Source organism: Ructibacterium sp. SJQ-7 (genome assembly GCF_054696575.1).
In genome coordinates this window covers 1,787,814-2,018,499 of the sequence record NZ_CP195193.1, presented here as the reverse complement: position 1 = coordinate 2,018,499, position 230,686 = coordinate 1,787,814, and the positions used below count along the sequence as shown (strand labels likewise).

The window sequence follows — 230,686 nt, the reverse complement described above, 5'->3', positions numbered from 1 at the left end:
CGTAATCAACATCAACTTCAAACACAGAATTTTGCACTCTTTGTCCGTAATTAACACATTCCTTTGCAACCTTGCGAAGTCTTTTCCTACCTGCCGCATCGACAGTTGACACATCATAACTTACCAAAGTCATCATCAATATCACCTACTTCGCCAAATAACACGGATACTCGTCAATTTCACCACGCACAAATTTTGCAAGCAACATACTTTGCACATACGGCAAAAGTCCCATAGGAATTTTTTCCTTCAAATACGGATGTATCATATCGGTACGTTTTTTCTCCTGCCATTTTGAGAGCACCTTTTTCCTACCGCCATCATTCAAGAAAACTGCACCGCTTAACTGTACGTCAAAATCTTCGGGTTTAATAATTTTAAGATTTATTAATGTCAACACAAATCTTTCAACAATACATCTCCCCTCCTCGACCAAATCGCACGCAAGCGATTCACGTCCGGGGCGAAGCGAATGATAAAATCCCATATAACTGTCCAACCCCACACTTTCAAGTGCCGCCGCATATTCACGGGTAAAAATCGTATATAAAAACGACAACATTGCATTCACCCTATCGAGCGGAGGTCTTTTACTTCTCATTGCAAAACAGAAATCGTCTTTTTGATGAAGAATAAGGCTGTCAAACACATCAAAATATGCCTTTGCACCGTTCCCCTCCGTACCGAGTATGCCGTCATAATCATCTGTGATATACACGCTTTTAATACAACCGTCCAAGCGTTCTATACAATGAGTCAGCTTGCCGTCCTCATCAATTTGCGGATAATCTTTAAGCGTTCTTTTCACAACACTTTTTGTATTCGCCAATTTTGCGGCAACGGTATTTTGTCTTAAAAGTGCAGGCGGTTTTGAAAAAAGTTCGTATTGACGTTTTCTCAGCAACACATTTCCGTGTGACGCACCCTGCACGCGAGCCAAAAATCTGCCTGACGGAGATATGAAGTTAATAGGTATGCCGTAATCGGCACACTTCCCCATGAGTGCAGGCGAACAGCCAAGATAGCTGAAACAAAATATTGCCTCAACATTTGAAAACGGAAGTCGTAATTTAACTTCATTATTTTCCTTACATACAACATTTTCGCCGTCGAGAGTCATGTATATATTTTCATTCGTGACATACAAAGTATTCAAAAGTTTTCTCATACGCAATCCTCCTCAATAAGCTGTTTAATGCTGTACTTTTTCGTTTTAGGCATACACAAATCTTTAATCGAGCAACCACTGCACTTTTGACCTTTTATTTTTGGAGGAATAACACCGCTTTCCATTACGTTTTGCATTTTACCGACCAAATCATCAAGCAATGCTTTATACCTGTCGTACTCCTCATCAAACGGCATTTTCACACGTTTTCTTGTATCGGCATAATATATGCACCCCTCACTGTTGCATTTCCAAATATAGTCCGCACACAATTTTTGAGCAAACACCTGTATCGCGTCAGTTTCTCTTATAGAGCCGTCTTTAGGCTGTGTAGGCTTGTATTCCACAAGTCTGACAGTGTACTTTCCGTCAATACCGTCTATCGGTACGCCGTCTTTATTTTTGCAAAACTCTATACAATCCGCAACGCCATACAAATCAAGTTCATCATTATACAAAGTAACCGAGCTTAAAACAACCTTGTTATTGCTTTTGAATTGGTGTTTGCCCGAATGTACGTTTTCGTGCATAATGTTCGCCAACACAACCGAAACATTTTCAGCCCAGGCATTCTCAATTTCAAGCAATCCGAATCTTCTCGGGCAATACATATAATGCTGTATTGTCCTTATATTAATCATGCTTTCTCCTGAAGTTCTACTCCTTCAGGCATATTTTTATCGACAGTGATTTCATAATCATTGAAACTTCTCGGAACTTCCACTCCGTCTTTTTTGCCGATAACAATTTTGTCAAACAACACATTCGCCGGAGCATTTCCGAGTAAGGAATCATGCTTGAATACATAAAGTTTTCTTACGCACATTTTACCTCTTGCGGCACTTCTGTCGTGTTCAAACATATTGATAATGGCCTTCCACAAAAGTTCAAGATCTTCTTCCGAAAACTTAGTAATTTTCTGTGCAAGCATAGCCGACACATATCCGTCCGCCCTGTACAAGCCATACGGTACTATGCTCTTTCTGCCCATAGTAGCACTATCACTTTCATTTGTTCTTGCCTGTCTTGTAATTGTTATATCCTGTGTAAATATCGGATCAACACTCTTTGCAAAACTAATCTGAACAGGACCTCTGACAATACCGCATGGGTCGTTACCTGTACTCATAACCGCACCGAATGTTCTTACATCAAAATAATTTTGACATATGTAATCCCTTGCCGCTCTTACCGCCTCAGGATTTTTACCCTTTTGACCTGTCTTTTCGCCTATTGCCTCATATGCCTCCGTAAATTTTGTGTTAAGTGCCTTATCAGGCTTTACAAGAATATTATAATACGGCTCATCTTCTTTAAAAATTTCCACAAAGTTGCGGATTTTTCTCTTTAAGCACACATCTGTAACAAGTCCTGCCGACGTTTCGGGATCAATTCTCGGCATATTGCCTGCATCGGGATCACCGTTAGGGTTGCCGTTTTCTACATCAAAAATAACTGTAAATTCGTATCTGTTTTTAATTGGTTCCATAATTTTCTACTTCCTTTCATATTTCCTTATCTTCTTTTTTCTTATAAAAATCTTGTGTTTGCTGATAATAGCCTATAATAAACTTACCTTGCTCGCTAAGCGGTAATGTCTTTGGAAATTTGCCGTTTAGCTTGTCCATAATTTCACCCGTAACTATCTTATATTTAACTTTATATTCAAGTTTTTCAATGTGGTATTGCGAAAGCTTTATAAGTTTCGGAAATACCGTTGACGGATTTGCACAAGCTGACGCAAAATATGAATCCTTAATCGTTCTGTTCAATCCAGGCAATGCGTCCGATTGAACTTTTTCAAGTACGGCAAAAAGTCTGCCGCACAGATACGCTTGATTATTATTTTCAATATCAAGTGCCATTTTTATCTCCTCCTTATTTTTTGAATATCTATCTTTTCTGTTTATGCAAGCCTTGATAATGCCTGCACGAACATAATTCACCGATTTATCCGTTTTCACTCGTCTTACAGCATTTTCAAGCAAAGACTCGGGATAACGTGTACCGTTTATTATAGCACCGAACACCGAAGCCATAAGCGGCGGCGGTGTAGTATAATTTGTGCTTTGAGGCGGTTTTAATTCTCGGAATATTCGCCACATCGGTATATTTCCTTTTGAATTAACAATCATTATATCTGCTTGATGTCTTGCTATATGTGAAAATATGTTGCCGAATTTATCACGGTATATAAATTTCTGTGCAAGACGCGAAACATTCGGAGCAATTCCCACAATATAAAACTCAACATTTTTATCAATATCGAGTTCTGTAAAATCGGGACTTTTGCCCTGATTTACGTCATTAAGCGATTTAAGCAAAATACCGTTCATTTCATCTGCATCAATCTTATCGTCAAACCCAAGCATTGAAGCAAACAAATCCGTTTCTTTTGAATCGTCATCTGACATCGCCCAAAATACAACTGTCATATCATCAAGATATATTCTGTGATTTTTGTCTGCGATTAAAGTGTTTAATGCCTCTGTGTAGTGTTTCATAGTAGTTTGCGTTATGGAACTGTTGTACGCCTGTTCTTTGCCGTATGAACACTCTGCCGTATTATTTACGCAAACCATTAACGCACCTGTTGCATTTGCATTTCTTACACCCTTGATTTTATCGTGCGTTACCGATATTTCGCCTTTTTCTCCCGTAACGGCACATATGTCATTACCCTGCACCGGTCCGGCTGATTTTTTCAGTTCCGTTATCTTTTGAGCAATTTCGCCGTCAGTATCGTGCAATTTTATTTCAGGGTGTCCGTCAAGACCAAAAATAAAATTCGCCGTCGAGTATGCCTTGCCGAGATTTACAAGCAACTCATTTTCGGTTTCGACCTGCGGATTCCACTTTTGCAGAAAGTTTCTGTATGCCGTAACTATATCCGATGTCATACCCTCTGTAAATTCAAGGTTTTTGTCCACAAACGCTTTATGCGATTTCTTCGCCTTATCCGTACTGTCCTCAGTTGAATATGTACCGCTCTTATTGTCATAATTAAGTCCGAAAATGTATAACGGTCTGTGTTCGACAATATTTCCGTCTATACCGGGTTTCTGTGTTCTCTCCGGCAAAACTACCGATATAGGCTGAAGTTTGGTTTTACCCTTACTGTCGGGTTCACTTTCCTGCTCCACGTTTATAATATCGCTTACTGTACCGTCTTTTCTCAGCATAATCATATGCGTGATATTCTGTCTTGAAAAACCGTCTTTGCAAACCTTGTCATTTCTCGCAAGAATATCGTAATATTCATTCAAAGCCTTTATCAGCATTTCATCATCTCCCTATATTTTGCTACATCTATAACACCGTCAATCATATGCGGTCTGTAAAAAAGTGCGTCTGCCTTGTCCGAAAAATTACGTTTATCCCAATCATTATCTTTCGGATGTCCGCCGTCCTCAAACTTCATATGATACAGCATAAATCCTAAATCCGTATCACCTTTTAACGTATCCGAAACATTTTCAAGCGGAAATTCCTCCACAAGCTCAATACTCTTTACGGGAAATTCACGACACCCAAGCACAGGTTGTCTGAATTGTTGACCGTTTCTTAAACGTCTTAGAAGAATATTATAATGCTTTTCCTCCGACTCGTCATCATGGTCACTCTGTATACCCGTAAGTTCAAAGTGAAATTCCACGCCGTAACATACATCTTTCAAAATCATACTTCCGCGTTGATTTATCATATCCTTAGTATAAATCGTTGCATCACCTGTACCGTTTTTCATACTTTTTTGTACCGACTGCAATTTTATTTTTTCCTTAACCTCATTACGGCGAACATTGATAAATGTTATCGGATTAAAAACGATAATCTTATCAATTACATACCGAATTGCCGGTTTCCAATACACCGACTTTATCAGTCCCTCAAGCGCTCCCGGTGTCGGAACATCATAACTCACACGTTCAACTTTCATCTCAGGACGTGTAAATGCGGCATAATCACCTTTAATCATAATTTTAAATCCATAACTCATTTTAACCTCCTCATATAAAACAATCTACATCATTTTCCAACGTCAAACCCACGTCCGACTTATAATAATCTGTATTTGCAAGTATGCAAACACCACAATCAAGCTGTTCTATAATCCCCTCTTTAATCATTTCTTCAAGCTCCCAAATATGTACGGACGCGCTGTACTGCTGTAATTTTCGTTTTACGGACAGTTTTCCGTATCTGAGCTGTTCAATCAAATCTTTATTTTCATCACGCGGAATTACTATTCCTATAACTTGATTTTTGATAAACTTAAAATTCTCGGCATACGTTCTGAACGGTATTTCATCAAATTTCAAATTTTCACCCATAAGCGAAGTTATAGTACTTTTGTCTATATTGCCGTCATTAAACGCAAATAAGCGACTGTAATATTCTTCAATACATTTATCGGTTGAAATATTGTCAAATTCCTCAAACAAATTTCGTGTTATATTTGATTTAAGCTGAATTTCGCCTTTTCCGCCGTCTGTTTCAAAAACAAACACATCGCCCATATCCATCTTACCCTCACGGTTACATCTACCGCCGGACTGCAATATGTTATCAATTCCCGCAATTTCTCTGAATACCGCCTTAAAATCAAGGTCAACACCCGCCTCAATCAGTGATGTTGAAATCACGGTCGTATTAATTCCGTTCTTTATATCTTCCTTTATTTTTGCAATAATCTCCGAACGGTGCAAAGGCGTCATATATGTTGACAAATGATACTTGTTACCGCTGCAAATATCATATAATTCCCTTGCCGTTTTCCTTTTGTTCACAATTATAAGTGCATTGTCATATTCCTGTGCCTTTTCTGCCAGTGAAGCAAGTTCACACTTTCCGATATACTCATATCTGCACTTATCAAATACGTTAAACAACGACGTATCCTTAACCGCATTTTCTATTTTGACACCTGACATATACCTCTCCATAAATTTATCATAATTCGGCATTGTCGCCGACATCAAAATTGCCGTACTGTTAAGATACTTCGTCACATACCCTATAGCCCTTAAACAAGGCTGAATATAGTCAATCGGCAGCATATGTATTTCGTCAAATATGATAACACTGTCCGCCAGATTATGAAGTTTCCTAAGTCGTCTGCCTTTATAATGATACAGTGATTCAAAAAATTGAATATTCGTTGTTACTATAAGTTTTGCGTCCCAATTTTCACAGGAACGTTTTAATTTTTCCGAAGTTATTTCGTTCTCATCTTCATTTTTATCATCATCAAAATCATAATTTGAATGGTGCTGCAACACAGGAATTACGTCACCGAAAATATCCTCGAACACCTTTGCTGTCTGTTCAATTATACTGACATACGGAATTACATATATAATACGTTTTTTCTCATTCTCTATCGCAGTTTTCAAAGCCGCTCTTATACTGCAAAGAGTTTTTCCGCTGCCTGTCGGCATATTCAATGTATACACATTCGCATTCGATTCAACGCTTTTATAAACCTGTTCTTGTATAATACTTCTTGATTCCTGAAGTTTGGTTTCTATTTTAAAAGAATTAAGTTTTTCACATACTTTTTCGTATGCTTTTTGAAAATCTCCGTCTATACCTCTGTCTGTGTTGGGAGTTACAAACCGCTCCGTATCTATAAAATCCGCGTCCGTAAGGCATGAAAACAAATATCTTGTAAAAAAAGAATACCTTTCAATAATTTCTCTCTGATTACTGACATCAAAAAGTTCTCGCAAATTATCTTTGGGATATTCAAGTTTAACTTCATTTTCATACGCAGAATAATCGCCGGTTTTTCGTTTCATTCTGCCGTGCAATGTCGAATCTTCTTCACTGTCAACTTTCGTTCCGCCGTCAGGCAAACCCGAATGATGTCCCGCAACGCAATACTCAATCATAGGCACATATGATTTCGGCGGTGCTTTCGCAACTTCTTTTGCACCGCATATTGCGTGTTCCACTCGAATATTTTCCGCACCGTTTATACGTTTTTGAAACCCCGATGTATACTTGCCTATATCGTGTATTTGCCCCACAAATTCGGCTATATCCGCCCAAAATTCATTCGCATTTTCACGACATAACTTCGACGTTCCGTTCAAGTGGTCCAAAAGCAGCTGTTTCCGTCCGTCCTCTGATGTATGTCCAATATATTCCATAGCAATCATTCCTTTTGTACAAATTATACTTTTATCATATCACTTTATTCGTGCAATTTCAACATATATTTTACTTTTTAGTAATTATCTATTAAATATACCTATAATTTTTATATATTTGCACCAAAAAAGGAACCCATAAACAAAGCATACGCATTGTTTATATGTTCCCCAATGATTAGCTTAATTGAGTCTGCAGACAAATCTGCAACGATTTTAACTGCATTCTGTTTAATTATTATTGATATTAAAGCAATATCTCGCCTTTTCAGGCACTGAGCCTATCATACAAGGATTATGAATACTGAAATAATCCATAACATAACCCTTGTCGGTATAGATGTTTACACTCTTTTTGTCTTTCATCATTCCCGTATTATTTTCAATAACAATCTTCTTTATTTTTTTACAGTTGATTTCAATGTCCGAACGAGTGTAATTGCAAGCGATACTTGCATCTGTATTTTTCAAATTCATAGAATTGTTCAAAATGTATATTCCCTTGTACTCATCATCTCTGTTCGAGTAAGAAGAAAAGCATCTCAAACCTCTTGTTTCGATAGTATTTCCTATATATTTCTGTTCAAATTCAGTCGTCGGCTTAATATATATCGCCTCTGTTGAGCCGGTATAACGTGCAACGGAATTTTCGCCTGTATTTTTTACTGTATTGTGATAAACCAATTCATACGGACCTTCGATACCCGTTTCAACGCAATTTTGTACAACGTTATTTTTCACAATCGTATTAGGGAGTGATGTTCCCATACCCGCGAATATCGCCGCACAACCGACACCGCTTGTAAGTGCATTAGTATCATTTACGGACGGTTTGCCGAAACCGATATTTTTGCACACATTATTTTCAATAACGTCTGCATATTTGCCCGAAACAGTCGGAGTCCAATAATCAATCGCCCCCCAGACACTGTTGTTAATCGTGTTATTTCTTATAACATAATCGTCAACACCGCCGACAAAACTTATCGTCTTACCGCAGCTGTTCTCGAAAGTACAATTTTCAATAAGCACATTTTCAGCCGGGCTTTGTGTATCACCGACTATTCTTATACTGTAACCGCTGTTTGAACTGTCTGAAATCTGATTGCCGCAATTTGTGAACTTACTGTTCAAAATCGCGATATTACTGCAATCTCTGAACACAATTCCGTTGTTTTCAAAATCAATAAAAGAACAGTTGTTGAAAATAATATTATCGCAATTTTCAAACTTTATCATAGGAAAATTTTCAAAATCTATATTTTCGACATATAAATTCTCAACATTCTTCACAATCTGATATGACGGCACATCGTCCGAATAATCCGCAACAAATGTTGCCCGTTTTCCGCCGGAAGTTTTTATCACCGTGTCCGAATTGAATATTGACGGATATTTTCCGTATTTAATCGTACTGTGAACTTTGTATTCATTCGGAGCAAGCGTGTTTATTGTTCCGTCTTTGCCTTTTATGTCGTTTGAAACACTGCCGGCAGAAAATTCATACAAGTCAGTTCCCAACAGTACTGATGACGTATCATAATTCTTAAAATCCGCTTCGGCGATTTCTTCGGGTGTAAGTTTAAACAGTTCACCGTTTTTCGATTGAATGTTCGACTTGTGACTGTCTATCTCCTTACGTATTTGCAAAACAGCATTGCGTGCCGAATTACTGTCCGCCGCGTATACAAAATTCGCACCGAATGTCATGCACATCATCAATGCCGTTAAAAGAGCCGTAATTTTTTTCATTTTCAACTCCATAGCCTTTCTCAAATAAAAAACCAACTTTAATAATAGCGTCTGTAAAATTGCAAATTCAATTCATACAAATTTCAACCGCCATTACATACATTTTATCATTAATTATTCATTTAATCAAGACTTTTCGATTAATATTTTCAAATAAAAAAGCATATCATTTTCAAAAATGATATGCTTAAATTTTTAATAATTTTCTGCGTGAATTTCAAAATATGCTTGCGGGTGATTGCACACAGGACAGACCTGCGGAGCTTTTACGCCTACAACGATATGACCGCAGTTACGGCACTCCCAAACCTTGACTTCACTCTTTTCAAAAACCTCTTTTGTTTCAACATTGTGAAGCAATGCACGGTAACGTTCTTCATGAGTTTTTTCTATTGCGGCTACCATACGGAACTTTTCAGCCAATTCGGTAAAGCCTTCTTCTTCGGCAGTTTTTGCGAAATCAGCATACATATCTGTCCATTCAAAATTTTCGCCCTCTGCCGCCGAAACAAGATTTTCTGCCGTTGTTCCGATTCCGTTTAATTCTTTAAACCACATTTTTGCGTGTTCCTTTTCATTGTCGGCTGTTTTCAAAAACAAATCCGCTATTTGTTCAAAGCCGTCTTTCTTTGCCTTCGACGCAAAATATGTGTATTTGTTACGCGCTTGCGACTCACCCGAAAAGGCAGTTCTTAAATTTTCCTCTGTTTTTGTTCCCGAATATTTGTTTGCCATTTATATTACCTCCGTAAATTTACTCATATATAATATATACCACTATACACGAATTTTAAACAACATTTTTCTATGTCTTGCATTTTTCCGTTTTTTGTATTAATATATGTTTTGGGGTGATGATATGAATGTTGAAAAAAATATGTTTACAATCGGTGAAATGGCAAAATCAATCGGAATTACAAGAAAAATCATATTGAATTACGAAGCAAAAGGATTGATTACTCCGGACGTTAAGGACGGCAAAAACGGAAATCGTTATTATACCGTAGATACGTTCACTAAAATTCGTACAGTACGTATTTTTCAAAAGCTCGGTCTGTCGCTTGATGAAATTCACGACTATTTAGACGGTAAAACCGATTTATTACCGCTTATCCGCCGCCTTGAAGCTATGCGTGACGAAATAAATTTGAATATTGAAAAGTTGTATGAAAGAGCAAACACCAATCTCACACAAATCAAGGAAATCCACATTGACAAGCAAACGATTTATCGACGCACTTTTACTACGGAAAGTATTCTCGATAAAACAAATATTCTGCGTGATACCGCAATACTTGCCATGCGTGAATACGGTACCGATATGACAAAGAGAATGTACTTTTTAGAATACCCATTGTCCGCACCCAACGAAATTTCTTACTGTGTTGCCGTACCGTCTGAAAGCAGCGGCGAACATATCGTCGTACTGACCCCAATGCGTGCAATTTGCATTTATCATCACGGTGCATATGAGGAACTCCCGAAAGTTCGCGAAAAACTTTTGTCGTATGCCAAAGAGCATAATCTCACACCTTTGGGAATGTGTCGTCATACATACCTTGAAGGTCCCCCGCAACATAAGGATAAAAAACTTTTCATAACACAAGTGGCTCTGCCGATAGAAGAATAAAAAAGCTCCCGAACATATAAGTTCGGGAGCTTTTGTTTTTTACATAAAGAACGGGAAAAAATCGTTCTGAACCATATATCTGTTATTCATTTCTTCGATTTGCAAATCGGTGTAACCTCTGTTTACCGCTTTTCTTGTGTTTAAATTAACAGCTTGTACCAAACCGATTACTTTTTTTGCATTATTATCATTTAATTCAACATTATACTTGTCAAACAAGCTAAGAATATCAGGAGCGTTTTCATTGCTCATTTTACATTCCATTTCAATTTCAAAGCATAAGTTTTCGCCCTTTACTTCATCCATACCCATTCTCTTAATCAAGTAATGTCTAAGTGCAAGATATTCGTTGGTTTCTTCAATATATCCCGGGTTAGCCATTTTCATAATCTTTTTTCTTGACGGAATATAAAACGGTTTGTTACCTTGCGTTTTCAACAAATCATCATAAAAACCTTCTTCCAAAACATAAGTGTTTACAATCGAATTGTTGTATATTTCCCACAAATCCATTTTACCGTTGATAGTATTAATCAATTCCATAAAATCGTCTTTTGAAATATCATGATTTTGCTTGTCGTATATTTCAAAAACCTTGTCCAACGGAACAATTTCGTAAAGTTCCGCAAAAACATTGCAGTAATTTATTATTTTATCTCTGACTTCCAAATCACCTTTTGATTCGTTTGTATAACATTTAGCAACTAAGTCTTTTACTTCGTCACACAAACTGTATTGTTCGTTTTCAAATGATATATAACCCAATTCCAATAAAAGTCCGATTTTGAAAACATCCAACTTTTCAATTTCGTTGTTCTCGCACCAATTTACAAGACATTCCGTTTGTTCTTTGTCAAGCGCCGCAAGAACTGTCTTAAAATACTCGTCTGATAATAATATTTCCGATATGCTTTCTGCCACTTCGCCCTTGTTCATTTTTGAACGACCTTTTATATTAAGCTCTTTTGCCAAGTCAAGCATTTCGGGCTTTTTCCAAGACATTATATTATCAAATATTTTCATTTTTCTACCCCTTAATATTTTTTTAATATTATATCATTAAATTTTCACATATACAAGCCATAAAAATAAACAATACTTTCCGCAAATTCTATCCGTCAAGTCAGCCAAACCTCTAAAAATTCCGCATAAAACAACACCTGCGGCAAGTGTTAGAGTTCAAGGCAACGCCCTTAGCTCCCTCACAAATACCGCAGGTGATATTTTATCAACCTACTGCTTCATTTGGGTCATCATATGCAGGCACACTCGGTACTACCCAAATCAACTGATTGTTGTCGTCCCACTCAACACGACAATCCAATGCATCTGTTATATCACGAAGTTTAAAGTAATTGTTTCCGTCAATATTATAGCACGTTGCCTTTATAGGTACTCCGTCCAGTGTTAAAAACGCCGATGATGAAAAGGCTGTCCTTGTAACATCGTCGCCCGGTGTTAATTCGCCGCCAACCGATGTATAATCATAAAAGCTTAGCATATCAATCGAATTTGTTGCTCCGTCATACTTAACATCAAATGTTTTAATTGTTCCGTTTAAGATTTGTGCAATATCTCTGAGCTTAAAGTAGTTGTTGTCATCAATGTTATATGCAACGGTGTTATATTTGCGGCTATCCAGACAAATAGTCTGCGTTTTGGCAACAGAGTTTTTGCTGAATCCGTTTCCGGGATAATAAGTAAATGTTTCCCGACTTTCATCCTCTTGAACCAAATAGCGAATCTCTCCGTTATAGTAAATAGTATAGATTTTTCCTGTTATAATCCAAGGCTCTATTTCTGAAGGATCTATTCCGGGAATGTTCCTCATATCCTCATCACGGTCGAACGAAAATTCTTCAATGCCGTATACATTTACCCAGTCTTTGTCTTCTATTTTATTGATTTCACCGTTGTTTGAACTAACCCATTCACTGTATTCTAAGGCCTTATCCATATCAGCGTTGATATATCCGAAACGATACTCTTTCAGTTTTGCAAGTCCTTCGGCAGAATAGGTCAACGCACCCCATTCACCCCAAGCCGTATCTACGGACAGAACGCCTATAGGTGCACCAAGCTTTGCTACGTCATCAGCTGACTGTGTTTTGGTTAAATCGACAAGATTACTTGTCGGAATATAACATACCTTTGAGTTGAACCAGATTTTTGAATTTGTTCCGTCATAATCTTTCTCGATAACATCTATTACTGTACCTTTTTTAACCGAAGAACCGTCTGAAATATCACAATCCGCATTTGCCTCAGCTTTGTAGGAAATTAGCGGTTTTTCGGTGTTTGCAAGTTGTATATTGACATATTTGGATTCAACATAATATAAACCGTGCTTGTAATAAATTTTATAATGTCCGTTTTGTGGTATTGCATCAACTATTTGAACAGATTGATTTATTTTATAAACACCCGATTTTACATAATCCGTTTCGTCAGGAGTGGTTTTTACCATCAAATTAGCGGTTGCCTTGCCGACAGCTTCAATTTTTGGAGCAGTTGCCACTTGATTGTTAATATCTAAGATATAACAATTTTTTCTTGGCAGAAAATATACTCCCGGTTTCCAGCTTGTGAAAGCTCCACCGTCTTTTCTTCCGCTACAATCTATAATTGAACCACGGGATTCGTCAACTCCGCCCTCGCTCCATACGGCAACCCAATTTTCGTTATAAGCAACAACATCAAATTCACTTGATGCACCTACATAAAATGCTGTGTTGGCATTTGCCTCTGTTCTTGACTTTTCTGCAAACGGAGGATCATAGCCGATTTCTTTAAGTTCGTCCAATCTCTTAGAGTGATAATTAATCGGCGGATTGCCCGGATAGAAAGATGCTTTTACCGAGCCGAATTTTCCCTCATCGCCTATATGCACAACAGCCATTCCAACCATCGGTAACGATTCAGGTCGGTCATGCCTTACCCATTCAGTCGGGACTTTTGCATAAAAATTTCTTTCATTGCCCTCGGTTGTTTTTGAGCCGCCATAGATATAGTCGGAAAGAAAATACATATTTATTGTATGTTGATACTTATCCGGATCAGATGACGCTGTCGATTTCTCTATTTCTTTTTCTGCAACCTCTGCTGTTTCAAGTGTATCCTTTCTGCCGGCAAGAGCAGGAACATAGCCGATTGTACCGTCTTGGAGCTGAATCTTATGAAATGTGCCGCCATCTCCGACTACATTAGGCTCCAAAATTGTTACTTTGTTGTACTGGATGACCACTGCAACAGAACGACCGTATGATGGATTTTGATAAACAGACATACTTTCTATTCCCGCCTTGACATAAGCCGTATCACCCGCCTGAAAATCAGCAGCCGACACGTTTGTGCAAAATAACATTAATGTACAAATTAATGAAGTAATAAAAATTTTCAACATGATAAATCCCTCTTTTCTTAATTTTTTTATTTCGTCTTGGCAGACTATGTTCTATAATTATTATACATCGTACATCGGTATACGATGCAATAGATTTTCAAAAAAATTAATTTTTTTATTCTGAAACAAAAACTTTTAATGTCATATCAAAAGGAGTTTTATTTTTCATCGCTAAAGCTACACTGAGCCTCGGAACTGTCTGTTTTTCATAATACAGCAAAAACCTCCTGTATAATCACAGGAGGTTTTTGTACTGATTTATCTTCGACATCCACAATCATTGTCACCTTCCGGCTCGGATATGTCATCTTGATCACATTCCAAGAATTCGCCCCTCTCAGGCGGGAAGAATTCGTCAACCGGGAAGTCTATTCTCTCAAATAAGTCACAAGGATTGTCATCCGTTGCCCCTACCCCAAATAGACCATGCGGTGTGGATTGGGAAAAAGTGGGGTTTTATGCTATATTTAAGCATATTTCCTCCGACCGTTCGGATACTCCAAATACGGTTGTTTCTTTTCATGATCGTATTTTTGAATCGGAACACCTTTTATTTTCTTTATTTCATTATCTATCCTAATAGCCTCGACAAAACGTTTTGTCAATTCATCATTCGATACACTGCAAGTTGAATCAATCGCATTTTCTCCATTCATAACCTTTAATCTTCTATTTATATTATAGAATTTCAACACTTCTTATCAGTCTTTCGTCTTCTGTAATTGCTATGTGGATTTTCTCTTTCGGTAGGAATATTATTACAAACACAATCAAGATGATTGGTTATCATTTTAGACAATTCAACGGCAAATTCTCTATAATCATACCATTTCTTTAGTTCTTCAATGAAATCTTGATTCATAACATCACTTTCATCTACATTTCCAAACGAAATACTCATAGCGTCTAAGACTGCTAAAATTGTGTAGAAGTAAACCATCACATACTCCGGATGTTTGCCGCGAGCTTCTTTTGCTATATCTAACGTTTGTCCGAATATATGCAACGTACGATTTAATGCGCTTAAGTTATCGAAAGAGTTTTTTACATCTTTTTCAACTGCATAGTTACTAATATCATCAAGCAATGTTTTCAGTTCCAATCTTTTCAATGCACATTTTTCATCTAAAGATAATTCCTCATCATTATTTGGTAACAGTCGTTTTGCTCTGTAACGCACATTGTCCGGTTTTATCGGCTTAAATGTAAATCGTTCACTCTGCCCGCCGGAATAAATCCTGTATATAGGCAGCTCTTCAAGTTTTTGGTGTTGTTCAACAGTAAGTTCACCAAAATAATCCGAGTTATCAATACCGAATATATTGCATAAATCTTCTTTTCTCTCTTTTGACGGAAGCTTTTTAGAATTTTCCCACATATTTATTGCCTGCCTGCTTACGCCCATCGCTTCAGCCAATGCCCTTTGACTATAATTGCATTTTGTTCTTATATATTTTAATCCGTTCATAAAACTGACCTCCCATAATAATTAAAACACGTGCACTTGCTTTAATTATTATTTTATACAGGTTGACACAAGGTGTCAATTTGCAACCATAAAATTTTTTAAGACAAATCTGAATCACTTTCAGTTATTGATATATACTTTTGCAAATATGTATCGACCTCAAAAATCGGCAATCCTTTATATTTTTCTAATATCTTATCACTAATTAGAAGTATACGACGATTATCTTCCGTTTTTTCTGTTTCAAAATAATTAATCTTACCTATTCTTCCGCATATTACGCAATACTGTCCTTTACAAAAACTATTACCTGAATTAAACAAACAATCCTTGTATTGGTGTTTATGCTTTGATTTCATCTTAGATTTAGATACTGCCGATTCCTTCTTTTTAAGATATTTAGGAATATCCTTTTCTACTTTATGTTTTGAATTATCTTCTTTATATTTCATAGTTCTATCGCTCCTTTAATAATTATGGTCATCAAAATAATCTTCTGCATCTTCATAACATTCAAAATCATCATAATTATCATAATAAAAATCTTCCGGATCATCATAGTCATATACATCATACGGATCGGATTTTTTCTTTTTTTCGGTTGATTTGCTTGAATATTTACGCTTATATTTTGCAAATTGGTCTATCGGTACTCCGCTTGTATTCGGCATACCGTCTTCCGTCCAATAATAGTTCATTTTTATGACATCTGTAACTTTTCCGTCCTGACACTTAACTTTCAAACCTATTGATTTTGAATTTGGATCATACCATTTTGCATACCAGATATATGTTGTTATATGATACTCCCCATGAGAAAAACTTTCTTCTTCTCTCTCGTTATATCTACCTACCATTGTATAATTGATATACTCCTCTGACATACCCTCATACGGTACTTTTGAGCCGTATTCTTCTTGCAGTTTCTTTTCACGTTCTTCTCTGCGTTTTTCTTCTTCTTTTAAATATATTTCATAATTGGTATTGTTTTCTTCTCTCATTTTCGATATTTCTTTTCCAAAAATACCGTTATAATTCTTCGGTATCTGTGACAAATACGAATTTATTATTGAGGCATCCTCTACACTGTCATACTGACACATACGAGCGTAACAACTCACAAATCCATTCTTATCATATAAATTGCTTACATGAGAATTCAACAAAATATCTTCCGCCTCAGCATACGATTTTTCTTCTATAAGCCTTATTGCTTTATTATATTGCATACCCCAATAAGAAGAATATGATATAAGTATTATCATGACCATACTAACCAATGCAATTAACACTTTCTTTGTCGTACTCATAATTCATCCCCCATTATGTTGAATTTTCTTCTTTTTCATACTTAAATTCTATCACAAGCAAAGTCCAATATAGTGTACACCGCAAAAAAAGCGGACATAAAAGTCCGCTTTCACATTAATAATATATACCATATTTTTTAAATTTCTTATGTCCGAAATATTTTTGTATTAAATACTTATATAATTTTTCGTTTGGCCATATATGTTTTTCATCATGATATATAACCATATATATTTTTAACATCGGTAAATACGAAGCAGAGATACCTCTAAAGACTATTCCCCAACAATCTCTGTATCCATACATCCCCTTGTATTCCATAGATTCATCAATGTTTCTGTAAGGTTCAAAGTCCAACGCATTACAATACTGTAGCAATTCAGGTAAATCATCATCTTTTATTTTAACTCCGTAAGAAAACAAAATCTTTTCATTTTTTCGATGTCTTTTAACCAGTTGATATGACAATTCCTTTTCTACAAGATTTAAGAGCATAGTTCCTTCACAATCTTGTAGAAAATTATTTTTAAATTCTATTTTTGAAAAATAAATCGGTTTATCCATAATAATCACCTCAAATTAACATATCTAATCCATAAAACAACCGATAATTGCGGCTATAAAAAGTATAATAACTACACCGATAATTGTCGTCAAGCACCCTTCTCCGCCGTTTCCGCCGGAAGAAAATTGGCTTCCGCCGGACGGTTTACTCATCATAAAATCAAAATATTCCTGTTGTTTTTTATCCATTTCTTTTACCCCTCAAACTATCTCTTTGCATATAAAATGATTTTCTCTCGCATAACGCTGTGCCTCTGAACCGGCAACACAATATATAGTTTTACTTTTACCCAGCATATAATTCACAAAGTTATTCCTTCCTATTTCTTTAACATTAGGCGGTATAGTAACTTCAGTAATTTCAGTTCTCCAAAAAGCATCATTTTCAATTTTCAATACACTTTTTGAAAAATTGACTTTCGTCAATTTAGAATCCTCAAATGCCGATTTACAAATTGTTGTAACATTCTTAGGTATATCTATTTCTGTTATCCCACTTGCACCTAACATACTGCTACTTATTTCAGTAAGCCCGTCGGATAATATTATTCTTTTTAAATCACTGCAATAACAAAAAGCACCCCAGCCTATTTCTTTTACATTATTCGGAATTACTACATCCACTAAACCTGTACTTGAAAATGCTCTTTTTCCGATTACAAGCAAACTTTTAGGGAAATGAATTTTTTTCAATTTTTCACAATACTTAAATGCCTCCCCATCTATAAACTGACACCCTTCTTCAAATATAACTTCCGTCAGGCTCTTACATCCGTAAAATGCTTTACTTCCAATTTCGTTTACTCTCATACCATTTATCGTTGACGGTATTACCACCATCGAATCATCAAAACCTATATATTGAGTTATAATCAACTCCCCATCAAATACTTCTGTTTTGAAAACAGACTCTTTCGCCTTTGCCGTCACTTTAAAAGTATTTTCTACTTTTTTACCGCATTTCGGGCAATAGATAAAATCTTCTTGCAATGTTGTATAACAACGATCACATTCTATATGTGTATTTATATATTTTCTTTTGTAACGTTTTATTTCTTTATTCATTTCCGTATTACTGTCTTTCAAGTCCGATACATCATCTTTAAGACTTTTATTTTCACTTTTCAATTCTTGTATTTTCTCTTGTTGACTTTTTATTTCCTTTAATAACTTTGCTTTTTGAGTAAATATGTTCATAAAAAAATTCCTCCTCTGCATAAATCAATCGTTATGGTCATAAAAATATGTTTCCGCATCATCTATTCCGTCAAAATCATCTTCGTTATCATAATAAAAATCCTCAGGATCATCATAATCATGCACATTATACGAATCGGAGCTATGATTTGAATCTCCGTGCGAATATCCGTATAAAGGTTTTGAATGTGATGAATGTGAAGAACCGGATGATGAACGAGTTGAATTTTTCTCTTTCAATCTTCCGTCTTTTGAGAATACATCTGAATTTATCACTTTAGAATCAAATTCTTTTATCCAATATCCGCTATAATTTTCTTCCATAGTTTCAGTTGATTCTTTGCTGACAGAACGCACATTTCCGTTTAGACAACAAACCACATACCCTTTATCGTACCAATAAAATGTATCATAAATATCATATCGTTCATTGTCTGACACATCATCCTTCTTTGTTCTTTGATATTTATCAGGCTTGCCTAATTGCGTGTATTCGATAAATAATTCACTCATACCGTCATACGGCAGTTTATCCGCATATGACGCTCTTTCTTCTTCAAGTTTTTGTTTTTTTTCCTCTGCCTCTTTTGCCATTCTTTCCGGCAACGTACGGATATATTCTTCTTTAGCTTTTTCTAACTCTTGCTTGTATTCTTCATATCTTTGGTTTATTTCTTGTTTTGACGTTTTTATTTCTTCACATAAAGCTCCACTGTAATTTTCGGGTACAAGGTTTATTCTGTTACTCGCAAATTCAAATTTGTTATCATTGTAATATTCCATTGCTGTTATGTAAATATATAAAATAGCTGAATCGGCAAAATAATGTTCCAAATTTTCTGTATCTTTACATTCGTATAAAAGCACTGAACGTAGTCTAAAATACGATCTTTCATCATTATCATCTTTGTGTTTTACATTCATATCAGTAAGCATTTCTTCCGCTCTTGTATAATCGCCTTGCTTTATTACCTCTATCACTTTATTATACTGACTATTCATCATGATAAAATGCACAATTCCATACAGCATAAACAGTATAGCAATACCACAGATTACTGCCATAACCTTTTTACCATTTGTCCATTCCATATTTATTCCCCCTATCACCGTATTACTACTATATCACCATATACAAAATAAGTAAATGAAATATTCAGACTTATTTCGTCTTTCTATACTTAAATTCTACAACAAGCAGAGTCCAATTTAGTGGACTTTATATATTTCCGTTCAAATTATCCTCTGCTTTGCCAATATACACTCTGTAACTCTGTCCGCAACAATCGCCCTATCTCTATTCGGATAAAATCAAGAATAGTCATAAGTGTTCCATTATAGTTTCACGTTTAAATATAGGAATAGAGAGCTGTTTTCCATATATATCATATTCGTACCGAATTGTCAAATATATTAACCCCCACTAAAAAAGCGGACAGAATTAACTTCTATCCGCTTAATATAAATTCTATACTATTGTGAATCACTTCTAATATAAAATGTCGAACGTCCCGAACCGCATTTTATAATTTCTCCGCTATCAACAAGCTTTTTGATAGCGTTCTCTACTGACGCTTTTCCTATTGTTGGGCATAGCTCCAAAATATCGCTCTTTTTGAATTTACCAATCTTACTTTCTACTGCCTTTCTCACTATATCCAAAGCCGACATTTTATTTGACACAACATTTATTCTATCTTCAAAATCCCTATATGCCGCAAGAATAATTTTCAATAAATATTTTATAAAAGATGACGGATCTTCCTTGTTATCATGCCAACCATGCTGACATTTTTCAAGAGCCTTATAATACAAATTCTTGTTTTTCGCTATTTTACTCTCCAAAGAGATATACTTTCCTACTACATATCCGCTCCTATATAGCAGCAACGTCGTAAGCAATCTACTCATTCTGCCATTCCCATCATTAAACGGATGAATACATAAAAAATCATGTATGAATATTGGTATAAGTATTAATGCATCAATATCTTGCGCTGAAACAGCCGCATTATATCCTTCGCATAATTTATTTATCGCCGTAGGTACTTCATACGGTGCAAGTGGTGTAAATAATACAAATTCATTTCCGTCACCGTCTATTGCACTTATATAATTCTGTGTATTTTTAAAATTACCCCCAATATTCTTTTCAGAATATTTATATAAATCTCTGTGAAGTTGCAAAATATAATTTGAACGAATCGGAATGTACTCATAATTTTCGTGTATAGTATTTAATACATCTCTATACCCCATAATTTCTTCTTCATCACGGTTTCTGGGCGTTGTCTTATCTGTGCATAATTGTTTTAGACGAGTATTTGTTGTTCTTATCCCTTCTATTTCATTCGATGATTCTGTACTCTGCACTTTCGCTATCTCAATTAATCTGTCAAGTTCAACAGGTTTTTGTTTTAAATATAATTCCTGTCGACCTTTAAATTCATGTATTTGTGCAACTAAGCCTAATATTTCACTATCCCATTTCCGTTCTTTTAGTTTCGTATAATCAAAGGTTCGCATTTTCTCACACTCCATTATTTTTCTCCTAAATTATACCCCTTTTTAGGAGAAAAGTAAAGCATATTAGGATAAAGTTTTTTTATTTCCCCCTCAACTATATATCATTCGGAACTTTATCATCACATTACCTCATCATGCATATTATTAAAGTTTTTATTTAATTTAAGTAAAAACTCTTGTATTTTTTTATTTTTTAGTCTATACTAATATAAAAGGAGGTTGTTTTTATGATTATAAGAGAAGAATACTTAAAAAAATTATTCACATATATGGATGCACCGATTATAAAAATTCTTGCCGGAATACGCCGTTGCGGAAAATCCACAATTTTAGAAATGCTCCACAAAGAATTAATAAGCAAAGGTATTGATAAAAACAATATTATTTGCAAACGATATACCTCTTTTGAGATAGATGACTGCTATACTGCAAAAGATATGTATAACGACATAAAAAAAGAAATGATTAATGATAATAAATACTATCTTTTACTTGACGAAGTACAAGAAATAGACGGTTGGGAAAAAGCTATTAACAGTTTACTCGAAGATACCAATGCCGATATTTATGTGACCGGTTCAAACTCAAAGCTTATGTCAAGTGAAATATCCACATATCTAACCGGCAGATATGTTTTAATCCCCGTTTATCCTCTGTCATTCAAAGAATATCTCGACTTTAAATCAAGCAGTACGAAGTCGGAAAAAGAACTTCTTAATGAATATATAAAATTCGGTGGTTTTCCTATTGTTGCACTTGGCAATTACGATGAACAATCGGCATATCAAATCGTCGAAGGAATATATAATTCAGTCATAACAAGTGATATTACAAAAAGACATAATATCGTAAATTTCGATTTATTCAATCGTGTTGTGAAATTCATTATTGAAAATGTAGGCAAAACTTTTTCAGCCAATTCAATAGTAAAATTTCTAAAAAGTGAAGGCAGAGCTTTGTCGGTAGAAAGTATATATAACTATCTTGAATGGCTTGAAAAGGCTTTTGTAATCTATCGTTGCAGACGATATGATTTACAAGGAAAATCAGTATTAAAAACTCAAGAAAAATTCTATCTTGCAGACCAATCGCTAAAATATTGCATTATGGGATTCAATCCAAAGTCCATAGCTTCTATGCTTGAAAATATCGTGTATTTTGAATTGAAAAGACGCGGATATGAAGTGTATATAGGAAAGCTCGGCACAAAAGAAATAGATTTTGTTGCCATTAAACGTGATGAACGTATTTATGTGCAAGTATGCAGAACACTTCCTGAAAATTCAAATCGTGAAATCGGCAATCTCCTTGCAATTAAAGACCAATACCCAAAATACGTTGTCACCCTAGACGAACTCTCAACCGGCAACGTCAACGGTGTAAAAATCATTCACTTATTTGATTTTTTGTTAAAAAAAGAATTATAACACAAAAGCCCTCGTTTTTTATATGCAAGGGCTTTATTTAAGCAACAATTCAACACGTTCTTGTATTACACGTTCAACTGTTTTTAATCTTTTCTTGCTCCAATTATATCTTGGATGTTTTTTGAATTTGAAGTTTTGCAGCTTATGCAGTTTTTGTTTTTGCGAATTTGTTATATAGTGTTTTGCAAACTCTACAAAATCCGAATATGTTGCAGGCGTACGGGTATTGACATAAACAGAAATATCATCAAGTTCATTTTCCATTGCAAATCCCCATAATGACAATCCGTTATCAAATATCGGTGCATTGTCAATTATCTTATTTGTATAATTATCAACAAGAACTCCGAAATTACCGAAATGTCTGTCTGTATTACACACTACTGCGTCAAACACAAACATATCAATCAATTTATCAAAATACTCATCACCCAACTTTTTATAATAGTCCGTAACTGCATTTATTCCGCCTTTTGACACCAATCTTGAAATCGGAACAAACGAAACCTCTTTATTTGTAAAAAGTTCGCATACCGAACACAATCGTCCGTCATATTTTCTTAAATTATACTCAACAGCATTTAACCCCATTGCCTCTGCAACTTGATAAGCATAGTATTCAGCGTACGGTTCATTTCCCGAATTAGCGAAGCCCTCTGTACCTGATTTATATAAAAGTATCTTTCCGTTTTCCCTTTTCCAGCACTTTGCAAGCATACCGTTGGTTGTGAACTCCGGCGAGGAACGAAATGTCGAACGAATTGAACTTCCATATCCGGTAAAAGCGATATATGCTAAAGTACGGCTAAAATGATTATCGTACAAATTAACACTGTCAAAAGTACCTTTAAAATTCTCATCTACAACCCAATAGCAATCATTCAAAGACAAACCTTTGCATATATCAATTATTCCCTTTGTATCTTTTTCATTAAGACCTAATTTCGCAAGAAAATTTTGAACATAGGCTCTGTTTGAAGGAATAGTTCTTGCTTTAAGCCACTTCCTTATTGATTCTTCATTAGATTCCATTCCTAACGGCAACAATTTTTCTTTTTCCTTGTTTGCCCATAATAACTTAACGGCAATACCGTCGAATGTTTTTTCAATATTAAATTTTAGTAAATCACTGTCATAATGTTTCAAAATATAGCTCAACAGTATCACCTCCGCCATTTATTATATCACGATAAATCCAAAATATCAATCACTTCACTCGCCTGTAAAATGTACTTTTGCTCATCCCCAATTCTTTCATCGCCTGTGCGGCGGTGATTTTTTTATCACGCCATTTTTGAACGACTGTATCAAAATCGGTGTACACCTTTTTCTTCCTGCCTTTATACTTACCCTGCTCCTTTGCAATTTCTATACCCTCACGTTGTCTTTGCAAAATATACTCACGTTCAAGCTCCGCTACCGCACCGAATATTGTAAGCATAAATTTACCTGTCGGTGTAGTTGTGTCGATTGCTTCTTTTTTACTCACGAACTCTACTTCTTTAATATGAAGTTTTTCGACCAAATCCAAAAGGTCTTTTGTGTTTCTTGCAAATCTTGAAATCTCGCTTACAATAACAGTATCACCTTTTCGTACATAATCAAGCATTGCTTTAAGTTGCGGACGGTTTGTGTTTTTGCCGCTCATTTTATCAATATATATTTCATCAACGCCGAGTTCTTTCATCATCACTTCTTGCCTTAATGTATTCTGTTCACTTGTTGAAACTCTCACATATCCGATTTTCATAAAAATCAACTCCAATCTCCGTGTCATTAGGGCATACCCTATTGACACATAAAAAATAGTGCCATTAGAGTTGGTTTTCGGCTTTTGGAACGTCCCAAAAGTTTTACCCACCCTAACGGCACTGTTTTAGTATCAAGTGTAAATCATTTCTTCCAATTCCTCAAGCGTATATCCGGCGTTGTACAATTCCTGTATCACTTCCGGATCTTCACCGTACATTGCGGCAACGGTCTTTATATCTTCGAGATACTCTTCCGCATAATAATCATCATATCCTGTATCAACATAGCAATCGCAATCGTAATCGTACCAATGTCTGCCGTATGATTCGGTATAATTAAAATGACCTCTTTCACGTTTGCCGTTACTTTTGATTTTCAGAATATCGCCCTCATTAAGAATGATATGCTCATACTTGCCATTCTCCAAATCTTGAAACAGTTCCGAATCAACCAACGCTTTCCATAGTATCTGTTTTGTCGAGGCGATCACATAAACGCCTTTATCCTTAAAATGAATTAATGAAATCGGGCTGTCGCCTTTTACAAGGTACAAATTGTTTTGATTATCAAGTATATTAAAGCTAAAACTTCCCTCTATACTTTCAGCCATAAATTTTATCGTTTTGAAATTAAGTGCATTTTTGTATTTTAACAGTTGCACCGCAACGAATGAATCTGTTTCAATTTTGCTCTTAAAGTTATACTTCTTCTGAAGTTCTTTATCATTGAACAGTACACCATTATGAGCAAGTGCAAACTGACAGTTCTTCACCTTTTCACTCCATGGGTGATTGTTGTAGTTCTTGCTCTTATCACCTTGTGTACTGTGTCTTGTGTGACCGATTACTGCATTAACAAACTTGGGAATATTCGGATTAAACTTATACGCACTTACCGCACTTTTGTTTATCTTCATATTACCCAAAATCGAATATGCAACACCTGTTGCGTCTGTACCACGTTCCGCACTTTCCATTCCAAGCAAATCCACAAGTTCATTCATATCTTTTAACTTATCCTTGTAACTTAATACTCCATATATTCCGCACATTATATTTCCACCTCATTTCTTATCGGTTCATTGACGTAAAGTCTTTTTTCTTTCAAATAATTAATCAACTCTTGTTTGTCGTCTGCTATTCCTTTTACGAAATCAAGCCAAGTAAGACTCTGCATAAATTCGTCGGACAAAGAAATAGCAACCTTACAGATTTCATCTACCATCTGTAAGGTTGCTATAAATGTGCTGTACTTTAAAGTACCTCTGAATATTCGCATTTCTATTGTTGCATCATTTTCAAGATTAACCGCCGCATATCGTCCCATATGTGAATTTTTTGCGTGCTTCAATGTTTCTTTAGGATTGATTATTCCGCCGCCGTAACGTCTTGCCCAATGTTCTGCTTGAGATTCCGTTCTTCGACTGAATGTTAAGATTTCATTCCAGAACTTCTCGTAGAAGTAGAGAATCTTCGCTATTGTTGCCTCTTGTTCTTCATAATTCGCTCCGAGTGCATTTCGGCTTATATGTACATGAAGTCCGCAGGTTCCGGCTTGGTGACTTAGATATCCTTTGGCTACCGCTTTGTTAAGAATCGATCTCCAAGGCATTTGATTAATGTGATAGTCAAGTGTCATTGGATGTGTTACACACTCAAAACCATCATCAAGTGAACCGTCATGTTTGATGTACATATGCTCCTTTTGAGCATTTGCAATGTCAAGTAATTTACTTGCACAAAATTCATTTTCACCACCATCATCAAGTTCAAGTTCCACGCCCAAATATCTCGGGCCGTCACCATAGAATATCGGTTCTGGTTTATAGTAATAGTCGTGAATTATCTCGTCCATGTCAAAACACTCTCTGCAATACGGGTGGTCATGATATTCTTCATCTTCATGATAACAAGCATCATCATAGTGTATAACCGCATCACATCTTTCACATCTGACATAATCTTCATCATAACAAGTTTGGCACAAGTCACCATCTGCCGAATCATCATTCCAGTGTCTGTCACCGCAATCACGGCAAATAAATGTTTCACGTCTTAAACACGCCTCACATAAATACGATTCATCAAAATATGTTAATTCTGATACGTCATGTTCTTCGTGACATATGTCACAAGTGTATTTTTCCTCTTTCATCTTTCGTCCTCCTCAATATTCCTCTGCTTTCAGCATTGTCGAATGTGTTTTATCGTCAATCACATAAACTTTACCCACAAAAATAGGAGCACCTTGTAATTTAATAAGATACTCCATTTTATACTCCGGCATTTCTTGTGAATGCACGATTTTCTGCATACCGTCATACTCTGACAGTTCAAATACTTGCAAGTAATCCTTTGATTCAACTTTCATTGTATCAACCATATTCCACATCATACATTGTAATACAATAGGTACTTCCTCATTTACTCCGCAAGTACAAAATCGTTCGTTCTGGAACATATAAATTTCACCTCCGTGTTTTTTATTACACAGAGATATTATATATTTTTAATGTATGACTTTACGTTTTTCACTTCAACATATCAGCATAGGTTACGAGTGACACATTTCCGAGTTCATTCGCCTTATCAATACATCCTTTTGTGAACCCGGACTTTGAGAACAAAAACAAATGCACATTAATATATGAAAACAGCTTACTGCGTTTTATCAATGTTTCAAGCACACCAAGATCGACTTTTTCATTAGTCCATTTACATTCACCGAATAAAGCCGTCTTTTTGTCCTGTTCGCCCATTATATCAATTTCTGTCTGTTTCTTTTCAATAGGATCGTTTCCCCACCAACGACCAAGTTCCGAAAACTCAACCGGCGAATTACCATCAAGAAGCAGTTTCCAAAGATACTGTTTACAAATTTCCTCAAACACAGCACCCATATATTCCGAAAGTTGCGGTTCGATACGCCTATACACAATATCAGCCGCACCACGCATTATAACAGAATTATTATTAGGAACAAATCTATACCAAAATCTGAACATATTATCTTCTATTGAATATATAGATTTTCGAGATGTTTTCTCACCATACGGAGTTTCCTTTTTTACAATCCCCAAATTTATCAAACTCTTAAGATAATTCGCACAAATATTACTGTCCTCACCGACTTTATTTGAAATGTCCGACATTCTCGACGCACCGACCGCAATAGCGGTTATAATCGCAGTATATATAGACGGCTCTCTCACTTCTTGCTTTAATAAATTTGTCGGCTCTTCATATAGGAAAGAAATCGGATTCAAGTAAGTATTTTTTATATTATCTTCAATGCTTAATCTATCATCCATTTGTAACAAATACTGAGGTGTTCCGCCCACAATACCATACGCAAGTGCTTTGTCTTCATCCGAAAAATTCTTAAAACATCTGCACGTTTCCTCAAAACTAAAAGGTTGTATTTTCATTTGTGCAGTTCTTCTGCCATAAAGCGGTGATTTATATGCCAACACTTCATCTTCCATATACGACATTGACGAACCGCATAAAATAAGCATTAGTTGTGATGTGTCTTTATATTTATCTATAAGCAGTTGCAAAGTTGATGCAAGACTTTTAGATGAACGTGCTACATATGGATATTCATCTATTACAAGTATTAATCTTTTTCTTTCAGAAAGCTTAAATACATATTCAAGTGCAGCTTGAAACGACAAAAAAGAAGTTTCCGCCTCAATGCCACTGCTATATTCAATTATGCTTTTACTAAAGTTTTCGAGATTTTGTTTTTCATTACTCTCAACACCCATAAAGTAAATCGATTCTTTATCATCTATAAAATGATTTATAAGTGCTGTCTTTCCGACACGTCTGCGCCCATATATAACGGCAAATTCAAATTTGTTTGATTCGTATAATCTGTCCAATGCCGCTACTTCACGTTCTCTGCCAATAAACATCTTTCTCACTTCCGTTCTTTTTGTTTAAATCAGTATATCACAATTTATATTTTTAGTCAATTACGTTTTACTCATTTACGTTTGAGTAAATTTTATCTTAGTAAAATTCAATTATTCACTTATACATTATTTACATGAATAATCGAAAGGGGGTTTTCTGTATGATACGAACGATACTAAAAGGAATTAAAAAAGTATTGCTTATGCTTTGGTGAGGAGGTGTTTTTAATGGGTAAATGGATACTGATTTCTCTGTTGCCGATTACTGCTCTAATGTATCTTTTCGGCAGAAAAGAATAACGTTATAGGGCTTGATTCTGTCAAGCCCTATCTGTATTCATAAATTTATTTTTTTATTAAGTTTCATTATGTTTAAGTATATTTTCAAAATTCTCAATATCCTATTCTTTAAATGAGTTGTTCGCCTTATTTATGTTAAATAAAAGTGGACGGAATTAAATTCCGTCCACTTAATCAAAAATTTCTACATTATTCAATATTTGCACAAACCTTATGCTTGTACACACTTAATCATATATCTTCTATAAATTCATCAAAATCATCAATAGGTCTAAATACTACATCATTGCCCAACGCTTCAAAGTGTTTAGTGCCACACATAATTTTCCCATGTTCAGCCCGTCTTAAAAAATCAATTTGGATATTGCCTTTTGTTTCAAGAACAAAATACAACTTTTGTTCTCCATCCTTGTCAATCAAAACAGCCCAGTCAGGATTATAACTTCCTAATGGAGTCGGTATTTTAAACCAATCAGGAAGTTTTGTATAACATTTAACATCCTCACAATTTTCAAATCTGTTAGCAAAAACCTCTTCATTTTGACTGTCAAACACAACATATTCAAATGCACTGCGATCACTTTTAATCATATTATGAGAAAGATAACCCCATAACTCTTCTGATTCAAACAATTCTTGAGCATAAAATTCATCATCGCCGATTTTGGTATATTTTATTCCATCCACAATAAATTCACGCATTTTTTGAGATATAATTTTAAAAGTTTCTTCCATATATTTCTGAGGATTCTTCTTAAATAAACTAAGTGTCTTACTACCGACTAAAATTTCAACAATAGTTTTTCTTGTAAGACTGGTTTCATTTTGTAGATAAGTAATAATATCAGGTAATGTATCTAAATTATCATTTGCAACTATACCTTGACGTACAGTTTCTGTTGTATTTATACCTCCGATATTAACAGTTGCTTTTGCTTTGGTATAAATCAACTTTGGCGAAGAAATATGAAGTTCCTTTCTGAGTGCAATCTGACATTCTTCCATCAATTTATTACTGTCAAATTTAACAGCATATGTAGTTTTGTATTTAATTCTGTCCCATAACGCTTTAAAATCATCACTTAAATATACTGCCTTATTAAGATTAACCTTTTTACGTTCCTCGCTCGGTCTGATTTTAAGTTTTCCTACTGCCTTTTTACATATAGCTATTATATCTACAGCACTTTTTGAAAATTCCTCCGGAATATCAACAGTCCCAGCTAAAATATCTTTCTTTAAAGATTCTTGAATTTTACCTTTATTATCAATATACCCCACACTTTCAAAATGATTATAAATTGTTTCAGATGCAGAATGTCCCAAGTATTCAAATTCACCGTTATCTTTCTTAACAGGGATATTAGCAAAACTATGAGACTCAATAACACCAAATTTAATTTTTTGATCTGTCTCATATTCTTTTTGTAGTTTATCGGCAAATTCTTCATAACTTTCATTTGCCATTACCGTTAATGTATTTATAGCAAAACCATGAACTCTTTCACCTTTTTGATTAACACAAAGTCTTAAACCACGACCTATTTCCTGACGTTTTTTAACATTTGAACGTGTTTCGTTTAATGTACATATTTGAAACACATTTGGATTATCCCATCCCTCACGCAATGCGGAGTGCGAAAAAATGAAACGCAATTTACTGTCAAATGACAATAACCGTTCTTTATCTTTCATTATCAAATTATATGCTTCATTATCAGCTATTGTATTTCCGTTAGTATCTTTATATCCTTTTTTATCCTTCGAAAAATAACCGTCATGCACACCTTCCGCTGGAGTATCGGTATCAATTTCTTTAAATAACGTATTATATTTAGGTTTTCTTATTAGATCATTATAGTGTTTCTCGAAGAGTTTGGCATAAATACCTTTTTGACATTTTCCGTCTTCATCATAATACCTGTAATTTGCCACCCTATCTATAAAAAATAAACTCAAAACCTTTATACCTTTTGGATTCAAGACAAGTTCCTTGTTAAGATGTTCTTCAATAGTTTTTCTTATTTGCTGCTCTTTAATAGCCAAATCGTCAATATCGCCAATAGGTTTTCCTATACGCAAAATGTCCTCTTTACTTGTAAAATCGACATACTCACTGCCTTCTTCGCAATATATTTCATTTACAATATAGCCTTCATAAATATCACGATTACCCAGTTTTCTTGAAGATAAGTCGTCGCCCTGATGTACAGTTACTTTCTTCCTTTTTACCTCACCTTTAACATCAGCATCAATTTCTATTTTAGCTGAAATCGGTGTTTTTTTATTGTCAACAGAGATCAGCTTCAAATAAGCATTATTGTGATAATCCTTACTTACAAAACTCGAAACTTCAATCTGCTTTACAAGTGCCAAATCAAAAGCATCAACTGCATCCAATTTGTATATAAGATTATGCTTATCCACATGTGTAGCAGAATAGCGAAGAGTGCATAATGGATTTAGGGATTTGATTGCCTCTTTCGATTTCGGCGTGGTATCAACAGACTGCGGTTCATCAATTATAACAATAGGATTTGTTTCTGCAATGAGTTCGATAGGTCTCATTCCATTCAGCTTGTCGCTTTGTCTGTGAATAATGTTTGCCTTGCTCTCTTTAGTCTTGTCTTCAAACGATTTTCTGAATGCATCTATGTTAATAACCATAATTTCAATGTTATCACTTACCGCAAACGAACGAACCCCCTCAGGGTCCGAACTGTCATATATAAATGAATTGAAAACAGTATTATTATATAAATTTTTAAATTCATCAGACATTATCTCAATAGATTTTTTCACGCCCTCTTTAATTGCAATAGACGGGACAACAATAATAAACTTAGAAAACCCATATTGTTTATTAAGTTCAAAAATTGTACGCAAATAAACATAGGTTTTACCTGTTCCTGTTTCCATTTCTATGTCAAAATCATATTCGTTCTTTTTTAAACTCAACGTTTTGGGAAGTCCGTTTCTTAATTGAACTTCCTGCAAATTTTCTAAAATTTCATCATCTATCAGTTCTAAGTAGTTTCCGATACCGTTATTTGTATCAAACAATCCTATTTGATTAGAATTTGAAGAAACCGTAAAGTTGGATTGCTTAGGCGTTTGCCCTTTAAATAAATCCACAACTGCAGAAATAGCCTCTTGCTGATATTGTAAATTATTATCAAATTTAAGTTTCACTGTTTATTCACCTGCTTTTTAAAATGCTTCTCAATAATATTAGCTGCCCAAGGTTGCACAATGTATTTTACCGGCATAGTACCATCATAATACAAAAATGTATTTTGGGGCGGCGCAGATATTATTCCATTTGTTTGTAGATAAAGTGCCGACTTTGTATTATTAGGAACTATAATTGCCATATTCTTTCGGTACATATTATATAATAAATCATATTCATCTGAACTGGTATTATTTAAAATACTTATTAAATATTTTTTTCGATTTCTGCACTTTCGTTTAATCAAAAAAATATCTTTTATCAAACCTAACAAGAACAACAATAATACCGACAAAGAAAGAAGAAACGTTATTCCTATAATAGTTCTATGTTGCTCCGTTAAATTATTCAAACCAAGAAGTGCAAGGATTTTTTGTGGTAAAAAGAGAATAAGCCCAGATACAATAAGTAAAGCTCCAAACACTATCTTTGTTGGAACTTTTAATTTTGATAAAAAATTAAACAGTCCATCCATTCTATTACCTCATATCGTTATAAACTCTTCAATTCCGGCACTTTTCAATGTTTCTTTTATACTCATTTGTGTACTGTCATCTTTGAAACAACCGTCTTTAAATACCGTACGCATTTCCTCAATGTTGTTTTGCTTTTTATATTCCACAATAAAATCTGCAACATCTTTTGAAACCCCTTCCGCAACGCAGATAACAAGCATACCAAAAGCTATTGAGTAGATTTTTTTATCGCCATACGAAAGTTCTTCCACAGGATATGTCAAATCAAGACCATATTTAAGCATAATTTCATATACCAAATCAAGCTCACTTCTGCCGTCTACAAGATTATTTATACTGTCTACAAACGAATCTTCAAGGTCATCAAAATCGGGATTCCATTTTTTGATATTTGAAGTGTCAAGTTTGAACACCTTAAATCCTACATCAACAAGTTTCTTTTCTTGTTCGTCAAGAGCAATTTGTTTGTTGCTTTCAATTATTTCCGCATTAATCTTTTCTCCTGCACGTCTAATTCGTTCTTTGCCTGCTTCGCAAATATTTTTATATCCCGCTTTGTATGCTTCACTCTTTTCATCGGTAGGTTCCGGCAACTGAACGCAGATAAACTTTCTATTCCCTCCATCTTCCGCATTTAACTGCATAACTGCATGAGCAGTTGTAGCAGAGCCTGAGAAAAAGTCGAGAATTATTGAATCAGTTTTTGATGCAATTTTTAACAAATGTAGTATCAGACCAACTGATTTTGGATATGAAAAAACATTAGTCTCCATAATTCCATTAAAATCTGCTGTACCTTGTCCGTTTAAAAATTCTATCAGTGCTCTGTAAGGAATAGTTCTTGTATATAAATCGCCATTATTGTCCACGTATTGATATTGTTTGATATAAACTTTCCATTTATCCGAAATTTTTTTAAATACAATATAATTATTTTTTAAACCCCATTCAAATTTCTCTTTACTCCATCGCCATGTATTCGGTTTTCCAAACATATCACCTGAATAAACAGCTGAACCATCTGGCATCGTAATTGGATAGTCCATTTTTTCAGAATATGAGCCTTTATAATCTAAATCACGCAAATAATATTTTCCACGTTCATTAACGTTTTCATCAGCGAAACGATATTTATCATCATTTTCTGTATCAACAATTTCTTGATTTATATTAGAATTAATGATTTTTTTTGCATAGCATAATATATAATCAAATTCAATTGCAATTTTTCTGCTATCATGTGCACTTCCGGTTTTATTTTTCCTCACAAAATTGCATACAAAGTTGCTTTCTCCAAACACCTCATCACAAAGTTTCTTTAAATTAGCTTGCTCATTATCATCAATGCTAATAAAAATAACACCATCATCTGCAAGCAAATTTCTTGCAAGTCTTAAACGCGGATACATCATATTAAGCCAATCGGTATGGTATCTTCCGTTAGTATCCGGATTTGTGGTGATTTTCTTTCCTTCGCTGTCCACTTGACCGGTTAATTCAAGATAATTTTGCATATTATCCGTATAGTCATCCGGATAAACAAAATCATGTCCTGTATTATACGGAGGATCTATGTATATCATTTTTATTTTACCGTGATATGATTTTTGCAAAAGTTTTAAAACCTCTAAATTATCACCCTCAACATAAAGATTTTCGGTTGTGTCCCAATCTTTGCTTTCTTCTTTACAAGGGCGAAGTGTTCCCATTGACGGACTTTGAGCAAGACGCAGTGAACGTCCTTTTCCGTTCCAAGAAAAATTATAACGCTCATCTTCATCTTCTATATAATTACCTAACACTTGTTGTAATTTTTCAAAATCAACTTTTCCCTCACAAAATACATCAGGGAAAATTTCTTTCAACTTTGCAATATTTTCTTCAGCTATATCCGGCGTTTTACCGTCTAATTTTGTTTCAATCATTTAAAATGCCTCCTTTGAATTTCTAAATACTATATTAAACTTTTTTTGTTTAAATGAAATAAATTCATCCTTATATTCTAAATCGAAATCCATAATTATCTTTTCTGTATATTCATATTCAAAAGGATTTTGAATTAAAAACTCAATTGTAATACGCAAGTCTTCATTTTCATCTTTAATTTTCAAATGAGAATCAAATTTATACTCCGTATCACAATCTACAAACTCTTCCATAGCCTTTTGTAAAATAATTTCTCCATTTTTTTGCAATGTTACAAGTCTTATAATTCCAAATGAGTTTCCTTTGTTTATAAAATCAAAACACATATTTTCGTCACACTTCAAAGTTGTTGTTTTAGGAACTAAGTATGCGATTTGTTTTTTGCTATTCATTGCCATTATTGATTTATTTACTTCATTTGCTCTATTGTTCTGATATATAGCAATAACACCTAATAACGCTGTGCTAAAAAAAGAAAGTATTGTTCCATAAAATTGTAATGCAGAACCTCCATTCCAATCAGTATGAAACCATATAACCTTTGTATAGAAATAATTTATTGCTAATGGAACACCAAATACAATAATTATAATACTGACACTAATTATCAACCATACCCATATTTTTTTATACCATTTTTTACTTGTTTTTTTATTCATATAACTCTATTCCCCAAACTCAAAACTGTACCCTTTTCCTGTTCCAGTTTCTTAATTTCGATATTTATTTCAATACGTTTATTAAACTGAGTTTCTTTCTTCATTTTTGATTTTAGCGCTACAATTTGATTCTCTATTTCTTCCAATTTATTTGTCAATTCTCGTGCCTGTTCACCGGTTAATTCATCAGTTTGAACAATACATTTTGCATTATGTACCGATATGCAATCAACCATATCCGAATACAGTGCATAAAAATTTGTCATATTCATTTCAGAAACATCAAACCAACTTGTATCTGTTTCCCAATCTGTAAATACAAATTCGTCAAGCACATTTTTGCTTTCATCATTTTGGTTTATTCTCTGATGTGCTGTCCACAGCTGAACCTTATCTTCAAATTCAAAAACAATCAGCATTGGATACGGAATAGACTTCATAATTATTTCTGCAATTCGTTTTATTTTTTCGTCCTTATAAACTTCCACTTTAAACACATTTATCATCGGATACTCACGAACATCATCTTTATAAGGTGATATATTTATTTTATTTGGAGTTATCTGATACATAAGTGTTATCTTTGAAATGTTATTCGTAAAAATAGCCTTATCACCGCTTGTCAAATCACCGTATGTATAAAAGTTCTTTTTAGCTATGAATTGCTCGATTTTGCAATTTTCATTTATCCCTAACAATGTTCGTCACCTACTTTATCACCAAGAAACTTACCAATTCAAAATCTTCAATTCCGTCAAAGGTTTCATCAGAAACAATTCCGCCGCCTTTTGAGAAAAGACTTGCAATTCCGGCTTCCTGTTTTTTGCCGATAAGATTATCAATAGCATTTTCAAGCAAGTCTGAATATATCCCCATATTTTTGCCGTCCTCAGTGGCGTTGTTAAATTCATCGGCAAGTTCTTTTATAACCTCTGTATGACCCTTGCACAATTTTTTATAGCAGTCCAAAATCTTTTTACTCTGAACGAAATTCATAGTCGTTTCGCCGTTTTCCTTTACATATGCAAGGTAATACGGATAGAAAGCATTCTGTTCCTTTGTTTGCGCTCGTCCCTCAATCTGTCTTAACGTGAATATTACTCCCGGCTCAATAGTATCTTTGAGATTATCCGGAATACTTGCTATTGCATACATTCCCATAGGTGCATTATCCAGTTTTTTTCGGTTTGTTTTCATATATTCCATAAGGTCTATTTTAAAATCATTGAATGTAAGGTCTGTAATAGAAATATTTCCTGCAATATCTTCCAAATCGACAACTTCATTTTTCAGTTTCATCAACTGTTTCTTACGATATTCAAGATCCTTCTTTTCCTTGCTTTCATCAATAACATTATCATCGCCCGTTGCAGATACATCTAAAAGCACCATTCTGCCTTTTACTCTTTGTCCAAGATTTATGTACTCATCAAGTTCCATATTAGGCCAAAAATTCACAAGTTGAATATAGTCATTGGTACTGCCAAGTCGGTCTATACGTCCAAAACGCTGAATTATGCGAACAGGATTCCAATGGATATCATAATTTATAAGATAATCACAATCCTGCAAGTTTTGACCTTCCGAAATGCAATCTGTTGCAATTAAAATATCAATAGTATCCGTCATTTCAGGAAATACCTTATTCATTTCTTTTGACTTCGGTGAAAACAATGTCAGTACACTGTTTAAGTCGCTTATTCTTATTTGATTCTTAAGTTGTTTGGGTATCGGCACTGTTGATTTATTATCTCCGGAACCGGTAACAACAGCGGTATATTGTCCATGTTCAAGCATTGCCGGAGCAATGTTTCGATACAAGTAATCTGCAGTATCCGCAAACGCAGTAAATATAATTATCTTTTTATTATCTTTATTTATAGGATTCAACTGTTTTTCACGTATAACCCTTTTTAATTCCAACAACTTTTTATCCCTATTCGGATTGACCTCTTTTGCCGCCGCAAGAATACGTTCAAGTTTTTCTTTATCAGAAAGTAAATCTTGTTTCCAACGAATCAAGTCCATATCCTGAAGCAACACTTTAACTGTATTGCCGAGCATTAAATCTTCAAAATCATTATCATCAAGATCTATATCATTTATAGAAAGATTTTCTTTTATCTCAAATTTGTTTTGCTCAATTCGTTCAAGTGTAAAATTAATCTTTTCTATAATTCTCTCAACTGTAATTCCAAAAGAATGAATTGAACTTTCCATTCTTTTAAGTATACCTACTCGCATCAAATCTACAAGACTGTTTTCACGGTCTACTTGTCTAAATATCGATTTTCCGTCGCCAACCTTTACATCATATTTTTTTCCGTATTCCATTCTCTTTTCAGGCAACACATAACCAAGCGGAGAATATACGCAAAGAGTTAGTTTCTTAATAAGTTTATTGACATCCTCAATTTTCGGAAATTCATTTTCCGTATCTATATCTGGATATAAGTTTTTCGGAGACAGTCTTTCCGGGAACTTACCTATTTCCGCAAGATTATAATATTTCTCTATATGTCTGCGTGAACGTGCAATCGTAACAGTATCAAGCAATTTGAAATAGTCAAGATCCATCATTTCAACAAACCTATCTGACGTCCTCTTTTCTTCCGGCAAAGTCTGCCACTTATTAAATACCATCTGCGCCTTTTTCAAAACATTTTCAACATTTGGTACACCGGCATCTTGGAAAAGATTATTATTTCCCTCCGTTATAAAACCTATCTGATTCTTTATATCATTCATACGGTTATTGACAGGAGTTGCCGAAAGCATCAAAACTTTTGTTTTAACACCCTTTTTTATAATATCATTCATCAATTTTTCATAACGAGTAGTCTTACCCTTTACCGGATGATTATTTCTAAAATTATGGCTTTCATCGATTACAACCAAATCATAATTAGACCAATTTACAGTCGCAATATTAACATCTCCCGATGTTCCGCTTTGGCGTGATAAATCAGTATGATTTAATACAGTATATCCGAAACGATCCTCCGCAAATATATTTCGTGTATCATTCTGTGTAAAAATTGTCCAATTTTCACGCAATTTTTTCGGAGCAAGCACAAGTATTCTTGAATTTCTAAGTTCATAATATTTTATAACCGCAAGTGCTGTAAATGTTTTTCCTAAGCCTACACTATCAGCTAAAATACATCCGCCCCACTTTTCCATTTTATCAATAACGCCAAAAACTCCGTCTTGCTGAAACTTATAAAGTTTATTCCATATTAAAGTTTCTTTAAAACCGGTCTTAGTCTTTATTATGTTTTCTTCTGTAAGTTCGTTTAAATTATCATAAAATAAGTTATATAAAGTTATGAAATATATAAATTCAGGTGGATTTTCTTTATATAATATTTGCATTTGTTCCAATACTTTTTCTTTGACATCTTCGACCGTCATATCATCATTCCATATTTCATCGAATTGATGTAAAAAGCTTGCAGTCATTTCTTTTCCATAAATACACATATTACTGTCTATTCTGTTTGACGGAGTAATTCCCAATCCATCAGTTGTAAAGTCCACTGTTCCGTTTATCATTACCGCATCTTTTGGATTGTCAACATGTATCATTCTCGGTTGTGCAGGATTCGGCTTTTTTAAGGATTTTATATCCACCTTTTCTCTTATCCATTTTTCACACTCTTTAGCGATTGAACCTTGTTTTAATTCATTTCGTAATCTTATCTCAAACTCATTACCGGAAATATCTTTTTCTCCATTATGATCTATATAGTATTGACGAAGTAACTCATCGTCTTTTTTTACAAAAGTTGGTTCCTGAAATAAGAAACGCATATGACTAATACGTGATAATTCTTTTTTTAATTCAGCATAGGCATAAATAGTAAAATATGCTGAGATAACTGATAGACTTGATCCTTTTCTAAGTGCATTTTTAAGTTCATCTACCACTTTTTCTCTCTTATTATCTATTGGTTTTGGCATACGAAGTTCAGGAGTAATGTTGTCCCATAAATTCACTACCGGAATACCTTTTTTATTTGCATAATCAACTGTATATTCTGTACCTCCATATCTACCGTCATAATAACATATGAGTTTATCACAATTATCAACCATGTATTCATTTCTTTTATAGTATGTATCGTAACTGAATTGATTTGACAGAACAACTTTTTCATCTGCATTATTTGCAATATTCGAATACTTTTCCCCGTGTTCCCTGCCATCATCGAAAGGAATAACACAAATCAATTTAATACTATATGATTTTTTTAGGTCTAAAACAATTTCTGCAGACATCAGATCAAAGCCTTCTGCCATACCACACAAAAATGTATCATATCCATCCTCAATACACTTATTAACTTCTTTTTTTAATTGTATTCTTATTGGATCCACATTTTCGGGCAACTTCTCTGTTCTATATCCACTGAATGCTATTGTTTTTCCCATAACATATTTTCCTTTCGTAGCAAATTTAACGTTAAACTATATTTCTATTATATCACATATCTTACCATATTCCAACGGTATTTCGACAAAAAACAAAACAATTTCACTTTTTATTACAGTAATTTCTTTTCTGCTTTCTTCCTCCTCTTTTCATTTTCCACAGAGGCGAAATATTTTTCGAAATATTCGGTATGAACTTTTGTTATGGCAAGTTTATTATCTATAGCATACTTATAGACATCATTCCAAATACCATACAGATGTTCGGAAAGTTTATTTACATATTTATCGCCTTCTTCTCTACTTTCCTCAACAGTCTTTATGCTCCAATTAATAATATCTCCTATTGTACAAATGCTTGCCAAATACGCAGATATTTCTTCCATCATCCGTTCAAACTTTTGCCCCAAGCAAATACACTCGTTTATCCATTCAGTATTTACGTCTTCAAATTCTTCTAACCATGCATAACCATCATATCTAATAAATGAATCCTTTACTCTTACCGATAACCTCATATCTTTATCTATGTTTTTATATCTAAATGTTTCCGATAACATAACATCAGTGTAATTGTTCTCTATATTCAGCATGCCGGAGCTATTTTTTCGAAACCTATCGGTTATAAAAACGGCAAATTCATTTATATCCAAATTTTTTTCTAGTTTCTTTTTTTCACGTTTTTCTTTTCCCTGCTGTTCCTTTTCAAAATCCTCTATTTTCTCTTTTTTTAAATTTTCTTTTTTTGCTTCATATTTACAAAAATTATCACACCCGTTACAATTATGCTCACAATGATTGCTAATATAATTGGCAACATATTTTTCAATATTTATTTCAGTTTGAAGATACAACCGTTTTAAATATATCCCAAGGAATACAGGATATGAACTGTAATTTGTCACATTAACTATATACTTATATCTATCTGCGTTATCATAATGACGTATTTCATTAATTTTATTTCTAAAATTCTTATCTTCATACATCTTAATACTAATCACCGAATCCAACATAAAGTTAATGGGCTGAAATATTCTTTCAAATTCATATCCGCCAATACAGTTAATCATGCTTTTATATTCCTTATCTTTATTATCTTCCCTATAATTCGAACTGTCATCTGTCAACATATCATCGATAAATAATCGTAATCTATTTATTTTTTCCCCATTGATTTCAATTCTGTTTCTTGAGGCACGCAACGTTTTAGGTATACTGCTTTGTATGTTATCATTATTTTCCTTTTTCTTCAGTATGCTGAACAAAGACAATATATTGAGTTTATTTTTTTTATACACATCTTCATTGCCTATACGTTCTTCCTCATTTCTAAAATCATAATTTTCACCGTAATAAACATTTTTAACAACTTTTTGAAAGTGGTCTTTAATATCATCTACGATAATCGTTGCAGAATTTATGTGTTTTGTTTCGCAATGGTTTTTCTTATATATCCAAATAGCAAAATCCTTTATTATTTCATCAGTAAATTCTGAAAATTGATTATTTATTATCAGAAATTTCATATATGGAAATCCATCAAAAGAAAAATTACTTTCTTCTCTCTGAGAGAAAAAATTCTCAATAATATATTGACGTATTTGTTGTTCTATATCTTTTTTGGGATTTTCAATATGTACTTTCTGTTCGTGTTTCCATGTTCCTACCCAGTCTTTATGTATTACAGACATAATATCTACTATATTTTCAATTTGAATCGTATCTGTCTTTTCATCTTTCCTTATGCACAATTCTTTATTAAAATAACGATAAAATATTATATACACAAAATACATAAGCATTATCGAAAATAATGTATAGTCATCTTTTAATATATACTTTTTTATATACTTACCTTCTATATTTTCTTTTCTGCAATACTTTTGTATATAATTACAATCGGCATTTTTTATTTCTTTGCCAAAATAGGCTGTATCTTTCTTTTTCAATCTATTATCCATTGACTCAAATACAGCCATGAACATCATGATAGATTCTGACATCTTAAATATCTCATTTTCATCTAGGGTTTTAATTTTAGGTGTTTTATCCAATTTAAAATTTATCAAATTATTTTCTAACCAATTAAACATTTGGCTTCCTTTGATTTTCCAATTTTTTATTGGTTTTCTTTTTTGTATTAAATATAAATAGTATTTAATCTCTTTATATGGAATATTTGATGTTACACATAAATAACCAAACAAATGTTTACCTAAATCAGTTAAACTTACTTTAGTTTTCTCGTTAATCTCCTCTTTTACAAACAATCCGTCTTCATTTGTAAAATTACATTTTAGATACTGACGAAAACCCTCTTCGTATTCTATACGTTTTTCATTATCTTCATCGCTATCCAGTTCACAAAATTTCTCTTCATATTTTATTTCCTCATCATCATCCACTTCACACAATATTTCTTCATATTCTATTTCTTCTTCATTATCCGGTTCACAAAATTTCTGATTGTCTTCCATTCTTAGCACCTCTATTTTCCTAACATTTTCTTTGAATTGTAATATTCTTGTATTTTTTATACTTGTCCTATTACATACTATCACTAAATCTTCAATTATGCAATATTTAATTTTAAAAATATTATATAAAGCACTTTTTGCTTCTTGTAGGCATATTTTTATTGATGTACAATTGTAACTGTAAATATCGATATTACAACGCAAACATTCCAAGGTAAATAGAAAGGATAAAATTAAAATGAAAAAAAGAGATAAATTAACTAATTCCGATTTGAAAGCTATTGAAAAAATTATCGCTAAGTCAAAAAACACAAAGAACTTTTCGTGCATGACGGCAAAGATCGTAAACACAAATTTACCTAATGCGGAAAAATGCATCTATGATAACTCTGCTGTTGTCTTAAGATTTGGACAACTTTCGCCTTTAACAAGGTTTGCCATTTTTGCTCAATCGGGAGATTCATTCATTGCCATTCAGCAGCTACAGGAAGCTAACGAATCCAATCTTTATCCTCCGTGTCAGGCCAATATAGATTTTAAACGACTGGATTTGTTCTTTGACTGCTCAAAGCAGAGAGCGATTTTTATGGTCGATGAAGAAGTAGTAGAGTTTTCCTCTTTGTTGTTTGTTATCGATCCTGTAACAGACACGAGTTGTGATCTCAACAAGCATTATACCTTGTCGTCCGGCTACTACTCAAATGGGCAACAAGCGATGTTTTTGGATACTTCCCCTTCCGCTACAGCTGCTTTTGACCTAGCATTGACTCATTTTTCGGAATATCTGGCATCAGAAAATACAAAACCTATAGCAATTAGCGAAAACATCGACACTATATTTAAACCGGAGGATATACATCATGAAAAGCATACAACCATTTGATTGGAATCAACTTACAAAAAACACTTGGGATGATATGCGAGATGATGGCTTTAAGCCATCGTCCCATTCCCCGATTATCGATCACGAGATACAAAATGATATTGATGAGCTTATGAATTCAGCAACAGTCGCTGAAAGTGACAACTGGATTTCTGCCAATCATTTTTATAATTTTGATGATGAAGAGGACATTGATTTGGATATTGATATTGACGCTTTAATGTCGTCCACGCTACCTTTGGAGGAAAATGACGATTGGGCTCCACCGCTACATAAAAATTTTAATGATGATATTGATATCGACACTTTAATATCAAATACATCGCCTTCAAACGAAAATGATGATTGGGAGTTACCGCCTCATGAAAATATCTCTACCGAAGATGATAATACAGAAAATCTATCAACAGATATTCCAAAAGTGTTTGATGATCTTCTTCAGAAGAAATCGGAATCCGAGAATATAGGTAAATCAGCTGGCAAAGTTGATATTATTAATTCAAATGACTTATCAAACGATTACTATGCTGCACAATATTTTTTAGAAATATTTGACTTTATGTATTGCAACGAGGATTTGAGAATTTTTAAACATCCGGCTTACCGGTTATTAAGTCAAAACGAATTAATTGCAACACTAAAAGAGGTAGCTCCTGCAGAATTAAAAGACCGATCAATATCATTTTGGAAAAAAGTTGTCGAACAACTAAAAACAACAGCATCGATACAACAATCACTGGACGAACTGGATTATCCTAATGATCTTGTTGTATTTCAAAACGGTTGCTATGATATAACATTAAAGGAATTCCGCAAAGCTACACCTGAGGATAAATTCATAAATTACAATGACATCACATACAACCCCGATAATGCCGATAATAACCATGTCACCAAAGCATTTTTTAATCAAATTTCGGGTGGGGATAAGGATTTATTAAGGGTTCTTTGGTCCGTAATAGGGGCAATCCTTGCACCAAATGCTTGTTTTAAAAAATTCTTTTATTTGTATGGTAAACCGGATACCGGGAAAAGTGTATTCGGCAGCTTATGTGAACACTTAGTAGGGATTAATAACTGCTCTCACATTTCGCTTGAGCAGTTCAGCAACAGCAAGTATTCCTCAGCACGTTTATACAACAAGATGTTGAACACTTCGCTTGACAATTCCTCCTCAGTTTTAAAAAACTTGGGCGATTTAAAAAGATTCACGAGCGGCGGCAAAGATTATTTGGAGACAGAAGTAAAATATGGAGGGTTTCATAAGTTAAGACCCGACCATATAAAGTTACTGTTTGCTTCGAATTCATTACCACTGGTTTCCTCCAAGGAAGATCCAAAATCAATTCGAAACAGAATTCTGATTGTCCCATTTATGAATACCGTTCCTGCTGAAGAGCGAAATGAAAATCTTTTGCAAGAACTATTGTTGGAAAAGGATTATATAATCAAAAAAGGACTTTCAGCTTATAGAAAGTTGCTTGGCAATAATTTTGTATTTCCAACTTGTTCGGCATGTGAGGAATTACTCAACAAATCATTTGGGGTAGTAAATACTGCTGCTATAGACAGTTTTCTAAAATCGGATTACTGTTTGCTGGGTGATGAATATATATCTCGCGGTGACGAAATATACAGTGTATTTCTGGATTTCTGTCTGAATAATAACTATCCTGTAATACCAAGGAATTCATTCATATCAAGACTAAAGGAATATACCAATATAACACCCGTCAGACGACCGATGGATAATAAAACAGTTCGTATGCTACAGGGTATTGCAATAAACGATAACATGGTTTAAGTTTTAGTCCGGTATACCGGTATGACGGACTAAAAAACGTATAGTAACAAATTTCAATAATTTATTATTTCAGTGAATATATTATACAGGAGGTGGAAGTTATGTCAAAGACATGTACTTACAACATCAAAGTCAACTATGCAAATCGTAACGAAAAGGAGCGTAAATACACAGTCAACAAAAAATTGACAAACGTAATCCTAACAGAATCGGCTGTCGCATACATACAAAACAGATAAAACAAAGGGCAAGGTCTAACCTTGCCCCTAAGGAGGTGCAACGATGAATTCCATTCAAAAAGCAGCATTATATATGCGACTGAGTAAAGAGGACCTTGACAAAGGTAATGCCGAGAGTGAAAGTATTCAAAACCAAAGAATGATTCTTGATGAATACGCATCTTCACACGGTTGGGAAATTTACGGCCATTATATTGACGAAGATTTTTCGGGCAGTGACAGAAGTCGTCCCGACTTCAACCGAATGATTGAGGACGCAAAAAACGGCAAATTTAATATTGTACTTGTTAAAACGCAAAGCCGTTTTGCGAGAGATATTAAGGTTGTCGAGGACTACATTCACAACCTTTTCAAAGAGAAAAAAATCCGTTTTGTTTCTGCACTTGAAGGTATAGACACCATGCGTTCCGATTCAGAGTTGAGCAGTCATATCCATGCGGTTTTTGACGAAACACAGCTTACACTGTTATCGCAGAACATACGCAGAAGTTTTGATGAAAAAGCGAAAAGAGGTCAGTTTTTCGGTTCAATGCCGCCATTCGGCTATAAAAAGGATCCAAACAATAAAAATCATCTTATCATTGATGAGGACGCCGCACCGGTAGTGCGAATAATTTTTGAAATGGCGGCGGCGGGCAGTACATATATGCAAATCGCTCAACATTTAAACAGTTGCGGTTATCTTATTCCGTCCGAATACAAAAAACAACAGGGCTACAAGGTAAACGGTATGTACGACAGACATACGAAAATCGGTAAATGGACTCGTGATATGGTCCGTACTTTTATTGCAAATGAAGTATATATAGGTACGGTTGTGAATCATAAAAGCACTGTTTTAAATTTTCGTACAAAAAAGAAAGGCAATGTGCCAAAATCCGAGCATATAAAAATTCCGAATATGCACGAACCTATAATTGACATAAATCTTTGGAATACCGTGCAAAAAATGCGTCAAACCCGTCGCAAGGCCTCAAGCGGAAAAGACGGCAAAAAACACCCTCTTTCCGGCAAAGTCTATTGTGAAAAATGCGGTTCAAAAATGTATAAATGCAAATCGGGCGGTATTTCATATTTCAGATGTTATCGTGCGTCGTCAACCGGTGAATGTGACAATCATAAACGCATACGTCTTGATATGCTTGAAAAAACTATCATTGACAAAATTAATGAAACAATTTCACAGTACGTCAATCAAGATGAATTGAGCGAAAATATTGTTATCATAAATCGTCTTGATAAAAAACTTGAAAGTTTAAAAAATCAACGCTTTAATATTGAAAAAAGCTTGGAGGTAACACGCAAAAATTTGCTTAATTTGTTGAAATCATATAATGACGGTGTGGTTATTCGTGAAATATACGAACAGGCACAAAACGATTATATGGAACAACAAAATGCCACAAAAACAAAGCTAAAAAATATTGATGTTGAAATCAATGACGTGCAGACAAAAATCGAAAATCAGGAGGATAAAGAAGAAATTTTGAAAAAATATACTCATATTGATAAGTTGACTATTCCGATAGTACAAGAGTTTATCGACAGTATTTTTATCAGCGAAGTCACCAAAGACGGTCAGCGTAATATTACTATCAATATGGCTATATAATTAATTTTACCTATTTCTATTTTACATCTACTATATTTGTATTCACTAAGAGGTGCAGAATTTTCTGCACCTCTATTTTTTCTATTTTTAAGAGTTTACAACCGTTCACGAACCATCATCAAGGCATATCCAAGCAGATTTTGCCCTTTCCATTTGTCAATTTTCAACCTATCCGGATCGTTCATTGACAAACCTATACCCCATATTCTGTCCTTAACTGCACACTCTGCCAAAATTGAGTTATCGGTTGCTTTGAGTTTTGTTTTCAAATCTTCGTTCTGAGAAAATTTTGCAGTCAACCCTTCAAATACAACTATTTGACGAACCCCATTCCAGTAGCTCTCGTTATAATTTGCAACAAGTCTGCCAAAAGCTTTTATTTCAGCCACATCATCTGTTGCAAGTATCTTGTTTGCCATGTCCTTATCTCCAAAACACACAGCTTTTTTATACATCATATATTGTTCCATTGAGGAAAAGTCTACATCATTCACTGTAAACTCGCTCGGATACCAATTACTCAAATATCCGTTTTCCTCATTTGGATTGTGAAAACAAACAATTGTCATTATATTTCACCAACTTTTTTAACAGCTAAATCAAGTTCCAAATCGTGAAGTCCGCCGTACGCTTTGACCAAAAAATCTACCGGAACTTTTTTTACCACTTCACTGCTTGGAATATTATAATACCATTGATAATATGCGTAAAATTCGCCTATCCAATCTGGCATAAAGCCTTCAATAGCTTTACCGTTTTTCAATTTAAATCCATCAGTTTTGCAAAAATAGTCCCATAATTCCGAGGCGCTCATTGTATTCACATAGGCTTTAGCTTCATCAATGCTTCTTCTTGTTTTGCTTGTCATATAAGTGTTGATAAAATCAAAAGTATCCTTATCAGGATAATTCTGTGATACAAGGTCAAAAAGCTTTCCTTGATTTTCAACAACATCACTTAAATATTCTTTCGGATATGCCGGCATTTCAATCACCTCTCAAATCAATGTGCTGAACACATTTGTTACCTTGTTGATGTCCGAATCAACAAGCTCATGCATATTTTTTCTTGCATTTATATCTCTCTTATTGTACTTTTCGTTAAATTCATTATAATCAACGCAAATCAATCCATCCTCTATCTTAGTCAGTTTTGAATAAGCAAGTTCAGATTTTATGCAATATTGGATACCCAATCCGCCAAGCGATAACAATTCTTCAAGGATTTCAATATCAATGTTGTCACGCACAAATTCTTTTGCAATATAAAAATATGACGCATTGGCTCTCCACCCTTTTATAACATCATATTCGCTTGTATCAATCCCATATTTCGCAATAAACTTTTTAGACAACATCTTATAACGCCTTGTATCTGCGGCATCTCTATGTTTCATCAGCTCTGCAAGCCATGAAAGAACATTATATTGCTGAAAGTCCAATACTTTCAAATCTTTAGTATCCAATTCAAACTTATGAACCCAACCGTTTGTTTCGTCCGGCCTGCAAACAGCCCATTCTTTAGCAAGTTCAACATTTTCGGTAAGATAAAAACCTTTTCCGTAATCGTGTTTGGTTTCGCCCAAGCCATATTGCGGCACAACAACCTTGTTAAAACTACCGTGATATAAAACTATTTCTCCCATTTACTCTTCCTTCCTAAACAAACATCTTTTCAAGTCATGATTTTTAGTTTTTTCAGTAAAAGTGTAAGTATATATATTATAACACATAAATGTTATTTCTTCAACAATACAGTCGATATATCAAAGTAATATCTGTGTAGGTTTACAATAGATGTGTTACATTCCAAAATATTTTGTTACGAGATAAACTCATAACAAAATATTTCGGCAAAAAAAAGAATAGCAAGTGAAACTTCTTTGTGTTATAGTTAATTCACCACAAAAAAACAAACAAAGGAGTCACTTGCTATGAATACTATAACACAAACTATGAGATTTAGACAAGCATTAATTAAATATTCTTTAAAACACGGTGTAACTAAAGCTGCAATTCGTTACAAAGTAAATCGTCAATATGTTTATCGTTGGCGTAAAAGATATGATGGAACTCTGCAATCTTTAGCCGATAAATCACACAGACCTCATCATCATCCAAATCAACACACACCGGAAGAACTAAAGCTAATCGCTAATATGCGCAAACGAAACCCACATGCAGGCTTAGTTGTCTATTGGATTAAACTTCGTCAAAGGGGTTATTCTCGCTCTATAACCGGTCTTTATCGTATTCTACGCAAAATGGGACAAATGGCTATTAAACCACCTAATCCAAAATATATCCCAAAACCCTATGAGAAAATGCTTTATCCCGGACAAAGAGTTCAGATAGATGTTAAGGTTGTACCTACAGCCTGCATCGTCGGTGATGCGACAGGTAAGAAATTCTATCAATACACTGCTATTGATGAATACTCTCGTTTCCGGTATTTAGAGGCTTTTGAAGAACACAGTTCTTATTCATCAGCGGTGTTTGTGGAACATCTGATTAAAGCTTTTAAATTTCCAATAAAGTGCATACAAACAGACAATGGCATGGAGTTTACTAAAAAGCTTTCTGTTGGCAAGCAAACTCCAACAATGTTTGAAAGAGCATTACAAAGACATGGCATACATCATAAGCTTATACGTCCATTTACCCCAAGACACAACGGCAAGGTAGAACGTTCTCACAGAAAGGATAATGAATACTTCTATGCTACGCATAAATTTTATTCATTTGATGATTTTGCAAAACAACTAAAGGTGCATAACTATAAATACAATAAGTTTCCCATGCGTCCTCTTAACTGGCATTCTCCACAAGAGTATATCAATGCTTTTGTTAATGACGGTGAAATTTTTTAGAAAATGTGTAACACATCATTGACAAACCTACAGGAATGAAATACCTGATTTATCAATAAATATTGATTTTAAATTTGTTATGTGATACTATAAAGGAAATAAAGATTTTACGACAAAAAAAGATGGTCTATTTGGGGTGGGGGCTGTTGCCCCTACACATTCTTTTTGAGGGATACAGAAGTCATATGACGGAATAAGAAGTTGAACGTGGCGTTCGATTTTAATTATGGAGAAAATACCCAAAGATACGAACACACGTTTTGCCTCATTGCCTGTTACGAACTGATCGTCAAACACTCTGCAAACCGATGCAGGCACAGACGCCAAATCGAAATCATCGTCACAGCAACAAGATTTTCTGTCACGTACATCAACAAGCTTTGCACCCAATGTTATCGGGTCTACCACCTCTACCACGGACCACAAAATGCAAGATCAGTTTTTTACCTAATTTATTATAGTCTAAATATATCATATTATCCCTATAAAATCAAGTCTAACTATAATTGACAAATCAAGTATTTCATTCTATAATATATCTATCCGATTGACAAAAGGAGGGATTTTATGAAATACATTTTAATGCACAAGGATATACCCGTCTGTGAAATTGAAATATCCGACGCAAGTTTTTCTATTGAAAATGTAAGCAAAATATATAATCCCGAACACATACCTCTTGGTCTTTCAGAAAATGAAAAAATCAATCTCAGAAAGTTTAATAAATGGTACAAAGGGCGTTCTATTCCTGCAAGCAGACAAGGACTTGCAAATGCACTTGATATCATCGGTGTTACACACCAAGACGAATTGATTTTAAAATGTTACGGTTTGAGTTTATCCGACCAATATTGGTTTAAACCGAACGATGTAAATTCACAATGGAAAGACATCAACTTTTTCGATAATGATTTCAGCGAAGATGTCGGCAATGCATTATTCGGTACTCCAACCAAAAGTGACAGTTTTTCGCTTATATCCCCCGACAACACCACTGACGGATGGCTTAAAAAGAAATGGTCAGTTATAGACAGAAAACGCTGTCTTATAAAATCAGGCAGTGCACCATTTTTTCAAGAACCTCTTAATGAAAAAATAGCGTCAATTCTGCAAAGCAGATTAAACTATATGCCGTTTGTGGATTATGATTTAGTTTTTGATGATGAACAACCTTTATCGGTTTGCGAAAATTTTATTACATCTCAAACGGAGCTTATAAGTGCTTATAGTATATATGGAACTCTACCTAAAGAGAAAAATGTATCATCATATGAGCATTTCAAAAGATGTTGTGAAATACAGGGAATTGCAAATACAGAAAAATTTCTTAATTATATGCTTACCATTGATTACATTATCGCCAACAGCGACCGTCATTTTCGCAACTTCGGCGTAATACGAAATGCAAATACTCTTGAATGGATTGGCTTTGCACCTCTATTTGATTGTGGAACAAGCCTATGGTTTAATCAGATTGCAAAAAATATAAAACCGATAAAATATGACGAAAGCAAGCCATTTACCACTTCTCACGCTAAACAAATTGGATTTGTAACTGATTTAACTTGGCTTGATTTTCAAAAACTCAACGACATTGAAAACGACTGCAAGAAAATTTTAAGTTCATCAAAATACATTGATGAAACACGTTGTGAAAATATATGCTATGCACTTTCAAAAAGAATAGATATGCTAAAAGACTTGTTGTGATTCTTCTCACAACAAGTCTTTATTATAAGGGGGTGCAGACATATTCTTTTAAATATTTATTTTATCTCAAAATCGTGAAACTACTTCTTTGCATTTTCCTCTAATTCCAATAAATATTTATCATAATCCGACATAAAGAATCTATCCTGAATGATTCTATACTTTTCAAATTCAGTTTCTGCATGAAGCTTTGCAATCTCAGCAGACACTTTACCTGCGTCCTTTAAAATTCCATATTCAAACATCTCAATGAAACTATTAAGACGTTTCTCCCAATCTTGCATTGTCAGCGGAATATGTCTTAATGTCATACTTTCTGCAAAATCTAAGTATGCCGTAACCATACGATTTAATTGTCTCATCTCATCTTGACTCAAATAATTCTTGGCAATTATAACATCGCTTTTCTTAATCTTCCCATTCGGCGAATCTGCCCATGTCGTTAATCCCATATGCTCTTTTGTATGGTCTGCCCTTTCTACAATCAATTCAGCTGCTGTATGTCCATGAACGGCATAATGCATTTTATTCTGAACTGTTGCATAAAACCTCTTGGTTGTTGCCGAATTTCTATCATAATCTATTGCCGTTGCATACAGGTCTGTGATTTTCTGATAAAACTTTCTTTCACTTGCTCGTATTTCACGAATACGTTCTAACTGTTCATCAAAATACTTCTCGGTTAGGTATGTTCCACGCTTTAACCTTTCATCATCCATAACCCATCCTTTGATAGTGTAATCTTTTGCTATTTGATTAACCCATTTTCTAAACTGTACGGCACGTTCAGAATTGACCTTAAATCCTACTGCTATAATCATCTCTAACGAGTAGTGATTTGTATTATAAGCTTTTCCGTCTGCAGCAGTTATCCGAAATTTTTGGATAACTGAATCCTCTTGCAATTCACTATCACTAAAAATCTTTTTTATGTGATAGTTTATTGTGCGAACATCTACATCATATAATGTTGCCATCATTTTTTGTGTCAACCATATATTCTCATTCTCGTAACGCATCTCAATGCTATCAGCTTGGTCTCCTACAGATGCAACATAAGTCAGATACTCCGCCGCACTTGAATGAACGGTTATTTCGTCTTTTTCCTTTGCCAAATAGAATTCCTCCTTAATCATAAAATCATCCTATTATGATTCCACAATCGCATAGCACATTTTACCTTTAAATGCCACCCCGTATTTGATAATATTCTTGTAACCGTCTTCCCTTGCTTTTGACGCATAGTCACGGTCATTTATTTGTTTTAAAACACGTTTTGCGGCATCATCTGCCGTTTCATTTTTACCGCACACTTTAAATTCTAAAATCACTGCATTTTGTGCCACATCTTGCTGATACAAAACCAAATCACTGCGTCCGTCACCGGTTTCACGATTCGATTCTACCTTATAATACACATTACCCGAAAGTAATCCTGATATTAAGCCATGATAAAATGATTCTGTACTGTCATAATAACTTATAGTTTTTCTCAACAAATCAGTTATTTGCTCTGCAAAGTCTTGTGCATTACGTCCGAGCAAAGCTTTATACAAATTATCTTTATTAATTGCCTTTTTATATATTTCAAAATATTGAATTATTATATCTGTATAACAGCTTTTTATTTCACGATTAGGAATGACAAGTGAATAGATTGTAGGCTCGCCTATCACTTCACCTGTTTTGACTATTTCTTTTATTTTCAGATAACCGGTAAAGAACAGAAAGCTCCATATATTTTCATTATTTTCAGTTAAATCACCGTACGTCACTGTTTCTTTTAATACAGTTTCTACGCTTCCGCCATGAATTAAATTTTCAATAATATCCTTTGTTTCATTATCTGCCTGACTGACTAACGTTCTGATAATATTATTTGAACTTGTATTGGTCCACCATGGTATTGCAGATATATCTTTATCTTCTGACCATTCTTTTACTTGATTAAGTACACTCCATGGATTATATACTTTGGATTTTCCAAACAAATATCCGTCATACCACTTCTTCATAAGTTGCGATTTTTCTTCTATATTATAATATCTCATCAATTCGTCCACTTCAGATTGCACAAATCCGAAACTTTCAGAATATTTATTTGAAAGTATTGAATTTACCGCAAGATTATTAAGTCCTGTAAAAATACTTTCTTTTGATATTCTAAGACAACCTGTAATTACAGAAAACTCTAATGCTAAATTTGTTTTTAAAGCAGATTCAAACAATGAGCGGATAAATCTAACCATTTCATCATAATACCCTGAAAAATATGCATCTTCAAGCGGTACATCATATTCATCAATTAGTATTATTGTTTTTGTTCCGTAATATTGTTTTAGACATATGCTCAAAAGTTGTATAGAGTTACTCCATACTGCATCTTCATCCATTGACAAAATTTTTTTATATTCATCTTTATATTCATCTGCCAATTTACCACTGTCTAAAATAAATTTATTATTTATAAATTGTCGCTGTATTTCATATTTTAATCCTCTCAACGCTTCTCTATAATTACCTTGCTTTGCACACTTCAAAGACAACGTAATGACAGGGTGAGTATTTCTGTACATATCCAATTCTTCATAATGCTCCGATATTTTCAATCCGTCAAAAAGATACGCATTATTCTTTTCATTTATATCAAAGAAATATTTAAGCATACTGAAATTCAGCGTTTTTCCAAAACGTCTTGGGCGAGTTATTAAGTTATTCTGTCCGCCGCTATGCAGAAGCTCATAGATAAGCATTGATTTATCAACATAATAAAAGCCACTGTCTATAAGTTGTTTGAAATCTTCATAGCCTATGGGTATTCTCTTTTTACCGTTTGTCAATAACATATTCTCGCCTCCTGTATTTGTATAATGTAAGTATAACATAAATTTTTACCTTTATCAACGTTATATTTTACTTCATAAATATCTCTACCGACTTATCCGGATACACAACTATCTTTTCAATTATCCGCCGCATATCGTCGTTTGTATATTCGTTTTGCATGAGAATTTGCTCAATATCTTTATGAATATCATCAATATGAGTGGCTTTTTTCTGAATTTCATCATACACTTTTAATTCATCATCAATACTTCGCATACCCTCATCAATGGCAGACATTTCTTTTTTGAGTTCGTCCATTGTGATAATATCCGCCGCAAACATTTCTTTAAATTTACTCCGACGTTTTTCAAGCGACTGTCTTGTATCAGTCAATTTTGACACATCAACATTTGTTGTTTGTGCTTGATATTGTTTCATCAGCTTATCCGCAAACGCTTTTTTATCTTCTATTGCCGTAAGCAGATATGCTTTGACTTCATTTAGCAGTTCCTGCTCATCAACAGTGACACTGTTTGTACAATGAGCATTACCGTTATTGTTATGCACACAACAACGGTATCTCACATAACGATTTTTCCATTGATACACCTTTGCGGTAAAGCTTTTGCCACACTCACCGCATTCAATCAAATTTGAAAACAAGTGTCGATTTGAAAATCTGTTGCCGGGATTGTCATTTTTATATTGCTCTTGTCTTTCTTTAATTTTCTGCTGAACAAGTTCAAAATCATCATCGCTGATTATTCTAAGTTCGGGGCGTTCATGTATGTACCATTCTTCCGGCGGAATTGCTTCTCTTGTTCCCGAAAGGAAATCCTTTGTGACGCTTTTATTATTTATAATCTTACCTATATATATCGGATTTTGCAAAATCCTGCGTATGGTTTTAGGAACCCATTTAGCTTGCTTTTTTGTCGGAATAGCCATTTCATTTAATTTAATGGCTATCCGCCTCGTGCCTTCCCCCTCTATATACCACTTAAACATCAACTGCACAATATAGCTTTCCTGTTCATTAATTTCAAGCGTGTATGTATCTATTTTATTGTAGCCGTAAACCACATTCGGGACACGACCTTTTTTTGCATTTTGACGTTTACCGAAAATTACACGTTTGGACAAGTTAGAACTTTCCTCTTGTGCAAGTGCGGCAAACACCGTCAATACAAATTCACTTTCACCTATAACCGTCTGATTATTCGACAGAAATCTGACATCAACACCATTGGAACGCAAGGTGCGGATACCGTATAAGAAATCAGACGTGTTACGGGCAAATCGGCTTATATCTTTTACCGCAACATAGTCAAATGCTCCAGTTTTGGAATCTTCCAAAAGTTGAGTAAACGCTTCACGCTTGTTCATGCTTTTGCCGCTGATACCCTCGTCAGCGTATATTTTCACCAACGTATCGCCCTCTTTATCGGCGTACTGCTCGAAAAATTCACGTTGATTTTCAAGAGAAGATAGCTGTTCCTCTTTCTCTGTGCTGACACGACAATATGCCGCCATTCTCATTATACCGCACCTCCTTTCCACTTGGTTTATGTATAATTATCTGCGCTTAATTGGTTTCCTCGAAAGTATCTTCAACAATTCCGACTCAAATATTTGCTTACTCTTAGGCGGTTTGATTTTAATGTGCATAGTATCACCTCCTATAAAATGGTATGAATTAAATTCCATGTTATATGTGCCGGTGTGCCGAAAAAACTTGAAAAATTTTTTAAAATATGATATAATATAGATATATTATAAAAAACTTTTGTGAAAAATTTCGGCACAGCGGCACAAGTTTTACTTTGTAAAAGCTAAACCTTCATAAGCAGCAATCGGATTTTTAGAACCGTTAATTCGTTTACGTTCTAACTTGACCTGTGAATAGTTCAACGTGATATAGTTCAGTATGTCATGCGACTTAACATTTATGTTCCTTTTGTATGCGAATTCCTCATAACGCTTTTGCACTTCTACTCTTGATATAAGCGAATCTTCCTTAAATTCAAGATATTTTTCAAAAAAGACTTGCTCCGGGCAATAGCGCGATTTATACAATAGCAAAACATCTTTCGACTCTTTAGTCAGACTAAATACAAAGTTGTTTTCAACCAAACGTTTTAAACCTTTGATTGCCCACGTTAAAATATAATCACGCTCTTCGAAAAGGTCTTCAGCAAGGCTTAAATTTCTTTCCCCTTCCGGAATTGATTTTGTGAATGGAACAATAATAAGTCGTTCAAAAAATGCTGCAGCATTGTTGGCATCAAGTCGATTAAGAGGTACAAATTGATTTGTTCCAAATGCAAGCTTGCAATAACATGGCTGACTGGTTGGATTTTTGTATAATTCCTTAGTCTCTATCACATCCAAGCTTGATACGACACTCTTAAAAACTCCGATATCCTTAATAGGTGCTTGCGGTAAATCTGATGCGATATTCACTGTTGCGTCCTTTAATTGTGCAACATGGCATGAATCTGATAATTGTTGTAAAGCGACATTGCTCACATTTTCCTTTCCAATAATTTTACCGATTACATTTAGAAGTACAGATTTTCCTGAATTCGGTACACCATAGAAGATAAATGCCTTTTTCGCCCAAACATATGTTGAAAGTAGGTAGCCGATCACTTCCTGCAAGAATTGAATGCTATCTTTATTGCCTGCTGTAATATCTTTTAAAAATCGCTTGAATACTTTGCCTTTGGCGTTTTTATCATATTTTGCTTGAATGTATGATGTAAATCCAAACTGCGGAGAGTGTTTTTCAAGCTCACCCGTTTCTAAGTTGTAGACACCGTTCTCACAATTAATCAGCGGCAAATTTATCTTCCGCGTCAAATCCCTTTGAATATCTGGGTTCAACAGTAGATGTTTGTATGCTTTGTTGACGTTATCAGCCGAAACTACAAGCCTTTCATCATCAGAAAATTGATTCATAATATCACGCTTAACATATGATGCTACACGTTTTACAAAGCACCCATGTGCCTTGTCGTAATAATATATTTCATCTTGACAGCTTGCAATAAAATTACTTGCGCTAAATAGTTCACTTATAATTGATGAAACGTTCGGACTGGCACTCTTTAAAGCCTCCTCTTTCAGTCTCTCAACCTTGCGTGCAATTTGCTTAATTTTCCTACGTTTTAATGAATGGTCCTTAAAGCGTTTGGAGCTTTTGTGTTTAGTTTTTGACTTCTCGGAATGTGATTTTTCTGATTTCTCAAAATCGCCCAACAGTTCGAACAACTGCTTAGTGGATTCTGAAATTGCATCTTTTTGATTCGACTTAACATCCTCTCTGATTGCCCCGGATGACTTTATTATGATTCTGCCGTCAGCGTCACGTTGTAATCCGTCAGACTTGCTTTTTGTGTCTTTTTCTTGATTCAGCTTTGATGATTTGATAAGAAATCGACCACTAGCATCACACTGGACAGTTTCAATGTCTTTTTTGTTATTTGCACTGATTGCACAATCAGCCAAGTTGCTAATGGTTTTCTGCGACTTACTGTTGTGAATTTCTTCAGTTTCAAGATTTTCTTTTGATGATGCCTTGATGAGATAACGACCACTAGAATCTCGTTCTATCTCCGCCTTATGATTATGATTTTCTTTTTGTGACATAATTTCTTCTCCTTTTTCCACAGTAATCTTTAATAATTACCAGTTTGTATTTCCAACTTCCGCCGGATTGACTTCATTCTAAAACAAAATCCCTTAATTGTAAAATTGAATCACCGTTTTTATAGAACATGTTCACATAGTCAAAAATCGCAAATATTTTATCCTTACATTAAAAAAAGCAAGGATTTACCTTGCTTTTAAAGCTGGAGTATTTTTTTCACTAAAATCATACCAATACTCAGAAAATTAAATTATATCAGGTTCATCTTCGTCATCATCGTCATCATCGTCTTCATCTTTGTTATTTTCTTTTTCATCATCTCGCAAAAACTCATTATATTGTTTTTCAGTAATCAACGACAACAACTTAGAAAAATCAAAATCATATATTGGGTCTTCAATGTCATTACTTATATCATACATCAATACATGTTCATCTTCCTCATCCCCGCCATCATCTTTTCCATGATTTTCATCATGTTCATTTTCATCATCACCATTACATCCATCAGGTTCTATTGAGGCGAAAAATTCAGCTATTTTTCCTTTATATACATTATTAAGATATTCTTTATCCGCATCGTCTCCATTATCGTCTTCATCATCTTCAAATAAATTTTCTTCCGGTTCTTTATTTTCAGATAATTCATATGCAAATGTATATACGCGTTTATACAAATCATAACTAAATAAAATGTCTTTATACAATTCAAAATTCTCGTTCGAAACTTTTTCCGCTTCAAAACTATTATAATCATAATCATAAAACTTTTGAAATTCGTCCAATAAATTTTCTTGTTTTTTGACTTCTTTCATTAAAGTTCGAATCAAATTTCTTTTTTCTTTATTTGTTTTCAACTTCCAAATATCTGTTACTATTTTACCTATAACATTTTTTATAGTGTTTGATATGCCCGAAAACAATATGTTGGCACACTCTTTTATACTGTCGTTTTCTACTAAAGTCTTATTATTTGCCAAAATATACTGCATACAACCACTATATCCAAATACAGTGAATGGTTGAACGTATTGAATCACATCATATACATTTTCATCATTATAGAAGTTATAATATATGTATAGAAAAGTCTTAAATTTAAATAATCTTTCTAATAGTTGAAATTGAAAAAGATTATTTTTTCCTTTTCTGATTGCCCCATAGAAATCTTTAATTGCAGGAAGCCACGACTTATCTATATCCCATATGGTATAGTTTTTTAGACGATATTTAATATTTCCTTTAGTCACTTTATCTTCATAGAAGAAATCAATAATATCGGAATATTGCTTACACAAATAATTTTTCCCATTTTCTTCATTATAAACAGAGTAATAATCAGGATAAACACTACTCGTTTTAGGTATATCATAATACATATATTCACAATTATCATATTCAATTAATTGTTGAGCATTTGCAATTCTTTCTTTAAAACGTCTTTTTTGTTTATCTTTATAGTTTTTAGACCTCATATAATCTTTTAATGATATTACATCAGATTCTTTTTCACTTTTTAGTCCATATTCTTTATTGTATTTTTCTTTTTTTATATCTTTATCGATATTATACCTTATATCTAAATAATATATATTTTCATAAATATGATACCAAGCATCTTTTAATATCATATCTTTCAAATCTTCCTGCTTTATATTTGTTATTTTGCATAATTTGCAAATAAGTTCTTGATTACCTTTTAAGTATTTCTCAATAATATTATTTGTATAATTATATACATCTTTTAATTCGCCTTTATCATCGCTCTTAAAATCTTTAAACATCTCATAATAGTTTTTTATTTCTTTATCTATACTTTTTCCCCTTGGCATAATAAAGCTCCTTTCACTCAACCTCTAACATTAATCAAAAATCCCCTTCAAGATATGCTCTTGTAATTACATATGAAGGTTCATAAAACGCACTACAATTATAGTTATCAATTTTCTCACATATACTGTGATTATACACTCTGATTAATCCTTGAACATAATCCTCACTACTGTCAAGAGTTTGCAGTATCAACCTCGTATATACTTTTCCCATTTGCGTTGGTGTAGGAATTATTTCCGCCAAATCTTTGTCAACATCAGTTATATCAAAATCACCCTTTTCAAGATTATATTCCTTTATCCATTCATCAACAATTTTCAAAGGATTCTCACAATGCAAAACATTTGCAACGCTTATTTTATTAACCAATTCATCATATCCGATTTTGTTGACAACATATTTATTTCTTTGATGCAATTCTCTTGCAATACGTTCTATCATATAGCATACAAAATACAAATCATTTTCTGTTATTTCTTCATCCGGAAAGAATTTATTTTTCATATTTCATAGCTCCTCTCAAAGTGAATTGTTTTCAACGCCCTATCCGTCGCAAATACAATCTGATGTGTAGGATATTTGAATTTTACCAATACCCAAAATGCTTCTCTTGTAATTTTGCCGTCAATGAAATCTTCTATATAGTCCCATATAGTATCATCAGCCATCGGGCCTTCAACTATATCATACTCATGTTCTATACCTTTTCTGCAGTCAATTACAAAATCAAGCCATTCTTCTGTCATATTGTCAAACTTCAAAATCTTCAAATTCTCATCTTCCACATATGAATATACATTGACTATGTGTTGTTTTCCTCTTGTTGCTGCCCACCTTTTTGCTTGTTTTTCAATATTGGTACAATAAAATCCGTACCCAAAGTCCTTGTAAAATCCACTTGTTAATATTTTAGGATTTTCTATTTTAAATGCACTTCCGTTATATAATTTCATGTATTCATCTCTTTCAATATCTAATAATGTTTGTTATATCATCAATAAAGCAGTATCATATAATTACATAACCCCAACAGTTTTTAATTCTGATTCGTTTCAGTTTACCGTCCTTCATAAAACCTACTAATATTCTTGTTGCGGTAGCTGATGAGACGCCCAGCAATTTTTGAACATCACTGTTCAAAATATACTCATGTGTTTCGAGGTAATTATTAATTTTATTCCACCTCAAATCACTTTTTGATGATATATTTTTCGGCTTATCATTTATGCTTTCCTGCAATGCTTGTTTGATAACCGACAACATAAATTCGATAAATACCGTTGATTTACCGTTATTGTTTGAAATGTTGATAGCATTGTAATATTCACTCTGATTATCATGAATTATAGATTCTATCGGCAACCATGCAAATATAGGATTCCATTTTGAAAGCAACAACGTATGCCACAAGCTTCCCATACGACCGTTGCCGTCTGCGAACGGATGTATAAGTTCAAATTCATAATGAAATACACAGCTTTTAATCAGCAAATGAATTTCACTTTTTTCCGTCCATTCAAGTAATTCTTGAATAAGCTTAGGTACATATTGTGGTAAAGTTCCGAAATGAAGTATATTACCCTCACTGTCAGCCACTCCGACAGGACGTGAACGAAATTCTCCCGCCTCGTTAAGAAGTCCTCGTTCCATGACACTATGGGCTTTTAAAAGGTCATCTATCGAGTACGGATTCAACTTATCCATATTATCATAAATTTCATAAGCATTCTGCACTTCCGCAATATCCTTTGGCGATGCAATAACACGTTTGCCCGATAAAACAGCAGTGACTTGTTCTATGTCAAGCGTATTTTGTTCTATCGCCAGTGATGAATATATTGTTTGTATTCTGTTTGTTCGTCGCAGTGTAGGATTCATTGATATTTTATCCGTAACACTCACTCTGCCTACAAGCTCCGCAATCTCTATTACATCTGCCATGATACGCTCGTTTATTTCAAACGGCGGTTGTTTGTTTGTCAACGCTCTCACCTCTTGATTTGATTATAACATTCCATCAATCAAAAATCAAGCCATCAATCATTTTACTGATTAATGACTTGATTAATCATCATATATAAAACCATCGTTTTTGAAACATTTTGAAATTGTATCATAAACCCATTTCAAAACCTTTAATTCTGTATCAAAACTCATCTCAAAATCAACGTCCCAAAAACCTACCTTTATGCAAATATCATACCCATTTTTACTTTTTTAAATGTCGGTATAAAGTAGCACGTTTCACTCCGGTAAGTTCTTCGATTTCGGACATGGTATATTCCTTTGTATCGTACAGTCGTTTTGCCTTGTCAATCAATTCACCGCTTATCGGTGGTCTGCCGCCTTTTCGTCCTCTCGCACGAGCGGAGGAAAGTCCTTCTCGTGTTCTGTCTGCAATACAGTCACGCTCAAATTGACTTATAGCACTTATTAATGTAAACAATAGCTTACCGGTTGCCGTAGTTGTGTCTATGTTTTCTTTAAGTGAAACAAGATTGACTTTTTTCTTATTAAATAGCTCCATAAGTTCAATCAAATCTTTCGTCGAACGACCTAACCTTGAAAGTGATTCTATAACAACCGTATCCCCCTCCGATAATCTGTCAAGCATCTTTTCAAGCTCCGGACGATTACGCTTCGTTCCGGTCATCTTCTCACTGTATATCTGATTCACACCATACTCCGATAACATATCAATCTGTCTGTCAAGTACCTGCTCCTCCGTAGATACTCTCGCATATCCAAATTTGTAATTCTTCATAACTTCGCCTCCAATAAAAAAACACCGAAAGTATTAACTTTCAGTGTTCATAGTTATTTTATATTATTTTCTTAGTATAGTCTTGCTTACACAAGTTCAATATACATTTCCTATGTTTTTTATCTTACTTTCTATTAAAATTTATTTTTTGTATAGGTGTGCATTATTTCAAGTAAAAGAATTTACTTTCGTTTTATAGTTATATATTGGGGATAAAAAGCCACAGGAATATTTTCCCATGGCTTTTATCATTCATTCAAATTTAATATCACTATCGCATATAGCAATTTTATCGAATTTTTATTGCTGATCCTATAGATATTTTCTTATTAGTAAATCCGTTTCTGCCTTCTACATCCAATCTGGCTAGTTGTTTAGCCTCAGTTGTACTGCTGGCTGTAACCATAGTACTATAACCACTTTTGCCATCTACACGAACATCAACTTTATATTGTTCCATCTTTGCTCTCATTGTAACTTCTCCTTTCTTTAAATTAATATTTGTCGGAAAATCTATACTTTTTGCGACACTAAAAAATTAATTATAAAACAGATAATTTTACAAACCTATTGACAAAAAATGTTGAATATGCTACTATATTTGTAGGAACATTATACAAATTGCATCTACTAAGCAAAAAGTATACTTTTTGCAACATATTTTACTTTTTTACCATTCTGTAAAATGTATCTATTGTTAAATCACAGTTTTCAGCAGCATTTCTTGCTGTTATTTTTTTGTCTTTCCACAATTCATACATTTCATCAAAATTATCAGGTTTCGGAATTGGTGGTCTACCGAATTTTACACCTCTCTTTTTTGCGGCGGCAATGCCCTCGGCTTGTCTTTGACGTATATTCATTCTTTCATTTTCCGCTACAAATGACAGCAGCTACAACACCAAGTCGGCTATGAATGTACCCAGCAAGTCTTTACTTCGAGTTGTATCAAGCAGTGGCATATCAAGCACAACTATATCCGCATTCCTTTTATGTGTTATGATTCGCCACTCCTCTTGTATTTCTCTGTAATTTCTGCCAAGTCGGTCAATGCTTTTCACCACAAGCACATCTCCCTTTTTCAGCCGTTTCAGCATTTTCATATACGACGGTCTGTGAAAATCTTTACCGCTCTGCTTATCTATGTAAATACGCTTTTCCGCCACTCCATACTTAATCAGCTCCTGTATTTGCCTATCCTCATTCTGATTTATTGTCGATACTCTCGCATATCCTATTAAAATCATAATCATCTCCTTCTTTTCGTCAAATACACTACACTCTGATTATATCAAAAAAAATTGAAAGGTAGATTACTCTACCTTTCATTTCTTTTGTCGTTGTAGTAATTGAGCAGCGTTGTTATACATATTTCGACCAAGCCGAAAAGCAGCTGTTCAATATACTTGTTGTTTGGTGTTACACTTCCAAGAAATCATCTGCGTACAACATTTCCTCCACCTCCTCCGGCGTAAAGCCGCTATTTAGCAAACAGTCGATTTCATCGCTGTCATACCCGTAATACTGTGCGACGCTCTTTATGTCATCTACATACTCGTTGGCATTTGAATATTCAAATCCCTTTCGCCAATCGTAACCGTAGCTTCCGTATTCGTCAAAATCAAACTTAGTTTTCTGTATCTTACCTTTATTCGATATTTTAAGTATTTCGCCGTCTTGTATTTCAATATCTTCATAATCTCCACGTTTCAAGTCGTGAAACAACTCCGTATCAACAAGTGCTTTCCAAAGTATCGATATTGTTGACGCATACACATATACTTGTCTTTTCTTGAAATGCAATATTGATATTGGACTGTCGCCCTTGACTATGTAAATATTATCATTTGAATCAAGCACCGAAAATGAAAAACTACCCTCAACCTTTTCAGCCATATATTTAAGGCTCTTAAAATCAAGTTTCTTTTGTGATTCAATTAATTGCACCGCAATATAGCTGTCGGTATCAATAATTGTTGACGGCAGTCTAAGTTCACGTCTTAACTTTTTGTCATTACAAATTATGCCGTTATGTGCAAGTGCAAATTCTTCGTTGCTACACATTCCTTTAAACGGATGGTTATTGCCGTTGAAGTTTAGTGTCCCTTGTGTAGCATGACGAGTATGTCCCATTACTACAACTGTATTTTTAGGGACACTAAAACTCATTTCATATGCACTTTTACTTTTCTTGAATACAGTCATTTTACCGTTCTTGTTATATGCAATTCCGGTTGCATCTGTACCTCTTACCGCACTTTCAACGGCAAGTGCCTCCGTTATTTCTGCCATGTCTTTTATCTTATTTCCGTATGACAGCACACCATACAATCCACACATATCCTATTCCTCCAATCCTCTTATCTTCAAGTATTCCTTTAGTTCCGCTTTATTTGCTGATACTGTTTTCGCAAACTCTTTCCATGTCATTGTCTGAAATTCTTCGTCCGTCAGATTTATCGCCATTTCACAAAGCAAATCCACAAACTGCAACGTAGCCATAAAGGTTTTGTACCTTAAAGTACCTCTGAATATTCTCAGTTCCACGGTAAATGTATTTGTAAGATTAACTGCCGTATATCGTCCAAGTCCAGATGTTTTCGCACCTTTAAGGCTTTCCTTAGGATTATCCATACTGCAACCGTATCTTGACGCCCACCTGTCCGCTTGAGTTTCGGTACGGCGAGAAAATCTCAATATCTTATCCCAAAACTTCTCAAAGAAGTACACAATTCTTGCAATAGTGTTTTCTTGCTCCTCTACACTTTCGCCGAGTGCCGCTCTGTTTATATGCACATGAAGTCCACACGTTCCGCTGTTGTGACTGTAATATCCCATTTCAAGTGCTTTGTCTAAAATCTTTTTCCAAGGTATTGTATTTGTATGATATTCCAAAGTCGCAGGGTGACTTACAATTTCAAAACCATCATCAAGTGAGCCGTCATGTTTACAATAAATATGCTCGTTAATTCGATTGCCTATATTCAAAATTCTCTCGGCATTATCGTCATATTCACCGCCTTCATCTATTTCAATCTCTATGCCGTAATGCGGTTGTCCTTTGCCGTAAAATATCGGATCCGGTTTGTAATAGTAGTCATGTATTATAGAATCATTTATTTCATCATAACAGTTTTGGCAGTACGGTTCATCGTTGTGATAACACACATCATCTCGGCAAACATCATCACCACATTCGGTACAAGTTTCGTATAGATTGTCGTAGCAATCTTGGCAATACTCGCCGTTCCTCGAATCGTCACGCCATATACTTCTGCCGCAATGGCTGCACTCCGTCACTCGTTGATTAAAACAGTCGATACATAATATCGTTCCGTCAAATCTTATTGCATTTTGAGAACTTACTTCTTCCCCGCATAAATCACATCGTACATTTTTATTTTCTTCACTCATTTTCTTTTCCTCCGTTAATATTCATAGTTAAATAGCATTGTTGAATGTGTCACATCGTCTATGACAAAAATCTTTGCACACAAAAAAGGAGTACCTGTTTCAAACAGATACTCCTTTTCATATTCCGGTTATTCTTGTGAATGAACAATCTTCTGTTTTCCGTTTTCCTCCGATAGGTCGAATACTTGTAAATAGTCCCTTGGTTCGTCCATGGTGTCAATCATATTCCACATTATCATTTGTAATTCCAACGGTACTTTCTCTGCAGTCCCACTTGTAACAAATCTTTTTCCATTAAACATCTCAGCCCTCCTTTTCAATTTATTTAGTCTGTGACTATTCACATATATACTATATATTTATAACTTTGGAAAAATCGAAATAAATATGCAAAATGCAAAATTAGTATGGTATTTTAAAAAAATGTATGGTAAAATAATATAAAATAAAAGTATATAGCATCTCATCTTTCAGTACGTGTGATAAACAGAAAATATGATAAATAGTAAGTATAAATCATTCTTGAGATTGCAAATTATAAATTTATAATTAGATATACATATTAGTAGCTTAATAAATTCACACATACACAAATAATTAAAATACAAGGAGATTATATAATGAAAGTCGGAAAAATTGAAGAATTTAAAGATGACTTATTTTATTGCTTTAAAAATAAATCATTAGTTCCAGTTGTAGGCTCTGGTCTATCCTGTGGTGCAAATAGTTATAATGGCAATGTTCCATCAGGAAATGATTATAAAAAAATGATGATAGACACTATAATCAATTCATTAACATCTGATGACAATGATACAAAATTAATTAACTCTATGTCCTTTTCAAAAATATGCGAGATATACGAAGATGATGAAATCATTGATAATTCCATACGTATAAAATATTTTAGGAACAATTTTTTTAGAGTAAATCTTGATGAACATAGAAAAAAATTCTTTAAAATCGAGTGGCCATACATTTATACACTAAATATAGATGATGCTATCGAAAATAACAGCAATTATAATTTTGTAATAATATCTAATCGTGAAGTATATGACGAAATATATAACGAGAATAAATGCGTAATAAAATTACACGGAGACATAAAAGATATTATTACATATGAAGATAGTGATTGTAAAATTTTCACTAGTAAAGAATATGCAGATAGCTTAACAAAAAATGTGTCATTATTAAATAAATTAAAAAACGATTTTATAAACCAAAACATTCTTTTCTTTGGATGTAGTTTAGAAGATGAAATAGACTTAAAAACACTTTCTTCTTTACCAATATCACAACAAAATGCTCCATCTACCAGAAAGTTCATTTTTGTCAAAGGGAAACCATCGCGTTTACAGGAATCTTCATATAAATCTTTTGGAATTACTGATATAATATATTTTGACTCTTTTGATAATATGTATGATTCACTATTAGATATTTGGATAGAATCAACAAAAATTTCAGAGGATGAGTTGGAGAATTATCAAAATATACCTATTAGAACACTTTCAAAAAATCCTGATGATAATGCCTCTTATTTTTATTATTGCAAAAATTTAAATGATTTAAAAAAACAGACTATTTCCATTCCATATTTTTTCATCAAACGAACAGTCTGCAAAGAAATATTGGAGAATATAAAATTACATAAAATTCATATTATCCATGGGCCAGCTGTATCTGGCAAATCATATTTATTAATTAATATATATCAAGGAATTCAAGATAGACAAAAGCTATTTTTCGATAGTAGGGTAAGAATAAATGCTATTGCTTTTAGAAATTTAACTGAAATGAAAAATGCTGTTATGATATTTGACGTAGGAGCATTAAGTAGAGAACAAATAGATTTATTATTATTAAATTCTGATACTATAAGCAATAATAACAGTGATGTTGTTTTAGCGCTAAATACACGTGATAATGATATTTCTGGTTTAATAAAACTAAGAATAAAGGAATCCAGCTTGAATTATAATAATTTAATAGAATATGAATTGGATAATAAATTAGATACAGACGAAATTGACTTAATTAATAATTTACTTCCATATGTGGATTTGCCCATATTCCAAAAAAAATATTCTATAATTGATAATTTAATAAGAGCTAATCAAATTATGAACAAAAAAGGAAAATTCGAATATGTCCCTTTACCAACTATGAACTATAAAGAATTGGCATTATTAATAGTTTTAGCAACAAAAGAAAAAATTTATTCTTTAGACATCATAAAACTAGGGTTAGAAAGTGAAATAGAAGATGCAATAAAACTTTATTCACCATACATAGACAAAACTTTATCAACCAAGATTGAAAAAGACTCAACTGATTTATCAACAATAAAGTATATTGTTAATGCACAGTATTGGCTATGTAACGCTTTAGGTAACTTTGCTACAAATAAAAATAATTATTCAGTAATATCGGATGCATATAAATATATCATTACTAAATTGATAGATAATGCAGGTTCTTCTAAATATAGACAGCATAGTGTTTGTAGAGAATACATTTTATTTGATACAATTAATCGTATATTTCTTAATAAATCCAGAGGCCAGTTACCATTAACTGTATATCTATATAAAGAACTACATAAAATATTAGCAAATGATGCTCAATTTTTACACCAAAATGCTAAATGTTATTTCCGTTTTTCAGATTATCATAATAATACTGACCCTGAAAAATATTTAACCAGTGCTCTGAAAATGTCTAAAATTTCACATGACATGATGAGAAATAACTATGAAGAAATAGGAAATGAAAAAATACTAATATCTCAAGCACATGTGCAATATACAATTGCAAGTATATTGAGTAAATTATGTATTTATCACAATTATACAGATAGTACAGAGATTGCAGAAACAATAGATGCGATATATTTAGCATTATATTCACCATATAATATAGATGATTATAATACCCATAACAATCTTTCATCTAAATCTATTTCTAGAATGATACAAGATATGTTTAATCCTAATATTATAAAGCCGGAAATTAACAAAGATTCACAATATAAGTTATCTGAGATTATAGAACGTATTAAATCGTAGATTATAAATCCTATATGTTGCACATATTTTGTCATTTATTTTTGCTATGAAGCGTTAAAATAAGCCTAATTAAAATACAACTATCTAAATTGAGCGAAAGTGAGAGGGATATATTGGTAGACTGTTTTATGCTATTAATCCAAGACTATGCCCCTTCTCTTGGCGGATTCGATTTAACAAACTTTGCACATCTAAAGCATTATGTCGTGAAGTATCATTGTTATATTTTAAAAGAAATAGAAATTATTAATCCGTATATTATAGTATGTGGTGGCACAGGAGGAACATTAAATAATTTAAGCATAAAACATGAAAAAATAATAAATGATTATCATCCGGCAAGTTCAAGACACAATTCCGATATTAATGATCAACTTCGAATGTTGGAATTACAATAACAAAGGCAAGCCTATTTAAATAAGACTTGCCTTTATATTCATATTATCTTGCACATTTTGAGCAAGGGCCTTTGCCGCTGGCTTGTGCTGCTGAAAGGGTGGTTGCTCGAGAGTGTGAGAAAAAGTCTGTAAAAAAGAATCCTTCTATGATAGAATATAAATAAATCATAGGAGGAATTTTTTATGGCAAGACGTAGACGAGAAAGAATGAGTGAAGGAAAGAAGAATATCATTGCCGGATTGATTCAGGAATATGACATCAAAACAGCAGAAGATATTCAAGAAGCATTAAAGGATCTATTAGGCGGTACTATTCAGGAAATGATGGAAGCTGAACTGGATGAGCATTTAGGTTATGATGAATATGAACGCAGTGACAATCCTGATTATCGAAATGGAGTAAAACATAAAAAACTTCGTAGTTCTTATGGGGAAATCCCTATTGATGTTCCACAAGACCGTGACGGTGATTTTGAACCGCAGATAGTCCCTAAGCGAAAGAAGGACATATCAGAAATAGAACAAAAAATCATTGCTATGTCGGCAAAAGGTATGACAACAAGACAAATTTCTGATATTGTGGAAGATATATACGGTTTTGAGGTAAGTGAAAGTATGGTAACTGCCGTTACAAATAAAATATTACCACAAATAGAGGAATAGCAACAACGCCCTTTATCAGCTGTGTATCCGATAGTTTTTATTGATGCAATCCACTTTTCTGTCCGTGAAGAGCATATAGTAAAGAAGATAGCTGCATACATAATTCTCGGTGTAAATGATGAGGGTAAGAAGGAAGTTTTAAGCATAACTATAGGTGAAAATGAGAGTGCGAAATATTGGCTTGGAGTTTTAAATGAACTCAAAAATCGTGGTGTACGGGATATATTGATATTATGTGCAGATGGCTTATCAGGGATAAAGGAATCAATAGCAGCAGCCTATCCAAATACGGAGTATCAACGTTGTATTGTCCATCAAGTGCGCAATACGTTGAAATATGTAGCGGAAAAAGACAAAAAAGCATTTGCAAATGATTTAAAGAGCATATATCATGCACCGAATGAAGAAAGTGGATACGAGCGTATGCAGAGTGTCACAAAAAAATGGCAAGAAAAATATCCTAATGCGATGAGAAGATGGGAGGAAAATTGGGATGTTTTATCACCAATGTTCAAATTTTCCGCCGAAGTCAGAAAAGTCATGTATACAACAAATGCAATAGAAAGCCTTAATAGTGTACTACGTCGATTGAATAGCCAAAGGAGCGTATTCCCGAGCGATACAGCCCTTCTAAAGGCACTGTATTTGGCAACATTTGAAGCAACAAAGAAGTGGACAATGCCACTTAGAAATTGGGGCAGAGTTTACGGAGAATTGTCAATCATGTATGACGGACGACTTGTTTAGCATATATTTTTACAGATATACAGATATATAGTGTAAAAAATACGGTCTTTTACAAGACCGCTCTTGACGCGGGAGAAAATCCGTGCTATATTACAAAAAGGCAGATAAGCTGAATTTTGCTTATCTGCCCAAATAAAACTAAGTATTTTATCATAGAAAAATTAATTTTACAGAAATAATCTCACACTCTCGATAGTTCATGGAGGAATCTCCCGATTCGTTTACAAGCGTGAGAAAATCCTCAAATCTGTTGTTTTTGAGAGCTTCCGTTTCTGCCTTTGCACGATAATTGTCGCCAAAAAAGTGAATTGCACGCAAGGCAGCTCTGTCAGAAATCTTCTTTTTAATATCAGGGAGATTATCCCAAAATTGATTTTCATCAACTTCACGAAGAACCTTTTTGCCGAAATATTCTGCAACTTCGTCCATTTCTGTACGAACGTCTACATAATCATCTGTCAAATCAGAATGATCTCCTTTGGTGTCTGTGATGATCAATGAATAGCCGGTTTTTGAAAGGTCAAAATCAATTTGTTGGATACATGGATTTTGAATGTTTTGAAAATCAAGAAAAACAAATCCACCAATGGAGCAAACCATCTGATCCATCAATCCGCTTTTCTTGCCAAAATAAAAATTTTCTGCATATTGTCCGATTTTTGCGATTTCAACCGCTCCAATCTGATTGTTATTGTAATAGCTGTCAATTGCCGTTGTTGCCGTTGCAATCAATGTTTCAAATGCAGCAGAAGAAGAAATACCGCTTCCAACAAGTACATTTGAAGTTGTATACATAATCAAATCCGGAAATTTCTACACCTAAATCCTTAAAGCGAGCTGCAATCCCTCTGATTTAATTCTGATGATGTTTTCGTCATGAAATGCTGCAACACCGATAACATCTAAGTCAACTGCTCCTGCAATGACACAGCCATGTTGATGATCGGTATGATTACCGCCGATTTCTGTCCTACCCGGAGCAGAATAAACGTGTATATCATTTCTATTCGGATACAGTGCTGTGAATTTCTCCACAGCACTCATAATCGTGATTTCTGACTTTCTATATCCTGTGGCTTATAAATATTTGCGAAGATATTATCAAATCCACCACAAGTAACATTGTCTTGAAAATCCTATATTTTCATTGCTTTACTTTCTTCTTACGATCTTAAGGGCATAATTACAAATTCCAATTTCATCGGCTGATCTGCATGAATTCTGTACTCCTCATGCACCGGTGCACCCCAGGAATCATCGCCGCCGACACCCATTTGCTTTGCAGCGATTCTGACCCATGTGTAGCGAACACTTGGAAGTTCATCCAGATGCATTGCGTTTTCGAGTTCATAGGCACTGTATGGCAGTACACTCATTTCAAACGGAGCAGATGCCTTTTGGAACGTCAGACCATGCTGCATATCATCATGGATTGAGAGCGTTCTTACACCGGTACGGTTGCCGCATTCTTGCGGATTGAGATAACCGGAAAGATTTTCTTCTGCTGTAGATTTCCACAATCCCAGTCTTGCCCCTTTGCATCGGTCACTGTAATTTTCATCAGGACCGAGTCCGTAATACTGGAAATTGCAAAGCTGTTTTTTCATCTTGAAGTCCAATGCAAGAACCGGCATATCGGACATTCCTCTTACTCCTACATAATTTACACTTACGCCCAGCTTTCCGTCAAAGTGTGCGGTATAGGTTACAGTAAACTCAAAAGTCGGAACACAGGCAGCCTGATATGTGAATGTGATTTTCAAAGCATCTTCCTGTTCCAGCCATGAAACGGTTTTATACTTTGCAAATTTGCCTGCGGCATACCACTGTGCAAGATTGTATGGCTCGGAAGCACCGGTGTCATTGTCCGTCATTGCTCTCCAGAAGCTGACCTTTGGTGTGCGTGTGATATATTCAAAATCATTGTATTTCAGAGAACTGATGCCGCCCTCTTTTTTGTCGAACATCATGGAGAAGTTTTCTCCGTGAACACCAATGATAACATCACCGTATACAATTGTCGGCTTTTGCAATGTGGTTTCCGGAATCTGATTATCTTTCACTTCAAACACTTCCTGTGCAAAGGCAATTTCGTGCCCTGCATCTGCCCATAGTGTCTGATCTGCGGTAACGGCGGAAACATGATAAACATATTCTCCTGCACTGTCTATTTTGTGAAGTGTCAGTTTCAGTGTCTTGCTTTCTCCGGCAGGAACATTCAGAGAAAATGTATCGGATTTCAGAACAACGCCGTTCTTTTCCAATCGTACAACAAAGGACAAGTTATTTGTATCTGCAAAGAGATTTCGGTTTTCTACGGTAAGCATTCCGTTTTGAATGGACATTCTGATGTTGGAGTAAAGAGCCTTCATTTCCTGAACCTTTGGAGAATAGGTTCTGTCAGCATAGATCACACCATTGGTGCAGAATCCGTAATCGCTTGGTCTGTCCTCAAAATCTCCGCCATAAGCCAGAACCGTTTTCCCGTCGTCATTTTTGGTTTCGATTGCCTGATCGATGTAGTCCCAGATGAAACCACCCTGATAAGCCTCATATTTGTCCTCAAGGTCAGTGTAAAGGCTCAAACCGCCAAGAGAATTGCCCATAGCGTGCATATACTCACAGCTGATATACGGTCTGCCGTTATTCTGTTTCAGGTATTCTTCCACTTCCTGCGGTTTTGCGTACATACGGCTTTCCATATCCGTGATAGAATCATACTGATGATTCGGAACTCTTGTAACGCCCTCATAGTGCACCAGTCTTGTCGGGTCTACACTTCTGAAATATTCCGACATTGCAGCAATATCTTCTCCGCAGTAGGATTCGTTTCCGCAAGACCAGATGAGAACACTTGCGTGATTCTTGTCACGTTCATACATCGATTTTGCTCTGTCCAGTACAGCTTCTTTCCATTCCGGAAGTGAACCCGGTACATTCCAAGACGGATCTGTTGCACCAAGCTTCTGCCATGTACCGTGTGTTTCCAGATTGGTTTCATCAATCAGATAAATGCCATATGTATCACAAAGCTGATACCAAAGAGAATTGTTCGGATAATGACAGGTACGAACTGCATTGATATTGTTTTTCTTCATGAACTGAATGTCAAACAGCATATCTTCCTTTGTGATTGCTCTGCCTGTTTTCGCATCAAATTCGTGTCGATTGATGCCCTTGAAAATGATACGTTTTCCGTTTAAACACATGATTCCGTTTTTCAGTTCAAATCGGCGGAATCCGACTTTGGTTCTGCTGACCTCGATTTCATTTCCGTCTTCGTCTGTCAGAATCACTGTAAACGTATAGAGATTCGGTATTTCGGCACTCCAAGGCTTGCTATTTTCAATTGTCCAGTTTACGGATTCCTTTTCATTGGATTCTGCAATGACCGTTCCATTTTCATCTGTCAAGATCGATTTCACAGAACACTTGCCCACAATATCCAGCGTTGCAGAGAAGATACCGTTTGTACCGTCATAATCTGAAATCACTTTCATATCACGAACATGGGCAGACGGTGCCGCATAAAGGAATACGTCACGGAAAATGCCGGAGAATCTCCAGAAATCCTGATCTTCCAGCCAGCTGGCAGAACTTCTCTTGAACACTGCGACAGCAAGTTTGTTGCCCTTTTCACGAATATATGGTGTCAGTTCAAATTCAGACGGTGTAAAAGAATCTTCGCTGTAGCCGATAAATTCGCCGTTCAGCCAGACATACATAGCAGTTTCCACACCCTGAAAAGAAATAAATACACGCTTATTTTTCAGAGCATCGTTCAAGTCAAAATATCTGACGTAGCTGCCGACAGGGTTGTCCTTTTCAGAGATAAACAGAGGACGGAGATGCTCCTGTCCCTCCCAAGGATAAATTGTGTTGACGTACTGCGGTTTGCCGTATCCCTGCAATTCCATGTGTCCCGGAACCTGAATGTTGTCAAAATTGTCAGTGCTGTCGCTTTCTTCATAGAACTTTTGCTGCCATTCAGATGGATTCTTTGCCCACGCAAATTTCCAGGTGCCGTTCAGATTCTGAATCAGAGAGGAATTGTCTGCATCGGCTTCCAAATGGTTTGCATAGATTCTGTGGTCGGAATGTGCGGCAATTCTGTTGACTGCAAACACTTCCGGATTGGTCAGCCAGTCGAGTGTATATTTCATATTGTTTCCTCCATTTTAGTTCTGTGATTCCATCACAACTTCATTTTCGGATATTCCAAGTTTTTCTTTGATTTCCGCATTTGCCTTTTCAACATTCATCTTAGAAAGAATAAATGCGATGATCAGATCCAGTGCAAACGGAACGATTAGATACATAATGTGAAGCATATTGATAGCAGAATCAGGCTGTACTGTCAAAATGCCCTTGAATCCGCTAAAGTCGAGCAAAAGACCGACAATTGCTGTTCCAAGTCCACCACCAATTTTTACACCAAGTGATGTGCAGGAGTACATGATTCCATCAACGTGCTTGTGTTTGGTAAGCCAGCTATATTCAGAACATGATGCGATGACTGCATTCATATCACCTTGCCATGGACCTTGACCGAGTGCTGCAAGTGCTGTAAATGCAAGCATCAGCGGAATGTTTCCCATGTATCCGGCAACTGCTACCAGAAGTCTGCCAACTGTTGCTACCATGTAGCTGTATTTGTTCAGCTTATATATGCCGTTCCATTTTTGTACGATGGTAGGAGTGAAGATCAAGGCGATAATCAAAGGAATATTGATAAACCACGCAAATGTGCCGAACATATTCTCATCTGCGAGAACATATTTTGCATAGTATGTTCCAACACCGATCATCGCACCATAGAACTGCTGCAAAATATAGGTTACTGTGATCATCACATAATATTTGTTGTGTGCGAGAATTTTGAATGCTTCTCCAAAACTGTATTTGGTTTCTTCTGTTTTTGTTTCACTGTCTGCAAGTTCCTCATCAGAAAGTTCCTTTACAGAAAGAGCGGAAATTGTATTTACAATAAGACCGATAACCGCATAAATAATTGCGACTGTTCTCCAGCCATTTGCACCACCGCCCATTGCTTCAACAAATTGGAATGTAACAGCCTGAATCAGGAGGCTTGTTCCAAATGCGAAGATAAAGCGATAAGAACCCATCTGAACTCTTTCCTTGCTGTTCTTTGTAACAAGAGCGGTCAGAGCAGAATATGCGATGTTGTTTGCTGTATAAAATACACTGTTAAGAAGTGTGTAGCAGATAAAGAACCATGCGTACTGAGCAAAATTATCCATGTTCATCGGGATTGCAAATACACCAATCAAGGTAATTGCGCAGCCGATAAAACCATAAAGCATCCACGGTTTTGCCTTGCCCATTTTCGTATGTGTCTTATCAATCAACGTACCAAAAATGATGTCTGTTATTCCATCAAAAATCTTCGATACAGCAATGAGAACGCCAATAACACCTGCGTTTAATCCAATCGTGTCGGTAAGATAGATCATTACGAATGATGTCAGCAATGCATAGACAACGTTCCCTGCAACATCGCCAGAACCATAACCGACTTTGTTATACCACTTTAAGTATGTTTTTTCTTTGCTCATAATAGAGCTCCTTTCATTGTTTGTATGCCCACATGGACAGAATTTTCCCATAATGAATGATACGAACTGCTTTTCATCTTGCAAAAGCGAAATAATGCCATCGTCAGAATAGATGATTATTTTTTTTGAGTATAAAGAATTTTTATTGAATTCAACATAGAATTACAATGAAAGACGTCTTTTTTTAATTCTTTTCTCTCATTTCTTAACTCTATTATACCACACAAAACGGCCTAAAAAATACACAAAGTTATAAAATATATGCACAAAGTTTAGGTTTTTTCTTGCAATCAGTGCTCAGGTGTGATATACTATAGTCATAGAAGCAAGGAGATGCTTTTTATGTTTATAAATGTTGCCTATTTGAACAACTCTACATCTACTGTAGTGGATAATACGAAACCTTTGATTGTAACAAGCTGTGGAAATTATCGTGTGAAAAATCGTTCTGAAGTAGTAACACATCGTCCGAAGGGAAGAAAAGATTATCAGCTTTTATATATTGCCTCCGGAAAAGGACATTTTTTCATTCATGGAGAAGAAAAAACGGTTTCAGCCGGAAATATTATTGTATATTTGCCGGATCAACCACAGGAATATGTTTATTATCGTGCAGATCAAACCGATGTTTATTGGGTGCATTTTACCGGAAATGAAGTAGAAGAAATTTTAGAGTATTACAATATCAACCTGCAAAATAATATTCTCTATATCGGAACATCTCCCGATTATCAGTGGTTATTTGGTCAGATGATTCAGGAATTGCAGCTTTGCAGACCACGGTATGATGAATTGATTTCTTTGCAGCTGCGAAATATTTTTATTTTGATAAGCCGTGCAATCATGAGTGCAAAGAAATTCAGCAGCACCAGTGAAAAAGAAGTTGCTTTTGCGATGCACTATTTTCTTAAAAATTACAACACAGAAATCAGCATTGAGGAGTACTCCGAATCCAGAGGGCTTAGCAACTGTTGGTTTATTCAGTGCTTTAAAGAAATCACAGGTTCCAGTCCGCTGCAATATATCTTAAAGTTGCGAATCTCCAACGCACAAAGTTTATTAGAAAATACGAACTACACCATTACTGAAATTGCAAATATGGTTGGATACACCAATTCGCTTTATTTCAGCAGACTGTTTCATAAATACATTGGTATGTCACCAAAAGAATATCGAAAAGTAAAACTCAAAGAAAATCTCAGGGAGTAAAAAATAAAACTCGTTTGGCTAAAACTAAACCAAACGAGTTTTGTTGATTTTTGATCAGAAATAAGGAATGGCTACATTACCAAACACGTCTGAATTGCAATCTCCTCAGCCTGCAACTCAAAGAGATTCTCAAGCTGCCAAACCTTAGCCGTGTCGGCATTTTTCATCGCAAGTGCATATTCAGGATCAGTAGCACGCATTTTATTCCAGATTTTCCACTTTTCTTTTTCACACTCAGTGATACGCTCGTCAATATGAACATAGATTCTGCCCTTATCTGTTTCTGCCTGCAAACGTTCAGGACAATGTTCCTCTGCCCATTTGATATAGATACACGCAAGTTTGTTGTTGCTGTAATCGTGATATTCTGAATATCTGCCCAGTACTGCAAGCCCCTATTATCAAACTTATCACGGTCAAGAATCATCTTTCTGTGCGATGAAAACTGTCTGATTCTACGCCGAATATTCTCAGGAAGATAGTAATATCCCAGCGTTTTTGCTCTGGCAAAGCGGTTGTTATCCCTGCATACGAAATTTAAGAGAAATCGTGTTTTCTGGTTTGTAAACTGTTTCGATTTCGTTTAATCTGCACTTTTCAAGAAAATCCTCAAACGTATCAGACCGCAGAATAATACAGTCTGGTTCATAGCGAAGTTTTTCTTTCCATGATAAACCTTGCTGCTGTTTTCCATTTCTTTGCACGCCTCGTCAGAGATCTGACGGATTTTCTTCCACGCTGGATTATGTTTGGTATCCATGAGTGTACCAAACGTTCTGTAATTCTCCATATTGGTTTTGCAGAAAATAATGTGATTATTGTTGGTTATTTTTATACACCGTCAGGTGATTTTTCAGAGGGTCTTAGGGATTCTTCCCTAACAAGCGGATGATTGGCAGGCGGTCATTTTCTGACCGTTCGTGCCACATCATCGTTGCTTGCTACTCCAGATCAGCTGTGTCAGCCCATTCTCTTTTCTGCATCGCTTTTCCTCTCATATATCACGCAATTTTTAGAGGAAAACGTAACCGGTTTTCTGCTGTAAATCCGATTGTTTATTGAATATTTACACTTTTCGTCCTTTTTCACATTCAACTACAGGTTTTTCTGAATACAAATATGCTACAATATCCGCAGCATAAATTTATGGAAAGATTGGATATAACATTGAACGTTCAAATATGATTGTGAATACCGGTATTCATGATTCGGGAAGGAGTTCTGAACATGAATTTTTCAGACAAATTGGATATACTCTACGCCCGCCGTTCCAGTGAGGGCGGCAAAGATGGTGAGAGTATTGAAAATCAGGTTGCACTGCTCAAGCAGTATGCAGCTGACAAAGGGTACTATAACATTAAAGTTGTCACAGATGACGGATATACAGGGACAAACTTTAACCGACCTGATTTTCAGCGTATGATGGAAGATGTAGAAAACGGTATTATCGAAACCATTGTTGTAAAGGATATGAGCCGATTCGGAAGAAACTATATTCTGGTGGGGCAGTATGTGGAACTTGTTCTGCCGCAGCACCATGTCAGAGTGATCGGCGTAACCGATAATTATGATTCCTATAACACAGAAAATGATCTGTTTGTTTTTGAAAGTATCTTTGCCGAAATGTATGCAGCGGATATTTCCAAAAAGATCACTTATGCAAAACATACCCTTGGCATGAATGGAGTCAAACTGAAATCACATCCGCTTTATGGGTACAAACTGGTTGACGGTGATCATAACCGGTGGGAAATCGATGAGGAGTCCGCTAAGATTGTACGAATGGTTTTTGATATGTTCCTGCATCAGGATATGTCGATCAATTCTATTGCAAAATACCTGAGAACCAATAAAGTGCCGACACCGAGTGCGTACATGGGATACAAATATACCAAGGTCGGTACTTCTTATGGCTGGTTGTTCCAAACGGTCAGACGACTGCTTGGTATGCTTCTACTTCTGATTGTGCAATATCAATTGTTCTTCCGTCAGGTGCATACATTGTTACGGTCGGTTCATTATCACTGCTCGCCGCAGAATAATCCGAAGAAATTTTTATAGTTGATGTTTTATCATCCCACGCCACATTCGCATCCAAAGCTTGTGACACCGCTCTGACAGGAACAAATGTAGTATCATTTACGATAACAGGCATAACGTCTAATTGTTCCGTTTTTTCATTTTTCTTCAAAGTTTGAGAACCTATTTGCAAAGTAATCTCGGTATCTTCCTTTTTAGCCGTAATTGTTTTAGTATCATTGTCCCAATCCACTTTAGCATTCAGATGTTCAAATATGTTACGCATAGGCACCATAGTATTTCCGTTTTCAATGAATGCAGGACTGTCGCATTCAAGTTCTGTACCGTCAACATAAATTTTTATGTTCCTTTCAGCGCTAACCGAAACAAACGTGAACATCATTGTCAAAGCAACTAAAATACTTATACCTCTTTTTTTCATCAGTATCAACTCCTATATTATATTTTTTATAGAGAGGTGCAAAACACAAGAAATAAAAAGTAAATAAATCATAAATAAAGCTAAGCGAAGCAACAAAAGCGAATAATAGTTAAAAAAGTGCATAGCAAACAAACCTAACGGCAAGGAACAAAAATATTTGGTTTTAAACATTGTCAGCTAAGTCGTTTTAAAGTTTTTACGCTGCGATAAGAAACGTCTTTCTTAGTAATAACGGCGGCAATTGCAATCGATAAAAGTGATATATGAGCAATTGTATTAAGATTTTTTACAGAATTGCCATTACGAACAAAAACTCTTTCACAGCCTGCTTGCTTAAATCGTGAATTGTATCTTTCGGCTTCGGTTCTGAGAGCATAAACGGATTTAAAGGCTATTGAGCTTCTATCGATAGAAAGCCTGTAATCATCGGGAAGAGTTATGTATTTAGTACAACCGCGATTTTTCTTGCCATTATTCCAACATTTGTGATTACAAGGACAATTGCCATTTTTAGAGCGTTTCAACGGACAGCAGTATTTCTGACGTGTTCGACCGCTATCTGAAAACTTGCCGTCTTTATGCATTGCGAGTCCTGCTTCGCAAATGATATTCCCTGACGGTAACTTTTTAGGGCTTTTGGTATTTCGTTTGTTTAAGGCAATAAAGCAATCGCCATTGTATGTGTCATGCACAGTGTTGTAAATAGCCTTAACATCATAGGCTTTATCAGCTAAAAATGAGCATTCAGACATAGGAAGATAAGAATTTGCTCTTTTGAGTATTTCGAGTGTTACAGAACTGTCGGAAACATTGGCACCGGTTGTTAATTCACAAACGGGTAAGCCCGATATGCAGTCGACAAGAATATGATTTTTGTAACCCCAATAGAATTCATAATTCTTTTCGTTGTGCTGATTTGAAGCAGTTTGAACACCAAGCCTGCAATCTTTATCAGACTTTGGATGAGAGGCTTTGGAGAACTTATTCTTTTTAAAGGACTTGGGATTGTTGTTTGAAACATTAGCCTTAACAGGAGTAGCATCCAAAGCGATAAAAGATGAATCAATCAAAGATAAATCGGCAGCTTTCAAGACCTGTGATTGCATAACAGTTTGAAGTATATCGTTATCAAATTCACGGATAAATCGTGTGAATTTTGCATAAGAAGGTAATTCATGAGAAATGTCAAAGCCACAGTAATGGGCAATAATTAAGTTGTTTGACAGATAATCGTGTAAGTCCGAAATTTGAGAGAAACCTTCGCATTTCATAACGATAAAGGCACAAATCATAGAACGATTGCTATAACTTGCACGACCGAATTTTGAGTTTTGAGCCGGAATACAGCTTAAATCTAAATTAATGAATAGTTCATCGTAAAATTTAGCTTTTGGTTGTGAAGTGAAAAGACTGATGTCTTTTAAAATTTCTTGACGATAGATAAAAACCACTCTCCTTTGTGGGATTTTGATTTCAACTATATTATACCAAATCAGAGTGGTTTTTTCTATACATTAAATATTAAATTTATAGTGACAAAACGGATTTGCCACATCCGTAAAATTGCATAAACTCTATGTTTTTAGAGCTTTGCACGTGGCTAATATTTTTTATACTGTTATTGCCCTAATGAGAGCAAAATTCCCCAATGTTTAAACACTTCATAATTTATTCTTTAAATTTATTTCCCTCATCCTTTCGCTTTGTAGATTTTTAGATTTTATTCCAAATATACAAAATTATGTAGTGATAATTAAATTTATTATATCATTCTTGACAAATAGTGTCAATATATTCCATAGAATATATCTTACAACCAAAAACGGTTTAAACATTTCGTTTAAACCGTTTCACATTCTAAATCTTATTCCACTTCATATTCGACCGTGGCAAGTTCATTCATTTCGATGTCATACAGAGTTGCAGTAACAGTTCCGCTCGGTGTAAAATCCTTTGGATTCATCACTCTATATTCACCTGCACCGTTTGTGATTACCTTTCTGTCTCCGACATTATCTCCGCACTTAAATCTGACTATATAAGAAGCTTCTTCCGTAACGGTAATATAAACACTGCCGTCTTTATAAGTAATACCATACTCCCAATCTTTCTTCGGCAATGTAATCTTCACATTTCCATATTCAGAGGTATATAGCTCATATCCTTCTTCTGTCATTGTCGACGGTTTTGTATACTTTTTTGTCCACACCGATTCGTCCGATAAATTTGGGATTGTTTTTTCTTCCGTTACATTCGGATAACCCTCAAGCGAACGAATAATTTTTCCGCTTTCGGTCAATGTCGGGTCTTCAGATATGCTCCAAGCACCCCACCAATGAGCATAAAGCGTTACATCATCGCCCGAAATTTCTTCAAAATTTTCAACTTTTGTTCCACCGTCTTTTTCGGTGTACCAACCGCCAAACACCAAACCAGCTCTTGTCAGCTCGTCAAACGAGCCGTCGCCATCTGTCCAATAATTACTGATATATTTGCTACTTGTTGTATTTCCGCCGCTATAATTCGAGTCAAATGTAACATTGCGTTCCTTTATATCAGTCGGAAGCGGAATAGTCTTTACCACAATCACACCCACCGGCATGTCGTTTTCATAATAATCTCTTACAACCTCAATGTTATTTCCGTTTTGCCTTAGTCGACAGAAAACAACATCTTTAATATTCTTGATTGCATATGTATAATATTTATCGGTTTCAAAGCTATAAAGATACACTGTGGATTGACTCGTTACAAAGCTCGGTCTAAAGAAACAAATATATTTGCTGTCCTCAGTTATAATATAGCTTGTCGGTTTCGCTCCGTTTTCTTCTGATGAAGGTATAAGTGTTTCTGTAAAATCAGAAGTAGTTTTCACTTTGTCCATATCAATATAGTAGAATTTCTGAATATCATCATTCCATATAAATTGCATATAAAAACCGGTAAACATATCATATTTTTCATAAGTCGTATCCGTACAATGCGTAGCATAATCTACATATCCTGCTCTGTTCAATACAGTATCACTTACTAAAAAGTACCCACGACTCACTGTGCCCAGCAAATCGGGAACAGGGTCATCTGCCGTAACATCAACATGATATTTTTTTCCGCCGATTGTAACGCAGTTCCAAGCATGAAGTTGCGGATCCTCACCCAAATGCACCGGTTTTCTTCCCAACACATACGTTGCCGTCACTCCGACTCTGCCAAGTAGGTCGTTATATGCATTAGCATAACCGTCGCAAACGGCATAACCCTCTACAATCGCACCGTACGCAGTGTGTGCATTCGGTCTTGATGTCGTCACATCATACTGACAATTCATCACAAGCCAGTCGTGAAGTGCCAATGCTTTTTGAAGTTCCGTCATATTCTTGCCCTTATTTTTGCCGAGAGCCTCACGAAGTGCTTTATCGACCGCCGCCTCATATATGGTTTCTTTATCTTCGTCCGAAGTGACATCTGTTACAGTAACGGTATCCGAAAGCGGGTTCATTGTTTCTAATCCGTCCCAATACATAACCTTGTCGCCGTTTTTTACATTAAGCACCGTACTGCTGCTTTCCGTCACATACTCTTTCACAACCTTTGTAAGTTTTCCGTCCTCGTCATACGATGCCACAATCGCAACGCCCGATGTACCGTTTCCGACAACTGCTTTGCCATCCACTACAATAATTGCCAAGTCTGCCGCCGAAACACTCACCGACATGACAAACAAACCTATCAACACCGCAATTACCGATATTACTTTCCTATAATTTTTCATATTTATCCCTCCTTTAAACGCATTAATATCATATTCTTTTATAATAATTATATCAGAAATTCATAAGATTTTCTACTGCTTTAATAAAAAAATATACAGGTAAGCCTTATTTAAAATAGACTTACCTGTTTCACATTTTATCTTCTGTCGTTCTTTACACCTGTCTTATAATCATAAAAAGAATATGCCTCGTTAAGAGCAAAATTTCCTAAAGTTTTAAAGACATCATCTTTAAACTCATTTTGTTTCATTTCGCCCTTTTCATTTATATATCTGTACATTTCGCCTTGATAAAAATACAAATTGTTTTGATTTGCCGCCGAATAAACAAGTCCAAAATACAATACATCATTATTAAAATAATAAATTCGATTATACTTAAAACCGTTTACACCTGACGGAATATCTATTCTCAGAATTTGATCTTCGAGAGTATAATACTTTACACCGCCGTCAATCTCTGAAACCTGAAGTGAACCAAGACTTTTATCTGTATTTTCTCTCAATTTATTGATTATGCTTGATTTCGTTCCGACGCCTTTTATCTCAGCCGACGGCATATTATTTTCATATGTATTTGGTATTTCACCGTCATTCAGCTTTACCGCCGACCACTTTATCGCCTCCGACGTCAAAATCGGATTGGCAGGCTTTTGTCCTTGATTGTGTCCGCTTACCAAAAAGTATCCCGCAAAGCCTGACGCAACCGCCAAAAATATAACCGTTACAACCACAATTACAATAATAGCGATTTTATTGTTTGGTTGATACCCCTCAGAATTAAATTGTTGAGATTGTTCATTTGTTTTTACAATTTTTTCACCGGTCATTGGATCAAAGTTATAGTCATCTTTAATAATTTTTTCGCCGGTCATTGGATCAAAGTTATAGTCATCTTTAATAACTTTTTCACCGGTCATTGGATCAAAATTATAATCTTCTCTGTTCATATCATTATCCCCCTATCTGACGTATGCACTTGTCACATATCCGACCATACCGTTATAATTAACCTTATCATATCCGTTGTACGAGCCGAGATATTCAACTGCCGCTCCGACAGGAATTTCACAAATGTATTCCGCCGGCTCTGACGGTGTTTTTCTTAAATACACCGAATTTTGCACTCCTGAAATATGATAAATCGGATTTCCGCCTGTGTAGACATGAGGATCTGTTGATGTCAAATATTCCGCTTTGGCATAACCGATTTGTCCCTTGTATTTTATTTTGTAGAAACCGTTTGTAACATCCTCAATATATCCTACAGGTTCACCCCAAGGGATTGTACAAATGTTTTCCGAATTTTCTTCCGCATACTTTCTTAAATATATTGAGTTCTGTACATTAAAAACATACATTGTGAATTTAACCGATACATCGGACGAGCCTGTCGCATGTTGCACCGGTTCAGCAGGTTTGGCATTTTTATTGCCTGCCTGTTGAATTGCAATATTCGCGTCTTCCGTAAGATACTTTGTCATTACAAAGCCTTCTTGTCCGCCATACTTAATTTTTGAAAAATCATCATTTTCCTTTTTTACAAATTCAACCTGCGTACCAAGCGGAATTGTGGTAATCTGTTCACCGTTTTGGTCCGGAGTTTTCCTCAATGTTACGCTTTCATTCACATTTACAATGTACATAACCTTTGTCGGATTTTCTGTCGGTGCCGGTGTTGCAAGAGTTTTATCGACAACCTTGTCACACAACACATATCCGTCCACGCCGTTTACTCTTATCTTATAAAAACCGCCATGTGCAAGTGCCAAAAAACTTACCGTTTCATTTGCTTTTGTCTGCATAAGCACTGCCGAGCCTTTATCGGGATTTTCATAAACATTCGTACCGTCATCTAAAATTGTATATGACATACCTTCATTAATGCTGTTTAAACTTACATTTCCGTTGCTTGCATTATTGAATGTTGACGCATACTTTTGATATGCAAAAACAACTCCGCCGACAGACAGCAATGCAACTGCCGCACATATAACGCAAACAGCGATTAATTTGTTCCTTGAATTCATTCCCCTCATCCTTTCGCTTAACAGATTTAAGTTTTTATTACAGATATACAAAATTATATAATAATAATTAAAAATATTATATCATTTTCGACAACAGTTGTCAATATATTCCACAAAATAAAAAACGGTTTAACTTTTTCGTTTAAACCGTTCTTCAAATTTATACCACAGGTTCCATTGTACTTTTTTCAACAGTATATACGCATTGTTTCACCGTTATATCCTTTGTATTTTTACCTGCCATTTTGCAGTCCGCCACCTCTACTACTGCATGCGGCATATTTGTTTTTCTCCAAAGCTGTGGGTCAAAAGCGTCCTCTTTATATTTCGACTCAAACACTTTTGCATTACCTTCCGAACCGAAAAGTATAACTTTTTTATCAAAAGTCGCAAGACCCTCAACTTCTGTGGGACGGCCCACTCCTGTAAATACTGCTAAGGTAACTTTAAAGAAATACTTCAAATCAACCGAATAAAAACCTCTGTTAAACGGCACAGCCTCAATGTCCGTAAACACCCAAATCACTTCGGCTTTTGTGCATTTAACGTTTATTGCTCTGTCCACAATATCCTGACCGCACGAAGTCAAGTACACGCGTACATTTTCCAAGCAGTCTTTATCCCTACAACTGTCATATATCTTATCAGTATGTACACACACTGCTTCACGGAAATTTGTATCACAAGGATATTTTCTTTCTCTTCCGCAGTCATTACAGCAATTTCTGTTACAATCAGCCATTTATTATCATTCCTTTCTATGTTTTTGGGGTTTTCCCTTGGTATAGAATATGAAACTCACCGAAAAGTGTTACTTTAACCGATTATTTTAAATTAAAGTCTGAAAATTGCAAACATTTCTATTTGGATTATGATATAATATGAAAAGTTTAGAAGTATCACGAAAGGAATTAAAACATGAACAAAATCACAGTAACTACAAACAAAAAAGCGTCTATGTCCGATTTTTACGGTATATTTTTTGAAGACATAAACCATGCCGCCGACGGCGGACTTTACGGTGAAATGATACGCAACAGGGCGTTTGAATTTTCACCTATGGACAATCCGTCATATCAGGCGTTGACGGCTTGGAAACGTATTGAAGAGGGCGGTGCGTCGGTATCGTCATTTGTATCAAACAAATCACCGTTTTCAAAGCGAAATCCGAATTATCTTATTCTTGAAATTAACAAAGCAGGCACAAGAGCCGGCATAAAAAATCTCGGCTACAACAGCGGTATTGCGGTAAAGGAAGATGAAAGCTACAATTTTTCATGCTACGCAAAAAGTGACAAGCCTTGTGAAATAACAGTTTCAATAGACAACGCATACGGTGAAGTTATTACAGAAAAGTCGCTTAACATCACGTCAAACGAATGGACGGAATATTCATTTACATTAACATCACCTGTTGACGATTTTTCGGCAGTGCTTGCAGTCACATCAAAGCAAGAATGTAAATTCTGTCTTGATTTTGTATCGTTATTCCCCGTAAAAACCTACAAAAACCGTAAAAACGGTATGAGAAACGACATAGCCGAAATGCTTGCGGACTTAAAGCCTAAATTTATGCGTTTTCCGGGCGGTTGTCTTATCCACGACGGCACACTTAATTCCGACGACAGAAACTCAATGTACCGTTGGAAAAACACAATCGGTGCTGTAACCGACAGACCGTCACGACGTAACAACTGGCGATACAATCAATCGTTGGGACTCGGACATTTTGAATACTTCCAATTCTGTGAGGACATCGGCGCAAAGCCTCTGCCTGTACTTCCTGCCGGATACAATCCGCATATGGAGCAAGCCGTTCCGCTTGACGAAATGCAGGAATGGATTGATGACGCACTTGACCTTATCGAATTTGCCAACGGCACTGCCGACACGAAGTGGGGCAAAATAAGATGTGATATGGGACACGCCGAGCCGTTCAATCTTGAATATCTTGCAGTCGGCAACGAAGAAGTCGGTCAGGGCTTTTGGGACAGATATGACCTTTTCCACAAAGCCATAAAAGAGAAATATCCGCAAATAAAAATAATCAACTCTGCCGGACCTTTCCCACAAGGCGGTGAATTTGAACGCGGTTGGAACAACGCAAAAAAGAACGGCTCTGACCTTGTTGACGAGCATTACTACACATCACCCGAATGGATGCTTGCCAACTGCCACCGTTACGACAATATGCCGTCAGACGGTCCGAAAGTATTCTTAGGCGAATACGCGTCATGGGGCAACACATATTACAACGCACTTATCGAGGCGGCATATATGACAGGACTTGAAAACAACGCACATGCAATCGGTCTTGTATGCTATGCACCGCTTTTATGCAATGTTGACTACATAAACTGGCAGCCCGATATGATTTGGTTTGACAATCACAGAGTATACGGCAGTGCAAATTACTATGTACAAAAAATGTTTATGAACTGCACAGGCAACAATCTGCTTGACGTAAAGCACGACGGTTTTGACAAGCCTATCACTCTTGGCAGTGACAAAATCAGCGGTAATATTGAGATTGAAGCTGACAGATGCAGTGCGGAATTTTACGATATTAAAATCACCGACATCGCAACAGGCAATGTAAAAACATATGAAAATCTATCATTCAGCAACGGCGGTAAAGCCGTTATAGACAGCATAGACTCAAATCATTACAAAGTCGAATTTACCGCCAAACGCACAGCAGGCGACAAAGGTTTCCGCCTGTTCTTCGGCAAGTCGGACAATAAAAACTTAATTCAATGGTTTATCGGCGGTTGGCAAAATCAAGACACAGAAGTCAACGCACAAGTAAACGGACGCGGTTCGTGCCTTGACCACAACATTTTCTCCGTAATGACAGGACAGGAATACAAACTTTGCCTTGAAGTCAACGGCAGAAATATTACTACATATATAAATGGCAAAACCGCAAACACTGCAATCGACAAACAGCCTGTTATGGAGGAATTGTACTACACCGCAAGCAGTGACGATAACAACATTTATATTAAAGCGGTCAATGTGCGTGACACCGAAATAACATCTGAAATATGCGTTGAAGGCGTAAACGGCATTAACGCAAACGTAACGGAGCTTTCCGGCAATTCGCTTGATGATATAAACGATTTCGATAATCCGAAAAAGGTATCGCCGAAAACATCGGCTTTAACAGCCGTATCAAATACATTTGAATACACATTCCCGCCACAGAGCGTTACAATATTCACTGTACAGAAATAAAAAAATCATAAAGTTCCTCAAACGTCGAAACTTTAGATTTTATGCCATTTCTGTCGCACATGTCGCCAGAAATGATTTTTAATGAGGTTAGCACCTCAAACTCCCAATAACAAAGTAAACAAAACCTTAACGGTTTTGTTTACTATCTAAATCGGGCGATTACAATCGTCCGATTTTTTTGTAATCAAATATTACAAAGCGGAATAAATATAAACAAAAGGGGGTATCCGTATGGAAAGCTTTGAAACTACTGCACCGATAATAGTTCTTGTCTGTTCACTTACCGCACTGTTATTTTCATTCATCAAATTTTACTCCGTAAAGCGAAAAAGCGAAGGTACGGATATGATGAAAAGCATCAGCGTCAAAATACGCAAAGGTGCGATGGCATATCTTAAACGTCAATACAAAACGGTCGGAATATTTTTTGCGATTATGTTTTTCATTTTGACTGTACTTGCGTCGAAAAGATTTCTAAGTCCGTTTGTGCCGTTTGCATTTTTGACAGGCGGATTTTTTTCGGGATTGTCGGGATATGTCGGTATGAATATCGCCACATACGCCAACACACGCACCGCGAACGGTGTTCGTGACGGACTTAACAAGGGTTTAAAAATCGCGTTTGCGTCAGGCTCTGTCATGGGGCTTACCGTTGTCGGTTTAGGACTTTTCGATATAAGTGTGTGGTTTATTCTTTTGAAATTCGTGTTTAAACTAAGCATAAATGACGTTATGACCGCTATGCTCACATTCGGTATGGGTGCAAGTTCAATGGCACTGTTTGCACGCGTGGGTGGCGGAATATTCACAAAAGCGGCTGATGTCGGAGCGGATTTAGTCGGTAAAGTCGAAATCGGTATACCTGAGGACGATCCGCGTAATCCTGCTTGCATTGCCGATAATGTCGGCGACAATGTCGGTGACGTTGCAGGAATGGGTGCTGATTTGTATGAATCGTATGTCGGCTCGATTATTTCGTGCGGAGCGCTTGCGTCAGCGGCAGGACTTGGCTTTAACGGTGTACTTGTGCCGATGCTTATCGCCGCAATCGGCATAATTGCGTCTATTATCGGCACGTTTTTCGTTTCGACAAAGGAAGGTGCAACGCAAAAATCGCTTTTAGGCTCATTAAGACGCGGTACATACATTGCGTCAATCCTGTCGGCAGTCGGCTCGGCATTTCTTATTTTCACATTACTTCCCGACAATTCAAATGTATTTTGGGCGGTTATTTCGGGACTTATCGCAGGAGTGATGATAGGATATTTCACAGAGTATTACACGTCTGACTCTTACAAGCCTACAAAAAACCTTGCAAAATCTTCAAATACAGGCTCGGCGACAATCATAATAGACGGTATCGCACTGGGAATGTCGTCAACGGCGATACCTGTTATTATAATCGGAATTTCGGTAATTATAAGCTACTTTACCGCAGGAGGTATGGCAAGCTTTGAGGACGGACTTTACGGAGTCGGTCTGTCGGCAGTCGGTATGCTTTCAACACTCGGCATAACGCTTGCGACAGATGCATACGGACCTGTTGCCGACAACGCGGGAGGTATCGCGGAGATGTCGGGACTTCCCGATATAGTGCGTGAAAGAACGGACGCACTCGATTCACTCGGCAACACGACCGCCGCAACAGGCAAAGGTTTTGCAATAGGCTCGGCGGCACTAACCGCGCTTGCACTGATAGTTTCATACACCGATAAAATAACCGAAATGGGAATTGAACTTAATCTTTCCGTCACTAATCCGGCGGTGCTCATAGGCTTATTTTCAGGGGCAATGCTGCCGTTTTTGTTCAGTGCAATGACTATGAGAGCTGTCGGACGTGCGGCACAAAAAATTGTTGTTGAAGTAAGACGACAGTTTAAGGAGATAAAAGGATTGATTGACGGAAAAGCAGAGGCTGATTATGAAACGTGCGTTGACATATGCACAAAATCTTCGCTAAAAGAGATGATTTTCCCCGCCGCACTCGGAATACTTGCACCGATAATTGTCGGATTGGTGCTTGGGTGCAACGGTGTTGTCGGTATGCTTGCAGGTGCTTTAATATCCGGTTTTGCACTTGCTGTAATGATGGCTAATTCGGGCGGTGCTTGGGATAATGCGAAGAAATATATCGAAGCGGGTAATTTCGGCGGTAAGGGGAGTGAAAATCATAAAGCCGCTGTTGTCGGCGATACGGTCGGTGATCCGTTTAAAGATACTTCCGGTCCGTCCGTTAATATATTAATTAAACTTCTGTCTATGGTTTCAATCGTTTTCGCCGCACTTATCGCCACATACGGCGGTATGGGGCTGTTTTAGGCATACAAAAAGGCGGTGCCAAACCGCCTTTTGTATCTCTTAATTATTCAATGTTAAATTCTTGTGCTTGTATAACAGGTTGCAACATATCCGATAAAACAAACACTTTCGCCGATTCGACTTTATCCGTTTTGTTAACTGAAATAGTCGTACTGCCCGACGTTTCAAGCGGAACACGCTCAAAACCTGTCAACAAACCGTTTTCGTCATACATAGCCGCATAAACATAACAATCTTCATATGTTGTCGCAGGCTCTACATTAAACGTATATCCCTCACCGACTTTTTCCGTTGTTACCTTTGCGGTTGTCAATGGTATATCTCTTTTATAGTGAACAGTTGCATTTTTCAAGCAATCGTTGCCAAACCAAGTTATATCTATTGCATTCCATTCTTCTTTTGTACCGCCATAATATACACTTGTTAAACTACTGCATTGGTTAAATGCACCGGCACCAATACTTGTTACACTTTTCGGTATCCCTATACTTACTAAATTTTCGCAGTACGCAAATGAATTGCCGCCTATCTGCGTCACACCATTAGTAATTGACATACTTGTAAGACCCGTACAATTATGGAATGCCTGTTCCCCTATGCTTGTCACACTATTAGGGATTTCTATACTTGTAAGATTGGTACAATTATAGAACGCCTGTTCTCCTATATTTGTTACGCCGTCTGGTATTTCATACGAATTTTTCTTTCCTTCCGGACATCTTACAAGTGTCGTATTATCTTTTGAAAAAAGAATTCCGTCTATTGAACTGTAATTTTGATTATTCAAGTCCGCATTTATTTCTTTTAAACTGCTACAACCTGTGAATGCCCTACTGCCAATACTTTCGACCCCTTTTGGTATTATGATACTTGCTAAACTATTACAATACTCAAATGCCTGTTCTCCTATACTTGTTACACTATTAGGAATTGTTACATTTGTCAAAGCATAACATTGTACAAACATATCTTTAGGGATACTTGTTAAAGAATTTGACAATTTTATATCCGTTAATTTTTTACAATTACGAAATGCCGTTTCCCCTATATCGGTTACACTGTTTGAAATTATTATATTGGTTAAATTATCGCAATTTTCGAATGCAGAATTTCCTATAACAATTACACTATTTGGAATTGTTATATTGGTTAAATCATTACAATCATAGAATGCTAGGCTACCTATGCTTTTCACACTGTCGGGAATTGTTATACCTTTCAATCCCCAACAGTACGCAAATGCCGTATTGCCTATACTTGTTACACTGTCGGGAATTGTTACGCTTTTCAGTGATGTAGTATAATAAAACATCATATTGCCTATACTTGTTACTCCATTTTCTATAACTACAGTTTTTATGCTCTGATTACGCTCAAATGGAGAATAATTTCCATAACTATAATCCTCCATATCCCCCGTACCACTGATTGTAAGCGTTCCATCATCGCTGAGTGTCCATGTAACATTCTCACCGCAAGTACCGCTTGTGGCGGTTGTTTCGGCGGACGCCATAATCGGTACTAATGCACAAATCATAGAAAGTGCAAGAACAATACTTAAAAGTTTCTTTTTCATTTGTCGTTTTCCTCCTAGAATAAATTTTTATTAATATGAATGTAACTTTTATGTGCCGTTTGACACAAATCCACGCATTAAAAAATGCGTGGTATAAAACCTATACCACGCACAAAAACGCGGCTTAGATTTAATGTTACCACACATTTAACTATCACTAATGAAACACACAATTAAAGCCATTCAGAATAGCAGTATTCCAATATGAAAAGCCTGCGTTTTTTACAAACACAAACTACTATTCCACACGGCAAAAAAGAATATTCATAAAACCGAATATCCAAACGTGCTTTTTTAAATTGTCTATATCATAAAATATGATAGTTAAAAATGTGGTATTTATATTATACCACACATTTTTATAATTATCAATATAAAAAAGCAAGCCACATAAGTGACTTGCCTTAAATTTCTTATTAGCCTTGTGTATTGTAGCTGTAGTTTGGAGCCTCTTTAGTGATATAAATATCATGAGGGTGGCTTTCCTTTAGACCTGCGCCTGTAATTCTTACGAACTTACCGTTTTCCTTTAACAACTGAATTGTCTTAGTTCCGCAGTAACCCATACCCGAACGCAGACCGCCAAGTATTTGGAATATAGTATCAGAAACAGGACCTTTGTAAGGTACACGACCTTCAACGCCTTCAGGAACAAGTTTCTTTGAACCTGTTTGGAAGTATCTGTCCTTACTTCCGCATTCCATAGCCGCAATAGAACCCATACCTCTGTAAACCTTAAAACGTCTGCCTTGGAATATTTCAAATTCGCCCGGGCTTTCGTCACAGCCTGCAAGCAAGCTGCCAAGCATAATTACGTCAGCACCTGCCGCAACAGCCTTAACAACATCGCCCGAATACTTAACACCGCCGTCGGCGATAACAGGGATATTGTACTTCTTTGCAACTTGGCTTACGTCATATACAGCAGTAATCTGCGGTACACCGATACCTGCAACGACACGGGTTGTACAGATCGAACCCGGTCCGATACCGACCTTAACACAGTCTGCGCCTGCGTTAATAAGTGCCTCTGCCGCCTCACCTGTTGCAATATTTCCTGCGATTAAGTCCAAATCAGGGAATGCATCCTTGATTTCCTTAACCTTATTTATGATATTCTTACTGTGACCGTGTGCACTGTCAAGTACAACAACGTCAACACCTGCGTTATATACAGCCTTAACTCTTTCCAATGCATCGTTGGTAACACCGATTGCCGCACCGACCAAAAGTCTGCCGTTCTTATCTCTTGCAGAATTCGGATAACGGATAGCTTTTTCAATATCCTTTATTGTAATAAGTCCTTTTAAGTGATTTTTCTCATCAACTATCGGCAACTTCTCAATCTTGTGCTTTGAAAGAATTTTCTGTGCCTCTGAAAGAGTTGTTCCGACAGGAGCAGTTATAAGATTTTCGCTTGTCATAGCGTCTTTAATTTTCTTTGCAAAATCTGTTTCAAATCTCAAGTCACGGTTTGTAATTATACCGATAAGCACGTTATTGTCATCACAAATCGGAACACCTGAAATTTTATATTTACCCATAAGCTCATCTGCGTCTTTTAGCGTATGGTTTTCAGAAAGACTGAACGGATTGGCTATAACGCCGTTCTCACTTCTCTTTACTTTATCAACTTCCGCAGCCTGCTGTTCAATCGTCATATTCTTATGAATTATTCCGATTCCGCCCTCTCGTGCGATTGCAATAGCCATTGACGACTCTGTAACAGTATCCATTGCCGAACTCATCAGCGGTATGTTAAGCGTTATGTTTTTAGTTAGTTTTGTTGTTAAGTCAACTTCGTTAGGTGTAAAATCAGATGCTTGCGGTACAAGTAATACATCATCAAATGTAAGACCTTCCTTAGAAAATTTTTCTTCCATTCTTATAACTCCTCTCATTAGTATTAATTTTATTAATTATAACAAATTTTGCGGTTTTTTTCAAGACCTTTTTTACGTCATTTTAAAGTTTATTATAATTGATTAATATAGTCTGTAAGGCATATTCGCATTGTGGCAATATCACTAATTTTGAAAACTTCGCCCTTTAATCTCGACGAACCCGCAAGTCCCTTGATATACCATGCAATATGCTTTCTCGCCTCTTTTATTCCGCGGCTTTCGCCCTTTTCTTCAACAAGTATTTCAATATGTTCCAACGCTTGTGCAAGTCTGTCCTGAGGAGTCGGTTCAAAGTTCACTTTGCCGTTTTTCAGATATTCGTTTACCTGTCTGAATATAAACGGATTTCCCTCACAGCCTCTGCCTATCATAACCGCGTCACAACCCGTCATATCAATCATTCTTTTCGCATCCTCGGCACATTTTATATCGCCGTTGCCGATTACCGGAATTGAAACCGATTCTTTTACTTTCTTTATTATATCCCAATCCGCCGTTCCGCTGTAAAACTCTGCCCTCGTTCTGCCGTGTATCGCAATCGCCGCCGCTCCGCCTTGTTCTATAATCTTTGCAACTTCAACTGCATTTATACTGTCATCGTCCCAACCTTTACGAATTTTTACCGTCACAGGCACAGGCGACGCGGAAGAAACTTTATGCACTATCTCGCCTATTTTTTCGGGTGTCTTAAGCAATGCGCTGCCGTCACCGTTATTTACGATTTTCGGTGTGGGACAGCCCATATTTATATCTATTATATCAGGTTTTACCGCCATAACTTTCGGTATCACTTCCGCCATTATATCAGCGTCAGAGCCGAATATTTGTATCGCACAAGGACGTTCTTCGTCATCTATCCGCATTAAATCGGCGGTTTTTTTATCGTTGTAGTACAGTCCTTTCGCACTCACCATTTCCGAATACACAAGTCCTGCACCGTATCTTCGGCATATTTTTCTGAAAGGTAAATCAGTTACTCCCGCCATCGGTGCAAGAAATACGTTGTTTTCTGTTTCAAAATTTCCTATTTTCATTGTTTCGCCTTTTATTTTTCCCTTTGTTTTTGATTATATCCAAAACAGACAAGCCTGTGTTGTGTTTTTGGCTTGCCTGCTGTTGTGTTGCCACCACTCTGTCACTTCGTGACACCTCTCCTCAAGGAGAGGCTTTTCGTACGGCTCCCATTGAGGGGAGCCGGCGGCGTAGCCGTCTGTGGGGTGGCTTTACCTTGCCTTTCGATTTGCCACCACTCCGTCACTTCGTGACATCTCTCCTCAAGGAGAGGCTTTCGTATGGCTCCCATTGAGGGGAGCTGGCGGCGTAGCCGTCTGTGGGGTGGCTCTTTTCTCTCTTACCTATTATCTGCTACTCGGGCGACCGATGATCGCCACTACGAACGTTAAATTATCTTCTTTTTGAGTATTCCAATATTTTATGATTATTTGAGAAGAACTGCAAATTTGCGTCAAAATACAAATGTGAAACTTCGCCCTTATTCATTTCACCGTTTTCGATTTTATTTGCACAATCCCATGTTGTATCGACAATCATCCATCTGCCGTCAACGTATACTTCATTCCATGCATGATTTTGTTCGTCGGTTGCAATACTTGTATCTGTCCACGCGGTATCATTACCAACACCAAGTGCGTATCCCGACACGACATTACACGGTATATCAATACTTCTGCACAACGACGCCATAAGCGTTGCAAAACCAAGACACACTGCCTTACGGCTCTTTACTATATCCGTTGCGTAATACGGCGGTGCCTCGTCACTTGCCAGGCTGTCAACGTCATAATACATATAAGAACATATCCAATCGTGCAACGCAAGCACTTTTTCATAGTCGGTCGTTTTATCCGCCGTAAGCTGTTCGGCGATAGAGATTATACTGTCACTGTTTGATTGTATAGACGCGGTGTATTTAAGTGCCTCTTTAATTGACTTATCCTTTTCATACATCGCCTTATTATGTTCAAACACAGGTGACTGTTCGATAACCCAACCGCCGTTGCCGTCACGCACAAGTTTTACATAATTATACACCCAGCTTTCAAACTGTCCGTAAGGCTTATCACCGGTATACACGTCAACACCGACAGATGAGCCGTTCGTTTTCGGAATTGATATTGTTTTATTGAAACTATTTTCGGAATTTGCCGTAATCGAAACCTGTTCAAGCGTTTCACCGTTTTCATCGATAAATGCCGCAATCAAATTTGATTTACTTCTTGAGCCGACAATTCCGAATATCTGTATTCTGTCATAATCCGCAATCATAGAAATATTTTCGTTCGGATAAAACGAAAGCATAGGACTGTTCTGTATATACGCATTGACCGCCACATCTGACGGATCAATAGGTAAATCCTCCTGTTTTATCATTGCCATAAGCTCGGACGGTGTAGGAATATAATCCGTCACCCTCGAAAGCCGTTCGGACAATGCCGAAACTGACTCCGTAACCTCCGGACAATTTTCTTTAAGATACGGAACATAACTTCCGAAATTCAAGAAAAAGTCTGTCTGCGAATTAATCACGGCTATTCCTATTGCTAATATCAAAAGTATGGCAAAAAATTTCTTTATCTTTTTCATATCATACCACCATACCAAAATCAAATTTTATATAAAAAATGCTGCGACCTAAGTATATTCTTAAGCCGCAGCATCTTCCTTATTGGAGGCGCCACCCAGATTTGAACTGGGGAATAAAGGTTTTGCAGACCTCTGCCTTACCACTTGGCTATGGCGCCGGATACAAATAACAAAAGACGCATATTTTTGCGTCTTTTGTCTTGTAGTAAATGGAGCGGAAGACGAGATTCGAACTCGCGACGTTCACCTTGGCAAGGTGACGCTCTACCACTGAGCCACTCCCGCATTTTTCACAATTCATAGAATTGTGAAGTGGTGCCTTCGGGTGGAATCGAACCGCCGACACAGGGATTTTCAGTCCCTTGCTCTACCGACTGAGCTACAAAGGCATATGGCGACCCGGATGAGGCTCGAACTCACGACCTCCAGCGTGACAGGCTGGCGTTCTAACCAACTGAACTACCGGGCCATAACACTTTATTTTCATAAAGTGTATTTGGTGGGAGTTACAGGGCTCGAACCTGTGACATCCTGCTTGTAAGGCAGACGCTCTCCCAGCTGAGCTAAACTCCCATTTGCGCTGACCTGTTGTGTCGGCCAACAACATTGACTATTATAGCAGACCTTTTTTACTTTGTCAACACTTTTTTTAAAAAAATTTTTATTTTTTTAAAAAAGATTTTTTTGGGTTATTTTTGACTGATATTTATATTTATTTTTATGTTTTTATGGTGTATAATATTACTAATATAAAATGTATAACTTAGAGGAGGAAACACTTATGAAGAAATATATAAAAAAGTTAATTTCAATTCCCTCTATATTGGCGATAAGCATTTCATTGCTTACTGCGTGTTCTGTTCCGCAGAGCGAATCGACTCCTTCTCCTTCGGAGAAATCAGCAAATGAAACTGTCTATGCTTTTGTCGGAAAAGATATACAAAATCCGTATAGCCAAAAAGTTTTTGAGGGTTTTGAAAGCGCCTGCAACGAAATAGGTATTGAAGCGATATACAAAGCGCCTACTTCCGCAACTGCCGACAAACAAATTGAAATTATAAACGAACTTATGGACAATAACGTAGACGGAATTGCCATTTCCGCCAACGATACCGACGCACTTGAGCCTGCACTTACCGAGGCTCTGAATTCAGGCATTGAAGTAATATCGGTTGACTCACCCGTAAATTCAACTTCACGAAAAACACATATTCAACAAGCCGATCCGGAAGTACTCGGACGAAATTTTATGAAGAGTGCGTATGACGTTTCAAACGGTGAAGGGGGTTTTGCGATTTTAACTTCCACAGGCAGTGCACCAAATCAAAATCAATGGATACGCTATCTAAAGCTCGAAATGGACGAAAATCCCGAAAAATACAGCAATATGCCTCTTATCGAAATAGCTTACGGCGATGATGATGCAACCAAATCTTACACGGAAACACAATATCTTTTGCAAAATGACGCTATTAAAACTATTATCGTTCCTACGACAATAGGCTTGAGTTCCGCCGCCAAAGCACTTGAAAAATCCGGTAAGGATGTAAATCTTATAGGACTTGGTTTTCCGAGTGAATTATCCGAATACATAAAAGACGGAACGTGCGACAGATTGTACATATGGAATACGACCGATCTCGGCTACCTTACCGCCTACACGCTTAAAGCCCTTGACGAAAATGAAATAACAGGCAGCATAGGTGAAACATTTACCGCCGGTTCACTCGGCGAAAAGACAATCACCGCTGACAAGGACAATGCAAGCGAAATAATACTCGGCGACCCGATTATGTTTGACCGCACAAACATCGACTCATTATCGGATATATATTAGTGTAAAATCTCCAAAAAAACACATTTATATGTGTTTTTTTATTTGAAATTATTGCACTGTTCTGCCTATTATGATAATATAATTATATAATTATTCATATTTTCTTTTTTGGGGAGGCACAGAATATATGTATAAAAAAACAATATCAAAAAGATTGAGACTTCCAATTGCCCTGCTTGTCACTATGGCTATTGTTATAATCAGCTATGCCAGTTATATTACCTATGCGGCAAATCAACGAACGATTTCTACTCTTTCTGAAATTTCACACCAAAATCAGACTATTTTCAGTCTTGAACTCGGAAGAGATGCAAAAATCATAGAAAATGCGGCATCTTATATAGAAAAATTGGGTTATGCCTCTTTTGACGATATTCTTACATTTTTAAAGCATAGCCAAATCGATGATCAACAGCATCTTTTAGGAATTATAACACCTGACGGCAAGCTTACCGACATAAACGGAGTCGAAATCGACTTATCGCAATTTCCTAATACAAAAGAGGCTTTTAACAGCGAAGAAACTAAATTCTTTTGCGATTCATATAATGATTTTACATTTCTTGTATGCACTACACCCATAAGAATAGACGGCGAAAATAAATTCGTAATTTTCTCTACATATCTGACTTCCCGATATGCAGATTCAATTTCAACGCCTACATTTGAAAACAAAGGATATTCTTACGTCATTGACAGTGACGGAAAAAGAATTGTCGGTTCATCTCATAACGGTTCATTCGGATTGACATTCGACAATCTGTTTGATGAAATGAGTCAAGCGTCAAGCAAAAATGACAGTGCCATACAGCAAATGCAAGCCGATTTAAAAGAAGGTAAATCAGACGGAATAATAATGCTTAACGGCATTGAAAAATACATTTATTATACACCGCTTAATATAAACGACTGGTACATACTTACCGTTGTGCCAAAAAACGTTGTGACAAAGTACACAACTCAAATTCTTATATGCTGTTACCTGTTCATCGTATTTTGCTCAATCGTATTTTTCTACCTATTGCATATGGCAATCAAAGCAAAAACCACCGGTCAAAAGCAGCTTGAGGAAATGGCTTACGTTGACAGTCTTACAGGCGGTATGTCATATACAAAATTTGTTTTTGAGGCTGAGAAAACACTGAAAGACAATCCCGATGAAAATTATGCTTTAATTAACCTTGATATAAACAATTTCCAATATATCAATGACTTTTTCGGTGATGACGAAGGCGACAGAGCTTTAAAATTTTTGTGGTCTGCCATTTATAAGCGACTTGAGCCAAAAGAATTGTGTTCAAGAATTTTTGACGACCACTTTGTCGCATTAATCACATACGACAATACTAAGTCGTTAGATAACGCTTGCGCAGATTTCTTTAACTCGCTTAAATTATACAGTCCGGCAGGCGGTGTATATAATATGACGGTATCTGTCGGAATTTATCTTGTGGATGACAGAGATATGAAGATAAATTCAATGCTTAATCGTGCAAGAATAACACAAAAGCATTTGAAAGGACAGTCCTCACAATCGCAATATGCAATATATTCTTCAAAGCAACGTAATGATATTATGATGCAGAAAACGATTGAAAACGGCTTTGAGGATGCTATTAAAAACAAAGAATTTAAGGTTTATTTCCAACCTAAATTCAATATTAACGCAAACAAATTTGACGGTGCAGAAGCTCTTGTACGTTGGCAAAAACCTGACGGAACAATAATTTCACCGGGTATGTTTATACCGCTGTTTGAAAAGAACGGCGATATTATTAAGCTTGACAAATATGTACTTGAAGAAACTTGTGCCAAAATCAGAAAATGGCTTGATCTGGGCTATGACGTTTCGCCAATATCGGTAAACGTATCGCTCTTGCAGTTATTGGACGAAAACTTTGTTGAGGATCATATCAAGACGGTTGAAAAGTACGGAATACCGCTAAATCTGATTGAAATTGAATTTACCGAAAGTATTCTTGCAGAAAACGAAAGCTTACTTATTTCGCTTACAAAGCAATGTAAAAAGCATGGAATTAAAGTTTTGCTTGATGACTTCGGCAGCGGATATTCTTCACTTAATATGCTTAATCTTCTGCCTTGCGACATAGTTAAACTTGACAAACGTTTTGTCGATAAACTCGAAACAGACGACAAGTCAAAAGCTATTGTATCGAGTGCAATATCGCTTGCACATACACTTCAAATGTCGGTTACGGCAGAGGGTGTTGAAACAAAAAATCAATACGATTTGTTGAAAGAAATGCATTGCGATAAAATTCAAGGGTTCTATTGTGCAAAGCCAATGCCTGAGGACGATTACGAAAACCTAATCAAAGGCTGATAAATTACAGACATTATAAAAGGCTGTCGATTGCGACAGCCTTTATTTTATATTTGCCCTTTCATCTTAAGCACTCGCTCTACTGCACTGTTTAGTGTCTCTTCGCTGATTTCACCGCATTTAACCGCGTTTAAAATCTGATTATAACCTGTTTGATAATCGGTCGTTATAAGTAAGTCATTACCCGCATTTACCGCTTTAACGTACACATTCTCCATATCTGCGACTGCGCCCATAGCAATGTCGTCTGTCATTATAACACCGTCAAAACCGCACTCATCTCTAAGCATATTGTGAATTGTCGGTGAAAGTGACGCGGGGTTTTCACTGTCAAGTGCATTGACCGTATTATGTGCCACAAGCACACAGCTTGCACCCGCCTCAATTCCGGCTTTAAACGGAAGCAAATCGTTTTCGCGTATGCTCTCGGCAGTTTTGTCGTCATAAACAGTGCCTTGATGACTGTCACCGCCTACACCGCCATATCCCGGAAAATGCTTTAATACGCTCATAATTCCTGCGTTATTCATTGCCGTTACCGTCTTTGAAACGAAATCAGCCGTAACTTCCGCATTTTGTCCAAGACTTCTGTCATACATATAATCAGACGGATTTGTCGAAACGTCCGCAACAGGCGCAAGGTTCATATTAACTCCCAAGCTCAAAAGGAGTTCCGATTTTTCCGTTGCATTTTCAACTACTGCGTCCATTCCGCCCTCATTGTAAATCTCTTGCGGCGACTTGAATTTTTCGGGTGCAAGATTAGGGTTTGAACTTACTCTTACAACCGTTCCTCCCTCCTCGTCCGCACCGATTATAAGCGGTATGTCGCTTTTATCTTGATAACTCTGTATTTTTTCTTTTACTTCGTCTTTTGTAAGTCCCTCAAAGTCACGTCCGAACATCAATATTCCGCCCGGTTTTATACTCATTAAATCATCTGTTTGTTCGTCATCAACGCAACGCACAAACAGAATTTGTCCGACTTTTTCTTCAAGGCTCATTGTATCTATGAGCGTCGGCTGTTCTGTATCAGATACTTCGTTCTTCACACCGCCGCAGGACGCAAGCATTGCACACATTGCAATACTTATAATTATAGATATTGTTTTTTTCATCACTTTTCCCCTATTTCACATACAACATTCCGTTTTTATCCTCAAGTTCAAAATACGCAGGACGTTCAAGCGGATGCTTGTTCGGCGAATGTAACAATAACAGTAATTTGTCATCAAACGTTTTGAAAATCATACCGTGTCCGCCGTCTTTTTTAAACAGCAGTTCGTCACGTTGTACCCAATTACCGTCTATGTCGCCGTTATCCGACACTGCAATAGCCTCTGTATATCCTTCTTCGCCCATACTTGACCATAGCAAAAGTAATGTACCGTCAGCACATCTGTACGGAAACGGACCGTCCGTAACGTATATACCTTTGTTTTTCTGTGCCTCGGCAATCCAGCTCGCCTCACTCGCTTTAAACAACAAAATCGGTTCACCGACTGCTCTTTTTAAATCTGCACTCATTTCAATCGCACACATTTCACCGTCATTTACCTGTACCCATTCATGGCAAAAAATCATATACGGCTTACCGCTTTTGCTTATGTATAACGTGCCGTCAAGCGATTCCCAATCCGGCGGTGTAATTGTACCCTCACTGTGTACCGTAAATTTGCCGTCCGGCTTGTCTGCCTTTAATACCATAGTTCCGCGGCATCTGTCCGCCGATTTGAATGACGCAAACATATAGAATGCGCCGTTGTACGCATAAACTTCAGGCGCCCAATAATGTCTGTCCGCCCAAAAATCTGCAGTTCGCGTAAATATCTCTTTTGGTTCAGACCAATTTTCAAGGTCTTCACTGACGTATACGTCAAGACCTGTCGCATTGTCCTCCCACACTTCACTTCCGCGTGAGCCGTATAGGTAATATTTGCCCTCATACGGCAATATGAATGGATCACGTATGTTTATATCTTCTCTTTTCATTGTGTTTCTCCTTTTATTTTTTCTCCTTTAAAGAGTGGCTTTCGTAGTGGCGATCATCGGTCGCCCTTTTTGTGTTTTCTTCAACGGGCGGCCAATGACCGCCACTACGGTTATCTTACAAGGGACGTCGACGTGCCATCCCCTACTTATGTTATATCGCCTCTGCCACCTCTCCGTCACTTCGTGACACCTCTCCTCAAGGAGAGGCTTTTGGCTCCCATTGAGGGGAGCTGTCAACACAGTTGACTGAGGGGTGGCATTTTATTGTTATCCCACGTTATACCATATGAGACAGTCCGCTACTTTCCCTGTACTGCGGTCATAATTTGATTATATGCCCAATGATTTGGTGAAACATCACCGAACGGATTTTCTGCATTTTCCGCTATCGGATTAGCAAGCACTTTATTCATCATTGTAACCGTTTCCGCACGCGTTACTGAATTATCAGGCTTAAACGTGCCGTCCTCATATCCGCTTACAATATTTTCATCATACAATGCTTTTATATATCCTGTTGCAAAATAATCGTTTGTCACATCTGAAAATTCTGTACAAATTCCGTTTCCGTCAAACGAGCCGTATTTACTCAAAATAACCGCCAATTCTCCGCGTGTTATATTTCTGTCAGCCTTAAACGTACCGTCCTCATATCCCGAAATATATCCCTTTTCAGCGGCATATCCGACATAATTTGCATACCATTCATCACCCAACACATCAGTAAAATCACTTGCATACATCTTATTTTCGTCAAAATCAGCCGAACATCTTGCTATAATTGCCGCCGACTCAGCACGGGTTATTGTATTATCCGGTCTGAACGTGCCGTCCTCATATCCCGAAATATACGCTTTACTTCCACCGTTTCCTGTTTTAAGTCTTATAATACTGAATGAATCGGCAGGCGCATTATATGTAAAGTTATTACTTGCATTTGTTAATTCGATTTCTTTCGGTACGATTGCATTTTTATTATCAAGACTGTTTTCCAAATTTGTATCGCCAGACATAACAGTTGTCTTTGCGATATTTGACGTTATCGTTTCGCCCGATACATTCATTCCGATATTTACGTCACTGTCCATTGTATTGACAACCTTAACGATAACGTCACCTGTTTCCTCATCATACACGCTTGACGAATACACAGGGCCGTATTCCTTAGGCTTTTTATATGAGCATATAAATTCATCATTCAAATATGCTTTGATTTCATCATCAGTCACTTCAACCGTAACGTCATACCATTCATTATCATTTATATGCACGTTACCGACATATGACTGTTCCGCAACGTTACCGGAAGAAGAACTTACACCGTTTACAATGTGCTGTACCTTTGCGGTTGTATTGCCCCAACCGCCTATATTAACTCTGTAATAATTCAATGCATCATCTGCCGCAACTCCTATTTGGAAACCCTCGCCGCCGCTCAATTTGCGTGCTTTCAGAGTCAAAGTATAGTTACGCATATCAGGGCTTGCATAATAGCATACCGCACCCGTATTATCCGACATTTGAGAAATCACACCGTTATCGTCTATAGACCAGTCACCGTTTGTTGTTTCCCATTCAGACTTATCAGCAGTTACAGTTGAATTTTCCGTTTTTACCTCTATATCTTTAAATTCATTATGTGTTCCCCAACTTCCAACTGCAACACCGCCTTTAAGTGCGTCGTCTTTTTCGATACCGTTCAGTTTAACCTCTGTCGGCAAATAATAATCTCCTTGATTATTTGAAAACAGTGACTGAACGTAATAATTCGGTGTAAGAACGTAATCCGAATTATTAAACCAAATCATATCCGCCGCCGACCACTGTGTATTGCCGAACTTCGCAAACATAGGCGCGTAGCTCGCCATACGCACAACGTCCGCATTTCTTTCAAGACCTGTCATAAACGCCGCCTCTGACAGTGCGTTATACCAAGCATTACCCTTTGACGCATATTCACCCAAAAATACCTTTGTATTTGTATCACGTCTGTAATTATCATATCTGTAAGCGTGCTGTCTGAACCAATCGGCTGTTTCATAATAATGCTCGTCCATACGGTCGGCAAGTTCCTCATGTTCATTCGCCCAATTCCATGCAAGGTCATTTGAACTTCCGCTTGACGCAGTGCCTGACGTTGTTACAAGGTTAATATCGGGATATTTTTCGTGTATTTGCTTTGCAAATTCTTCATATCTTTCAAAGTAAATATCGCCGTACTGCTCATTTCCGATACCTATGTACTTCATATTAAACGGCTCTTTATGTCCCATTTGAATACGCTTTTGCACCCATTCATTACTTTCATCAGTACCGTTTGCAAATTCGATAAGGTCAAGCGCATCGTCAATATACGGCTGTAATTTGTCCATAGGAACAAGGTGTTCTTCGTCCGTTGCACTTCCGCTGCGGACTTGACATGCAATACCGCAATTCAAAATCGGAACAGGCTCCATTCCCAAGTCCTCGCACATTTGGAAATACTCATAAAAACCAAGTCCGTAAGTCATCATATACGGCTCCGTTGCAGACGGATTCCATATGTTTATCATTTCCTTACGCTCCGACACATCACCGATTGTATCTTTCCAGTTCCAAGCCGTATCCATTGTCTGTCCCTCAACGGCACAACCTCCCGGAAAACGCAAGAATTTAGGATGCATTGCCTCAAGCTGTTCCATCAAATCCTTACGCAAGCCGTGTCCTTTGTATGTATCCTCCGGCATAAGCGATACCATATCTACATCAAGGTCACTGTCGCCTGTATTTGTAACAATAAGTCCGCTGCCGTCACTTTCAAGTTCTTCGTCTGCAGTGAATGTAACAGAATACTTTTTCCAATCGTCTTTTGAATTACATTTTATAACGGCAGCAGCCTCATTAAAAGGTTCAACCTCAAAACTAGCCTTATGTTCATCTATTACAATTCCCAACGACACCGTCAGTTCACCCTCGCCGCGTGCATATACCGAAAAATCATATTTTTCGCCATTTTTAAATTTCATTCCGCTGAAAGATGTACCTTTATCGCAATCCCATTCGGTTCCGTCATAAAAACCGTCATTACAAATCATTTCACCTTTCGGAATTGTAATATATGTAGGATTATTTTCGTTCATCGGTTTATCTGTTTTAACCTGTATATTTTCGGCGGTATAATATTTGCCGTCCGCTCTGTTAGGCTCTTTATATATTGAATACAGTCCCCAATTATATAAATGTCCTTCTTTTTCATCACTCTTTTCAAAAGAACGGTTTTGAACCATTTCCGCATAAAGTCCGCCGTCTGCGGCAGAGTTAATATCCTCGAAGAACAATCCCCACATATCGTCCGAAACATCCTTACTTCTGTCCGAAGCGTCAATATTAATCGAATAAGGTTCTTCCTCACTGCCCGTCACATACAATGTATACTCTCTGTCTACACCCCCATATGACTGCACAAGTGTTACTGTTTCGGCGGTTTTATTATGCTTAACCGCACCTGTTTCGGTGTTTATAAGTCCGAGATTATCTGTTTCATTCCACACAATACCGTCCGCTTGCGGTAAAGCTATACTGTCGCCTGTCACAATCTGTTCATCGTTTATCGCATATGAATCAAGCATAACATCGGCATTTATTTCACCGTCAGCCATAACTTTTAATATTTCGTCCTGTGAAAGTGCGGTGTTATAAACTCTGAAATCGTCCACTACCGCCGATAAATATGCGTCACCGTCATAGTGCGACTTACCTATATAATTAGCAGTGTTTGTAAGTTCGGATATATCCTTTATACCCGACTTACTCTTTATAAGTCTGCCGTTTCTGTAATATGAAACGGTATCGCCTTTAATTGTTATCGCATAGTTTACCCAATCTTTTGCGGTTTCCTGCGTGCAATCCATTGTATCAACGGTTGCACCGTTTTTTATCTCCAATCTTGAAGCACCGCCGCTGTACGGTGCAAAGAAAAAGTTTTGGTTTGAGTCCGTACCGAAATCGAAAACTCTGCCCCATGTTGTGAATTTATTAATCTTCACCCACGTTGTAATCGTCATATCGCTTGACAGAATATTATCCGGTAATTCGGCATAGCCGTCCGTACCGTCAAGCAAAAGACCTTTACCCTTGTTACCATCATCAGTTACACTTGCACCGCCCGACAGTTTCAATTCATTCTTGCCGTTTTGGTCGGCAAGCTGTTTGTTTCCGTCAAACGTGTACTGTAAAACAGGTTTCGGCACATTTTCCGCCGCAATACTCACACACGGTAATGACGTAAACGTCATTGCCAACGCAGACACCACTGCAATAAGTTGTTTTTTCATAATTTCTCCCTCTTTTTATATAAATTTTATTTGTGACTTCTGTAAATACATTCCGCAACATATTGTTCCAATGCATTCCACTCCTCAACACGTCCTTCTTTTATCGCCAAGTCAATCTCCGCAACTCGCCTTAGCATCCAAACAAGCGAATCCTCCGAAAAGCCTTTTGCGCTGTTTATATATTTTCTTGCAACAAACAACGAAACGCCTATTTCCGATGCAATCTCAGCTTGCGGCGCACCGTTCATTAATTTTACACGGAGCATTTTTTCAAATGTCGAAAGCATTAAATATATAAGCGTAAACACATTTTCTTTGACTGTTTTTAAATCGGCAAGCGTTTCCATTGCCTTTTGTGTATTGCCGAGCATAATCGCGTCCGTAAGTTCAAAAACGATAACTTCCATTGACTTTGCAACAACTCTGTCAATATCGGTTTTATATATTTCTTCATCACAAAAATCAATCAGCTTTTTAATTTCATTATTAATGCTCGCCAAACCACTGTCACATATGGTTATAAGGTAATACGCATTTTCTTTTGAAATCTTCTTTTTTGCGTTCAGAAATTGCTTGACAACCCACGTCACAAGGTCAGCCTCACTCAAATAAGTAAATTCAACCACTGTTCCGACCTTTGCCGCCGCCTTATACAAAGCACTTCTTTTATCAACCGATGTTTCGTCGAAAATCACGACCGTATCGTCAGATATTCTTTTAAACTTTTCGGTCCAAAATTCCTTTTTTTCTTCTGTCGATGCCTCATCTTTTCCGCTTTTCAACTGAAAAATACCGCTGTCCTTAATGTGTATAAGCTTTTTCTCCGTCATCATCGGAAAGCTTTCCCACGCGTCGTCATATTCCGAAAACGCAACGTCACGGCCTTCAATTTTTATGTGGTTAAAGTCGGGGAATCCGCCGTCGGGAACGCAGTCTTTTACCCTATTAACGTACATTTCACGCAGGTAATCCTCCTCACCGTAAAACACATACAAAGGTGCTAAAATACCCTCTTTAAGCTGTTTTTTCAGTTTTAACAAATTTCCGTTTTTCTTTTCCGCCATTCTTATCTCCTATTATATATATCAGTTTCGGCACTGCCGTTTTTATGTATTATAAATTTTATATCGCCGTCATAATCAGTACGAAAAACCTGTGCATTTTCCAGTCTTTCAAGTACATCATCATTCGGCAAATTATACGGATTATTCTCACCGACGCTTATAACCGCATATTCGGGAGTTAATTTTTCAACCCATTCTTCACACGTTGCGGTATTCGAGCCGTGATGTGCAACCTTTAACAAGTTCGTTTTGCCTGCTTTTCCGTCATCAATCAAATTCTTTTCGGCAAATGATGACATATCACCCGTAAATGTTGCAGAAAAACCGTTATACTCAACATAATACACATATGAAGTATCATTTTCATCATCACTTAACCCTGTCTTATTTGACGGAGGAATAATTCTTATTGTCATTCCGTTATTATAAGTAAGAAGTGTTTCCTGTGAAATGTAATGCACTGTTGTGCCGTTTTCCCTTGCGGAATTTTCAAGTGCCACACGCCATTCACTGCCCTCCATATTATCGGGCAGAAATAAATTTCTTACTTTTATATTCTCCATTGCCGCTATAATTCCCTGCACATGGTCTTGATGATAATGACTAACAAACGCACTGTCTGCCTTTGTTATCCCCTCTGTTTCAAGATAATCAAGGTACACCTTTTCACCAGGGTTATAGTCAGAATACGCATTACCACCGCCGCCGTCTATAAGCACATTAAATCGGTACGGTGCTTGAATTACCGCACCGTCACCCTGACCGACATTGACGAATGTAATTTCCACATTATTTGTACTAATCACTTCGCCTATTACATACGAAGTCATCAATGCCGCCGCAACAAAAATCGCAATACGCATTTGACTGTTTTTCTTCTTAATATATTTCACTCCCGAGGCAACGGCAAGAGTGTATATAATAAGTAATAACAAATTCGGTTTTGCGACTGTATGCGATACAAGACCGAGTTTATATGAAATTGTCGGCACAAGTTTTAGTATAAACAGCACGCAGTCAACCGCCTGTTTAAACAGCGGTGCGGTGTCGAATACCGCAAGCATTACAAGCAGAATCGGTGCAAGCACCATAATCACCGTCACGCAAGGCAACATTATTATTGACAAAACAACCGAATATATCGAAACAGCACCGAAAAAGTACGCTGAAACAGGCAAAAGTCCGATTGTACAAATTATGCCTATCGCAAAAAGTCTGCGAATGTATTTTATATGTATAAATTTAAGTTTACCGTGCACACAGTCGTAAAAGTAATATATCATAATTGCCGACAGCACCGACATCACAAAACCTGCGTCAAACAGCATTATCGGATTTGCCACTCCGACCGCAAGCAACGTTATACCGACTATATCCGGATAATATTTACGTCCGAATTTACTTTCGGTAAATATAATTATCGCTATCATCACAGCCAATCTGATCGAAACGGTATTGTTTGCATTGGCAAAAGCATATATAATAAGAAGAAACACCGTCAAAATATCGCGTGTCCTCTTTTTAAATATGCCCAAAACAAGCGTTATTAAGGACATTAAAAGCATTATATGAAGATACGAAGAATAAAAATATCTTTTCGTACCCGTTTTGGTAAGTATCTTATCAAAATTGTCCGAAAATTCTTTTTTATCCCCTATCAACACAGCCTTCATTATCGCATTGTAATCGCCCTTGTAATGCTTGTCAATTAATTTTGAAATTGAGTTCTTAAACGAATTGTTAATCGCATATGGTGAATAATCTTTTATCACTTCGTCCGAAAGTTTAACTTCACTGCTGTATGATTTAAAGAAAATCCCCAATTTTTTATAATATTTTTTATAATCAAAGCCATTTCTATTCAATTTTTCAGGAAGTTCGTTGATAAATCCGCTGAAAGTTACAGTATCATCGTATTCCAGCTTATTATCGGAAGTAAGAAGGATTTTATCCCTTACCTTTTCATTATTTACTTTACGCACATCAATTACATATCGTACATTTTCATCTTTTTCGCTGTCCTGCGGTATCTCGCACACGCGCCCGACGGCAGTCACATACCGCCCTTCATACTTATACAAATCATGTGCATTTTCGCTTACTTGGGCATTGCAAAGAACTGTGCCCATAACAAGCGCCGTCATCATAACAAGTATTTTTGTATTGAATTTATGTTTAAAAACCGACACAACTGTCAATACCATTATAAGGGACAAAAGAAAAATTAATGCAAACGCAATGTCTATGCGTTCGTAAATATACACCCCAATCGAAAAGAATACGGCGATTTTAATATATTCAACCATATTTCTTACTCCTTGTATGCTTTAATTATATCAAATCGCAGTTTTCTTTACAACGGCAATGTAACTTTTGTAATCTTTGTAACGCGTTTGTAATATAAATGCACCGTTTTTTACAAAGAAACATACTTTGCGCGTAATCTGCCTGTAATATTAGGCTGAAATTCTGTAATTTTTGAATTATTTGAATTTTGTACACTTTTACATTATTTCACGTGTAAAACACGCTGTTTATGCGACACATTGAACATTTTACCCCTTGTTTTATGTTACAAAAGCTACTGTTTTATTACTGAATTGTTACAAAAAGAATACGATACGATTAAAAAAGTGTTGACAAATGGTTTAATGTGGTGTATAATCCTGTTTGTAATGTTTTAGAAATATATTAGAAATACAAATGCAATTTAAGTAATCGTTAAGAAAACTTAAATCATTAGGAGGTTTTATTTTATGAAGAACTTTAAGCATTCACTTATTGCTGTAATAGCAGTAGCAATGATAAGTTCACTTGCAGTAGCACAAGCATCCGGCTTAAACAATTCAAAAACAGAAAGAGAACAAAGAATAAATGCGGCAGCAGCAGAGCAGAACATAACAATCGCTCAAAAGGATATTACAGACGCAGTTAAAGGTACTGCCGAGATTTCAACAGAACCTACAGAAACTTCTGCGGAAAATACAGCAGAAGAAAGCGAAATTGCGGCAAAGAGTTTTTACCCTCTTGGCTATGTGCTTATCTCAAACGGTTCACTTGACGTAAGAGAAACTCCGTCAGACGAGGCTAACGTTATCGACAAAGTCGAAGTATGTACAGAAGTTGAAGTTATGGAAAACTCAGAGGGTTGGTACAAAATAGCTTATAACGGCGGTAAGACAGGTTATGTTCCGAGCGAATCGATAACTCAAGATAAAAACCTTGCAGACGAGGCTAAAAAGAGTTATACTAATTACAGAATTGCTCAAGTTACACTTTCAGGCGAATCTGTAAGAGTAAGAAGTGCAGCAAACACTGACGCAGATGTTATAGAAGAACTTTCAGACGGTACTTATGTATATGTACTAAGCGGTGAAAATGATTTTATAAAGATTTGCTACGGTGATGACTATAAAGAAGGTTACGTTATCAATACTTCCCTTCAATTCACAGGCGAATGGATAGAAAAAGACACTATCGCACAAAAGCAACAGGAAATTGCAGACGCAAAGGCAGCCGCTGAAAGAGCAGAAAGAATTGCCAAGCAAAACGCAGCCGCAGCCAACGTTGCAACATCTGCACCGTCAGCATCTTCACAATCAGAAGAAACACAGTCGGCTCCGTCATCTTCATCAAAGGGACAATCTATCGTAAACACAGCAATGCAATATCTTGGTGTTCCGTATGTTTGGGGCGGTACTTCCCCATCAGGTTTCGACTGCAGCGGTCTTGTGCAGTATGTATGTTCAAAGAACGGTATCAGCGTAAGCCGTGTAGCGGCAGACCAAAGAAATAACGGAACTTATGTAAGTCGTGACAACCTACAACCGGGTGACCTTGTATTCTTCGGTAAGGGCGGAAACATTCACCACGTTGGTATCTATGTAGGTAACGGAAATATGATTCACGCTCCTCAAACAGGTGACGTTGTTAAGATTTCTTCAATCAATACAGAATATCGTATTTCTCAATACGCAGGTGCAGTAAGAGTATATTAATTTGATTTAATCAATACTGTCCTCTCTCAAATGAGGGGACAGTATTTTTTTGTGTTGTTTTACAGTAAATCATTGACATAAATTTGTTCGATATGATATAATTCGATTATAAATATTGTAAATTACGGGAAAAGAGATGTTGTTATGAAGAAAAAAATTATAATCCTGCTTTCCGCACTTGCTCTTACCGCCCAAATCGTGCCATGCGCTTTGGCGGACGGTGACGCACAAAAGGTTACAATCGCAAAAGATGAAACTACATTAAATCTAACAATCGGTGACACACAGGCAATGCGTGACATCATATATAACGGTAGCACATATAGCTATAAAAACCCTCTTGAAATCGCACCACAAATAATCAATGACTCCACATATATTCCGCTTTCCGATGTTGCAAAAGCCTTTGCTTTAAATATCACTTGGGACGGCCACAACAGAGAAGTCCACATCGCTCAATACAAAAAGGGAGATTTAACTCCACTAATTGAATTCGGCATTATTTCAGATGACGATTTAAACAAAGGCGAATACATCACAACTCAAGAGGCACTTAATACAATTAAAAATTTTCAGCATTACGCGATAGATGATTTTAAAAATCTTTATGTTTACGACTATCTAAAATCATTTGATAATATCAGTGATGAATCAAAAATACTTCTTTCAGTGCTTGACTATTTAGGTAAGCATAACGGTTGCATACAAAAATCAATCGCCACAGGGTGTCAAATCGAGCCGGCAACGCTTACCGGCATACTGTCACGCATGGAAGAAAAAAAGCTTATTAAACGTCAAACAAAGGACGGAAACAAGCGTTCTTTATATGTGTATTTGACCGATGAGGGCAAACGGCTTCAAGAAATAGTGAATGATACTTTTGAAAAAGTCGAAAATGAGATTTTGGGCGGAATTTCAAAAAGTGAAAAAGAACAGTTTATCAACACATTTTTTAAAATATGCAATAATATGACAAATACGGAGGAATTACAGTGACAGACAAAACAGAATTAATTAAACGATACATATTTTTACTTGCGGGACTTTTCGTCAACGGACTCGGCGTAAGCTTTATCACAAAAGCAGGGCTCGGTACTTCACCGATTACAAGTATCCCATACACTCTAAGTCTTGGTTTTACGCCAACGGTCGGAATGTTTACATTGTTTTTTAACTTACTTCTTATTGTTCTTCAAATCATTCTTTTAAGACGTAATTTTCAACTTCAAAACTTGTTGCAGCTGCCGATTATCGCATTGTTTTCATTTTTTATCGACCTAACAATGTCATTGCTCGGTTTTATTCAACCCGAAACATATGCTATGAAAGTTGTATCACTTGTAATAGGCTGTTTAATTCTCGGCTTCGGCGTGTTTATGGAAATGGTCGCAAACGTCGCAATGTTACCGGGTGAGGCAACCGTCAGAGCTGTTTCCGATGTATTTAGTACCGATTTCGGTAAAACTAAAATCGCATTCGATTCGTCTATGACCGTAATTGCGGCAATTATGTCGTTTATAATGTTTAAACACCTTGACGGCGTCCGTGAAGGAACTATCGTTGCCGCTATTCTTGTAGGCTTTGTCGCAAGACTTTTCAAAAAATATATCGGCGGAATAGAAAAAATACTTATTTCTTGATTTTGGTCTTGACATTAGAAGATATTTGTGGTATTATAATTGGGTAATTTGCCGATGTGGTGGAATTGGCAGACGCGCGGGACTCAAAATCCCGTGATGGCAACATCGTGTGGGTTCGACCCCCACCATCGGCACCAAAAAATCCTATATACGGCTTCCGGTTGAGGAGGTAGCCGAGAGGGCATAGAAGTACCGCTGAAACGGTACAAAGCTATGTCTTACGGCATTCCGTATATCGGAGTATAGCACAGGTGATAAAAAAGCTTAGTGGGCATTTTAATATCACAAACACAGGGGACAGCCTAAAGAGCCGATAGCGCCAACTGTCGGCTTGTCTGTTCTCCCAACAATAGGCGTACACAGAGAACACAACCAACCCAGATAGATTTTAAAGAGTACATACTGTATTGCTCTTGACGGCTTTGCAACCTTGTCCCATAGGCAAAAGCAAGTTACCGAACAGACTTTATAGCGTCGGCTCTGTCAGACCCGCCATTTTTTCAAAAAAGGGCGCACGAAAAAAAACTATTAAGTTGTTGATTTTCTAATAGTTTTCGTGTATAATTATATCAGCGAAAACATAAAAAACACAAAAACTGAATACGGTAAATTCGGAATGTTACCGATATAAGAAGAATGTTACTCTTTTTAGAGTAATTTGTCAAGTGTTGTCACACACTTGTAATATAATTTTTCTTGTGGAGGTAATTTTTTTATGGGAAAAATCAGAAACCGAAAGAAATGGATTGCTAAGCCTACAAGGCTTTCAGAGGGTCTAAGACTTGCAAGAACAAGGCATAAAGGCTTTACGCAAAAATCAGTGGCGGAAGTTACAGGTATACCACGTCCGCGTATTTCAGAGTATGAAACAGGCGCGAGAATACCAAGCCAAAAGACATTAAACAAACTTTTAAGATATTATCTTGACCGTCAACTTATTTCGTTTGCCAAATATGTAGAAATTAAAACAGATTGGAACGGAGCTTGTCAAGAAAAGCACGTCGAGAATTTCCCGTATATGAAAGGTTAAAACAGTTGACTACTGCGGTAGTAAGTGGTATAATTTTATTATGGCAAAACGTCGTTTTAACACGTGTAAAGGGTCTGAAATTCAGCAAGTCCATTAACAAAACTACTGAATAAAAAAAGCACACCGAAGTGTGTTTTTTTTATGCAAAACATTCTTTGAGTTGCTCTGTTGCCTTTAAGAAGTCTGTTTCGTCTATGCTGTCGTAAATGTTAAGTGTTATTTGTACGTCTGCGTGTCCGAGCCAAGCCGATACTACTTTGATAGGAACACCCGAACGGAGTGCAGCGTGAGCGAACGTGTGGCGCAGAACGTGAAAGCCTAAAGGTTCATAAATGCCGATAGTTTCTAAGTACCAATGCCAGTTATCAAGTGCAGTACGATAGACAACAGGACGACCTAAAGAGTTGGTAAAAACTCTGTCAGAACCTTTTGCGTGCCGTCTGCGTTCTTTAAGGACAGTGAGCAACTCGCCATACAAAGGAATCTGACGGCAACCGTGAGCCGTCTTAACGTCTTGTAAGTTTCCCCGATAGTCTGTGTGTTCGATACGCAATACACCATTGAAGAAGTCAACGTCAGACCACCTCAAAGCGATAACTTCCCCTACCCTACAACCTGTATAAAGCAAAGTCTTATAAAAGTCGCCGTAAAACGTAAGATAAGAATTTTTAAGTATCTTGTTTATCTCATCAGGACGCAAGGGAGTTATTTTCTTCGGTTGTTTTTTTGGTAAGTCCAAATCTTCCAAACAGACAAGACTTTTTATAAAGCCTAAAGAACGAGCCTTTTTTAGACTTTGCCTTACAAGAGTGAGCATATGCTTAATTGTGGATAACTTCAACCCCTCAACAACCATATTGTTAATAAGCTTTTGAATGTCTGAACTGCTTAATTTTTTCAAAGACTTATCACAAGTAACGTGCGTGGCATATTGTAAATAGCTGTCGTAAGTAGACGGCTTGACCATAACTTTTTTGTAGGTTTCGAGCCACTCATAAACCCACTCATTTAATCTTTTTTTCATTACATCACCTCAAGCAGAATTATAACACAGTCCGACAAAAGGGACAGGAAACAAGGAAGAAAACAAACAAGAAAAATAGTTTAAGAGTTTCGCTCCGCTCGCGCAGGCGAGCCGCACGAGTGCGCGGCTCTGTCTGCACGTCGCTCCGCTTCCCGCTTGGCGCGGCGCAACCTCGCCCACTGCGCTCGTCTGCGTCGCACTGGCGCTTGTGTAGCGCTCTTGGGAAGTCTTGCTGTGTCGAAGGCTTGCCCTGTGCCGTGAGCGTATGCTCCGTGGAGAGTCTGTCTTGACCGTCCGCCGAAAAAGCAACCACGTAGCCTACTCCGTAGGAAATAAAGGGATATTTATTGTAATTGGTTTTCGGCGCAATATTGCTTGAAAACCAACTACGAGGCAAGCAATAAATATACCTTTATTTTGCTTGCTTTTTAGGCTGTTTCCGCCCGCCCGTTTGTGGTGTATCTGCCACCGCTTGAGGAGTGTCAGTCGCTTACCGCTTGCCTTGCACGTTGCGCACGGCTCGCTTGCGTAGTTCCTCCCCGACCACCACCCCTTTTTGACCGTCAAGGGGCGGAGAAAGTCTTTTAAAGGTAACTTAGTTCCTCCGCCCCTCGTCGGCCAAAATTACCGTAGCCGAGAATGTTTCGCAGAGTATTTGGTATTAATTCCGTTTACATAGTTCAAAACATCATATAAAGCCTTGAGTTGACCCTCTTTGTGTCCTTGCACAAAAGAATAATTGTGTAGTTCACTTTCTTGTGGAGTAGTCTTTTTTACTCTCTCAATTTCGTGGATAAGATAAGCGATTAGATCCTTTTTTAATAAAATATCTTTCATTTTTTCAAACCTCCAAACCACAGGGGACTCAAAATCCCGTGATGGCAACATCGTGTGGGTTCGACCCCCACCATCGGCACCACAGACCTTGTAAGCAGTAATGTTTACAAGGTTTTTCTTTTATTCCGACAATTTACTCGCAAAACTTTTGGTTATTTATGTCGCAATATTCCGAGTATTTTTTATGGAGGTTTAGACTTAGACACAAAGCAAAACATGGTTTTATACAGGATTTTATAACTAATTCAAAAAAAGAGTACAGATCAGAAATCTGTACTCTTTTCGATTAATCTTTTTGCACATATGTTGACGCATACATTAATTCATAATAAGCCCAATGCGATTTTGACAAATCGCTATATGGACATATCATACCGTCAATCACAGCCTTATCAGGTATTCTGCCTGTTGCAACATTCACAATTCTCGCTGCCTCTGCACGGGTTATAGGATTTTCAGGTTTAAACGTTCCATCTTGATAACCTAAAATTATACCCAACTTAACTGCAGTATATACAAATCCTGCACTCCAGCGGTTTATTTCAACGTCTGAGAACGCCTCTCCCTTTTCCGTTGATGTCTTTGTATATCGCAATATCATTGCAACAAATTGTTCTCTTGTAACAGGTTCTTCCGGTTTAAATGTTCCGTCTTCAAATCCGGAAATATACCCTTTTTCACTTGCTGCTGCAATATAGTTTTTATACCATGTTCCATCAGCTACATCCTTGAATATATTAATGCTTTCTTTCTCAAGTCCACCACTCAGATTAACCATAATTGTTGCCGCCTCTGCTCTTGTCATATATCCGTCAGGATTGATTTTTCCGTCATATCCCGACATATATGGTTCATTAGTATCACTTTGAGGTTTTTGCGTAGGTTTTAAGGTTTCTGAAGGTGATTCCGTTTCTATCGGTTCTTCCGTCGGCAAAATTGTAGGTGCAACTGTTGGCGTAGGTGTAGAGTTTGAAGAATTGTTATTTCCCTTTCCATGACTACTCTTCTTTTTAAGCGTTGTATAAATCGTTACATCCCCATCAAAGGTCAAAGGATATTTGATGCTTTCACTGCCCTTATCATTTTTATAGCAAGCGTAATATGTTACTCCTATATCTCCGATAAGATTTCTGAAATCAGCTTCTTTTTCAACAGTGACAACATTAGTATAAAAACTCTTTAGCACCGTCATATCGTCTATTGACACAAGAGTAATCTTATTGGCAAAAGCTTTTTTACTTATCGGAATACTAATTTCAGATTGATTGAAATTATCCGTTTCCGCAAATCTTATACAAACACTACATTCTTGTCCCAATTCAAGGTTTTCAAATGAATTTTCATCTTTCCACGTTTTACCGCCGTCTATTGAATACTGATACTTAGCTCCACCGTCTATCTCAAACTGAGTCATCTCCGGAGCAGTAACAGTCAATATATTACTTTCATCAGAAATAGATATATCATCTTCCTTAAGCAAAACAGTCAATGTCGCTTTTTCAATATTACCTTTTGACAACACATTATCCGAAGAAAGTTCATAGTTGTCGTCAAACGGTTTATCAAGTTTAACATTCAATATATTAACTGTTTTATCTTTTCCGGCATTAAAATCTTCAAACGAAAATTCACCCGTTGCTGTCACTTTATCATTATTTTGAACGTTTGAAAATGCTATCGTACCGGTTGTCTGTAATGTCTTTCCGTCATAAACTATAGGATTTACGATACACTCTCCATACTCTAACACTCTTTTTTCAACAGTTAAATTGTCAGTTTGTACTGTAGGAACTTTATGAGTGCTTTGAGCCAAAAGTTCAATACATTTTCCGTTATGATCAGGAACTGTCAACACATCCCCGTCTTTAGCAGCGGTTATCGTTCCGTCATCATTCGGATAACCGATAGTCACACCGTATTCTCCCAATTCAGTAAATGGTACATTATCTTCAACATACCCGCTATCATATGTAATTCTCGCTTTAGCATTGCTTAAATCAAGCTTTTCACCATATACATATTCTGTTTTGGGTTGACTTACAATTTCAACAGTTGTAAGTTCCCTATTATTAATTCTACCGCCGGAAACGTTTTTAACACTCTCTGTTTCATCAATTTCATAATTATAACTCTTGCCATAAGAATCATCCATCGAAACATATTCAATATCTACATCACATTTCGCTGTCGGTTGTTCTGTTTTATAAACTGCTTTATACAAAACACACACTTTATCATTATTAACAAGGTTTTCAAGACTCAAAATATCATTATCTGCCTTGCCGTCTAATTTATGAATTTGACCTTGATTATCGAAAATTATATCCGATGTAAGAACAGGGATACCGTCTGTTATATCTTTTACGACAAGTTTCCTCTTCTGAATAACCAATGTACCGTTATTATATACAAAACGATAATTGTCACTTTGAGCGCCTGTCATTGTAATCGTATATCTTCCGACATCTGATTTTGAGCTTACATCTGTTGAACCGTCACGTTCTTTACAAACAAACACAGGTTCTGTCAAATTATCTTTGAACTCGACACTGTCTTGTGTTTCACCATAAGCAAAATCGCTATCATTATACGCAAAACTAAAATCAGCTGTTGGATCATCACCATATATTGCCGTCACATCATTGATATTAACATTTATCGGCTTTTTGTTAATTTTCATTTCCTGACTCTTTACAGAAAGAACATTGCTTAATTCAGTTTGCGGAATAAGTGTTAAATATGCACCGTTATGTTTTGTTACGGTTAACTTATCCCCGTCTATAGCCTCTTTTTCCACACCTTCAGAGTCTGTCAGAGTAACGTCAACACCATAATCTCCAAGTTCATCATATGCAACATCATAAACAACTAAACCGTTATCATATGTTATTCTTACGCCCTTTTCCGACAAATCCAACGTTTCGCCATATGTATACTCAAGTTTCGGCTGTTTTATAATTTCAACCATCGAAATTTGTTTATCATAAATTCGTCCGCCTAAAGTTGTACTCGGTACATCTCTAAGTACATAATTACTTCCCTCTCCGTATGATTCGTCTATTGTTATATCATAAATATTAACAAGAACATTATCTGACGGAATTACACTTGTATACATAACAGTATAATCAAGTTTCACCGTATCACCATATGAAAGGTTATCAAATTCAACTTGTCCTGCGGTATTTATTGCAACACCGTCAATTTTATGTACAAGCTGAGGATCATCATATATCATTTTTGATGTCAATGCCGGAATGCCTCCTGTTATCTTCTTAACAACAATCGGACGTTTATTTATGGTAAGCATCGCCGGTACAAGTTTAAAAGTATAATTTGCCGAACTTGCCGAAGATAATTCAATATCGTATGTTCCTACAGGAGTTTTTTCATTAGTATCGCATGATATTTTCGGTTCTTCCAATTCATTTCTGAAATTTTCAGAATGCTCATCATCACCATTTACAAACCCACTGTATTCATATTCTAATGTAGGATTTTTATCTCCGTAAAATCTTTCTTTATCTTTCGCCGTTACAGTTATAACGGCTTTATTCACCAAAAGTTGTGCCGTTTGAGGTTCTTCAAGTGTTGCTTTTGTATCAACTTTCAGTTTTATTGACTTACCGTTATGATATGCAGTAGTCAAGACATCATTATCTGCCGCAGGAGTTTCATCAGTACCGTCAGTATATACAAGTTTAACTTTACCATCTGTTTTTTTGGTCAACTCATTAAACTTCAAGTTTTTCTGAATTCTTCCACTATCATATTCAACCGTAACCGCACCACGATTAAGGTTCAACTTATCTCCGTAAGTATATTCAATCTGTTTGCCGTTATCATCTCTCAAAACCGGATCACTTGTTATAACAACACTTGTAATCTGTTCTTCAAGAACTGTACCACCTGACGCCTCACTTGGATATGATTTAATTTCATAACATACATTTTTCTCATGGCTATCGTCAAACTTAACGTCTTCTATCTTAACGGTTATAGTTTCTGCCACGTCTTTTGATGTATATACTGTATCATATGTTATGCCTATTTCATCGTTGTTGATAATACCGCTTACAGTCATATCTTTCTGTTCATTCGTATATACTGCCGTTGATTCAATATAAATAGGAAGAATTGAATTATTCTTATATATTATTTCTGATGTAAGCGTCGGAACACCATTATCGATAGAATCTATCGTAATCTGTTTCTTGTTTACAGTTACAGTTCCGTTTACATATACGAAATCATAGTTATCATTTCCGCCGCCGCTCGGTATAATATCATATTCTCCACAAACTGATTGTCCGCTTACATAATCACACGATACAGTCGGTTCGCTAAGTCCTTCGTTAAATCTTTCGCTCGATAACGTATCACCGTTTACAAGGTCAGCCATCGTATAATGGAATGTGTATTCACTCGGCGCATTATCACCGTATGTCAATGTCACATCATCGGCAACAACCCTCATTTGATGTTTGTTTACTTTCAAACTATCAGAAGAATAAGCCGCTTGCAAATCATCGGTTGCTTTAGTCGGATCATTTATTGTAAGTTTTATAAACGCACCGTTATACTTTGAAACAGTAAGCAATGTATTGTTTTTCACTGTTCCTATTTCTGTTTCGGTACCGTCTTCTTTCTTTACAAAAGTCAAGTCTATACCAAAATCAGCAAGTCTTTCAAACGGTACATCACTTTCAACATATCCGCTGTTATACTTAATATCAACACTGCCGCCCTTTAGAGCAAACCATTCACCGTAAGTATACTCCATTTTATCCGGACTGCTATTAACAATAATTTCAGACATAAGTCTGGTCATAATCTTACCGCTTGATGTTGTCGGTACAGTTACTAAAGTATAATTTTTACTACTGTCACAATCATTTGCAAATTCGACATCTTCTATATCTACAGTTGCATTGTCTGTCTGTTCAAGACTGTTATATACCGCTTTATAGGTAATATCAATGCTATCATTATTTACAAGGTTGACTATATCCATATCCGAATTAGACGCAGTACCGTCCAATTTTATTGGCAACTGATAATTATGTTCATATGCTATTGATGAAGTTAAATCAGGAATACCATTATTAATTGAATTGATTTTCAATTCACGCTTATTAACAGTCAAACTGCCCTTATCTTCACATATAAATTCATAATTATCCGCACTTCCGCCAAATGCAGTAATTACATCTTCATAAGTACCCGCATTTGTCTTATTATCCGCATCTTTATCGTCAATCTTACATTGTACAGTCGGTGGAGTAAATAATGTTCCAAGTGCGGATATTATTGTTTCGCCGTCTGCCAAATCACTCTTTTCATAGTCGATTGTGTAAGTAGACGGCTCATCACCATATGTATATGATGCGTCATTTACAATAACGTGTAAAGGACGTTTCTTTACGGTTATCTCACCTGTAACCACTTTTTCTGCAGTTGCGTCAGTTGGCGGAACAAGAGTAATGGTCTTTCCATTGTGATTTTTAATTGTTGCAAAAGCTCCGTCCTCAACTTCTGTATCTGTACCTGTGTATACAGCTTTAACATCATACTCTGCAAGTTTATTAAACGGAACATTTTCAATAACATCACCGTTATCGTATGTTAATTTAAACTTTCCACCGCTGAAATCAAGCTTATCTCCATACTTATATTCACGGCTTGTTCCGTCATTATTTTGGGTTGGATCTGTTGTTATTTCAATAGCTGTCATAACAGACTTAACCGCAAACCCCTTTTGCGGAGTTTCTATCTTTTGAAGATAATAGTTTCTTGCGTCACCGTAGCTTGTATCCAAAACAGCATTGGTTATATCAACATCTGTTTCCCCTACTGCCGAATTATCCGTATATGTTGCATCAAAAGTTATATGCACACAATCATCCCACAAAGGACCTCTGTTTTCAGCAAATGTTAAAGTCGCTGAATCAACGTCTGTTTTGACGTCAATGTTCTTTACAAGGTCACTTTCAAATGCTTCTTTTGATGTAAGATTAGGAACATTATTAACCGTTTGTACAATAAGAGGTCTTTGTCTTATTACAATGTTGCCGTTTTCATACAAAATATTATAATTTTCAGCGTCAGCACCGCTTATAGACAATATATATGTACCGGCTAATGTCTTTTGATTTACATTTGTTGTTCCGTCATCCTCTTTGCAGACAATTTTAGGCTTTTTATATCCCGAAATGTTTTCTACATCGTCTGCATCATCATATTGGAAATCACTTTCTGTATATGTGTATCCATATCCGCTTGCATATTGACTTATATTTTCACCATAAGTCGTATATATATCATCAGCCTTTACGTGAAGGTCATGTTTTGTAACCGTTATCTTATCGGTTGTAACTGCCTCAACATCATAAATTGTATCCGGTATGACAGTTATAGTCTTTCCTGTGTCTTTAACAACTAAATGTTCATTATTTTTAAGTTCAACATTTCCGCCCGTATATGTGAGCTTAACATCATAAGATTTTAATTCTTCAAAATTAACATTGATAACTTGTTCATTATCAAACGTCAATTTTACTTTTCCGCTTTCAAGATTAAGCGGTGTGCCGTAAACATATTCTGTCGTAGGTTGTTCAACAATTTCAAGACCTGTTATACTCTTAATATAAACTCGTCCGCCGTCTGCGGTTGTTATTGAATCAGACGAAACCGTATAGTTGTAACTCTTACCGAACGTATCGTCCATTTTTAAATCATCAACCGTTACTTGAACATTTTCAGCCGCAGTGTGATTTGCATATTGTGCATTGTAAAGGACTTTAACTTCATCACTGTTATACAATCCACTTACGTTCATTGTATTTTTGTCTGTTGATTTTTCAGCCGATGCAGGCACTTTATATGGTGCCGTTTTTTCACTGCCGTCACTGTTTAAATAATATTTTGAAATAAGTGAAGGTACTTCACCTGTAATCTTTTCAACCTTTAACGGTCTTTTATTAATTGTAAGCGTACCGTTTTCGCACACAATATTATAGTTATCACTTGTACCGCCCAACAATTCTATTGTCGATTCGGTATAGCCTTTTTCTTTATCAATTTCAGTGGATGCAGTAGCTTGACAGCTAAATCCAGGTGCAACAAAGCCGGTAAATGTACTGCTTGTTTCACCGTAAACAAAATCGCTATCGGTAAAAGTATATGTAAATGTTACACTACTGTTTTCATCACCGTAATATCTTTGTTTATTATCAGCTTTTATATGAAGATCTTTTTTATTTATCTTGAAATTATTTGTCTTATACCAAGAGCTTATACCATCCATTGTAAGCATAAGCCACTTTCCGGTATCCGACACGCTCAAATGATCTCCGGTTTTAGCTGTTGTTTTATTACTGTATTTTATTGTCAGACCTTTTTCAACAGCCTCTTCAAATGTCACATTTTCAACAGTACCGCTACCGTATGTGATTTTGACGTTACCGGTTTTTAAATCAAGTGTTTCACCGTAAGTATATTCAAGTTTACATTCTTCTGTTACTTCAAATTCGGTTATATTATCCGCAACAATTTCACCGTCACTGCTCGTTAAATTAGCAGATTTAACAGTATAATTTTTCCCGTCCGGATAATCGTCATCAGTTTTGACTTTTATGTTGGTTGCCGTTACCTTTTTATTTTTACCAACAGCTTTTGTTGACTCGGTATCAGTGTATGTAACGTCATATTCAATCTTTATAATATCATTGTTAATAATTCCCGACGCAGTAAATTCATCACCGGAACAAGTTGCGGTAAATGTATAAGGGAATGTTGCATTTATACTGCAAGATGGTATCTTAACTTTACTTACCGTTATTTCTTTCGGTGTTATGCTAAGCTTGCCACTGACAAAATCAAAATAATAATTATCAGATTCACCGCTATTTTCAACAAAGTTTATCGGATAATCATCCTGACAATCCGTTGTTGTATCAGCCTCACAACTTATCTGCGGAGCAGTCTTAACAGCTGTAGCGATTGTGTCGTTATTTTTTAAACACGTTTCGTCATACTTAAATGTAAATGACGGATTTGCACTTCCGTATACTTTTGTATTATCATCTGCTGTAACGGTAAGTTTTGCTTTTTCTACTGTAATCTGATATTTTATACCGTTTATGTAAAATACAAAAACTCCTGCCTTTTTCGGTGTACCGGTTATTGTTCCGACTGATTGATTATATGTCATACCGGTAGGAATATCACCGTCAACCGTGCCTTTTTTCTCAAATCCTGTGTATGGTTTATCAGTACCGTAAACTGCATTTTCCAATTCCTTAGCAGGAGCTTCCGGAACAAATTCAGGCACATAATCGCCCATATATTGCAATTTGTCCATAAGATTTTCAGTGATAGAATTAGATGCACCACTTGTATCCCACATATATCCTTCATCACCGATTTGCATATTCAATGATGTAGCGCCAAGTTTAGTTGATATAACATTTCTGCCTTCCGGCGGTACTGTTTTTACTTTAAACGGCAATTTTATAAAATAACCGTCTGACAAATTAAATGTTTGACCGTCTTTCAAACACAACTCAATAACAAGTGTTTTTACAGACCCTGTATCATTCCATGTATATGACGATGTTGAAGAATCAACCGCATAGTTTTTCTTATAATTTGTATCTCCGGTTATATCAAATACTTCCAGCTCAGGATTATTTTTCTGAATTTGTGTTTTTAGTGCAGTAGTATTCAATGCAGTCGGATTTACATATCTCGAATCATAATCCACCGACAAAGTGATTTCTTTCAACTTATCCGTCTTTAGATTAGCTGTATTGTCAAATCTGTAACCTATCCAAAAAGCGTCATTTTTCTGAAGTTCCTGAGTTTTGTCCGCAGATGTATTCGGCTCTGTTTCTGTTCCCATAAAGTCCATATACAGTTGTGTTTTATTACTATCTGCCGATGTAGGAACGTTGTATTCTTTCTGTGTTACTGTTTCATCAACTGAAAGCGACGTATATAAATCCGCCATTTTTTTGTTTAAGAAATTGGTTCTGTCTGTTTCATCAACAACTCCGTTACCGCCGCTTGTACTTATATCAAGTGCACGATATTTATATAATGTATTGCTGATATTTGTATCCGGAATATTTTTATCATACATAAATACATCAAGCATATTTAGATAATTGTCCATATTCATATCGCCTTTTTTAGGCAAGACAATCATACTTCTCTCGTCTTTTAACGGACGAGTGCCGTCATTAGGGTCATACTCATATGTAATCGTATATATGCCCGGTTTAACATTTTGAGTTTGCAAAATGTCTATTATATTCTCACCGTCTGCACCGGTCAATGTTTTCACATCGGTTTTATCGGTTGTGTTATCCCAATCTTCATATTTTAATGACGATACTGTCTGATACTGAATTGTACGTTTTATTGTCTTATCTTGTGTCAGTTCTATTGCATCGCCGTTAGAATCATACAATGTCACTCCGGGATCTGTAAATCTATCGCCCGAAAATACTACTATTGCAGTTTCGTCTTTATCATAATTTATATATTGATTTTCTTGAAGTGAAGTACCTTTTTTCACTTCAACGCCGTCTGTACCGTAAATATTCCATGCCAACGGATTATATGCGATATTTCTGTACTTATACGTCGAATCAAAAGTTGACTTAAGCGCAGTTTTTGCATCATCGGTTTGCGAAGACGCCATAATCTTTCCGTATGGTGTATTACCATATGCAAGTCGCATTTCTGTACTTAAACGCTTAACATGAAAAGTATATGTTCTACTTTTATCATTAGGCATTGTAATCGTAACGGTGATTTCATTATACTCTTTATCTGTCGAGGTAAAATCAAGGTTCATATATTCTGTAGAAATATTTTTACCTGTTATAATGTCATGAGATTCAAGATCCTCACCGTTATACCAATAACCTTTACCCAAAATATCCTCTGAACTGATTGAAACTTTTTCACCGTTTACCGCAACACTTGTTGTCGCACTCGGCTCATACTGTTCAAAATCCATTTTTACAGACGCGGTATTTGCGTACACATACGTATAATAGTCAGTAACTTTGCTGTCAAACGTCAAATCATTTCCGTTTACGTCCGTCCAATTTATCTGTGACGGAATATCTTCATCATTTACGTTTCTTGATGAAAATGCAACTGAGCCTGTTGTTATATCAGGTGAATTATACAAACTCCACTTTCCGTACAATGTGATATTATTAAATCTGTCAAGCATTGATGATGATATATTTGTATCTTCATCAACCTTTGTTCCTCCGCCGTTATTTTCTGTATACCAACCGTCAAATGTGTATCCGATAATTCTGTACGGTTTACTGCTCCAATCCGGTATAGGTCCGTCCACCACGCCACCAGTACCTTGATAGTTATCATGCGGCTGTGGTCCGTATTCTGCATCTATATCTTCATCAGGAATGATGATAGGATGGTCCTCACTTATTTTTCCGTTACTTGCCTCGTTATATTGCAAATAATAACTGAAATCTCCATCTGCAAAAACCGGCACCACAAATCCACCTTGCAAACACATTGCAACGCTTAATAATACCGTTAATAATCTATAACATATATTTCGTTTTTTCATAAGCCCTCACCTCATTATGACAATAACGTTATTACATTTTCAAAGCAAACAAGATAAACTCTTGTATAATTTGAAAATGCAACAACAGAGGCAAGCGAAAATTCGCTGCCTCTATTATTACAAATTTCGTAAAAAGCTCTTATTAATCAAGCATTGGGAGTCGGAGAAGGCTCCGGAGTAGGTGATGCACCCGCTCCGGCATTCTCGTCTGATGTGTCTTCTACAACTTCTGTTTCTGTAATCTTATTCTTATCATATTCTTCTGACTTGATGAACTGACTTTCATCAGCTGCAACGTCTTTAAGAATTCTGTGGTTCATTGCGAATACTACATCATTATAAGCCCAATGTGCCTCTGTCATATCTGACGGAAGTACCTCGATATTTCCGACAGTCATATCTGCAAGAACTCTGTTAACTGTTGCAACAGTTTCTGCTCTTGTTATAGGTCTGTTCGGACCGAATGTACCGTCAGGATAACCTTCCATAATACCTCTGTCTGTCAAATACTTGATAGCCTTAACAGCCCATTCACTGTAACCCTCATCTACGTCAGGATAAGCTAATTCATCAGAAGACATATAGCCTGAGATGTCATAGCCCTCTGCCTTAGCCATCATAACAGCCATTTCTGCTCTTGTGATGTAATTTTGAGGTCTGAATGTACCGTCTTCATAACCTGTTACTACACTGAATTTCTCCAAGTAACCGATATAATCTTTACTCCAACCTTCGCCTACATCAGGGAATGATGTATCATATTCTTTATCCATGTAGATATTATTTGCAATCAATCTTGCGAATATTGCTGATACTTCTTCACGGCTGATTGGAAGTTCAGGACCGAATACATTATCATCATAACCTACGATATATGGATTTAACATAGTCTTTGTGATGATTGACGGTTCTTTTGTAGGTTCCGGAGTAGGATTTGCCGGCTTAGGAGTCGGTGTTGCTACTGCCTTTGTAACTGTAATTGTAACAGTATCCTTTAGAGTCTTATTAGTCTTAGACTGAGCTGTGATTATAGCTGTACCTTCGCCAATAAACTTAACAATACCGTTTTCGTCTACAGTTGCAACGCTTTCATTATCTGATGTCCAAATAACTGTTGGGTCTGCAGGTTTTGTAACGAATACTGCGATCAAGTCTACAGGGTCACTTTCTGCAGGAGCTTCAATCTTGCTTACGTCCTTACCTGCTGTACCGTCGGCGTTTTCGTACTTAATGCTTAGGGAGTTACCTCCTCCTCCGCCGCCTCCGCCGCCGCCACCATGATTGCTGCTGGTTATTTCAATCTTAGCGCCGGTAACAGTACCTACAACGTAGTTAAGAGTCATTTGGTCATTTGAACCGTCTACCTTTGCATCTGTAACAGTTGCATCGACAGTTCCTGTTGCTGATGTTACGAATGTAGCTTTATAGCCGATTGTAACATTATCCTTATCCTTTTCAAGAATATCAGTTGTTGTAAAGTTCTTGTTCTTTGTTACAGTCTTTTCACCTGCTGAACCCTTTGTTGATGAAGGAACAGTCAATGCAGTGATGTTGATTGTCTTAGGTGTTATTGCACCCATTATAGGTGTAATATCATTTTCGTTTTCATCTGCCTCGATTTCATAATTGTCTGTATTTGAAATTGAAACATTTGTAAAGTTAATTGCCTTTTGATATACATCACCGAACTTAGCAACATTTCCATCTACAAATGCAGGAGTTGCTGTAACTGTTACAGTATCACCCGTTGCAACACCGCTTACTGTATAAGTAATTTCAGGAGTTGTTTCGTTTAATGTTACTGTATTTGTACCGTCATATACCTTTGTATATGTACCGTTTGCTGTAATCTTAACCTTTTTCTTATCAGCAGTTGCCTTATTTGTAAAAGGTTCATTTGTTGCTGTCGGAACAGTAATCTTAATCTTATTATCCATATCTCTGCGGATTTCAGAATCAGAGCTTACAGGTGTGTTTGTGTTTGTCCATGTAAATACTGTACCGTTTTCCGGTTCTGTATAACCGTCTGTTGTCAACCAAGCACCGTTTTCGTGCTTATGCTTTGTTGTCGAGCCGTCACTGTAACTTACAGTGTATTCAAGTCCGTCAAGACCGTTTGCACCAAGCTTATCGCCATGTTGCGGTCTTGGTGTAGCAGTTACAAAGTTAGGTTGATTAATAATTTCAACTGTTGCAGTTTTCCGAGTAACACTACCCTTCGTGTCTTTACCATTCCATTCAATATAGTAATTATCAAGTTCAGTAGGATTTGTTGTATAATCTACCTCTGCAGTTTCGATTTGTTCTTTAGTATTATCTCGATATGTACCATATACAGTTACATTAACGGTTTCCTTTTCACCATTAACTGTTACTTCACCGCTTTGTGTATAGTTTGTACCTTTTTCCAAAGTCACTTTTTTATCTGCACCTATGATAATCGACGGAACGGAATTGATTGTAATTGTCAAAGGAGCTTTTACAATATTACCTTTTGCGTTGTTTACATAGCTAATCTCATAATTATCGGCGTCTGTGCCACTAAGCACATAACCTGTGGCATTAATAGTCAAATTATCTGCTACATTGCCATTAGCATTATTACCGATTGTTGCTGAAAGTGTACCCTTAGTTAGAGTTACATCATCACTGCCAACCGTGAAGTTAGTAGGTTCAGTAATCGTCAACTTACCAATTTCATCAACTGTAAGAGAATTATTACCACTGTATGTATGGTTGATTGCATCTGTACCGTTATCAACAGTTATTGTAACAGGTTTCCTATTTAATGTTATTGACGGATTGCCTGTCGATGGAACTGAGGCACTTCCACTCTTTGTATAGGTAGCTTTCAATTCCTTAGTTGGATTAAGCTTATCATATCTTACAACAGTTTTATCTGTATCAAATGTAGGATTTGCATTAATTGTTGTATCACCAAGCTTGATACCTATTTCACTCGGCAATTCAGCCGGTGTTCCTGTAACGTTCTTAATCCATTTACCTTTCGTACCATACTCATATATATCTGTCTTAGCACCGTCATTATATATAACAGTTATCTTTGTACCTTTCAAATCGAACAAGTCACCATGAGTATATTCTGTCTTGCCTGTTGTTTCAATTTCAATCTTAATACCTGTAACTGTACCGTTTGAAATAGTTGCATTACCGTCTACAATAGCAAATTTTACATCATAGTTATCTACATAATCTGCGTTACCGTCAGTTCCTTTAGCAGATACCTTTGCGGTTACATTATCATATGTAACTGTTTTTATACCCTCTGATGATGTATCCTCGTATTCATACGGTATATCAACCATAATTGTATGACCGTCTAAGATTGAATAGAATCCTGCATCTCCCGAAATGCCATAACCGCCCGTAGATGATTGTACCAATTTTTCCAAAGTACCTGTCTTAGGAGAATCAACTGTTGTGTTCATATTCTTTGTTACAGATGTAACTTTTACAGGACGCTTATTAATCTTACCTGTTGTATTATTTGTAATGCTTGCATCTGATGGTAGAATATAATATTGATTATTAGCATTATCATTTAATACCACTGTACCAATTACAAGTTTTGGTGATAAGGCTGTATCTGCTACTGTTGTTCCGCCATACTGGATATTATCCTTTGTACTATCACTTAATGTAACACTGTCACTTCCGGCTACACCATTTAATGTAAGAGTTACACTTTCCTTATTAAGCGATGTAAGAGCATTTGTGTTATCATATACCTTTTCAATATTACCGCTTACTTCCAAAGTAAGTTGTTTCTTTGTTAAAGTGATGTCACCGGTTGAAGCTGATTGATACTCACCGTTAGTATCCTTTACTTTTGATGTAACCTTAACAGATGTTGTCTTGTTATCGCCATCAGCTTGAAGATTCTTGTTTGTATCATCAAGACGAATTACACCGTCAGTTGCTGAACTATTTGTGTCACCCCATGTAATTGTTACATCGTCAGGAGTTCCCGATAACTCTGTATCACTACCACCTGTTACATCATGCCACTTACCGTCCATATGTTTATACTGCTTTTTATCAGTATCATCATTATTGTATGTAACTGTGATTGTCATACCGTCAAGAGTTAAATCATCGCCATGTGACCATGTTGTCTTTGTAGGAGATGTAACTTCAATCTTTGTTACAGGTTTCTTATTTACAGTACCTTTTGTGTCTGTACCTTTCAATACGATATTGTAGTTAGTAAGTTCAGTAGGAGTTGTTGTATAATCTACATTCGCAGTTCCACTTTGTTCTGTAGTATTATCTTGATATGTACCATGTACAGTTAAATCAACCGTTTCTTTATTACCATCAACTGTTACTTCGCCATTTTGTGTATAATCTGTATCTTTCACCAAATCTACTTTTTTATCTGCACCTATAATAATTGCCGGAACAGATGTAATTGTTACTGTCAAAGTAGCTTTTGTAATATTACCTGTTACATTACCGGTTATATTCAAACCTGTTTGTGGATCTGTAATGTAATAGTTACCATTATCATTACCTGTGCCTAATGTGTAGTTTACTATATTGATAACCTTGTCATTACCAGCTGTTGAATTTTCATATGTTGTAGTTGCTGTAATTGTAACATTATCTTTTGTTGAACCAAATGTTACAATATCAGTTGAATCATATGCAATGTTAGCCGGTTGGTTAACAGTATTCGTACCGTCATATGGTTTTGTAATATCACCGTTTTTGCTAACAGAAATATTTTTAATTTCTTTTTGACTTACACCAAGAGTCAATGCTTCAACCGGTTGAGCTGAATTCATCTTATCCAATACAGTAATTTTCTTTTTATTATCTCCGTATCTTAATTGTTGAGTTGCATCCGTTATAGGATTATCACCCAACTTTAATGATACCGGAAGATCGCTTGTTGTAACTGTTGTGCTACCATTAATCGCTTTCTGTGCAGTCCAGTTATTACCTGATACATATGTAAATACATTGTTATCTCTGTCATTTTGATATGTTACTGTGATAACCATATTCTGCAAGCTAAGCTCATCACCATGAACATACCCTTCAGCTTTACCACCTGTTACAGTAATAGTTTCAATAAGGTTATCCACAACACTACCTGTTCCCGATGTAGGAGTAACAGTTATAGTATAGTTATCATCATTTTGAACATTTTCCAAACTTAATGAAACAGTCGGTGTATTTGCTGTATCTGAAACATCTTGACCTGTATAGTCTGCAATAACATCAAATGTCACATTATCCACATCATATGGTTTAATATCATTTTCAAACGAATATGAAGTAACTTTCTTCTTCAAATCGTTTCCTGTAGAATTTTTTAATACAGGAGGAATATTGCTGTTTTCGACTTTTACAGTAATAACTTTCTTCTTAATTGTACCCTTTACACCGCTTGGCATAATTACATTATACTGATCGCTGTTATCTCCTGTAATTGTCAAACCGCTTATTGTAATATCCTTATCTGAACCCTGGTTCTTAGTATCGAATGTAGCTGATACATTTGATGAATCAACTGTAAAGCTATCAAAGCTATCGTCTGATACTAAGTCAGCGCTTGTGATACCAAACTTTAGAATCGATTTTGCGTCAGTTGTAGTATCATATGTCTTTTCGATTGCCGATAAACCGTCAGCTTTTTCTGCTGTCAAGTGTAAATCTTTCTTATCAACCTTTAATGTAGCAGTTGTATTTGCACTGTCAAGACCTGTCTTTGAAACAACGATATGCTTACCGTTATTACCTGTTACAAGTTTGCTAAAGTCACCGCCGTCTTCGATTGCAACAGTCAATCCTTCGTTATTCCATTCAGCTGAACCATATGTAAATTCGTGAGTAGAACCGTTTCCATATGTGATTGTAACAACCATACCGTCTAACGAAATACTGTCACCATAATATTTCTGATATGAAATATCTGTCGGATCAGTAGTTACTGCCATACTTGTTGCGGCATTAGTCTTAATTTCTACACTTGCGTTATTCCATGTAAATGTATAGTTATCCTTACCTGTACCGTTTTCGCTTGTATTTGTCGGTGCATAAGATTTTGTAGCTGCACTTGCTAAATCTGCCTTTGGAACAGTAACAGTATAAGCAAATGTGAAGTTACCCTCTTCGCCTGATACGATACCGCTTTGAGTTACCTTACCATCTGCAACTGTTGCACTTGTTTCAGTTATAACCTTATCATCTGTCGCGAATTTATTTTCATAAATATCCTCAGAGATAACCGGTGTTAGTGTAACTGATTTTGTAGTAATGTTACCTGTCAATGACGGATATGTAGGTGTATATTCAACTAAGTTAGAACCTACAAGAGTCGGTGTACCTGTCAATGCTATGTTATTCTGAGCATCTTTACTGCTGTAAATATATGTCGGAGCTGTTACACCTGTTATGTCATTATTATATACGCCGTCAAATCCTTCTTGTGAATCGGCAACCTTTAGAGCGATTGTCTGTTCTACAGCTTGTGTACCGTCATATGTCTTAGTGATAGCGTCACTGCCATCTCTTTCAATCTTAACTGTACGTTTTGCAACGTTTATTGTAATTGCATTAGAACTTACAGAATCCTTTGTAACAGTAATTGTTTTACCGTTATCTGTTGAATTCTTCAATACAGTTCCGTCTGTCGGAAGTAATGTATTAAGGGTCAAACCAAGAGTATTCCAATCTGTGTCATTATATCGAATACCGTCTTTTGTTTCACCGCCAACATATGTTACCTTTACTGACAAATCACTCAAATCAAGTGTATCACCATACTTATAACCCTTTTTGTCCTTTGTTATTTCAATCTTCTGTATACCTTGAACTTCAACACTACCCTGGATTGTAGAAGGTTTATCTCCTATTACAAAGTTATCAGTAGCAGTAACGAAAGCAATATTGCTTATCGGAACAGTAACAGAGCTTGCAACTGTGTTAACCAAATCACCATAATCATAATTAAACTTAATTGCCGGCTTTGTCAAACCGTTCATTTCAGCAATATAGTCAACTGTCGAATCAATAGTTCCACTCTTAGCTATCTTATAATAAGCAGTTGGAGCAACTTCACCTATTGCCGTTATATTAATTGTATACGGATTAATCTTACCCGATATTTCCTCAATGCTTGTCGGTGCGATGTAATTGTCTTTATCATCACCGTCAAGACCGATATTAGTGAATGTTATACCAACATTATTGATTGTTGTATCTGTTTTTGAAACATTAGCATCTTTATAACTTGCGTTAGCTGTTACGCTTACGTTATCAGCCGTACCGTTAAAGCTCTGTACTCCATTATCACCGATTTTGTATGTAACATGTTGATCACTTGTAAGACCGGTTGTACTATCATATGTCTTATCTGCCGCATCTATTGACGCAGTTGCCGTTAATTGCTTTTGTAGCATTGTAACTACACCTGTTTCAGCTTTTTTCTCACCGGCAGAAACCTTAATCTTCTGATCTTTCATATTCTTGTAATGAGCCTTGAAATTCAAAGCGTCATTGCTATTTAATGAGATACTTCCAAGTGATACATTTACACCTGCCGGAAGATCTGTATCCCATTTGTAATTACCCTCTGTACCTGTTACTGTATATGTTGTACCTGTTGGGTGACTGCTTGTCTTAATAGTAACTGACAAACCTGTTGGATTGAATGTATCACCATGTGTATATGACATATTAGTCGGTGCAGTAATTGTAGCATCTGTAAATGCGTCTGCTATTACTGTACCTGTCAATCCTGTAGGCCATGCAAATTCATAGTTACCGCTTTCCGTTCCTGTAATAGAAGTATCTGAAATCGTTACAGTCGGATTATCATCCGTTGAATTTGCATATGTAAGTTCATAAGCGAATGTCAAATTAGCTCTGTCGCCCGATAGAATATCAGCCGCTACAACAGTATTAGCTGTAGGATGACCGCTTGCAATAGCACTTGCATTTGAAATTGATTTTACAAGGTCTTCTGTGTCCTTATAAATTGACGGGATATATACATTTGAAATTTCAACAGTTTTTACTGTAATATCACCGACTACATCGCCTGTAACAGTAGCGTCAGTTCCAAGTGTATAGTTATCATTGCCGCTTACTGTCGGTGTTGTAAAGCTAATTGCTTTATTTTGACCAACATTCTTATTTTCATATGCAGGTGTTGCACCAAGAGTTACTGTATCTCCGCCGATTACCTGAGTTGATGTATAACCGATATTGCTCTTTGATGCGTCATTTAATTCTGTATCACCATTATATGTCTTTGTAATATCACCGTTCTTTGTTGCATTAATTGATGTAATTTCAATAGGTTTGATTGTTACGGCACTGCCTTCACCACTGTCATTACCATTCTTATGGTTTGCAACGATTTGGTTGCCGTTATGTCCTGTTACAGACAATGTTTGTCCTTGTGCAAAAGTTCCGCCTTTTGCAGTATCTTTCCATGATAGTGTAAATGGAATATTATCTGCGCTGATATTTACACTGCCCAATGCCCATGAAACCACGTCATTGACTACTGTTGCTGTGTATACTTCTGATGTTCTGTCTGTATAGTTAATTGTAACCTTTAAGCCGGCTATACTTAATTTATCGTTATATGTAACATCGCTGTTAAACTGTGTAGGGTTAGCTACTGTAATACTGTCTATAGTTCTTTCTACTACATTTGCACTACCTGTCAATGAATTAGGTGTCAATGAGTAGTTTGCGCTTGTTCCTACTCTATTATCAAGAGCAATGTTTGATATATCTACATCAGTAGTTGTACCGCTTTCAGGATTTGAAGTTTTGTACTTATAGTCGAATGTTACGCCTACTGTTTCACCGCTTACAATACCTGTGTCTGTATCTGCCGCCTCAAATGTAGCATTTGTAGCACTTGTTGCGGTTTGGTCTGTAACTTTTTGTGATACGTCAGCATACTTATTAACGTTCGGAATTGTTATTCCTGTGATAACCAATGGACGACGTGTGATTGTTGCGTCAAATTCTTGATTTGTATAACCGCTAATTTCAAAATTATTTGTATCGTTTAGTTGCGGAGCGGATACAGTAATCTTGGTTGCAAGTGCAACTGTTGAATCGTTATAAGTATATGTTGCACCGCTTACTGTCGGTAATGTAACAGACAATCCGTCAATAGAGTTTACAGATCCAACTGTCCACTCAATAACACCGTTTGTATAAGTTGTGTTACCGTTATATACCTTTGTAACGTCACCGTTCTTTGACGGATTTACAGTTACTTTACGTTTGTTAACTGTGCGAGAAACACTACCTTCAACGCCTTCTTTAACCTTTACAGAAACAGTTGCTGTACCTACAGCCAAGCTATCCTTATCTGTAGGAAGTGTGATTGTGAATGGCTTTTCTGATACTGCAGTATCGTTCTTCTTCCAATTCACACCATCATCTGATGTATATACTTCTGTATTAGTATTGCCATAATCAACAGTTACTGTTGTACCTGTCAAATCAAGCTTATCGCCATATTCATATGTCTTATCAGGAATTGTAACTGTAACACCTGTTGCCTCAACTTCATTTACCACACCTGTTGCAGTAGCATTATTAGTAAGACTATAGTTCTTATCGATTGCAGTATCTAATCTTACATTAGATAAGTTTACAACAGCAGTATTGCTTACTGTCTGATTATCTGCATACGCATAATCGTATATTACTGTAACCGTTTCACCGCTTACAATACCAGTGTCTGTACTTGCCGCCTCAAATGTAGCACCGCCGTTTGCAGCACTTGTTGCAGTTTGGTCTGTGCCTGTACCTGCCTCAAATCTGTTGATTGCAGGAATATTTGTGATAGCTGTTAAAGTAATCGGACGTTTTGTAATTGTACCGTTCGGTGTACCTGTTACATCAGGAGTACCAAGTTTATAGTTACCATCATTATTATTTGTCAAATGGAAACCTGTGATATTTAACGGCTCAGATGCATGTACATCAGCCTCTGCATATTCAACAGTATTAGGCGCAACCGTTACCGGGTCACTATTTATAATACCCTCTGTAATTGCATATGTAAATGCCGGATTTGGCGTCAAATCTGCATTACCATCATACACCTTTGTCTGATCAGTACCTGTAATTTTAATCTTAGTCAATGTGATTGGATTTACTGTAATCTGATCACTTGTACCTGTTACGCTTGTACCTGTGTATGATGCAGTGATACCCTTTGTACTTCTTTGAACATTAAGAGTTTCACCTTGAGTCGGTACATCTGTTGTGCCTGACCAAGCAAGAGTAAACGGAACAGTTATAACGTCTACATCGCTTTGACCCTCAACTTGTTTTGTCCAAGTTGTTGCGTCTTTCCATACATATGTTTCGCTACCATCGCTTGTTCCGCCTGATGTAAAGTTAACTTGTACCTTCAAACCGGCTAAAGCTAAAGCAGTACCATATGTTTGAGCCGTAGCAAATTGAGTCGGAGCAGTTACTGTTAATGAGTCAACCTCTCTTTCGTCAACGTGACCTGACTTTGTAAGAATGCTTTCATCTAATGTATAGTTATTGTTAACAGTGTTTGTGCTGTTTAGAACAAGATTATTTATTGTAATATTACTTGTATCGCCTGCTACAGATGTATCATTATATGTATACTTATAGTCAACTGTTACATTCTCACCGCTTACAACATTATCAAATGTTACAGCTGATGTTCCTACATTTTCAACCGGTACATCTGTATCATTTGAATATTGTTTTACTGTCGGAACAGTAATAGCAGTTACGGTTATGTGACGAGCTGTTATTGATGCAGTAACATTGTTTGTAAAATTCTCAATTTCATAATTTGAATTACTCAATGTCAAATCTGCTTTATTAATTGTTACACCGTTTGTTGAAACTGATGTACCATCATATACTGCAGGATTATTACTTACCGTCACTGTATCTGCATTGAATTGAGTATCATAACCTGCAGATTGATTTGTTACGTCATAAGTTATAGCATCATCAGCGTCCAAATCCGTTTTGCCGTCATATACCTTTGTAATATTACCGCTTGCTGTGACATTAACCTTTAATTTATTAACAGTAATGTTACCTGTTGTCGCCGAGCCAACACCTGTTGCTGATGCAGTAATTGTATATGTACCTGCTGAATCAAACTTATGAGTTGCTGAAAGTGCTTCATCTGTTCCTGTCCACTTTAATGTAATATCATCAGGAACATCATTCCAAGCATATACTACCGAATCAGTTTCGCCGTCATATGTTACAGTTACTTTGATACCTGTAGGATCAAATGTGTCACTGTAATTATATTCGTTCTTAGTTGGATCACTTATAGCGATAGATTTTATAGTTCTGTTGTTAACTGTACCGTTTTGATTTTCCAAATAAGTCGGTTCAACAGTGTAGTTTGTATTTGTTGTAGCAATGTTTCTCACTGTTACATCACTAACCCGACCTACACTGCTTATGTTTGCATATGAATAATCATATGTAATTGCAACTGTTTCACCATCCACAACTTCATATAGTGTATTAAGATCATACTCTGTATTAGTCGGAATAGTTGCTGTAGCGCTACCTGTCTTTGTATCAGCTTTATTCTTTGTCGCATCCGGTACATTGTTAATAATTGCAATCTTTACAGTACGCTTGTTAATTTTACCGCTACCGTTAGCGATAGTTTTAATTGTGTAGTTATCTTTATTCGCACCGGCAAGTGTTGCAGTAAATACTACATTTTTGTCGTTATCACTTGCATTTTTGTCTGTAAGACCAGCCGCAACACCATCTTGATATACTGCTGTTACACTTGCAGTTACAACATCATCACCTACAAGTTCTCCGTCAGGGATTGTTGCTGTAAGTGCCGGTGCCTTTACAGTACCATCGTAATCCTTGTTGATACCTGTTGTTTGTGACGGGGTAACAGTAATAGCCTTTTGACCAACTGAAATAGTACCACTTGCTCCTGTTACTCCATTACCTAAACTTACTGTAATTTGATCACCGTTGTTAACTGCAGTTGAGTCAGTTGTATCGTGACGTGTTATCTTTGCCTCTGCCGCAGCCTTGAACGCATCCCATTCACTGAAGTTTGTACCGTCCAAACTGAACTGTGTACCTGTTGGAAGTGTATTATCCCAACTTGTGCCGTTATATGAGTATGTTGTGCTTGTTTCGCCTTCTTTTACTGTAAATGCTAAACCATCCAATTTGAATGTATCACCATGTGCAAATGTACCTGTCGGTGCAGTTACGCTTGTAATACTTCTTGCGGCAAGAACTGTGATTTTTTTCGAAATCGTCATACCTTCGCCGAAGTCGAAAGTATATGTATGATCGCCGTTTGATGCAGTTTCCAAATCTGATTTTGAAACAGTGTATGTTGCCTTATCGACTGCCCAAGTACCACTCGGAGTAGTAGCACCTATCTCTACATCTGAGTAATCACCTAAAGTAATAGTAAATACTTTATCTGTATCATTTGTACCCTTACGATATGTCATATCAGCACTAACGGTCGGTGCAGTTTTTGTTGCAAATGTTACTTCAACAGTTGTATCGGCTGTCGGATTTGCAACGGCGTGTGTAACTGTTTTTTGTACACCGCTAATTGTTTCTCCTGTTACTGCCGTAACTTTGTTTTGGTCAGCAGCAGTTGCTGTTACAGTGTAGCTTTCATCATAATAAACTGTGTATGTACCGTCAGATTCTGCAGCAAGTGTACTTCCGCCATCTTTTGCTACAGTAACAGTACCGTTACCTGTTTTGTTGATTGTCAATTTATGTCCGGCATCAACTGTCAATGCAACAGTTGCTGTTATATTTTCACTACCTGACGGTGTGAAAGTATAAGTTTGACCGTTGTCTGTACCTGTTGTAATACCGCTTACTGTCCATGTGTAACCTGTTGTGTGAGCAACAGTTGGTGCTGACAAAGTATATGCAGTATTCTTTGTCAAAGCAACCTTTGTACCTGATGTGTGAGTAACACCTGTGATTGCACCTTGTGTTGGGTCAGTAATTGTGATGTAAGGTGTTGTATCAATAGCAGATAGAGTTGCTGTTGTTGCATCTTGTTGACCTGTTACAGTAATTTCAACGTTTTTGTTTGCCGCAGTTGATGTCAAACCTGTAAGCTTAGTTGCAAGGCTTGCACCTTTTACTTTAATTATATTTCCTGATATTGTGTAATCAGAACTGCTTAATGTTTGTCCATCGATTGTGATACCTGTGATGTCGCCGATAACATGTGTACCTAAAGTAAGTGTGATGTTAACGTCATTCTTATCATATAAATCGAATGAATCAGAGATTGACGCTGATATAGGTGTACTTGCTGTTGCGTCAAAAGAAACAGACTTTTCACCATTACCGTCAACGTCAATATCATCTGATGCTATTGTAGCAGTTTTATCTGCACCAGGATTTGTAACAGTTTTATCCTTTACAGTAAGAACAACACCGTTAGTATTATCAAGTGCATAACCTGTGTTAGGTTTTACTGTAATTATAGCATCATATGCTTTATCATATTCAAAATTACCTGTTACTCCTGTACCGTTATATTCCCATGTAACTTCTGCAGTATAATTAGCACCGTCAGGTACTGTTGCAACTGTATCAGGTGTTTCACCCGGTTTAGGGTATGTTACAGATACTTGTGCTGTTGTAATTTTTGCATTTGCAACAGTAATTGTATCTATAGCTTGATACTTTGGATTACCGTCATTTGTGTCTGTTCCGCTGTACTTAACGTAAACTGTTTGATTATTGTTATCTAAAGTTAATTTAGCAGGTAAATCAGTGGCAGAGGCAGAATCTGCTCCAATAACCAAAGATAGATTGTTCTCTGGAAATTTGTTATATGGTACGACCTCCGTCGTACCGTCACTATACCTTAAAGTAACTTCTAAACCATCAGGTGTATAACTGTCATTCGGTGCGAATGAAGATTTAAGTCCTGTTTTGTTTGATGAAATACCTGTAAGCTTAATAGCGTCAAATGTATATTCAGCCTTTAATGTTCCGTCGCCGTTAAGTGTTACAGTAGCAGTTTTACCATTGATTGTTGCAGTTGTTGAATCTGTAAACTTGTAACCACTGTCAGCACTTAGTGTAACACTTGCTTTGTATGCTTGATTTTTAGCAAATGTGCTGTCAGCCGGATCCCATGTAACAGCCGGATTAGCTACCACGCCGGTTGTAGTTGTTGTAGCAGTCGTAGCCGGTGTTGCACCAATCTTCGGTGCTGTTACAGTTAATGCTACTGAAGGTATTGCTGTATCTTCAGACGGTGTGTCGCCACCTTCTGGGAATTGTAGATTACCTTTGTCATCAAATGTTCCTACAGCAGACATAAAACCTTTCTCAGAGAAGTTTGTGAAACCGTTTTTACCACTCAAAATATATACCCATACTTTAGCACCTTGCAAATCGGCTATAGAATCAACGCTATTTTCAAAATCCTTAGAAAGTTGGCAACCGTATCCATCTTCTCCCGTTGTCCAATTATATGTCTTATTTAACGCACTGCCCCAGGTTAAACTAACTGTATCCCCGGGTTTAGATTTTCCATACCATTGTGCAGCCGGACCGGCAAGCCATTCCCAGTCGTCTGACGTATGTCCTGTAGTCACATCGGTATACATATTAACATAACCAGTACCACTAGAGTCATCGGTTATAGTGTCTGTGACATCATTACCGGCTCCTGCATCAAAATCCGTTGCAAGAAGTACAAAATAGTCATCAGGATTATTTAATCCGTCACCAAACGTCACATCAAATTGTGTAAGAACACCTTCCGTTATTTTTATTTTCAAATCGGTAACCATATTAGGTGTTCCTGTAATGTTACCGTCGCTATCAATCTCTTGTTGTGCAAAAGTCGTAGGCATTATTGAAAATAACATTGACAGTGCCAAAAAGGCACTTAATATTCGTTTTTTCATGCTTTAACTCCTTCCAAGTTAAATTTTCTGTTTTATTTCATTCAATTATTAGGCATTTATTTTATGTCTATTTTATGTCTATTTTATTAAATTCATAAGTGCATCATATTTTTCTATTTCTGCTTTTGCCACGTCTGCAGAAACATATGGCGTACTTGAATATATAATTGAATATTGTATCTGATACCATGTCAAATCATGATAGTCTTTACCGTCCGCTATTGCGCCTTTTATACAATTCACTACGGCTTGTGTTGCATTTTTTCTTTGAGCCGCCGTCGATATTGCTCCTGCCGCTGTTGTTCTTTTTACTTTCAAAGCATTAAATACATCAACTTTCCAAGCATTAGAATTTGTTACAGCACTCCCTGTCACTACAAAATCATTATATGCCTGTTCAAGATATGTTGAGGCAGTAAATTTAAAAATAACTCCTTCAGCTCCTTGTAGCTCTATCAATTTGCCATCTACCGCATTAGCTTCGCTTTCATACGCTCCTGTTATTACATCTGAATTGTAAATATCCTTTAATTGATAACCAACAGTGCTAACTGCATTTGTCGGTGTAAGAACAACTGGAACTATCTCTTGATTCTTGGCAGTCACCGCAAGTGCAGTGCTGGCACTCGCACCTACTTGTGTTATATCCATTTTTACTCCAAGATCTCTCGGTCTTGTAACTCCATAGCCTAATTTATTAACACGTCTATATTCAAAAGAAATAGAATATGTGCTTGATGTTGCATTTGACGTTACAAGAGCATATTGAAGAGGTCCTATCGCTGAATAGTATCGGTCACCATTAAAGTCTAAATTTGTTCCCGGTGTATATACGGCTTTTACTACCAGTGTACCGCCGTCTATATCATCTGTGGTAACATCGGAGAAATCGAATGATTCCATATCCGGTTTTGTTTGACTTGAATCAACCGGATTACCGTCTGCACCAAGTTCCGGCATTAAGTCGAATGTGGTTGCATTATTAAGTGCCGTCCATGTATCTGACATATTTGAGGCAGATACTTTTGTCCAGCCACCTGCATACGGTGCGTCTGCATGAATCGTTTTACCTGCAAAGCAATATTCAAGTTTATTCGTCAGTGGATAATCTGAGCCATTCGTAACCGTTCCCGTTCCGCCCGGAGTTGTCGGGTCAGTTGAATTTGGACCGGCATGAGGATACTCCCCTCTATAATTATCCGTTCTTTCCTTGCTTGAATAATTCGTATTCGTCTGCAAGTCAGGATGAATGAACTTTTCTTTTACATAATCATTTACCGATTCGGTCGCGTCCTCTCCGACACCACATGTCAGTGTGCCGATAAGTGAATCGTCCCAATCGTAAAACATTGTTACGTAAATATCGTTTAGACTAAGTCCGCCCGCTTTCGCACTCTTTCCTTGTCCGAGTACAATTTCAATATCCTTATTCGCCGCTTGCTCACTCATTTCAAGAACGCTATCTGTATAATCATACTGATAACCTTTCATTGAAAAGTCCGCTTTATAAATCGTAAAGCCGAACTGTGCCGGTGATACGGAAGATACATCATCAGACGCGATTGTCAGCACTTTATTCTGCGTCCAATCACTATCCCATGCGGAAGTCCATTGATCTTCTATCTTCTTTTTCGCATTTTCATCGGCATATGTGAATCTCGCTACAACAACCGGATTTTGATGTTGGTCGGGATCAGGCGTAGCCTTTGGGTCAGGCGTCGGTGTTACGGTCGGCGTCTTTGTCGGTGTTGGTGTCGCATCCGGATCCGCCGTTGCACTTGGGTCTGTCGCATTATTCGGTACTACACCCGGATATTCCGCCCCCAAATACAAATAACCCGTTTTCGTCGTCTGATTTGTTGCCGTATCTGTTTTGCTTTCAATATATGTCAGCGCGGTATGAGTTGTCCATGTGTCTTTACCCAGCGTCGGCAACGCTCGCCTTGTAGCCCATGTGGTTGACTCACTCATATCCACCGCTGTTGCCTCATCGTCCCATGTAGTCGGAACTATAAGGCTCGGATCATATTGCAAAACCGCTCCAACCGATGAATAATCTTCGTAATCGCCGTTTACTTCAAGGCTGATTTCCATATAATTATCTTCACCTGTTATACGTTTTGCAACAACAGTTATCTCCGGCTTTGTCGATGTCACTTCATCGGCTAACACCGTAGGAAGCAATCCCACTGCCAACGCAAGAGCTGACATAACTGCTACTATTCTCTTTATCAAGCGGAACCACCTCCATTATTTGCATTAGTTATATTAGACGGATATGTTTTCTCCATATTTTGTTTCAAAAGTGTCAGATCAAACATATTAACCGCTCCGTCACCATTTAAGTCTGCCGCCTCAAACCGTGCTTTATCCAATATCCACGGTTTCTGACGGTTAAAAAATCTCATCAACTCCGCCCTATCAGGCAATTTGATGATTTCATCGCCGTTTATATCACCAACAATCATTTCAATAGTATCGGCAAGCGTCAAATCTGCATTATCATCCACTTGCGTCTTATCTATTTCGATTTCGGGATATGTAAGGTGCGATTGTTTCTTTACAACCATTTTGTAGCTGAACTGATTCGATACAGGCAACTCAAAATTCCACTCACATTCGCCTTTTTTAGTCGTCTTAGTGAGTACGCCGTAAAGATTATTGCCGGCATCATCGGTATCTGCCGATGTAAATGTATACATCGGTGTCGTTTCACCGTCTTTGTATATTTCAACTGTAACCGGTTTTGTATCATTCCAACACTTAACTGTACCGATTATATTATATTTACCGTCAGTATTGAATATATCAACTATTTCAACACCGTCAAAATGGTTCTTTGCATTATTGACTTCTGTGGTTTTATCCACGTCACCTTCCCATGACGCTGAATTTGTTACACCGTTTTCGGTTGCGCCCATTACAAATGTTTGTTCCGTAAGGTTTAGTGTTATCGGCTTGCCGACATAACCATCCTCCGGCATTTTATTCAGTCTGAACGGCACTCTAAGCAGATAAACTCTGTCATATCCATCAGTCTGTATAAAATCACTCAGTCGCAAATTTGTACCGTCGACTGATTTTATTGTAACAAATTCCGTTTTATATTTGTCTGTTTGGTCAATATCCCAATCACTTTGCAAGGATTGTTTATACAATTCCGCATTCTTCCAATACGCCACATCACTCGTCGTTACATCTGACTTGATATTGTTACTTTCAATCGTTCCGGCAAGGTCAAAGCCCGTATCGGTACTGATTCTAATATTGCCGTCGCAAGGAGTGAATATTTCACTGTCATAATCTATCGCAAAATCCATACTGTACAATCCGTCAAGGAAATACTTCAAATTCTGCGTATTTTTTATACTTATTCCAAACCACACAATACCTGAACCGGCATTATCCACATCATAGACATTATCCGCTGTCAAGTTCGGTGTTTGAGGTTTGTCCAAAGGTTTTGACGCAGTTCCGAGATAGTCAAGCGTTAACGTTGCCTTTTCCGGCGGAACTGTCGCAACCGGTTGTCTGACCGCCGTATCAGGGTCGAATGTCGCCATACTGTCACTAACCGTTGTCGGAAGTGATTCGTAATACGGTGTAGGCATTATATTCAACAGTGCGTTAGCATCTATCGAGTTGACATTTCTGTCTTCGGTGACATCTGCAACTCTGTATGCGTAGATTTTCGCCCATTCATCAGCAGAATTTATTATATCGGTATAGAAACCGTTATTCATTCTTTGATAAAGCATATCCGCGTCATTTGAATCAACAGTTCTGTCAAGGTTAATATCACCTTTATTCGCAAGAACCACTACAGGTCTTGTAAACAATCGTGTTGTATTATCAGTATCGGTAAATGTATATTTTAACGTATACACTCCCGGTCTTATATTAAGACTTGCCAACTCACTTATAACACAACTTGCTCCTGTATTTGCCACAGTGACCGTTTGCGATGTTGTTGTCATTATATCTGTTACATTTGTCGGAACATTGACAGTTTGAACTTCTATTGTACGAGTTACATTTTCCGCCGAAACTGTATTTCCGTCCATATCTTTCAGATTTTTAAAACCCGGATCAACAAACGTTTGTCCGTTGTATACAAACAGCGTATAAGGATTTTCATCGTAATTCACGCCGTCCCATGCATCTGTATAATATTTTGTATCATATGTATTTACCGCTTTGTTCGGTGTATATGCCGCATCATATGTATGATTTTTCGAGAACAAATCTTTTGCCGTTGACTTATCCGTTATATTGTCGGACGATTCGATTAAACCGTAAGGTGAATTACCCGGTTTTATATCAACATCAACCGCTTTTTTTCTGAGTATTGTAATCGTGTATTCAGCCGAATAATTTTGTCCGTCATTCAGGTCTGTATATTCTGTCTTAATTTTGACTGTATTAAGTCCTTCTTGAAGATCAAACAAGTCGGATTTATATGTCGTAACACTCGTTGATGTAGAATCAACTTGAGGCGCTATTGTCAATGTATTTCCGTTCGCTGTTGCTGTCACCGTCATAGACGGAGTTAATTCCAACAGTTTATTCTTCAAATCGAATTCAACAAAATTCTTTTCTACAGAGCCGTCTACAATTACTCTGTATGCGTATGTTGTTTCGTTAAATGTTGTCACCGCATATGGTGGAAGTGACTCTCTTAAATCGTTTGGCATTGTCTCATTTTCATTATAATCCCTCAAGTCCGCCAAACGAACCCACACATCATTTGTTTCACGATAAGTCGGTCTTACCGTTACATTTTGCGCTATCATCGTAAATGTCGTTGACATTTGAGATGCGTTTGCGAACGTTATACCATCATCAGTTTCCCACTTATCGAATGTGTATCCGGAATCCAAAATCTGAACATATATCGGAACAGTTTCGCCTACTTCATATGTTCTTGAACATATCCTGTTGCTTGTTTCGTCCATCAAATATCCCAATCCGATAGATTGTTGTACGCTGTCGCCGTTGTCAACAGTTACGGTATACACTTCATTTTCCGTTACCTTAAAGGTTATATTGAAATATGCCAATTCAGCATTTTTATTTGAGCCTATGCTGACTCTCGCCGAATATGTTCCGACCGCCAAGCCATGCTTTGTACGAATTTCAAACTGCGTTTTGTCGCCAACATTCAAGAAAGTAACATACAATGGTATGCTGTTTACAAAGCTTGTAGGACTACTGTCTGTAGCCGTTGTTCCATCAGTCTGAACGAAATCGGAAATTCTCATTGTCAGACTGGTTATATTATCTATACCGACATTCTCAAGCGTGTACATTTGTCTTTGTACATCGGCAGTTGAATAACCCACTTTCTTTGTATCGTACTCAAACGTTTTACTGTTAAGCACAACTTCTACCGGACTGTCCGCACTTCCTACATCAGTAGTAATCTTTATTGCCTCTTTTTCCGGTTCCGGAGTCGGAGATGTACTCGGCGCCGGCGACTCACTCGGATTTGGCGACTCACTCGGATTTGGTGACTCGCTTGGGTTCGGTGATTCACTCGGATTTGGTGATTCACTCGGATTTGGCGACTCGCTCGGGTTCGGCGATTCAGTAGGTTTTACCGTAGGCTGAATTGCCAGTGTTGTCACCTTTATTTTTAAGTAAATATCGTCCGGATTTTGTACATATCCGAAATTTGTATATGAGTAATCTTCAAGTTTACCGATAAGTGTTACTGTTGTTCCCTCAGTCGGCAACACAGTAGCCGTCGGATCACCTTCGATGCTCCAACTTACAACCTTTGCACTGTCATATTCAGACGGCTGATAACCGGTCTGTCCATGATATGCAATAGGAATTGTACTTCTATCAGGGAATGATATATATGTTGCTATATCCGCAAGACTTTGTCCCTCGTATACAGAGAACATACCAGCTCTACCCTCTGAATAGTCTTTTTCGACATAGTTATTTTCGTTTTCACCAAGATAATAATTAACTCTCGGATCAAACACAAAACCTACTTGTGCAGTTTCTGCATCATCTGGAGGAATTGCTGACAATTTAAAATCATCATTACCCAAGTTTATGATACTTTGTATCAATTCACGGTCTGTATTCGTCATACTCGTTGCACTGTCAGACATCGCATTAATTTTAATAACTGCCTGTCTGTTAACAATACTAACCGTTACAAAATCATTGTTATCTGTACTTTTTAATACCATTCCGTTTGGCAGGTATATATTAAAGTTTGTTCCGTCTTCAAAAGCCGCTCCGTCTTTAGGAGTAACCGTTATATCTAAGATACCCGTTTCTCTTTCAACTTCCGCAGTTATTGTTGCATCCTTGAGATAATCATTTCCCTTTAATACATTTCTCAACGCGTCAATATTCCAATTAAATCCGTCAGGAATTGTAAGCCAAGCCGGCTCAGGTGCTCCAAACAATGTTTTGTCAAATTCTTCTGTATATGTTTCACTGACAGGCGCAGTACCTGTTTTCAAAGCTTCCGTAACATCATCAGGCGTCCAATCCGTTTGGATAGGATTTTGAGTCGGAGAAACATACATATCGTCAATGCCGTCCAAAACAGGAGTTACAGTATCAGGCATTTCTAAATCATCCCAAATTTCCGGTCTGTTACTGTCACTGTATGACAAAATACGATTATCATATTTAAAGCCGGTAATTGTAACAGGTTTTACCGTAACTTTTACCGTTACAACTTTATCTGTACCTGCATAGTTTTGACTTACCGTATAAGTCACATTACCCAAAGGATTATACTCTGTTCCATTGCTATATTGAACTGTAAAAGTTTCATCTTCGGAGTTCCATATCATATTGCCCAGCACTTGCTGTCCGTCGGAATATCTCTGAACAACGGTATTCATTGTTTGGTTCAAATATGCAACCAAATCTGCCAATGTACCCGCTTTTGTCGCATCTGAGCATCTATTATAAATAGAATACGCAGTAACTGTTCGTTCTTCAACTGCCGGAGTTACATCAAGAAGTGTTCTGACAACTTTCCATTCTGCCGGAAGTACATCTACAAAGTATTCAATATGGTCATCTCCGACATACATAATATACGCACTATCATCTTCTATACTTAAAATACTATTAAGTTGACTTTGCGTCATATTACATACTTGAACAGGATCTACGATTTGGAAACTCATCTTTCCAAGTGAAACTTTCCTGTCAGATGCTAAAATACATTTTACATCTTCCGTTTTTGGTGAACCTATCTGTTTCACTCCAATATATTCACCGTTAGGGGTTTGCGGGTCCGGTACAAGGTTCATTTGTATCGAACTGCTCGTCAGCTTGGAATATTCTTTTGTCAAATAAGCCTCACTTGTAAATACTTCTGTATTTGCTTTAAAGGTATTCGTTGCATCAGTCGTTATATCATTAGTATCAAAGTTGGACGGAACTATATACCTGCTATCATAATCCAAAGTAAAATCCACACCGGTAGCATCAATATTTTCAATACTGACATCTACTAATGCTTGAATTTTTCCATTTGTACCATACTGCAAAGTAAAGCCGTCAAAAACAAGTTTACTGTCTTCTGTAACAACATTTGCAAGACTTATATTTTCTTTTTCCGCTGACACCGTAAAAACAAACGACGGCAACATCATACATATTATTGTCCATACCGCCACAACTTTCTTTATTGCAGCACTTTGTCGCATATAACCCCTCCCCTCCGGGTATATTTAATACGCTTATTTTACATTTTATGGAATTAACTGTGCGTATTCTTTTAATTGTATCCATATATATTTAATATACTACATCCCCCCCTAATTGTCAAGTTAACCAAATATGACAACTATGCTACATTTCCGTGTCAAAGAAAAGCCTATTTGGTCGAATTTTGTTTCTTATATAAATATAAAAGACAACGTACCCATTTGGGGTACGTTGTCTTTATTATTCAGTATATGCACTGATAAGAATTCTGCTGCTGTCTGTTCTATTATTAAGATTTGGAGCTTTTATAGTTCTATGAGTTGTGATATATAGTCTGTCTTTAGCGTTGTACTTATCGTCACCATTAAAGTCACATATCTTCTTATCAACCATAGCTTGTGCAGGAGTTATGTTTGGAGTAGTTGCGCTGTCAGTGTTTAATTCACTGTCTGCATCTTCAATATCATCAACAATAATTTCGTCTTCAACGATTGTTATCTCGGCGTCTGTAGTTATTGCCGTATTGTCTTCCTTAACGTCCTCCTCTTCGGCAACCGGAGTTTCTGTTTCAGTTACTTCTTCTGTAACTTCATCATAAACACCCATTACCGCAGTTCTCAAGCCCTCACCTGAATAACTGTTGCTTGACGAGCCGCTATCTGACGAACCGCTATCCGATGTACCGCTTGATGTGCTACTATCTGACGAACCGCTGTCTGATGTACTGCTTGACGAGCCACTGTCTGGTGAACCGTTGTCTGATGTACCACTCGATGTATTACTGTCAGATACTTTATCATCTGACGAATCTGTCGGTACGTTAACAGTTGTGTCGTCCTTTGTTGTACTATCGTCTGTCTTATTATCCGTCGGTGTGTCAACTGTTGTGTCATCCTTTGTTGTGCTGTCGTCTGTCTTATCATCCGTCGGTGTGTCAACTGTTGTATCATCCTTTGTTGTGCTGTCGTCTGTCTTATCACCTGTTGGTGTATCAACTGTTGTGTCATCCTTTGTTGTGCTGTCGTCTGTCTTATCATCCGTCGGTGTGTCAACTGTTGTGTCATCCTTTGTTGTGCTGTCGTCTGTCTTATCACCTGTTGGTGTATCGACTGTTGTGTCATCCTTTGTTGTGCTGTCGTCTGTCTTATCACCTGTCGGCACTTCAGACTTTGTATCATTCTTATCATCAGTTGTTATAGCTCCCGCTGCCAAAGCATCCGGATACAAGTCTGCATAATCTCCGAAGATTTCGTCCATTGTATATTCTGTACCAGCCAACATTGACTTAAAGTATTCAAGGTCTTTTTCATCAATAATATCGTGGCTGTCACCCGTTGTAACTATATCACCAGGTATCAAATCAATTCGTCCGAAATCATACATTGCTTTAGCATACGATTCTTGAACATCAATTTCAGATAAGTAATATGTTAAGTAGCCTGCACGTCTTACCGTGATACTGTATACGCCTACGCCTGCCGCAGTAATTGTTTCTTGTGAGAATTCAAACTTACCGTCAGCTCCTGTTACAACTTTTTCTACAAGTGCACTGTCAGGATCTGTAATCACATCATATTGTTGTGCATCAGGGACTTTATACAAGCTTACTGTGGCAACATTGTCGCCGTCAGCAACTGTATTAACATTACCTCTGATAGTTGTTTGTAATTCCGAAACAAGTTTATCATGATCTCTTATAACCTTAACCTTATAACATCCTGTACCGCCGACATCATTTGTAATAATGAATTCAAAGTTATATACAGTCTTTGAAAGGTCAAGTCTTGCTATTGTAACAAGTTGATCTGTAACTTGTCTGTCAATTTCAACATTATCCAACTTAACTGCGATAGTTGTTTCTGCACTGTCTGTTGTATCTGCCGTTGCGGTAAATTCAATTTCTTGTGCAAGAACCGGAACTTTTACAGTATATGAAATTGTATTCTGTTCAAATTCAGGATCAAGTTCATAATATTCATCATCAGGATTATCGTCAGTTACCTCAAGGTTTGTCAAGAATGCTGTATTCTGTTGAATTACCTTAAGTACATATGTTGTCTTTTCCGTTTCATCAAGTGATGAGTAAACTGTTATGAAGAATATATCTTCATTTGACGTTGTACTCAAATCATAATCATTCGGAACATTATCAACATTTTCTGTTGATACACCGTTATGTGTTATGATAACCGTATCTGCCGGTTCTCTTGAAACTGCAAGAATATTTATGCTTTCCTGACCTGCCTGAACGATTGCCGAATACTTGAATATTTCTGAATCGAACGGATCAATTACTGTTGAAGATGTATCGTAGTCGTACAAGTCAGTGTCGCCATCGTCAAGAACAAGATTGTCAAGACGAATCTTACTCTGTGCTCTTTCACTTCTTCTTACTACCACTCTGTAATATCCAACATCGTCTGCCTCTGGGCTGATAACAGTAAAGTCGATATTTGCAGTAGCATCATCATCTTCCATAAACGATATAGGAAGAATAAATTCTTGAGCTATATCTGTGAACATTTCAACTTGATTTTCTGTTCCCAACTGTGCAAGAACAGTATCGTTTTCATATTCTTTCTTTATAACAAGTGAAACGCTGTTATCTGTATAATCAATTACTGTCTCATACAATCTGATAAGTTTGTTATAATTCTTATCAAGTTCATATTTACCGTTATTCGGTTCATCCTCTTCTACAACTGCCAAATCTGCAAGATATGCGTTACTCTTATCATAAGGAGCTCTTATAACTTTTAGAGTATATACCGCACTTCTCTCTTCGCTGTCGCCGCCCGGAAGAATCTTGTCATAAGTTATCTTAACCAATACTGTAAAGTTATCTTCATCAAGCGGTGTATCAATAGTCTTTCTGTAAGCACCGTCTACAGCCGGATCATTATAATCTACCGAACCGTCTGACAATACCTTACCTATTTGAATTCCAACGTTTTGGTAAGATTCTGCAATTACATCGAATTTTTCAACCGATTTACCGATATAAACGTGGTAATCACCGTAATTTGTACCGTTAAATGTTTCTGACATTACTGCATCAGGTGATGGTTCAACTCGTAGATCTGTCAAAATCGGAACATCTGTCTTATAAATATTAACAATGTATTCCGAAACATTTTCAAATCCACTTTCGGCGTATTCTGTTACTCTGAACTTGAATACTCCCTTATCTGTATCATCAAGTTGTGCCCTAATGTAGTCACTAAACTGTGTACTTACTGTATAGTTGTCAAGATATTCACTTCTGACAACATCATTACCACCATAAACATCAAATATTTCAATATAAGCATTATCATCATTCAACGGATATGCAAACAATTCTATATCTGATGTATCAACCATGACATTGTACTTATGTACATTGCCTGTCACTGACTTTTCAAATGTACCCATTGTACCGTTTCCGTCTTTGACAATAATGTCTTTCAAGAACGGTTCAAAGTAATCTGATTGCTTATCAGCATTGACGAACAATGTGTAAACATAACTGTTTCTGTCATCAGCTGTTACTCTTATCGTGTACTTTTCTCTGTCTGTAATGATAAGTTCTGTTATGTTGCCATCCACAACTCTTCTGCCGTTTACTCTTATAACCGCATCCGGATCGTTTGCTGTCAAATCAAATGGTAGATTATTAACCGCATCAGTATTTACAACAGTAGATGAGTATCCGTCTGTTATATCAACTGTATCACCGTTTACGCTTAAATCAGTAAGTGCTGTGGTTGACTTACGGATTATTGTCACTGAATATCTCTGTTTTGCCTTAGAATCATTTCCTGTTTCTACAATAACCGTTGTTACCGGTTTAGAGATTGCCACTGTGTTGCCACCGTGTACATTGACATTTGTTCCGTCATATTCCGGAGTTGCATTTATTACAACTTCATCTACATTGCTGTCAACATAAGCATAGTAGTTCACGTCACGAGTTGTAAAGTCTGTTGTAAGTTCTACATTCTTACCTCCGGCTGTTACTGTCAAGTCTTTCAAATCAACAGATTTAATCGTATCATGAGTACGTCTGTTAATTGTCAATGAGTATACACTTGTAGGATAATTTGTTTCCTTAGATGGATATACCATAAAGATTACTGTTGAATCTTGTCCTGCCGGTGATGTAACATCAAATGTTCCATCGTGGTTATTTACAACGTGAGATGTTGATGACACAGTTGCAACAACCGGAACATAATCCTTTGTTTCTTCAACAAAGTGTGTAAGCAATTCTTCTGTATCAACTGTAATAGTATCAACATCGAACGGCACCGTTACATAATAGTTATGTACCAACGGATCAAATACAGGAGCCATGCTACCCTTATCAACTGCAAGATAATCAAGTTCGGCGATTGTATCGTTAGGTCTTACAATATTTACAACATAGTGTACTGTTGTCTGAGATGCCTTAACACCTGTATCACCGTTACTCTTTATAAAATCAATTTCTGATGTAAGAACTATATCAAAGTAATTTGCACCATGTTTCAATTTTGTAATACCAAGGTGATTATCTCCCATATATGCTTTTTCAGCATCTGAAAGTTTTTCTCCGCTGCTTGTAATCGGCATATTGTTGATTGTCACATACATATTTGTTGTTTCATCGAAATACGGAATCATATTAATTTCTTCTGTATCTTTATCAACAACAACTGTGTAAGAGTATTGATCACTTCTGAATTCAGGAATTATAGGTAATTCTTCATTAGATTCTGTTAGCTTTAAGCCGTCAAGTTTCATATCAACGTCATACTGAGCTTTAGCTTTATCTTCGCCCTTGTTAATTACTACTGTGTATCTTTCCTTAGTTCCAAGTGTATTATCCACAGCGAATACAAGAACGTTATCACCCTCATATAGTTTAACGCCTGTGACGTTACCTGATATAAGAGTAGCATTATTAAGTTTAACGCTGTCATGCTGTCTTGCAGTATCTTCTTCAGAACCTACAGTTGCCTTTACCCATACCTCTGATGTATCGTTAGGTACATTCAGATAATATGCGTGTTCGGAATGATAGAAGTCACTTGATAATGTATATCTCGATTCTTCCGCTCCGGTTGATGAGTTGTAAATCTCTATCGGCAATTCAATATAAGGTCTATCCTTATTGTATGCTCTGTTTACAGTTACAACATAATGTTTTTCTGTTCCGTTAAAGGTTACAACCTTGAACAACAATTCAGTGTCACCGTAAGGGACATTGGTCATTGTATAAGTTTGTCCGCTCTCTATCTTCACAGAACCATTATTTGTTGCATTATTACTTACATAGATATATGACTTACCGTGTATTCCTACCGGATCTTCAACCTCTTCAGGTCTTAGACTCGGAGTGAACGATACAGTATCTACATCATAATCATATGAGATATAGTAGTTTGTCAACTTCGCATTAAATAGCGGAGTAACATTTGAACCCTCTGTATAATCCATATGAATTATATCGCCTGTATGTTCAGGTGTTGCACGATGTGCATCAATTATATAAGTTTCCTTTGTAATATTATCTTCGGCAGTTACTGTTATAACAACCTTGTTTGAACCGTAATGAAGCGGAATATCATTTAGTTCTGCTGTTGAGCCAAGGTTATAATACAACTCTTCGCCGCCTTCTTTTCTGATTCTTAGATCAGAATGTTCATCTGCTGCCTCAACTATCAATGAAAGCTTATCTTCATCATAAGGGATTGCAAGGAAGTATTCATGAACGTCCTTATCAAACATCGCTGTCAATAGTGCATAGTTTTCAGAATTGATATTTGAAAGTTCTGCATTATGGCTAAGTTCCATCATAGTAGAAGTTGTATCTTTTAATACTACAGTATCCGGTCCTGCCGCTCTGTTGATAGTTACTGAATAGTATCTTGCATTTTGTACCTTGCCGGCACCGTTAGATTCGCTTACTTCAAATACAACTGTGTTATCACCCTTTTGAAGAATCATCGGATATTCAAGCATATTACTTACGAGTGTCTTCTTTTCAACCTTATTGTTATTTGAATCAACATAAGTTTCAAGAAGATATACGTCGCAGTTCTGTGCGCCAAGGTTCTTCGACAATGATAGCTTAACTTCCATTGTATCTTCGTCTACAGAGTCATAGTAGTTATAATCGTATTGATTATTTACAAATACTCTTGTAAGCGGATTGCCTGTGTCGGCTCTCATTATATTGGTCAAGTAAGCCATTTCAGGATCAAGATTAATATATGAATCCTTAAACAATTCAATAGCATATTCTGATGTTGTCTTATTAGTGTTATAAACATTGAATATAACTCTTAGTCTGTCACCCTCTGTAAGCTTTGTTCCGTAAACAACCTGACGGCTGCTTACCTGATTTGAAGACTGATTGTCATTCAAACTTACACGGTTAACGATTTCATAATCGAATCCATCGTCAAACGGCACTGCCGTTATTATAATCGGCGTATCAGATTCATCAATTTCCTGAGGAATTGTAAAGTGATAAGTAAACTTATCAGATGTATTATCTTCAACCGGAACTGAAACTGTATCATAATATTTATCACCGATTTGAATTATAATATCGTTTAACTTAGCATAATCATCATTTGCAATTCTTGTTATGCTGAATGTGTAAGTCTTTGTAACAGTACCATCTTCTGAAGTTACATTTAGCTTAATGTCATTTATACCTTCCTTAAGCATAAACTTAACTTCTTCATTTTCTTCAAATATTCCGCTACTTGAATAGTTCATTGAGTTCTGGATATATGCACCTGTTGCATTTTCGCTCATTCTCAAATGCTTAAATGTAATATAAGTATCTGCGTTACTTACTGTGTAAGTATAATCAAGCTGCTCAGGTAGATATTCCGTGAAATCTCTATGAATATCAGCGTCTGTAGGCAATGTAAAGTCTGCGTTGATAAGGTCTGCTGCATTGCTCATAGTTTCTACAACAAGTGTGTAGTTTCTATATACAAGATTTTCAACATCGGCAACTTCTTTATATTCAGTTACTCCGATATTAATTTCTTGCGGAATTGATACCTTATCTTTTGATGTAAATTGCTTTCCTGTAGAGTCATAGTAGTCATAGTTCTGAGTTGCAAAGCTACCAATCTTTACAAGTTTTCCTACGCTTACTGTTATAACTCTGACAGTTGCCTCATTTACATACGACGGCATCTTAGCAACGTATGCACCCTTTGTACCGTCTGCCTTTACATAATCAGCATCCCACTTAGCTGTCACCGGCATTGCATAACCAAGTTCATTGCTTGTTTCAAACGTGCCTTCCGGTGTACCAAGCATAACTCTTAGAATATCAGGTGTTCCTGCCGGAATTATTGTCAATTTGTAATCCTGAGTATGAGTTAAATCACTGTTATCAGTCAATCTGATTGTCAATATGCTTGTGTTATCACTACTGTTATGGTCATTTGTACCACTTTTGGCTGTTGCCATATCTGTAGATGTACTTACTGAACCAAGCTGTAAACCGGCTGAGTTTATTATGCTTGTTGTTACGTATGACGGATCGTCTGACTGTGCCTTGACTACCGGCTCTGTATCGTAATCAACATATGCGAGATATTCATTTCCGTAACGTTGTGCTCTTATTCCGTCAACAATTAGTGTTTCAAGGTTAAGTTCACGTTGGTTACGATTAATCTTAATTCTGTAATCTCTTGTTTGAGTAGCGTCTTCACTCTCTACTCTTACGATAAACTTATTAATACCTGTTGTAAGTTTAACGGCTGTTACAATAGAATTCAATGCCGCTCCGGCAATATTCTCATGTCCTCCGACTTCTTTAAGTACAGTAATCAATGTGCTTGAATTCTTATGAACATGATTTGCATAAGCATAAATATCTACCTGTTCAACATTTGCTCCTACAGTTACTTCATAATCTTCAGTATCATAATTATACTTAGGATTCATTTCGTAACCTGTAACACCCAAACCTAATGTAGTATGGCTTAAGTCTGCATCGTTCGATCTGTGATGAACCATAATTGTATACTGCTTTGTGTAATCTCCAAGTACAAGAGTTACCGGAACTTCAGCATAGCCGTATTCATCAAGTTCAAGTTCTGACGGTGTGTATGCTCTTGTTACAGGGTTTTCTCCGCCCTCAGTAACAGGAGTACTCTTAGTCTGTAAATCATATATGTCATTGTAATCACTACCGATATAAATCTTAAGTGTTTCACTAATGCCTTTTTCTTTTACAGATTTCAGTGCTTCTTGTGCATCTGCAACAAAGATGTACTGGTCTTTTGAGTTATCAATGTTAATCTCATAATCGAATACATTCGGTTTAAAGTCTTTACCCTTGAATTCAATAGGATCTTCTGTAATAGCGTCAGGTCTTACTTCAAGTCTGTCAAGTGACATATCAACTGCCGTATAATTAATATTCAAGTAATATGCACCGTAAATACTTGTATTTGCAGGACGAATTATGAACATAAATTCGTTCTTGCCTTCCTTCAACTGTGTTACACCGGCATTTAATGCACCGGATGACATACTTCTCCACTGTTGATCCTGTGCAGATGTATTATTTAATCTTACCATTTCTATTGATGCCATCGGGTCAATAGCCTTGATATATACATTCGCCGTTGCCGTGTCATTGTATACATGAGATTCAAATACTCTGTCACTGCCAATAGTGTTATCTTCATCAGGAGCACGTCTTTCAACCGTTAGATAATCAAGAATGTTATCTATAGCTGACTTATTAATAAGTACAGTATATGTCTTATCAGGTTTATCAGCTGTTGCTGTTGCATAGATTGAGATTGGCACATATGTTGTTGCACCTTGAAGTGCGATATGTGAATTTGTAACAGTATTCGACAAGCTACTTATCTTCACTCTCGGATTCTGTTCACTCTCTGCTCCTACAACCGCATAGTATTCTGTATTATTAACATTTGTGAATATAGCTGTTACGCTTGACTCTGTCTGGTATGTCGGGAGTTCGCTTTCTGCTATATACATTTCTCTATCGTCATCCCAATTTGCATCTATTGTACTTTGAACCTTAACTAACATACCATAATCTGCCTCGTCAAGTTTCAAAATTCTCAATGTGTATGGGTTTTCGATATTATTTACTGACTTAACAATAAAGTTGATAATTGTTGTGTTATCAGGTAACGGAACATTCTTTAGAACTACCGCACCCGGTGTTGAACCGTCCGAATATCCGTCTACTATGATAGATGACTCTGCACTCTTTGGTACAATCTTAATATCCGTCATTGTCAAGTTCATCGGAACTGTGGCAATAAAGCCTGTATGTCCGTCTGTACTTGCAAGTTGACCGTTATCAACTCCGTTTTCATATGTGTACTGAACATAAATCTTGTCTACGCCCGTACCGACCGGAGTATTGATTATATCAAGTCTGTAATATGTACAACCGTCTTTATCATTGTATTGACTGTTCTTATCATTTTCAGGGTTATAAGAAACGCTCGCCGGTACAATTCTGAAGTATAGATGCTTTTCTCTGTCATTTACAACTGTCAATCTGTTAGTTGTCTTTAGATATTTAACATCGTCACTGTTTGCAACAAATTCACCCTTTGTTTCGTCATACATTTCAATAGTTGCATAAATGCTTCTTGCTTTTAGTTCAAACTTAGAAGTTGCCGATCCCTCAGGCATATTGATTACATATGTATTAAACATACCTGCTATGCCGTTAAGAGTATCTTTTTCTTGTCCGTTTGAAACTGCGGATACATCAGATAATGTCTTCTTATCTGTGTAATCCTTAATATCGACTGTCTTTCCGTATTCAAGAGCCGCATCGTTAGATTCACGTCTGATATTCAAGTTGTATTCCTTGATATTACCCTTACCGTCTTTCGCACGAACTCTTACTGTAATATACGGCTGATTATTCATCGGAACAGAGAATCTCATTCTTAGTGCATTTGGACCGCCAACATGATGATCTTCGTCTGTAACTAATATGTTGTTTCCGTCTTCATCAGTAGTATATTCAATCGGATAATATGCAGTCAATTCCGTAGTCTTATGGTTATTGGTTACATTGATATATGCAGTTGTTGCATTTTGGTTAATCAATACTTCATATGACGCAGGATCTGCAAGGCTCGCACCTATACTTGAAGGTGTTGCCAATCTACCCGATTCATTTTCAATATGGCTGACACGCATTACAACTGATAAGTCAGAAGTTATGTCGCCGCCGTCTTTACGGATTAGTCGTAAGATTACAGGAGTAATCTGGTCAGGAAGTCCGCTTACAAAGTTTGAAGAACCCACATAAATCATATATTCGTAAGGTTTTGTAACAAGAACTTTACCTTCTGTTGCAAAGCTTGGATTTTCTGAAATATGTTGAGTAAATGTGTAACTTTCGTTTTCTTCCTTAACGTCTGTAACAGCGTCAACGTATGCACTCTTATCTTTTGTTACAGCTTGGATTGAAACATCTTGTACATCGTATAAGATTTCTGATTCGTAAACCGGAATGTTATTTTCCAATCCGACATATGTAGCTTGGTTACCTTGAACAAATATATCCTCTAACGCAAGGTCATTGTTCTTTCTTGTCAAAGTCAATGTATAAGCTTTTGGATATGGGTCATTTGCTTGGTTTGCAACGCTTACTATATATGATTGACTGTCTGATGTGAAGTTTAGCTTAGCAACAACTGAATGTTTACCTGATACAGTCTTTTCATCGCTGTCTGCTACTTCTTCACCCGTCTGCATATCACCTATTACTGTAACGATTGCGTCTGAAATTGTAGCCTCAAATCTCATTGGTACGATAGTTGCACCATAGTTAATCTCAGCTGTAATTTCTTCACGTTCATGTGATATTGTTGCAGTCTGATAAGAATGTTCTTCATTGATATTATCTTCATCTATGATGTCCTTAGGCGCTACTTCTGCCAAATGCAATGTTCTGTCGTTTGAAACACGTTCAAGCAATAGACGATACTGTTTACCTGTTCCGACTGCGGAGCTGTTTACAGTATTCTGCATATTCTGTGATCTTACATAGATGTTGATTGTTACATTTTGACCCTTTCTTAGACCTGTAACTGTTGTAACCTGTTGCTTAATGTCGTACTTAGCAGCATTATGAATCTTAATGCTTGCATAATCATGTTCTGTACGTCCCTTAACTTCAACAGCTGTTACATCATTGCCGATATAAGCGATATATGTCGGTATTGAAGTATCTGTATAACCATGACTCTTCATCTCTTCAGCAGAAAGTTCTCTTGTATTAGGTCTTTCCATTGTTTCGATTGTTCCGACTTCACCTGCCCACAACGATACGAGTGTTTCTTCATCGCCGTCAGATGTCGGATACTGCTTAGTTTCAAGGTTCATATTATCCTTATCCATTGGATAAAGTCTAACTTCATAATACTTCTTAGTTACTCCGTCTTCGGCAATCGTTTCAAAGTTCATAAATGTATACTCATCTTTATCCATTTCCTGAATCTTGTTTGTATACTTATAATGTGCATTACCATTACCGTAAACATATTGATATTGCTGATTATCATTATAAACTTCGTTTTCTTTGCCGTCGCCTACACGAACAATAGTGTGTTTCTTATCCATTACAATCTGAGTTGTAATTTCTGATGCAGCGATTGAAAGCGTTACGGCACTGCTCTTCTTTCCTACATCATCTGATGACAAGTAACCCTTATATACAATTACCTCATGTCCGTTAGCATCAATATAATTCTTATCGAACTCTTCTTCTGCCATACTCTGAGTATTCATTGTAGCAATCATAATCAAGTCAATATCTGAATCTGCCGAAACAGTTGTTATATCAACCACATGACTTGAAGTTGCTGAATTATCTTCAGCTGTTATTGTAAAGCTTACTTGTGCCTTTTTATTAATTACATTAATCGGTACCAAGATGTAAGATGTATCGTCAGTCACTGTTTCGTGAACATAACTGTCGTCTACCTTAGTTACGTTAATAACAGCTTTGTTATTTGTCGATCTGATATAAACCGGAACAAGGACATTACCGTCTGCATCTTCTTCAAGATACTTAGTTGAAACGGTTACTGCATAGTGGGCCACACCATTTACATTTGTTGCCTTTGTCAAGTCTACATCACCAACATTTTCATCACTGCCGGGTACGATTAACTTTTCAATAGAAGCGTCGCTTGACTTTCTGTAAATCTTAATTCTGTAATGTACTTCCGTACCTGCCTCAGATGTTGAAACAATATCAACTATTGTAGGTACTGTTTCCGTACCTTCGGTATATGGATTAATCTTTACGTCTACGCTGTCACTTCTGTATCCGCCACTGATCTTAATATTGTAACTGAATTTACCTGATTGGTCAGGAGTTGATGTTGTTCCTGTTGCTGAGTAACTTGTATTCGGTTTCGTCAAATTGTTGTTTGTAAGTGCTTCGACAAACATTGTAACATTTTCTCTTGTTTCAGTCTTATCAATTCCGTATTCATATACATAAACTGTCTGACCGTTTTCGTCTGTTTCTGCCTTACTGTTTTCCTTGTTAACCTTTGTATCATTATCAAGGAATATTGTCAAATTGTCTTCATCCTTATACATCTGTGATACAAACAAGTTGTAAATCTTGCTTGTGCCTACATAGTTACCGTCACCAATATCTGTTCCGGTTACATCGTCTGCGGCTCTCATTCCCACTTGTACTTTGATAAGTGTTACTGCATTATCGCCTGTTACAAGGTCTGCCATTGGAAGAGTATTATCCTTTAATGTTGTACCGTCATACCATTGTGACCATGTGATATGTTCATCATTATCAGCATACAACTTAGCTTTATTAGCATAAGTTTCACTTCCGTCATTTGGTATATAACCGTATCTTACATAATAGCCGTCCTTGTCAATCTTGATTTGACCAAGAGTACCAGGAGCAACTCTTGCTGTAAACTTACCTGTTGCAGAATCATATGTTGCTTTATAGCCATTGTTATAATTATCTACTGTTGCAGGATACATTGTAACTTCAGGAATTAGGTTTGTCTTTATAACATCAAGGTTATAAGCCTTTTCCGTCTTGTTATCTGTTGCCTTAACAAATATATTTGTTGAAGTTGTATCCGCTGTAAGTTTAAAGCCTGTCCATGTATACTTGTTTACTGTATACTTATCGTTATCCTTAGTATCACTTATCTGAACATTTGCAAGTGTTTCAACAGTCTTAGCTGTTAAATCTACCTTTTCAAGATCTTCAGGAACATACGCTGTATATCCTGTGATATTACCGTCGTCATCCTTATTAGGAACTGCGATTACAGTTTGTGTTGTACCGTTAGTGTCAACGTATTCTGCAATGACGCTTTCAAGATCAACAACTGTATTCTTAATAAAGATTCTCAACGTTGATTCAGAAACCTGTTCATAATGCTGACCTGCATAATATACAACCTTTACAGGAATATCAAGCGACTTGCCTTCTTCAAGGTTAGGTACTTGTACAGTACCGTATCTCTGATTCAAAGTTGCGTCGTTATAAGTATAACTTACATTGACTCTGTTATCATCAGGGATAAGTCCGATATTAGTATTATCTGCACGGCTTACCAAAGCATTATGTGTTACGTTTCCGTTTTCATCAACAAGTTTAGTTGCCTTATCACCCGTTGAACCGTTCCACTCTGTATAAGCTGTCAAATCAAGATTGATTTGAGGAACAATTATAATTGTGTACTTTTCACGGTTTACTTCGTCTGTCGCAATGACATATGCGTATCTTGTAGATACTACTCCGTCTGTAAGAGCTACATTCTTTTCAGTATATGTCTTCTTTTCATACGGAACATTTGTCAATGCACTGTCAGTACTGATATATACTCCTGCAAGAGCATTATCCTTTGTTGTTGACGCAGTAAGTTCGGTTAACTTATTGATACCGTAAGGAACTCTTACTATGAATTCCTTATCTGATACAAGATATGTTGTATCAGCGTTTATTGTTTGTTCAATGCCGTCTGCATCTATGTACTTAGCGATTACGTCAATGTCTGTCTTATCGTTAATTCCGCTGATTCTCAAGTATGCCTTTCTATCGACACTTATCTTACTTGATGGTCTGATTGAAATTGTCAATAATACACTGTCATCATTAATCTCGTATCCGCTTATTGTCCATATATTGCTTGCGGTGTCTTCTGCTTTTGTTCCATTTGCTGAAACATTTACAAGAGCGCTGTCGCTGACTGCCTTAACATATAAGTCTGCCTTATCCGTTGTAACAGTTGCTTCATATACATCAGCCGTTGAACCGTTAATTACTTCTTTCTTAACATTACCGATTTCCTCAGTGCCGTCTACCTTAACTGATTCAAGACTTGTATTTGCTCTGTAGATTGTCAAAGTATATGTCTTATCATTTGTACCTGATGAAGGTTTTACATTGATATTGACATTCTGTTCATCGCTTGTTAACTGATATTCCTTATATTCATCATACGATGTCTTGTATGTTGTATTCGGTTCAATCTGTACCTTAGCCGAATTAGATTCTGCCTTTGCCTTAATGTCTGTCAATGAAACATTTTCATCTACTATTGCAGCATATGTATCATCGTCAACCTTTTCGGCTCTGACAACAATTTCATCGCCCTTAGCGTCTTCATATGTTAAGTCGATATAGTCAAGATTATTATTATCGTCCTTCTTATAAATTCTTACATATGATATGTTATTGAACGAACTTGGAATATTAGCATTTCCTACATTAACCTGAATTTCTGCATATCCGTCTTTCAATGCCAATGATGAATTATAATAGCTATTTGAAGAAGTTGCATTCGGTTCAGGTGCTGTGTCAGGAAGTATACCTGTTGTAAGTTCAGCATTAACGTCGCTTGCCTCAATTCGTATATCTGTATAATTGCCATCTATGAATATCTCATAAACATCAGCCGCTCTGCCGTCTATTGATTCAGAAACGGTTGTTGGATAATATGAATTACCCGATGCGTCTACTGTCTTTAGTTCAAGATTTGCGATATATACATTAACCTTATATTCAGCCTTAGCTTGTCCGTTTGATGATACAACAGTAATCTTCTTAGCAGTAACCGGTGCAGATACATCTTCAAGAACATCTGTATGTCTTGATGCAACTGTATTACCGTCTATCTGTACCATAGCTCCGGCATTGGCTGCCTGAGCAATCAAGTCAACAAGTACATCACTTGTCTTGTCAGAAGAAATCCATGCGTTATATTCGCCGTTTTCTCCCTTAACTGCCTGAACTGTTCCCTCAACGTTGTTACGAGTATATCTAACTTCTACTTTTTCAAGATCTGTATCTTCATTTGCCTTGTATACATTTAGATAAATTGTCTTATATGTATTTTCATCGGCATCTTCTGCACGAATTTTGAACTCGAATGTTGTCACTTCTCCGTTAAGAGCCCATTCTTCTTTTTCAAATACACTGTTATTTACAGCCGAATTTGGTAGAGCCGCACCTACTGATGCGTAATCACCGCTTACCATAGCGTTATTGCCGCTTGCTGTAACCTTAACGTGAACATTTGTCTTATCTTCACTGACAATCAATTCATAAACGTCATTTCCGTTTTTATCTGTTGTTGCAACAGCAAGTTCATTATCCATATCCTCTGCATAAACTTTAACTTCACCTATATTTAGGTTCTGTCTTTCAAGTTTTAGAGTATATCTGTATGAATACTTACTGTTCGGAACTGCTACATATACAGGGATATAGAATTCCTTAATGTCTTTTCTTAGATATACATCTCGGCTCCAATCTGTTTCTGTATTAAATTCGCTCATTCCTGAAGTCGGTACAGTCATGTAGTCCACATTTCCGCCAATCAATGTAGGCAATGTCATTGTAACTTCGGCATTTGATGCAAGTGCCTTTGTCCAAATGTCTATTGTTTCATCATCTTGGTCGATTTGAAGTGTGTAGATACCCTTGCTGTCAGCTGTAAGAGTTGTGTAATCGTCCTCATCTGCAAGCTTTGTCTTTAAGAATTCAAGACCGCCAACATAATCGGCTCTTTCCAAAACAAGCATATAGTCAACTGACTTTCTGCCACTCTGTGAAGTTACTCTTACAACATACTTAGTTGTTTCGCCGTTTTCAAGCGGCATATCTGAATCTGTCCATACACTGTCTGATGTTGTATCATCCGATGCAAGAACATTTTCAAGTCTGTCAATAACTTCAATTCTGCCGTTATTCTTAGCTTTCAAAACAACATTTGCTGTTTCGCTTGTTAAGTTGTGAGCATTATAAGAAGTTCCGCTTGCTACTACATTTGTATCGTTTACAACTACGCTCTCAAGTTCTGCAACATCACTCTGGCGTACCAAAGTAACTTTATGTGCTTGAGATACGGCTATGCCGTTTTCATCAGTTGCTGTTGAGATAATATCAAAGTCTACATCGTAGCTTGATCTTCCCGTACTTACAGGAACGCTGATTTCTATTGAACCTACTCTTGACTTCGTACCAACCTTTACAGTTGCTGTTGGGTCTTCAGCCTCAATATACAACTTAACTGTTTGTGCGCTGTCTGTAATTTCAACTTCATGTGAATCACAGTTACTTGATGTATCTGTATTATTTTCAGCAACGCTTTCTTCTGATGTGCCTCTTTGTGCAATAACTGTCTTAACTGCCGTATTGCTTGAAACCTTATTCAACCACAATGGATATAATGCTTCGTTACCTTGACCGTCGCTAACATAAATAGTTAATTCATTACAAGCATTGTTTAGATTTTCGACATTATACAAGTCGATTCTACGTTCAAAGCTACCTGTGTCCTCATCTGCAACACCTGTTGCAAGTTTTGTACCTTGTCTGTAAAGTTCAAGTACATAACCGTCTGATGGTGCATTTAGTGAAACAGTTACATATTCGCTTGTGTTTTCTTCAGGGATTACCGCTACATATTCGCCGTAATCATTAGCCGCAATACGTCTTGATACAGCCTCATCATTATCCTTAACAGATACTGAGATTTGCTTTAACTTAGAGTCACCCTTTGTAATTACAAGATTTCTTGTTGTGTATTCAGTATACGGATAAACTGAGATATTTAGCGGAACAGTGAATGTTGTTTCTCCTGCCTTGCTTATATCGTAATCCTGTTCATCCTCATACAATGCCCAATCGAAATCTCCGATTTGTACCTTAGCATCCTTATCGTTTGCCTTTACATAAACCTTAACTTTCTTTGCATTCGGAAGTGCCTGATATGTGTACTGTATCTTATTATAGATAAGTAGATTATCGTCGGCTCTTACCTCTTCAAGTTCAGGCATTCTTCTTGTAAGAGTCAAGATATAATGCTCTGTTACAAATTCATTATCAATATTATGTGAGGTTACTGTGAACGGTAGATTTACTACATTCTTTCTCATTGTATAGAATCTTGTCAAAATACCGCTTGTGCTGTTTGCTATAACAGTTGAACCGTCCTCATCATAAAGTGTAATACCTTGATATTCATTTACACCCTTGATTACAATATCACCGTAATATTCTTTTTCATTTACAAGGTTTACAATATACTTAGCTTTGTACTGCTTTTGAGTACCGTCGGCATCTGTGTAATAATCATCTGAGTTAGGACTAATCTTTCCTGCCTCAATGCCCTTGAATGAAACGCTTTCAAGATTTGTATCGTCATCACCTGCATAAAGGATTTGAAGTTTGTATGTCTTGCTTGCCTTTCCGTCTGCGGCGTCAACTCTGAATTCAAAGTTTGTAGTACCGCTTTCGTTCTGTGCGACATTTTCAAATACTCCGCCTCTGTATTTTGATACAGGTGTTTCGATTGTGTCACCCCAAAGTGTTACAGTTGACATTGCGCCCTTAGGCATAATTGTAATATTTACAGGGTCATGTCTGTTTACTGTTGCAACATATGTATCATCTTCTATTGCAAACAAGCTTATATCTACAAATGTATTTTGACCCTTTTGTACTTCTGTATCATTTACATATACTTTCTGTACATCAGGAATATCACGATCTCTTGTGATATTCAATGTATAAACTTGCTTGTATCTGCCTGACGATGATGTTGTTTCTATCTGATAAGTAGTAATTCCGGTTTCAAGTGTACGTTCTACAATAAGTTTACCGTCTGCCTTATCAGCTGTTCCTCTAAATTCGATTGTTGTATAACCGTTTAGAGCATTTACTTCAATCGTTGCAGGATTCCAGAAACTCAATGGGTTATCCTTATCGTATGTCGGAATTGACGCATCATAGATTGTCGGATTTTCCGGACGAGGTATAGCCTTAATTGTATTAACGATAATATCTCCCAAATCTGCATTATGAGATGCAGTATACAATGCAATGACATATGTCTTCTTTGCATTCGGAGTCTTTTCATCGCTTTCATAAAGTTTAGACTTAACTGTTACCTCGATTGTGTTAACCTCATTATTAAGGTCAACATCATACATATAACCTTCATTTTCCCAAACATTTGAAAGTGTGCTAAGCGTCTGATCGTTGATAGCTACAATGTTTGTATTTTCTGAATTTGTTTCAACATATGGTTTAACAGATTTTTCTGCAACCATAAAGTTATATTGGCTGCTTTCTTCGATGTATGTACCTTCTTGACCGTCTATTGTTACTATCTTCAAGCTTACATCATCATCTACACCTTGTAGACGAAGGATATAATCTTGTGTTGCGCCACCGTTATGCGGTGCAACTGTAATACGATAGTATTCATAGTAGTCAGGAGCAATCTTAACACCGTCTTTTAGTACAAATTCTATTGTACCTCTGTTTGTATTGTTTTCAACCGGCTGTTTAATCGGTTCAAATATGCTTGCGTCACTGTCTGCCGACTTAACACGAACAACATTTGTAATTGTAGCATGTTTATCTGTCGGAACAATCTTGATTGTTGCATCTCTCGGAGGAACCTTACCATCCCATACAGCCTCATGCTTAACGCTGTTATAATGACCCGGTTTATTCTCCTCAATTATAATCTGCTCAATTCCTGTGTTGCCGCTCTTTGTTGAAATACGAAGTGTGTATGCTTTGTATTCTTCATCGCTTTCGGCATTTTCAGCTTTAACACGAATTTGATATACGCCGTTATTTACATTCTTCATAATGTCGCTGCCCAAGTCAACGCTCATATTTGCATCAACGTCAGTGTAATTTGTCTGTGCAACCCACTGAGTTCCGTCATACTTGAACAAACCAACCTTAGCGCCGATTGATTCCGGAGTAAGAACTGCTGTTGCCTGTGCCTGTGAACTGCTTGTGTAAATGATGTATTCTTTAGTAGATTCATCATATTCAACTTCTGCATCCACATTGCTTGATGTAACTGTATCAAGTTCTGCAGTTTCATTCTTTCTTGTTAGAATTAATGTGTAGTAACCTCCGTCACCCTCACCGTACGGTGCAAGAGTTCCGTCTTGTGCAGTTACATAGATTCTTACGTTTTCAATTTCTTGATCCGGAGTTTCTATTGTCTTTGTTTCAGTCTTTACATTTGTAGGAGGTGTTGAATTAATTCCTACAAGTGCATAGTTACTTTCAGCCTCTGCCTTTAATTCATAATCCTTAGCTGTGTAAGAGATACTTGATTCAAATACACCATTGTTATGTTCAACCTTCTTGCCGTTGATGTACAATACAAGGTTTGTATTGTTATCCTTTAGGTTAGAAGTGAATGTGTATTCCTTAGTGTATTCCTTAACGCTACCGTCGGCGAATGTACCGAATGCGGCATGAACAAGAATCTTATATTCTTGCTTAGTATATGTTGTGCTAAGCATTTGATCAAATGTAACAGTATTATCGAATACATTTCCTATTGTATTTGATTCTGTACTATAATGATTTGATTCGGAATCAATCGTAAGCGTTGTTCCGTTTGTTGACATAATATACAACAAACCGCTATTTGTATTCTTTTCTTCAAATACATAATAGTTTCTCTTTTCACTGTCATAGCTTGTCGACGCATTGTTGTACTTCAAGTCTACAATACCAATGTCAAGTGTATGAAGTTCTACATTCAAGATGTACTTCTTCGTATTACCTGCCTCGGCTGTAACTGTTACAGGAACATGGAATATGTTTCTGTTATTTTCATCTCTCTCAACAAGGTTAAGCGAGAAACTTACGTTTCCGTCAGCGTCCGGCTCATATTCAGCCTTGCTTGAGTCAATAGTAAGTTTAGCCTTAGGGCTTGATAGTTTAACTGTAAATGCCTCTGTATAAGATTCTTTTTCAGGGTTATCAAGATCCTCATTTGCGAATACAGTAAATCCAGGTATTTGATTTTCATCTAATCTTTCTGTTGAATCACTGTTTTCGTAAACTGTATCAGGATTAATTGTAACACTGCTGATATTAGCATCTTCAGACTTCTTATTGATATTAAGAATTATCGGTGCATCTTCGTTGGTAATCATTGTACCGTTATCTGCATATAGATAAATCTTAACAACAGTTGTCTGACTGTCAGGGTCAATAGCTTGACCTATCTTAATTCTTTCACCTGAATCTTTATCTACATTAGTACCATTATAAACAAGTGGGTAAACTGATGTATCAAGATCAAGTTTCAATGTTTCAATCCATGAACGTTCGCTCGGTGTATCCGGTGTTTCAGATGTATCTGTGTCTTCGCCGTCTTCACCTTCATCGGCAGTATTTTCACCGACCAATAGTGAGATAATATCCGAACGATTAGCTATTGCTTTAATGTCTATGGATGTCATATTATTCGGAATACCAACTGAATATTCACCTGTGATTGAATCAGGACCGTCTACAAGTGTCCATTCTGATGTTCCGTCTGAATAACGAATGTTTACATACAAATTCTTTAGAGTCAAGTCAGACTTATCTCCACGAATCATTAGATAACTTATATCTGTCTTACCGTTTTCAGCTTTGATTACTATAGGAACAAATATTCCCTTTCGTAAATCAGCACTTACTCCGGCAGTCAAGTTGTATCTGTTGCCGTCTGTCAAATCGTATGCTTCAATCTTCTTTTCATGTGTTGAGTAATCTGAATCACTCAAACTACTGATGTAATTCTTCTTAACTTCTACGTTAGCAGAATTATCTGACATAATAGCATAGTCTTCGATAGCAAGGAATTTACCTATTGCAACCGATGCGTGGTCATCCTTTGTCACAACTCTGATTGCAGCATTCTTAGCTGTATCAGATACTGTGATGAAGTATCCGTCAAACTCTGTATCATATGTATCGCTATTGTTATTGTTACTTGTCGTCTTATTGTAATTTGTCTTTACAGTAGACTTTTCTATTGCCTCTGCCTCATCTGAAATAGCTGAAGGTAGTTCACCGGCTTTGACAATACCGCCGTCAAGTGATGTATCTGCCGATTGAAGTTTGATGTAAAGTTTGTAAACCTGACTGAATCCTGATTCACCTGTAACTTTAAATCTTAGATACTTAACCGCAGTAGTATCATCTGACGTGATGTAGTCTTGAACTCTGATTGTCTGATTTAGAACTTGTTCAAACTTACCACTCTTACCTGCTACATAACTTACTTCTTCATCCGATACATCCGGTGAAGATGCAATCGTTACATAAGCATTAGAGCTTGTAGCCTTGATTTCAAGATCTATACTCTTATCATTGTCATAATCCGATTGCTTAATTGCAAGATAATATTGATATTCTTTATCGCTATTCTCTTCTTTTACTATTGTATATCTTGATGATTCAGGAGTAGATACGTCCTTAACGTATTCAACAGTAACATCATCCTTAACATAAAGAATTGTAAGAATGTAATCCTTTGTTACAGATCCGGATTTAACCATAAGTTTATAGTTAGTTTCCTTATTAACTTCAGGATCAAGTGCCTGTTTACTGAATACGATATATGGTTTTTCACCATCGGCAATCTTAGATGTAACTGACTTATATTGTCCCATCTTATAGTCGCCGTTTTCAAATTTACCTACCGCAACCTGTTCATAAGGCTGATCAAGGATAACCTTAATATCTGTGCCTGTTTCACTGTAAATAACCTTTGTTTCAAGCAATCTTGAATCATCTGCATCGACTGTTGCTGCAAAGAATTCATTCATCTTATCAGTCTTTGCACTTGCGTTAATATTCAAAGAATTCTTAATAACCGCAAGTTTATATGATTCTTTTGAATACTTAGTATCAATCGGTTCTACGCCTACGCTGTAGTTTGTGATGACACCGTTTGTATTACTGTTAAGTGACGCTACGTCAAGATATGGAGCAGTGCTTAAATCGCCTCCGTATTCAACGACTGCCGCCTTAGCATTTACAGTATTTCCGTCTGCGTCTGTCTTGACTGCCAAACTTCTTGCCTCAACAAGAATTGGTCTGTCATCTTCGTAATTATCAATCAATGCTACATATTGTTGTTGAACAATATCATAGTAAGCATCAACAGTTTCAATTACTCCATTCGCATCGTCATAAACTGTTACCGTGATCTTATTCAATCTCGGATCGGCAGAATTCTTGTAAATACGTATTGTCTTTTCTTGAGGGCTGTCGTTCTTAGGGAAGATTGTAAACGGTACGTCTTCATATCCGTTTGCGTCCATCTTCTTCTCATCAAGAACATATGTAACCTCACTGATTGTCGATTCAATCTTACCGTTATTACCTATCTTGACTTGTCCGCCTTCAAGTATTGTAGATACTGTGATAACTGCATTTTCTGCATCGTCATCTACAGATGCTATATACCATGTTCCATCCTTAGACGGCATTATTCTTGTATGGTCAACTGCAACATACGGATCGTCCTCATCCTTAACTTTGATAATATCAAGGATATATTCGCCTGAACCGATGTTACCACCTATTACAGTTGTAGAAATATTTGTTGTAACAAGTGTGTTTGTACCGATGACAAAGTCTTCATATACTGCCGGACTTGTTAATCCTTCCTTATCAGGGTTAACACTGCTGTTATTTCTGTAGGCAATGTTTGTTCTGTCAAGTGTAGTATATGTTGTTATATCTGCAAGAGTAACATTTTCAGGAACAATTACCTGGTATCTGTTTTCTCCTGCCTTAACTGCCGTATAAGTCTTGCTGTCTGTTGAAACAGTAATCTTCGCAATAGATGTTGCGTATGATTCCTTATAGATGTATAGGATATAATCATTAGTTGTTCCGTCTTGTGCCGTTACTGTAAGCTTAGTTGCCGTAAAGTTACCGTTAGTTGCAACTTCTGATGTACTGTCTGTACCGATAGCGATATTCTGTGCGTCAAAATACTTACCATGATATTCATTTTCAGTATGATCTGAGTTTACAGGAATTGATGCTATTGATACTATTGACGCTTTCTGACCGTCAATGTAAACAGTCGCTCCGACAAGTGGATTATTATCACTGTCTGTATCAGGAGCGATATAGTAGTAATAATCAACCGTTCCGTCTTCTTTTAGTACGGCTGCCGGAATATGAGTAGCACCATCATAATATGTATGATCTGCTTTGCCGTTTATTGTATCCTTGTTATAAACAGGTGTTACAGAAATATGATGGATTGTTGCATCGCTTGACTGACCGATAATAGCAAGTTTTGTTGTTCTTACCTTATCGTCATTTGTAAAGTCAAGGTAATACAATGTAACATCTTCAGCCTTAACATTATCAACTTGATAATAATATTCACCGTTTTCATCCAATTTCTTTTCGACTGTGCAATCAACTGCGTTTCCGTCAGCGTCACGAAGTGTCAAAGAATCTGACATTACTCTTGAACGAATTCTTAGGCTGCCTTCACCCGTCTTAGATATAGGAGTAACTACACTGTATAGCTGAGTTATTCCGCCCTTTAGAACTACTGCATTATATTCTTTACCTGTTTCGTCTGTGGCTGTTTCTATAGTATAGTCTGTACCATACGTCAAGAATCCTTTGTCAAGGAACCAATCTGTATCCTGAACTTCACCGGCTGTACTGATAATTTCATCTGCTTTTTCAGGATTTTCAATATCGTAGTACAAATAGCCAACTCTGTCGTCTTGTTCTGCAATTACTGTGAATGTTGCATCAAGTTCTGTCGGTGTTTCATTATCAGTAACAATAAGCATTGCCGTACCGATACTAACACCTGTAACATTTTGAGTTGTCTTATCATATGTGATTATATCACCTGTTGTATCTCCGATATTTACAACTTTTGCTGTGTAATCGCCTCCGTTAGTATTTTCCGGAGTTGTTACATAGAATCTTGGTAACTTGATAGTTACCTTTCTAACGTCATTTACGCTCATTGTTGCGGCACTTGGCTTAATTTCTGCCACATCACCTGCAATAATTGCCGGTTCGTAAATGATTGAGTTAGTCAGGTCGCTCGGTCTACCAAGAGCCAACTGACCAATATCATTGATACCAAAGCCGTAAACCATACCGTTCTTAGGATCGCTTGTATCAACCATACTTCTTGAAACGATTGTGAATGCACCGCCTGTAGATACTGCCAATGCCTGTAGATTTTCTCTTGTACCTGCTGATGCGTTTTCAACCGTTACATATGTAGGTTTTTCTACATCTGCCGTACCGTTACCTGTCTTAGGATCGCCAAGACCAAGTCTACCGTCTGCACCGTCGCCCCATACTGCGATATTCTGATCGCCAAGGATAGCAACATTATGAGTTGCACCTACTTCAAGGCTAACAATGTAGTCACTGCCTGTAAGATTTGATTTATCTACAAGTCCAGGAGCTGCAATTGTTGTTCCTTCAATAGATTCTGCCTCTCGTCCAAGTTGCTTTTGGTTGTTTTCACCCCATGTAATAACATTACCGTTATTTAGTAATGCCGCTGAATGATTAAGACCTGTATAAATACGAACTACATCATTACTGTAATCAGTGTTACCGACTTTAAGTTTAACTTCTGTCGGTTCTCTGTAGATCTTTGTATTTATACTGTTGACATCAATCTGACCGCTGTCGTTGCTGCCCCATGCCCATACGCTACCGTCGTAACGAATTGCATAAACTGTCTGACCGCCTGAACCACGGCTGATGTCAACAACCTTATTAAGACTCTTAACGATTACAGGAGTTGATGAGTATGACTGTGATGAGTTAGAGTCATTACCAATCTGACCATAGTCATTCCATCCCCAAGCATATACTATACCACTTCTTGAAAGTGCTACTGTATGATATGTTCCGACCGATACCTTAACTATATCTGTTAACTCAACTGTTTTAGCGTTTGAATCTGTCAATGTTACACGTTCAGGTGACATAACCATATCACGAACTGAAGGATCATAACCAAGTCCAAGTTGTCCTCTGTTATTTAGACCCCATGTATATACATTACCCTTATCTGTCAAGGCTACTGAATGATACTCACCGGCGTAAACCTTAACAACATTTTCGCCTGTGCTTATAAGCGTACCGTCTGAGCTTTCTTCAACTTTTCTTAGATCATCAAAGAATGTTAATCTCTGAGGAACATTTTGAATTACGTTATCTGCCGTTCCAATACCAAGCTGTCCATATGTGTTGCTACCGAATGCCCATACGCTGCCATCCTGCTTAAGCACTATTGTATGCGCTCTGCCTGATGCGGTCATAGGTGCTACGATTGATGGATTTTCTTCTGTTCCTTGCTCGATATTTGTTACAAAGTATACAAGCTTTTCACTTCCGGCACTTGTGCCGTTTGAATTCTTAATTGTTCTTGTTACAACTATCTGTGTAAGACCTGTAACAGACTTACCTGAAACATAAACATCTCCGTTTTCATCAATTCTTGCATCGGCAATATCGCCATTAACGCTTACAGCTGTTATATCAACTGAATCGTTATAATCTAACAATAGATTGAACTTAGATACATCAGGAACATTAAGTTTAACTTCATCTCCGTCTGAAACAACTGTTACTTCGTTGTCTCCAGCAACAAGTCTTGATTCACCTATCATAACAGGAGTATCACTGCGTGTTTCGATTGTATCCAATCCAAATTCTGTACCATTGCCTTGTGTATAGTCACCGAAACCGTATACAACACCGTTTCTGTCGGCAAATGTACTGAACTTATTACCGGCCGATATGCTCATTGCATAAACATTGCTTAGGAACATTTCGTTTGCTGTAGGCTTGCTTATATATTGAATTGTACCGTCGTTCATACCACCAAGACCAAGTTGTCCTAATGAGTTATCACCAAATACATAAAGCGTACCTGTTTGATTTGTTACCATAGAATGATTATATCCGGCCGATATATCAAATATTCCGCTTGCCTCAACTGTTTGAATCGCCGTTGTTTCCAACAAGTTTCCGTTACCAAGTTGTCCATAACTGTTATCACCGAATGATGCAGCATTTGTAGTATAGTACAATGCCAAGCCATGGTTAGTTCCGGCTGATACAGCTACTACTGATGCACCAAGGAATGAAGGAACCTTTGTAGGAATTCTTAAATCTCCTGACAAGTTGTAAATACCAAGTTTATTATGTTCATAATTACCTGTAGCATAAACTGTTCCGTTCATCTGCAAGAATAGTGTATGATCTTCACCTACTGAAATTTGTCTTACATTAGCAATCGCAAGTTTCTTCGGTGTTGCAACTTCTGTTTCATCACCAAGACCAAGTTGTCCGTGTGTATTATCACCCCAAGCATATACGTTACCCTTATTTGTAAGAGCCATACTGAATCCGTTGCCTGCGGCTATTGAAACAAATTTTTCTCCTACTCCAAGGTCAACATTAACTCTTGTGAAGATATGTGATTCACCGTCAGCAGTTGTTATACCAAGCTGACCGCGGTCATTATTACCGGCTGCCCATACAACGCCATTTTTATCAAGAAGAAGTGTATGATCATATCCTGCGTCAGCATCAACGTAAATCTTTGATGTTGTAAATGCCGCTACCGGTTTATCACTTGTATCTGTGTTGCCTGTACCTAGTTGTCCGTGTGTGTTAACACCGAATCCCCATACACTGCCGTCGTAACGTACAGTTATTGTATGGTTTGTTCCTGCCTGTACTTTTGGTTGGAAGTCATAATCAGCATCTTGTGGAAGAACTACAATCTTAGCAAATGATGTCTTATTCAAGCTTTCGTTTTCTGTTACTTTGACATATGCAATTCCTTCTTTAAGTGCCTCAATACTCTTTCCGTTTTCAGGAACTGACAGAACAGCGTCATCGACTACCATTCCGTTATTTTTAACATCATATTTGAAGTTATAATCAGTATTTGCACCTGCCTTAGCGGTGTAAACGTTGAATGCCTCAAATGATGCCTGTAAGTCTGCCAGTTCACCCTTCTTGACATAGATTGTACCGTAGCCTGAAGAGATAATGTTACCGTCTTCGTCTACCTTATTAATTTCAATCTGACTGTCACCGCAGATAACAAACTTACTGCTGTTTTGTGTTTCACCGTTTGCAAGCTGACCAAGAGCATTTTCACCTTCGCCCCAAACTCTACCATCTGAATCAATCAAGTATACTTGATTATATCCGGCTGAAATTACATCAACGTTTGAAGGAGCTGAATCTATGATTGTTGCAACTGACATACGTTCATTTGTTGCCGGATCTTTGCCAAGCTGTCCTGAACTGTTGTCGCCCCAACCATATACTGTTGATTTGCTTGTCTTATCGGCTAATGTTTCTGTCTTAACTGCGTATGAAGAATATTGACCTGCCGCAATATCCGATACATCTACTAAGTATTCGTTTTCACTTATCTTAACTTGTACCGCATTGCTTTCCGCATTTTCACTGTTACCGATTTGACCGTATGTATTATCGCCATATGCCCAAACTCTGCTGTCTTCATCAAGAATAAGCAAATGATCTCTATCTGCCACTATCTTAACAGCCGATACATCACTGTTATTCTTCTTTATTGAAACCTTCTGCGGACTTCCTGATTCATCAATCCTCCATACCATACCGCCAGTTGTACGAGCGTACATTCCACTGATTTGTGCAACGCCTGTAAGGTTTGGAATTTGAGCAATCTTTCTTGAGTTGTATACGAACATCTCACCGAATCCATATACAAATCCGTCATTTGTAAGAACAAGAACACTGTTATCTGTTACTGATACACTCTTGACATTTGTCATAACTTTTCCGTTAGGACCTGTTACGGCAACAGGAGTTACTGACTTAGCCGCTGTTGTTCCGCCGCCAAGCTGACCGAATGTATTATCGCCCCATGCGTAAAGCTTGCTTTCTTCACTGCCGTCTGCATTCTTCTTATATGTTACCGCATAAGCTGAATTCTTACCGGCTGCAATGTACATTACGTCTTCGGCAATAGATACCATACCGATTGTATCTGCTGTACTTCTGCCAAGTTGATCTGATGAGTTGTCACCCCATGTCCATACACTGCCGTTCGCTTTTAGAACAACTGTGAATCCTTCACCGGCTGCAACCATCGGTGTATACTTATCATCTTCACTGCCACCTGAAACTGTTACAACAACGTAAGCCGAAACTCCGCCACTTGTAACCTTTAGGTTAGCCTTACCGGCTTTAACACCTGTCATTGTTTGAGGTGCTGATTCTGATACTGTAAGTATATCCTTATTCAATGATGTGTATGTTACATTTGTTGAGCCCGTACCTGTTAGACCTAACAAGTTAAATGCGTCTGTTGCACTGATTGTCAGCAATGGGTTGATTTCAACTGTATCACCCTTTCTGATAGTAAGTTCAGAAGGAGTTACATTAATTTCACCCTTACCTACAAGTACCGGTACTGATGTATTATCAACATCAAGGTTACCAAGTTGTCCATTATTGTTTAGACCGTATGTCCACATATATCCTGTTGACTGAAGTGTTGATGTAGCACCGTATCCGGCATCTATTGCAATTATTGAGAAATCGTCTGCATCATCTGTATAAACAGTCTTAACAGGTAGTGATACTTTACCGCCGACATCTGTTCTGCCGATCTGACCAAACTCATTGCTACCCCATGTATAAACAACGCCCTTATTATCGCTTGCATCGTTCTTTTCGATTGCAAGTGCAACGCTGTGTTTATCACCGGCTGATACGCTTATAACATTTTCAAGTAGTTGAGTCTTATCACTGTCAAGGTAAACAAATTCAGGATTATTCATATTACCGTTGTCAGATTGACCGTTACCAAGTTGTCCGTATGAACCGGCACCCCATGCAAGTACATAACCTTCTGCATTAAGTGCAAGTGTATGATCATCAGCTGACTTAGATGAAATATCAACAATGTTATTTACAGAATTGTTTTCACCCTTGAATATCTTAAATTCAGGACTTGTAGGGTCTGTAGGTAGTTCCCAAACAGTACCGCTTGTCTTTAATACATATCCGCCGCTTATCTTACTTACCTTTTTAACAATACTCATTTGTGTCGGTTTTGCACCATAGCCGTCACCGGTATATTCTCCGGTGTCAATATCTATTGCCGCATTACCGAATGCAAATGTATTTCTGTTAATTCCCAAAGGTACTGTAACTCTTGAACCATCATTCTTCTTAGCTATTGTAATATTTGATGTTCCTTCTGTTACGATAAAGCTACTGTATTCACCGGCAAATATATCTGCGATTTCGATATTCTTTAGATAATTTATGCCGTCAAATACACCTGCCTTAACAGGCTTTGTCGAATATGTTGTTGTCTTGTCTACACCAAGTTGTCCGTATGTATTGTCACCCCATGTCCAGATGTTTCCGTCTGAATCAAGTGCGACTACATGAGCTTTTCCTACTGCAATCTTTGTTATATACGCATTTGATGCAAGACCGCTGAATGTTACTTGTGTAGGAATGATATTTCTATCAGAAGTACGTCCGCCTTGTCCAAGCTGACCTTCTGTATTCTTACCCCATGTCCATACTGTACCGTCAGCTTTCAATGCAACTGTAAATTCATCGCCGCTACCCATATGAGGTGCAGTTCTGTAGTCATCAGCGTGACCAAGCACAGTAACATTAGCTACTGCCGACTTATTATTTTCCGGATTATCTTCGTCAATGTATCTAACTATAATCTTTGTTTCACCGTAATGAGCCGGTGTAATCTTTGTATAGCTGATGTCATAATCAGAAAGATCTCCGTCAACCTTTTGAGCAGATGCTATATTATCATTGAATGACTCGAATACAAGTTTCTTTGTCTTTTCAAAGTCAATCTGTCTGCCCAAACTGAATGAACGCATATATGCCGCAGGAACTGTAATTGTATTTACAAAGTCGCCGTTTGCATCTTGTTCATCATCAAGAACTATATCGTAATTTCCAAGAGCGATGTATTCTTCATCAACAATGCCAGGGTATTCACTTGCATCTCTTGTGAAATTACCAAGCTGACCGCTGTCGTTCTGACCCCATGTATAAACCAATCCGTCATCAAGGAATGCGGCTGAGTGCATACCGCCAGAACCGACACCGATTATTGCTCTGTTTGCAGGAGTTGTTCCGTCTTCTTCATAATACAAGTTTGGAACAAGATATGCTGCATTTAGATTAGTTATACCGCCGACTCCAAGTTCACCGTATTCATTGCTACCCCATGCAAAAGCATTATGCTTTCTGTCAATAGCCATGATATGAGTCTTACTCTGACCGTCTTCTGTTTCATAATAGCCGATTGATACATTAGCTATATTATGTAGGTAAATACTTGGTTCACCTGTGTCTTCATCAGCTACGTTAAACTGACTGTCATCAGGATTCATTGTAACTTCTACCGGTACATTTGAATAATATGTCGACGTTTGACCCAAGATAACACCAGGATTAATGCTTGGATCTGCATATGGCATAAAGCTTCCTGTACCAAGTTGTGAAGATGATGCGTCACCCCATGTATAAACTCTTCTGTTTCTGTCATATACATATTCCGGAGTTCCGTCAGGATTTGTGTTACCTGTGTAATGGTACTTCGTTGAAATTGCAACGAAGTTATAACCCTTACCTACGATTCTTGTAACATTGTTTAATTCTTCCTGATTTTCAGATGCTTCATCTTCTTTTCTGATTGTCGTTACTTTTTCAAGCTGAGTATTGTATTCAACACTCTTGCTTATACCTGTACCAAGTTCACCGTGGCTGTTTCCGCCGACTGTGTAAACTGTACCGTTTGCAATAAGGACAGCTGTTGCTTCTTTACTTGCCGCTGACATTACAACACCGCTTAGATTACTTTCACCGACGCCCTTCATCTTTTCAGGAACAAAATTTGTAGGATCGTTATCTTCAGTCACTGTCTTTCTGCCAAGCTGACCCTTATTATTTCTACCCCATGTATAAACTTCACCTGTTGCCGTTACGGCTACAGTATGATATGCACCGGCAGAAACGTCTATAATCTGTGATGCAAAGTTTTCATCAAGTTCTACAAGGATAGGTCTGTTTGTATTCTTTATAAGTATAGGGTTAACACCTAACTGACCGTATGTATTGTCACCCCAAGCATATACTTTACCGCTTTGACCGATAATTATAGCATGGTTTTCACCAACCGCAACGCTTAGAATATTTTCCATAGGTGTTGCAATTTCTTGTGCCGCATCGTTAACACTTGCGTAATATGAATCGATCTGTACCGGAATTGTAAGCATACTTTGCTTACTTCCTGTACCTGTCATGCCGTTTTCATTATTACCCCATGCCCACAATGTACCATCTTTCTTAAGGGCAACTGTGAAGTCTTTACCAAGCTGAATCTGTGCATACGTTATATCTTCAGTTACGATAATACGGCTGAATACAGTTTGTTGAGTAATTGTATTAGTTGCAACTACTCTTGTTTCACCTTCTGTAACGCCTGTTATGTTTGCAGTCTTAGGCTGCTGACTGTCAACAGTAACCTTTGCAATCGAGTCATCCAATACCTTCCATTCAAATGTACCTACACTTGAAGCAAGATCTGTATAAACTGAGAACATATCTGCGCCTGTAATCGTAATTGTTGTTTTACCGTCAACTGCCAACGTTGCTGTAGGAGGCATAATAGACATCTTTGCATTACCTGCAACCACCGGAACAACAGAAGTTTCCTGACTCTTATCGCCAAGTTGGAATCTATTGTTATAACCCCATGTATATACAACACCGTCACGAGAGATTGACGCAATGTGTTCACCGTTTATGATTGATGAAACTTGAACGATTGTATCAAGTCTATCACTTGATGTATCATCCTTATAAACAAGTCTTGCCTTATATTGATTAGCATTCTTAGTCTTATTTCCAAGTACACCTGTTTCAATTCCACCGTATACATTTGTACCCCACATATAAACGTTACTGCTATTTGTAACAGCACCACTGAAGTGGTCACCGGCGAATACGCTGTATACGCCACTCATAGGCTCAGCTACATCTCTTGTTAGCAAGTTGCCTGATTCGTCAACATATGTTTCAGACTTCCAAGCCTGAACTCTTGCAATGCTCTTATCAGTTGGGAATACAACTGTTTTCTTAACTTCGTTACCAAGAGCATCTTCTGTTACAGTCGTTCCGTTTTCATCAGAGAATGTACCGTTTGTATATGCTACACCGTTTCCAAGAACACCGTTCTTATTATTACCATAAGCATATACTTCGTTTGCAAAGTCTGATGTATCGTTGCCTTCTGCATCAGCAGATTTCTTGTATTGATACAAGTTCAATATTGCATGTTCAGGGCCTAATGCTCCATTCACAACGCCTGTAAGTGCTTTCATATCTGTATCAAGTACAGGAAGAGGTATTGTTCTGTTGTATCCGTTATTTGCACTGCCTGTACTCCAAACTTCGCCGTTTCCAAGAACACCTGTTTCGTTGCTACCTGTAATATAAACTGTACCGTCACGATTTATAATCGCAATATTCTTTTCACCGATTACTACATCAACAGCATCGTCAATACCATACATTCTATACGGTATATTCTTATTTGAGCTTGCTGAACTTTCTGTTATAGCATCATGTCCGATACCAAGTTGACCGTATCTGTTGCTACCCCATACATATACAGTGCCTTCTTCTGTGATTGCCGCCGCTGTTGAACCGGATGCAAAGACTTTAACTACCTTACCTGTATTTTCACCGCCAAGATATGTACTTCCCATTGATCCGTTTGAAGGAGTCGGTGCAACGTCATATACCTTTCTCGGTGAATATACGCTTGTTCCCGATGATAGCTTTCTACCAAGCTGTCCTACACCGGCGTCATTTCTACCCCATGACCATACGTTTCCGTCTTTGTCAACTGCAAGTGAGAAGTTATCACCTGCCGCAACAGAAACTATATTTTCCATAGGTTTACCGTTTACAAGAACTTCTGTAGGTTCGTTAATTGTCTTTTTAGTTGTATTAAATCCTGCTTGTCCTCTTGAGTTATCGCCCCATGTATATACATGACCGTTACTTGCAAGAGCAAGAGTAAATTGATTTCCTGTCACAACCATTGGTTGAACTGATGTTGTTACATCAGTAACATTAGGAAGTACATTTACATCGAACAATGAGTATTTTCCTGAATTTTCTTCGTATACAACCATTCTTGCAGAACCGACTGACTTATAAGTAATGTTACCGTCATTATCTATCTCCGCAACGTCAGGATTTGTTGATGTTGCTTTGAAGTTTGTATTTGTAACACGCTTGTCGAATACATTAAACTGATTCATTGTAAGATATACTCGACCAGGAGCCGCTCCGGCATTTGCAAGTACAGCATTATTGCTGTCCACGCCGTCTACATTGATAATTCCCGAATATACTTCAACAGGATATAATTCATTATCAAGAATTGCATCACCTAATTGTCCACGTTCATTATTACCTACTGTTCTGATTGAACCGTCCTGCATAATGAATGCTGACATACCGCCGTTACTGCTTACTGCAGCCGCCAATACACCGGTAAAGTCTGTGCCGTCTGTAATCTTAGCCGCAACAATTTCATTTACACTATTATTGTTTCCGACTGCAAGTTTACCGTTTGTATTGTCACCGATTACATTTACTGTACCTGTACCCTTCTGTACCATCATTGATGCGTTGCCGCTTGTTATATCAATAGTTTGGCTCATATCAGTATTCTTTACAGGAGTGCTTATAGGTAGAGTATTTGTAGTGATACCTGTCTGATAATTGTCATTATTACCCCATACATAATATTCGTATGAGTTATTTGTTGTATTTTCTGTAAGGGCAGCTGCGTTACCGTTACCGGCTGCAACTTCAAGCACACGGATATTTTCAAGTCCGCCACCGCTTACTATTGCCTGTCCTGTAACGCTGTCTATCACACCTTCGCCCATTTCTGAGTTTTCGTTACTACCCCATGCAAGAACTTTACCAAGTTCCTGAACACCATAGCTTGTTGTAAATTCATCTCCTTTACCTGCAGCTATTGATGTCATTCTTGATACAGGAACATAAACAGGTGTTGAAACGATTTCGTTATCAGAATTTTCTACTTGCTTAAACTTATTTGAACCCCATGCAAATACGTCACCGTTTGATGATAATGCCATTGCATAACTGTTGCCTACGCTTCCGCCGGCACTTATGTCTTGCATTACTACATTATAATCAGTGAAGTATGCAACCATTTGAGGTGATGGAACAAGTGTTTCCTTGTTTGATACCTCTGATGGATTCTTTTCGTCTATAAAGTCAGAAGTATCTGTACCGTTACCAATCTGACCGTTATTGTTTCTGCCCCATGTATACAAGTTACCGTCAACGTCTATAGCCATTGCGAAGTCAGGACCTGCGGCAATCTTTGTGAACTTAACAGGAACTTCTCTTGATGTAACAACGTCTTCGCCGTCTGCACCTGTTGTTATTTCAGTTACAGTCTTTGTTACATTAAGTTTCTGAGGTTTCATATCGATACTGCCGACACGACCTAATCCAAGACCAAGTTGACCATAAGTATTATCGCCCCATGCGTACAAATCACCGTTTGCACGAAGTGCAAGGATAAAGTTATCTCCGGCTGAAATCTGCGGATAAGCAATATATTCTTCATCTGCATTTTCTGCCTTAACTTCTGTATCGTCAGGAAGAGATATAATATGTACATACATTCTCTTTTCGGCATTATCATCGCCTCTTGCAGAGATTTCTACATATGTCTTTCCTGTGCTTTCTGCACTTACCTGACCATATCCATCTACTGATGCTATGTCACTGTCAAGGACTCTGTATGTTGTGCTGACATTTACAGGCTGTTCATCTTCATATAGATTAAAGCCTTGATGTGCTGTCATACCTATACCTTTTGATTCTTGATTCTTCTTAACAAGTATTTCGTTTGAATCAAGAGTTATAATCAAGTCAGAGCCAACCATTGATGCTGTTGTAAAGTCTGATGTTACATCTTGATTTGCAATCTGACCCTTGTCATTCTTACCGAATGCCCATACATAACCGTCACTGTCAGCATAAGCTGAATGTACGCCGCCAACAGATGATGTCATACTAAGTACATTTGATGCGATTTGTCCGTCTGTTCTTACAACATTGGATTTACCCGATAGAGTATAAACATCACTTGACAATCCGCCTACACCAAGCTGACCGCTTGAAGCGAGTCCGCCCATAATAGGTGTTCCGTTTGAATCCACGATATACAAGCTTTCGCCACCGCCGATAAGCACTGCATTTGAAATTTCTGCAAGCTTTGTCGGTTTAGTAACGTCAAGTTTCATTTCGCCGAATTCACCGTTCTTATTTGCACCCCATACCCAAACACTGCCTGTTACGTCTGTATCAACAGTTATGTCTTGTGCAAGAGCATATGTAATTGCCATTACATTTTCGCTACCGGCTGCAATCGCCATTACACGATTTTCCATTTCAGCAGTTCCGGCTCTGAAATCAACGTTATCTGTGTTTTCACCTGTACCGTACTCATATCTTGTACCTTTACCTTGTGAATATACAGAACCGTCAAATTTAAGCATATGAGATGTTGCACTGTTTCCGATAGCAACTTGTGCAACTGAATCAGTTACTCTTATCGGTGCTTGATAGTTATTGACGCCGCTTTCCATACTTATTTGATTATAAGCATTATTACCACTGCCATATACAACGCCGCCGTCCTCTACAAACAATGCAAACATTGCATCATTTGTAAGTCCGCCGATTGCTATATCGACAATGTTTGACATATAGCCGGCTTGGGACAATGCGTCATCACCATAAGACGGTTGTTCACCAATCTTAACACGTTCAGGTGTACTTACCTTAACTGACGTACTGTTTATACCAAGCTGACCACTATCATTTCTTCCCCATGCCCATACATGACCTGTTGTATCTATAGCAAGAGCACTGTCGCCTGCGGCTGCAATCTTAACTATTCTTACGTTATCGCCGTTTTCATCTTTTATGCTTACCTGTTGAGGATAAATTGCTGTACCGAAGATTTGTCCGCTACCAAGCTGACCATACTCGTTACCGCCCCATGCCCAAACAGTTCCGTTTGGTTTTAGTGCGTACGTTGTATTTGTACCGGATACAACCTGTGGATAAGCAACACTATCCATATAGCTGTCAGTATCCGATCCTCCGATTCTTGAATCTTTCGGACGAACTTCTACCTTAAATGTACCAACTGTCAATGAATCATCGGCAAGTGATACGATTACATATGTTGTTCCTTCCTTCTTACCTGTAAGCTTACCTGTTGAAGAATCTACTTCAACGATGTCACTGCTACCATCCCATGTCTGCCACTTCAATTCAACTTCTTCTGTTGAAGTACCTTCTGCACCGCTCAACAAGTTGAATGAAGATATTGTAGGACGTTTTGGTTCTTCTACGTCATCAACTCTTAGTGAATATGTATACTTATCAAACAAGAAGTATGCAGTTCCGACACGAGCCGGTTCATATCTGTCAACCGTTGTTCCGTCACCGATTATTCCGTTTTCATTAATACCATATGCCCATACGGCACCATTATCTGTTGTAATTACAGATATATCACTGTTTGTTCTGCCGTTTGATACAAGAATTACATTCTTAACGTATCCGCTAACGTCTGTCTTTCCTGCAAGAACTCTGCCTATCGGAAGAATTTCGTTATCATGTTCTGTGCCACGTCCAAGCATAGCTCCATACATACCTGCTGACCACAAGTTTTCACTGCTGTAAGAACCATCATCGTTCTGACCACCGTTTGCATAGATTACCTGAACATACTCAGATATATCACCGCTAAGTGGGAATGCACCTCTTTGAGCCCATTCAAAGTTGTATGCTCTTACCGGTGTCTTTTCTACTGTCAAATACTCAGGACTGTCGCTGCCATATCCAAGTTGACCTTGTCTTAGGTCACCCCACATAGCTACGCCACCGTCCATAAGTATAGCCATAATATTATTTGTACCGCCAAATGCAGCTATTGCTTTTTCAGGAAGTGATGCACGGCTTGGTGATGTCGAAATATTTTCGCCTATACCGTAGATGCCGTTTGAATTATCACCCCATGTAATAATCTGACCGTCAGCCTTTAAGATGTGCATTGTATCTCCGAGTTTATCAGGGATAAGCTTTCTTGCACTCTTTAGAATTGTATTTCTGGTTGTGATGTTTCTCGGAAGAGTCATCTTCGCATTATATGTATCCTGCGGTGAAACAACTCCCTTATAGTTATAACCCCAACCAAAGATATTACCGTCTGCATCGATTGCATATGAGTACTGTTTTGTACCTTCTTTTGAATCTACGCCAGTACCTGCGGCTGCAATATCAATAATTCTTGAGCCATAAATTGATTCAGCAACTGTACCTGTAGCACTGTCACCAAGATAATAATCTCTTGTAGTTCCGTAAACTCTTACTGCGTACTTCTGAACGTTAAATTCAGTTTGTGAACCGTTACCAAGAGCACCCTTAACACCAGTACCCCATGAGTATACATGTCCGTCACTTGTAAGAGCCATGCTGTGGTTTCCACCTGTCGCTATCTTGATTACGTTTGTCAATGCACTTGGGCTTGCAGTAGCATTTTCACGTTTCATTACCTGTACAGGAATTGTAGTATATGAAGACTTGCTACCGTTACCTGATTGACCGTATGAGTTATTACCCCATGACCAAACTGTTCCGTCTGAACGAAGTGCAATAGTATGATTTTCACCTACTGCAATCATCGGCATAACGTTGCTTCTGTCATTTCCTGCCGGAATAACATTAAGTTTAATTGTACCTGTATTACCTCTCGAATCCTTTGCAACAAGATATGTTACACCTGTCTTCTGCTTAACGTACAATTTACCTGTTGTGTTATTTCCGCCGTTTGGATTAGCCTCAAACTCTGCCACTTCAGTATTTAGTGACTCGAATGTCAATCCTGTCGGTTTATAAGCAGACTCACCGAATAGTGTAAAGCCTATAACGCCTACTACATTGTCAAGATCAATCTGGATTACATCGTTTTGTCTTACTGCTGTTTCAAGAGTACCATTATCACGCATAATAGTATCATAGAACATATGAATTGGTATGTCTGATATATCATTTCGTGTCAATGTTGCCTCTGCGAAGTCAATATAAGCTCCGCCACCGTCTATAAGTACAGCCGCCGGATATTCACGATTATCCTGTGTACCGTCACCAATCTGACCTCTTGTGTTATCACCCCAAGCATAGATTTTACCTATACTATCGAAGATAACGCCATTCGCACCGTTTGCTGCCGCCGCAATAGATTTTGCACCGTTGAACGGTTCATAATGATGATCCGGATCACTGTCACCTGCGTGCAATAATACAACTGCATTATCTTTTACGTCAGGATAATATGCGTTTCCGTCTGCATCATTTACTGTATCTATACCAAGTTGACCACCGTTCTTGTCGTCAATTTGGTTATTACCACGAACTCTTGAATGTCCGTTTGTATAAGTTACGAATGCACTTTCACCGGCTGTTACACCGTTCGGAGTCCAATCTTCACCTTCAACAGTTTCATTATATACATCTGAAAGAGTTGGATTTTCAACAACAGTTTCATATGTATTATCGTCTTTTAGATACATACCAAGTTGGTTATGGTTATTACTGCCCCATGCCCATACATGGCTTGTTTCTGACAATGCAAGTACACTGTTTGTTGACGCAGACAATGTAACGGCTTTTTCAGCTATATCTGCATATGCTATACCATTACCATAGTAATCGCCGTCACCAAACTTATACGATGTATTTTCGCCCCATGCAATTATGTCACCGTTTCTTGTAAGTGCATAACTTGTATTATTGTCAGCATATACTGCCGCAATTTCCAAAGAACTCTTAATATGTAGTTTTTGCGGTATCAAAGCTGTTTCTGTTAATTCAGGAATTACCTGATGGTTGCTTCCGTCACCGAACGCATATATATCGCCTGTGTTTGTAAGCAATAATGTATGATTCAAGCCAACTGCAATGTCTACTACGTTATCAATTCCTTCTACTCTTACAGGAGAAATTGAGTTATCCTTTGTACCGTTTCCAAGTTGACCGTTATCATTTCTACCCCAAGCATATACTTCACCGTTTATTGTAACGGCTACCATAAATCCGTCACCTACAACGACCTTCTTAACGTTACCGTTTATTGCAACTGTTGGTGTTGTTGAATATGGTGTTGCGTCGCTTGTAAGTCCTATACCAAGCTGACCGTATGTATTGTCACCCCATGTATATAGTACACCGCCGTCTGTAACGGCTGCCATTGTCTTACCACCTACAGCTACATATGGGTAAACTTTACTGTCATCTCTTATAACTGTTTCGCCTTGTTCAAACTGAACATCCATTGGCATAACATTAATCTTGATAATTCCTGTTGCGCCTGTTTCGTTACCCTTTACAACAATATATGTTGTTCCAAGAGCTATTGCACTTGTTTGATCTGCCGGTGTAACTACACCATCATTTGAAACAATTGCTACACTTTCGTCAAGTGACTTGAATGTATAACCGTTATCTCTAACCTTAAACGAACCTGTTATCAAGTTAAAGCTTGGATCTCTTTCAACGAATATTTCATTCATATCTATTGAAAGGATTTCACTTCTAAGAATATTTACCTCGTAAGGCATTGGATCATCGTCTGTGTACTGCTTTGTAATATCAGTATAATCACCGTTTGCGTCACGTCTGATTATTGCTCCGCTATTCATCATAACAGTATCAGCACTTCTGCCTATACCAACAAGGACAGGAATATCCTTATCAACAGCTGTACCGTCGCCAAGTTGACCGTTTGCATTATTACCGATAGAGTAAACGTCACCGTTACTTCTTAGTATTGCAGATGTGTTATCACCCGACGCAATCATAATTGTATCTGTAACAACACTGTTATTATCAAGGTCATCAAGCAACTCTACTGCCATCTTATTTGTTTGAATACCACTTGCTGAAGTGATTGTATTCAAATTTTTACCCCATGTAACAACGTTCTTTTCTGAACGTGTCAATGCGTTCATATGTTCTTTTCCGACAGAGATTTGTCTGATGTCTGTTAGAAGTACACCGACATGATTTTCCTTGTCGTACTCATACATAACCTGAGCCGGAACAGCTACTACATCAGCTGTACTGTTATTACCCACCTGACTGTAACTGTTATCGCCCCATGCCCATGGAGTACCGTCTGTCTTAATTGCCGCAGAATTATTATATCCTGCATAAATCTTTTCAACATCTTGAATATCAACTGCTACTGGAATAGTTCTTGTTGTTGCGCTTGTCTTAGTTCCGTCAGCCTCAAGAACATCTTCATATGTTCCTTCACCCAACTGACCTCTGCTGTTATCGCCCCATGCCCATACACTGCCATTCTTATCAAGAGCAAGCATATGGTGTGCACCTGCCGCGATAGATACGATATTTTCAAGATACATTGTTGTACTCTTGCTCTTACCTGCAAGAACTCTTTGAGGATATTTCTGAATATCATCTGTCTTACTTATTCCAAGCAAGCCCGATGCATTATTACCGAACATCCATACACGACCCTTGTTATCAAGAGCTGCTGTAAAGTCGTCGCCGGCTGTTATATCAACAATGTCTGTCAAATATTGTGCATCTTCTGTTTCAGAAGTTGATGCGCCTGTTACTACTGCAACCGGAATTAGGCTATCTGATGTATTGCCTGTACCAAGCTGACCGTCTGCACCGTGACCCCATGTGTAAACCTTACCGTCTGATGTAAGTGCTACACTGTGGTACTTACCCTGTGCAACCTTAACTATTCCGTCAAGGTATCCGTCACTTATAGGGTTACGAACTTGAACCGGCATTGAAGAAGGAGTTACTGAGTTATTACCAAGTTGTCCGTATGTATTATCTCCCCATGTCCAAACTGTTCCGTCTGACATCAATGCTATTGAATTAAAGCTGTTCGACGCAACCATCGGTGCGGCTAATATATCTTTACCGAATTCCTCATCGTCACGCTTTGTCGCTCTGAATTCCAATTCAAATGTTTGTGCGATATTTCTTGTTCTGTCTTGAACAATAAGTGTTGTAACGGCATACTTGCTGTCAATAGCTTTTTGTGTAGGTGTAACAATCCAGTTATCGTCTACACTGAACAAGCTTGTATCAGCAGGTATCATATAGATGTCTTCTACCTTAAACTCATCATTACCTGTTTCAGAATCAGTATTTAGATAGAATCTCATTTCATCATATACTGCATTCTTATCAAGAACAAATTGCTGAATGTTGCCTGACGCATCATTTGTCAATGTAATTGTTCTCGGTACATAGTTTTCAGTATCATAATCTACACTTTCAAAGCTTTGTAGGCTAATATCATCGCCGGCAGAATATACTTCGTTCATTTCAACAATATCGCTTTCTTCAAGCATGCTGAACATTGCAAATTCTGCTGATGTTACGATTGAACCTGCCTGTGTATTAGTAACAATACCTGCTTTTCTTATTGTTAACTTAGAGTTTGCACCGACTGCAACCGGAACAAGTTGTTCATCGAACGTACTGTTACCGATTTGTCCTGAGTCGTTTTTACCCCAAGCATACATATTTCCGCTTGTTGTTTGAACAACTGTATATCCGTCACCTGCTGAAACTGCCTTTGCATTGTTAATATCACTCTGCATTACAGGATATAGTCTTTCAAAGTGAGTTGCGTCACCTATCTGACCATTATCGTTATTACCCCAGCTATAAACGTGACCGTCTTTGCTTATTGCTACAGCTGTCTTCGGTGATGCGGCTATTGCATAAATACCTTCAAGAGTACCGTCACCTGTTACTCCGGCTACGGCTACAGCTGATTTCTGTATACCGCCCTTTGTACCGTTGCCCATTACTCCGTATGTATTATCACCCCATGCGTAAACTATTCCGTCTGCCGTTAATGCAAGTGAATAGTTATCGGCTGCGGCAACTGCAACTGCATTTGTAATGCTTTCACCGTTTGATTTCTTAACAGCTTGTAATACTGCGCTTGATGAACCACTTGTGTTCTGACCAAGCTGACCGTATGTATTATCACCCCAAGCATAAACTGTACCTTGAGTAGCAGTTTCTGCCTCAGATGCAGGAATAACTATACCAACTGAATGATTCTTACCAGATGCTACTTCAAGGAAGTTCAAGTCACCCTTATCTCTTGTTACAAGGTGAGCCTCCTTAGCATAATTTTCAGTTGACGGTGAAGTCATAGGCTTACCGTTATTTAGTATACTCTGCTGATAACCAAGCTGATTATGATCGTTCTTACCCCATGTATACGCTCTCTTTGTCAAAGCGTCAATGATAATTGTATGGCTTTCGCTCAATTCAACTGCCGAAACAAGAATTGTTTCATCAGCGTTTGGTGTAGCCGGATTATCCTTTAGGGCTTCGACAAGTGTCGGATATGCAACTATCTTTCCGTCAACACCAAGTTGTCCGTTATCATTATTACCCCATACATAAAGTAGACCGTCTTGATCTATTGCAGCTGAACTGTTTGCACCTGCTGCAACATATTTTATGTTTGTAAGCAACTTTGTATTGCTTTCATTTTGACCTATACGAACTTGACGAGGAACAAACTTATCTACATTTGATGTTCCGTATGTACCGTCACCAAGTTGTCCGTATGTATTGTCACCCCATGCCCAAACTGTTCCGTCTGCACGAAGTGCCAATGTATGTCCGTATCCCGATACAATCATCGGAACTGTAATCTCTGTATCTGCGCTTTGAGCAACTCTTACAGTGAATGAGTACGAACTTCCAAGAATCTTATCTGTTACTGTTATAACAGAACTATCAATTCTGCCCATACCTGTAACAACACCGTTTGAGTCAACTGTAACTGCTGACGGATTACTTGATGTAAATGTCAATCTGTCAGTAGTCATTTCATAGCCTACTCTGTCATATACAGATGAAGATTCAATATTTGCACTACCCCAAACTGAGTTGCCTGCAATTTGAAGAATTTGATTGCTTGTAAGTTCAAGTGATGTCGGTAATGGATTAGACATTGTATATGCTCTTGTAACTTCATCGTTTTCTTTAACCTGAGCATAAACAACATTCAAGTTCAATACCTTCATTTCATCATATGAAACAGGTTCGTCTGATGAAATTTCTTTACCGTGAACTGAGCCTTCGCCCCATGCGTATGTTGTACCGTTTGCGTCTGAAACTGTAAACACATTTCCTACTGACGCAAGTCTTACAATATTCTGTAGCTTATGATCTGTATCGCCGGCGCTTTCACCTTCTGCTTTAAGTTCAGCAGACAAGTTACCGTTGCCCCAAGCATATACATGACCGTCCTCAGTCAAAGCTGCACCGCCTTTGCCTGTTGCGGCAATCTGTACAACTTTTTCTGTTATAGGAAGTAATGTAGGTGTAAGTTCACGTTGTGTCTTTATACCTATACCAAGTTGTCCGTTATCGTTATTACCCCAAGCATATACATCGCCATCGCTTGAAAGTGCGATTACATGACTTTCACCGACTGCAATTTGTGTAATAACTTTTCCTCGAGGAATTGCTGTTGCTACCGGTGTTCTATTATATGACTTAGCATATCCGTAACCGTTTTGACCTGATGTATTAACACCCCATGAATATACTGCGCCGTCTGAAGTAAGAACTACAACAAACGAATTACCTACTGCTGCCTGAACAACCTTGTTTGTATCAAGGTTATTGCCCTTAACTTGTGCAGGTTCGGTTGTATCACCCGTTCTACCAAGCTGACCAAGTTTATTGTCACTTCCCCATGTATAAATGGTTCCGTCATTCTTGACCATAATTCTTGTACCGTCATCAGTATAAGGTGACGCAAATACGCCTGTTTCAGCTTGAGGTTTTCCGTTATCTCTTACTGCAACCTTAATATATGATACAAGATTTTCTGTTGTTTCAACAACTTTAATTACAGTTGTTCCGTAACGTCTTTCCTTTGTTGCATCGCTTAATGTAACAACACCTGTTGTTTCATTTACAGACATAATAGAAGGATCTAATGAATAGAATCTTATATTTGCACTGTCTGCGATACTGATTTGTGAATCATTTGATGCGAACAAGTTAAAGTCATTATCGGCTGCCGCCATTGTTATTGAATTATTGCTTATTGTAAGTGTATCGTCCGGTGTGATTGTTACGTTATAAGGAAGTGGGTTATTGCTATCATATGTAACATTTGTACTTCCTGTAACGTACGCATTTGTTATTGTCAAACCGTTCTTATCACTTAGCTTAACTGTATTAGCAAGATTTACGTCTGCTCTTGTGCCTATACCAAGTTGTCCGTTGTCATTTTGACCCCAACCGTATACGATACCGTTTGAGGCAACTGCAAATGATGTATTATAGCCTGCACCTACACCCCACATATTTATCATATATTGGTTAGTCTGTGAGCTTGCACCTGAGTAAACCTTATTAGGTGTCTTATATTCATTTGCATTTGTGCTTAAACCAAGCTGACCTAATGTATTGTTACCCCAAGCATATACATTGCCTTTTTCTGTGATAGCAACGATATGACTGTAACCCAATGCCATAGCTTGAATATTTTCTTCAATATTCAATGCAGTATCAGGTACTGACAATACATTTGTATCAGAGTTATTACCTAATTGATAATTTCCGTTTGCACCCCATAGATAAGCTTTACCGTCTGAAATTATAGCTGAGTAATCACCTCGAGCAATAATCTGATCGACTGTAGCTATTGAAGTCGGAATATTTATCTCTTTCGGTACACCGTCGGTTGACGCACTGAATGTATCTGTGCCCTTACCAAGCTGACCAGAGTCATTTGCACCCCATGTATAAACCTTACCTACAGCATAAACCATTGCATGATTTGCTCCGGCTGTAATCATTGTTGCACCTGTGATGCTTTCTATCTTGCTCGGTGAATAGAAGTCGCTGTGAGCCATTGTATTTCCAAGACCCATCTGGCTGTAATCATTATTACCCCAAACATAAACGTCACCTGCACTTGTTAGTGCCATTGCGAAGTTATCGCCTGCTGAAATTCTGATTATGTATTCACCTACTGCCAAATCGAATGATACCTTTTGTGGAGTTGACTTATCATCAACAGAACCGATACCAAGTTGACCTGACTCGTTTGCACCCCATGTATATACATTACCGTCATCAGTAAGTGCCATTGCAAATTCTTTACCGGCTGCAACTGATGAGATATTTGAAAGTGCGATTTGTTGCGGATTAATAACTTGTGCGTTATTACCACCCTTGCCATTACCAAGTTGTCCGTGAGTATTATTACCCCATGTCCATACACTGCCGTCTGCTTTCAATGCTATCGTAAAGTCACTGCCACCTACTATTGTCGCAGACTTATTTGCTGAATATTCAGGCTTAATAACTATATTGAATGACTTTGTATATTGAGTTGGGTTATGTTTAACTGTAACCTTTGCAATACCGTAGCTTGTAGCAGTCTTAGGTGAAATAACACCTGTAGCATTGTCGATTGTTAACAAATCACTGTCTGTCGAGATTGTTATATCGCTCGGACTTACAGTTGATCCACCTGAACCTCCTGTGCTCATTGATGTATAAACATTAAATCTGCTTATTGATGTTATAACCTTTATTGTATTCAAATCTACCGCAACATTCTGAGTTGGGAATATTGAAATACTTTCCGGAACTGTTGTGTATGTTTCACCTACAGGTGTACCTGTTACATTAATCTTTGTTATAACAAGTCCCTTTGAACCTTCTGAACTGCTTCCTATACATTGAGGAACAGATGCACTCGTTTCACCGTCTGCAAGAGCCGTACCAAGTTGACCTTGATCATTATGACCCCATGTATAGATTTCACCCATATTTGTGAACAATACAGAATGTTCGTTTCCGGCTGATATACCGTTTGCACCGCTAAAGTCACTGCCATCTTCGTTTACAACTTTGACAGCCGTTGACTTCTGTGCTTTTGTACCGTCGCCAAGTTCACCGTACATATTATCGCCCCATGCGTAAATTGAACCGTCTGCAGCGATTGCCAATGAGTGAGTAATTCCGGCGTCTATATCTACAATTCCTTCAAGATCGAAAGTTTCGTAGTTAAGAGCTGTTACAACCTTACCAGGCATAGCTCTTGTTTCACCACTACCGTCACCAAGACGTCCATAGTAGTTATAACCCCATGTCCATACGTTTCCGTTTTGTGAAAGTGCGGCTGTATGTTCATCGCCTGCCGAAATCTTAGCTACGTTATACTTAAATTCTGAATCTGCATCTCCAAGAACTTCTCTCGGAACATCATAACGATCTGCCGGATTTGTATCGTTCATACCAAGCTGACTGTTTACATTTCTACCCCATGTATATACAACACCGCTTGTTGTAAGAGCAGAAGTATGGTTACCGCCCGCTGAAATACCAACGATTGATTCAAGATGTTTTGTTTCGCCGAAGTCTGTTACGATAACAGGTACATTATAATGTTCAGAGGCATTTGTTCCGTATACAGAACTTGCCTTTTGCTGATGTCCGATTTGACCTGATTCGTTGCTGCCCCATGCGTAAACTGTACCATCTGCCATAAGTGCAACTGAATGATTTTCACCGGCGGCAATATCAACGGCATTTGTAATTCCGTTTACAAGAACCGGATAATTGCTATCTTCATTATAACCATTACCAAGCTGACCTTTTTCACCGCCGCCCCATGCGTAAACCTTACCGTCTGCAGTAAGTGCAAGAGCGTGACTTTCACCGGCGGCAATCTTCACAACGTTTGTAAGAGCAGTGTTTTCACTTAACTCTACTTGTGTTGCAACATCTACATATTCATCAGATTTCGCACTTACTTTATTATGTAAGTTTGAACCCCATGACCATACAGTTCCGTCATCCTTTAGAGTAATAACAAAATCTGTACCGGCTGCAACCATAGGTGCTGTGAATGCACCGTTAGGTATTACATTTACCTTTATAAATCCAACGTTTTCACCGTCAGTTCCGTCATCGTTAAGTTCAATAATCTTTATGTAAGTTGTTCCGTAACGACCTGATACTGTCGAAATTGTTTTTCCATTTACTACTGCTACATTTGAATCAAGAGCTTCAAGTCTGTAATTCATAACATTTTCCCATCTCTTTGTACCAAGTACATTGAAACGATAAGGAACGAACTTCTTAACTCCGTCAATACCAAGTTCATCACCACTTTCAAGATTAAACTCATATAAAAGTTTATCGTTGTCTGTGTATGAAACTGTACCTACTACCGCCTTAGTTACACGAATGCCTTCAGGCGCTTTATTTACCTTAATCGGTGATGTTGATGTATTATTTGTGCCGTCACCAAGTTGATAATTACTGTTTTCACCCCATGTATATACATTACCGTCTGAAAGGACTGCCATTGCGTGATTACCGCCAGCCGCAGATGTAATAACATTGCTTAGTCCTTCAACCTTTGTAGGAGTTTCGTTCTTGTTCCATGCGTATGCACTGCCGTCAACCGATACTGCGGTGAATTGTTCACCCTTAGCGTCTACTTGAGTAGCATTGTCAAGAACCTTTGTTGCGTTGCTTTCGCCGCCGCCCCATGTATATACACTGCCGTCTGCTGTAAGAGCAATAGATGTATCTGCACCGGCTGCGATTGCAACCACACTGCTTACACCCTCTGCCATTACAGGTAGCGGAGTTGATGATGTATCAGATCCAAGTTGTCCTGAATCATTTGAACCCCATGTCCAAACTGAACCGTCTGCCTTCAATGCTACTGTATGATTTTCACCAGCTGCGATAGCTTGTACATTAGTAATTCTCAATGGTTTTGCATAATAATTCTGTCTTGATCTGTTCTGACCAATCTTATCAGATACTGCACCCCATACATATACTCTACCGTCTTTTGAAAGTGCAACTGCATGAGTCGAATATGCCTTAACAGATATAATATCTGATAGCGGTGTATCTGAACTGTTCATAACTCTTTGCGGATATGCGTAAGCAGTTGAGCCTGCATTGCCTATACCTGTTTGAGAGTTTTCATTTGTACCCCAAGCGTATACTTCACCGTCATTTGTTAGAATTACACTGAAGTTTTCACCTGACGCAAATTCTTTTACGTTATTAAATATAACTTGTCCGTCATTGTCTTTCATTACAACACCAGGAGCATATACATCAGATTGATTATCAAACAATGATACGTTTAACTTATCAAAGCTGTTATCGCCCCATGCGCTTACTGTTCCGTCTGCATTTACGATTGCAGAACTTGTTGTACTTAATGACGCCTCCGGAAGTGATGTTGTTCCGTCTGCGATTAGACCTACTCTTATAAAGCCTGTTGCAGTATCACCGTCATATGGCACTGACATTGTTACATAAGCACTGTCACCAGCTACTGCATTTTCTGGTGATTTTGCCTTAACGGTTGAATTAGTTGATGTAACTTCTATTGCCTCTTCATCGGTTGACTTAGCATCAATATTATCTACTGATATTTCTGTCACACGCTTATCGAAGTATAGGTTAAATGCAAGAACTTCTTCTACAACAATTCTGTCAATAACCACAGTTTCGTCAACATCTATCATAATTTCGTTCGGATATTCAAGTTCCTTAACAGGAGTTGTCAAATCCGACTTCTTATAAACATACGCGTGTGCAACCTTAATCATCTTTGTTGCCGGTTCTGTAATTGCCTGAACAGGGTAGTTCTTATTAACATTTGTCTGATCGCCAAGCTGACCTGAACTATTTGAACCCCATGTCCAAACTGTACCGTCTGAAATATATGCAGACATTGAATCTCCGCCGGCAGCACCGTTTAGGGCACCCTTAATGCCATTCGATGATGACCATACTCCGCCGTCATTTGATACGATTTGTACAGGAGCCGAGCTTGTGCCGTTTGCTCCCATTTGACCATCTGCATGGTTGCCCCATGCCCAAACTGTATTATCGGCAGTTGTTGCAAGGTTTGAATTCTTTTCAGCTGAAATATGATTAATTACTTCATCATCAGGAATATCAACTCTTACAGGTGCATAGCTGTTTGAATTAGCTGTTGTCTTACCGAATTGACCTTCTGAATTATCGCCCCATGCGAATACATAACCGTTCTTTGAAGTGAACGCCTTATCTTCAGGAACATCATACTGTGTATGATTTTCGTTTTGTTCTTTAATAAGTGCAACGTTATGGTTTGCACCCGAACGTACTTCTACAACGTTATTTAGGTAAACACTGTTGTATGGGCTTTCGCCTACTACTACAAGTGCCGGATAGTTAAGGTATTTACGCAATGTATTACCAAGTTGACCCGACGCGTTACCTGCTTCTGCTCCGCCGTTGCTCCATGTCCATACATAACCGTCATCACGAAGAATCGTGTTATGCGAAATTCCGCCTGTTACTTCAAGTGCATTTTCAAATAAATCGCTTGTTGATGCACTTTCGCCCTTAATCAATGAAGTTGGACTTGAACCGTATGACCAATACTTAACTGTTCTGTCGTTCATTACTGCATAAACCATACTGTTTGCAGCACCAACTGCAACGGCGTCTGTAAGTTTCAATACAGGATATGAATCTGAGTTATATCCCCATGTATAAACGTTACCGTCTGCATCCAATGCAACAGAGAAGTTTGTACCTGCGGCTATATCTACTATCTTCTCAAGGAATCCGCTACCGTTAACACCCAATACTTGAAGTGGATAGTTGTCGTTTGAGTTAGAACCGTCACCAAGTTGGTTATTAGTTCCGCGACCCCATGTCCATACAGTACCGTTTGTCTTTAATGCAACTACATGAGATTCACCGTTTACAACCTTCGGTGCGGCATACTTTATATCTGTACCGTACTTCTCTTCTTGTGTAGGCATTACGCGAACTTTGAAGATAAATGATATATCTGAATTATCATCACGGAGCATAAGTGTTGTTTCACCGTATGCTTCATTCTGATTCGGAACAATTCTTGCGACTGTTCCGTTCATTTCAACCGTTGCAATATTTTCATCAATATTTGTCAAATGTAAATCAGGAGTCCAGTAGAATGGTTCTGATTCTTTTTCTGTAAATGCAAGGTTGAAACCAGGAGAAATTAATCTGTAAACATCACTGCTTAGATTAAATTCTATATATTCATTACTGTTAATTGTAATCATATTAGGCATTGGGTTAGTTGTTGAATACTCAGTAACAGCTGTGTTACTGTCGCTTTCATAAATTCCGCCGCCTATAACGTCAGGACGGATATAATCCGTAGCACCTGTCTGTACTGCAAATGTACGGTTATTAAGTGTAAAGTCACCTATTTCTCCGTTTGTACCTGTACCCCATGACCATACAGTACCGTAACGTGTACTATACATAACTGTATGTGAGCCTCTTGTTGAGATAATGCCGTACTTCATCATTTGTTCTGAGAAGTTCTCAGGTTTAGCATTAATTGTGTTACCCTTTACAACCATTTGAGGTGTATTAACACTTGTTGATGTTGTATCGGCTATACCAAGCTGATAAGATACATTTGTAGGATTTGTTTCTGTGTACTTTCTACCGTAAATAGTAGCTGTATCATAGCTTGTCAATCTGTCCTTATCTGTCCATATTGTTTCATAGAATGTCAAATACGGAGGAGGTGTCTTATCACCCCATGCCCATACTGCACTGTCTTTCTGAATTGCAATAGATTGATTTGAACCGCTTGCTACTTGTACTGCATTTTCAAATGCCTTAACAGGTAAGTTACTATCATCATTAGCACCGTTACCAAGCTGACCGTTTTCGCCGTTACCCCATGTGAACAAGTCACCATTCTTTGTGATAACTGCAGCGTGCTTGCTGCCTGCTGAAATTGTTGTAATTTCTTGCAAGTAGTTATAAGCATATGAACCTGCATTGTATGTTGAATTATTTTCAATATCAAGTGTCTGTACACCTGCTTTTACTTGTACAGGATAATACTTCTTGTATGATTGTTCATATCTAATCTTCAAATCATATGTACTTGCAACGTACCAACCATAATCATTACCATGACTACCATACGCATACATATTAGCTTTTTGATATGACGGTGTAGTATAAGTGATTACTGTGCCGTCACCTGACTGACCTTCATCATTCTTACCCCAAGTGTAAGCAGTACCGTCTCTCTTCAATGCGATTGTGAAGTCACCGCCGGCTCTGACATCAATTATTTCTTCAAGGTAGCCATAGCCTTCTGCGCCTCTTACTCTCACAGGTGTAAGCATTAACGGAACTCTTGTTATTTCGGCATCATTACTGTTACCTGAACACAAGTTATATCTGTAATGACCCATATATCCGCTCTTTGCATATGTCTGCGGTGAACCGATTTGATTATATCTGTTATCACCCCAAGCATAAACCTTACCGCTCTCTGTCATAACAACAGTATGATTATCGCCTGCTGTGATAGTTTCTATCTTTTCACCAAAGTTATATGAAAGTTTAACCGGAGTATACGCATTATTGTTTACCTTATTATACATATAATGTGTATGACCGCTTGAACCACCGTGATTATGATGAGAATCCGGACTCCAACAACTATCATCATAATAATAATGGTCATCTTTATGATGTGTTAAATTATAATTATTAGATGTACCGTTACCCATCTGACCGAATTCATTATAACCCCACATATATACGTTACCGTCTTTATCTATTGCACCTGCATGATATTGACCGGCAGTTATATATGTAATATTAGACAGATTTTTAATCTGAACAGGGCGGTCTTGATTTGTTACACTGCTGCCCAAACCAAGCTGACCCTTGTCATTATTACCCCATGACCATACAGTACCGTCTGCTCTCAAAGCGATTGAGAAGTCATCACCGGCAGCAACCATAGGTACTGCAACAGTATTCTCGTTACGCTTAATCTTTAGAATAAACATTCCGATTGCACCGTTCATATTTTGAACAGAAATCGTTGTTGAACTGTATCGTCTGTTATCGTTAGGTATAATCTTACCGTTTTCGATTGTAGCAACATTTTCATCTGATGATGCCCATGTTACATTTGAATATGTGTTCGGATCATTTGCAAGATACATAACAGGATGTTCGTCTGTTTCTGCTACGTTAAATCCTGAACTGTAATCATATGTTACCTTTGTGATATTCAATACATCGTCTTCTGAAATTGTTACAACAGGAGGCATTGAAATATTATCATCAGAAGATGCAATTATTCTGCCCTTATCTGTTACGGCATCATTAATTGTCATATAACGGGTTTCTCTGTTACCTGAAATTGTAGGAACAGTATTGATGTTATATGTTGTTGAGCCTTTTTCAATACGAACGTTATATGTTATATCACCAAGTTGATAATTATTATTTGCACCCCATGACCATACATAACCATATTTACTGATTATTACTGTATGGTTTGCACCAAGTGCAACATTTCTTACACCGTGAATATTTTCAATGTTATTATCCTTTTCGTACTTCAAACCTGTCGCAACAGAAGTAAATTCTGATATAGATTCGTCTGTTGTTCCTGTTCCAAGTTTGCCTGTTACATAGTTTGTACCTTCAGTATCATCTGTATTTCTACCTGATACATACATATGACCTTCACGAGTGATAATAGCACTGTAATGTTTACCGGCATAAACTGCTGTTATTTCATCTGCATTTCCGTTTTCATCCGTTACGGCTGTAATTGCAGATGTGTCAACCTTAACTGCGTGATTTACTGAGTCACCGTCAATATTCACACCAAGTTGACCGTACTTATTTGAACCCCATGTATAAACGCTGCCGTCCTCTGTCATAGCTATCATGTGGTCTTCGCCGACACTTACATCCTTAACATTCTGCAAGTATACATAATAGTTAGAGTTATCTTCACGATTATCATATTCAGGATTGCTTTCGCCTCTGATTACCTGAATTGGAGTTGTCTTATTTGTTGATGTGCCGTCACCAAGCTGGCTTGATTTATTTGCACCCCATGTCCATAATGTTCCGTCACTTCTTACAGCTGCACTGCTGTTTCCGTTTGCAGCAATCTTTACGATGTCATACAAGTAGTTTTCGCCACTTTGTCCTACTACCTGTGTTACACCGCTTAGTGATGTGACATTTGATGTTGTGTTGTTACCAAGTTGTCCGTATGAGTTTGCACCCCATGAATATACATAGCCGTCTTTTGAAAGTGCGATGAAGTGAGTATAACCTGCTGATACGGCAATGATATTCTTGCCTTCAAAGCCTGCCATCTTCTGAGCATATGTATATGACAATCCGTTTACACTACCCCAAATATATACGTCACCGTTTGCATCTGCGGCTACATTATAGTCTTTGTTTGCCGACGCTGATACTACATTTACAAGAGGTGTGTCCTTAGCAGTCTTAACTTGTACAGGGAATGCTGTATAATTTAGATCACCTGTACCTGTGTATGTAAAGCTTCTGTGTATATAATCATCAGAAATACTTCCGCCTGTTACACCCTCGCTTGTAGGACCGTCACCAAGTTGACCCTTAGAGTTATCGCCCCATGTCCACAATGTTCCGTTTTCTTTTAGAACAAGTGTATGGCTTGTACCTGTAGATACGCTTGATGATGCAACGGCATCGTTTGTCTTTGTAACATTTACAACAAATACGCCTTCGCTATTTGTCTTAGGATTTGTTACTGTAATAACAGCACTGTTATACGCACCCTTTTCTGTAGGTCTTAATGTACCCGAAGTTGCGGCTCCGTCTACATATACTACCTCTACATTTGAAGATGCAAAACTTGCTCCTGTTACTTGTACCATCTCTCCGGATGTTTCAAGTACAAATCCGCTTTCATATACTTCGTAAATTTTATCAATATCAACTTGTAGATAATCGCCTGTACCAATCGAAATCTGAGGAAGATTTGTCAATGATACATCTACTGCATCCTCAGCCTTTTGAGGAAGTTGAATTGTATAAGGAATTGTCTGACCGTTGGCTGTATGCTTGTCAATATGGATAACAAGAACTCGTCTTGTTTCTCTTTCGCCTGACTGTACCGGCATATATGACTGATTATCAATCATATTACCAAGTTGTCTTGTGGCATTATTACCCCATGACCATACAACGTCACTGCCTACAACTGTATCATGTCTTATAGCGGCACTGTTATTTCCGCCGACGCCGATTGTCCAAATATTATTGATATATGCGTCGTCAGAATATGAGTCACCACGTTTAACCTGAGTCGGCTTATCTGCCATTTCAATACTGTTATCTATTACTGTATCTCCAAGACCAAGCTGACCCTTTGAGTTATCACCCCATGCCCATAGTCTGTTATCATCAGTACGAGCAACAGTGTGGTTTGCACCTGATTTAATTTCTACAACCTTTACATCGCTGCCCCATACATTTTTAACAGCCTTGAACATTGTTGTGTTACCTTCTGTAGTTCCAAGACCTGTCTGACCTGTTGTATTATCTCCGGCTGTAAGAACATATGAACCGTCACCGACTATTACAGCTGATTGGTTTTTACCCATTGCAATAGAAGTTACGTTTGCAAGATAACTTGTGTCACTTGTTGTTGACATAGGTATTCCGTTGCTGTCCTTAACACCGTCAAAGTCACTTGCCTTAGCTCTTGTCGGAACATGCTTATCACTTAGTGAACCTGTTCCTGACTGACCGTGTGAATCAACACCCCATGAAAGCACTGTTCCGTTTGACTTGATTGCCATTACAGAATCGCCTTCGGCACTGATTGCTACGATTTCTTCTAAGTATATATTATTACCATATATATTCTTTGTTACAGTGTTTCCGTCTGACTCAGTTGTTTCTGTGCCTGTGACAACTGTCTTACTTGCACTTGCACCTTGTTGTACTTTAACCGGTGCATAATATGTATAACCGGTTCCGAAATCACCGTGTCCAAGTTGTCCGTTGACATTTCTGCCCCATGACCATACACTGCCGTCTTCTGCAAGAGCAACAGAGAAGTAATCACCGGCTGCAATCGAAACAAACTTAGGAAGTTCACTACCGTCATTTGCATAAATAAGTTCAACAGCTACTGCTGATTTGCTTGCACCTGTCGGCTTACCGCTTGTTGCATCAGTAATACCAAGTTGTCCGTATGAATTGCTGCCCCATGCGTAAATCTTACCGTCTTTTGTAAGTGCAAGTGAATGTGCAGTACCTGCGGCAACTTCTTTAACATTATCAAGAATTATATTGCCTTCCTTAACAACTTCAACAGCATATGCCTTTGTTTCAGAATCGTTATCACCAAGTTGTCCATATGTATCCTGACCCCATGTCCATACTGTTCCGTTAGGTTTTAGAACGACTGTATGTGTTGAACCTGATGCAATCATAGGTACAGACTTCTTCATATCGTCTGTTTCAACTCCTACAGAAATTACAGTTTCGGCAACATAGATATATGTCTTATCGCCATCTGTCTTTTCTGCATAAGCAGTAATTGTTGTCTTACCGTATTGATTATTACCGTTAGGTGTTACTACACCTGTGTTTTCATCAACTTCGGCAATCTTCGGATTTGATGAATAGAACTTAATTGTTCCGACATTTGCAGTTACATCCTTTGTAGCATCCTTTGTATGAATTGTTCTCAAGTTGAATGCCATATGATGCAATGCTTCATAACTGCTTGGATCAAATGTTACTGTTTCTCTTGTTGTAATATCAATTTGCGCCGGAACATTATCATCAGTATATTCTGTAGTTGTTCCATCGCTGTGAGATACAGTTACCTTTGTCAAGTTTAGAATATCTTCTGACTTGAAACCAACTCTGACAGGTTCATCAGAATCTGTTTCTGTCATATCACCAAGTTGTCCGTATGTATTATTACCCAATGCCCATAGATAACCGTTGTTTGTAAGGATTACAGAATAGTTCCATCCTGCCGTTACTCTTGAGAATGATGTAAATACATCATCATTTTCAGGATTTAGTGAATCCTTATCTGTTATCTTATTTGCAACATGAGTATTTGCAACTTCGTGGTACTGTGCTTTTGAGTTATCACCCCATGCATAGATGTCATTTGTATTTGACATTGCGATTACATGGTTAGCACCGCCTGATACCATAGATATACCTGTTAAGTATGTTCCGTCGCTTGACTTAACATGAACAGGAGTTGAAATTGTTGCAGTTGTCTTGTCGTTACCTAACTGACCATATGTATTATCGCCCCATGCGTATACGTTACGATCTCTTGTTGTAACAACTGAGAAGTTTTCACCGGCTGACAATGCGTCAACATTCTTTATATATCTGTCGTCTGCGTTGCCCGTATCATATTCACCCTTCAATACTCTGTCAGGTGTTTGCATATCTTTGTATGTGTTATTAACGCCGTTTGTACTTTGACCAAGTTGACCCTTATTATTGCGTCCCCATGACCATACACTACCGTCTGTTCTTACGGCAAGTGAATGTTCCGCACCGGCACCGATAAGGATAACATCTGTCAAGTAACCGCCGCCGTTATAACCTTTTACCTGTACAGGGAAATATCTGTTATCTCTTGAGTTAACACCAAGTTGTCCGTAAGTATTTGCACCCCATGAGTACAAGTTACCTTGGTTAGATACTGCAAGAGTATGATCTCTACCTGCCGCAATATTAGAAATTGATTCATTCTTTTCTGCAAGCATTTCACTTAGAGATTTGCTTGAATTATTTTCACCTGCAACAGTTACAGGTCTTGTTGAATATGCAAGTGCTGATGCTGAGTTACCGCTACCAAGCTGACCCTTAGAGTTATCACCCCAAGTATACAATATACCATCACGAGTCAATGCTACGCTGTGTTTCTCACCTACAGCTACTATCATAACATTCTTTAGAGGTACTAATTGACCATCTTCATTTGTTATCATAACCTGAACAGGATATGAACGGTCAACTGTTGTACCGTCACCAAGCTGACCTTTATCATTACGTCCCCATGTCCATACTTCACCGTAGATATTGATTGCTATTGCATGGTCACCCTTTGAAACTACCATAGGAGGAATTTCTTCACCAGGGATAATACTGATATTAACAGCACCTGTATAACCTGCGTAAGCATGGTGATCATCTATATCTTCGTTTCCTGTATTTACATATGGGTCTTCGTTATGCGCGCTGATAACTGTTGAACCGAATTTTTCTGTTTCTTCGATTGGCTTAACTACAATATATCTGCGTGTAATTCCGTCTGCATTAAATACTTTTTCTTCAAGCATTGTTGAAACAGGATCTTCATCTTCATTGATAATTGCAACAGTTTCATCAGAAGTTGTAAACTTGATATGGTCTTCACCATCTCTTATCGGTTTCAAATCACCGTTTTGGTCATACGGATCAACCCATGATGTATTATCGTTTGGATCAAATCTGTCAACCGGATATTCTTCTGTATCTGATAGCAATGTAAATCCTTTGAAGTATCTGTTATACATTTGGTTTACATCAATATACAATAGTTGGTCTTTACGCATATTAATATGCTTAGGTAATGTCGCATAATACTCTTCGACAACACCTGTATTTCTGTTTACAACGTAAACGTCTTTAAAGATGATTGACTTATAAGGAAGTTCACCTACTTGATATGGGTAAAGTCTTGTTTCAGTTGTAAAGTCACCAATCTGTGAGTAATTATTAATACCCCACATATAAACGTAACCTTCAAGATCGATAGCTGTTGAGTTTGCACCCGCTGCTATAGCAAATACACTTTCAATGTATGGACTTACCGCATTTTCTTCATCTTCAAGGTACTGACTTCTTACATGTTGAGGTTTTGGATAGTTTGCAGTATTTGTATTCATACCGATCTGACCATTCGAGTTACTACCCCACGCCCATACGCTATACTTAAAGTTATCTTCCGCAGTGCTTTCACCTAATACAAGTGAATGAGCCTGTCCGGCAGCAATGCTGATTATATTATTAACAGTTCTGCTACTGTCTGCAAGATCACTCGGTCTTACTGACAATACCGGATAATCTCTTGTCGTAGTTGTTTCATCACCAAGTTGATAATTTCCGTTTAGTCCGATTGCAAATACATCTGTTTCACCATAGTATTTGTTTGTAAGCATCATCAAGTGATTTGAACCGGCAGAAATTTTTGCAACAGTCTGGATGTATGCCGCATCAAATCTTGAATCTGTCTTAATCTTTGAATTGTCATAATCACCGCTGATTATTTGATACGGTGCCATTCTTGTATCATTTGTACCCTTGCTTGAGCTTTGCTTACCGCCTACTGTATAGTTGTTAATACCCCATACATAAACTGTTCCATCAGCCTTTAGTGCAGCTGAATAGTTATCTCCAGCTGAAATTTGAATAATGTTACTCAAATGTTCATCTGTTGTTACAACGCCATTTTCATCAGTGTATGTTCCACTTGCCGATGTACCTTGTGTAACGTGTACAGGATATTTGTCAAAGTCACCGTCTACAGTTGATGATGCACCAAGTTGATCATATGTATTATCTCCCCATGCGTATACATGACCGTCTGCTGTTAATGCAAGACTGTGCTTATTACCTGCGGCAACAGCTACGATATTTTCCATAGGCTGATTATCGCCTATCATAACCATTTGTGCCGCACCTGAATTTTCAGTTGTGCCGTATCCAAGCTGACCCTTATCGTTTAGACCCCATGACCATACGTGACCGTCTGAGTCAACTGCCAAGCTGTGGTATCCGCCGGCTGCAACGTCAATTATGTTTTCAAGTAGAGTATACTGTGCATTTCCTTCAGCATCATATTCAACACTGTAAATCTGTACAGGTGTATTCATAATGCTGTTTTCACCGTCTTTTGTTGAAACCTGTCCGTAGTCATTTCTACCCCAAGCATAGACTGTACCGTCATACTTCAATGCTACAGAATGATATAGGTTTGTTGAAACAAGCGGTGATGCAGTTTCTTTTGTATATCCGCTACCATCTCTCGATGTTGAGTTTGGCGTCAACTTACCGCCGTATACACCAAGTATAAATGCACCTGTTGCACCTGTTGCAGTATTGACAACAGTAATTGTTGTCTGTCCGCCTTTGTGATATTCTGTATCTATTATAGGTGTAACTACCCACTTACCGTTTTCCTCTGCTACTGTTGCAACAGTTTCGTCTGATGAGTAGAACTTATAATTACCCGAATAATCAGTATTATCAAGAGTATTCTCTGCGAAGAAGTTAAAGCCTTCGTAATATCTCTCGTTGATTTCTGACGGATCTATTGTTAGAATTTGTTCCTCTGTTACTCTTACAAGTGAAGGAATTACACCTGTGTATGTCTTGCCCGGTGTACCATAACCAACAGTATCTTCAGAAACTACCGCATTATTAATTTCAATAACACGTGCTTCTCTGTCACCTACTTGACGTGGTTCTGTTGCATTAACAAATGATGAATCGCCAAGTTGACCATAGTTGTTGCTACCCCAAGCATAGATATATGCCTTAGTTGCATCACTGTTTGCTCTGAATGCTGTTAAGTGACTCAAACCTGTTGATACGTACCAAACATTATCAATCACATCTTCATTACTGTCTGCCTCACCCTTGTTTACAAGTGCAGGTGTAGTATTAGATTTTGCGGCTGAACCCCATGTGTATACGTGACCGTCTGATGTCATTGCGGCACTTCCACTACCTAAAGCGTAAATATGTGATACTTGATTTTCTGCAAATGCAGTTACCTTTTCAGGATGGCGTAAATCTGTTGTAGTACCGTCGCCAAGCTGACTGTTTCCATTATAACCCCATGTATATACATAATTATCGTTAATTGCAACTGAATGATATGTACCTGCCGCAATATCCATAGCACCGTTGAAGTATTTATTTGCATAATCTGCTGTTTGCAATGTGTCTGCTATAAGTACCTTTGTCGGTCTTAGACGATTTTCATATGTATTAGTAGGATTAAAGCTATTTCTGTTTGTAAATCTGTGTCTTATAGAATAACCTGTACCAAGGTATCCGCCTAAATTAACTGTAGCATGATAGCCAACAGTAGCTGTTCCTGTTACATTTTGACCCCAAGCATAAACTTGTCCGTCACTTGTAAGGATAAGGCTTGTATTTGAAATTGCAGAAACCTTAACCGCGTCTTCTATAGGTTCTATACCGTTAGACTTCTGTACAAGTGTAGCAACATATACATTATCTGTTGTATTTATACCGACTTGTCCGTATGAGTTTGCACCCCAAGCATAGACTTGTCCGTTGCCCATTAGAACCAACATATGGTTTGCGCCGCCTGCGGCTGCAACTGCTCCGACAAGTTCTGTCTTTGTTACAGTTGTTTCTTTTACTACGTTGCCTTCGCCGTCGTCTGTTTCAATAACAGTTTCTTCATAGCTTGTAACAACAGGTGATGGAAGTAGAGATTCTTGCTTAGAACCAAGTCCGTTAGATGTTCCGCTACCCCAACCGTAAACTCTGCCGTCTTTATCAATAGCTACTGCTGACGAACCTCCGGCTGCTATATAAACAATGTTTTCAAGCAAACCTGTTCCGTCTGTATTCTTAACTCTTACAGGATATGAACGAGTTACCTTTGTACCGTCACCAAGTTGACCTGAACTATTTAGACCCCATGCCCAAACTGTTCCGTCTTCACGCAATGCCATTGTGAAGTTATTTCCTGATGCAACCATAGGAACTGCAACAGTGTCTGCACTACGTTTAACTCTTACAACTAACGTTCCGACAAAACCATCGTCTGTCTTAATTCTGATTGTTGTTTCACCAAGTTTAAATTCTGAAGGTACGCTTATTAAACCTGTACTGCTTACCACTGCGATTGATTCGTCAAGTGAAGTAAAGGTTAAGTTTTCTCCTGCTGTCAAAGCACCGCTTTGATCTTCATTATGATATTTTACGTTAAATCCACTTCTGTAATTTCTCTCGAAGTCTGATGTATTTAATTGGATTGTTTCATCTCTACCCATTGTTGTAACTACATCATAGTTATTTACAACAAGTGTCTTTGTTTCAAAGTCACCGACTTGAGTAGGTGTATTATCCATTGCATGGTATTCCAAACGAGTACCGTTATGAAGTGATACATAATTACCGTCTTTAGTATTTGTATCGTCACCTGTCTGACCCTTTGAGTTTGAACCCCAAGCATATACATATCCATCTTCATGAATTACATACATATTTATTCTGCCGGCTGAAATGTTCCAAATATTACTGATATAAGCAGTATCTGAACCTGTTACACCCTTTACGACTTGTGTAGGAACAGTCTTATTCATATATGTCGGATCATTCCAATGGTCATGACTATATGAATCATGATGATGTAAATAGAATGTATCATATCTATACGAGCCATCACCGATTTGACCATATTCATTCCAACCCCATGTATATACACTTCCGTCAGAAGTCATAGCCATACTGTTATAATAATTAGCTGAAATTGCCGCTACATTTGTGATATTAGAAACCTTTACAGGTTTTGTAGCAGTTGTTGTTGTATTATTACCAAGTTGTCCCCAGTTATTATAACCCCATGAATACATTGTTCCGTCTGTTGTAGCAACAAGGACGTGACCTTCACCTGCCGCAACAGCTGTTATATTCTTTAGGTATTTTTCTGTTGTTGATGACGCGCCTGCCAATACCTGAGTCGGAACAGGTCTTGTCATTGTATCGCCAATACCAAGTTGATAGCTTGTATTTAGACCCCATGTCCAAACTGTTCCGTCTGCCTTTAGAGCAACGCTGAATGATTTACCTGCGGCAATATCAATAACATCTTGGATATACCAATCGTCATTTGTTGCGGCACTTTCACCTCTGTATACCTTTTGAGCCGCATAAATTCCATCAGTTGTATCATTGTCATGGAACTTTTCATTTGTTGATGATGTATCGCCGTTACCAAGTTGTCCGTTTGAGTTGTTACCCCATGCGTATACATAACCGTCAGTTGAAAGTGCCAATACATGATTTTCACCGACTGCTATTCTTGCGATATTTGAAAGGTCTACAAGTACACCTGTAGATGTTTTTTCTTGAACTCTTACAGGTGTGCGGTTTACTTCGTCTTTATCAGAAGTACCGTTACCAATCATTCCGTTTTCGTTATTACCCCATGCGTATACATAACCGTCAGTTGTTACAGCATATGCTGTATTAATACCTGCCGCTACATACTTAGCTTTCACTCCTTCAGGAAGTGAAACTTGTACAGGATATGTTGTATTTTCTGTAAGTCCGTTGCCAAGTTGTCCCTTTTCGTTTGAACCCCATGTCCAAACTTCACCGTTATCCAACAATGCAACCGCAAACTCACTGCCACCGGCAACCATAGGTGTGGCTGTTCTTCCGGCTTGTGTTACTGTTACACTGATTTCAGATGTTATACCTGAATCATGTGTAATTGTAATTATAGCTGTACCTGTGTGTGTACCGGCTGTAATTACACCGTTTACAACAGTTGCAACATTTTCATTGTTTGAATGATATGTAAATGTTCCGTCAAGCGGTTCATGTGTATCATCATTTTCAAGATTGAAACCGTACATATGATGATGTTTATATGAATCAATCTCGATTGTTGCACCTGTTTCTATCGTTGTTAGGTAATTTATCTTATTTCCTTCAGCGTCAAAGAATTCAATCAAATCTTCTGCGCGTTCACCTGTATAAGCAGGTGTGCTTACATCATAAGTTGATGATGTACCGTCAAATTTACCTAACTGCCATTCTGTGTTTCTGCTCCATGTGTATACATAACCGTCATCAAGTTCTGCAACAGTATTATTTGTACCTGCCGCTACGTTACTTACGAACTTGATATAGCTTTCATCATTATTAGTCTGACCCTTTAGTACCTTTTGAGGCAATGTCTGATTTAATGAATTATTAATACCAAGTTGTCTTTGACCGTTATAACCCCAACCGTACAAATAACCTTCTTCATTAATTGCAAATGATTGATTATTCTTTGCAGAAATTGCAGTTATATTCTTTAATCTGCCTGTTGTATTACCTGTGCTTTGATCTGCCTTTGAAATATCTCTTACTTGTAGAGGAAGATAATGTCTTTCGTTATTATCTGTTGTCCAGTCACCGTTCTGACCGTATGTGTTATCACCCCATGCCCAGACATAGCCTGTCTTTGTAAGAGCTAAAGCATGATTTGCACCGGCTGAAATCATTACTATATTAATTAAGTAATCACTGCCTGCCGGAGCTACATTTGTTTCTTCTTCCGGACTTTCGCCACGAAGAACTTGAATTGGAGTCGGTTTATTTACACGAGTACCGTCACCAAGTTGTCCCTTGCTATTGTCACCCCATGTATAAACTGTTCCGTCATTCTTCAATGCCATTGCAAATGCTTGACCGGCTGAAATTGAAACTATGTCATTCAAGTAATAATCATTATTATCAGGATCATATGCGTTTGTACCACTTCTGCCGGCTAAAACCTTAACTGCATATGCACTGTCAGTTGTAGTACCGTCACCAAGTTGTCCTGATTTATTGCTACCCCAAGCATATATACTACCGTCTTCAAGTAGTGCCATTGAGAAATCATCACCTGCGGCAATGTTCTTTACGCCTGTAAGTGTAGTTGTTTCGTCAATCATTACAGGTACAACTATACTTTCAGTAGTTCCTGTCGCACCGTTACCAAGTTGACCCTTACTATTATCGCCGACTGCATATACGACGCCGTTAGCAAGTATTAGCAAGTGATTATTTCCTGCCGCAATAGCAGTAGCTGCATTATTGCCACCAAATGTACTTGCACTGTCATCTCTTCCGTTTTGGAATTTAACCTGAATTGGATAGCCTCTTGTTATCTTAGTACCGTCACCAAGTTGTCCGTATGTATTATCGCCCCATGTCCAAACTGTTCCATCTGCCTTTAGAGCCGCATGGAAGTTTGTACCTGCTGTAAGCGATGATGCAACGATGCTTTCCATCTTATCGCCCTTAACAGTAACATTAATTGTTCCGACATATCCGTTTCTGCTGTTTCTAAATGTAATTACTGTTGTACCGAACGTGTTACCTGTCGGCATTACAGTTGCAGTATTTCCGTTTGCAGAAACTGTAGCGATATTTGGAATTGACGAGCTGTATTGAATGTTTGCAATATCTTCTGACGCAATCTTTTGCTTATCAGCTTTATTGAACAAATTGAAACCAACCATATACTGTTCATATATTTCAGACATATCAATTTCAATTTTACCAGTCTTGTCTATTACAACGCTTGACGGTAATGGTGATATTGTATCACCTGTTGAATTTTCATCAGTATATACTATTGCCTTTTGGAATGACAATGTATTTGAATTTGTATTACCTACTTGTACCGGTGTCTTTGCCAAATCGACAGTTACTGTACCAAGTTGACCTGAAGTATTATCACCCCATGCCCATACATAACCGTCATCTCTGATTATTACGGTATGGTTTGCACCCATTGCCGCACCGATTACGTTCTTTAGATATGGATCTTCGTCTTGATTGAATGTATCTCCCTTCCATACCTTTACAGGAGCAAATCTGTCTATCTTTGAATCAACGCCAAGTTGACCCTTTTCATCTCCGCCCCATGTATATACTTCATAATTATTTGTTATAACCAGTGTTTGGTTTCCACCTGCTGTTACTCCAAGAATATTTGATAAGTATTCATCGCTGTTTGCATCAACAGTCGAATCCTTACCTGCCGCTTCGCCGGCAACAACAAGCATAGGTGTTACTGATTCTGTTACAGTCTTATCATCTATACCAAGTTGACCCTTTGAGTTGTAACCCCAAGCATATACTTTTGTAACAGTTGTTCCGTCTGCAAGTGTTTCTTCTGTTACAGCTACACTGTGTGCACTGCCTGCAGCAACATATTTTACATTTGACAAACCTTCTACAACTGCCGGAGTTGCGTCATAATCTGCACTTGCAGTTGTTGCTTGTAGTGCAGTATCTGCGTCGTCGCCGTCGGCATCGGCATCACTTGAATCATCGTCCGATGTTCCGCCGCTACTTCCCGAACCGCCACCGGAAGATACCGTTCTACCAAGCTGTTTATGCAAGTTCGCACCCCATGTCCATACTTTTCCGTTTGTATCCACTGCAAGATTATGGCTATCGCCTGCGGCTATTGATCTAATATCTTTAAGCGCACTAATCTTAGTAAATGATGCAGTAGAAGGAGCTATAACATCATTGCCAAGTTGACCTTGTGAGTTATCAACACCGTAAGAGAATACATCGCCGTGAGTTGTAAGTACAAGTACATAATTTGAACCTGATACTATATCTTCGATTTCATCGCCGATTGTATTTTCTACTTCTACCGGTGACGTCATATCTGATCCGCCGGAAATTGATACACCCCATGTATATATCTTACCGTTTTTATCTACGGCAAATACATAGTCGTCACCTGCTGCCAATCTTACTATATCTTTAATCGGATTTCCGTCTTCATCAAGGACTTGTACAGGATATTTCTTGCTCAATAATGTACCGTCACCAAGTTGACCGTGAGAATTGTCACCCCATGTCCACAAAGTTCCGTTTTCTTTTAAAGCAATAGAGAAGTTCTTGCCTACTGCTACTTTTGAACCTGAAGGCCATACTGTGTCACCCTTAACAGTTACAGTTACGAATGCTTTATATCCGTTAGCCTTATTTTCAATAGTTACGATTGTAGGTCCTGCCTTTGTCGGTGATGTTGTATGAAGTTCATCAATTCCGCTTGCAAAGTTGCCGATTGAAGTATCTGAAGATGTAAATTCAATCTGACTCTTATCGTCAATAGGTGTAAGAATATCGTCTTCATACAAGTTAAAGCCGACCATTCTCTTATTCATAATTTGATCTCTGTTGAAATCAACATATTGATCTTCTGTAATTTCAAGATAATCAGGTGTTACATATGATTCATCAACACTGTTATCTGAATTTTCTTTGATTTCAACATTTTGAAGTTCAAGAGTATCTACTTCTTCCTTGCTTACATGAACAGGAATGTATGATTTAATTGTTGTGTTATCACCAAGTTGACCGTAACCGTTTGCACCTGTTGTATAAACGCTACCGTCTTGTTTCATAATTGTCAAGTGCTGTGAACCGTAATCTGCAACAAATGCGTCGTCAAATAATAGCAAATCACCAACATCTGATCTTACTGAATCATGAACTCTTGTAGGAGTAGATTTATTTATAACACTGTCTATACCCAACTGACCACTGCCGTTATTACCGACTGTATAAATCAAATTGTCATTTACATCTGTTCCGCCGATAAACGCACTACTGTTACCACCGGCTGAAATGTTATAAATACTATTGCCATCTACGTCAACATACTTAGGTGATGTAACATCGCCGCTGTCTATACCAAGCTGACCGTTACTGTTATCACCTGTTGCATATGTGTTATAATCTTTTGAACGGATTAGAGTATGAGCCTTACCGGCTGATACTTGAACAGCATCATACATAAATTCATCATCATATGCCGATACCATATCTCTGTCACCGCGTTGTACTTTTATAGGTGCATACGCATATGCTTTACCATCGTAATTGCTAAATCTCTTTGATGTATTCGGTTCAATACCAAGTTGACCTTCTGAATCGTCACCCCAAGCATATACACTGCCGTTATCAGCTATTGCTACTGCGTGATTATCACCGGCATCAATAGATACGATATTGCTCAAACGATTTGTAGATTGTGTATTTCTTGTAGAATTTGTTCTGTCTGCATTTAGAACAAACGGATCATCACTTGCCATAGCACCTGCTACAACATATGAAGGTACACCCATATTATCTGTAACAGATCTGTAGTTTAGACCAAGTTTGCTGTTTGTATTTGTACCCCATGCAAGAACATGACCATTCTTATCAAGTGCAAGAGCATAGTCTTTACCCGCACTAATCTCTAAGATACCTGACAAGTATTCTTCTACAACCGGTTCAGGATCAGTTGTTTCGTCTCCTGTTGAACTTGCCTGTGTTGCTACAGTTTCTGATGTATAAGTATCCGCTACACCTCGTACAACACGCTGAGGATAATATGCATTATGGCTTGATGTATTATTATCACCAAGTTTACCGTTGCTACCGTTACCCCATGTGTATACTGCACCGTCAGCTGACAATGCCATTGCAAAATTATCACCGGCTACAATAGAAATAATATTACTTAATGTTCCTAAGCCGTTTGTATCTGCAACTTGTAGCGGTTCTGCCCAAGATGAAATTCTGCTCATAGAATTTGAAGCAGTTGAAAGTTTTTCAACTTTACCGTCTGCGTCAAGAGTTGTGTAACCTATACCCAACTGTCCTGATGAGTTATTACCCCAAGTCCATACACTACCGTCTGACTTAAGTGCAACTGTAAAGTCTAATCCTGATGCAATCATAGGAACTGCAATCTTTGTATATCTGTCACTTACATTATAGACGTCTGCAACAATAAGACCTCTGTAACCTGTATTATTATCTGTTACAGTGATTACTACTTTACCATAATTTCCGTTACCTACCGGTGTTATTGTTCCGTTTGAATCAACCGTTGCAATTCTCGGATCTGATGATTCAAATGAATAATCTCCGCTTGCATCTCTAAAGTCGCTGTCATCGTGCAAGTTAAAGCCTGCAACATATTTTAGGTTGATATTGTCTATTGTATATGTTGAATTTTCAGGTATTCTGATATGTCCGCCTTCAATGTTATCAAAATTAAGTGCATAATAATCTACCGGTCCTACCAAATGAGCACCTGTATAATCATAATTTACAAAGTCACCTAACGAACCTGATGAATTAGTACCAAATGCCCATACTGTACCGTCTGACTTGATAGCAGTTGTTACAGTGTTTCCAAGTGATACTGCTGTTATGTTACTTAGATAATCACCAGTTTCGTGTATATTATGACCTTTTACTACACGAGTAGCCGATGATTTAGTTGTAGCCGAGTCGTCACCAAGTTGCTTTGATGCGTTATTACCCCACATATATAGGTTTGAGCCTCTTGTTACTGTAGCTGACTGGTTATATCCGGCTGAAACATTCACGGCATTTTCCAAATAATTACCGTCTGAGTCTACTACTCTTACGTAACCATCTGATGAATCTGACGCACCGTTTCCAAGCTGACCGCTTGTTCCAAGACCTGTGCTGTATACAAGTCCGTTATTAACGAGCAATACAGAGTGTTCACTACCCATATCTGCTTCTGCTACATTTTGCATATATGTATTTGTAATTCCGCCATCAAGTGTAATATCATCATCACTTCTGTTTATAACTTGTGAAGGAACTGTCTTGTGATATGCGCTGTTTACCTTTGAATCTGATATATTATCTTTTTCACCCTTATTTGCAGTTAAATTCTCACCATATCCAAGTTGACCGTTATCTGCTTTACCGAATGTAAATACAGTACCGTCACCACGAACAAGTATTGAACTGTCACCACCGGCTGAAATTGATACGATAGAATGAATTTGTGTTGCTCTACCGTTATTCAAATCCATAACAATTACAGGAGTTTCATATTTTGCTACATCTCCGGTATAGTTATAAACACTGTGAGTACCTGATGTTCCATGACCGATCTGACCATAGTTATTCAATCCCCAAGCGTATACTCTGCCGTCTGATGTCAATGCCAAAGAATGTTCTTTTCCGGCTGCGATTGCAATAATGTTAGTGCTGTCATCTGTATCACCTACTATTGATACTTCTGCCGCAACATTTGTTGAGCCACTTCTTCCAAGCTGACCACTACCGTTTGAACCCCATGTCCATACTCTTCCGTTTGCATCAAGTGCCAAAGCATGAGTGTTACCTGCTGCAATACTTACTATATTATCAAGATATATTCTTTCGCCTGTTGAGCTGACGCTCGTTACTACTTGTACCGGATAGTATGACGCACTTGACGTACCGTCACCAAGATTACCTGAACCCCATGTCCATACTGTTCCGTTATCCATAAGTGCAACTGTAAAGCTGCCGCCTGATTTTGTCATAGGGATTGCAACTTTATCATCGCCCGACTTAATTACCTTAACAATAAGTTGACCTTTGTATAAAATAGGTTCGTCAAGAAGTCCTGTGTAAACTCCGTCGTTTACAGGACTGATTTCTTTTTCAAAACTAATTGTTGTCTGACCGTATATTCCGTTTGTATTTGCACTTACAACACCGTTTGAGTTAACAGTTGCCACATCGCTGTTAGATGTGTTGTATGTCACTCCGTCATTTGCATTTATAACATCACTGTATGCGTAATGCGCAAATTCAAATCCAGGAATATGTTCATATTTAATTCTTCCTAAATCAAGTGTTTCACCTTCAGTAATTGTTGCAACCAATGGAATACTGTCACCGTCATTGTCAGCTACTGTTAATATATCAGCCGCTCTGTCACCTGACTGTACAGGTATCAAACTGTTAACTCTGTAGTTATTACCAAACTGACCATTTCTGTTTGAACCCCAAGCCCAGATTGTTCCGTTGTGCAACATAGCCGCACTGAAATAAGCACCATTCGTTATTTGAATCGCGTCTTCAATATAATCATTATCAGAGTATACATTTTCTCCCTTTAGCACCTCTGACGGTGTACTTGTACTATCTGTTGTATTGTTACCAAGTTGACCGAATGTGTTATTTCCCCAAGCATATGTACTATGCTTGTATGTATCAGGATCAAGTGAAAGTGTCATTACAGTATTTCCACCGGCTGATACAGCTGTTACGTTTTCAAGAGTTGTTTCTCTTGTTGGTGCAGATACACTGTTTACAGTTGCATTATCTGATACTACCTTACCCCAAACATATACATAACCTTGATTATTGTATTGTTTTGTATCCTTTGTTGTATCATCAACAGTGATATTTCTTGCAAGTGCTATAACTGTAGTTTCATCAAGATTTATTTGTGTTCCTATAGCTCTTTTGTTTCTTTCTTTATTATTCGCACCTACTTGTATATCTACGATATTCTTTAAATACTTGTCTGCAGAATATCCGTCACCCTTATAAACTTGAAGTGGGTAACCTCTGCGTGTATCGTTGTTTACATTTGTTTCATTGGCAAGAACACCGTACATATTGCTGCCCCATGACCAAACTGTTCCGTCTGCCTTAACAACATATACACTGTCACCATCTGTTCTTACAGATACTGCATTATTTAGATATCCGCCTGCATAAGGACCTACAACCTGTACTGCATTTTCTTTACCGTACTCTGTCCATAGATACCATGTATAATCAAGAGATGTCCAGTTGTATGCCTGTTTTCTACGTGTAGTTGACGGCACATATTCATCATATTCCCAGTGTCCAGGAATAGTGAAATCTACATATCTATCTGTTGCTATTGTTTGAGTTACAGAATACATTGAGTCATACTTATTAATACCAAGTTTACCAGCGGGACCGTTATTTCCCCATGACCAAACTGTTCCGTCTGCCTTAACCGCATATGAAACATCATCGCCGGCAGCTATTGATATTACATCTGTAAGATTTTGAGTATTATCGCTGTCAAGCTTAACAAGTTTAGGAGTTACAATACCATATCTTCTTTCCTGGTTTGCATCGCCTACAACAGATTCATAACTACTCTTATGATAACCTGTTCTTGTTACGATATTATTCTGGTAATAATCTCCCCAAACGATATTATTAACTTCTGTATAACCCCAAATGTATACTTCACCGTTTTCTGTAAGTGCCAACGAGTGACGTTTACCTGCGGCTATTGATTTAATCTTAACATCGCTTGGAATGTTTACTTTTACAGGATATAAGAAATCATTTCTCTTTTCGTCACCGTCAGCCGGATAACTGTTATGTGTATCATTACTTCTTATACCATTTCCAAGTTGACCATATGTATTATTACCCCATGCCCAAACTGTTCCGTCACTCATAAGTGCAAGAGTATGGTGATCGCCTGAAACAATCATCGGAGTTACTTCTGTGTTAACCTCTTTTACCGCCACTTCAAGCACACCTACAAAGTTTGTAGATGTATTATATAATGTAATAAATGTATTTGTATATCTATGTTCGCTGTTCGGACGAATTGTTATTATATTATTATTGTCCTCAGCTGAAACTATAGATGTATCTATTGACGTTGCTGTTATTCTATCAAGAACTGTCTGTTCATCAACGTCAGTATTATATGCTTGAACAGCTGTACTATGTCTGTCGTTGTTGTTATAAATCAAGTTAAAGCCTACCATATGATAGTCATATATATCAGACTTATTTATTTCAAGATATTGATTCTTTGATAGAGTAATCTTTTGTGGTAATGGGTTGTAATTAGCGGCATTGACATCATCATTATAAACTTCTGTTGCTACACCGTCTGTATACAATGTTGCTACACCGATAGCTTCACGTCTGTCTTCACGAAGACCTGTCTGTACAGGTTCAGTTCTTTCAACTGATGAAAAATCACCTACATTATATGTAGAGTTTTTACCCCATGAATATACACTACCATCGTATCTGACTACAGATGTACCCATATCACCGATTGTTGCGGAAGTAATCCAACCGATTCTGTCTGTTGCATCATCGCTATAGAAACTTTCGCCTCGTTTTGTATACTTAGCAGTAAGTGAATTTGCTGTTGAACCTACACCTGTTGTATTATTTGCACCACTGCCCCATGAATACAAGTAACCATCTCTGCCAACTGCCATTGATGAATTTACTCCGGCATTAACATTAACTATTCCGTCAAGATTTTGCATATTCTCACCGTCATAGCTGATTAAAACTCTCTTCGGAGAATTTGCATTATAATTGTTGGCATTATCTATTGAATCATTTGTAGTTATTGTATTATTACCAAGTTGACCGTTTGCATTTCTACCCCAAGCATATACACTGCTGTCATCTGACAATGCAATATTGTGATATGCTCCTGCAGAAATCTTAACGATATTTCTCAAATATGCAGTGCTACTTGCACTTTCGCCATTTACAGCTTGTGTAGGTGCAAGAGCCTCTGTAAAGAATCCCTTACCAATTTGACCGTAGCTACCGCTACCCCAACTGAATACATTACCATCTCTTCTCAATGCTGAAATGAATGTATCACCGATTGTAATATCAATAAAGTCATTAAGCGCACCGTCTGCGTTATCACCGGCACTTGCTCCCTTTACTGTGAATGAAGCATATTGACTGTATTTTGAATTTTTAGCCTCGATACCTCTCTGACCGTATGTGTTATCACCCCATACATATACAACACCATCTTGCGCCAAAGCGGCTGAGTTTCTTGCACCGGCTGCAACTCTTTCTACACCTGAAAGTATTTCTGTTGAGCTTGTTTTTACAAGTGTTGGTGTGTACGCAGTAGATGTACCGCCTATACCAAGCTTACCATTTGCATTGTTACCCAAAGCCCAAACTTGACCGTCTATATCAACTGCAAGCATATGAGTCGGACCTGCCGCAATGTGTTTAATATTTTCAAGATATGTTGTTGAGTCTTTGCCTGCATTCTTAACTACTCTTACAGGTGATGTTCTGTTTACCATTGATGCTGTACTTCCATCATACGTATTACCCCATGTCCAAACAGTACCGTCTGCCTTTAGTGCATATACGCCACTGTTTGTTGCGGCAACAACCGGAACTGTTATTCCGTCATTTGGTTTTACCAATACAGTAAACATACCATAGTAACCTGTTACATCATTTCTTGCACTGATAACTGCCTCACCGTAACGTCTTGCATGATTTGCAGTTACTCTTACAACATTAGATGCAACATCCTTTTCAACCTTAGCTATATCTTTATTTGATGTGCTGAATGTAAGGTTGTCAAAATCTGTTGTAGGATGTGGATTAACGTCACTCAATAAGTTAAATCCAAGGTATTCTTTATCAATCATACCGTTATCACCTTGAAGAGTAACTTCAAGTGTGCCGTCATTATTGATATAAATGTAGTTTGGCATATTATCGTATTCAACTACATCTGTACCTTCTGTTTTTACGCCATGTTGGAATGCAAATATTTTTGCCGGGCTTTCACCCATAAATATTGGGTGAACAATATTATTAGAGAATTGTCCTACTCCATAATATCCCCAACCGTATACACTACCATCATAACGCAATGCCATTGCATCTCTTTCACCTGCATATACCCTTGTAATATTTGTAAGCTCAGTTGTTCCATCCAACGTAGCTGTTTCACCGGCAACTACACGAGTGGCAACTGAATAGTATCCGCCTGTAGTTTCATTACCAAGCTGACCGTTTGCATTTGTACCCCATGTGTATACATCACCGTTACCGTTGACAGCATAGTTGTGACTTCCTGCCGCTGATACGTAAACTATGTTATCTAAGTTTCCGTTAGCAGATACAACTTGTACAGGAGAAGTTTCCTTAACAGATGTTGCACCGTTACCAAGTTGACCGTTTCTGTTTGCTCCCCATGAATATACTTCGCCATCTCTTGTTGTGATTACAGCGTGATCTGTTGCCATATCAACATAAAGCGCATCTCTGAAATATGTTACATAAGGATTCTTTGCACCACTTAATAATTGCATTGGCATTGACGCATTATCTGATAAACCATCACCAAGTTGACCGTTATCATTATTACCCCAAGCATATGCATATCCGTCGTTTCTTACAGCGATAGATGAGTTACCGCCTGCTGAAATCTCTGAAATTGAATTCAAGTAGCCTATGCCTTCAAGACCTACTACCTTTGTAGGTTCTGTTATATAAAGATTTTCCTGTGAAGGAATGTATGTATAGCATGTTTCTGCATCATACTCTTTATGCCATTCAGAGTCGCCTTCTACAACTCCTTCATCATTTGTATATCCGTTTGTTGTAAAACCAAGTTGAATTTGTTCAAACTTAACATCTGTATTTGTACCGATTTGTCCCTTATTATTTAGACCCCATGCCCATACATTGCCGTTCTTGTCCAATGCAAGAGTATGTCCGCCGCTTGTATTATCATTTAACAAATCAAGCTTTTCATCATCTTTGTCAAGATTGGAGTTCACACCTGTTGCAGCTGAAATTGCTACTATATCTTTAAGGTTAATCTTCTGCGGTGACAATACATTGTTATTGTCTTGAACTCTCTTATATTTTATATGTTTATGATCTCTGTAACGCTGTGAGTCAAGCGGTGTATCTGTCGGCCAACAACAATTACCCCATACATCTTCAGTTGAAATAATTTCTTCATGATATTCATTCCAATTACCGTCACCCAACTGACCGTATTCATTCCAACCCCATGTATATACTTCACCTGTTGTTGAAAGTGCAACTGAGAATTTATTTCCGGCTGCAACTGCCATAAACTTAACTTCACTGCCGTCACTATTATGAGGGAATGAAACTTTTGCCGGGTATTCTGTGTCGTTTGTATCGCCGTTACCAAGCTGACCTTTATCGTTTTTACCCCATGCCCAAACTGTACCGTCTGATTTTAGAGTAAGAATGTGGTCTGTACCGGCTGATACCATAGGTATAACTAATTTTTCTGTTTGCTTTACGCCAAGTTTGAATATACCTGAATATTCTGAGAATGACTTTTGTTCAACAAGCATCGAAACTTCACCGTAACGATTATTTTCGTTCGGTATAATACGCCATCCGTCAGTTTCTTCTACAACTGTTGCAATTCCCGAATCCATTGTTCTGAAATCGTAATTTGTTGCAGGCATAGGTGTAAGTACACCTTCATCGTCAAGGATAAGGTTAAATCCACCTTCAAATTTTTCATTTACTGATGTTATTTTTAATGTTTTGTCATAGTCAAGGAATGTATAAAGTGTATCTTCTGTAACTTGAGCATATTCGTTACCTTCACTGTCAAGGATAGTACCTTCAGTAACAGAAAGTGTCTTTACAAGTTTTTCACCTGTTTGTACTGCCGCATTATGCTGAGCATTTGTAAAGTCACCAAGTTGACCTTCTTCATTACGTCCCCATGACCATACACTACCGTCTTTCTTCAATAGTGTAACATGTGCATTACCTGCTGAAACAGTTAACGCGTCACGGAAATATAAATCATCTGTACTTGTTGAATCACCTGATGCAATTTGCTGTGGTACAAGATAGCTTGTTTGTTTGTCTGCGCCTGAAACCAACGCACCCAAACCAACTTGACCTTCTGCGTCAAGTCCCCATGCGTATACTGTACCTGATTTTGTTACAACAACAGTATGTTCGCCACCGGCTGAAATTTCGATAGCAAGTTGATCGCTGCCGTCCATCCATTGATTTCTTACACGAACCGGTGTTGTTGAATTATTTGTTGTTCCGTTTCCGAGTTGACCGTTAGTATTTTTACCCCATGTATAAACTTCATTTCTGTTGTTTATAACAGCTGAGTGTTCACTACCGGCTGAAATCTTGATTACATTTTCCAAATACCATGTGTCAGTATCTGATTCACCTTTCCATACTTGTGCAGGAGTATAAACATCTGATGATATAACTGTGCCAAGTTTACCGTTTGATACTTCGCCCCATGCAAAGACTGTACCGTCATTTCTTAATGCAAGAGAATATGCGTTTCCTGCCTCGATTGCAATAATGTTGCTCAAATATTCACGATCAGATGCACTGTCACCCTTTAAAACTCTTGTCGGATAAATAACATCTTCACCGGCATAGCCGATACCAAGCTGACCGTGTTCGTTACCGCCCCATGCGTATACATAACCGTCTTTTGTAAGTGCAAGAGAGTGTGTATCACCGGCAGCTACTGATATTACGTCTGAAAGAATTGATTCGTACTCATCCTCATATACATAATATGCTTTACTTCTGTTTTCTTTGTTCATACTGCCAAGCTGACCATGTTCGTTACCGCCCCATGACATAACTTCCATTGATTCAGTAACCATTAATACATGTGTGTCGCTTGCTGAAATGTCACGGATACCAAGCATTGTTGAATCTCCGCCAAATTGAACGGCTACAGGAGAAGCTTTGCTCTTATCAGTCCCGTCGCCAAGTTGGTTTTGAGTATTTTCGCCCCATGCGTATACTTTACCTGAAACTTGAAGTGCAACAGAAAAATTCTTGCCGGCATAAACCTTTGGTGCGGCAATTCTTCCGTCTACATATACATCAATTATACCTGTCCATACAGTTTTACCGGCTGTATTTACGGCACGAACTGTTGTAGAACCGTATTGTCCCGACGGAACAAACTCTGTTCCGTTAACTTGTATTATATTTTCATTATCAGAAACAAAAGTAACTTCACTTGATGCGTCATGTTCTCTCTGAACTTCCACATATTCTGTCAAGCTAAATCCCGGATGAACTGTTCTTATAGCTCTTGTCGGATTAACTACATATTTTTCTTTTTGTGAAATAGTAATTTTTGACGGAGCAAGGAAGAATTCACTGCTTCCGTCATAGTCTTCTTTTATGTCACCTTGATTTGTTGTAATTTGACCTATTTCAAATCTATAGTTTTCTGCAGATTTTTCACCTGTGTATACCGGATAATTGAATGATGAGAAACCTGAATTACCGATTTCACCATAATCACCGATACCCCATGCAGCGATATTACCGCTATTGCTCATAGCAACACTAAAGTTTTTACCTGTGGCTATCAAACTAATATCGCCAAGTGATGCTAAACCTGTTACTGTTCCAGTTTCGCCTGCTACTACGCCATTAGCTCTGTCGTATACTGTAAATGCACCGTTATCATCTATAACTTTACCCCATATTGCTACGTTACCGTCATAGTCGATACTTAGCATATGTTCAAAACCTACAGAAATTGCCATTACATTTGTAAGTTCATAGTTAGGGTCATATTGATATGTTGTATATACTTTGCGTGGTGTACTTGCATAATCTGCTGATAGTGTATAATCACCTAATTGTTGTGAAGCATTATCACCCCAAGCATATACTCTTGAATTTCTGTCAATTACGGCAGTGTTGTTAGCCTTGGCAGAAATTTGAGAAATGTTTTCAAGATAGTAACCGTTACCGTAACTGTCACCCTTGAATACTTGAATCGGATATTCTCTGTCTTCAGTTGTCATATCACCAAGTTGACCACGGTCATTTCTACCCCATGCCCAAACACTACCGTCACGTTTTAACGCAACTGTATGATATGAACCGGCTTTTACTGAAATAATATCTGTTAAATATCCACCGCCGTTAAAGCCTTTTACTTGGTTAGGAATATATGAACCATTTTCACCTGTACCAAGTTGTCCGTATGTATTATCGCCCCATGTGTAAACAGTGTCATTATTTAAAACAATTACAGTATGGTTCTTACCTGCGGCGATGTCTGTAATTTCTGTGAAATCAACGCCATCAGTCAAATCGACTTCTACAGGTAGAGATCTTGAATCCTCAATAGCTGTACCGTCTTCTGTTGTTTCGTTATTTATTTCCACACCAAGCTGACCTGAAGTATTATCACCCCAAGCATACAATAAACCGTCATTTCTTAGTGCAAGCACAAATCTTTCACCGGCTGCTATTCTCTTTATGTCTGAAATATAATCACGAACACCTGTTTCTTCGTCTATCGACAATGTTACTTGAACCGGATACGCTCTATTTATATATGTACCATCACCAAGTTGACCGTAATTATTTATACCCCAAGTCCATACACTACCGTCACCTTTTAGTGCAACAGTAAAATCCTCACCTGTTGCAACCATCGGGGCGTAAAGTTGACCTTCCGGTCTTAGTGTTAGCATTACATTCTTTGTATAATCACCTACTTTAATTGTTAGTGTTGTTGTTCCGAATTTATGGTTTTGGTTCGGAGTTATAACAACATATGTAGTTCCGTCTGCTGCTGTTTCAACATCCAAAGTAAATAGTTTTGGATTTAGCAATGAGAAATTGCTCTTATCAACACCGGTAAGTTTAATAAGGTTTAGTCCTTGCGCGTCGAACAAGTTAAAGTTACCGTATATATTTGAATAGATTTCATTTACATTTATCTTTAAAACGTCATAACTGCTACTATTCCTATAAATCATACTTAATTCTGACGGAAGTACATTTTTATAAGTTGTAGTATCAACAGTACCGTCATATTTTTCAAGAATTGTTTCTTTAACAACAAGACTGTTAGATTCCTTTTCACCTACTTGTGTAGGATATACTTTATTTCCCTTTGAATAATCACCGATATGTCCGTTGTTATTTGAACCCCAAGCGTACACTTTACCGCTTGACTTGACAGCCATTGAAAAATCTTTACCGGCACCAAGAAGGTACACTTCACCAAATTGTTCGTGTGCCAAAGTTTCTCCGTTTTTAACTTCAACAGGAATCGGAGATGATGTTGTTGTTATATTACCTACACCAAGTTGTCCGTTACTGTTTGAACCCCAAGCATACACTTCATCATCTTTTGTAAGTGCAAGCATATGTTCATTACCTACAGCAACACTGCGTACATCGTCCAAATCAACCTTTACAGGTGAATTTACAAAATTGTCTTCTTTTGATGCACCAAGTTGTCCACTATTATTTGAACCCCAAGTATATACTACATTTGCAAGTTCATTTGAAACAGCTCCGCTTTCATCACTTGTTGTCTTATTTTCTTGTATAATTGCAGCCGCACTGTTACCGCCAATAGCAACGTCAACTGCATTATGAATAAATGTATCATTTTCGGATACATATTCACCGTTCCATACCTGTACAGGTACATTTTTCTGAGTTCCGTCTGACACATTACCAAGCTGACCAACAGTGTTGTCACCCCATACAAATATGTCGCCGTTTCTCTTCAATACTGCCGCAAAATTATCACTGGCAGTAACTTTGATAACATCTTCAAGTACAGCTGAACTACTTGCACTTGCGCCCTTAACAACTGATTTTGGTACATTTGAATTTGAAGTAGCACCGTTGCCTAATTGACCTCTGCTACTTGTACCCCAAGAATATACGCTACCTGAAGTTGTCAATGCAAATGCAAAATCTTTTCCGGCAGCCACATTTATAAATTTAACATCTTGTGAATTTGCCTGTACACTAAGCATTTGAGGGGTTGCCGAATAAGCCTCGCCGATGTCGCCTCTGCCAAGCTGTCCATTTTCGTTATTACCCCATGTCCATATATTTCCGTCTACATCAAGTGCAACTACAAAGTCATCACCTGCCGCAATAGTTGTCATTTGAGGAATACCAACTAAAGCTTGTGGAATTGGTCTGTATGTTGTTGCAGTATCTATACCAAGTTGACCGATTGAATTTTTACCCCAAGTATATACAAGTCCGCTTGCAGAAAGTGCAACGGCAAAGTCTACACCTGAGTCAACTTTAGGAAGTGCAATACTTTCTGTTACGTTTACAATTATTGAACCGATATAATTTGTATCAGTATTTCTTAATATAATTGTAGCTTTACCTATTTTATTAGTTGCTGATACAACTCCCAATTGATTAATTAATGCAACTGTATCATCAGAAGTTGCAAATTCAATCTTTGTAGAATCAGCTGTCTTTGATTCTGTAACGCTCTTTAGCATATTGAAACCGCTTAGGTATTTTTCAATCGTTTCTGCGGCGTCAATTTCCAAAGAACCATTGTTTTCTATTGTAATTTCTACCGGCACGTCATTTCCGGTGTACTCTTTTGCAACTGAACCGTCTGCTTTCTTCGCAGTAATTTTTTGCATCATAAGCACACGTGCTTCTCTGTCACCGGTTAAAACAGGAGTACGTCT

At 37.4% G+C, this 230,686-nt stretch carries 96 protein-coding genes, 6 tRNA genes and 3 pseudogenes (2 of these 105 only partly in view); 22 read left to right on the top strand and 83 right to left on the bottom strand.

Features of this window, described 5'->3' with window-relative positions; translation table 11 throughout:
- From cas2 to rbr, 9 genes are all read right to left on the bottom strand, one after another.
- Positions 1–136: the start of a CRISPR-associated endonuclease Cas2 gene (cas2, locus tag ACSAMO_RS08700; RefSeq protein WP_022228957.1), read on the bottom strand. 155 nt of this gene lie to the left of the window's left edge; 136 of the gene's 291 nt are visible here — the first part of the coding sequence; its start codon is at positions 134–136; its stop codon lies beyond the left edge, outside the window.
- A 9-nt stretch (positions 137–145) separates the two neighbouring features.
- Positions 146–1,168, bottom strand: a complete 1,023-nt coding sequence (gene cas1c, locus ACSAMO_RS08695; RefSeq protein ID WP_499209145.1) for a type I-C CRISPR-associated endonuclease Cas1c — start codon at positions 1,166–1,168, stop codon at positions 146–148.
- A complete protein-coding gene (gene cas4 / locus ACSAMO_RS08690) occupies positions 1,165–1,809 on the bottom strand; it encodes a CRISPR-associated protein Cas4 (protein WP_412274748.1) in 645 nt (214 codons plus the stop codon). The genes cas1c and cas4 overlap by 4 nt, the downstream gene beginning before the upstream one ends.
- A complete protein-coding gene (gene cas7c / locus ACSAMO_RS08685; RefSeq protein WP_022228954.1) occupies positions 1,806–2,657 on the bottom strand; it encodes a type I-C CRISPR-associated protein Cas7/Csd2 in 852 nt (283 codons plus the stop codon). The genes cas4 and cas7c overlap by 4 nt, the downstream gene beginning before the upstream one ends.
- A gap of 16 nt (positions 2,658–2,673) precedes the next feature.
- On the bottom strand, positions 2,674–4,449 hold the full coding sequence (cas8c, locus tag ACSAMO_RS08680; RefSeq protein ID WP_412332276.1) for a type I-C CRISPR-associated protein Cas8c/Csd1: 1,776 nt from the start codon (positions 4,447–4,449) through the stop codon (positions 2,674–2,676).
- A complete protein-coding gene (gene cas5c / locus ACSAMO_RS08675) occupies positions 4,443–5,165 on the bottom strand; it encodes a type I-C CRISPR-associated protein Cas5c (protein WP_412332277.1) in 723 nt (240 codons plus the stop codon). The genes cas8c and cas5c overlap by 7 nt, the downstream gene beginning before the upstream one ends.
- Before the next feature lie 10 nt (positions 5,166–5,175).
- The gene (gene cas3, locus ACSAMO_RS08670) at positions 5,176–7,320 is read right to left on the bottom strand and encodes a CRISPR-associated helicase Cas3' (protein WP_499209144.1); all 2,145 of its coding nucleotides are present in this window, start codon (positions 7,318–7,320) and stop codon (positions 5,176–5,178) included.
- A gap of 231 nt (positions 7,321–7,551) precedes the next feature.
- On the bottom strand, positions 7,552–9,072 hold the full coding sequence (locus tag ACSAMO_RS08665; RefSeq protein WP_022228950.1) for a right-handed parallel beta-helix repeat-containing protein: 1,521 nt from the start codon (positions 9,070–9,072) through the stop codon (positions 7,552–7,554).
- 195 nt (positions 9,073–9,267) lie between these two features.
- Positions 9,268–9,807, bottom strand: coding sequence for a rubrerythrin (gene rbr / locus ACSAMO_RS08660; RefSeq protein ID WP_022228949.1), 540 nt, complete (start codon positions 9,805–9,807; stop codon positions 9,268–9,270).
- Between the two features lie 124 nt (positions 9,808–9,931).
- Between rbr and ACSAMO_RS08655 the strand changes: the two genes are divergently transcribed.
- A complete protein-coding gene (locus ACSAMO_RS08655) occupies positions 9,932–10,702 on the top strand; it encodes a MerR family transcriptional regulator (protein ID WP_412578007.1) in 771 nt (256 codons plus the stop codon).
- A gap of 39 nt (positions 10,703–10,741) precedes the next feature.
- Here the strand turns inward: ACSAMO_RS08655 and ACSAMO_RS08650 are convergent, their stop codons facing one another.
- The 11 genes from ACSAMO_RS08650 to ACSAMO_RS08600 all read right to left on the bottom strand — a co-directional run bounded on the left by ACSAMO_RS08650 (position 10,742) and on the right by ACSAMO_RS08600 (position 21,186).
- The gene (locus tag ACSAMO_RS08650) at positions 10,742–11,725 is read right to left on the bottom strand and encodes a Rho termination factor N-terminal domain-containing protein (protein WP_022228947.1); all 984 of its coding nucleotides are present in this window, start codon (positions 11,723–11,725) and stop codon (positions 10,742–10,744) included.
- A 205-nt stretch (positions 11,726–11,930) separates the two neighbouring features.
- On the bottom strand, positions 11,931–14,105 hold the full coding sequence (locus ACSAMO_RS08645; protein WP_482490524.1) for a hypothetical protein: 2,175 nt from the start codon (positions 14,103–14,105) through the stop codon (positions 11,931–11,933).
- A 467-nt stretch (positions 14,106–14,572) separates the two neighbouring features.
- A complete protein-coding gene (locus ACSAMO_RS08640) occupies positions 14,573–14,761 on the bottom strand; it encodes a hypothetical protein (protein ID WP_499209143.1) in 189 nt (62 codons plus the stop codon).
- A gap of 32 nt (positions 14,762–14,793) precedes the next feature.
- Positions 14,794–15,573 carry a helix-turn-helix transcriptional regulator gene (locus tag ACSAMO_RS08635; protein ID WP_499209142.1) on the bottom strand — a complete coding sequence of 260 codons (780 nt, stop codon included), beginning with the start codon at positions 15,571–15,573 and terminating at the stop codon, positions 14,794–14,796.
- Between the two features lie 98 nt (positions 15,574–15,671).
- Complete coding sequence (locus ACSAMO_RS08630) at positions 15,672–16,025, bottom strand: hypothetical protein (protein WP_499209141.1); 354 nt, start codon at positions 16,023–16,025, stop codon at positions 15,672–15,674.
- 15 nt (positions 16,026–16,040) lie between these two features.
- Positions 16,041–16,883, bottom strand: coding sequence for a hypothetical protein (locus ACSAMO_RS08625; protein WP_412332282.1), 843 nt, complete (start codon positions 16,881–16,883; stop codon positions 16,041–16,043).
- 115 nt (positions 16,884–16,998) lie between these two features.
- A complete protein-coding gene (locus ACSAMO_RS08620) occupies positions 16,999–17,448 on the bottom strand; it encodes a hypothetical protein (protein ID WP_499209140.1) in 450 nt (149 codons plus the stop codon).
- A 24-nt stretch (positions 17,449–17,472) separates the two neighbouring features.
- A complete protein-coding gene (locus ACSAMO_RS08615; RefSeq protein WP_418755653.1) occupies positions 17,473–17,637 on the bottom strand; it encodes a hypothetical protein in 165 nt (54 codons plus the stop codon).
- A gap of 12 nt (positions 17,638–17,649) precedes the next feature.
- A complete protein-coding gene (locus tag ACSAMO_RS08610; RefSeq protein ID WP_499209139.1) occupies positions 17,650–18,645 on the bottom strand; it encodes a leucine-rich repeat protein in 996 nt (331 codons plus the stop codon).
- 24 nt (positions 18,646–18,669) lie between these two features.
- Positions 18,670–19,737 carry a hypothetical protein gene (locus tag ACSAMO_RS08605; protein ID WP_499209138.1) on the bottom strand — a complete coding sequence of 356 codons (1,068 nt, stop codon included), beginning with the start codon at positions 19,735–19,737 and terminating at the stop codon, positions 18,670–18,672.
- Positions 19,738–20,118: 381 nt separating this feature from the next.
- The gene (locus ACSAMO_RS08600) at positions 20,119–21,186 is read right to left on the bottom strand and encodes a Fic family protein (RefSeq protein WP_499209137.1); all 1,068 of its coding nucleotides are present in this window, start codon (positions 21,184–21,186) and stop codon (positions 20,119–20,121) included.
- A gap of 212 nt (positions 21,187–21,398) precedes the next feature.
- Between ACSAMO_RS08600 and ACSAMO_RS08595 the strand changes: the two genes are divergently transcribed.
- The gene (locus tag ACSAMO_RS08595; protein ID WP_499209136.1) at positions 21,399–22,598 is read left to right on the top strand and encodes an ATP-binding protein; all 1,200 of its coding nucleotides are present in this window, start codon (positions 21,399–21,401) and stop codon (positions 22,596–22,598) included.
- Positions 22,599–22,631: 33 nt separating this feature from the next.
- Here ACSAMO_RS08595 and ACSAMO_RS08590 read toward each other — a convergent pair whose 3' ends face one another.
- The 13 genes from ACSAMO_RS08590 to ACSAMO_RS08530 form a co-directional block, all read right to left on the bottom strand.
- Positions 22,632–23,765, bottom strand: a complete 1,134-nt coding sequence (locus ACSAMO_RS08590; protein ID WP_499210098.1) for a HipA domain-containing protein — start codon at positions 23,763–23,765, stop codon at positions 22,632–22,634.
- A 40-nt stretch (positions 23,766–23,805) separates the two neighbouring features.
- The gene (locus ACSAMO_RS08585; protein ID WP_499209135.1) at positions 23,806–24,348 is read right to left on the bottom strand and encodes a recombinase family protein; all 543 of its coding nucleotides are present in this window, start codon (positions 24,346–24,348) and stop codon (positions 23,806–23,808) included.
- 132 nt (positions 24,349–24,480) lie between these two features.
- The gene (locus ACSAMO_RS08580; protein ID WP_499209134.1) at positions 24,481–25,401 is read right to left on the bottom strand and encodes a class II glutamine amidotransferase; all 921 of its coding nucleotides are present in this window, start codon (positions 25,399–25,401) and stop codon (positions 24,481–24,483) included.
- Positions 25,401–26,504 carry an amidoligase family protein gene (locus ACSAMO_RS08575; RefSeq protein ID WP_499209133.1) on the bottom strand — a complete coding sequence of 368 codons (1,104 nt, stop codon included), beginning with the start codon at positions 26,502–26,504 and terminating at the stop codon, positions 25,401–25,403. Before ACSAMO_RS08575 ends, ACSAMO_RS08580 begins: the two co-directional genes overlap by 1 nt.
- A gap of 12 nt (positions 26,505–26,516) precedes the next feature.
- A complete protein-coding gene (locus ACSAMO_RS08570) occupies positions 26,517–26,810 on the bottom strand; it encodes a DUF960 domain-containing protein (RefSeq protein WP_499209132.1) in 294 nt (97 codons plus the stop codon).
- Between the two features lie 70 nt (positions 26,811–26,880).
- Positions 26,881–28,269, bottom strand: coding sequence for an ATP-binding protein (locus ACSAMO_RS08565; protein WP_499209131.1), 1,389 nt, complete (start codon positions 28,267–28,269; stop codon positions 26,881–26,883).
- 531 nt (positions 28,270–28,800) lie between these two features.
- On the bottom strand, positions 28,801–31,761 hold the full coding sequence (locus tag ACSAMO_RS08560; protein WP_499209130.1) for a type III restriction-modification system endonuclease: 2,961 nt from the start codon (positions 31,759–31,761) through the stop codon (positions 28,801–28,803).
- Positions 31,758–32,276: a super-infection exclusion protein B gene (locus tag ACSAMO_RS08555; protein ID WP_499209129.1), complete on the bottom strand. Its 519-nt coding sequence runs from the start codon at positions 32,274–32,276 to the stop codon at positions 31,758–31,760. Before ACSAMO_RS08555 ends, ACSAMO_RS08560 begins: the two co-directional genes overlap by 4 nt.
- A gap of 9 nt (positions 32,277–32,285) precedes the next feature.
- Positions 32,286–34,202: a site-specific DNA-methyltransferase gene (locus ACSAMO_RS08550; protein WP_499209128.1), complete on the bottom strand. Its 1,917-nt coding sequence runs from the start codon at positions 34,200–34,202 to the stop codon at positions 32,286–32,288.
- The gene (locus tag ACSAMO_RS08545; RefSeq protein ID WP_499209127.1) at positions 34,203–34,862 is read right to left on the bottom strand and encodes a hypothetical protein; all 660 of its coding nucleotides are present in this window, start codon (positions 34,860–34,862) and stop codon (positions 34,203–34,205) included.
- Positions 34,859–35,560, bottom strand: a complete 702-nt coding sequence (locus tag ACSAMO_RS08540; protein WP_499209126.1) for a DUF4391 domain-containing protein — start codon at positions 35,558–35,560, stop codon at positions 34,859–34,861. The genes ACSAMO_RS08545 and ACSAMO_RS08540 overlap by 4 nt, the downstream gene beginning before the upstream one ends.
- A gap of 10 nt (positions 35,561–35,570) precedes the next feature.
- Positions 35,571–39,296 carry an SLOG family protein gene (locus tag ACSAMO_RS08535; protein WP_499209125.1) on the bottom strand — a complete coding sequence of 1,242 codons (3,726 nt, stop codon included), beginning with the start codon at positions 39,294–39,296 and terminating at the stop codon, positions 35,571–35,573.
- A gap of 113 nt (positions 39,297–39,409) precedes the next feature.
- On the bottom strand, positions 39,410–41,776 hold the full coding sequence (locus ACSAMO_RS08530) for a hypothetical protein (RefSeq protein ID WP_499209124.1): 2,367 nt from the start codon (positions 41,774–41,776) through the stop codon (positions 39,410–39,412).
- 238 nt (positions 41,777–42,014) lie between these two features.
- Here ACSAMO_RS08530 and ACSAMO_RS08525 point away from each other — a divergent pair, with 238 nt between their 5' ends.
- The 4 genes from ACSAMO_RS08525 to ACSAMO_RS08510 all read left to right on the top strand — a co-directional run bounded on the left by ACSAMO_RS08525 (position 42,015) and on the right by ACSAMO_RS08510 (position 46,314).
- Positions 42,015–42,659, top strand: coding sequence for a hypothetical protein (locus tag ACSAMO_RS08525; RefSeq protein ID WP_499209123.1), 645 nt, complete (start codon positions 42,015–42,017; stop codon positions 42,657–42,659).
- Positions 42,637–44,463 (top strand): DNA primase family protein, encoded by a 1,827-nt coding sequence (locus tag ACSAMO_RS08520; RefSeq protein WP_499209122.1) that lies wholly within the window; start codon positions 42,637–42,639, stop codon positions 44,461–44,463. The genes ACSAMO_RS08525 and ACSAMO_RS08520 overlap by 23 nt, the downstream gene beginning before the upstream one ends.
- A gap of 101 nt (positions 44,464–44,564) precedes the next feature.
- A complete protein-coding gene (locus tag ACSAMO_RS08515; protein WP_499209121.1) occupies positions 44,565–44,702 on the top strand; it encodes a hypothetical protein in 138 nt (45 codons plus the stop codon).
- A gap of 43 nt (positions 44,703–44,745) precedes the next feature.
- Complete coding sequence (locus ACSAMO_RS08510) at positions 44,746–46,314, top strand: recombinase family protein (RefSeq protein WP_499209120.1); 1,569 nt, start codon at positions 44,746–44,748, stop codon at positions 46,312–46,314.
- A gap of 95 nt (positions 46,315–46,409) precedes the next feature.
- Here the strand turns inward: ACSAMO_RS08510 and ybiA are convergent, their stop codons facing one another.
- The 3 genes from ybiA to ACSAMO_RS08495 are packed head-to-tail and all read right to left on the bottom strand — an operon-like array spanning position 46,410 to position 47,959.
- The gene (gene ybiA, locus ACSAMO_RS08505; RefSeq protein ID WP_499209119.1) at positions 46,410–46,883 is read right to left on the bottom strand and encodes a riboflavin biosynthesis intermediates N-glycosidase; all 474 of its coding nucleotides are present in this window, start codon (positions 46,881–46,883) and stop codon (positions 46,410–46,412) included.
- A complete protein-coding gene (locus tag ACSAMO_RS08500; protein WP_412332424.1) occupies positions 46,883–47,299 on the bottom strand; it encodes a hypothetical protein in 417 nt (138 codons plus the stop codon). The genes ybiA and ACSAMO_RS08500 overlap by 1 nt, the downstream gene beginning before the upstream one ends.
- Positions 47,300–47,311: 12 nt before the next feature.
- Positions 47,312–47,959: a DUF3990 domain-containing protein gene (locus ACSAMO_RS08495; protein WP_499209118.1), complete on the bottom strand. Its 648-nt coding sequence runs from the start codon at positions 47,957–47,959 to the stop codon at positions 47,312–47,314.
- 288 nt (positions 47,960–48,247) lie between these two features.
- On the opposite strand from ACSAMO_RS08495, the gene ACSAMO_RS08490 reads away from it, so the two are divergent.
- Positions 48,248–49,183 (top strand): DDE-type integrase/transposase/recombinase, encoded by a 936-nt coding sequence (locus tag ACSAMO_RS08490; RefSeq protein WP_118446734.1) that lies wholly within the window; start codon positions 48,248–48,250, stop codon positions 49,181–49,183.
- Positions 49,184–49,270: 87 nt separating this feature from the next.
- Here the strand turns inward: ACSAMO_RS08490 and ACSAMO_RS08485 are convergent, their stop codons facing one another.
- The gene (locus tag ACSAMO_RS08485) at positions 49,271–49,600 is read right to left on the bottom strand and encodes a hypothetical protein (RefSeq protein ID WP_147364962.1); all 330 of its coding nucleotides are present in this window, start codon (positions 49,598–49,600) and stop codon (positions 49,271–49,273) included.
- Between the two features lie 150 nt (positions 49,601–49,750).
- Here ACSAMO_RS08485 and ACSAMO_RS08480 point away from each other — a divergent pair, with 150 nt between their 5' ends.
- Positions 49,751–50,893, top strand: a complete 1,143-nt coding sequence (locus tag ACSAMO_RS08480; RefSeq protein ID WP_499209117.1) for a HipA domain-containing protein — start codon at positions 49,751–49,753, stop codon at positions 50,891–50,893.
- An 80-nt stretch (positions 50,894–50,973) separates the two neighbouring features.
- Here the strand turns inward: ACSAMO_RS08480 and ACSAMO_RS08475 are convergent, their stop codons facing one another.
- From ACSAMO_RS08475 to ACSAMO_RS08410, 14 genes and pseudogenes are all read right to left on the bottom strand, one after another.
- A complete protein-coding gene (locus ACSAMO_RS08475; protein WP_499209116.1) occupies positions 50,974–52,008 on the bottom strand; it encodes a virulence RhuM family protein in 1,035 nt (344 codons plus the stop codon).
- A 33-nt stretch (positions 52,009–52,041) separates the two neighbouring features.
- Positions 52,042–53,739, bottom strand: a complete 1,698-nt coding sequence (locus ACSAMO_RS08470; protein ID WP_499209115.1) for an AAA family ATPase — start codon at positions 53,737–53,739, stop codon at positions 52,042–52,044.
- A 67-nt stretch (positions 53,740–53,806) separates the two neighbouring features.
- On the bottom strand, positions 53,807–55,258 hold the full coding sequence (locus ACSAMO_RS08465) for a recombinase family protein (protein WP_499209114.1): 1,452 nt from the start codon (positions 55,256–55,258) through the stop codon (positions 53,807–53,809).
- Positions 55,259–55,537: 279 nt separating this feature from the next.
- Entirely contained in the window at positions 55,538–57,370 is a 1,833-nt protein-coding gene (locus ACSAMO_RS08460; protein ID WP_499209113.1) for a DNA primase family protein, read from the bottom strand.
- Positions 57,371–57,616: 246 nt separating this feature from the next.
- A complete protein-coding gene (locus ACSAMO_RS08455; RefSeq protein WP_499209112.1) occupies positions 57,617–59,203 on the bottom strand; it encodes a hypothetical protein in 1,587 nt (528 codons plus the stop codon).
- 34 nt (positions 59,204–59,237) lie between these two features.
- Positions 59,238–59,708, bottom strand: coding sequence for a hypothetical protein (locus tag ACSAMO_RS08450; RefSeq protein WP_337870325.1), 471 nt, complete (start codon positions 59,706–59,708; stop codon positions 59,238–59,240).
- Positions 59,705–60,157 carry a DUF3990 domain-containing protein gene (locus tag ACSAMO_RS08445; protein WP_337870327.1) on the bottom strand — a complete coding sequence of 151 codons (453 nt, stop codon included), beginning with the start codon at positions 60,155–60,157 and terminating at the stop codon, positions 59,705–59,707. The genes ACSAMO_RS08450 and ACSAMO_RS08445 overlap by 4 nt, the downstream gene beginning before the upstream one ends.
- Before the next feature lie 55 nt (positions 60,158–60,212).
- The gene (locus tag ACSAMO_RS08440) at positions 60,213–61,187 is read right to left on the bottom strand and encodes a Fic family protein (protein ID WP_499209111.1); all 975 of its coding nucleotides are present in this window, start codon (positions 61,185–61,187) and stop codon (positions 60,213–60,215) included.
- A gap of 226 nt (positions 61,188–61,413) precedes the next feature.
- Positions 61,414–61,968: a recombinase family protein gene (locus ACSAMO_RS08435; RefSeq protein WP_499209110.1), complete on the bottom strand. Its 555-nt coding sequence runs from the start codon at positions 61,966–61,968 to the stop codon at positions 61,414–61,416.
- 289 nt (positions 61,969–62,257) lie between these two features.
- Entirely contained in the window at positions 62,258–62,440 is a 183-nt protein-coding gene (locus ACSAMO_RS08430) for a hypothetical protein (RefSeq protein WP_412294303.1), read from the bottom strand.
- Between the two features lie 190 nt (positions 62,441–62,630).
- Positions 62,631–63,221, bottom strand: a pseudogene (locus ACSAMO_RS08425) (recombinase family protein).
- Positions 63,222–63,387: 166 nt separating this feature from the next.
- Positions 63,388–64,308, bottom strand: coding sequence for a class II glutamine amidotransferase (locus ACSAMO_RS08420; RefSeq protein WP_499209109.1), 921 nt, complete (start codon positions 64,306–64,308; stop codon positions 63,388–63,390).
- A gap of 3 nt (positions 64,309–64,311) precedes the next feature.
- Positions 64,312–65,382, bottom strand: a complete 1,071-nt coding sequence (locus ACSAMO_RS08415; protein WP_499209108.1) for an amidoligase family protein — start codon at positions 65,380–65,382, stop codon at positions 64,312–64,314.
- A gap of 128 nt (positions 65,383–65,510) precedes the next feature.
- Positions 65,511–65,684, bottom strand: coding sequence for a DUF960 family protein (locus ACSAMO_RS08410; protein WP_499209107.1), 174 nt, complete (start codon positions 65,682–65,684; stop codon positions 65,511–65,513).
- A 318-nt stretch (positions 65,685–66,002) separates the two neighbouring features.
- Here ACSAMO_RS08410 and ACSAMO_RS08405 point away from each other — a divergent pair, with 318 nt between their 5' ends.
- The 3 genes and pseudogenes from ACSAMO_RS08405 (at position 66,003) to ACSAMO_RS08395 (ending at position 70,264) form a co-directional block, all read left to right on the top strand.
- Positions 66,003–68,456 carry an SIR2 family protein gene (locus ACSAMO_RS08405; protein ID WP_499209106.1) on the top strand — a complete coding sequence of 818 codons (2,454 nt, stop codon included), beginning with the start codon at positions 66,003–66,005 and terminating at the stop codon, positions 68,454–68,456.
- Between the two features lie 113 nt (positions 68,457–68,569).
- Positions 68,570–68,854 carry a hypothetical protein gene (locus tag ACSAMO_RS08400; RefSeq protein ID WP_499209105.1) on the top strand — a complete coding sequence of 95 codons (285 nt, stop codon included), beginning with the start codon at positions 68,570–68,572 and terminating at the stop codon, positions 68,852–68,854.
- Positions 68,855–69,037: 183 nt separating this feature from the next.
- Positions 69,038–70,264, top strand: a pseudogene (locus ACSAMO_RS08395) (IS256 family transposase).
- A 150-nt stretch (positions 70,265–70,414) separates the two neighbouring features.
- Here the strand turns inward: ACSAMO_RS08395 and ACSAMO_RS08390 are convergent.
- From ACSAMO_RS08390 to ACSAMO_RS08375, 4 genes are all read right to left on the bottom strand, one after another.
- Positions 70,415–71,059, bottom strand: a complete 645-nt coding sequence (locus ACSAMO_RS08390; protein WP_499209104.1) for a GHMP family kinase ATP-binding protein — start codon at positions 71,057–71,059, stop codon at positions 70,415–70,417.
- A 24-nt stretch (positions 71,060–71,083) separates the two neighbouring features.
- On the bottom strand, positions 71,084–71,308 hold the full coding sequence (locus tag ACSAMO_RS08385; RefSeq protein ID WP_499209103.1) for a galactokinase family protein: 225 nt from the start codon (positions 71,306–71,308) through the stop codon (positions 71,084–71,086).
- Positions 71,309–71,427: 119 nt separating this feature from the next.
- Positions 71,428–74,427, bottom strand: a complete 3,000-nt coding sequence (gene lacZ, locus ACSAMO_RS08380; protein ID WP_499209102.1) for a beta-galactosidase, LacZ type — start codon at positions 74,425–74,427, stop codon at positions 71,428–71,430.
- A gap of 15 nt (positions 74,428–74,442) precedes the next feature.
- A complete protein-coding gene (locus ACSAMO_RS08375) occupies positions 74,443–75,840 on the bottom strand; it encodes an MFS transporter (protein ID WP_499209101.1) in 1,398 nt (465 codons plus the stop codon).
- A 342-nt stretch (positions 75,841–76,182) separates the two neighbouring features.
- Here ACSAMO_RS08375 and ACSAMO_RS08370 point away from each other — a divergent pair, with 342 nt between their 5' ends.
- A complete protein-coding gene (locus tag ACSAMO_RS08370) occupies positions 76,183–77,049 on the top strand; it encodes a helix-turn-helix domain-containing protein (protein ID WP_499209100.1) in 867 nt (288 codons plus the stop codon).
- Positions 77,050–77,120: 71 nt separating this feature from the next.
- Here ACSAMO_RS08370 and ACSAMO_RS08365 read toward each other — a convergent pair whose 3' ends face one another.
- The gene (locus ACSAMO_RS08365) at positions 77,121–77,342 is read right to left on the bottom strand and encodes a hypothetical protein (RefSeq protein WP_499209099.1); all 222 of its coding nucleotides are present in this window, start codon (positions 77,340–77,342) and stop codon (positions 77,121–77,123) included.
- A gap of 910 nt (positions 77,343–78,252) precedes the next feature.
- Between ACSAMO_RS08365 and ACSAMO_RS08360 the strand changes: the two are divergent.
- A pseudogene (locus ACSAMO_RS08360) lies at positions 78,253–78,933 on the top strand (recombinase family protein); the annotation flags it as partial.
- Between the two features lie 46 nt (positions 78,934–78,979).
- Here the strand turns inward: ACSAMO_RS08360 and ACSAMO_RS08355 are convergent.
- The 6 genes from ACSAMO_RS08355 to ACSAMO_RS08330 form a co-directional block, all read right to left on the bottom strand.
- Positions 78,980–79,510 carry a copper amine oxidase N-terminal domain-containing protein gene (locus tag ACSAMO_RS08355; protein WP_499209098.1) on the bottom strand — a complete coding sequence of 177 codons (531 nt, stop codon included), beginning with the start codon at positions 79,508–79,510 and terminating at the stop codon, positions 78,980–78,982.
- A 173-nt stretch (positions 79,511–79,683) separates the two neighbouring features.
- Positions 79,684–80,961, bottom strand: a complete 1,278-nt coding sequence (locus tag ACSAMO_RS08350; RefSeq protein WP_499209097.1) for a transposase — start codon at positions 80,959–80,961, stop codon at positions 79,684–79,686.
- A gap of 413 nt (positions 80,962–81,374) precedes the next feature.
- Positions 81,375–83,282 carry a transglutaminase domain-containing protein gene (locus ACSAMO_RS08345; protein WP_499209096.1) on the bottom strand — a complete coding sequence of 636 codons (1,908 nt, stop codon included), beginning with the start codon at positions 83,280–83,282 and terminating at the stop codon, positions 81,375–81,377.
- Positions 83,283–83,419: 137 nt separating this feature from the next.
- On the bottom strand, positions 83,420–84,232 hold the full coding sequence (locus ACSAMO_RS08340; protein ID WP_118445972.1) for a hypothetical protein: 813 nt from the start codon (positions 84,230–84,232) through the stop codon (positions 83,420–83,422).
- Between the two features lie 12 nt (positions 84,233–84,244).
- Positions 84,245–85,312: an SH3 domain-containing protein gene (locus ACSAMO_RS08335; protein ID WP_337869033.1), complete on the bottom strand. Its 1,068-nt coding sequence runs from the start codon at positions 85,310–85,312 to the stop codon at positions 84,245–84,247.
- A 160-nt stretch (positions 85,313–85,472) separates the two neighbouring features.
- Entirely contained in the window at positions 85,473–86,054 is a 582-nt protein-coding gene (locus ACSAMO_RS08330; RefSeq protein ID WP_308456034.1) for a hypothetical protein, read from the bottom strand.
- Between the two features lie 176 nt (positions 86,055–86,230).
- Between ACSAMO_RS08330 and ACSAMO_RS08325 the strand changes: the two genes are divergently transcribed.
- Positions 86,231–88,549 carry an alpha-L-arabinofuranosidase family protein gene (locus ACSAMO_RS08325; protein ID WP_499209095.1) on the top strand — a complete coding sequence of 773 codons (2,319 nt, stop codon included), beginning with the start codon at positions 86,231–86,233 and terminating at the stop codon, positions 88,547–88,549.
- A gap of 231 nt (positions 88,550–88,780) precedes the next feature.
- On the top strand, positions 88,781–90,868 hold the full coding sequence (locus tag ACSAMO_RS08320; protein ID WP_499209094.1) for a sodium-translocating pyrophosphatase: 2,088 nt from the start codon (positions 88,781–88,783) through the stop codon (positions 90,866–90,868).
- 43 nt (positions 90,869–90,911) lie between these two features.
- Here ACSAMO_RS08320 and ACSAMO_RS08315 read toward each other — a convergent pair whose 3' ends face one another.
- The 9 genes from ACSAMO_RS08315 to ACSAMO_RS08275 form a co-directional block, all read right to left on the bottom strand.
- A complete protein-coding gene (locus ACSAMO_RS08315) occupies positions 90,912–92,444 on the bottom strand; it encodes a leucine-rich repeat domain-containing protein (protein WP_147514282.1) in 1,533 nt (510 codons plus the stop codon).
- Positions 92,445–92,860: 416 nt separating this feature from the next.
- The gene (gene guaB / locus ACSAMO_RS08310) at positions 92,861–94,327 is read right to left on the bottom strand and encodes an IMP dehydrogenase (RefSeq protein WP_412614287.1); all 1,467 of its coding nucleotides are present in this window, start codon (positions 94,325–94,327) and stop codon (positions 92,861–92,863) included.
- Between the two features lie 92 nt (positions 94,328–94,419).
- Positions 94,420–95,382: a tRNA dihydrouridine synthase DusB gene (gene dusB, locus ACSAMO_RS08305; protein ID WP_412614289.1), complete on the bottom strand. Its 963-nt coding sequence runs from the start codon at positions 95,380–95,382 to the stop codon at positions 94,420–94,422.
- 370 nt (positions 95,383–95,752) lie between these two features.
- Positions 95,753–96,952: a transglutaminase domain-containing protein gene (locus ACSAMO_RS08300; protein ID WP_337869044.1), complete on the bottom strand. Its 1,200-nt coding sequence runs from the start codon at positions 96,950–96,952 to the stop codon at positions 95,753–95,755.
- Positions 96,953–97,035: 83 nt separating this feature from the next.
- A tRNA-Cys gene (locus tag ACSAMO_RS08295) sits at positions 97,036–97,110 on the bottom strand.
- 52 nt (positions 97,111–97,162) lie between these two features.
- Positions 97,163–97,237, bottom strand: a tRNA-Gly gene (locus ACSAMO_RS08290).
- A gap of 28 nt (positions 97,238–97,265) precedes the next feature.
- Positions 97,266–97,341: transfer RNA gene (locus ACSAMO_RS08285), tRNA-Phe, on the bottom strand.
- Positions 97,342–97,344: 3 nt separating this feature from the next.
- A tRNA-Asp gene (locus tag ACSAMO_RS08280) sits at positions 97,345–97,421 on the bottom strand.
- A gap of 28 nt (positions 97,422–97,449) precedes the next feature.
- Positions 97,450–97,525: transfer RNA gene (locus tag ACSAMO_RS08275), tRNA-Val, on the bottom strand.
- A gap of 208 nt (positions 97,526–97,733) precedes the next feature.
- Here ACSAMO_RS08275 and ACSAMO_RS08270 point away from each other — a divergent pair.
- Positions 97,734–98,789: a substrate-binding domain-containing protein gene (locus ACSAMO_RS08270; RefSeq protein WP_499209093.1), complete on the top strand. Its 1,056-nt coding sequence runs from the start codon at positions 97,734–97,736 to the stop codon at positions 98,787–98,789.
- 127 nt (positions 98,790–98,916) lie between these two features.
- Positions 98,917–101,133 (top strand): bifunctional diguanylate cyclase/phosphodiesterase, encoded by a 2,217-nt coding sequence (locus ACSAMO_RS08265; protein ID WP_499209092.1) that lies wholly within the window; start codon positions 98,917–98,919, stop codon positions 101,131–101,133.
- 47 nt (positions 101,134–101,180) lie between these two features.
- Here ACSAMO_RS08265 and ACSAMO_RS08260 read toward each other — a convergent pair whose 3' ends face one another.
- The 5 genes from ACSAMO_RS08260 to ACSAMO_RS08240 form a co-directional block, all read right to left on the bottom strand.
- The gene (locus tag ACSAMO_RS08260; RefSeq protein ID WP_499209091.1) at positions 101,181–102,251 is read right to left on the bottom strand and encodes a glycoside hydrolase family 3 protein; all 1,071 of its coding nucleotides are present in this window, start codon (positions 102,249–102,251) and stop codon (positions 101,181–101,183) included.
- A 10-nt stretch (positions 102,252–102,261) separates the two neighbouring features.
- Complete coding sequence (locus tag ACSAMO_RS08255; protein ID WP_022230393.1) at positions 102,262–103,125, bottom strand: glycoside hydrolase family 43 protein; 864 nt, start codon at positions 103,123–103,125, stop codon at positions 102,262–102,264.
- A 299-nt stretch (positions 103,126–103,424) separates the two neighbouring features.
- Entirely contained in the window at positions 103,425–107,438 is a 4,014-nt protein-coding gene (locus tag ACSAMO_RS08250) for an alpha-L-arabinofuranosidase family protein (protein WP_499209090.1), read from the bottom strand.
- 26 nt (positions 107,439–107,464) lie between these two features.
- Complete coding sequence (gene holA / locus ACSAMO_RS08245) at positions 107,465–108,502, bottom strand: DNA polymerase III subunit delta (RefSeq protein ID WP_147514290.1); 1,038 nt, start codon at positions 108,500–108,502, stop codon at positions 107,465–107,467.
- A 2-nt stretch (positions 108,503–108,504) separates the two neighbouring features.
- Positions 108,505–110,808, bottom strand: coding sequence for a DNA internalization-related competence protein ComEC/Rec2 (locus ACSAMO_RS08240; RefSeq protein ID WP_499209089.1), 2,304 nt, complete (start codon positions 110,806–110,808; stop codon positions 108,505–108,507).
- A gap of 450 nt (positions 110,809–111,258) precedes the next feature.
- Between ACSAMO_RS08240 and ACSAMO_RS08235 the strand changes: the two genes are divergently transcribed.
- From ACSAMO_RS08235 to ACSAMO_RS08215, 5 genes are all read left to right on the top strand, one after another.
- A complete protein-coding gene (locus ACSAMO_RS08235; RefSeq protein ID WP_337599402.1) occupies positions 111,259–112,500 on the top strand; it encodes a C40 family peptidase in 1,242 nt (413 codons plus the stop codon).
- A gap of 144 nt (positions 112,501–112,644) precedes the next feature.
- Positions 112,645–113,496, top strand: a complete 852-nt coding sequence (locus ACSAMO_RS08230) for a stalk domain-containing protein (protein WP_022229574.1) — start codon at positions 112,645–112,647, stop codon at positions 113,494–113,496.
- Positions 113,493–114,140, top strand: a complete 648-nt coding sequence (locus ACSAMO_RS08225) for a YczE/YyaS/YitT family protein (protein WP_022229575.1) — start codon at positions 113,493–113,495, stop codon at positions 114,138–114,140. The genes ACSAMO_RS08230 and ACSAMO_RS08225 overlap by 4 nt, the downstream gene beginning before the upstream one ends.
- A gap of 50 nt (positions 114,141–114,190) precedes the next feature.
- Positions 114,191–114,277: transfer RNA gene (locus tag ACSAMO_RS08220), tRNA-Leu, on the top strand.
- A 578-nt stretch (positions 114,278–114,855) separates the two neighbouring features.
- Entirely contained in the window at positions 114,856–115,170 is a 315-nt protein-coding gene (locus ACSAMO_RS08215; protein ID WP_412274861.1) for a helix-turn-helix domain-containing protein, read from the top strand.
- A 139-nt stretch (positions 115,171–115,309) separates the two neighbouring features.
- Here the strand turns inward: ACSAMO_RS08215 and ACSAMO_RS08210 are convergent, their stop codons facing one another.
- From ACSAMO_RS08210 to ACSAMO_RS08180, 7 genes are all read right to left on the bottom strand, one after another.
- Complete coding sequence (locus ACSAMO_RS08210; RefSeq protein WP_482489699.1) at positions 115,310–116,194, bottom strand: tyrosine-type recombinase/integrase; 885 nt, start codon at positions 116,192–116,194, stop codon at positions 115,310–115,312.
- Between the two features lie 624 nt (positions 116,195–116,818).
- Complete coding sequence (locus tag ACSAMO_RS08205) at positions 116,819–117,031, bottom strand: hypothetical protein (protein WP_022230774.1); 213 nt, start codon at positions 117,029–117,031, stop codon at positions 116,819–116,821.
- Positions 117,032–117,317: 286 nt separating this feature from the next.
- A complete protein-coding gene (locus tag ACSAMO_RS08200; protein WP_499209088.1) occupies positions 117,318–127,649 on the bottom strand; it encodes an MBG domain-containing protein in 10,332 nt (3,443 codons plus the stop codon).
- Between the two features lie 146 nt (positions 127,650–127,795).
- Positions 127,796–142,612, bottom strand: a complete 14,817-nt coding sequence (locus ACSAMO_RS08195; RefSeq protein WP_499209087.1) for an S-layer homology domain-containing protein — start codon at positions 142,610–142,612, stop codon at positions 127,796–127,798.
- A 78-nt stretch (positions 142,613–142,690) separates the two neighbouring features.
- A complete protein-coding gene (locus tag ACSAMO_RS08190) occupies positions 142,691–144,847 on the bottom strand; it encodes a hypothetical protein (RefSeq protein ID WP_499209086.1) in 2,157 nt (718 codons plus the stop codon).
- A complete protein-coding gene (locus ACSAMO_RS08185; protein ID WP_499209085.1) occupies positions 144,844–150,303 on the bottom strand; it encodes a dockerin type I domain-containing protein in 5,460 nt (1,819 codons plus the stop codon). The genes ACSAMO_RS08190 and ACSAMO_RS08185 overlap by 4 nt, the downstream gene beginning before the upstream one ends.
- Before the next feature lie 241 nt (positions 150,304–150,544).
- Positions 150,545–230,686, bottom strand: the 3' portion of a protein-coding gene (locus ACSAMO_RS08180) for an RCC1 domain-containing protein (RefSeq protein ID WP_499209084.1). The gene runs 7,896 nt beyond the window's last position; only the last 80,142 of its 88,038 coding nucleotides appear in the window; its start codon lies off the right edge, out of view; its stop codon occupies positions 150,545–150,547.

Excerpts from the sequence above, each read along its gene's own strand:
- ACSAMO_RS08185 (WP_499209085.1), bottom strand. The coding sequence starts at position 150,303 with ATGCGACAAAGTGCTGCAATAAAGAAAGTTGTGGCGGTATGGACAATA.
- ACSAMO_RS08205 (WP_022230774.1), bottom strand. The coding sequence starts at position 117,031 with ATGAAAGATATTTTATTAAAAAAGGATCTAATCGCTTATCTTATCCAC.
- ACSAMO_RS08625 (WP_412332282.1), bottom strand. The coding sequence starts at position 16,883 with ATGAGTACGACAAAGAAAGTGTTAATTGCATTGGTTAGTATGGTCATG.
- ACSAMO_RS08635 (WP_499209142.1), bottom strand. The coding sequence starts at position 15,573 with ATGAACGGATTAAAATATATAAGAACAAAATGCAATTATAGTCAAAGG.
- ACSAMO_RS08215 (WP_412274861.1), top strand. The coding sequence starts at position 114,856 with ATGGGAAAAATCAGAAACCGAAAGAAATGGATTGCTAAGCCTACAAGG.
- ACSAMO_RS08430 (WP_412294303.1), bottom strand. The coding sequence starts at position 62,440 with ATGAGAGCAAAGATGGAACAATATAAAGTTGATGTTCGTGTAGATGGC.
- ACSAMO_RS08270 (WP_499209093.1), top strand. The coding sequence starts at position 97,734 with ATGAAGAAATATATAAAAAAGTTAATTTCAATTCCCTCTATATTGGCG.
- ACSAMO_RS08420 (WP_499209109.1), bottom strand. The coding sequence starts at position 64,308 with ATGTGTGGATTGTATGGTGTGCTGTCATACGGAAATAAGATAAAAGAC.
- ACSAMO_RS08315 (WP_147514282.1), bottom strand. The coding sequence starts at position 92,444 with ATGAAAAAGAAACTTTTAAGTATTGTTCTTGCACTTTCTATGATTTGT.
- ACSAMO_RS08340 (WP_118445972.1), bottom strand. The coding sequence starts at position 84,232 with ATGAACAGAGAAGATTATAATTTTGATCCAATGACCGGTGAAAAAGTT.
- ACSAMO_RS08405 (WP_499209106.1), top strand. The coding sequence starts at position 66,003 with ATGAAAGTCGGAAAAATTGAAGAATTTAAAGATGACTTATTTTATTGC.
- cas3 (WP_499209144.1), bottom strand. The coding sequence starts at position 7,320 with ATGGAATATATTGGACATACATCAGAGGACGGACGGAAACAGCTGCTT.
- ACSAMO_RS08335 (WP_337869033.1), bottom strand. The coding sequence starts at position 85,312 with ATGAATTCAAGGAACAAATTAATCGCTGTTTGCGTTATATGTGCGGCA.
- ACSAMO_RS08495 (WP_499209118.1), bottom strand. The coding sequence starts at position 47,959 with ATGGGAGAAATAGTTTTATATCACGGTAGTTTTAACAAGGTTGTTGTG.
- ACSAMO_RS08435 (WP_499209110.1), bottom strand. The coding sequence starts at position 61,968 with ATGAAGAATTACAAATTTGGATATGCGAGAGTATCTACGGAGGAGCAG.
- ACSAMO_RS08650 (WP_022228947.1), bottom strand. The coding sequence starts at position 11,725 with ATGAAAATATTTGATAATATAATGTCTTGGAAAAAGCCCGAAATGCTT.
- ACSAMO_RS08535 (WP_499209125.1), bottom strand. The coding sequence starts at position 39,296 with ATGGGAAAAACAATAGCATTCAGTGGATATAGAACAGAGAAGTTGCCC.
- cas4 (WP_412274748.1), bottom strand. The coding sequence starts at position 1,809 with ATGATTAATATAAGGACAATACAGCATTATATGTATTGCCCGAGAAGA.
- ACSAMO_RS08645 (WP_482490524.1), bottom strand. The coding sequence starts at position 14,105 with ATGTTGAAAATTTTTATTACTTCATTAATTTGTACATTAATGTTATTT.
- ACSAMO_RS08355 (WP_499209098.1), bottom strand. The coding sequence starts at position 79,510 with ATGAAAAAAAGAGGTATAAGTATTTTAGTTGCTTTGACAATGATGTTC.
- ACSAMO_RS08385 (WP_499209103.1), bottom strand. The coding sequence starts at position 71,308 with ATGAGTGCTGTGGAGAAATTCACAGCACTGTATCCGAATAGAAATGAT.
- ACSAMO_RS08345 (WP_499209096.1), bottom strand. The coding sequence starts at position 83,282 with ATGAAAAATTATAGGAAAGTAATATCGGTAATTGCGGTGTTGATAGGT.
- ACSAMO_RS08630 (WP_499209141.1), bottom strand. The coding sequence starts at position 16,025 with ATGAAATATAAAGAAGATAATTCAAAACATAAAGTAGAAAAGGATATT.
- ACSAMO_RS08200 (WP_499209088.1), bottom strand. The coding sequence starts at position 127,649 with ATGAAAAAACGAAATATATGTTATAGATTATTAACGGTATTATTAAGC.
- rbr (WP_022228949.1), bottom strand. The coding sequence starts at position 9,807 with ATGGCAAACAAATATTCGGGAACAAAAACAGAGGAAAATTTAAGAACT.
- ACSAMO_RS08460 (WP_499209113.1), bottom strand. The coding sequence starts at position 57,370 with ATGTCACAAAAAGAAAATCATAATCATAAGGCGGAGATAGAACGAGAT.
- ACSAMO_RS08585 (WP_499209135.1), bottom strand. The coding sequence starts at position 24,348 with ATGAAAATCGGATATGTGAGAGTTTCAACAAGTGAACAGAATACATTA.
- ACSAMO_RS08235 (WP_337599402.1), top strand. The coding sequence starts at position 111,259 with ATGAAGAACTTTAAGCATTCACTTATTGCTGTAATAGCAGTAGCAATG.
- ACSAMO_RS08520 (WP_499209122.1), top strand. The coding sequence starts at position 42,637 with ATGAAAAGCATACAACCATTTGATTGGAATCAACTTACAAAAAACACT.
- cas5c (WP_412332277.1), bottom strand. The coding sequence starts at position 5,165 with ATGAGTTATGGATTTAAAATTATGATTAAAGGTGATTATGCCGCATTT.
- ACSAMO_RS08445 (WP_337870327.1), bottom strand. The coding sequence starts at position 60,157 with ATGAAATTATATAACGGAAGTGCATTTAAAATAGAAAATCCTAAAATA.
- lacZ (WP_499209102.1), bottom strand. The coding sequence starts at position 74,427 with ATGAAATATACACTCGACTGGCTGACCAATCCGGAAGTGTTTGCAGTC.
- ybiA (WP_499209119.1), bottom strand. The coding sequence starts at position 46,883 with ATGACAATTGTTTGTTTTCACAATCCAAATGAGGAAAACGGATATTTG.
- cas1c (WP_499209145.1), bottom strand. The coding sequence starts at position 1,168 with ATGAGAAAACTTTTGAATACTTTGTATGTCACGAATGAAAATATATAC.
- ACSAMO_RS08510 (WP_499209120.1), top strand. The coding sequence starts at position 44,746 with ATGAATTCCATTCAAAAAGCAGCATTATATATGCGACTGAGTAAAGAG.
- ACSAMO_RS08525 (WP_499209123.1), top strand. The coding sequence starts at position 42,015 with ATGAAAAAAAGAGATAAATTAACTAATTCCGATTTGAAAGCTATTGAA.
- ACSAMO_RS08255 (WP_022230393.1), bottom strand. The coding sequence starts at position 103,125 with ATGAAAAGAGAAGATATAAACATACGTGATCCATTCATATTGCCGTAT.
- ACSAMO_RS08390 (WP_499209104.1), bottom strand. The coding sequence starts at position 71,059 with ATGTATACAACTTCAAATGTACTTGTTGGAAGCGGTATTTCTTCTTCT.
- ACSAMO_RS08580 (WP_499209134.1), bottom strand. The coding sequence starts at position 25,401 with ATGTGCGGAATATATGGAGTATTAAGTTACAAGGATAAGTTAAAAGAT.
- ACSAMO_RS08570 (WP_499209132.1), bottom strand. The coding sequence starts at position 26,810 with ATGTTCCAGAACGAACGATTTTGTACTTGCGGAGTAAATGAGGAAGTA.
- ACSAMO_RS08615 (WP_418755653.1), bottom strand. The coding sequence starts at position 17,637 with ATGGATAAAAAACAACAGGAATATTTTGATTTTATGATGAGTAAACCG.
- ACSAMO_RS08600 (WP_499209137.1), bottom strand. The coding sequence starts at position 21,186 with ATGGAGTGTGAGAAAATGCGAACCTTTGATTATACGAAACTAAAAGAA.
- dusB (WP_412614289.1), bottom strand. The coding sequence starts at position 95,382 with ATGAAAATAGGAAATTTTGAAACAGAAAACAACGTATTTCTTGCACCG.
- ACSAMO_RS08265 (WP_499209092.1), top strand. The coding sequence starts at position 98,917 with ATGTATAAAAAAACAATATCAAAAAGATTGAGACTTCCAATTGCCCTG.
- ACSAMO_RS08595 (WP_499209136.1), top strand. The coding sequence starts at position 21,399 with ATGATTATAAGAGAAGAATACTTAAAAAAATTATTCACATATATGGAT.
- ACSAMO_RS08550 (WP_499209128.1), bottom strand. The coding sequence starts at position 34,202 with ATGATTGAAACAAAATTAGACGGTAAAACGCCGGATATAGCTGAAGAA.
- ACSAMO_RS08450 (WP_337870325.1), bottom strand. The coding sequence starts at position 59,708 with ATGAAAAATAAATTCTTTCCGGATGAAGAAATAACAGAAAATGATTTG.
- ACSAMO_RS08620 (WP_499209140.1), bottom strand. The coding sequence starts at position 17,448 with ATGGATAAACCGATTTATTTTTCAAAAATAGAATTTAAAAATAATTTT.
- ACSAMO_RS08545 (WP_499209127.1), bottom strand. The coding sequence starts at position 34,862 with ATGAATAAAAAAACAAGTAAAAAATGGTATAAAAAAATATGGGTATGG.
- cas8c (WP_412332276.1), bottom strand. The coding sequence starts at position 4,449 with ATGCTGATAAAGGCTTTGAATGAATATTACGATATTCTTGCGAGAAAT.
- ACSAMO_RS08610 (WP_499209139.1), bottom strand. The coding sequence starts at position 18,645 with ATGAACATATTTACTCAAAAAGCAAAGTTATTAAAGGAAATAAAAAGT.
- ACSAMO_RS08325 (WP_499209095.1), top strand. The coding sequence starts at position 86,231 with ATGAACAAAATCACAGTAACTACAAACAAAAAAGCGTCTATGTCCGAT.
- ACSAMO_RS08490 (WP_118446734.1), top strand. The coding sequence starts at position 48,248 with ATGAATACTATAACACAAACTATGAGATTTAGACAAGCATTAATTAAA.
- guaB (WP_412614287.1), bottom strand. The coding sequence starts at position 94,327 with ATGGAAGAAAAATTTTCTAAGGAAGGTCTTACATTTGATGATGTATTA.
- ACSAMO_RS08410 (WP_499209107.1), bottom strand. The coding sequence starts at position 65,684 with ATGTTTAATGGAAAAAGATTTGTTACAAGTGGGACTGCAGAGAAAGTA.
- holA (WP_147514290.1), bottom strand. The coding sequence starts at position 108,502 with ATGGCGGAAAAGAAAAACGGAAATTTGTTAAAACTGAAAAAACAGCTT.
- ACSAMO_RS08300 (WP_337869044.1), bottom strand. The coding sequence starts at position 96,952 with ATGAAAAAGATAAAGAAATTTTTTGCCATACTTTTGATATTAGCAATA.
- ACSAMO_RS08565 (WP_499209131.1), bottom strand. The coding sequence starts at position 28,269 with ATGTTTATTGGCAGAGAACGTGAAGTAGCGGCATTGGACAGATTATAC.
- ACSAMO_RS08260 (WP_499209091.1), bottom strand. The coding sequence starts at position 102,251 with ATGAAAAAAACAATATCTATAATTATAAGTATTGCAATGTGTGCAATG.
- ACSAMO_RS08320 (WP_499209094.1), top strand. The coding sequence starts at position 88,781 with ATGGAAAGCTTTGAAACTACTGCACCGATAATAGTTCTTGTCTGTTCA.
- ACSAMO_RS08655 (WP_412578007.1), top strand. The coding sequence starts at position 9,932 with ATGAATGTTGAAAAAAATATGTTTACAATCGGTGAAATGGCAAAATCA.
- ACSAMO_RS08375 (WP_499209101.1), bottom strand. The coding sequence starts at position 75,840 with ATGAGCAAAGAAAAAACATACTTAAAGTGGTATAACAAAGTCGGTTAT.
- ACSAMO_RS08240 (WP_499209089.1), bottom strand. The coding sequence starts at position 110,808 with ATGGTTGAATATATTAAAATCGCCGTATTCTTTTCGATTGGGGTGTAT.
- ACSAMO_RS08665 (WP_022228950.1), bottom strand. The coding sequence starts at position 9,072 with ATGAAAAAAATTACGGCTCTTTTAACGGCATTGATGATGTGCATGACA.
- ACSAMO_RS08470 (WP_499209115.1), bottom strand. The coding sequence starts at position 53,739 with ATGTTATTGACAAACGGTAAAAAGAGAATACCCATAGGCTATGAAGAT.
- ACSAMO_RS08415 (WP_499209108.1), bottom strand. The coding sequence starts at position 65,382 with ATGAGTGAAGAAAATAAAAATGTACGATGTGATTTATGCGGGGAAGAA.
- ACSAMO_RS08575 (WP_499209133.1), bottom strand. The coding sequence starts at position 26,504 with ATGAAAGAGGAAAAATACACTTGTGACATATGTCACGAAGAACATGAC.
- ACSAMO_RS08465 (WP_499209114.1), bottom strand. The coding sequence starts at position 55,258 with ATGAGAATGGCGGCATATTGTCGTGTCAGCACAGAGAAAGAGGAACAG.
- ACSAMO_RS08210 (WP_482489699.1), bottom strand. The coding sequence starts at position 116,194 with ATGAAAAAAAGATTAAATGAGTGGGTTTATGAGTGGCTCGAAACCTAC.
- ACSAMO_RS08480 (WP_499209117.1), top strand. The coding sequence starts at position 49,751 with ATGAAATACATTTTAATGCACAAGGATATACCCGTCTGTGAAATTGAA.
- ACSAMO_RS08555 (WP_499209129.1), bottom strand. The coding sequence starts at position 32,276 with ATGGATGGACTGTTTAATTTTTTATCAAAATTAAAAGTTCCAACAAAG.
- ACSAMO_RS08530 (WP_499209124.1), bottom strand. The coding sequence starts at position 41,776 with ATGGAAGACAATCAGAAATTTTGTGAACCGGATAATGAAGAAGAAATA.
- ACSAMO_RS08605 (WP_499209138.1), bottom strand. The coding sequence starts at position 19,737 with ATGGAATGGACAAATGGTAAAAAGGTTATGGCAGTAATCTGTGGTATT.
- cas7c (WP_022228954.1), bottom strand. The coding sequence starts at position 2,657 with ATGGAACCAATTAAAAACAGATACGAATTTACAGTTATTTTTGATGTA.
- ACSAMO_RS08455 (WP_499209112.1), bottom strand. The coding sequence starts at position 59,203 with ATGCCAAGGGGAAAAAGTATAGATAAAGAAATAAAAAACTATTATGAG.
- ACSAMO_RS08250 (WP_499209090.1), bottom strand. The coding sequence starts at position 107,438 with ATGAAAAAACAACTTATTGCAGTGGTGTCTGCGTTGGCAATGACGTTT.
- ACSAMO_RS08500 (WP_412332424.1), bottom strand. The coding sequence starts at position 47,299 with ATGCCGGCATATCCGAAAGAATATTTAAGTGATGTTGTTGAAAATCAA.
- ACSAMO_RS08330 (WP_308456034.1), bottom strand. The coding sequence starts at position 86,054 with ATGGCTGATTGTAACAGAAATTGCTGTAATGACTGCGGAAGAGAAAGA.
- ACSAMO_RS08515 (WP_499209121.1), top strand. The coding sequence starts at position 44,565 with ATGTCAAAGACATGTACTTACAACATCAAAGTCAACTATGCAAATCGT.
- ACSAMO_RS08230 (WP_022229574.1), top strand. The coding sequence starts at position 112,645 with ATGAAGAAAAAAATTATAATCCTGCTTTCCGCACTTGCTCTTACCGCC.
- ACSAMO_RS08370 (WP_499209100.1), top strand. The coding sequence starts at position 76,183 with ATGTTTATAAATGTTGCCTATTTGAACAACTCTACATCTACTGTAGTG.
- ACSAMO_RS08640 (WP_499209143.1), bottom strand. The coding sequence starts at position 14,761 with ATGAATGGAGAAAATGCGATTGATTCAACTTGCAGTGTATCGAATGAT.
- ACSAMO_RS08195 (WP_499209087.1), bottom strand. The coding sequence starts at position 142,612 with ATGAAAAAACGAATATTAAGTGCCTTTTTGGCACTGTCAATGTTATTT.